203 protein-coding genes, 1 tRNA gene, 1 other RNA gene and 3 pseudogenes (2 of these 208 cut by a window edge) are annotated in these 228,542 nt (G+C 70.1%); 86 read left to right on the top strand and 122 right to left on the bottom strand.

Annotated elements, in window-relative coordinates; all coding sequences use genetic code 11:
- Positions 1-338, bottom strand: partial view of an acetyl-CoA C-acetyltransferase gene (locus AC5YDA_RS00825; protein ID WP_496187993.1) — the 5' portion only. The gene continues 925 nt to the left of window position 1, outside the view; only the first 338 of its 1,263 coding nucleotides appear in the window; its start codon is at positions 336-338; the stop codon falls past the left edge of the window.
- Positions 339-423: 85 nt separating this feature from the next.
- Here AC5YDA_RS00825 and AC5YDA_RS00830 point away from each other — a divergent pair, with 85 nt between their 5' ends.
- The 6 genes from AC5YDA_RS00830 (at position 424) to AC5YDA_RS00855 (ending at position 7,887) form a co-directional block, all read left to right on the top strand.
- The gene (locus tag AC5YDA_RS00830) at positions 424-1,041 is read left to right on the top strand and encodes a TetR/AcrR family transcriptional regulator (protein ID WP_496187994.1); all 618 of its coding nucleotides are present in this window, start codon (positions 424-426) and stop codon (positions 1,039-1,041) included.
- Complete coding sequence (locus AC5YDA_RS00835; RefSeq protein ID WP_496187995.1) at positions 1,038-2,957, top strand: acyl-CoA dehydrogenase family protein; 1,920 nt, start codon at positions 1,038-1,040, stop codon at positions 2,955-2,957. The genes AC5YDA_RS00830 and AC5YDA_RS00835 overlap by 4 nt, the downstream gene beginning before the upstream one ends.
- 71 nt (positions 2,958-3,028) lie before the next feature.
- Positions 3,029-4,450: a bifunctional ADP-dependent NAD(P)H-hydrate dehydratase/NAD(P)H-hydrate epimerase gene (locus AC5YDA_RS00840; protein ID WP_496187996.1), complete on the top strand. Its 1,422-nt coding sequence runs from the start codon at positions 3,029-3,031 to the stop codon at positions 4,448-4,450.
- A gap of 64 nt (positions 4,451-4,514) precedes the next feature.
- The gene (locus AC5YDA_RS00845; protein WP_496187997.1) at positions 4,515-5,687 is read left to right on the top strand and encodes a M20 metallopeptidase family protein; all 1,173 of its coding nucleotides are present in this window, start codon (positions 4,515-4,517) and stop codon (positions 5,685-5,687) included.
- A 177-nt stretch (positions 5,688-5,864) separates the two neighbouring features.
- Positions 5,865-7,388, top strand: a complete 1,524-nt coding sequence (gene exaC / locus AC5YDA_RS00850; RefSeq protein ID WP_496187998.1) for an acetaldehyde dehydrogenase ExaC — start codon at positions 5,865-5,867, stop codon at positions 7,386-7,388.
- A gap of 55 nt (positions 7,389-7,443) precedes the next feature.
- A complete protein-coding gene (locus AC5YDA_RS00855; protein WP_496187999.1) occupies positions 7,444-7,887 on the top strand; it encodes a DUF779 domain-containing protein in 444 nt (147 codons plus the stop codon).
- A gap of 137 nt (positions 7,888-8,024) precedes the next feature.
- On the opposite strand, the gene AC5YDA_RS00860 is transcribed toward AC5YDA_RS00855, so the two are convergent.
- The 7 genes from AC5YDA_RS00860 to AC5YDA_RS00890 all read right to left on the bottom strand — a co-directional run bounded on the left by AC5YDA_RS00860 (position 8,025) and on the right by AC5YDA_RS00890 (position 15,272).
- Entirely contained in the window at positions 8,025-9,146 is a 1,122-nt protein-coding gene (locus tag AC5YDA_RS00860; RefSeq protein ID WP_496188000.1) for a sodium ion-translocating decarboxylase subunit beta, read from the bottom strand.
- A 1-nt stretch (position 9,147) separates the two neighbouring features.
- Complete coding sequence (locus AC5YDA_RS00865; protein WP_496188001.1) at positions 9,148-9,690, bottom strand: acyl-CoA carboxylase biotin carboxyl carrier protein subunit; 543 nt, start codon at positions 9,688-9,690, stop codon at positions 9,148-9,150.
- A 3-nt stretch (positions 9,691-9,693) separates the two neighbouring features.
- The gene (locus tag AC5YDA_RS00870) at positions 9,694-10,131 is read right to left on the bottom strand and encodes a hypothetical protein (RefSeq protein WP_496188002.1); all 438 of its coding nucleotides are present in this window, start codon (positions 10,129-10,131) and stop codon (positions 9,694-9,696) included.
- An 11-nt stretch (positions 10,132-10,142) separates the two neighbouring features.
- The gene (locus AC5YDA_RS00875; RefSeq protein WP_496188003.1) at positions 10,143-11,687 is read right to left on the bottom strand and encodes an acyl-CoA carboxylase subunit beta; all 1,545 of its coding nucleotides are present in this window, start codon (positions 11,685-11,687) and stop codon (positions 10,143-10,145) included.
- 169 nt (positions 11,688-11,856) lie between these two features.
- A complete protein-coding gene (locus tag AC5YDA_RS00880) occupies positions 11,857-12,351 on the bottom strand; it encodes a DUF456 domain-containing protein (protein WP_496188004.1) in 495 nt (164 codons plus the stop codon).
- A gap of 86 nt (positions 12,352-12,437) precedes the next feature.
- Positions 12,438-14,039: an ABC-F family ATP-binding cassette domain-containing protein gene (locus AC5YDA_RS00885; protein WP_496188005.1), complete on the bottom strand. Its 1,602-nt coding sequence runs from the start codon at positions 14,037-14,039 to the stop codon at positions 12,438-12,440.
- Positions 14,040-14,060: 21 nt separating this feature from the next.
- Entirely contained in the window at positions 14,061-15,272 is a 1,212-nt protein-coding gene (locus AC5YDA_RS00890; RefSeq protein WP_496188006.1) for a M20 metallopeptidase family protein, read from the bottom strand.
- A 65-nt stretch (positions 15,273-15,337) separates the two neighbouring features.
- Between AC5YDA_RS00890 and AC5YDA_RS00895 the strand changes: the two genes are divergently transcribed.
- From AC5YDA_RS00895 to AC5YDA_RS00930, 8 genes are all read left to right on the top strand, one after another.
- Entirely contained in the window at positions 15,338-16,459 is a 1,122-nt protein-coding gene (locus AC5YDA_RS00895) for an AI-2E family transporter (protein ID WP_496192708.1), read from the top strand.
- Positions 16,460-16,545: 86 nt separating this feature from the next.
- On the top strand, positions 16,546-17,577 hold the full coding sequence (locus tag AC5YDA_RS00900; RefSeq protein WP_496188008.1) for a LacI family DNA-binding transcriptional regulator: 1,032 nt from the start codon (positions 16,546-16,548) through the stop codon (positions 17,575-17,577).
- Positions 17,578-17,666: 89 nt separating this feature from the next.
- A complete protein-coding gene (locus AC5YDA_RS00905; RefSeq protein WP_496188009.1) occupies positions 17,667-19,763 on the top strand; it encodes a beta-galactosidase in 2,097 nt (698 codons plus the stop codon).
- A gap of 12 nt (positions 19,764-19,775) precedes the next feature.
- Positions 19,776-21,128, top strand: coding sequence for an ABC transporter substrate-binding protein (locus AC5YDA_RS00910; protein ID WP_496188010.1), 1,353 nt, complete (start codon positions 19,776-19,778; stop codon positions 21,126-21,128).
- Positions 21,125-22,042, top strand: a complete 918-nt coding sequence (locus tag AC5YDA_RS00915; protein ID WP_496188011.1) for a carbohydrate ABC transporter permease — start codon at positions 21,125-21,127, stop codon at positions 22,040-22,042. Before AC5YDA_RS00910 ends, AC5YDA_RS00915 begins: the two co-directional genes overlap by 4 nt.
- Complete coding sequence (locus AC5YDA_RS00920) at positions 22,039-22,953, top strand: carbohydrate ABC transporter permease (protein ID WP_496188012.1); 915 nt, start codon at positions 22,039-22,041, stop codon at positions 22,951-22,953. Before AC5YDA_RS00915 ends, AC5YDA_RS00920 begins: the two co-directional genes overlap by 4 nt.
- A 13-nt stretch (positions 22,954-22,966) precedes the next feature.
- On the top strand, positions 22,967-25,933 hold the full coding sequence (locus tag AC5YDA_RS00925; protein WP_496188013.1) for a glycoside hydrolase family 2 TIM barrel-domain containing protein: 2,967 nt from the start codon (positions 22,967-22,969) through the stop codon (positions 25,931-25,933).
- Positions 25,930-28,119 carry an alpha-galactosidase gene (locus AC5YDA_RS00930; protein WP_496188014.1) on the top strand — a complete coding sequence of 730 codons (2,190 nt, stop codon included), beginning with the start codon at positions 25,930-25,932 and terminating at the stop codon, positions 28,117-28,119. The genes AC5YDA_RS00925 and AC5YDA_RS00930 overlap by 4 nt, the downstream gene beginning before the upstream one ends.
- A 48-nt stretch (positions 28,120-28,167) precedes the next feature.
- Here AC5YDA_RS00930 and AC5YDA_RS00935 read toward each other — a convergent pair whose 3' ends face one another.
- From AC5YDA_RS00935 to AC5YDA_RS00950, 4 genes are all read right to left on the bottom strand, one after another.
- A complete protein-coding gene (locus AC5YDA_RS00935; RefSeq protein WP_496188015.1) occupies positions 28,168-28,713 on the bottom strand; it encodes an arsenate reductase/protein-tyrosine-phosphatase family protein in 546 nt (181 codons plus the stop codon).
- Entirely contained in the window at positions 28,710-30,122 is a 1,413-nt protein-coding gene (locus tag AC5YDA_RS00940; protein ID WP_496192709.1) for a tyrosine-protein kinase domain-containing protein, read from the bottom strand. The genes AC5YDA_RS00935 and AC5YDA_RS00940 overlap by 4 nt, the downstream gene beginning before the upstream one ends.
- Positions 30,123-30,228: 106 nt before the next feature.
- On the bottom strand, positions 30,229-30,927 hold the full coding sequence (locus AC5YDA_RS00945) for an SGNH/GDSL hydrolase family protein (protein WP_496188017.1): 699 nt from the start codon (positions 30,925-30,927) through the stop codon (positions 30,229-30,231).
- 136 nt (positions 30,928-31,063) lie between these two features.
- The gene (locus tag AC5YDA_RS00950) at positions 31,064-32,926 is read right to left on the bottom strand and encodes an exo-alpha-sialidase (protein WP_496188018.1); all 1,863 of its coding nucleotides are present in this window, start codon (positions 32,924-32,926) and stop codon (positions 31,064-31,066) included.
- 110 nt (positions 32,927-33,036) lie between these two features.
- On the opposite strand from AC5YDA_RS00950, the gene AC5YDA_RS00955 reads away from it, so the two are divergent.
- On the top strand, positions 33,037-33,960 hold the full coding sequence (locus AC5YDA_RS00955) for an NAD(P)-dependent oxidoreductase (protein WP_496192710.1): 924 nt from the start codon (positions 33,037-33,039) through the stop codon (positions 33,958-33,960).
- A gap of 54 nt (positions 33,961-34,014) precedes the next feature.
- Here AC5YDA_RS00955 and AC5YDA_RS00960 read toward each other — a convergent pair whose 3' ends face one another.
- From AC5YDA_RS00960 to AC5YDA_RS00980, 5 genes are all read right to left on the bottom strand, one after another.
- The gene (locus AC5YDA_RS00960; protein WP_496192711.1) at positions 34,015-34,449 is read right to left on the bottom strand and encodes a hypothetical protein; all 435 of its coding nucleotides are present in this window, start codon (positions 34,447-34,449) and stop codon (positions 34,015-34,017) included.
- Positions 34,450-35,186: 737 nt separating this feature from the next.
- Positions 35,187-36,554 carry a GntP family transporter gene (locus AC5YDA_RS00965; protein WP_496192712.1) on the bottom strand — a complete coding sequence of 456 codons (1,368 nt, stop codon included), beginning with the start codon at positions 36,552-36,554 and terminating at the stop codon, positions 35,187-35,189.
- Between the two features lie 2 nt (positions 36,555-36,556).
- A complete protein-coding gene (locus tag AC5YDA_RS00970) occupies positions 36,557-37,453 on the bottom strand; it encodes an NAD(P)-dependent oxidoreductase (protein ID WP_496192713.1) in 897 nt (298 codons plus the stop codon).
- Between the two features lie 23 nt (positions 37,454-37,476).
- Complete coding sequence (locus AC5YDA_RS00975; RefSeq protein WP_496192714.1) at positions 37,477-38,892, bottom strand: four-carbon acid sugar kinase family protein; 1,416 nt, start codon at positions 38,890-38,892, stop codon at positions 37,477-37,479.
- A gap of 99 nt (positions 38,893-38,991) precedes the next feature.
- Positions 38,992-39,684, bottom strand: a complete 693-nt coding sequence (locus AC5YDA_RS00980; RefSeq protein WP_496192715.1) for a FadR/GntR family transcriptional regulator — start codon at positions 39,682-39,684, stop codon at positions 38,992-38,994.
- A gap of 210 nt (positions 39,685-39,894) precedes the next feature.
- On the opposite strand from AC5YDA_RS00980, the gene AC5YDA_RS00985 reads away from it, so the two are divergent.
- Entirely contained in the window at positions 39,895-40,188 is a 294-nt protein-coding gene (locus tag AC5YDA_RS00985; protein ID WP_496188027.1) for a metal-sensitive transcriptional regulator, read from the top strand.
- A 99-nt stretch (positions 40,189-40,287) separates the two neighbouring features.
- On the top strand, positions 40,288-40,464 hold the full coding sequence (locus AC5YDA_RS00990; protein ID WP_496188028.1) for a DUF8730 family Cys-rich protein: 177 nt from the start codon (positions 40,288-40,290) through the stop codon (positions 40,462-40,464).
- Positions 40,465-40,527: 63 nt separating this feature from the next.
- Here AC5YDA_RS00990 and AC5YDA_RS00995 read toward each other — a convergent pair whose 3' ends face one another.
- The 8 genes from AC5YDA_RS00995 to AC5YDA_RS01030 are packed head-to-tail and all read right to left on the bottom strand — an operon-like array spanning position 40,528 to position 47,124.
- A complete protein-coding gene (locus AC5YDA_RS00995) occupies positions 40,528-40,920 on the bottom strand; it encodes a metal-sulfur cluster assembly factor (RefSeq protein WP_496188029.1) in 393 nt (130 codons plus the stop codon).
- Entirely contained in the window at positions 40,917-41,366 is a 450-nt protein-coding gene (gene sufU / locus AC5YDA_RS01000) for a Fe-S cluster assembly sulfur transfer protein SufU (RefSeq protein WP_496188030.1), read from the bottom strand. The genes AC5YDA_RS00995 and sufU overlap by 4 nt, the downstream gene beginning before the upstream one ends.
- On the bottom strand, positions 41,363-42,694 hold the full coding sequence (locus tag AC5YDA_RS01005) for a cysteine desulfurase (protein ID WP_496188031.1): 1,332 nt from the start codon (positions 42,692-42,694) through the stop codon (positions 41,363-41,365). Before AC5YDA_RS01005 ends, sufU begins: the two co-directional genes overlap by 4 nt.
- Positions 42,687-43,451 (bottom strand): Fe-S cluster assembly ATPase SufC, encoded by a 765-nt coding sequence (gene sufC, locus AC5YDA_RS01010; RefSeq protein ID WP_496188032.1) that lies wholly within the window; start codon positions 43,449-43,451, stop codon positions 42,687-42,689. The genes AC5YDA_RS01005 and sufC overlap by 8 nt, the downstream gene beginning before the upstream one ends.
- Positions 43,452-43,456: 5 nt before the next feature.
- On the bottom strand, positions 43,457-43,810 hold the full coding sequence (locus tag AC5YDA_RS01015) for a non-heme iron oxygenase ferredoxin subunit (RefSeq protein WP_496188033.1): 354 nt from the start codon (positions 43,808-43,810) through the stop codon (positions 43,457-43,459).
- Positions 43,807-44,985 (bottom strand): Fe-S cluster assembly protein SufD, encoded by a 1,179-nt coding sequence (gene sufD, locus AC5YDA_RS01020; RefSeq protein ID WP_496188034.1) that lies wholly within the window; start codon positions 44,983-44,985, stop codon positions 43,807-43,809. The genes AC5YDA_RS01015 and sufD overlap by 4 nt, the downstream gene beginning before the upstream one ends.
- 25 nt (positions 44,986-45,010) lie before the next feature.
- Positions 45,011-46,447 carry a Fe-S cluster assembly protein SufB gene (sufB, locus tag AC5YDA_RS01025; protein WP_496192716.1) on the bottom strand — a complete coding sequence of 479 codons (1,437 nt, stop codon included), beginning with the start codon at positions 46,445-46,447 and terminating at the stop codon, positions 45,011-45,013.
- On the bottom strand, positions 46,444-47,124 hold the full coding sequence (locus AC5YDA_RS01030; protein ID WP_496188036.1) for a helix-turn-helix transcriptional regulator: 681 nt from the start codon (positions 47,122-47,124) through the stop codon (positions 46,444-46,446). Before AC5YDA_RS01030 ends, sufB begins: the two co-directional genes overlap by 4 nt.
- Before the next feature lie 361 nt (positions 47,125-47,485).
- Here AC5YDA_RS01030 and AC5YDA_RS01035 point away from each other — a divergent pair, with 361 nt between their 5' ends.
- From AC5YDA_RS01035 to AC5YDA_RS01065, 7 genes are all read left to right on the top strand, one after another.
- Positions 47,486-48,283 (top strand): putative endonuclease domain-containing protein, encoded by a 798-nt coding sequence (locus tag AC5YDA_RS01035; protein WP_496192717.1) that lies wholly within the window; start codon positions 47,486-47,488, stop codon positions 48,281-48,283.
- Between the two features lie 153 nt (positions 48,284-48,436).
- The gene (locus AC5YDA_RS01040) at positions 48,437-50,917 is read left to right on the top strand and encodes a sodium-translocating pyrophosphatase (protein ID WP_496188051.1); all 2,481 of its coding nucleotides are present in this window, start codon (positions 48,437-48,439) and stop codon (positions 50,915-50,917) included.
- Between the two features lie 223 nt (positions 50,918-51,140).
- Complete coding sequence (locus AC5YDA_RS01045) at positions 51,141-53,744, top strand: sodium-translocating pyrophosphatase (protein WP_496192735.1); 2,604 nt, start codon at positions 51,141-51,143, stop codon at positions 53,742-53,744.
- Positions 53,745-53,780: 36 nt separating this feature from the next.
- The gene (locus tag AC5YDA_RS01050; RefSeq protein ID WP_496188038.1) at positions 53,781-54,488 is read left to right on the top strand and encodes an ABC transporter ATP-binding protein; all 708 of its coding nucleotides are present in this window, start codon (positions 53,781-53,783) and stop codon (positions 54,486-54,488) included.
- The gene (locus AC5YDA_RS01055; RefSeq protein WP_496192718.1) at positions 54,485-55,246 is read left to right on the top strand and encodes an ABC transporter permease; all 762 of its coding nucleotides are present in this window, start codon (positions 54,485-54,487) and stop codon (positions 55,244-55,246) included. The genes AC5YDA_RS01050 and AC5YDA_RS01055 overlap by 4 nt, the downstream gene beginning before the upstream one ends.
- The gene (locus AC5YDA_RS01060; protein ID WP_496188040.1) at positions 55,234-56,154 is read left to right on the top strand and encodes a COX15/CtaA family protein; all 921 of its coding nucleotides are present in this window, start codon (positions 55,234-55,236) and stop codon (positions 56,152-56,154) included. The genes AC5YDA_RS01055 and AC5YDA_RS01060 overlap by 13 nt, the downstream gene beginning before the upstream one ends.
- Positions 56,155-56,334: 180 nt before the next feature.
- Positions 56,335-57,780, top strand: a complete 1,446-nt coding sequence (locus AC5YDA_RS01065) for a TlpA family protein disulfide reductase (protein WP_496188041.1) — start codon at positions 56,335-56,337, stop codon at positions 57,778-57,780.
- Between the two features lie 2 nt (positions 57,781-57,782).
- Here the strand turns inward: AC5YDA_RS01065 and AC5YDA_RS01070 are convergent, their stop codons facing one another.
- Positions 57,783-58,709, bottom strand: coding sequence for a heme o synthase (locus AC5YDA_RS01070; RefSeq protein ID WP_496188042.1), 927 nt, complete (start codon positions 58,707-58,709; stop codon positions 57,783-57,785).
- 211 nt (positions 58,710-58,920) lie between these two features.
- Here AC5YDA_RS01070 and tal point away from each other — a divergent pair, with 211 nt between their 5' ends.
- Genes tal through pgl form a run of 4 tightly spaced genes read left to right on the top strand, consistent with a single transcriptional unit; the run spans position 58,921 to position 63,256 of the window.
- A complete protein-coding gene (gene tal / locus AC5YDA_RS01075; RefSeq protein WP_496188043.1) occupies positions 58,921-60,024 on the top strand; it encodes a transaldolase in 1,104 nt (367 codons plus the stop codon).
- A 31-nt stretch (positions 60,025-60,055) separates the two neighbouring features.
- Complete coding sequence (gene zwf, locus AC5YDA_RS01080) at positions 60,056-61,600, top strand: glucose-6-phosphate dehydrogenase (RefSeq protein WP_496188044.1); 1,545 nt, start codon at positions 60,056-60,058, stop codon at positions 61,598-61,600.
- A 17-nt stretch (positions 61,601-61,617) separates the two neighbouring features.
- Positions 61,618-62,526, top strand: coding sequence for a glucose-6-phosphate dehydrogenase assembly protein OpcA (locus AC5YDA_RS01085; RefSeq protein ID WP_496188045.1), 909 nt, complete (start codon positions 61,618-61,620; stop codon positions 62,524-62,526).
- Between the two features lies 1 nt (position 62,527).
- Positions 62,528-63,256, top strand: a complete 729-nt coding sequence (gene pgl, locus AC5YDA_RS01090) for a 6-phosphogluconolactonase (protein ID WP_496188046.1) — start codon at positions 62,528-62,530, stop codon at positions 63,254-63,256.
- Between the two features lie 7 nt (positions 63,257-63,263).
- Here pgl and AC5YDA_RS01095 read toward each other — a convergent pair whose 3' ends face one another.
- From AC5YDA_RS01095 to uvrC, 9 genes are all read right to left on the bottom strand, one after another.
- Positions 63,264-63,620 (bottom strand): RNA polymerase-binding protein RbpA, encoded by a 357-nt coding sequence (locus tag AC5YDA_RS01095; protein ID WP_496188047.1) that lies wholly within the window; start codon positions 63,618-63,620, stop codon positions 63,264-63,266.
- A gap of 48 nt (positions 63,621-63,668) precedes the next feature.
- Positions 63,669-63,932, bottom strand: coding sequence for a preprotein translocase subunit SecG (gene secG / locus AC5YDA_RS01100; RefSeq protein ID WP_496188053.1), 264 nt, complete (start codon positions 63,930-63,932; stop codon positions 63,669-63,671).
- Between the two features lie 88 nt (positions 63,933-64,020).
- Positions 64,021-64,782: a triose-phosphate isomerase gene (gene tpiA, locus AC5YDA_RS01105; protein ID WP_496192736.1), complete on the bottom strand. Its 762-nt coding sequence runs from the start codon at positions 64,780-64,782 to the stop codon at positions 64,021-64,023.
- 24 nt (positions 64,783-64,806) lie between these two features.
- A complete protein-coding gene (locus AC5YDA_RS01110) occupies positions 64,807-66,009 on the bottom strand; it encodes a phosphoglycerate kinase (protein ID WP_496188054.1) in 1,203 nt (400 codons plus the stop codon).
- A gap of 39 nt (positions 66,010-66,048) precedes the next feature.
- Positions 66,049-67,056: a type I glyceraldehyde-3-phosphate dehydrogenase gene (gene gap / locus AC5YDA_RS01115; RefSeq protein WP_496188055.1), complete on the bottom strand. Its 1,008-nt coding sequence runs from the start codon at positions 67,054-67,056 to the stop codon at positions 66,049-66,051.
- Positions 67,057-67,240: 184 nt separating this feature from the next.
- On the bottom strand, positions 67,241-68,224 hold the full coding sequence (whiA, locus tag AC5YDA_RS01120) for a DNA-binding protein WhiA (RefSeq protein WP_496188056.1): 984 nt from the start codon (positions 68,222-68,224) through the stop codon (positions 67,241-67,243).
- 10 nt (positions 68,225-68,234) lie between these two features.
- Positions 68,235-69,191: a gluconeogenesis factor YvcK family protein gene (locus AC5YDA_RS01125; RefSeq protein ID WP_496188057.1), complete on the bottom strand. Its 957-nt coding sequence runs from the start codon at positions 69,189-69,191 to the stop codon at positions 68,235-68,237.
- Positions 69,188-70,051 (bottom strand): RNase adapter RapZ, encoded by an 864-nt coding sequence (gene rapZ, locus AC5YDA_RS01130; RefSeq protein WP_496188058.1) that lies wholly within the window; start codon positions 70,049-70,051, stop codon positions 69,188-69,190. The genes AC5YDA_RS01125 and rapZ overlap by 4 nt, the downstream gene beginning before the upstream one ends.
- A 7-nt stretch (positions 70,052-70,058) precedes the next feature.
- Positions 70,059-72,017 carry an excinuclease ABC subunit UvrC gene (gene uvrC / locus AC5YDA_RS01135; RefSeq protein WP_496188059.1) on the bottom strand — a complete coding sequence of 653 codons (1,959 nt, stop codon included), beginning with the start codon at positions 72,015-72,017 and terminating at the stop codon, positions 70,059-70,061.
- Between the two features lie 83 nt (positions 72,018-72,100).
- Between uvrC and AC5YDA_RS01140 the strand changes: the two genes are divergently transcribed.
- The gene (locus AC5YDA_RS01140; RefSeq protein WP_496188060.1) at positions 72,101-72,514 is read left to right on the top strand and encodes a Rieske (2Fe-2S) protein; all 414 of its coding nucleotides are present in this window, start codon (positions 72,101-72,103) and stop codon (positions 72,512-72,514) included.
- Positions 72,515-72,572: 58 nt separating this feature from the next.
- On the opposite strand, the pseudogene uvrA reads toward AC5YDA_RS01140, so the two are convergent.
- A pseudogene (gene uvrA, locus AC5YDA_RS01145) lies at positions 72,573-75,413 on the bottom strand (excinuclease ABC subunit UvrA); the annotation flags it as partial.
- Between the two features lie 72 nt (positions 75,414-75,485).
- Between uvrA and AC5YDA_RS01150 the strand changes: the two are divergent.
- Together AC5YDA_RS01150 and AC5YDA_RS01155 are read left to right on the top strand one after the other, a co-directional pair.
- Positions 75,486-76,199 (top strand): maleylpyruvate isomerase family mycothiol-dependent enzyme, encoded by a 714-nt coding sequence (locus AC5YDA_RS01150; protein ID WP_496188061.1) that lies wholly within the window; start codon positions 75,486-75,488, stop codon positions 76,197-76,199.
- Positions 76,200-76,289: 90 nt separating this feature from the next.
- On the top strand, positions 76,290-76,889 hold the full coding sequence (locus tag AC5YDA_RS01155) for an MBL fold metallo-hydrolase (RefSeq protein ID WP_496188062.1): 600 nt from the start codon (positions 76,290-76,292) through the stop codon (positions 76,887-76,889).
- Between the two features lie 2 nt (positions 76,890-76,891).
- On the opposite strand, the gene uvrB is transcribed toward AC5YDA_RS01155, so the two are convergent.
- From uvrB to nadE, 5 genes are all read right to left on the bottom strand, one after another.
- Positions 76,892-78,967 (bottom strand): excinuclease ABC subunit UvrB, encoded by a 2,076-nt coding sequence (gene uvrB, locus AC5YDA_RS01160; RefSeq protein ID WP_496188063.1) that lies wholly within the window; start codon positions 78,965-78,967, stop codon positions 76,892-76,894.
- Positions 78,951-79,592: a dephospho-CoA kinase gene (coaE, locus tag AC5YDA_RS01165; protein WP_496188064.1), complete on the bottom strand. Its 642-nt coding sequence runs from the start codon at positions 79,590-79,592 to the stop codon at positions 78,951-78,953. Before coaE ends, uvrB begins: the two co-directional genes overlap by 17 nt.
- 133 nt (positions 79,593-79,725) lie before the next feature.
- Positions 79,726-81,186 carry a 30S ribosomal protein S1 gene (gene rpsA / locus AC5YDA_RS01170; protein WP_496188065.1) on the bottom strand — a complete coding sequence of 487 codons (1,461 nt, stop codon included), beginning with the start codon at positions 81,184-81,186 and terminating at the stop codon, positions 79,726-79,728.
- Positions 81,187-81,399: 213 nt separating this feature from the next.
- Positions 81,400-82,767 (bottom strand): dicarboxylate/amino acid:cation symporter, encoded by a 1,368-nt coding sequence (locus tag AC5YDA_RS01175; protein WP_496188066.1) that lies wholly within the window; start codon positions 82,765-82,767, stop codon positions 81,400-81,402.
- A gap of 310 nt (positions 82,768-83,077) precedes the next feature.
- Positions 83,078-83,902, bottom strand: a complete 825-nt coding sequence (gene nadE, locus AC5YDA_RS01180; RefSeq protein ID WP_496188067.1) for an NAD(+) synthase — start codon at positions 83,900-83,902, stop codon at positions 83,078-83,080.
- Between the two features lie 54 nt (positions 83,903-83,956).
- Between nadE and AC5YDA_RS01185 the strand changes: the two genes are divergently transcribed.
- Positions 83,957-84,532 carry a maltokinase N-terminal cap-like domain-containing protein gene (locus tag AC5YDA_RS01185; RefSeq protein WP_496188068.1) on the top strand — a complete coding sequence of 192 codons (576 nt, stop codon included), beginning with the start codon at positions 83,957-83,959 and terminating at the stop codon, positions 84,530-84,532.
- Between the two features lie 4 nt (positions 84,533-84,536).
- Here AC5YDA_RS01185 and AC5YDA_RS01190 read toward each other — a convergent pair whose 3' ends face one another.
- Together AC5YDA_RS01190 and polA are read right to left on the bottom strand one after the other, a co-directional pair.
- Positions 84,537-85,055, bottom strand: a complete 519-nt coding sequence (locus AC5YDA_RS01190; protein ID WP_496188069.1) for a (d)CMP kinase — start codon at positions 85,053-85,055, stop codon at positions 84,537-84,539.
- Positions 85,056-85,081: 26 nt separating this feature from the next.
- Positions 85,082-87,736, bottom strand: coding sequence for a DNA polymerase I (gene polA / locus AC5YDA_RS01195; RefSeq protein WP_496188145.1), 2,655 nt, complete (start codon positions 87,734-87,736; stop codon positions 85,082-85,084).
- Between the two features lie 81 nt (positions 87,737-87,817).
- Here polA and AC5YDA_RS01200 point away from each other — a divergent pair, with 81 nt between their 5' ends.
- Entirely contained in the window at positions 87,818-88,213 is a 396-nt protein-coding gene (locus AC5YDA_RS01200; protein WP_496188070.1) for a PaaI family thioesterase, read from the top strand.
- A 99-nt stretch (positions 88,214-88,312) separates the two neighbouring features.
- Here AC5YDA_RS01200 and AC5YDA_RS01205 read toward each other — a convergent pair.
- Positions 88,313-88,912, bottom strand: a pseudogene (locus tag AC5YDA_RS01205) (ANTAR domain-containing response regulator); the annotation flags it as partial.
- A 125-nt stretch (positions 88,913-89,037) separates the two neighbouring features.
- Between AC5YDA_RS01205 and AC5YDA_RS01210 the strand changes: the two are divergent.
- Positions 89,038-89,120 (top strand) — tRNA-Leu (locus AC5YDA_RS01210).
- A 93-nt stretch (positions 89,121-89,213) separates the two neighbouring features.
- On the opposite strand, the gene pyk is transcribed toward AC5YDA_RS01210, so the two are convergent.
- The 20 genes from pyk to mraZ all read right to left on the bottom strand — a co-directional run bounded on the left by pyk (position 89,214) and on the right by mraZ (position 111,284).
- Positions 89,214-90,647: a pyruvate kinase gene (gene pyk, locus AC5YDA_RS01215; protein WP_496188146.1), complete on the bottom strand. Its 1,434-nt coding sequence runs from the start codon at positions 90,645-90,647 to the stop codon at positions 89,214-89,216.
- A 76-nt stretch (positions 90,648-90,723) separates the two neighbouring features.
- Entirely contained in the window at positions 90,724-91,638 is a 915-nt protein-coding gene (locus AC5YDA_RS01220) for an RluA family pseudouridine synthase (protein ID WP_496188071.1), read from the bottom strand.
- Entirely contained in the window at positions 91,635-92,207 is a 573-nt protein-coding gene (locus tag AC5YDA_RS01225; protein WP_496188147.1) for a signal peptidase II, read from the bottom strand. Before AC5YDA_RS01225 ends, AC5YDA_RS01220 begins: the two co-directional genes overlap by 4 nt.
- Positions 92,204-92,620 (bottom strand): TraR/DksA family transcriptional regulator, encoded by a 417-nt coding sequence (locus AC5YDA_RS01230; RefSeq protein ID WP_496188072.1) that lies wholly within the window; start codon positions 92,618-92,620, stop codon positions 92,204-92,206. Before AC5YDA_RS01230 ends, AC5YDA_RS01225 begins: the two co-directional genes overlap by 4 nt.
- 122 nt (positions 92,621-92,742) lie before the next feature.
- Positions 92,743-94,245 carry a polarized growth protein Scy-related protein gene (locus AC5YDA_RS01235; protein ID WP_496188073.1) on the bottom strand — a complete coding sequence of 501 codons (1,503 nt, stop codon included), beginning with the start codon at positions 94,243-94,245 and terminating at the stop codon, positions 92,743-92,745.
- A 155-nt stretch (positions 94,246-94,400) separates the two neighbouring features.
- Positions 94,401-94,919 (bottom strand): cell division protein SepF, encoded by a 519-nt coding sequence (locus AC5YDA_RS01240; RefSeq protein ID WP_496188074.1) that lies wholly within the window; start codon positions 94,917-94,919, stop codon positions 94,401-94,403.
- 12 nt (positions 94,920-94,931) lie between these two features.
- Positions 94,932-95,720 (bottom strand): laccase domain-containing protein, encoded by a 789-nt coding sequence (locus AC5YDA_RS01245; protein ID WP_496188075.1) that lies wholly within the window; start codon positions 95,718-95,720, stop codon positions 94,932-94,934.
- A gap of 4 nt (positions 95,721-95,724) precedes the next feature.
- A complete protein-coding gene (ftsZ, locus tag AC5YDA_RS01250; RefSeq protein WP_496188076.1) occupies positions 95,725-96,948 on the bottom strand; it encodes a cell division protein FtsZ in 1,224 nt (407 codons plus the stop codon).
- 196 nt (positions 96,949-97,144) lie between these two features.
- The gene (locus AC5YDA_RS01255) at positions 97,145-97,867 is read right to left on the bottom strand and encodes a cell division protein FtsQ/DivIB (RefSeq protein ID WP_496188077.1); all 723 of its coding nucleotides are present in this window, start codon (positions 97,865-97,867) and stop codon (positions 97,145-97,147) included.
- Positions 97,864-99,282 (bottom strand): UDP-N-acetylmuramate--L-alanine ligase, encoded by a 1,419-nt coding sequence (gene murC / locus AC5YDA_RS01260; protein WP_496188078.1) that lies wholly within the window; start codon positions 99,280-99,282, stop codon positions 97,864-97,866. Before murC ends, AC5YDA_RS01255 begins: the two co-directional genes overlap by 4 nt.
- Before the next feature lies 1 nt (position 99,283).
- Positions 99,284-100,399, bottom strand: coding sequence for an undecaprenyldiphospho-muramoylpentapeptide beta-N-acetylglucosaminyltransferase (gene murG / locus AC5YDA_RS01265; RefSeq protein WP_496188079.1), 1,116 nt, complete (start codon positions 100,397-100,399; stop codon positions 99,284-99,286).
- Between the two features lie 10 nt (positions 100,400-100,409).
- Positions 100,410-101,690, bottom strand: a complete 1,281-nt coding sequence (gene ftsW, locus AC5YDA_RS01270; protein WP_496188080.1) for a putative lipid II flippase FtsW — start codon at positions 101,688-101,690, stop codon at positions 100,410-100,412.
- An 11-nt stretch (positions 101,691-101,701) separates the two neighbouring features.
- Positions 101,702-103,213 (bottom strand): UDP-N-acetylmuramoyl-L-alanine--D-glutamate ligase, encoded by a 1,512-nt coding sequence (murD, locus tag AC5YDA_RS01275; protein ID WP_496188081.1) that lies wholly within the window; start codon positions 103,211-103,213, stop codon positions 101,702-101,704.
- On the bottom strand, positions 103,195-104,259 hold the full coding sequence (mraY, locus tag AC5YDA_RS01280; RefSeq protein ID WP_496188148.1) for a phospho-N-acetylmuramoyl-pentapeptide-transferase: 1,065 nt from the start codon (positions 104,257-104,259) through the stop codon (positions 103,195-103,197). The genes murD and mraY overlap by 19 nt, the downstream gene beginning before the upstream one ends.
- Positions 104,260-104,261: 2 nt before the next feature.
- Positions 104,262-105,779: a UDP-N-acetylmuramoyl-tripeptide--D-alanyl-D-alanine ligase gene (locus AC5YDA_RS01285; RefSeq protein ID WP_496188082.1), complete on the bottom strand. Its 1,518-nt coding sequence runs from the start codon at positions 105,777-105,779 to the stop codon at positions 104,262-104,264.
- 1 nt (position 105,780) lies between these two features.
- On the bottom strand, positions 105,781-107,268 hold the full coding sequence (locus AC5YDA_RS01290) for a UDP-N-acetylmuramoyl-L-alanyl-D-glutamate--2,6-diaminopimelate ligase (RefSeq protein WP_496188083.1): 1,488 nt from the start codon (positions 107,266-107,268) through the stop codon (positions 105,781-105,783).
- 11 nt (positions 107,269-107,279) lie between these two features.
- The gene (locus AC5YDA_RS01295) at positions 107,280-109,178 is read right to left on the bottom strand and encodes a peptidoglycan D,D-transpeptidase FtsI family protein (RefSeq protein ID WP_496188084.1); all 1,899 of its coding nucleotides are present in this window, start codon (positions 109,176-109,178) and stop codon (positions 107,280-107,282) included.
- A complete protein-coding gene (gene ftsL / locus AC5YDA_RS01300) occupies positions 109,175-109,768 on the bottom strand; it encodes a cell division protein FtsL (protein ID WP_496188085.1) in 594 nt (197 codons plus the stop codon). Before ftsL ends, AC5YDA_RS01295 begins: the two co-directional genes overlap by 4 nt.
- The gene (gene rsmH / locus AC5YDA_RS01305; protein WP_496188086.1) at positions 109,765-110,721 is read right to left on the bottom strand and encodes a 16S rRNA (cytosine(1402)-N(4))-methyltransferase RsmH; all 957 of its coding nucleotides are present in this window, start codon (positions 110,719-110,721) and stop codon (positions 109,765-109,767) included. Before rsmH ends, ftsL begins: the two co-directional genes overlap by 4 nt.
- A gap of 116 nt (positions 110,722-110,837) precedes the next feature.
- A complete protein-coding gene (mraZ, locus tag AC5YDA_RS01310) occupies positions 110,838-111,284 on the bottom strand; it encodes a division/cell wall cluster transcriptional repressor MraZ (protein WP_496188087.1) in 447 nt (148 codons plus the stop codon).
- A gap of 165 nt (positions 111,285-111,449) precedes the next feature.
- Here mraZ and AC5YDA_RS01315 point away from each other — a divergent pair, with 165 nt between their 5' ends.
- From AC5YDA_RS01315 to AC5YDA_RS01325, 3 genes are read left to right on the top strand one after another with little or no spacing between them, the layout of a single operon-like run.
- Positions 111,450-112,418, top strand: a complete 969-nt coding sequence (locus AC5YDA_RS01315) for an AAA family ATPase (protein ID WP_496188088.1) — start codon at positions 111,450-111,452, stop codon at positions 112,416-112,418.
- A gap of 6 nt (positions 112,419-112,424) precedes the next feature.
- Complete coding sequence (locus tag AC5YDA_RS01320; RefSeq protein WP_496192719.1) at positions 112,425-113,642, top strand: DUF58 domain-containing protein; 1,218 nt, start codon at positions 112,425-112,427, stop codon at positions 113,640-113,642.
- Positions 113,639-115,777: a transglutaminase TgpA family protein gene (locus AC5YDA_RS01325; RefSeq protein ID WP_496192720.1), complete on the top strand. Its 2,139-nt coding sequence runs from the start codon at positions 113,639-113,641 to the stop codon at positions 115,775-115,777. Before AC5YDA_RS01320 ends, AC5YDA_RS01325 begins: the two co-directional genes overlap by 4 nt.
- Before the next feature lie 47 nt (positions 115,778-115,824).
- Here AC5YDA_RS01325 and AC5YDA_RS01330 read toward each other — a convergent pair whose 3' ends face one another.
- The 6 genes from AC5YDA_RS01330 to AC5YDA_RS01355 all read right to left on the bottom strand — a co-directional run bounded on the left by AC5YDA_RS01330 (position 115,825) and on the right by AC5YDA_RS01355 (position 122,275).
- On the bottom strand, positions 115,825-116,181 hold the full coding sequence (locus AC5YDA_RS01330; RefSeq protein ID WP_496188091.1) for a DUF3040 domain-containing protein: 357 nt from the start codon (positions 116,179-116,181) through the stop codon (positions 115,825-115,827).
- A 68-nt stretch (positions 116,182-116,249) separates the two neighbouring features.
- Complete coding sequence (dinB, locus tag AC5YDA_RS01335; protein ID WP_496188092.1) at positions 116,250-117,422, bottom strand: DNA polymerase IV; 1,173 nt, start codon at positions 117,420-117,422, stop codon at positions 116,250-116,252.
- A gap of 137 nt (positions 117,423-117,559) precedes the next feature.
- On the bottom strand, positions 117,560-121,270 hold the full coding sequence (locus AC5YDA_RS01340; protein ID WP_496192721.1) for a DNA polymerase III subunit alpha: 3,711 nt from the start codon (positions 121,268-121,270) through the stop codon (positions 117,560-117,562).
- Complete coding sequence (locus AC5YDA_RS01345) at positions 121,263-121,640, bottom strand: SAV_6107 family HEPN domain-containing protein (RefSeq protein ID WP_496188094.1); 378 nt, start codon at positions 121,638-121,640, stop codon at positions 121,263-121,265. The genes AC5YDA_RS01340 and AC5YDA_RS01345 overlap by 8 nt, the downstream gene beginning before the upstream one ends.
- Positions 121,640-121,951 carry a DUF6504 family protein gene (locus AC5YDA_RS01350; protein ID WP_496188095.1) on the bottom strand — a complete coding sequence of 104 codons (312 nt, stop codon included), beginning with the start codon at positions 121,949-121,951 and terminating at the stop codon, positions 121,640-121,642. Before AC5YDA_RS01350 ends, AC5YDA_RS01345 begins: the two co-directional genes overlap by 1 nt.
- Before the next feature lie 117 nt (positions 121,952-122,068).
- A complete protein-coding gene (locus tag AC5YDA_RS01355) occupies positions 122,069-122,275 on the bottom strand; it encodes a hypothetical protein (protein ID WP_496188096.1) in 207 nt (68 codons plus the stop codon).
- Between the two features lie 75 nt (positions 122,276-122,350).
- Here AC5YDA_RS01355 and AC5YDA_RS01360 point away from each other — a divergent pair, with 75 nt between their 5' ends.
- The 3 genes from AC5YDA_RS01360 to AC5YDA_RS01370 are packed head-to-tail and all read left to right on the top strand — an operon-like array spanning position 122,351 to position 126,158.
- Positions 122,351-122,950, top strand: coding sequence for a DUF4126 domain-containing protein (locus AC5YDA_RS01360; RefSeq protein WP_496188097.1), 600 nt, complete (start codon positions 122,351-122,353; stop codon positions 122,948-122,950).
- 1 nt (position 122,951) lies between these two features.
- Positions 122,952-123,905, top strand: a complete 954-nt coding sequence (locus AC5YDA_RS01365; protein WP_496192722.1) for a hypothetical protein — start codon at positions 122,952-122,954, stop codon at positions 123,903-123,905.
- Positions 123,906-123,962: 57 nt separating this feature from the next.
- On the top strand, positions 123,963-126,158 hold the full coding sequence (locus AC5YDA_RS01370; RefSeq protein WP_496188099.1) for a HelD family protein: 2,196 nt from the start codon (positions 123,963-123,965) through the stop codon (positions 126,156-126,158).
- Between the two features lie 18 nt (positions 126,159-126,176).
- Here the strand turns inward: AC5YDA_RS01370 and AC5YDA_RS01375 are convergent, their stop codons facing one another.
- Positions 126,177-127,064 carry a methylenetetrahydrofolate reductase gene (locus AC5YDA_RS01375; RefSeq protein ID WP_496188100.1) on the bottom strand — a complete coding sequence of 296 codons (888 nt, stop codon included), beginning with the start codon at positions 127,062-127,064 and terminating at the stop codon, positions 126,177-126,179.
- A 51-nt stretch (positions 127,065-127,115) separates the two neighbouring features.
- Here AC5YDA_RS01375 and AC5YDA_RS01380 point away from each other — a divergent pair, with 51 nt between their 5' ends.
- On the top strand, positions 127,116-128,231 hold the full coding sequence (locus tag AC5YDA_RS01380) for a polyprenyl synthetase family protein (protein WP_496188101.1): 1,116 nt from the start codon (positions 127,116-127,118) through the stop codon (positions 128,229-128,231).
- A 66-nt stretch (positions 128,232-128,297) separates the two neighbouring features.
- On the opposite strand, the gene AC5YDA_RS01385 is transcribed toward AC5YDA_RS01380, so the two are convergent.
- Positions 128,298-129,038 (bottom strand): thiamine phosphate synthase, encoded by a 741-nt coding sequence (locus AC5YDA_RS01385; RefSeq protein ID WP_496188102.1) that lies wholly within the window; start codon positions 129,036-129,038, stop codon positions 128,298-128,300.
- 140 nt (positions 129,039-129,178) lie between these two features.
- Between AC5YDA_RS01385 and pknB the strand changes: the two genes are divergently transcribed.
- Complete coding sequence (gene pknB, locus AC5YDA_RS01390) at positions 129,179-131,212, top strand: Stk1 family PASTA domain-containing Ser/Thr kinase (RefSeq protein WP_496188103.1); 2,034 nt, start codon at positions 129,179-129,181, stop codon at positions 131,210-131,212.
- 48 nt (positions 131,213-131,260) lie between these two features.
- On the opposite strand, the gene argE is transcribed toward pknB, so the two are convergent.
- Both argE and AC5YDA_RS01400 read right to left on the bottom strand, forming a co-directional pair.
- Positions 131,261-132,430, bottom strand: coding sequence for an acetylornithine deacetylase (gene argE, locus AC5YDA_RS01395; RefSeq protein ID WP_496188104.1), 1,170 nt, complete (start codon positions 132,428-132,430; stop codon positions 131,261-131,263).
- A 19-nt stretch (positions 132,431-132,449) separates the two neighbouring features.
- Positions 132,450-133,097, bottom strand: coding sequence for an MBL fold metallo-hydrolase (locus AC5YDA_RS01400; RefSeq protein WP_496188105.1), 648 nt, complete (start codon positions 133,095-133,097; stop codon positions 132,450-132,452).
- Between the two features lie 22 nt (positions 133,098-133,119).
- Between AC5YDA_RS01400 and AC5YDA_RS01405 the strand changes: the two genes are divergently transcribed.
- Positions 133,120-133,440 (top strand): thioredoxin family protein, encoded by a 321-nt coding sequence (locus AC5YDA_RS01405; RefSeq protein WP_496188106.1) that lies wholly within the window; start codon positions 133,120-133,122, stop codon positions 133,438-133,440.
- 12 nt (positions 133,441-133,452) lie between these two features.
- On the opposite strand, the gene AC5YDA_RS01410 is transcribed toward AC5YDA_RS01405, so the two are convergent.
- From AC5YDA_RS01410 to AC5YDA_RS01420, 3 genes are all read right to left on the bottom strand, one after another.
- The gene (locus AC5YDA_RS01410) at positions 133,453-134,466 is read right to left on the bottom strand and encodes a threonine aldolase family protein (protein ID WP_496188107.1); all 1,014 of its coding nucleotides are present in this window, start codon (positions 134,464-134,466) and stop codon (positions 133,453-133,455) included.
- A complete protein-coding gene (locus AC5YDA_RS01415; protein ID WP_496188108.1) occupies positions 134,466-135,857 on the bottom strand; it encodes a class II 3-deoxy-7-phosphoheptulonate synthase in 1,392 nt (463 codons plus the stop codon). Before AC5YDA_RS01415 ends, AC5YDA_RS01410 begins: the two co-directional genes overlap by 1 nt.
- A 68-nt stretch (positions 135,858-135,925) precedes the next feature.
- Complete coding sequence (locus AC5YDA_RS01420) at positions 135,926-136,684, bottom strand: lysophospholipid acyltransferase family protein (RefSeq protein WP_496188109.1); 759 nt, start codon at positions 136,682-136,684, stop codon at positions 135,926-135,928.
- A gap of 52 nt (positions 136,685-136,736) precedes the next feature.
- Here AC5YDA_RS01420 and AC5YDA_RS01425 point away from each other — a divergent pair, with 52 nt between their 5' ends.
- On the top strand, positions 136,737-137,489 hold the full coding sequence (locus AC5YDA_RS01425; protein ID WP_496188110.1) for an alpha/beta hydrolase: 753 nt from the start codon (positions 136,737-136,739) through the stop codon (positions 137,487-137,489).
- On the opposite strand, the gene AC5YDA_RS01430 is transcribed toward AC5YDA_RS01425, so the two are convergent.
- Both AC5YDA_RS01430 and AC5YDA_RS01435 read right to left on the bottom strand, forming a co-directional pair.
- Positions 137,486-137,719: a hypothetical protein gene (locus AC5YDA_RS01430; RefSeq protein ID WP_496188111.1), complete on the bottom strand. Its 234-nt coding sequence runs from the start codon at positions 137,717-137,719 to the stop codon at positions 137,486-137,488. The two genes, AC5YDA_RS01425 and AC5YDA_RS01430, sit on opposite strands and share 4 nt — an antisense overlap.
- A gap of 90 nt (positions 137,720-137,809) precedes the next feature.
- Positions 137,810-139,039 (bottom strand): NAD(P)-binding domain-containing protein, encoded by a 1,230-nt coding sequence (locus AC5YDA_RS01435; protein WP_496188112.1) that lies wholly within the window; start codon positions 139,037-139,039, stop codon positions 137,810-137,812.
- Positions 139,040-139,129: 90 nt separating this feature from the next.
- Between AC5YDA_RS01435 and AC5YDA_RS01440 the strand changes: the two genes are divergently transcribed.
- Together AC5YDA_RS01440 and AC5YDA_RS01445 are read left to right on the top strand one after the other, a co-directional pair.
- The gene (locus AC5YDA_RS01440; RefSeq protein ID WP_496188113.1) at positions 139,130-140,866 is read left to right on the top strand and encodes a DEDD exonuclease domain-containing protein; all 1,737 of its coding nucleotides are present in this window, start codon (positions 139,130-139,132) and stop codon (positions 140,864-140,866) included.
- Positions 140,863-141,138 carry an Lrp/AsnC family transcriptional regulator gene (locus AC5YDA_RS01445; protein WP_496188114.1) on the top strand — a complete coding sequence of 92 codons (276 nt, stop codon included), beginning with the start codon at positions 140,863-140,865 and terminating at the stop codon, positions 141,136-141,138. The genes AC5YDA_RS01440 and AC5YDA_RS01445 overlap by 4 nt, the downstream gene beginning before the upstream one ends.
- A gap of 86 nt (positions 141,139-141,224) precedes the next feature.
- Here AC5YDA_RS01445 and AC5YDA_RS01450 read toward each other — a convergent pair whose 3' ends face one another.
- Entirely contained in the window at positions 141,225-141,743 is a 519-nt protein-coding gene (locus AC5YDA_RS01450) for a peptidylprolyl isomerase (protein WP_496188115.1), read from the bottom strand.
- 148 nt (positions 141,744-141,891) lie between these two features.
- Between AC5YDA_RS01450 and AC5YDA_RS01455 the strand changes: the two genes are divergently transcribed.
- The 3 genes from AC5YDA_RS01455 (at position 141,892) to AC5YDA_RS01465 (ending at position 144,211) form a co-directional block, all read left to right on the top strand.
- Entirely contained in the window at positions 141,892-142,827 is a 936-nt protein-coding gene (locus tag AC5YDA_RS01455; protein WP_496188116.1) for a sunset domain-containing protein, read from the top strand.
- A gap of 160 nt (positions 142,828-142,987) precedes the next feature.
- Positions 142,988-143,503 (top strand): hypothetical protein, encoded by a 516-nt coding sequence (locus AC5YDA_RS01460; RefSeq protein ID WP_496188117.1) that lies wholly within the window; start codon positions 142,988-142,990, stop codon positions 143,501-143,503.
- 9 nt (positions 143,504-143,512) lie between these two features.
- Complete coding sequence (locus AC5YDA_RS01465) at positions 143,513-144,211, top strand: A24 family peptidase (protein ID WP_496188118.1); 699 nt, start codon at positions 143,513-143,515, stop codon at positions 144,209-144,211.
- On the opposite strand, the gene trpD is transcribed toward AC5YDA_RS01465, so the two are convergent.
- Positions 144,189-145,235, bottom strand: coding sequence for an anthranilate phosphoribosyltransferase (trpD, locus tag AC5YDA_RS01470; protein WP_496188119.1), 1,047 nt, complete (start codon positions 145,233-145,235; stop codon positions 144,189-144,191). The genes AC5YDA_RS01465 and trpD overlap by 23 nt on opposite strands.
- Complete coding sequence (locus tag AC5YDA_RS01475) at positions 145,232-145,657, bottom strand: response regulator (RefSeq protein WP_496188120.1); 426 nt, start codon at positions 145,655-145,657, stop codon at positions 145,232-145,234. The genes trpD and AC5YDA_RS01475 overlap by 4 nt, the downstream gene beginning before the upstream one ends.
- A 173-nt stretch (positions 145,658-145,830) precedes the next feature.
- Here AC5YDA_RS01475 and ctaE point away from each other — a divergent pair, with 173 nt between their 5' ends.
- The 5 genes from ctaE to AC5YDA_RS01500 all read left to right on the top strand — a co-directional run bounded on the left by ctaE (position 145,831) and on the right by AC5YDA_RS01500 (position 151,691).
- Entirely contained in the window at positions 145,831-146,568 is a 738-nt protein-coding gene (gene ctaE, locus AC5YDA_RS01480) for an aa3-type cytochrome oxidase subunit III (RefSeq protein WP_496192723.1), read from the top strand.
- A 29-nt stretch (positions 146,569-146,597) separates the two neighbouring features.
- Positions 146,598-147,416, top strand: coding sequence for a cytochrome bc1 complex diheme cytochrome c subunit (gene qcrC / locus AC5YDA_RS01485; protein ID WP_496188122.1), 819 nt, complete (start codon positions 146,598-146,600; stop codon positions 147,414-147,416).
- The gene (qcrA, locus tag AC5YDA_RS01490) at positions 147,413-148,489 is read left to right on the top strand and encodes a cytochrome bc1 complex Rieske iron-sulfur subunit (protein WP_496188123.1); all 1,077 of its coding nucleotides are present in this window, start codon (positions 147,413-147,415) and stop codon (positions 148,487-148,489) included. The genes qcrC and qcrA overlap by 4 nt, the downstream gene beginning before the upstream one ends.
- Positions 148,489-150,165, top strand: coding sequence for a cytochrome bc1 complex cytochrome b subunit (gene qcrB, locus AC5YDA_RS01495; protein ID WP_496188124.1), 1,677 nt, complete (start codon positions 148,489-148,491; stop codon positions 150,163-150,165). The genes qcrA and qcrB overlap by 1 nt, the downstream gene beginning before the upstream one ends.
- Positions 150,166-150,233: 68 nt before the next feature.
- Positions 150,234-151,691: a GuaB1 family IMP dehydrogenase-related protein gene (locus tag AC5YDA_RS01500; RefSeq protein WP_496188125.1), complete on the top strand. Its 1,458-nt coding sequence runs from the start codon at positions 150,234-150,236 to the stop codon at positions 151,689-151,691.
- A gap of 409 nt (positions 151,692-152,100) precedes the next feature.
- On the opposite strand, the gene AC5YDA_RS01505 is transcribed toward AC5YDA_RS01500, so the two are convergent.
- The 7 genes from AC5YDA_RS01505 to AC5YDA_RS01535 form a co-directional block, all read right to left on the bottom strand.
- Positions 152,101-152,514, bottom strand: a complete 414-nt coding sequence (locus AC5YDA_RS01505; RefSeq protein ID WP_496188126.1) for a cytochrome c oxidase subunit 4 — start codon at positions 152,512-152,514, stop codon at positions 152,101-152,103.
- Positions 152,511-154,244, bottom strand: coding sequence for an aa3-type cytochrome oxidase subunit I (gene ctaD / locus AC5YDA_RS01510; protein WP_496188127.1), 1,734 nt, complete (start codon positions 154,242-154,244; stop codon positions 152,511-152,513). The genes AC5YDA_RS01505 and ctaD overlap by 4 nt, the downstream gene beginning before the upstream one ends.
- Positions 154,245-154,248: 4 nt before the next feature.
- Entirely contained in the window at positions 154,249-155,097 is an 849-nt protein-coding gene (gene ctaC / locus AC5YDA_RS01515; RefSeq protein ID WP_496188128.1) for an aa3-type cytochrome oxidase subunit II, read from the bottom strand.
- A 180-nt stretch (positions 155,098-155,277) separates the two neighbouring features.
- Entirely contained in the window at positions 155,278-155,634 is a 357-nt protein-coding gene (locus tag AC5YDA_RS01520) for a HesB/IscA family protein (protein WP_496188129.1), read from the bottom strand.
- Between the two features lie 109 nt (positions 155,635-155,743).
- Positions 155,744-156,769 (bottom strand): glycerate kinase, encoded by a 1,026-nt coding sequence (locus tag AC5YDA_RS01525; protein ID WP_496188130.1) that lies wholly within the window; start codon positions 156,767-156,769, stop codon positions 155,744-155,746.
- Positions 156,766-157,056 carry a PspA-associated protein PspAA gene (gene pspAA / locus AC5YDA_RS01530; protein WP_496188131.1) on the bottom strand — a complete coding sequence of 97 codons (291 nt, stop codon included), beginning with the start codon at positions 157,054-157,056 and terminating at the stop codon, positions 156,766-156,768. Before pspAA ends, AC5YDA_RS01525 begins: the two co-directional genes overlap by 4 nt.
- Positions 157,057-157,062: 6 nt before the next feature.
- On the bottom strand, positions 157,063-157,887 hold the full coding sequence (locus AC5YDA_RS01535) for a PspA/IM30 family protein (RefSeq protein WP_496188132.1): 825 nt from the start codon (positions 157,885-157,887) through the stop codon (positions 157,063-157,065).
- A gap of 162 nt (positions 157,888-158,049) precedes the next feature.
- Between AC5YDA_RS01535 and AC5YDA_RS01540 the strand changes: the two genes are divergently transcribed.
- Together AC5YDA_RS01540 and AC5YDA_RS01545 are read left to right on the top strand one after the other, a co-directional pair.
- The gene (locus tag AC5YDA_RS01540) at positions 158,050-158,601 is read left to right on the top strand and encodes a DUF3043 domain-containing protein (protein ID WP_496188133.1); all 552 of its coding nucleotides are present in this window, start codon (positions 158,050-158,052) and stop codon (positions 158,599-158,601) included.
- Complete coding sequence (locus AC5YDA_RS01545) at positions 158,601-158,801, top strand: hypothetical protein (protein ID WP_496188134.1); 201 nt, start codon at positions 158,601-158,603, stop codon at positions 158,799-158,801. Before AC5YDA_RS01540 ends, AC5YDA_RS01545 begins: the two co-directional genes overlap by 1 nt.
- Here the strand turns inward: AC5YDA_RS01545 and AC5YDA_RS01550 are convergent.
- Complete coding sequence (locus AC5YDA_RS01550; RefSeq protein WP_496188135.1) at positions 158,746-159,063, bottom strand: hypothetical protein; 318 nt, start codon at positions 159,061-159,063, stop codon at positions 158,746-158,748. The genes AC5YDA_RS01545 and AC5YDA_RS01550 overlap by 56 nt on opposite strands.
- Positions 159,060-160,157: a glycine cleavage system aminomethyltransferase GcvT gene (gcvT, locus tag AC5YDA_RS01555; protein WP_496188136.1), complete on the bottom strand. Its 1,098-nt coding sequence runs from the start codon at positions 160,155-160,157 to the stop codon at positions 159,060-159,062. Before gcvT ends, AC5YDA_RS01550 begins: the two co-directional genes overlap by 4 nt.
- Before the next feature lie 67 nt (positions 160,158-160,224).
- Here gcvT and AC5YDA_RS01560 point away from each other — a divergent pair, with 67 nt between their 5' ends.
- The 7 genes and pseudogenes from AC5YDA_RS01560 (at position 160,225) to AC5YDA_RS01590 (ending at position 168,313) form a co-directional block, all read left to right on the top strand.
- On the top strand, positions 160,225-161,748 hold the full coding sequence (locus AC5YDA_RS01560) for a leucyl aminopeptidase (protein ID WP_496188137.1): 1,524 nt from the start codon (positions 160,225-160,227) through the stop codon (positions 161,746-161,748).
- A gap of 94 nt (positions 161,749-161,842) precedes the next feature.
- Positions 161,843-162,379, top strand: a pseudogene (locus tag AC5YDA_RS01565) (biotin/lipoyl-containing protein); the annotation flags it as partial.
- Between the two features lie 22 nt (positions 162,380-162,401).
- On the top strand, positions 162,402-163,574 hold the full coding sequence (gene sucB, locus AC5YDA_RS01570; protein ID WP_496188138.1) for a 2-oxoglutarate dehydrogenase, E2 component, dihydrolipoamide succinyltransferase: 1,173 nt from the start codon (positions 162,402-162,404) through the stop codon (positions 163,572-163,574).
- An 86-nt stretch (positions 163,575-163,660) separates the two neighbouring features.
- Entirely contained in the window at positions 163,661-164,362 is a 702-nt protein-coding gene (gene lipB, locus AC5YDA_RS01575; protein WP_496188139.1) for a lipoyl(octanoyl) transferase LipB, read from the top strand.
- 39 nt (positions 164,363-164,401) lie between these two features.
- Positions 164,402-166,588 carry a 6-phosphofructokinase gene (locus AC5YDA_RS01580; protein WP_496188140.1) on the top strand — a complete coding sequence of 729 codons (2,187 nt, stop codon included), beginning with the start codon at positions 164,402-164,404 and terminating at the stop codon, positions 166,586-166,588.
- Positions 166,589-166,597: 9 nt separating this feature from the next.
- Complete coding sequence (lipA, locus tag AC5YDA_RS01585; RefSeq protein WP_496188141.1) at positions 166,598-167,545, top strand: lipoyl synthase; 948 nt, start codon at positions 166,598-166,600, stop codon at positions 167,543-167,545.
- Positions 167,546-168,313 (top strand): DUF4191 domain-containing protein, encoded by a 768-nt coding sequence (locus tag AC5YDA_RS01590; protein ID WP_496188149.1) that lies wholly within the window; start codon positions 167,546-167,548, stop codon positions 168,311-168,313.
- Positions 168,314-168,350: 37 nt separating this feature from the next.
- Here the strand turns inward: AC5YDA_RS01590 and AC5YDA_RS01595 are convergent, their stop codons facing one another.
- From AC5YDA_RS01595 to AC5YDA_RS01605, 3 genes are all read right to left on the bottom strand, one after another.
- On the bottom strand, positions 168,351-170,147 hold the full coding sequence (locus tag AC5YDA_RS01595; protein WP_496188142.1) for an ABC-F family ATP-binding cassette domain-containing protein: 1,797 nt from the start codon (positions 170,145-170,147) through the stop codon (positions 168,351-168,353).
- 559 nt (positions 170,148-170,706) lie between these two features.
- Complete coding sequence (locus AC5YDA_RS01600) at positions 170,707-172,110, bottom strand: MFS transporter (RefSeq protein ID WP_496188150.1); 1,404 nt, start codon at positions 172,108-172,110, stop codon at positions 170,707-170,709.
- The gene (locus tag AC5YDA_RS01605; protein WP_496188151.1) at positions 172,107-173,468 is read right to left on the bottom strand and encodes an MFS transporter; all 1,362 of its coding nucleotides are present in this window, start codon (positions 173,466-173,468) and stop codon (positions 172,107-172,109) included. Before AC5YDA_RS01605 ends, AC5YDA_RS01600 begins: the two co-directional genes overlap by 4 nt.
- A gap of 233 nt (positions 173,469-173,701) precedes the next feature.
- Between AC5YDA_RS01605 and AC5YDA_RS01610 the strand changes: the two genes are divergently transcribed.
- From AC5YDA_RS01610 to AC5YDA_RS01640, 7 genes are all read left to right on the top strand, one after another.
- The gene (locus AC5YDA_RS01610; RefSeq protein ID WP_496192724.1) at positions 173,702-174,364 is read left to right on the top strand and encodes a helix-turn-helix transcriptional regulator; all 663 of its coding nucleotides are present in this window, start codon (positions 173,702-173,704) and stop codon (positions 174,362-174,364) included.
- Between the two features lie 103 nt (positions 174,365-174,467).
- Complete coding sequence (locus AC5YDA_RS01615; protein ID WP_496188152.1) at positions 174,468-178,193, top strand: nitrate reductase subunit alpha; 3,726 nt, start codon at positions 174,468-174,470, stop codon at positions 178,191-178,193.
- 32 nt (positions 178,194-178,225) lie between these two features.
- A complete protein-coding gene (narH, locus tag AC5YDA_RS01620; protein WP_496188153.1) occupies positions 178,226-179,944 on the top strand; it encodes a nitrate reductase subunit beta in 1,719 nt (572 codons plus the stop codon).
- Positions 179,944-180,720 (top strand): nitrate reductase molybdenum cofactor assembly chaperone, encoded by a 777-nt coding sequence (narJ, locus tag AC5YDA_RS01625; RefSeq protein WP_496188154.1) that lies wholly within the window; start codon positions 179,944-179,946, stop codon positions 180,718-180,720. Before narH ends, narJ begins: the two co-directional genes overlap by 1 nt.
- On the top strand, positions 180,717-181,451 hold the full coding sequence (gene narI, locus AC5YDA_RS01630; protein ID WP_496188155.1) for a respiratory nitrate reductase subunit gamma: 735 nt from the start codon (positions 180,717-180,719) through the stop codon (positions 181,449-181,451). The genes narJ and narI overlap by 4 nt, the downstream gene beginning before the upstream one ends.
- Positions 181,452-181,549: 98 nt before the next feature.
- Positions 181,550-181,810 (top strand): DUF6457 domain-containing protein, encoded by a 261-nt coding sequence (locus AC5YDA_RS01635; protein ID WP_496188156.1) that lies wholly within the window; start codon positions 181,550-181,552, stop codon positions 181,808-181,810.
- A gap of 7 nt (positions 181,811-181,817) precedes the next feature.
- Entirely contained in the window at positions 181,818-182,726 is a 909-nt protein-coding gene (locus tag AC5YDA_RS01640) for a 4Fe-4S dicluster domain-containing protein (RefSeq protein ID WP_496188157.1), read from the top strand.
- On the opposite strand, the gene AC5YDA_RS01645 is transcribed toward AC5YDA_RS01640, so the two are convergent.
- The 4 genes from AC5YDA_RS01645 to AC5YDA_RS01660 are packed head-to-tail and all read right to left on the bottom strand — an operon-like array spanning position 182,723 to position 187,387.
- Positions 182,723-183,367: a TorD/DmsD family molecular chaperone gene (locus AC5YDA_RS01645; RefSeq protein ID WP_496188158.1), complete on the bottom strand. Its 645-nt coding sequence runs from the start codon at positions 183,365-183,367 to the stop codon at positions 182,723-182,725. The genes AC5YDA_RS01640 and AC5YDA_RS01645 overlap by 4 nt on opposite strands.
- Before the next feature lie 2 nt (positions 183,368-183,369).
- The gene (locus tag AC5YDA_RS01650) at positions 183,370-184,290 is read right to left on the bottom strand and encodes a dimethyl sulfoxide reductase anchor subunit family protein (protein ID WP_496188159.1); all 921 of its coding nucleotides are present in this window, start codon (positions 184,288-184,290) and stop codon (positions 183,370-183,372) included.
- Positions 184,291-184,293: 3 nt separating this feature from the next.
- Positions 184,294-184,923, bottom strand: coding sequence for a DMSO/selenate family reductase complex B subunit (locus tag AC5YDA_RS01655; RefSeq protein WP_496188160.1), 630 nt, complete (start codon positions 184,921-184,923; stop codon positions 184,294-184,296).
- Between the two features lie 4 nt (positions 184,924-184,927).
- Positions 184,928-187,387 carry a DMSO/selenate family reductase complex A subunit gene (locus AC5YDA_RS01660; RefSeq protein WP_496188161.1) on the bottom strand — a complete coding sequence of 820 codons (2,460 nt, stop codon included), beginning with the start codon at positions 187,385-187,387 and terminating at the stop codon, positions 184,928-184,930.
- Positions 187,388-187,510: 123 nt separating this feature from the next.
- On the opposite strand from AC5YDA_RS01660, the gene AC5YDA_RS01665 reads away from it, so the two are divergent.
- Genes AC5YDA_RS01665 through AC5YDA_RS01705 form a run of 9 tightly spaced genes read left to right on the top strand, consistent with a single transcriptional unit; the run spans position 187,511 to position 194,500 of the window.
- Positions 187,511-188,653, top strand: a complete 1,143-nt coding sequence (locus AC5YDA_RS01665) for a ThiF family adenylyltransferase (protein ID WP_496192725.1) — start codon at positions 187,511-187,513, stop codon at positions 188,651-188,653.
- Between the two features lie 3 nt (positions 188,654-188,656).
- Entirely contained in the window at positions 188,657-189,871 is a 1,215-nt protein-coding gene (locus AC5YDA_RS01670) for a molybdopterin molybdotransferase MoeA (protein WP_496188163.1), read from the top strand.
- Positions 189,868-190,347: a cyclic pyranopterin monophosphate synthase MoaC gene (gene moaC / locus AC5YDA_RS01675; protein ID WP_496188164.1), complete on the top strand. Its 480-nt coding sequence runs from the start codon at positions 189,868-189,870 to the stop codon at positions 190,345-190,347. Before AC5YDA_RS01670 ends, moaC begins: the two co-directional genes overlap by 4 nt.
- 3 nt (positions 190,348-190,350) lie before the next feature.
- Positions 190,351-191,199, top strand: coding sequence for an NTP transferase domain-containing protein (locus AC5YDA_RS01680; RefSeq protein ID WP_496188165.1), 849 nt, complete (start codon positions 190,351-190,353; stop codon positions 191,197-191,199).
- Positions 191,199-191,438, top strand: a complete 240-nt coding sequence (locus AC5YDA_RS01685; RefSeq protein WP_496188166.1) for a MoaD/ThiS family protein — start codon at positions 191,199-191,201, stop codon at positions 191,436-191,438. Before AC5YDA_RS01680 ends, AC5YDA_RS01685 begins: the two co-directional genes overlap by 1 nt.
- A 59-nt stretch (positions 191,439-191,497) precedes the next feature.
- Entirely contained in the window at positions 191,498-191,911 is a 414-nt protein-coding gene (locus AC5YDA_RS01690) for a TOBE domain-containing protein (protein WP_496188167.1), read from the top strand.
- Positions 191,908-192,663 (top strand): molybdate ABC transporter substrate-binding protein, encoded by a 756-nt coding sequence (modA, locus tag AC5YDA_RS01695; protein ID WP_496188168.1) that lies wholly within the window; start codon positions 191,908-191,910, stop codon positions 192,661-192,663. Before AC5YDA_RS01690 ends, modA begins: the two co-directional genes overlap by 4 nt.
- On the top strand, positions 192,660-193,448 hold the full coding sequence (locus AC5YDA_RS01700) for an ABC transporter permease (RefSeq protein WP_496188169.1): 789 nt from the start codon (positions 192,660-192,662) through the stop codon (positions 193,446-193,448). The genes modA and AC5YDA_RS01700 overlap by 4 nt, the downstream gene beginning before the upstream one ends.
- Positions 193,445-194,500: an ABC transporter ATP-binding protein gene (locus tag AC5YDA_RS01705; RefSeq protein ID WP_496188170.1), complete on the top strand. Its 1,056-nt coding sequence runs from the start codon at positions 193,445-193,447 to the stop codon at positions 194,498-194,500. The genes AC5YDA_RS01700 and AC5YDA_RS01705 overlap by 4 nt, the downstream gene beginning before the upstream one ends.
- Before the next feature lie 33 nt (positions 194,501-194,533).
- On the opposite strand, the gene moaA is transcribed toward AC5YDA_RS01705, so the two are convergent.
- From moaA to AC5YDA_RS01770, 13 genes are all read right to left on the bottom strand, one after another.
- Complete coding sequence (gene moaA / locus AC5YDA_RS01710) at positions 194,534-195,559, bottom strand: GTP 3',8-cyclase MoaA (protein ID WP_496188171.1); 1,026 nt, start codon at positions 195,557-195,559, stop codon at positions 194,534-194,536.
- Positions 195,556-195,999: a molybdenum cofactor biosynthesis protein MoaE gene (locus AC5YDA_RS01715; RefSeq protein ID WP_496188172.1), complete on the bottom strand. Its 444-nt coding sequence runs from the start codon at positions 195,997-195,999 to the stop codon at positions 195,556-195,558. The genes moaA and AC5YDA_RS01715 overlap by 4 nt, the downstream gene beginning before the upstream one ends.
- Complete coding sequence (locus AC5YDA_RS01720) at positions 195,999-196,475, bottom strand: MogA/MoaB family molybdenum cofactor biosynthesis protein (protein ID WP_496188173.1); 477 nt, start codon at positions 196,473-196,475, stop codon at positions 195,999-196,001. The genes AC5YDA_RS01715 and AC5YDA_RS01720 overlap by 1 nt, the downstream gene beginning before the upstream one ends.
- A 20-nt stretch (positions 196,476-196,495) precedes the next feature.
- Complete coding sequence (locus AC5YDA_RS01725) at positions 196,496-197,515, bottom strand: ABC transporter ATP-binding protein (RefSeq protein WP_496188174.1); 1,020 nt, start codon at positions 197,513-197,515, stop codon at positions 196,496-196,498.
- On the bottom strand, positions 197,502-198,497 hold the full coding sequence (locus AC5YDA_RS01730) for an ABC transporter ATP-binding protein (RefSeq protein WP_496188175.1): 996 nt from the start codon (positions 198,495-198,497) through the stop codon (positions 197,502-197,504). Before AC5YDA_RS01730 ends, AC5YDA_RS01725 begins: the two co-directional genes overlap by 14 nt.
- Before the next feature lie 9 nt (positions 198,498-198,506).
- Positions 198,507-199,454, bottom strand: coding sequence for an ABC transporter permease (locus tag AC5YDA_RS01735; RefSeq protein ID WP_496188176.1), 948 nt, complete (start codon positions 199,452-199,454; stop codon positions 198,507-198,509).
- Complete coding sequence (locus AC5YDA_RS01740; RefSeq protein WP_496188177.1) at positions 199,447-200,376, bottom strand: ABC transporter permease; 930 nt, start codon at positions 200,374-200,376, stop codon at positions 199,447-199,449. The genes AC5YDA_RS01735 and AC5YDA_RS01740 overlap by 8 nt, the downstream gene beginning before the upstream one ends.
- Before the next feature lie 70 nt (positions 200,377-200,446).
- Positions 200,447-202,117, bottom strand: coding sequence for a peptide ABC transporter substrate-binding protein (locus tag AC5YDA_RS01745; protein ID WP_496188178.1), 1,671 nt, complete (start codon positions 202,115-202,117; stop codon positions 200,447-200,449).
- Positions 202,118-202,255: 138 nt separating this feature from the next.
- Positions 202,256-204,064 (bottom strand): ABC transporter ATP-binding protein, encoded by a 1,809-nt coding sequence (locus AC5YDA_RS01750; protein WP_496188179.1) that lies wholly within the window; start codon positions 204,062-204,064, stop codon positions 202,256-202,258.
- Positions 204,061-205,305 carry an ABC transporter permease gene (locus AC5YDA_RS01755; RefSeq protein WP_496188180.1) on the bottom strand — a complete coding sequence of 415 codons (1,245 nt, stop codon included), beginning with the start codon at positions 205,303-205,305 and terminating at the stop codon, positions 204,061-204,063. The genes AC5YDA_RS01750 and AC5YDA_RS01755 overlap by 4 nt, the downstream gene beginning before the upstream one ends.
- Complete coding sequence (locus tag AC5YDA_RS01760) at positions 205,302-206,828, bottom strand: ABC transporter permease (protein WP_496188181.1); 1,527 nt, start codon at positions 206,826-206,828, stop codon at positions 205,302-205,304. The genes AC5YDA_RS01755 and AC5YDA_RS01760 overlap by 4 nt, the downstream gene beginning before the upstream one ends.
- Before the next feature lie 140 nt (positions 206,829-206,968).
- A complete protein-coding gene (locus AC5YDA_RS01765; RefSeq protein ID WP_496188182.1) occupies positions 206,969-208,831 on the bottom strand; it encodes an ABC transporter family substrate-binding protein in 1,863 nt (620 codons plus the stop codon).
- A gap of 201 nt (positions 208,832-209,032) precedes the next feature.
- A complete protein-coding gene (locus AC5YDA_RS01770) occupies positions 209,033-209,455 on the bottom strand; it encodes an RDD family protein (protein WP_496188183.1) in 423 nt (140 codons plus the stop codon).
- A 113-nt stretch (positions 209,456-209,568) separates the two neighbouring features.
- Between AC5YDA_RS01770 and glnA the strand changes: the two genes are divergently transcribed.
- Positions 209,569-210,999, top strand: coding sequence for a type I glutamate--ammonia ligase (gene glnA / locus AC5YDA_RS01775; RefSeq protein WP_496188184.1), 1,431 nt, complete (start codon positions 209,569-209,571; stop codon positions 210,997-210,999).
- 49 nt (positions 211,000-211,048) lie between these two features.
- Here glnA and AC5YDA_RS01780 read toward each other — a convergent pair whose 3' ends face one another.
- The 5 genes from AC5YDA_RS01780 to AC5YDA_RS01800 all read right to left on the bottom strand — a co-directional run bounded on the left by AC5YDA_RS01780 (position 211,049) and on the right by AC5YDA_RS01800 (position 218,668).
- Positions 211,049-211,894, bottom strand: a complete 846-nt coding sequence (locus AC5YDA_RS01780) for a sulfurtransferase (RefSeq protein WP_496188185.1) — start codon at positions 211,892-211,894, stop codon at positions 211,049-211,051.
- Between the two features lie 30 nt (positions 211,895-211,924).
- Complete coding sequence (locus AC5YDA_RS01785; RefSeq protein WP_496188186.1) at positions 211,925-213,346, bottom strand: alanine/glycine:cation symporter family protein; 1,422 nt, start codon at positions 213,344-213,346, stop codon at positions 211,925-211,927.
- Between the two features lie 117 nt (positions 213,347-213,463).
- The gene (dprE2, locus tag AC5YDA_RS01790; protein WP_496188187.1) at positions 213,464-214,225 is read right to left on the bottom strand and encodes a decaprenylphospho-beta-D-erythro-pentofuranosid-2-ulose 2-reductase; all 762 of its coding nucleotides are present in this window, start codon (positions 214,223-214,225) and stop codon (positions 213,464-213,466) included.
- Positions 214,222-215,634 (bottom strand): decaprenylphosphoryl-beta-D-ribose oxidase, encoded by a 1,413-nt coding sequence (dprE1, locus tag AC5YDA_RS01795; protein WP_496188188.1) that lies wholly within the window; start codon positions 215,632-215,634, stop codon positions 214,222-214,224. Before dprE1 ends, dprE2 begins: the two co-directional genes overlap by 4 nt.
- 76 nt (positions 215,635-215,710) lie before the next feature.
- The gene (locus AC5YDA_RS01800) at positions 215,711-218,668 is read right to left on the bottom strand and encodes a bifunctional [glutamine synthetase] adenylyltransferase/[glutamine synthetase]-adenylyl-L-tyrosine phosphorylase (RefSeq protein WP_496188189.1); all 2,958 of its coding nucleotides are present in this window, start codon (positions 218,666-218,668) and stop codon (positions 215,711-215,713) included.
- 160 nt (positions 218,669-218,828) lie between these two features.
- On the opposite strand from AC5YDA_RS01800, the gene AC5YDA_RS01805 reads away from it, so the two are divergent.
- Positions 218,829-219,218, top strand: coding sequence for a sterol carrier family protein (locus tag AC5YDA_RS01805; protein WP_496188190.1), 390 nt, complete (start codon positions 218,829-218,831; stop codon positions 219,216-219,218).
- Positions 219,219-219,235: 17 nt separating this feature from the next.
- On the opposite strand, the gene AC5YDA_RS01810 is transcribed toward AC5YDA_RS01805, so the two are convergent.
- The 3 genes from AC5YDA_RS01810 to AC5YDA_RS01820 form a co-directional block, all read right to left on the bottom strand.
- Positions 219,236-219,808 (bottom strand): GNAT family N-acetyltransferase, encoded by a 573-nt coding sequence (locus AC5YDA_RS01810; RefSeq protein ID WP_496188191.1) that lies wholly within the window; start codon positions 219,806-219,808, stop codon positions 219,236-219,238.
- A 69-nt stretch (positions 219,809-219,877) separates the two neighbouring features.
- Positions 219,878-221,215 (bottom strand): glutamine synthetase family protein, encoded by a 1,338-nt coding sequence (locus tag AC5YDA_RS01815; protein WP_496188192.1) that lies wholly within the window; start codon positions 221,213-221,215, stop codon positions 219,878-219,880.
- 42 nt (positions 221,216-221,257) lie between these two features.
- Positions 221,258-221,557, bottom strand: a complete 300-nt coding sequence (locus tag AC5YDA_RS01820) for a hypothetical protein (protein WP_496188193.1) — start codon at positions 221,555-221,557, stop codon at positions 221,258-221,260.
- A 14-nt stretch (positions 221,558-221,571) separates the two neighbouring features.
- Here AC5YDA_RS01820 and map point away from each other — a divergent pair, with 14 nt between their 5' ends.
- On the top strand, positions 221,572-222,432 hold the full coding sequence (gene map / locus AC5YDA_RS01825) for a type I methionyl aminopeptidase (protein ID WP_496188194.1): 861 nt from the start codon (positions 221,572-221,574) through the stop codon (positions 222,430-222,432).
- The gene (locus AC5YDA_RS01830; protein WP_496188195.1) at positions 222,432-223,277 is read left to right on the top strand and encodes an aminodeoxychorismate lyase; all 846 of its coding nucleotides are present in this window, start codon (positions 222,432-222,434) and stop codon (positions 223,275-223,277) included. Before map ends, AC5YDA_RS01830 begins: the two co-directional genes overlap by 1 nt.
- Before the next feature lie 8 nt (positions 223,278-223,285).
- On the opposite strand, the gene rnpB is transcribed toward AC5YDA_RS01830, so the two are convergent.
- From rnpB to AC5YDA_RS01845, 3 genes are all read right to left on the bottom strand, one after another.
- Positions 223,286-223,672: RNase P RNA component class A (rnpB, locus tag AC5YDA_RS01835), an RNA gene on the bottom strand.
- A 21-nt stretch (positions 223,673-223,693) separates the two neighbouring features.
- Entirely contained in the window at positions 223,694-225,124 is a 1,431-nt protein-coding gene (locus tag AC5YDA_RS01840; RefSeq protein WP_496188196.1) for an RNB domain-containing ribonuclease, read from the bottom strand.
- A gap of 4 nt (positions 225,125-225,128) precedes the next feature.
- Positions 225,129-225,869 (bottom strand): zinc ribbon domain-containing protein, encoded by a 741-nt coding sequence (locus tag AC5YDA_RS01845; RefSeq protein ID WP_496188197.1) that lies wholly within the window; start codon positions 225,867-225,869, stop codon positions 225,129-225,131.
- A gap of 76 nt (positions 225,870-225,945) precedes the next feature.
- Here AC5YDA_RS01845 and AC5YDA_RS01850 point away from each other — a divergent pair, with 76 nt between their 5' ends.
- The 3 genes in view from AC5YDA_RS01850 to AC5YDA_RS01860 are tightly spaced (at most 51 nt apart) and all read left to right on the top strand, a layout consistent with a single transcriptional unit that may run on beyond the window.
- The gene (locus AC5YDA_RS01850; protein ID WP_496188198.1) at positions 225,946-226,509 is read left to right on the top strand and encodes a histidine phosphatase family protein; all 564 of its coding nucleotides are present in this window, start codon (positions 225,946-225,948) and stop codon (positions 226,507-226,509) included.
- Between the two features lie 51 nt (positions 226,510-226,560).
- Entirely contained in the window at positions 226,561-228,072 is a 1,512-nt protein-coding gene (locus AC5YDA_RS01855; RefSeq protein ID WP_496188199.1) for an aminopeptidase P family protein, read from the top strand.
- On the top strand, positions 228,069-228,542 hold the 5' end (the start) of the coding sequence (locus AC5YDA_RS01860; RefSeq protein WP_496188200.1) for a magnesium and cobalt transport protein CorA. Its footprint extends 588 nt past the window's final position; 474 of the gene's 1,062 nt are visible here — the first part of the coding sequence; it begins with the start codon at positions 228,069-228,071; its stop codon lies beyond the right edge, outside the window. Before AC5YDA_RS01855 ends, AC5YDA_RS01860 begins: the two co-directional genes overlap by 4 nt.

Below are 228,542 nucleotides of genomic sequence, written 5' to 3' on the forward strand. Positions count from 1 at the left end.
CCCAGGCGGATCTTGTTGGACGCGTAGATGACGGCTTCCAGCCCGGTGCCGCAGGCCTGCTGGAGGTCGACGGCCGGCGTGTGCGGGTGGAGCGCCGAGCCGAGCACCGCCTCGCGGGTGAGGTTGAAGTCACGGGTGTGCTTGAGCACGGCACCGGCGACGACCTCGTCCACCTTCTGCCCGGCCAGCCCGAAGCGGGCCACGAGCCCGTCGATGGCGGCCGTCAGCATGTCGAGGTCGGTGGCCGTGGCGTACGCGCCGCCCGCCTTCACGAACGGCGTCCGGTTGGCGCCGACGACGACGGCGTTGCGCAACTGCGCGGCTGGGGACTGGTCCATGAGTGGTTCTCCTCGACGGTCTGAGGGGGTGAAGTGTCCAGAACTCACGGTAGCAGGTACGCAGAGTTTCCGATACCCTCGGTGCATGACAACCTCCGTGGACGGCCGCGCCACCCGCTGGGCCCAGCACAACGCCGAACGCCGGCGGGCGCTGGTGGAGGCGACGTTGCGCGCCATCCGGCGCCACGGCAACGGGGTCGGCATGGACGACGTGGCCGCGATGGCCGGGACGTCCAAGACCGTGCTGTACCGGCACTTCGGCGACCGCTCGGGCCTGCACGCCGCCGTGGTCGAGTCGGTGCAGGACTTCATCCTGGGCAACCTGACCGGACCGCTGGCGGCCGACCTCCCACCGGCCCAGTTGGTCAGTGAGCTCGCCGACGCCTACCTCGCCGTCGTCGAGGCGGACGGGGAGATCTACCGGTTCGTGGCGAACCGGCCGGGCGACTCACCCGACCCCGTGCTCGGCATCACCAACCGGATCGGCGACGAGGTCTCCGCCTCGTTCCGGCGGTGGCTCGAGGCCGAGGGTCTCTCCACGGAGCCCGCCAACACCTGGGGCCACGGTGTCGTCGGCTTCATCTGGGCCGTCGCGGATCGCTGGATCCTCACCGACCTGCGCCGTCCGCGTGCCGACGTGGTCGCCCACATCAACCAGTTCATCGAACCCGCCTTCGCAGCACAGACAAGGACGTCCGCATGACCGCAGAAGCCCCCACCCGCACCAGCCCGATCACCGCCACCGGCGAAGCCCTCCGCAAGGCGCTGGACGGGCCGTTCCACGACGTGAAGATGCGCTGGCGCGAGGAGGTCAGCGCCGAGGACTTCGTCCGGGAGCCCCAGTGGGACATGGGCACCGCCCGCCAATGGGCGCTGGACAAGCTCGTCGACCTGGTCGGGCGTGAGTTCGCGATCGCCGGTTTCCCCGAGGCGCAGGGCGGACGCGGGACGCAGGCGCAGTCCGTGGCCCACTTCGAGATGCTCGCCATGGGCGACCTGTCGCTGGCCATCAAGTCCGGCGTCCAGCACGGGCTGTGGGGCGGCGCGATCAGCAACCTGGGGACACAGTGGCACCACGAGACCTTCCTGCCGGACACGATCACCTCCGAGATGACCGGCTGCTTCGCGATGACCGAGCTGGGCCACGGCTCGGACGTCCAGTCGTTGGAGACCACCATCACGTGGCTCCCCGAGACCGGCGAGTTCGAGGTGCACTCCCCCACGCCGGGAGCGACGAAGGCCTACATCGGCAACGCCGCCCGGCACGGCAAGTGGGCGGCGGTGTTCGGCCAGCTCCTCGTGGACGGCCACCACCACGGCGTCCACGTGGTCGTGGTGCGGATCCGCAACGAGGACCTCTCCCCCGTCCCCGGCGTCACCTGCGGCGACCAGGGCCACAAGGGGGGCCTCCTCGGAGTCGACAACGGCACGATCAGGTTCGACCACGTCCGCGTCCCGCGTACGCACCTGCTCGACAAGTTCGGCGGTGTCGGCGAGGACGGCGTCTACCGCTCTGCGATCGACTCCCAGAACGCGCGGTTCTTCACGATGCTCGGCACGCTCGTCCGCGGCCGGATCTGTGTGGGCGGCGCCGCGGCGTCCGCGACCCGCAAGGCCCTGTCGATCGCGACCCGGTACGCACTGAGGCGCAGCCAGTTCCGCCTGCCGGGGCTCCGCGAGGAGATCCCCCTGCTGGACTACCAGGTGCACCAGCGCAAGCTGCTGCCCAACATCGCCAAGGCGTACGCGTACGGCTTCGCCCAGAACGAGCTGGCCCTGCAACTCCAGCGCGTGTCGGACGCCGACGGCGCCGACCCGGTCGCCGCCCGCGAGCTGGAGACCCGAGCCGCGGGCATGAAGTCGCTGCTGACCCGCTGGGCCAACGACACGATCCAGCTGTCGCGCGAGGCGTGTGGCGGGGCGGGATTCATGAGCGAGAACGGCATCACGCTGCTGCGCCAGGACGCCGACGTGTTCGCGACCTTCGAGGGCGACAACACGGTGCTGATGCAGCTCGTCGCCAAGGCGCTGCTGCTGGAGTACAAGAAGACCTGGGGCGACATGGACATGCGCGGCACCGCCCAGGCGACGGCCCGCATGCTCGGCGACGCGATCATGGAGCGGACGACCGCCCGCGCCGTCATCGACCGGATCATGTCCGGGGCCAACCTCAAGGACATCGGCTCCCGCGCCTGGCACGTCGCCATGTTCGAGGACCGCGAGAAGCACACGCTCGAGGGCCTGGCCAAGCGGATGCGGGCGGCGGCGAAGGCATCCGATGTGTTCGCGGCCACCAACGCCTGCCAGTCGCACATGCTGGCGGCAGCGCGTGCCCACACCGACCGCGTCGTGCTCGAAGCGTTCATCGAGGGCATCGACAAGTGCGCCGACCCCTACATCGCGTCGGTCCTGAACAAGGTCTGCGACCTGTACGCCCTGTCGACGCTGGAGGAGAACCGGGGCTGGTTCATGGAACACGAGCGCTTCGACGGCACCCGCTCCAAGGCGATCACCGAAGCCGTGGACGCCCTCTGCCTCGAGCTGCGCGGCAAGGCGCTGGAACTGGTCGAGGGGCTGGGCGTCGAGGAGTCCTGGCTCAACGCGGCGATCCTGCGGTGAGACCGGGGCCGGACCCTCGGGGTTCGACGCGCTCGCCGAGCGCCGGCATGCGCTCGACTACCGTGTGCGGCATGGAGCCCATCGCCTCTGCCCAGATGATCCGCGACGCCGAGGCGGCGTGGTTCGCCGCCCATCCCGGCGGGGACCTGATGGGTCGGGCCGCGGACGCCGTGGCCACGGCGGCGGCGGACATCCTCCGCCGCCGGGACCTGCCCGGCGTTCTCGTGGTCGCGGGGCCGGGCAACAACGCCGGGGATGCCCTGTACGCGTCCGCCGAGCTCAGTGAACTGCTCGGGCGAACCGTGCCCCTGTGGGTGTGGCCGGTGCTGGAGCACACCCACGCCGACGGCCTGGCCGCGGCCCTGGCGTCCGGAGCGGTGGTCGTGGACGCCGCCGGTGCGCTCACCCACGTCGGCGGCGCCGGGCTGGTCATCGACGGGCTCTCCGGCTTGGGCGGACGCCCCGGCCTGCCGGATGCGGTGGCGGCGCTGGCGCGGGCGTGCTCCGACGATGGCATCCCCGTGGTGGCGGTGGACATCCCCAGCGGGCTCGTCGCCGACTCGAACGTGGCGAACGAATCGTTCGACGCCGAGGTCACCGTGACGTTCATCGCGCGCAAGCTGGCGCACGTGGCCGAGCCCGCGGCGTCCCGCTGCGGACGGGTGGAGCTGGTGGACATCGGCGTGCCCGCACCCCGGTCGAACGTCGCGCTCGTCACCGAGGACGACCTCTCGGCGTGGTACCCGTGGCCGACCGTCCTCTCCCACAAGTACAGCCGTGGTGTCGTCGGCATCGACACGGGCACCGAGGCCTACCCCGGTGCCGCCGTGCTCGGGGTCTCGGGGGCCCTGCACGCGGGCGCGGGCATGGTGCGCTTCGTGGGCCCGGCCCGGGATGCGGTGTTGCGCGCGTTCCCGTCGGTGGTGGCCCCTCTCGACGTGGACGACCCCGGTCGGGTCCAGGCCTGGGTGGTGGGGTCGGGCTGGCCCGGCGCCGACGGCCCCCGCCTGAACCGCCGGGTGGCCGACGGCGTCCCGATGGTCCTGGACGCGGGCGCCCTCGACACGGTGCACTGGCTGCGCGATCCCCTGCCGTCCGGATCACTGGCGACCCCGCACGCCGGCGAACTCGCGCGCTTGATCGGCGTCGAGCGACCCGCGGTCGAGGCGGACCCCATCCGGTACGTGACCGAGGCCGCCGAGGCCTTGGGCGCCTGCGTGCTGCTGAAGGGGGCCACCCAGTACTGCGCCGCCCCCGACGGCGCGGTGCTCGTCATCCCCGCCGGACCACCCTGGACGGCTACCGCCGGCTCGGGGGATGTGTTGGCCGGCATCGCCGGCGCCCTGCTGGCCGCGGGCGTGCCCGCGCTGAGGGCGGGCGCGCTGGCTGCGTCCCTGCAGGCGCGCGCGGCGTCCCTGCGGCCCGGGCCGCGCACGCCCGAGGAGCTCGCGGCGTCCGCCCTGCCCGTGGTGATCGCGGAACTGCACGCGTGACGTGTGCGCGTCGCCGGCCCGGTCCTCCTGTGAACGCACACGCCTCCGACTAGGCTGACGTCCCGTGACCGACCCGCTGCTCGAACAACTGGTCGCCGGCATCGACGCCGTGCTGCCCGAGGCGGCCTCGCTGCGCCGCGCGATCCACGCCGACCCCCACGTGGGCGGCGACGAGATGGACACTCGCGACACGCTGACCCAGGCCATGGACTGGCTCGACTGGTTGCCCGTCGCGGAGACCGGCGCCTTCGCGCGGTTCGGCCCGGCTGGGCCCGCCGTGGCCCTGCGCGCCGAACTGGACGCACTGCCCATCGTGGAGTCGACCGGCGTGGAGTGGGCCTCGCAGCGGCGCGGCATCATGCACGCGTGCGGGCACGACGTGCACATGGCGGCGCTCTGGGCGGTGGTGACGGCGGCCCGGGGGCTGGAGTTGCCGGTGGCGATGGTCCCGCTCCTCCAGCCGCGCGAGGAGGACAGCCCGCCCGGCGCGACCGACGTGGTGACCTCCGGCGTCCTCGAGGACGCCGAGGTGGCGGCCATGGTGGGCGTCCATGTCCAGCCGGCCGTGGAGCCCGGCGTCGTGTCGACGGGCGCCGGCGCTGTCAACGCTGCCTTCGACGCGTTCGACATCACCGTCACCGGACGCGGTGGGCACGGCGCCTACCCGCACCTCACGGTGGATCCCATCGGCATCCTGGCGACGATCATCTCCGGGCTGACCGACCTGCCGGGTCGCACGATCAACCCGGTCAACCCGTCGGTGGTCTCGGTCGGCACCGTCCGCGGCGGCACAGCCCCCAACGTCATCGCCGATGCGGCCCACTGTTCCGGCACCGTCCGGACGTTCCACGAGCGCGACCAGGCCATCCTGCACGAGGCCATCACGCGCCTCGCCGAGGGGATGGCCCTCGCCCACGGGGCGTCCGCGACGGTGAGGTTCACGCGCGGCGGCCCCGCGCTGGTCAACGACGCCGGACTCGCCGCGCGAGCCGATGCACTCTACGAGGGGCTGGGCGTCCCGGTGGCGGGGATCCCGTTCCGGTCCTGCGGCTCGGACGACTTCTCGGAGTACAACGCCGTCGTGCCGTCGCTGATGACCTTCGTGGGTGTCAGTTCGCCCGACGGGGTGGGCCTGCACCACGGCGCGTTCCTGCCCAGTCGTCAGGCCCTGCGCCTCAGCGCCGTCGCGCTGGCGACCAGCTACGTGGCCGGGGCACAGCTCGCCCGACCCAGGTGAGACCCGGTCGCGCGTGAGGCTCACTTTCGGGTGCATTGCCGTGCGACGCTTCGAGCCCCCTGGGGGGTAGGAAGCGCCGCACGGAAATGCACGAAATCGAGACCCTGCGTCCCTTCCCCGCAGACGTCCGTTCCCGTAGTGTGCCGCAATCCGCCCAACGACGAACGGAGCCACCACGTGACGCGCTACGCCAACCCCGGATCCAGTGACTCGACCATCGAGGTCAAAGACCGCTACGGCCACTACATCAACAACGAGTGGGTCGAGCCCATCAAGGGCGACTACTTCGACAACATCACCCCGGTGACCGGCGAGGTCTTCACCCGCATCGCCCGCGGCACCGCCGAGGACATCGACGCGGCGCTGGACGCCGCCCACGCCGCCGCGGACGCGTGGGGCCGCACCTCGCCGGCCGAGCGAGCGGTGATCCTGAACAAGATCGCCGACCGCATCGAGCAGAACCTCGAGGACATCGCCGTCATCGAGACCTGGGACAACGGCAAGGCCGTCCGCGAGACGCTCAACGCCGACATCCCCCTGGCGATCGACCACTTCCGCTACTTCGCGGGTGCCATCCGTGCGCAGGAGGGCACCCTCAGCCAGCTGGACGACACCACGGTGGCCTACCACTTCCACGAGCCGCTGGGTGTGGTGGGCCAGATCATCCCGTGGAACTTCCCGATCCTCATGGCCGTCTGGAAGCTCGCACCCGCGCTGGCCGCCGGCAACTGCGTCGTCCTCAAGCCCGCCGAGCAGACCCCGTGGTCGATCCTGAAGCTGTTCGAGGTCATCGGCGACCTGTTGCCCAAGGGCGTGGTCAACATCGTCAACGGCTTCGGCGTCGAGGCGGGCAAGCCACTGGCGTCCAGCCCGCGCATCGCCAAGATCGCGTTCACCGGCGAGACGACCACGGGCCGGCTGATCATGCAGTACGCCTCCCAGAACATCATCCCGGTCACCCTGGAGCTGGGCGGCAAGAGCCCGAACGTGTTCTTCGCGGACGTGGCCGACCAGAAGGACAACTTCTACGACAAGGCCCTCGAGGGATTCGCCTTCTTCGCCCTCAACAACGGCGAGGTCTGCACCTGCCCGAGCCGCGCGCTCATCCAGGCGTCCATCTACGACGAGTTCCTCGCCGACGGCATCAAGCGCGTCGAGGCCGTCAAGCGCGGCCACCCGCTCGACACGGAGACGATGATGGGCGCGCAGGCGTCCAACGACCAGTACGAGAAGATCCTGTCCTACGTCCAGATCGGCAAGGACGAGGGGGCCAAGGTGCTGACGGGCGGTAACCCGGTCGACCTCGGCGGCGAACTGTCGAAGGGCTTCTACATCGAGCCGACGGTCTTCGAGGGCGTCAACTCGATGCGGATCTTCCAGGAGGAGATCTTCGGCCCGGTCGTGTCGGTCACCAAGTTCAGCGACGACGCGGAGGCACTCCAGATCGCGAACGACACCCTGTACGGCCTCGGGGCCGGCGTGTGGTCACGCAGCACCCACCGCGCGTACGCCATGGGCCGCGCCATCAAGGCCGGCCGGGTGTGGACCAACTGCTACCACCTCTACCCCGCCCACGCGGCGTTCGGTGGGTACAAGCAGTCGGGCATCGGCCGCGAGAACCACCTGATGATGCTGGACCACTACCAGCAGACGAAGAACCTGCTGGTGTCCTACAGCCAGGACAAGTTGGGCTTCTTCTGATCGACCGTGGGCGCCACCCCCGCGGGGTGGCGCCCCCCAACCTTGCAGGAGGATGATGACTGACCAACCCTTCGGCGACGCCTGTCGCTTGGACTCCGTCGGGGTCGAGGAGCTCGTGACCGACGGCCCCACGCGCGTCGCCGTCACCCCCGACGCCGCCGCGCTGCTGCGCACGGTGGTCGGTCGGCACGGCCCCGTGATGTTCCACCAGTCCGGAGGCTGCTGCGACGGGTCGGCTCCGATGTGCTACCCCGTCGGGGAGTTCCTGACCGGGGACGCCGACGTCCTGCTCGGCACCCTGGACATCCCCGGGCTCGATCCCATCGAGGTCTGGATCGGCAAGCAGCAGTTCCAGGCGTGGCAGCACACGCGGCTGACGATCGACGCGATCCCGGGGCGGGGCGCAGGCTTCTCGCTCGAGGCGCCCGAGGGAATGAGGTTCCTCACCCGTTCGCGCTTGTTCACCGAGCAGGAGCGGGAGTCGCTCGGGATCGGCTGAGCCCCGCAGCAGCCCTGGGGCGGGCACCGATCAGGACGGCGGGGCCGCGCTCCCCCTGAACATTTCCGTGCGGCGCTTCATACCCCAGGGAGTACGAAGCGCCGCACGGAAATGCACCTCGGGCACGGATGACCCCCCTAGCCAGCTCCCATCAGGGCCAGCAGTACGCCGCCGGCGACGACGGAGGCGACCTGGCCCGCGGCGTTGGCGCCCATCGCGTGCATCAGCAGGAAGTTGTCGAAGTTCTCGCGCTGGGCCTCCTTCTGCACCACGCGTGCCGCCATCGGGAACGCCGAGATGCCGGCGGCACCGATGAGGGGGTTGAACTTGCCGCCCGAGAACAGGTTCATCAACTTGCCGAACGAGACGCCCATGATCGTGTCGAGGCAGAACGCGATCAGGCCGAGGGCCATGATCATCAGGGTCTGCACGTTGAGGAAGCTCTCCCCGATCATCGTCGACCCGATCGCCAGCCCCAGGAACAGCGTGACGACGTTCGCCAACTCGTTGGACGACGCCCCCACCAGCCGCTCGACCACCTTCGACTCGCGCATCAGGTTGCCCAGCATCAGCATGCCGATCAACGGCGTCGCGAACGGCACGAGGGTGCCCACCACGATGGTGACCACGATCGGGAACAGGATGCGCGTGCGCTGCGAGATCTCCCGCGAGGTGTACGGCATCACGATGGCGCGTTCCTTGGCGGTCGTCATGGCCCGCATGATCGGGGGCATGATGATCGGCACCAGACTCATGTAGGAGTACGCGGCCACGGTGATGGGGGCGACCAGCTCGGGAGCGAGCTTGTTCGACACGTAGATCGAGGTGGGCCCGTCGATGGCGCCGATGATGCCGATGGAGGCGGCCTGGTTGTGGGTGAAGCCCAGGAACAGCGCCAGCAGCAGCGTCAGGAAGATGCCGAACTGGCCCGCCGCGCCGAGCAGCACCATCTTGGGGTTCTCCAGCAGGGGCCCGAAGTCGGTCATGGCGCCGATGCCGACGAAGATCAGCAGGGGGAACATCTCGTTGCCCACGCCCATGTCGTACAGCAGCTGGAGCATGCCGTGCTCGCCGACCAGCGGAGACAGCGGCAGGTTGGCCAGGATCGCGCCCGCGCCGATGGGAAGCAGCAGCAGGGGCTCGTACTCCTTCCTGATCGCCAGCCAGATCAGGAGCAGGCCGACCCCGATCATCACCAGGCTCTGCCAGGTGACGCTGGTCAATCCCTGCAGCAGGTAGTGCAGTGTGTCCGGACTCATCTCAGGCCTCGAACCTCACCAAGGTCTCGCCGAACTTCACCTGCTGGTTGGGCGCGACGTAGATCTCGGCGACGACACCGTCCCTGGGTGCCCTCAGTTCGTTCTTCATCTTCATCGCCTCGAGGACCAGCAGCGAGTCGCCGCGCTTCACGGCTGCGCCGACGGTCGTGTCGACCGTGAGGATCACGCCGGGCATCGGCGCGGTCATCTTGTTGCGGGCGCCGCCGCCGGGGGCCGCTGACGCCGAGGGCGCGGACGCCCCTGCCGTCGCTGCTGCCGCAGCCGGCTGGGCGGACGCCGTGGCTACGGGCGTCGGCGCCGCGCTGGCCGAGGTGGGCGCCCCGTGGCCGGCCCCGACGACGTCCGGGGTGACCGTCCGCGGGGTGACCGCGGGCGTGATGGCCCCGTGGCCCAGGTCGCGGTGGTCGTCGAGCGTGACGTCGACGAGGCGTCCGTCGATCAGGACGCGGAAGAGGTTCGCGCCGACCACCTCGACGTCCACCACCTTGGACGTGTTGTTGACGCTGATCGTGTAGCGGCGCATGGCCTACCTCCGGGAGAAGGGATGGGTCTGGGCGCCCCGACCGACGGCCAGCCAACGGCTCGCGAAGAGCTGGCTGCCGGGAGCATGGGCACGGGTTTCGGGGCCGGCGGAGCGGCGGCGGATCTCGGCGTGCTGGATCACCGCAACCGTGATCGCCGCGACCTGGTCCTCGTCCAGGCCGTCGGCGATGATGCGCACGGCCGGCTTCACCGGTTTCGCATCGGCTTCCCTCGTCGGGTCAGCCTCCCCGGGCATGATCGTGACCATCCGCAGGTCGGGATCGGGCGTCCGGACCCGCAGCTGGGGCACGGATTCGGTGTCGAGGCGTCCGATCAGCATGAGGACCGCCATGAGGGCGAACAGCAGGAGGAACACGACCCCCATACCGACGACCATCATCATCAGGCCCCAGCCGATGTCGTCCATCGTGGGCAGGTTCATGGAGTGGCTCCTCACACCGGGAAGAGGCCGTGCTTCTTCGGGATGGTCTGCGTGACCTTGGTACGCAGCACCTCGAGGGCACGGATCAGGCGCGGACGGGTCTCGCGAGGTTCGATGACCTCGTCGATCTGGCCGACATCGGCGGCCTGGTAGGGGTTGAAGAACTTCTCCTTGTACTCGGCGATGAACCGGGCCTCCTCGGCCAGCGGATCGGCGGCGGCCTCGATGGCGCGACGGTTCAGCAGCCGCGCGGCGCCCTCGGCACCCATGACGGCGATCTGGGCCGACGGCCACGCGAATGCGACGTCGTTGTTCATCTGCTTGGAGCTGAGGGCGACGTACGATCCGCCGTACGCCTTGCGCGTCACGATCGAGATCTTCGGGACGGTCGCCTGGCAGTAGGCGTAGATGATCTTCGCGCCGTGGCGGATCACGCCGTTGTACTCCTGCTCGACGCCGGGGAGGTAACCGGGGCAGTCCACCAGGGTGATGAGCGGGATGTTGAACTGGTCGCACAGCGTGATGTGGCGGGCGATCTTGTCCGACGCGTTGATGTCGAGGCAGCCCGACATGACCTGCGGGTTGTTCGCGATGTAGCCGACCGAATGTCCGTCGAGGCGGGCGAACCCGACCAGGGCGTTGGCGGCCCAGTCGTGGTGGAGCGGGAACATCGAGTCGCGGTCGAAGACCTGGGCCAGCAACTGGTGCATGTCGTAGGGGAGGTTGTCGTCGTCCGGGATGTGCGTGTTCAGCGCCTCGTCCATCCGGTCGGCGGGGTCGTAGGGCTCCAGCGGCGGGGCGTCCTCGGTGTTGTTCTGGGGGAGGTAGCTCAGGAGCTGCTTGGCCTTGCGCAGCGCGTCCGCCTCATCGGTGGCCAGCACCTGGGCGACACCGGACGTCGCGTTGTGGACCCACGCGCCGCCGAGTTCCTCGGCGCTGACATCCTCGCCGGTGACGGTCTTGATGATGTCCGGACCGGTGAGGAACATGTTCGAGGTCTGGTCGACCATGATCGTGATGTCGGTCAACGCGGGGCTGTACACCGCTCCGCCGGCGCACGGGCCCATGATCAGCGACAGCTGGGGCACGACGCCGGACGCCTTGACGTTGCGCACGAACACCTCGCCGTACGCGGCCAGGGAACGGACGCCCTCCTGCACGCGGGCGCCGCCCGAGTCGTTCAGGCCGATGACGGGGATGCCGGCCTCGATGGCCAGGTCGAGGATGCGGGAGATCTTGTTCGACTGCACCTCGGAGAATGAGCCACCGAGGACGGTGAAGTCCTGGGCGTAGACGGCCACGCGGCGTCCGCCGATCTTGCCGAAGCCCGTGATGATGCCGTCACCGGGGTACCGGTGCTGGTCCATGCCGAAGTCGGTGGTGTGGTGCGTGGCGAGCGCCCCCAACTCCTGGAAGGAGGCCTCATCGAGCAGGATCGACAACCGCTCGCGGGCGGTGAGCTTGCCCTTGGCGTGCTGGGTCTCGATGCGCTGAGCCCCACCACCCTCCAGCGCCTGCTGCCTCTTCTCGCGCAACGTCGCCAAGTGGTCTGTCATCGGTACAACCTCGTCCTCAGTGATGGGTTCGCCGTAACGGCTACTACAGAACGTAGCAACCGCGGTGAGACAAAACCTCAAGGAGACGTAAAGGGTCACCGTGTGGACGGTCTACGTCCACTAGATGGACGCCCCTTTCGTCACCCCTTGTCAAACCCCCGAGCGGAGTTCAGTGAGTCAGGTGCACGATGATGGCGACCAACAACGCCGCCGCGGCGCACAGCGCCATGGCAAGCTCCACGAGCATGCCGAGGCCGACCGACTTCAGCGCGGTCCAGGACGTCGACGCCGCCTCGCGCAGATCGCGGACGCGAACGTACTCGGATGCCAGCAACCCGGCGATGAACCCGATCGGCAGCCCCAGGAACGGGATCACGAACATCCCGATCACGCCGGCAACGAGGCCGACGACCACGGAACGACTGGGGATCTCACGCTCCTTCAGGCGTCGCCCCGTGATGAGGTACTGGGCGCTCGCCCCCACGGCGACGAACACCGCTCCGATGCCGAGGACGAGCCATCCGTACGAGGAACCGCCCCAGATCGCCCACACCAGGAGCCCGGCGAGGATCGTTGCACTGCCCGGCAGGACCGGGACGACGATGCCGCACACCCCCACGACGACGAGGACGACCGAGATGGCGGCGATGAGCTCAGTGGGCACGCCGACAGGGTACGTCAGTGTGGCTGGCCTCGGCGCACCGGACCCGAGCCCTCGGCGCACCGGACCGGAGCCCTCGGCGGTGCCGCTCAGGCCAGCGTGATCAGCTCCGCGTAGTCGGCGCTCCAGAGGTCCTCGTCGCCGTCCGGGAGCAACAGCACGCGATCCGGCTGCAGCGCCTCGACCGCTCCGGGGTCGTGGGTGACCAGGATCGTGGCACCGGCGTACGTACGGATCGCTTCCAGCACCTCGCGCCGGGAGGCTGGGTCGAGGTTGTTGGTGGGTTCGTCCAGCAGCAGCACGTTGGCGGACGACACCACCAGCATCGCCAGCGCCAGACGGGTCTTCTCCCCACCGGACAGCACCCGCGCGGGCTTGTCGACGTCGTCACCGGTGAACAGGAACGAGCCGAGGATCTTCCGGACCGCCGTGTCGTCCAGGTTCGGGGACGCCGACACCATGTTCGCCAGCACCGAGCGCGAGCCGTCGATGGTCTCGTGCTCCTGCGCGTAGTAACCCAGCCTCAGCCCGTGCCCGGGGACGACCTCGCCGGTGTCCGGCTTCTCGATCCCGGCCAGGATTCGGAGCAGGGTCGTCTTGCCCGCGCCGTTGAAGCCCAGCACCACGACGTTCGCCCCGCGGTCGATCGCGAGGTCCACGCCCGTGAACACCTCCAGCGATCCGTAGTGCTTGCTCAGGTCGGACGCCGTGAGCGGCACCCGGCCGCACGGCGCCGGCTCGGGGAACCGGATCTTCGCGACCCGATCCTGGGCGCGCTCCCCCTCCGTCGCGGCGAGCATCTTCTCGGCACGCTTGGCCATGTTCTGGGCAGCGGTGGCCTTCGTGGCCTTGGCGCCGAGCTTCGCGGCCTGGTCCAGCAACCGGGCCGCCTTCTTCTCGGCGTTGGCACGCTCGCGCTTGCGACGCTTCTCGTCCGTCTCGCGCTGGACGAGGTACTTCTTCCAGTCGAGGTTGTAGAGGTCCATCTCGGAGCGCATCGCGTCCAGGTGGAAGACCTTGTTGACCACGGCGTCCAGCAGGCCGGTGTCGTGGGAGATCACCAGGATCCCACCCGGGTACGTCGCGAGGTAGCTGCGCAGCCACACGATGGAGTCGTGGTCGAGGTGGTTGGTGGGCTCGTCCAGCAGCAGCACATCCGCCCCGGAGAACAGGATCCGCGCCAGCTCGACGCGGCGCCGCTGGCCACCCGACAGCGTCGCGATCTCCTGGGTCAGCACGCGATCCGGCAGGCCGAGGTTCGCGCAGATCCGGGCGGCCTCGGACTCCGCGGCGTAGCCACCGGCGGCGTCCAGTTCGGCCTCGGCGCGGGCGTACCGGCGCAGCGCGTCCTCCTGCTCCTCGTCGGTGGCGGCGTCCGCGATGGCCTGGGTGACGGTGGCCAGCCGCTTGAGGATCGAGTCCAGGCCGCGCGCGGACAGGATCCGGTCGCGGGCGAGCTGCGTGAGGTCGCCGACCTTGGCGTCCTGGGGCAGGTAGCCGACCAGGCCCGTACGGCTGACCGAGCCCCCGGCCGGCTGGCCCTCACCGGCGAGGATCTTCGTCAGCGTGGTCTTGCCGGCCCCGTTGCGTCCGACCAGTCCGATGCGGTCACCGGACGCGATCTGGAAGCTGGTGGGCTCGAGGAGGGTACGGGCGCCCACGGCCACCGTCAGTTCACGCGCGACAATCACGTGGGCTGAGTCTACCTCCGGCTAGCGTGCCAGCTCGACCAGCGTTTCGTGGGCCAGGGTCGCGTAGACGGCCATGGCCTCGGCGATCGGCGCGTCGTCGAACCAGGCCGTCGCCGAGTGGTTGTAGGTGCTGGTGGCCGCGTCGCGTCCCTCCGGGACGCCGGAGTAGAAGATGAACGCCCCCGGCACACGGTCGAGGACGTGGGAGAAGTCCTCCGAGCCGCCCACGGGTTCGGCCAGCACGGAGTACCGCTCCCCCACCAGGGAGCCGAGCACCCGCCCGACGAAGTCGACGACCTGGGGGTCGTTCACGGTCGGCGGGACGCCGCCGACCCAGGTGACCTCGGCGCGGCAACCGTGCGCGGACGCGATGCCCTCGACCAGCTGGGTGAGCAGCGTCTGGACGCGATCCCGCGCACCCTTGGAGAACGACCGCACGGACATCTCCAGGTGGCAGCGCTCCGGAATCACGTTGTTCGCATGGCCCGCGTTCGCGACGCCCACGTTGACGATGACGGGGTCGGCCGCGCTGAACTTCTTCGCGATCATGGTCTGGATGGCCAGGATCACCTCGGCCATCACCGGCACCGGATCGTTGGCCATGAAGGGCGCCGACCCGTGCCCACCGCGTCCGATGATGTCGACCACCACGAGGTCGGACGCCGCCATCAGCGTCCCCGGACGCGTGGTCCACGTGCCCGGCGCGTAATTGGCCGACATGACGTGCAGGCCGAACGCGCGATCGGCCGGCCGGCCGGCCGCCTCGAGGACCCCCTCGGCCAGCATCGCGTTGGCGCCGGTCAGGACCTCCTCGCCGGGCTGGAACATGAACACGACGTCGCCGGGCAACTCGTGCGCGTGCGCGTGCAGCAGCTTGGCGGCGCCCACGAGCGTCGACGTGTGCAGGTCGTGGCCGCACGCGTGCATGTGGCCCGCCCGCTCGGACGCGAAGGGCATCCCGGTCTCCTCCTGCACGGGCAGTCCGTCCATGTCACCGCGTAGGAGCACGACCGGCCTCGTCCCGGATGCCGTCGCCCCACCCCGCAACACCGCGGTGACGGACGTCGTCGCCCGGCCGAGCGTGATCTCGAGGTCGAGACCCTCGAGGGACTGCAGCACGGCGGCCTGCGTGCGCGGCAGGTCGTCCCCGAGTTCGGGCCAGCGGTGCAGCCGGTGGCGCAGTTCGGTGATCTCGTCCGCGATGTCGGCGGCTTCGGCGAGGTAGTCGGGCATGCGGTCACCTTAGCGGCGGCGGCACGGGGTGACGGGTTGTCAGGGCAACGTTCTAGGGTGGGGCCATGGAGCAGACGCAACGCCCACCGGTGATGCCCAGCATCACCGTGATTCTGCTGTCCCTGACCGCCGCGATGGTGGTGCTGTTCGGCATGCGCGAGTATGCAGACATCCTGGGCCCGCTGCTGCTGACGGCGAACCTGTTCATCGCCGCCTACCCCATCTACACCTGGCTCGTGTCCAAGAGGGTGCCGCGCATCCTGGCCCAGATCCTGTTGGCGCTGGCGGTGTTCGCGATCCTGGCGGCCTTCGCCTACGCCCTGACGTGGTCGATCACGGCGCTGGTGCAGGAGCTGCCGCACTACCAGGCCCAGTTCTGGGATCTCTACCACCAGATCGTCGCGCTGCTGGCGCAGTTGGGTGTCAGCGAGCAGATGGTGGTCGACCAGGTCAAGGGCGTCAACCCGTCCAGCCTCGCCGGGCTCCTGTCCAGCGCCCTGGGCAGCGTCACCAACCTGGTGTCCTTGCTGACGGTGATCGTCGTGATGGTGTTCATGATGGCGTTCGACAGCGAGACGTTCGGGACGCGCAACCGGCAGCTGATGCGCCACCAGCCGCGCGTGTGGCACTCGATCGCCGACTTCATCGCCGGCGTCCGCCGCTACTGGGTGGTCACCTCGATCTTCGGCCTCATCGTGGCGGTGATCGACGTCATCGCGCTGGAGTTCCTGGGCGTCCCGCTGGCGATGGTCTGGGGCATCCTCAGCTTCATCACGAACTACATCCCCAACGTGGGCTTCATCATCGGGCTCGTGCCACCGGCCATCATGGCGCTGCTGGCCAATGACCCCCTGACGGCGCTGTTCGTGGTGATCATCTACTCGGTGGCGAACTTCGTCATCCAGTCGATCATCCAGCCCAAGTTCAACGGTGACGCCGTCGGCGTCACCGCGCTGGTGTCGTTCGTGTCGCTGCTGCTGTGGAGCTCCGTGCTGGGAGCGCTGGGCGCACTCCTCGCCCTGCCGATGACCCTCCTGGCCAAGGCGGTCCTGGTCGACCACGACCCCCAGATGCGCTGGATCAACGCCTTCATCTCGAACGAGCCGCAGTCCGCAGACCCGCGGCGGGCGCAGGAGAACCCCCCGGAGGCTGAGACGCACCCCGACGACGAAGGTCCGAACGAGTAGACCTCGACGGAGTGGGTGACCTGAACGCGCGTGAGCGGTAACGTTTGGGCAGGGCGCGCCGCGCCCACCCAGTGAAGGACACCACCATGCCGCAGCCAACCCGCCCCCCCGAGCGGAACGGCAAGGCGCCCACCATCTACACGGTGGCGGCCCATGCCGGGGTGAGCCACCAGACCGTCTCGCGGTACCTGAAGGGCGAGTCCCTGCGAGCAGGCAACCGCGAGCGTGTCGAGCAGGCCATGAAGGAACTCGACTTCCACGTCAACGACACCGCCCGAGCCCTGGCCACCAACCGGGCCCGCCGGATCGGGGCCTTCATCTTCGAGGTCGACGACTGGGCGCCGCAGCGCGTGCTGAGCGGCGCCGCCGAGGCCGCGCGCAGGGCTGGTTACGTCCTCGACATCGTCCGGGTGGACGCGAACGACGACGCCTCCATCGACCAGGCGGTCAACCTCATGAACCGGACGTCGTTGGCCGGCGTGGTCGTCCTCTCCCCCTCCGACCCGATGCTCGGCCGACTCCGCCTCGAGCGCCTCCGGGCCCCCTGGTTCGTCGAGGCCGAGCCCGCGCTCGAGGAGGGCCACGACGACACGGCCCACCACCCGTTCGCCCAGGTCGTCGACCACCTCGCCGACCTCGGCCACGAGCGGTTCTTCCACGTCGGCGGCCCGCTGACCTGGCTGCCGGCACGCAACCGCCGCGCGGCGTACCGCGAGGTGATCCGGCGTCGGGGCCTGGTGAACTGCGGCGAGACCACCGGCGAGTGGGGCGCCCCCTGGGGGGCCCAGGCGATGCGGGCCTTCCCGATCGGCGACAAGCCCACGGCGATCGTCGCCGCCAGCGACCAACTCGCCCTCGGCGCGCTCCACTGGCTCCACGAGCGGGGCATCCGCGTGCCGGAAGACGTGAGCGTGACGGGGTATGACGGGATCCCGGACGCCGCCTATTTCTGGCCTCCCCTCACCACCGTCGAGGTCGACTTCGCCCACCTCGGACGCCGGACCGTGGACGCGCTCATCGCCCATGAGGCCAGCGGACGTCGGCCCGACGACAGCGCGGGGCCCACGAGCACCCTCGTGGTCCGGGCCTCCAGCGCACCGCCCCCCGCCGCCAGGTAACCAAAAGATCTCGATCGGCCCGAACTCTTCCCATCCACCAACTGTTACCGGTAACGTTTGGGCATTCCCTCGTCACCCGTGGAGTTCCGATGACACCGTCAACGCTGACCGGCTTGAGGTTCGGCGCTGCGTACTACCCCGAGTACCAGGCCGAGCCGCGGCTCGAGCGCGACCTCGACCTGATGGCCGCGGCGCGCTTCACCGTCATCCGGGTCGGCGAGTCGGTGTGGTCCACCTGGGAGCCCCGCGACGGCGAGTTCGACCTCGACTGGCTCCAGCCCGTCCTCGACGGCGCCCATGCCCGGGGCATCGGCGTGATCCTGGGCACCCCGACCTATGCGTGCCCGCCCTGGCTGCAGACCAAGCACCCCGAGATCGCCGGCGAGGTGGCGACCGGCCGACCGCTCGGCTGGGGCTCGCGCCAGGAGATCGACATCACCCACCCGACCTTCCTTCGGTACGCCGAGCGCATCATCCGCGCCATCATCGGCCGCTACGCCGACCACCCGGCCGTCATCGGCTTCCAGGTCGACAACGAGCCCGGCGCCCTCCTCCTCCACAACGAGGGCACCTTCGCCGCCTTCCTGGACCACCTCAGGAGCACCTACGGCGATGTCGACACCCTCAACCGTGAGTGGGGCCTCGTCTACTGGTCCCACCGGATCTCCGACTGGTCGCAGCTGTGGCGTCCCGACGGCAACCTCCAACCGCAGTACGACCTGGCCTGGCGGCGCTTCCAGTGCGGCGTCGTCGCCGACCACATCGCGTGGCAGGCGACCATCGTCCGCGAGTACGCGCGCGCGGACCAGTTCGTGACCACCTGCATCGCGTTCGACCGTCCGGCCATGGATGAGCGCCGCACCGCCCTCCCCCTCGACGTCACGGCCACCAACGCCTACTACGGCATGCAGGACCACCTGGACCGCGCGCTCGAACTCCCCGCCCCCGACCACTGGGTCCGTACCGGCGTCGCGGGCCTGCTGGAACTGGCGGACCGGTCCTGGGCGATCCGCCAGGAGCGGTTCCTCGTCACCGAGACGAACTGCGCCTCGATCCACCTCGGCTGGCAGAACCAACCCCCCTACCCGGGCCAGCTGAAGCAGGCCGCCCTCGCGCTCGTGGCGCGCGGCGCCGCCATGGTCGAGTACTGGCACTGGCAGTCGCTCCCCTGGGGCACCGAGACCTACTGGGGCGGCGTCCTGCCCCACAGCCGGCAGCCGGGCCGCATCCACCGCGAGGTCTCCGAGATCGGCGCCGTCCTCGCCGCCCTGGGCGCCTCCCTGGACGGCTACGTCCCCGACGCCGACGTGACGATCCTGTGGAGCACCGATTCCAAGCTGGCGTTCGAGGGCCACCCCCCTCTCGCCCACGCCGACGGGTCCCCCCGGGCCACCGCGTACGCCGACATCGTCCGGGCCTTCCAGCAGGGCGCGGCCGACGCCGGTGCGCAGGTCCGCTACCTGCACGCCGAGCAGGCGGCCGAGCACACGTCCGACGAGTTGGCCGCCCACCACCCCGTCCTCGTGGCGGCCGGCTTCTACACCGCGACGGACGCCGACCTCGACCGCCTGCGCGACTATGCCGCCGCCGGTGGACACCTGGTGCTCGGCATCCGGACCGGGTACGGCGACCACGAGGCCCGGGCGCGTCTGGCCGTCGCCCCCGACCGCCTCCACGAGGCCGCCGGTGTCCGGTACGAGGAGTTCTCCAACCTCGCCGCCCCCATCCCGGTCGAGGGGCCCCTCGCCCGGACGGACGCCGCGGCGTCCGACTGGGTGGACGGGCTCGTCCTCGAGGACGCCGAGGTGCTGGCCACCTACCGCCACCCCCGTTTCGCCACGTTCCCGGCGGTCACCACCCGTCGCCATGGGCGTGGCCGCGTCACCTACGTCGGCACCGTGCCCACAAGGGCGCTCGCCGCCGACATCCTCCGCCACGTCGTGCCCGACCCCGTCGGCGCGGTGTGGCAACCAGATCCCAGCACCACGGTGCACTCCGGGGTCGCCCGTGGGTGCAGGACATGGTTCCTGCACAACTGGAGTGCCGCGCCCGCCCGGGCGACGGTGCCACATGACGTCGTCGACGCCGTCGACGGCGCCCCCTTCCACGCCGGGCACGTGGTCGTGCTCGAAGCGTGGGGCTGCCGCGTCTACCGCGATGCCGCCGCCGACCGTCGCCAACCTTGAGAAGGAACACCGATGTCCCGTCCCCAGTCCGAAGCACAGTACCTGGCCTCCTTGCCCTCGGCCCCCGTCAGCGGGTTCTCCCGCCGCTCGCTGCTCCGCGGCGCGATGGGCGTCAGCCTGGCCGCCCTGGCCGGACCCACCCTCGCCGCGTGCGGCAGCCCCAGCGGCGGCTCCGCCGGTGGCGCGGCGTCCGCGACCGGTGAGGTCACGTTCGGCAACAACCAGGCCGACCCCGTCCCGAAGCAGGCCATCGAGGCCGTCGCCAAGGCGTTCAGCGAGGCCAACCCGGGCCTGAGCGTGAAGATGAACACGGTGGCGCACACCACGTTCCAGGAGAACATCAACAACTACCTCCAGGGATCCCCCGACGACACCTTCTCCTGGTTCGCCGGCTACCGTGCGCGCTTCTTCGCCGAGAAGAACCTGGTGGGCGACATCTCGGACGTGTTCAAGGCCACGCCGGGCATCCCGGACGGCCTGAAGAAGGCCTGCTCCACGACCGACGGCAAGGCCATCGTCATGCCCGCCACCTACTACCCGTGGGTCGTCCTGTACCGCCCGAGCATCTGGAAGCAGCGCGGCTACGAGGTCCCCAAGACCCTCGACGAGTTCAAGGCCCTGGGCGACAAGATGAAGGCGGACGGCCTGACGCCGCTGGCCTTCGCCGACAAGGACGGCTGGGAGGCGATGGGCACGTTCGACATCCTCAACCTCCGCGTGAACGGCTACGACTACCACATCAACCTGATGGCCGGTCAGGAGGACTGGACGGGTCCGAAGGTCGTGAAGGTCTTCGACACGTGGAAGGGCCTGCTGCCGTACCACCAGCCGGACGCGCTGGGCCGCACCTGGCAGGAGGCCGCGCAGTCCCTGCAGAAGGGGGAGTCGGGCATGTACTACCTGGGCACGTTCGCCGCGCAGCAGTTCGCCAAGGGCGCCGAGCAGGACGACCTCGACTTCTTCGCCTTCCCCGAGGTCGATTCGGCCATCGGCGCGGGCGCCATCGAGGCCCCGACCGACGGCTTCATGATGAGCCGCCGTCCGAAGAACGAGGCCGGCGCCAAGAAGTGGCTGGGCTACCTCGGCACCGCCGCCGCCCAGGACATCCTCGTCCAGGCCGACCCGTCCGTCGTGGCGACCAGCCAGGAGGCCGACGTCTCCAAGTACACCGGCCTGCAGACCAAGGCCCTGAATCTGCTCAAGGAGGCCACCGACGTCTCCCTGTTCCTCGACCGCGACAGCCGCCCCGACTTCGCGTCCACCGTGATGGGCCCGGCCCTCCAGAGCTTCGTCCGCAACCCCAACGACCTCTCCACGATCCTCAGCAGTGTGGAGGCCCAGAAGAAGTCCATCTTCGCGTCATGAGCCAGGCACACTCCCTGACGCAGGCCCGGGCCGGACGCCGCGGTACGCGGCTGTCCGGCCGGGACCGGCTGACCGTGACCCTGATGGTCCTCATCCCGACCGCGGTCGCCGCGGCGCTGGTGTGGGGGCCCGCCGTGGCCACCGTCGTGTTCTCCTTCTTCAACTGGGACGGCTTCGGCCCGTTCAGCGAGTCGGAGTTCGTGGGTACCCGCTGGTACACCGAGGCGGCCACCATCTACCCGGCCTTCTGGCCGGCGATCCAGCACAACGTGATCTGGCTGGTCGTCCTGTTCGGCATCGCGACCCCGTTCGGCATGCTCATCGCGGTGCTGATCGACCGTGAGGCCAAGTACACGAAGTTCTACCAGACCTCCCTGTACCTGCCCGTCGTCCTGTCGATGGCGCTGATCGGCTTCATCTGGCAGCTGATCTTCAGCCGCGACCAGGGCCTGTTGAACCTGGTGCTGGGCACCACCATCGACTGGTACGGCGATCCGCAGTACAACCTGTGGGCCGCCCTGATCGCCACCTCGTGGCGCCACGTCGGCTACGTCATGCTGCTGTACCTCGCCGGGCTGAAGGGTGTCGACCCGTCGCTGCGCGAGGCGGCCCAGATCGACGGCGCCTCGGAGACCAAGACGTTCTTCCAGATCGTCTTCCCGGTCATGTTCCCGATCAACATCGTCGTGCTGGTGATCACGTTCATCGACTCGCTCCGCGCGTTCGACCTCGTGTGGGTGATCAACCGCGGACGCAACGGCCTCGAACTCCTCGCCACGGAGGTGACCCGCAACATCGTGGGTGAGGCCCAACGCATCGGCTTCGGCTCGGCCCTGGCCACGTTCATGCTCGTCATGTCGACGCTGTTCATCATCGTCTATCTGCGCATCGTGATGAAGGAGGAACAGCGATGAGGGCCGAAACTCCCGTGGCGGTCCCGACCGCGGCCGTCGACACCCGGATCCGCAAGCGTCCCTGGACCAGGGGGCGCATCGCGACCCACGTGTTCCTGGCCGTCGTGACGATCGCCTGGCTGATCCCGCTCGTGTACGCGGTGCTCGCGTCGTTGCGCGATTACCAGTACACCGCCCAGCACGGCTACCTCAGCTTCGGTGGCTTCACCCTCGCCAACTACATCGACGCCTGGACGATGGGCGAGTTCGCGCGCAAGTTCGTGAACTCGGCGATCATCACCGTCCCGGCCGTCCTCCTGACCCTGTTGCTGGCCTCGATGGTGGCGTTCGTGATCGCCCGGTTCAGCTGGACCTTCAACATCGTGCTGCTGGCGGCGTTCACCGCCGGCAACCTGCTCCCGCCCCAAGCGCTGCTCATCCCGGTGTTCAAGCTGTTCCAGCGCCTCGAGGTGCCGTTCTGGTTCAGCGACTCCGGCACGCTGCTCAACTCGTACTGGGGCCTGATCGCGGTCAACGTGGCGTTCCAGGTCGGCTTCTGCACGTTCGTGCTGAGCAACTACATGAAGGCGTTGCCGAAGGAGATCTATGAGTCGGCCATGGTCGACGGTGCCAGCGTCTGGCGGCAGTACTGGGGGCTCACGCTCCCGCTGTGCCGTCCGTCGATCGCGGCGCTGGCGACCCTGGAGGTCACGTGGATCTACAACGAGTTCTTCTGGGCGACCGTGCTGCTGCAGAACGGCGACATGTTCCCCATCACGAGCTCGCTGACCAACCTGTCGGGGCAGTTCTTCACCAACCACAACCTCGTCTCGGCGGGTTCGGTGATCATCGCCCTGCCGACCATCATCATCTACTTCCTGCTGCAGAAGCACTTCGTCGCCGGGCTGACCCTCGGTGCCACGAAGGGCTGAGTTCGAAGGGGCCATGACCACCTACATCGAAGAGATCTCGCCGGGCTCGGGGCGCCGCGTCGCGCCGCGCAGCCACCTCGACACATCCGCACCCGCGCTCGACCTGTGCGGGGAGTGGAGGTTCCAGTACTCCCCCAGCGCGCTGGAGGCGGACGCCGCGGCGTCCGACCCGGCACTGGACGACTCCTCGTGGGCGGTCATCGACGTGCCGTCCCACTGGGTGCTCCGCGGGGACGGCGCGTGGGGGCGTCCGGCCTACACCAACGTCCGGTTCCCCTTCCCGCTCGACCCCCCGCGCGTCCCCGACGCCAACCCGACCGGCGACTACCGGCGCGTCGTGGACGTGCCGGCCGCGTGGCTGGCGTCCGGCCGGGTCTGGCTGCGACTGGACGGCATCGAGTCGATCGGGCGGGTGTGGTTGAACGGCACCGAGGTCGGCGTCGTCCGCGGCAGCCGGCTCCGGCAGGAACTCGACGTGACCGACGCCGTGCACCCGGGGGGGAACGTGCTGCACATCCGGGTGCACCAGTGGTCGGCGATGACCTACGTCGAGGACCAGGACCAGTGGTGGCTGCCCGGCATCTTCCGCGAGGTGTCGCTCCTCCACCGGCCCGACGGCGGCCTCGACGACGTCTGGCTCCGTGCCGACCGGGATCCCGCCACCGGCCAGGGCACCCTCACCCCCGAATTGCGGTGCACCGCCGACGCCTACCCCGTCCGCATCACGTGCGCCGAGCTGGGCCTCGACCACGTCGTCGAGGATGCCGACACGCTCGGCACCCTCGACGTCGGGCCCACCGAACCGTGGAGCGCCGACCGTCCGCGGCTGTACACCGTCGAGGTCGGCAACGCCGCCGAGACCGTGACGCTGCGGGTCGGGTTCCGGCGGGTCGAGATCGACGGGGCGGGCTGGCTGGTGAACGGCAGGCAACTCCGGATCCGGGGCGTCAACCGCCACGACTTCCATCCCGAGGACGGCCGGGTGTTCCACGAGGACGACGTCCGCGCCGGGATGCTGCTGATGAAGCGGAACAACATCAACGCGATCCGGACGAGCCACTACCCGCCGCACCCGCGGCTGCTCGACCTGGCGGACGAACTGGGTTTCTGGGTGATCGATGAGTGCGACATCGAGACCCACGGGTTCGAGCTGTCCGGCTGGCGGGGCAACCCGTCCGACGACCCGGACTGGCGGGGCGTCTACCTCGACCGCGCCGAGCGCATGCTCGAGCGGGACAAGAACCATCCGTGCCTCATCGCGTGGTCGCTGGGCAACGAGTCGGGTCCGGGCGCGAACCTCGCGGCGATGGCCTCCTGGATCAAGCGCCGGGACCCGTCCCTGCCCGTCCACTACGAGAACGACCACGAGGACCGGTACGTCGACGTCGTCTCCCGCATGTACGCGCCGGTCGAGGAGCTCGAACGCCTCGTCCGGGTGCGTCGGGACCGGCCGATCGTGCTGTGCGAGTACGTGCACGCCATGGGCAACGGCGCCGGCGGCATCGCCCACTACGAAGCCTGCTTCGACGCCCACCCCGCCATCGCCGGCGGCTTCGTCTGGGAGTGGCGCGACCACGGCATCCTCACCGCGACGCCGGATGGCACCCCGTACCACGCGTATGGCGGTGACTTCGGGGAACCGGTCCACGACGGCAGCTTCGTCTGTGACGGGATGGTCCTCGCGGACGGGACGCCGACCCCTGCGCTCGCCGAGTTCGCGGCCGTGGCCACCCCGATCCGCATCGCCCTGACGCGGAACGCCACCATCACCAACCTTCGCCACGACGGGGACACCGGCGACCTGACGTTCGCGTGGGTGCACTCCGTCGACGGGCACGAGCGTGCGTCCGGGACCCTCCACGTGGCGCCGGTGGCCCCCGGCGAGTCGCGCGCGATCGCCCTGCCCGAGGTGTCGACCGATGCCGCCGGTGAGCACTGGCTCACCGTCACCGCCCACCTGGCGTCCGACACCCCGTGGGCCGCGGCGGGACACGTCATCACGACCGCCCAGGTGCTGCTGGCCTCGCGCCTGCCGGCAACGCCACGCGCAGGCGTCCCGGCCGTCGGGCCGGGGAGGGTGACGGGCGCGGCTTCCCACGACACCATCCGCCTCGGGGACGCGCGGTTCGACCGCTGGGGCACGCTGCTGTCGCTGGGCGACCTCGCGATCAGCGGCGGCCGGGTCACCCTGTGGCGCGCGCCGACCGAGAACGACTCGCTGGCCACCTTCGGGTCGTACGAGCTGGGCGACCCGGCCCTGACGGGCGGCTGGGGCGTCCAGGGTCCGTCGTCGGCCGAGCGCTGGCGCACCGCCGGGCTCGACAGGCTGCAGCCCAAGCTGCTCGGCCTCGAGGCCGAACAGGACGTCCTGACGACCACGTACCGGCTCGCCGCGGCGAACGTGATGCAGTACGTGCTCGTGCACCACCGGTGGGCGTGGACCGACGGCGCGTTGCGGCTCGACGTCGACGTCCAGCCCTCGTCGGGGTGGACGGTCACGTGGCCTCGCATCGGCGTCCACTTCCGGCTGCCAGGGGCGTTCACGGACGCCGCGTGGTTCGGCACCGGGCCCCTCGAGAACTACGCCGACACCCACGCGGCCGCCCGGGTGGGACGGTTCACCAGCACGGTCGAGGACCTGACGATCCCGTACGCCGTCCCCCAGGAGAGCGGCCACCGGGCGGGGCTGCGCGACCTCGTGCTCACCGGCCAGGGTGTGACCCCGGTGCGGGTCACCGCCTCCCCCGTCGGCGGTCAGCGGCCGGGCTTCACCGTCGCACGGCACAGCGCCGAGCAGTGGACGGCGGCGCGACACCGGTACGAGCTGCCCGCGCCGGAGGCCACCCACCTCTACCTGGACCTGGCCCAGCACGGGATCGGCTCGCGCTCGTGCGGTCCGGACGTCCAGCCGAAGGACGCCCTGTGGCCGCGGCCGGCCTCCCTGTCGGTGGTCCTCTCCACGGGGGACGATGAGGCATGACCGACTGGCGGATCGCCCTGACGGCGGATGACGTCTCCCTCGTCCTGGACTGCACCGCGGCGCAGCTCCCGTCCGTCGCCCACTGGGGCGCGGCCCTGCCGCTGCCGGACGCCGCGGCCGTCGACCAGCTCGTGCTGGCCGGCCTGCCGCCGCAGCTGCCGAACTCCCCGGACATCCCGGTGCGGGTGTCGATGGTCCCCGAGGCCCGCACCGGCTGGACGGGACACCCCGGCCTCACCGGATCGCGGGCCTGCGGCAGCGGCTGGTCACCGGACTGGCGGCTGGTCGAGGTTCTCGCCGACGGCGTCACGCTGGCCGTCGGCACCCACGCGCTCGGTGCGGGCGCCGTCGAGTTCCGGGCGCGGGACGACCACGCCGGCCTGGCGCTGACGCTGGTCGTCGAGATGCTGCCGCAGGGCCTCGTGCGGGCGCGGGCGTCCGTCAGGAACGAGGGTGCCGACGACTACCGGGTGGACGAACTGCTCGTCGCCTTCGCGATCCCGGCGCGGGCCCGCGAGGTGCTCGACTTCGCCGGGCGCTGGGGCAAGGAGCGCGCGCCGCAGCGGCGTCCGCTCGACGTCGGGACCACCAGGCGGGAGGGCCGCCACGGGCGGACCGGCGCCGATGCGGCGTTCGTCCTGCACGTCGGCACGCCCGGCTGCGGGTTCGCCTCGGGCGAGGTGTGGGCGGTGCACACCGCGTGGAGCGGAAACCACGTCCATTACGCCGAACGCGGCCTGAACGGCGACCAACTGGTGGGTGGCGGCGAGTTGCTGCTGCCCGGCGAGGGACGACTCGTCCCCGGCACCACCTACACCGGACCGTGGGTGTACGCCAACCACGGCGTCGGCCTGGACGCCGTGGCGCGCCGCTTCCACCGCTGGTTGCGGTCCCGGCCCGAGCACCCGGGCGTCGAGCGCCCGGTCACCCTCAACGTCTGGGAGGCGGTCTACTTCGACCACGACCTCGATCGGCTGCTGGCGCTGGCCGAACGGGCGGCGTCCGTCGGGGTGGAGCGGTTCGTGCTCGACGACGGCTGGTTCGGTGCGCGACGCAGCGACCGCGCGGGGCTGGGCGACTGGGTCGTCAGCCGCGACGTGTGGCCGGACGGCCTGCACCCGCTCGTCGACCGCATCACCGGCCTCGGCATGCAGTTCGGCTTGTGGGTCGAGCCCGAGATGGTCAACCCCGACTCGGACGTGGCCCGCGCCCACCCCGAGTGGCTGATGCAGCCGGGCGGGCGCCTGCCGGTGGAGGCGCGGTTCCAGCAAGTGCTCAACCTGGGGATCCCCGAGGCGTACTCCCACGTGCGCGACCAGCTCCTCGCGCTGCTGGAGGAGTACCCGATCAGCTACTTCAAATGGGACCACAACCGCGACCTCGTCGACGCCGGCACCGCGCCGGGCGGGGCGCCTGCGGTCCACGCGCAGACGCTGGCGTTCTACCGCCTCGTCGACGAGCTGAAGGCCGCCCACCCCGGCCTAGAGATCGAGTCGTGCTCCTCGGGCGGCGGACGCATCGACCTGGAGGTGATGAGCCGCTGCGACCGGGTCTGGGCCTCCGACTGCATCGACCCGCTCGAGCGGCAGCAGATCGACCGCTGGACCGCGCAGCTCCTGCCCCCCGAGATGATCGGCTCGCACATCGCGTCGGGCCGCTCGCACACCACGGGGCGGACGCACGACCTGTCGTTCCGGGCCGGTACCGCGGTGTTCGGACACCTGGGCATCGAGTGGGACATCACGAAGGCCACGCCGGCAGAACTCGCCGAACTCCAGGGATGGATCGCCTGGTACAAGGACCATCGCGGCCTGCTGCTGAGCGGCGACGTCGTGCGGGTCGACCTGCCCGAGCAGGGCGCGTTCCTGCGCGGCGTGGTCTCCCCGGACGCCGCGGTGTTCAGCCTCGCGCTGGGCGAGGCCCCCGCCACGGGGACGCTGGGGCGGGTCGTCCTGCCGGGGCTCGTGCCGCAGGCCCGCTACCGGATCCGGCCGGTGCCGTTGTCGCTGGTGGGTGCTGCGCCGCCGGGGTCGGCGTCGACGGTCGCCGGCGTGGGCATCCCGCCGTGGTTCGTCGAGCCGGAGGGGATCGTGCTCACGGGTGCCGCGCTGGCGACCAGCGGTGTGCAGACGCCATGGCCCATCCCCGAGCACGCGGTGCTGCTGGAGGTCGTGCGGGTGGACTGACGCCTTCGCGCCCACACCCGGCCCCGGGCCGTGCCAGAACTCCCCGGCTCAACGACCGCCTCCAACGCGGCCCAGGATCGCCGCCACCGCGTCACGGATGAGCGAGTGGGCGTGATCGAAGTCGGCGGCCGAACGGCCATACGGATCGGGGACGTCGTCGTCGGCCACTCCCCCGCGGGTCGACGCAGCATGGCGCACCAGCAGCAAGAGGTCGTCCGACACACTCCGGCCCGGACCCGGCGAGGTCTCACCACCGCCCACGAGCCGGGCGAACTCACGCAGTGTGAAGGTGCGGCGGACGGCGGCGGGCACCAGCTCCACCACAGGGGCCCGGTGCTCGCGTGCCATCGTGAGGACCAGGTCGGCGCGCTGGATCTGCACCTCGTCGAGTTGCCGGGCGGAGAAGCCGTCGGTGCTGATGCCGCCCGCGCGCAGGAGCGCCGCCATGGGCGGGTCGATGGGACGGCCCGCCATCGCGTGCGTGCCGGCGCTCTCCACGTGCACGGACGGCCCCAGCGCAGCGGCCAGGAGACGTTCGGCGGCGGGTGAGCGACAGATGTTGCCCGTACAGACAGTGAGGATGCGGAACGTCACAACGCCCGGCTCGCAGAGCGGCGGCGCGTGGAGGGCCGAGGTTCGGGCCCGGCGGGCGCCGACGAGGCCACGGGCGCGTCCCCGTACACCTCCCGCTGGTAGTACACCGCCTTGCGGTGGCCGGCATCCTCAGGGCGCAGCTTGTTCAACACCACACCGAAGACGGTGCCCTCGGCGCGCTGGATGGAGCCGATGGCCTCTTCGAACTGAGCGGCGTCCACATCCCCGCTGCCCACCACGACGATGACGCCCCCGATGATCCGGGAGAGCGCCGCCGTATCGGTGACGGGCACCAGCGGAGCGGAGTCGAACAGCACGTGGTCGTAGCGCTTCATCGCCTGGATCACCAGACCGCGCATGGCATCGGACCCCAGGAGTTCCGACGGATTCGGGGGCACCTGCCCCGCGGCCAGCACGTCCACCCCGCCCTCGACGGGCTGCACCACATCGTCCAGCGTGGCGCGTCCGATCAGGATCGTGGTCAGGCCGACCGCACCCTCGAGGCCGAGCCGCTCGGCCACCCGGGGGCGGCGCAGGTCGGCATCCACCAGCAGCACGCGCCTCCCGGTCGCGGCGAGGGAGAACGCCAGGTTGAGGATGGTCGAGGTCTTGCCCTCGCCCTCCAGCGAGGACGAGATCGCCAAGCTGCGACCGCGCCCCCCGACGCCGAGGAACTGCAGGTTGGTGCGCAGGCGCCGGAAATCCTCGGCGCGCAGCGAGTTCGGGGCGTCGACCACGGCCAGCCCGTGCCCGCGGGCGTCCGGATCGAACACGACGGTGCCGACGATCGGGGCGTCCGTCAGGTGAGCGATGTCCTCGGCGTTGCGGACCTTGGTGTCCAGCACGTGCCGCAGGAGCGCCTGCCCCACGCCCAGCATCAGTCCGACGAGCAGTCCCAGGACGAGGTTCTGGGCAACCTTCGGGCTCGTCCAGGACGTCGGGATGGCTGCGGGCTTGACGACCGTCACCTCGATGGTGGACTGGCCCTTGGCGTCCTTGGGTGAGATCTCCGCCACGACGCCGATGAGGCTCTGGGCGATGCCGCTGGCGGTCGCCGCCGCACGGGCGGGGTCGGTGTCCTCGACGGCCACCTCGAGGATCGAGGTGTTGGTGGGGACCGACACGGTCACGTTCGTGGCGAGCTCACCCGGGGTGGTGCCCAGGCGCAGCCGGTTGATCACGGGCTGCAGCACGATCGGTGTCTCCGCCACCTCGGCGAACGACTTGACCTGGCGCTCCGCGTACGTGGATCCGCTCGCGAGCTCGCCGGCCGAGTTGGCGTTCTGCACGGTGACGAACAGCGACGTGGACGACGTGTAGGTGGGGATGGTCACCAGCGAGAAGAGAGCCGCAGCCGCGACACCGAGCATCGCCAGCGCGGTGGTGCTCACCCAGAAGGTGCGCAGCACCCTGAAATAGTCACTCAACTCCACCGCGTCTGAACCACCTTCTCTGGGCCGATCGGGGACGTCGACCCCGGCCACCCTAAGCCGGGGAGCCCGCGAGTCGAAACTCTCACTGCAACTTCGCCGCGACGATGGCGGCAACCTTGGCGCCCGCGCCGGCGGTCAGGTGACCCCCGTCGAAGGCGGACGACCGGCCCGCGGCAGCGCTGAGGTCGACCCAGATCACGCCGGCAGCTGCGGCCTCCTTCTCGATCGAGCGGGCGTGCAGCGTCAACCAGTGGGGACGCGGCGAGCGGGCGCTCAGCGGCGACAACGCCGCGATCTCGGCGTCCGGCGCTGCCTTCTTGAGGGCCGCGAAGGTCGAGGCGATGAAGGGGCTCAGGGCGTAGTCGCCGTCCGCCTCGCTGCCCACGACCACGATCGCGGAGGGATTGGCCTCGGCCACCCTCGCAGCCATGCCGGCGAACGGGCGACAAGGATTCACCGAGCACGTCCCGGGCGCCATCCGGTAGCCCATCCCCTCCTCCGAGAGGTTCACGACCTTCAGGCCCAGGTCTTGGCCGAGCTGGTCGACCCAGGCGGCGTCCTTGGCATGGCCATCCCCCAGCACGACGAGCGTTCCGCCGGTCCGGGGCGGGCCCGGAGATCGCGTCGGGGAGGCACCCGTCGGCACAGCGGGAGCGGCGGCGGTCGGGCGACCGCCCGGAGCGGCCGGAACCGTCCGGGAGCGGAACAGGGCCAAGCCAGCCAGGAGCACCGTCACCAATCCGAGCACCACCAGCCCGACCAGTGCCCTTCGCTTCTGCATCAACTCTCCCCCGCACGTCCGACACGACCGCTCTCAGGCTAGCCCGTCCAGCCGCTCTCCCCGGCCAGACGCGGCGACACGGCGGCGAAGCGCCCGCCCCCGAGGGGACGGGCGCCGGCTCCACTTCGCCGAGCGCTCAGCCGAGCGTGACCTCCGGCCCGTCGACTCGCACGGTGGTGACGTCACCGCTGACCGCCGTCGACACCCAGGTCGTCTGCGGCGTGAACGAACCCGTGGCCAGGTCGGTCGCCGTCACCGTGTGGTGGGCGGACCTGCAGGTGTAGGCGTCGTTGCCGGGGAGGTTCCGCCAGCGGCAGTTCGGGGCCCCGTCGGCGGGATCGAGCCCCTGCAGGTTGCCCGAGGGCACCACCGTGGTCACCGCCTTGGTGAGGTTCGTCACCCGGTACTCGAACCGCAGCACGTCACCCACGTCGTACGTCGCCTTCGGGTTGACGAGCTTGGAGGTCACCGAGATGCGTCCGTCCTTCTCACCCTCCAGCTTGGGGACCACCACCGTGATGTGGCCGACCGAGGACCGGCCCGCGGCGTCCGTGAGCCGCACCGGGATCGGGTACGTGCCCCCCGAGGCGGAAGCGGGAACATCGACCGTCACCGAGGTCGTCGACGTCCGGCCCGGGAGGAGCCTCAGGGACGCGTCCGCCAGGGTGACCGTCCAGCCCGCGGGGGCCTCGGCCGTCAGCGAGGCGGCCTTCAGCACCGGGCCGAACTGGTTGGTCACCGACAGCTCGGTGCTCGCCGAGGAACCCCGCTCGATCGTCAGGTCGGACGCCGCCGTGATGGGCGCGCACAGTCCCTGCACCCAGGCGAGGTTGAACTTCGCGAAGACCAGCCCGTTGTGGCCGGGCTCGTACAGCAGGCCGACGGACCCGTCCGGCAGCGTCGCCAGCGTCGAGTAGGCATGGGGGCCCGCAGCGTACGTCTTGGCGGCGGGCCACGTGGCGCCGTCGTCGCAGCTCAGCCGCACCGTGCCGTTGGTCCGGGAGGTCCGGGACGCCGCGTTGCTGAAGAGCAGCACCTTGGCCTCCGCGGAGCCCTGGGGGGCGTTGGGGAAGGCCCGCACGATCGAGGCGTTGTTCGCCGGGTCGGGCAGTTCCCGATCCAGGGTCACCGGGCCGTAGGTGATGCCGCCATCGGTCGAGTACGCGACCTTGCGGTAGCCGGAGCGGGCCGAGTCGCGGGAGTTGAGCATGACGCGACCGTCGGAGAGCTCGACCGTCTTGTTCTCGTCCATCCGGGTGCCGACGGGCGTGCCCGCGTGCCACGTGGCGCCGTGGTCGTCGGAGTAGATCGAGACCGCCTGGAAGTCGTTGTTGGGCTTCACGATGGTGAACTGCTGCAGGAGTCGTCCGGCATGGGGGCCGTACTTGAGCTGGATCCCCTGACCGGACGCCGCGAAGCGTGACTTCACCGTCAGGTCCGGCGTGATGTCTGCCGTGATGAGCCGTTGCTCCCAGGTGATCCCGTCGTCGTTGCTGACGCTCACCACGGCGTGCAGGACGTTGCGGGCGGTCGGGTCGACGCCGGCGACGGACCCCAGCAGGCCGACGTCGAACGACTTCACGTGGAAGTTGAAGACGGTCCCCGTCTCGCGGTCGACGATGTAGCTCGGATCCGAGTACCCCTCGATCGGTGCGGTCGCCTTGCCCGCGCTCACGACGGTCTGGGGGCCCCAGGTGGCGCCCAGGTCGGTGGAGCGCCGCTGGAGGATCGAGTTCGGCCCCGGGGCGTCCCAGCCCGTGGGGCGCCCGTCGTAGGAGGCGAGCACGGTGCCGGCGTTCGTGACGGTCAGCGCGGGGATGCGGTAGTTCGGGAACACCCCATCACCGCCCATGGCGAGCGTCTGCTCGGTGTAGGAGGGCTTTTGGCCCGTCCAGAGCGGGTCCGCGTCGTGGTCGCCCGCGGCCTGCGCCGGTAGGGCTGTGGCCAACGCCAGCAGGACGGCCACCGAGCCGGTACTCACCCGAGTCGCTTTCTTCATTGAATCTCCATCGTGAGGCTGAACATCGGACGTCGGATGTCCGATGTTGCGAACCTAGCAAAGAGTCTCCTGCATCGGAACCCCCCTCGGGCATGGGTAGGGTGGGCCACATGGGTGAAGCGTTGAGGATCGGATTCGTCGGGGCCTCCGGAATGATGGGCCACGGCATGGCGAAGAACCTTGTCAAGAAGGGGTTTCCACTGTCCTACACGGTGCACCGCCGTGACGTGGACGACCTGCGCGAGGCCGGAGCGATCCGCGCCGAGAGCCTGGCCGCCCTCGGTCGCGACAACGACGTGGTCTTCATCTGCGTGACGGCAGCAGACGACGTCGCCCAGGTCGTCACGGGCCCGGACGGCCTGCTGACCGATGCCCGCGATGGGCTCGTGATCGTCGATTCGAGCACCTCCGAACCGTCGGTCACCCTGAAGCTCGCCGAGGCCTGCGCGGCCCGCGGCGTCCGGTTCGTCGACGCGCCGCTCAGCCGGACGCCGAAAGAGGCCGAGGCGGGCACCCTCAACGTGCTGGTCGGCGGCGACGCCGACACGCTCGCGCACATCCGGCCCGCACTCGAGTCCTTCGCCGAGAACATCATCCCCATCGGGGAGGTCGGGTCGGCCCACGCGATCAAGCTGCTCAACAACTTCGTCTTCCAGGCGCAGGTCGCGGCGCTGTCCGAGGCGTTCGCGGTCGCGGCCAAGGTCGGCGTCGACCCGAAGAAGCTCACGGACGTGATGAGCAAGGGGTTGGCCAACAGCCCGCTGTTGGGACTCATGGCCAAGACTCTGGAGGGCGAGTACGACTCCATGGCGTTCGAGCTCGACAACGCCCGCAAGGACGTCCGCTACTACACGCGCCTGGCCGGCGACAACGGCCACCCCGCCCCGGTCGGTGCCGGCGTCCACGAAACCCTCACCTTGGCCAGCGCCCTCGGGTTCGGCAGCGAGATGGTGCTGTCGGTGGTCAGGGCGCAGGAGAAGCTCGCCGGAACGCCGATCCGTGCCCGGTCGGCCGCAGAGCCCGAACGGGGCTGACCGGCGACATGGGTGAGGGCCGGCACGCGGCCGGCCCTCGGGATCTGTCGCCGGTCAGAAAGTTCCGGGGAACTTCAGCGTGAGATCGTGTTCGGGATCCGTCAGCACGACGTTGCTCCACTGCACGGTCATCGGCGGCGAGCAATCTGGCGAGAAGCTGGCGACGAGCGTCAGCGAGAAAATCGCCTTGCCGTTCTGGACGGGGAAGTAGCCGTCAACGGAGAACGACTGCTTGTTTCCGGCGCGCGGCTTGTTGCCGCCGTTGTTGACGCACTGGGCGTCGGCGGAGACGGAGATGAACACCGCGGTCTCGGAGCCGAGCCCCGCGATCTTGCCGGCGACAGTCAGGTCGTCCCCGGTGCGTGTGATCGTCGTCGCCGATTTGATGAAGTGCGGACTTCCCGCCTGTGCGGGCCCCACTGACAGGCCGAGGACGGCGAGTAGGACTGCCGCCGCGATGATGAACCCCCGGGTGATCGTGCGTTTCACGAGAATCCCCCCTTCCAGGATTGGGGACCGAGACCCGGCTCAAGAGGTAAGGCAACCCTGAGGCCAAGCCTCGATTTCAGGGTAAGCCCGCGCACTCAGGCGTGGAAGATCCCACCTTCACGGGGTCTTGGCAACCCGTTGCCTCCCCATCGAGGGGCCTGCCCGATCCTGCCGAGGGCCCGCCTCCAGACCGCCGAGGGCCGCCTCGCGCACGTCCGCGGCGGGGTGCCAAGCAAGCCCAGCCTGAATGAGACGGACACCGGCCAGCACCAGGACGAACAAGCGAATGGGCTTGTCCGGATCGCTGCCGACCACACTGAGGAGGAACCCCGCAGGCATCAGGATGGCCGCACCGAGGACCGGGTCGTCCCCCACAGCGCCCACCCGCCGGGCACGTCACCGACCGAGAGCAGCACCCTCACCAGCAATCCGAGCATCACCGAAGACCCGCGTGGGCATGCCCGGTACGGAAGACGACTTCTGCAGGTCGTCGGTCGATTGCCTGCCGGTTAACACGCGGAGCAGGAAACGCCGATCTCGACGAGCGGAGCGCCCGCCGCGCGCACGGTGGCGAGCCGTCCGACCTCTGTAGCTGCCGGCCCGTGGGCGAAGCCGAGTACCCCATGCGCGAGTGCCACCCGGCCGAGCAACCGTCATGAATCCGTACAGACGCAGCCGGGGGCCAGAGCACTCATGGCTCCAGCCCCCGGCGCGAGGTCACCTCACGAGAGGTCGACTCAGACGAGTTGCCAGACACCCCACGTCAGCGCGAAGCCGGCGAGGCCACAGATGGTCGTCAGCACGGTCCAGGTCTTCAGTCCGTCGCCCACGGTGAGGCCGAGGTACTTGGTGACGATCCAGAAGCCCGAGTCGTTGATGTGAGACAGCCCCAGGCCACCGAACCCAATCGCGAGGGTGACCAACGCGATCTGGACCGGGGAGTAGCCACCGGCGGCGATGGCCTGCGACAACAGACCTGCGGTGGTCAGGATGGCCACCGTTGCGGATCCCTGAGCGGCGCGTAGTGCGAGAGAGATGACGAAGGCGGCCACGATGAGAGGCATGCCGATCGCCGTCAGCGACGACGACAAGGCGTCGCCGATGCCCGACTCCACGAGGACGTTGCCGAACACGCCGCCAGCGCCGGTGACGAAGATGATGACCGCGACGATGGGCAGGGCAGAATCCGCGATGCGGCTCCGCTCCCCCTTGTTCCAGCGCGCCTTGGTGCCGATCACCGCGTAGGCGACCAACAGGCCGACCAGCAGTGCCGTGGTCGGCGCGCCGATGAACGAGGCGATGGGGCGCGCAGGGTCGTCCTTGCCCAGCACGGTGAGCATGACCGAGCCGATCATGATCATCAGGATGGGCAGCAGGATGAGGGCAACGACCGTGGCGGCACTCGGAACGCGTCCGGCGGCCACCAGCGCAGCCTGCTTCCCATCGACCTCTCCCGAGGTCGCCTCGGAGGCAGGCGATTCACCCATGACGATCTTGTCCACCTTGAAGAGCTTCGCGGCGAAGTACCCCACCACGCCCACCACGGCGCTGATGGCCAGACCGATGATCGTGACGATACCCACGTCGGCTCCGGTCTGCGCCGCCGCTGCGACCGGTCCGGGGTGCGGGGGCACGACGACATGCACCGTCAGCAGGACCGCGCCCACGGGGAGGGCCACCTTGAGCGGGTTGAGGTTCGCCACCTTCGCGAAACCGAAGATGAGCGGCGCCAAGATGATGAAGCCCACGTCGAAGAAGACCGGGATGCCCAGGATGAAGGCGGCGATCGTCAACGCGGCGATCACGCGCTTCTTGCCGAGCTTCTCGGTGAACGTGCGTGCGAGGTGATCAGCACCTCCGGAGACCTCGATGAGCCGGCCCAGCATCGATCCCAGGCCGACCACGATGGCGACGGATCCCAGGACCTTGCCCATGCCCGCAACCATCACGGGCACCACGTTCCCCAGCGGGATGCCCGCCACGAGCGCGGTACCCATGCTGACGAGCAGCATGGCGACGAAGGCAGGCAGCTCGACCTTGATCACCAGGAAGAGCATCACCAGCACCGCGCCGAGCGCGATCAGGAGCAGTTCAACAGCACCCATGCTCAGGCCTCCTTCCGGTTCGGCGCGATCACCTTGATGACCGACGAGTCGTCCATGGCGCCCTGGCCGTTGGCCTGACCGATCAGGTAGAGGCCCTCAGCGGCGGCCGCGATGGGCGTGGCCAGACCGGCAGCACGCGCTGCGCTGTTCACGATGCCCATGTCCTTCACGAAGATGTCGACGCGGCTCTTCACCTCCGCACCTCCCTCGTCGTAGGCCTGCAACATGCGCGGGCCGCGATCGCCCAACATGAAGGACGCAGCTGCACCCGCACCGAGCGTCTGGAGGGCGAGCCTGGGGTCGATACCGAGCGCGTCCGCCAGGGCCAGCGCCTCGGCACCGGCGGCGATGTGGACGCCGCACAACAGCTGGTTGACGGTCTTCATGGCCTGCCCATCACCGGGCTTGTCGCCGATCCGCACCAAGGTGGATGCGAGCTGGTTGAGGGGACCCTCCGCAGCCGCGAAGGCGTCATCGTCCGCGCCGACGGTGATGAGCAGGTCACCCTTGCCGGCCCGGACCGGCCCCCCCGAGATGGGGGCGTCCACGAGGCGGATGCCATCCGCGGCAAGGCGAGCCGCGACGACGCGGACAGCGTCGATGCCCACGGTGGACGTCAGCAGGATGCTCGCCCCCTCGGCGAGCACGGCCACGACGCCCTCGGCGCCGTACAGGGCCTCGTCGAGCTGGCTGCCGTTCCGCACGGCCAGCAACACAATGTCGGCACCGTCCGCCGCCTCGCGTGCGCTGGGTGCGGACGCCACCCCTGCAACGGCAGCGAGGGCGAGCCGGTCGGGATTGATGTCGAAACCTCGGACGGAGTACTTCTCGGCCAGGCGCGTAGCCATCGGCAGCCCCATCGCGCCGAGGCCGAGCACGGCAATTTCTGGATCAGTCATGTTGGTTGCTCCTTCTAGGAGAGTCAGTTGGTGAGCTTGTCGGCCACGTCGGCCAGCGATTGGTCGCCGCCGACGTTGCCGGCGAAGACGATGTAGGGGATGCCCTGCGCAGGCCCGCTGATGGGCTCCCAGAGCGAAACGATGCCCGGCAGCATCGGGCCGCGGACGATCGCACGCCCTATTTCGAGGCCACGTGCCGCCACGTCCGACGACGTGATGCCGCCCTTGGCGATGACGAAGCGCGGGGGCGCCACGTCGAGCACGGAGCGAACCACCTGGACAACGGCGTCCGAGACGGCGCGGGCGATGCGAAGGGAGTCCTCGCCGTCGGTCCCCTTTACGAGGAGGCGGCTGGTGCGCACCACCACGTTGCCGTGATCCAAGGCGTCCGCCACCTGCTGGACGATCTGCGCCACCTGAGCGGGCGCCTCATCCGAGAGGACCTTGGTCACGTCGATCTCGAACTCCTGGGGCCTCCGGCGCTCGCGAAGCGCATCCAGTTGGCGAGTCGTGAGGCCGACGTGGGAGCCCACCACGATGAGACCGCCGCGAGCAGATCCGTCCGGACGGATGCCAGCCACGTCCGCGGCTGTCAGCGGCTCGCGCACCGGTTGCCCGATGAGCGCCCGCACGAAGGGCGGCCCCACCCGGAACACGAACCGCTTGCCGAGGGCTTCTGCCTGCTGCAATCCGAGGGCCAAGCTACGCAGGTCGGATTCCTCGACGGTGTCGACCACCGCCACGGCACCGCCCGTCAGGCCCTTCAGCTTCTCCACCACCGCAGCGCCGTCGGCGCGGAGGTCGTCCAGAGTGATGGAGGCCACCTCGGTGGCGGGAATGCGGCCGCCCGACTTCTCCTGCACCCAGTCGCGCAGGTCGGAGCTCCGGTACCCGAACGTCGCATCGCGCGCGAACTCGCTCTCACCCACCGGCTGGAATCCCTGGGCGTCGCTGCCCGCATAGTGCATCGCCCCGACGGTGATCCGGCCGGCGTCGCCGAACGCGGGAACCACGATGACACCGTCGATCGCGACACCGGAGGCGGCCAGCACGTCGATGATCGTCTCCGGCTCCAGGGGAAAGTGCCCCCGGAGCGTTGAATCGCTGCGAGAGACGAAGTCGACCTGCACTCCGAGCCGTTCCGCCGCCGCAAGGGCCGCAGCCACCACCTCGCGGTTGCGCGCTGCTGCAAGGTCGGGCCCCAAGGACCGCGAGTTGGTCATCACGTACACGGCGGGGGCGCCCGTCCCCAGGGCCCACGCCAAGTCATCCACCCCCCAAGCGTTGAGGACCGGCAGGTCCGCCACGGATTGGGTCCCCGTGGGATCGTCGTCCAGCACAACAAGCTGGCGCCCCCCGTCGCGAGCCTTCTCCACGTCCCGCGCGACGATGTCCAGCGGGGGTGGATAACCCGCGAGAAGTTCTTGTTTGGTCAGCATGGCACCTCCTCGTGCAACACCTCAGACCTCTGAGGTCTGAGCTCAGAGGAGACAGTACCAAGATGCCGGCGCCCTGTGAAGGGGTCTTCAGGCTCTGCGCTACCGGTTGAAGTGGACCTGGGTGTCCCGCTGCGTCTGACGCATGTGTGACCGCATGGCCTTCCGTGCCGCCACCCGATCACGAGCCTCCAGCGCGAGCAGCACCTTGCGATGCTCGTCGATCGCGTGCTCGCGGATCCCGCCGTACTTCGAGGTCTCCCGCCGCGCCTCCACCAGCGATCGGGCCAGCGGCTGCAGTGTGGCGATGAGGAAGGGGTTCTGGCACCCATTCAGGATCACGTCGTGGAAGGCAAGGTCAGCGGCGACCATGCGAGGGACATCCTCCCGGGAGTGCGCTTCGACCATGTCACTCAGGTGTCGTCGCAATTGGTCCAGCTGTTCATCCGTCACGAGCGTGGCGAACCGCTCGGCGGCACCTACCTCCAGGTAGCCACGCACGTCCAGGAGCTGGCCCATGACGTCGGCCTGGTTGGCACCCTGGACGCGCATCAGTGCGTCGACGGACAGCCACTGCTCCACGGGTGCGACGAAGGTGCCCCGCCCCTGCAGCACCTCAAGCACCCGCTGGGCGGCCAGGACCTTCACCGCTTCACGCACCGTGAGCCGGCTCGCCCCCGAGAGCTCAGCGAGATCGGATTCCCCGGGGAGCTGGTCCCCTACGCGGAATGTGCCCGCCTCGATCGCGGACAAGATGAACTCCACCACCGCGTCAGCCCTGCTCGGTCCGACCATTACACCCCCTCAGACCTCTGATGTTACGAAGGTAGCAGCCCAATCCCTGCACCACTCCTCAGGGCGACTCCCTGTTGACGGGCCTACGCATTGCATATCCCCGCACGGGTGGAGCAAACCGTCGGGCCCAGTCACCCGGATCACCGGCAGACATCGCCAAATCATACCCCCGGGGGTATGCTGACCCCAATCCGCCCAGAGGAGTCCGCCATGACCCAGGCCCAGGAAGCCGCCACGACCCCGCCCCTCGACCCCGCCGCCACCGACGCGATCATCAAGCGCCTCCGTCGCGCCGAGGGCCAACTGGCGGGCGTCATCAGGATGCTCGAGGCCGGCCGGTCATGCGAGTCCGTGGTCACCCAGATCTCGGCGGTCTCGAAGGCGCTGGACCGCGCGGGGTTCACGCTCATCTCCTCCACCCTGCGGGGATGCCTGACCGCCACCGGGACCCCCAACCAGGAAGACGTCGCCCGCCTGGAGAAGCTCTTCCTCTCGCTCGCCTGACCGCATACCCCGGAGGGCATTTTGCGTATACCCCGGGGGGTATGTAATGTTGGGACGGAAGTCCCCGCCGCGCAGCGGCCAACCGAAGGAGAACCATCCATGTGCAGCCCCACCACCTGCAGGGTTTGCAGCAAGACGACCTGGGCCGGATGCGGCCAGCACGTCGCTCAGGTCAAGGCGTCCGTGCCGAAGGCCAACTGGTGCGACCAGAAGCACACCCCCGAGGAGATCGCCGCTGCGAAGCCGGCCAACATCTTCTCCCGCATCTTCGGCTGATCCTTCAGACACGCATGAGGGCCCCGGTTCCGCGAACCGGGGCCCTCAGTGCGCCGTGAGCCGCTACAGGTTGTACCCCACCGCGCGGAGCTGCTCGCGACCCTCGTCGGTGATGTTGTCGAGCGTCCACGGCGGCAGCCAGACCCAGTTGATCGTGGCCGAGTTCACCAGCGGGCCGAGGGCGACCTGCGTGTCGTACTCCAGCCGGTCGGTCAGCGGGCACGTCGGGGACGTGAGCGTCATGTCGATCGTGGCGTTGTTCTCGTCGTCGAGATGGATCCCGTAGACGAGACCGAGGTCGACCACGTTCACCATGAGCTCGGGGTCGACCACGTCGCGCATGGCCTCCTCGAGGTCCTCGATGCTCGGACGGTCGGCCTGGATGGCGGGGGCCGTGCCCGGGGCGTCCGGGAACGTGTCCTTCACCAGGTCGGACGGGCGGGTCTGGTCGGTCATGACTCCTCCTTGTGAGTGAGTGCTTGGGCGACGGCGTCCTTCCAGGCCGACCAGCCCAGCAGGGCGCACTTCACGCGCGCGGGGAATTGGGCAACCCCCAGGAACGCGACGCCGTCCTCCAGGACGTCCTCGTCGGGCTCGTGGTTGCCCTGGCTGTGCATCATCTCGCCGAAGGCCGCGGCGATCGCCAGCCCTTCGTCGACCGACTTGCCGACCACCAGGTCGTGCATGACGGAGGTGGAGGCCTGGGAGATCGAGCACCCGACGGCGTCGTAACCGACGTCGACGACCGTCTCCCCGTCCAAATGGACGCGCAGGAGGATCTCGTCGCCGCACGACGGGTTGACGTGCGTGACCTCCGCCTCGAACGGCTCCCGCAGGCCCGAGCCGTGCTTGGCCTTGTAGTGGTCCAGGATGATCTCCTGGTACATCTGCTCCACGCTCATCGGCTGCCTCCGAAGCTGTGCCCGCTGAAGAAATCGCGAGTGTGGTCGAGCGCCTCGACGAGGCGATCGATCTCGTCCGGCGTCGTGTAGAGGTACGCGGACGCCCGGGACGAGGCCTGGATGCCCAGCCGCTGGTGCAGCGGACGCGCACAGTGGTGGCCGCCACGCACGGCGACGCCGCGGCTGTCCAGCAGCTGCATGACATCGTGCGGGTGAATGTCGAAGCCGTCCGCACTGGTCAGCGTGAACGAGATCGCTCCCCCCCGGTCGACGGCGTCGGTCGGCCCGAGGATCCGCAGACCCTCCACCAGCTGAAGCTGCTCCAACGCGTAGGCGGTGACCAGGTTCTCGTGCTGGGCGACGCGTGCCATGCCCACGGTGGACAGGTAGTCGACCGCCGCACCCAGCCCGATGGCCTGGGCGATCGGCGGCGTCCCCGCCTCGAAGCGGGCCGGAGGGCGCGCGAACGTCGACCCCTCCATGCGGACGATCTCGATCATCTCGCCGCCCCCCAGGAACGGCGGCAGCTTCTCGAGGAGCTCGTAGCGGCCCCACAGGACACCCAGGCCGGTCGGGCCGAGCATCTTGTGTCCGGTGAACGCGAGCAGGTCCACGCCCAAGGTGGTGACGTCGACGGGCATCTGCGGGACGGCCTGCGAGCCGTCCACCACGAACACGGCGCCGACGGAGTGCGCCTTCTCGGCCAACCTGGCGATCGGGTTGATCGTGCCCAGCACGTTGCTCACCCAGGTCAGCGAGACGATCTTCGTCCTCTCGTTGACCAGGCCCGACTCCTCGGCGGAGTCGAGGTCGAGGCGTCCTTCGTCGGTGATGTCGTACCAGCGCAGGGTGGCTCCCGTCCGCTGGCACAGCAGCTGCCAGGGCACGATGTTGGAGTGGTGCTCCATCACGGAGACCACGACCTCGTCGCCCGGGCCGAGCGACAGGTGGTCACCGAGGGTGTGCGCCGCGAGGTTGAGCGCCTCGGAGGCGTTCTTGGTGAAGACGACCTCCTCGGGCCGAGCCCCGATGAAGGACGCCACCTTGGCGCGTCCCCCCTCGAAGGCAGCGGACGCCTCGGCCCCCAACGTGTGCATCGCCCGGGCGACGTTCGCGTTGTGGAACAGCAGGTGGTTGGCCATCTCCTCCACCACGCTGCGCGGCTTCTGCGACGTGTTCGCCGAGTCGAGATACACGAGCGGGTGGCCATTGATGTGCCGGCCGAACACCGGGAAGTCACCCCGGACGATTCCCGGCAGCGCAAAGGCGGCGGCGGGAACCGTGGACTCCCCCAGCCTGACCACTGCCGCGGACTCGGTGTCAGGCATTCGCCCGCGCCGCCGCGATGTAGGCGTCGTAGCCGGTCTCCTCGAGCTTGGCGGCCAACTCGGGGCCACCCTCGGTGACGACGCGGCCGTCGACGTAGACGTGCACGAAGTCGGGCTGGATGTAGTTCAGGATGCGCGTGTAGTGCGTGATCAGCAGGACGCCGCGATCACCCTGGGCCGTGTAGCGGTTCACGCCGTCGGCGACGACCCGCAGGGCGTCGATGTCGAGGCCCGAGTCGGTCTCGTCCAGGATCGCGTACTTCGGGTTGAGCAGCTGCAGCTGGACGATCTCCGCGCGCTTCTTCTCACCGCCGGAGAAGCCCTCGTTGAGGGAGCGGCTCGAGAAGGACGAGTCGAGGCCGAGTTCACCCATGGCCTGGTTGACCTCCTTCACCCACGTGCGGACCTTCGGGGCCTCGCCGTCGACCGCGGTCTTGGCGGTGCGCAGGAAGTTCGACATCGAGACGCCGGGCACCTCCACCGGGTACTGCATGGCCAGGAACAGGCCGGCGCGGGCGCGCTCGTCCACGCTCAGCTCGTTGAGGTCGGTACCGTCCAGGGTCACGGTGCCCGAGGTGATCTGGTACTTCGGGTGACCGGCGAGGCTGTAGGCCAACGTCGACTTGCCCGAGCCGTTCGGACCCATGATGGCGTGGACCTCACCGGGGTTGATCGTCAGGTTGACGCCCTTGAGGATCTGCTTGGGGCCATCCTCGGTGAGGACGTCGACGTGCAGGTCGTTGATGACGAGGGACATGGTGTTCAGGACTCCTGGTTGCTGTGCGTGTAGACGTTCGGATCGATGGGCTGGGCGAGATCGACGAACACATCGTCGCCCTCCACCTTGACGGGGTAGACCGGCACGGGCCGGGTGGCCGGGAGGTCGAGGGCCTCCCCCGTGCGCAGGTCGAAGCGGCTGCCGTGGGCGAAGCACTCGATGGTGGCATCCGCCACCTCGCCGAGGCTCAGCATGACGCGTCCGTGGCTGCACTCGTCGCGGATGGCGAACAGCTCACCCTCGTGCTGGACGATCGCCACCAACTCGTCGGCGACCTCGACCGAGAGCGGCTTGTCGTCCACGAGGTCGGATGCGTAGCAGGCGTGGGACCAGCTCACTGGGCCGCCACCGACTTCGCGAGCTCGCGCTCGACCTCGGCGAGCAGGCGCTCCTCGACGTCGGCGATGCCGATGCGGCGGATGATGTCGATGAAGAAGCCCATCACCACCAGGCGCTTGGCCTCGACGGGGTCGATGCCGCGGCTGGTCAGGTAGAACAGGTGCTCATCGTCGAAACGGCCCGTCGTGGAGCTGTGGCCGGCACCGGCGATCTCGCCGGTCTCGATCTCGAGGTTCGGCACCGAGTCGGCGCGGGCGCCCTCGCTCAGGACGAGGTTCTTGTTGCTCTCGTAGGTCTCGATGCCCTCGGCGACCTTGCGGATCACCACGTCACCGATCCAGACGGCGTGGGCGTCCTGCCCCTGCAGCGCGCCGCGGTAGTCGACGTTGCTCTTGGTGTGGGGGGCGTTGTGGTCGACGAACAGGCGGTGCTCGATGTGCTGACCGGCGTCGGCGAAGTACAGGCCGTACAGCTCGGCACTGCCGCCGGGACCGGCGTAGTCGACGTTCGTGTGCATGCGGACGACGTCGCCGCCGAAGCTCACGTTGACGTGGCGGTAGGTGGCGTCCTTGCCCACACGGGCGGTGTGCTCCGCGGCGTGCAGGGTGTCGTCCGCCCAGTCCTGGAGCGACACGAACGTGAGGTTCGCGCCGTCCCGGACGTCGATCTCGACGTTCTCGAGCTGCTGGGTGGAGCCCGTGTGACGGAACACGACGGTCGCCTTGGAGTTCGGCTCGGCCACGATGACGTGGACGGCGCTGCTGCGGCGTCCGGCGTCCCGGCCCTCGATGTCGAGCCGGATCGGCTCGGCCACCTCGGCATTGGCCGGGATGCGCAGGTGCAGGGCCTGGTCGCAGCCGAGGTTGGCCAGCGCGGCCAGACGGTCGCCCGGCACCAGGACGGTGCCGCGCGGGGCCTGTCCGGGCGCGAGGTTGCCCGATTCGATGCCCTCGGGTGCGCTGAGGGTGAACTCGACGGCCGGGTCGCCCTCGCGATCCTCGTTCGGGCGCTCCTCGAGCAGCGGCTTCATGCGGCGGACCGGGGTGAACCGCCACACCTCCTCGCGGCCCTGGGGCATCGGGTGGTCGGCCAGGTCGAAGCTGGGCTGGGGATGCAGGTGCGACTCGAGGGTCTCGATCGCGCCGGCGACGTTGGGTACTTCGGTGATGGTCACAGTTTTCTCGTCCTCCGCGCGGGCGTCAGCCCACGGCTCCTTCCATCTGCAGCTCGATCAGTCGGTTCAGCTCAAGGGCGTACTCCATCGGCAGCTCACGCGCGATGGGCTCCACGAAGCCGCGCACGATCATCGCCATGGCCTCGTCCTCCTCCATGCCGCGCTGCATCAGGTAGAAGAGTTGGTCCTCCGACACCTTGGAGACGGTGGCCTCGTGCGCCATCGACACGTCGTCGACCTGGACGTCGACGTACGGGTAGGTGTCCGAGCGGCTGATGGTGTCGACCAGCAGGGCGTCGCACTTCACGCTGGAGGCGCTGTGGTGGGCCTGCGGCTGCACCTCGACCAGGCCGCGGTAGGACGCGCGTCCGCCACCGCGAGCGACGGACTTGGAGATGATGCTGCTGGACGTGTGCGGGGCGGCGTGCACCATCTTGGAGCCCGTGTCCTGGTGCTGGCCCTCCCCTGCGAACGCGATCGACAGGGTCTCGCCCTTGGCGTGCTCGCCGAGCAGCCAGACCGCGGGGTACTTCATGGTCACCTTGGAACCGATGTTGCCGTCGATCCACTCCATGGTCGCGCCCTCCTCACAGGTGGCGCGCTTGGTGACCAGGTTGTACACGTTGTTCGACCAGTTCTGGATGGTCGTGTAGCGGACGCGGGCGCCCTTCTTCACGATGATCTCGACCACCGCCGAGTGCAGCGAGTCGGACTTGTAGATCGGGGCCGTGCAGCCCTCGACATAGTGGACGTAGGAGCCCTCGTCGGCGATGATCAGCGTCCGCTCGAACTGGCCCATGTTCTCGGTGTTGATCCGGAAGTAGGCCTGCAGCGGGATGCTCACGTGGACGCCCTTGGGGACGTAGATGAACGAGCCGCCCGACCAGACTGAGGTGTTCAGCGCGGAGAACTTGTTGTCGCCGGTGGGGATGACCGTGCCGAAGTACTCCTCGAAGAGCTCGGGGTGCTCCTTCAGGCCCGTGTCGGTGTCGAGGAAGATGACGCCCTGGCGCTCGAGCTCCTCGTTGATCTTGTGGTAGACGACCTCGGACTCGTACTGGGCGGCGACGCCCGCGACGAGGCGCTGCTTCTCGGCGTCCGGGATGCCGAGGCGGTCGTAGGTGTTCTTGATGTCCTCGGGCAGGTCCTCCCACGTCTGAGCCTGCTTCTCGGTGGACCTCACGAAGTACTTGATGTTGTCGAAGTCGATGTCGCCGAGGTCGGCGCCCCACAGCGGCATGGGCTTGCGCTCGAAGAGCTTGAGGCCGCGGAGGCGGCGCTCGAGCATCCACGCGGGCTCGTCCTTGCGGGCGGAGATGTCACGAACCACGTCCTCGTTGAGGCCCCGGCGCGCGGACGCGCCGGCGGTGTCGGTGTCGTGCCAGCCGAATCGGTAGTTCCCCAGCGCTTCGAGATGCTCGTCCTGGGTGGCACCGAGGCCTGGGGCCTGGGTCTGGGTCATGAGACCTTCTTCCTCTCAACAGGGTGGGGGATGTGCGTGGTGCACACCCCGTCGCCATGGGCAATGGTCGCGATCCGCTGGACATGGCTCCCCAGCAGTTCGGAGAACATCCGGGTCTCGGCGGCACAGAGCTCGGGGAACTCGCGCGCCACATGCGACACCGGACAGTGGTACTGGCAGAGCTGGGTGCCCGACGCCACCGGCTGGAGGTTGGCGACGTAGCCCTGTTCGTTCAACAACTCGGCCAACGCATCCGCGGGGCTGGCGTATTCCGCACCCTCGGCGGTGAACCGACGACGCACCTCCTCCATCGTCTGCTCGGCGAAGGCGGTGACGGCGTTGGATCCCCCGGCCTCGCGGAGGAAGTGCAGCGCCCGGATCGCCAGGTCGTCGTAGGCGTGGTGGAAAGTCTCACGCCCGGCGTCCGTCAGGGCGAACACCTTGGCTGGACGCCCCCGCCCCCGCTGGCCGAAGACTCGCTGGTCGCGAGGCTCCAGGTGGCCGGCATCCGTCAGCACGGTGAGGTGCCGTCGGACGGCCGCCGGGGTGAGGTTGAGCCGCTCGGCCAGGTCGGCCGCCGTGCTGGGGCCGTGCTCGAGGATGCTGCGCGCCACGCGATCGCGTGTGGACGCGTCGTCAGCGGGGGCCTCGGGCACCTCAAGATGATGGTCCGTCATCTCCCCCTCCTCACCGTCGCGTATTAGACAAGCCCATTCTTGCAAATATCGCGGGTGACGCAAGTTGCCCGCCGTTTGGCGGACGCCGAGGGCTCGGGTGGCGGGCGCCGAGGGCTCGGGTGGCGGGCGCCGAGGGCTCGGGTGGCGGGCGCCGAGGGCTCGGGTGGGGACGGTTGTCCACAGGACATCGAATGGGTGACCGAAATTCTGTGGCGCCGCCCAATGTCATGGCATGCACAAGGCTCCCCATGGCCCTGCCCACTCGACCGAACCCGGCAGACCGCTCGTCAGATTGAAGCTCCGACACGGTCACTTCCTCGACAACGCGCCCGACGATGTCCGAGCCGTCCACCTCGAACGCATGCGGGCAGCACTCCCGCACATGGGCCCGACGTCGTACTTCGCGCGCTCGTCGGCAGCGCTCATTCATGGACTTCCGGTCTTCTCCGCAGACCTGGATCGCCTGCACCGAGTGCACACCGACGGCGGACACGGGCAGCGGAGCTGGATCTCGCACAGCTACAAGACTCCTTTGAAGCCACCCAAGACGAGTGAGGTCGACGGCTTCCCCGTGACGTCGCTGGGGCGTACAGCTGCGGATCTCATGCGCAGGACCTTCTTCGGCCCTGCTCTGGCCATCGCCGACTCTGCGCTTCGCCTCGGCTGCGATCGCCGGGAACTCCTGACGGAGGTCAAGGGAGGACGCGGCTGCCGCCACTCCACCGAAGCAGCGCTGCGGGCCGATGCACGCAGTGAATCGCCGTACGAATCGCTGGTGCGAGCAACGATCTTGCAGGCTGGCCTCCCCATGCCGACCCTGCAGTTCGAGTTCTTCGACAAGCAGGGACGGTTCCTCGGGCGAAGCGATTTCTACTGGCCCGAGCACAAGCTCGTGGGCGAGTTCGACGGCAAGGTCAAACTGACCACGCTGCTCGCCCCCGGCGAAACGCCCGAGGACGTCCTGGCCAGGCAGGACCGCCGACAGAGGCGCATCGAAGCCCTCGGGAACGACTTCGTCCGCTGGACGAGTGCCGATGTCCACGCGCCGGGCGCGATCGTGGAGTCTCTCCGCCGGTTCCTCGGTGACGCTCGGGTCGACCACGGGATGTGTCCCGAGGCGCACGACTACCGCCGTCCCCGGTACCGCGGCGGGCGTTGAGGCGCGCCCGAGCCCTCGGCATCACCGGCCCGAGCCCTGGGCGAAGTTGTGGAAAGCACCAAAAGCCCCACTACACAGCGTAGTGTTTCTCCCGACGCCCTCCGCGCCGTCCCCGAACGAACGAAGGAATCACCCGTGGCAACCCGCCGGCTGATGGCCCCGCTCCTGCTCCTCCTTGCCCTCCTCGGAGTCGCCGGCTGCTCGGCTCCCCCCGCATCCACGTCCGCGCCCACGAGCGGCGGCGAAGCGAACATCCAGCTCCCCGACCTCGCCACGGCCACGTTCATCGACGGCTTGGTCAACGGGCGCACGCTGCTGATCATCGGCCTGGTCGTCTGTCTCGGCGGCTTCGCGTTCGGGTTGGCCAGCTATCGGCAGCTCAGGCGCCTGCCGGTGCACCGGGCCATGCGCGAGGTCTCGGAACTGATCTACGAGACCTGCAAGGCCTACCTGAGGCAGCAGGGCAAGTTCCTCATGATCCTGTGGGTCTTCATTGCCACGGTCATCTTCGTCTACTTCAAGTTCCTCGTCGGCTCCAGCTGGGGCCAGGTCTTCATCATCCTGGGCTTCAGCCTCGTCGGGATGGCCGGCAGCTACGGCATCGCCTGGTACGGCATCCGCGTCAACACCTTCGCCAACGGACGCACGGCGTTCGCCTCCCTGCGCGGCCGCCCCTACCCGCTGCACCAGATCCCGTTGCGCTCCGGAATGAGCGTCGGCATGGTCCTCATCTCGGTCGAGCTGTTCATGATGCTCACGATCATGTTGTTCCTGCCCGCCGGGATCGCGGGCTCGTGCTTCATCGGCTTCGCGATCGGCGAGTCCCTCGGCGCGAGCGCCCTGCGCATCGCCGGCGGCATCTTCACCAAGATCGCCGACGTCGGCTCCGACCTGATGAAGATCGTCTTCAAGATCAAGGAGGACGACGCGCGCAACCCCGGCGTCATCGCCGACTGTGTGGGGGACAACGCCGGCGACTCGGTGGGCCCGTCCGCGGACGGCTTCGAGACCTACGGTGTCACCGGTGTCGCGCTGGTCACCTTCATCATGCTCGCGATCCCGCCGACCCAGTCCGTCCTGCAGGCATCGCTGCTGGTGTGGATCTTCTTCATCCGCGCCGTCATGGTGGTGGCCTCCGGCGTCTCCTACTGGGTGAACGCCGCCATCGCACGCCGGCGCCACGAGCACGCGACCCACATGGACTTCGAGACCCCCCTGTCCTCCTTGGTCTGGATCACCTCGATCGTCTCCATCGCCCTGACCTTCGTCACGTCGTGGATCCTCATCCCGGACATGGGTGACGGCGCCACGTGGTGGAAGCTGTCGGTCATCATCTCCTGCGGCACGCTGGCGGGCGCGCTCATCCCCGAGTTGGTCAAGGTGTTCACCTCGGTGAAGAGCCGCCACACCGAGGAGGTCGTCAAGTCGTCCAACTCCGGAGGCGCCTCGCTGAACATCCTGTCCGGCCTGGTGGCCGGCAACTACTCCGCCTACTACCTCGGCATCGCCATCGTGGCCCTGATGGCCGTGGCGTACGGGCTCGCCACCGCCTTGGGCTTCGGGGACCACATGAAGGCCCCGGCCGTCTTCGCGTTCGGCCTGGTCGCCTTCGGCTTCCTGGGCATGGGACCGGTCACCATCGCCGTGGACTCCTACGGTCCGGTGACCGACAACGCCCAGTCCGTCTACGAGCTGTCGATGATCGAGGACGTCCCGAACGTGTCCGAGGAGATCGAGCGCGAGTTCGGGTTCGTCGCGGACTGGGACCGCGCCAAGCGACTCCTGGAGGAGAACGACGGCGCGGGCAACACGTTCAAGGCGACCGCCAAGCCCGTCCTGATCGGCACGGCCGTCGTCGGCGCGACCACCATGATCTTCTCGATCATCATGGGGCTGACCATCGGCATGACGGAGAACGTCGACAAGCTCGGCCTGCTGCACGCCCCGTTCCTGCTGGGCCTCATCACCGGCGGCGCGATCATCTACTGGTTCACCGGCGCCTCGATCCAGGCCGTCACGACGGGCGCGTTCCGCGCGGTGGAGTTCATCAGGGACAACATCCACCTGGACGAGAACGCCACCCGCGCGTCCGAGGCCGACAGCAAGCGCGTCGTGGAGATCTGCACCGTGTACGCCCAGCGCGGCATGCTCAACATTTTCCTCGGGGTGTTCTTCGCGACCCTCGCCTTCGCATTCGTGGAGCCCTACTTCTTCATCGGCTACCTGATCTCGATCGCCCTGTTCGGCCTCTACCAAGCCATTTTCATGGCGAACGCCGGCGGCGCCTGGGACAACGCCAAGAAGATCGTCGAGGTCGACCTGGACGCCAAGGGGACCGACCTGCACGACGCCTCGATCGTCGGTGACACCGTGGGCGATCCCTACAAGGACACCTCGTCGGTCGCGCTCAACCCGGTCATCAAGTTCACCACCCTGTTCGGCCTCCTCGCCGTGGAACTGGGCGCGATCCTCACCCACAGCGGCCTGGAGACCCTCGTCCACGTGCTGGCCGCGGTGTTCTTCGTGGCGGCGTCCGTGTTCGTCTGGCGCTCGTTCTACGGGATGCGCATCGACGCCCCGATGCTCACCGCCGACGACATCGTCGCCCAACGGAAGGTGTCGATGAACGGCTGAGAGTGCCGGTTCCCAGCCCGGAAGTGAAAACTCCCACACCTTGGGGGGTTGCCCAAACCCGCGGCCCGCCCCATATTGTGCTTTCTTTGGCAGCCAATGACGGCTGCGCGCCAACGACGACGCACAAAGGGGTCACGTGACCGCTCCAGCAGCCATCCCCGGACGCCCGGGCCGCAGTTCCTCGACACGCACGGCATCGGGAGGCCCCCGTCGGGCGGCCCGCGTGCTCGGACTCATCGGCCTCGCCGGACTGGCCCTGGCCGGATGCTCGACCACCGCCCAGACCGACGCCCCAGCGCGTCCGGCCGGCGGGGAGGCGAACCTGCACCTGCCCGACCTGTCCCTGGCCACCTTCTTCGGTGGCGCCGTGGACGGCCGGGCATTGCTGCTGTTCGGCATCGTCATGAGCGTGCTCGGGCTGGGCTTCGGCCTGTGGAGCTTCCTGGGGTTGCGCCGGCTCCCCGTGCACGTGGCGATGCGCGAGGTGTCCGAGTTGATCTACACGACGTGCCAGGCCTACCTGAAACAGCAGGGGCGCTTCCTGATGATTCTCTGGGCGTTCACGGCGTCGGTGATCTTCCTGTACTTCCAATTCCTGGTCGGGACGCCGCTGGGTCAGTCGCTGGTCATCCTCGCGTTCAGCCTGCTCGGCATGGCCGGCAGCTACGGGATCGCCTGGTTCGGCATCCGCGTCAACACGTTCGCCAACTCGCGCACCACCTTCGCGTCGCTGCGGGGGCGTCCGTACGACCTGCACCACATCCCGCTCCGGGCCGGGATGAGCATCGGCACCGTGCTGATCAGCCTCGAACTGCTCATCCTGCTGCTGATCCTGCTGCTGGTGCCGGGTGAGATCGCGGGCTCGTGCTTCATCGGCTTCGCCATCGGCGAATCCCTCGGCGCGAGCGCCCTGCGCATCGCCGGCGGCATCTTCACCAAGATCGCCGACATCGGCTCCGACCTCATGAAGATCGCCTTCAAGATCAAGGAGGACGACGCCCGCAACCCCGGCGTCATCGCCGACTGCACCGGCGACAACGCCGGCGACTCGGTGGGCCCGTCCGCGGACGGCTTCGAGACCTACGGCGTCACCAGCGTCGCGCTGGTCACCTTCATCATGCTCGCGGTGGGCGGCCGCATGCTCGGTGAGGACGCCGTGCCCGCAACCCAGGCCACGCTGCTGGTGTGGCTGTTCACCGTGAGCGCCACCATGATCGCTGCCTCGCTGGTCAGTTACTTCGTCAGCTCGGCCATCACGAAGGCGGCCCGCAACGGCTCCGACCACATCGACTTCGAGCGTCCGCTCACCGAACTGGTCTGGATCACCTCCGGGATCTCGATCCTGGCCACCTTCGGGGTGTCCCGGCTGCTGATCGCCGACCTCGGCGACGGTTCCCTGTGGTGGAAGCTCGCGGCGATCATGTCGTGTGGCACGCTCGCCGGCGCGCTCATCCCGGAGATCGTCAAGGTGTTCACCTCGGTGAAGAGCCGCCACGTCCAGGACGTGGTGCAGTCGTCGAAGCGCGGCGGCGCTTCGCTGAACATCCTGTCGGGCCTGGTCGCCGGCAACTTCTCGGCACTGTGGCTCGGCCTGGCGATCGTCGCCCTGATGACTGCCGCGTACCTGATGTCCATGCTCGGCCTGGACGCCATCATGGTCGCCCCCGGGGTGTTCGCGTTCGGCCTGGTCGCGTTCGGCTTCCTCGCCATGGGCCCGGTCACGATCGCCGTCGACTCCTACGGCCCGGTCACCGACAACGCCCAGTCGATCTACGAGCTCTCCACGATCGAGCACCTGCCCCACATCACCCAGGAGATCGAGCGCGACCACGGCTTCACACCGGACTTCGAGCACGCGAAGCACTTGCTGGAGCTCAACGACGGCGCCGGCAACACGTTCAAGGCGACGGCCAAGCCGGTCCTGATCGGTACGGCGGTCGTCGGCGCGACCACCATGATCTTCTCGATCATGATGCTGCTCACCTCGGGCATGACGGCCAACATCGACAAGCTCAGCCTGTTGTACGCCCCGTTCCTGCTGGGTCTCATCATGGGCGGCGCGGTCATCCACTGGTTCGCCGGGGCCTCCATCCAGGCCGTCACCACGGGCTCGTTCCGCGCGGTCGGCTTCATCGCGGACCACATCAAGCTCGACGGGGTCACCAAGGCGTCCGTCGCCGACTCGCGACGCGTGGTGGAGATCTGCACCCAGTACGCACAGAAGGGGATGTTCAACATCTTCCTGGGCGTGTTCTTCGCCACCTTGGCGTTCGCGTTCACCGACCCGTACTTCTTCATCGGGTACCTGGTCTCGATCGCGATCATCGGCCTGTACCAGGCGATCTTCATGGCGAACGCCGGCGGCGCCTGGGACAACGCGAAGAAGATCGTCGAGGTCGACCTGGCCGCCAAGGGGACGCCGCTGCACGACGCGTCGATCGTCGGTGACACCGTGGGCGATCCCTACAAGGACACCTCGTCGGTCGCGCTGAACCCGGTCATCAAGTTCACCACCCTGTTCGGGTTGTTGGCCGTCGAGCTGGGCGTCTCCCTGCGCGACTCGGAGGGCCACGTACTGGTGGCATTGCTGGCCGTGGCGTCCTTCATCGTGGCGCTCGTGTTCATGTGGCGCTCCTACTACGCGATGCGGATCGACACCGCCACCACCTCCGAGATGGACATCGCGCCGGTCGACGACCCGGACCCGATCGACGACCCGGACCCGATCGATGCCCCGGCCCCGATCGACGCCCCGGCCCCGATCGACGCCCCGGCCCGGCAGAGAGGCTCGGTCCCGGAGGAGGCCGTGGGCAAGCCGGTCGCATGAGCAGAGCCACACCGCGACGCCGCTAGACTGCCCGGCATGTCCCCTGCCGCCGCCCTCGCCCTCCGTGAGGTCGAGTTGGCCTTCGGCGACAAGCGCGTTCTCGATGGTCTGAGCTTCACCGCCGCCCCGGGCGCCGTGACCGCGCTGCTCGGCCCGAACGGTGCCGGCAAGACGACGACGATCCGCGTCCTCACCGGGCTCGTGGAGCCCGCGTCGGGCGAGGTCTCGGTGCTCGGACGCCGCCCGGGCGACCCGCGCGCGCTGGCCCGCCTCGGCCTCATGCCCCAGTCGACCGGCGCCTGGTCCGGGATCCGCCCGCGCGAACTGCTGCGTTACCTCGCCAGCCTGTACGCCAACCCCCAGCCCGTCGACACCCTCGTCGACGCGCTCCACCTCGGCGACTTCGTCACCACGCCCTACCGGCGCCTCTCGGGCGGGCAGCAGCAGGCGGTCAACCTCGCCGGCGCCCTCATCGGACGCCCCGAGTTCGTCCTGCTGGATGAGCCCACCGCCGGCATGGACCCCCACGCCCGCCGCCGAACCTGGGCGGTCATCCGACAGCTCGCGGACGCCGGCGTCGGCGTCCTGCTGACCACCCACGCCATGGACGAGGCGGCCCAGCTGGCCGACCACGTCTGGATCATGGATGCCGGACGCATCACCATCAGCGGCACCGTCCCCGAGTTGACGGCCGAGGCATCGCTCGAGGACGTCTTCCTCAAGAACACGAGGGCGGGCGCGTGACCCTCGACCTTTCCCCCGCCCCGGCACCCGCGCCCCGCACCGAGCGCATCCTGAGCCACGCGCGCACCGAGGCGACGCTGCTGCTGCGCAACGGCGAGCAGTTGATCCTGGCGCTGGTGATCCCCATCGCGGTGCTGGTGGGCGGCATGTTCCTGGGCGACCGGATCGGCCTCGACCCGGCGCTGCTGCCCCCCTCCGTCCTCGCGTTGGCGCTGTGGTCGACCTCGTTCACGTCGCTGGCGATCAACACGGCGTTCGAACGCCGCTACGGCGTGCTCGAGCGTCTGGTGGCCACCCCGCTCACACGCGGCGACCTCATCACCGGCAAGGCGCTGGCGACCGCGGGCGTGGCCGCGGCCCAAGTCCTGCTGCTGGCCCTCATCGCGGCGGGGCTGGGGTGGCGCCCGGTGCCGGACGCGCTGTCCTGGGGGATCGCCGTGGTGGCCTCGCTGCTCGGGCTGGTCACCTTCGCGGGGTTCGCCCTCGCCCTGGCCGGACGCCTCCGCGCCGAGGCCACCCTGGCGATCGCCAACCTCATCTACCTCGCCGTTGCGGCGGGGGGCGCCCTCGTGCTGCCGGTGACCTCCTACCCGTCCTGGGCGCAGTGGCCCCTGCGCCTGACCCCGTCCGGCGCCCTCGGGGAGACCCTCCGCGACGCCTCGGTCGGATCGGCCGGGCCACTTTCCCTCCTGATCCTCGCCGTCTGGGCGTCCGTCGCCCTGCTCGTCGCTCGAAAGGCCTTCCGATGGACCTCGTGACCCTGTTGCGCCGCCTCACCATCGCCAACCTGGTCGCCAACATGGCGATCATCTGGACCGGCGCCCTCGTCCGTCTCACCAAGTCGGGCCTCGGGTGCGCGACGTGGCCGCAGTGCCAGCCCGGCAGCTACGTCCCCCGCCCCGAGGACGGCCTGCACGGCGCCATCGAGTTCGGCAATCGCCTGCTGACGTTCGTCCTGGCGGCCATCGCCCTGGCCACGGCCATCGTCGCGTGGCGGGCCTTCCGCCGCCGGGTCGCCCCCCTGCGCCTGTTCGAGCTGTCGATCGGCATCGGCCTCGGGATCATCGCCCAGGCCGTCATCGGCGGCGTGTCCGTCCTGACCCAGCTCGACCCGTGGGTCGTGGGACTGCACATGGTCGCGTCCGTCGCGCTGATCCTGATCTCGCTGGAGATGGTCCGCCTCGCGTTCGGGCGCGAGCCGGCGCCGGCGTCCGGGCGCCTCTACACCCTGACCCGGCTCGTGTTCCTGCTGGGCCTGGTCGTCATCGCCGTCGGCGTGGTCGTGACCGGTTCAGGACCGCACTCCGGCGACGGGGCCGCGAGCCGCAATGGGTTCAGCCCCGAGTGGACCGCCAAGATCCACGCCTGGTCCGTGTGGCTCCTGGTCGCGCTGACCGTACTGGGCCTCGTCTGGGCCTGGTCGGACGCCCGCCTGCGCCGGGTGTGGTCGGCCCTGCTCGCCACGCAACTGCTGCAGGGCGTCATCGGCTACCTCCAGTACTTCACGCACCTGCCGACGTTCCTGGTGCTGCTGCACATGATCGGGACCACCCTGTTCGTCGTGGCGCTCGGCCACGCCTGGAACGCGACGACCTACGCCGGGGCGTCCTCGCCGGCGGAGCCGCCGAGGGCTCCTGCCCAACGCGCCGAGGGCCTGCTCCCCTAGCGCCGAGGAGGCTTGGCCGGTCTCCGTCCTCTCCATCACGACGCCGCGGCCCCAGCCCACGCCCGGATGAACGCTGGGTGGACACTGTGGGCCGATCTGCCGAGTCCGAGTGTTCCGCGGGTCCGGGCCCGCCGTACCGGCGCTTTGGGGTGTCCACCACCGTGCTGCGAGGATGTGACCGTGCTTTCCTTCCTCGTCATCCCGTTGGTGTTGTGCGCCGGGGTCCTGTTGGTCAGCGGCATCGCCAAGGTGCGAGAGCCTGCCGCGACCCGGGACGCGTTCGTCGCGCTGCGCTTGCCAACCGTCCTGGCGAAGTCCCCCGCTCCCGCCTTGCTGCCGTGGGTCGAGATCGTGTTGGGCGTCTGGCTCCTCGTCACCGCGGGGGGGCTGCTCGCCCTCGGCGTGGTGGCCACGCTGGTTCTGTTCTCGATCTACCTCGTGGTGATCCGCCGGGCACTCGGCTTCGAGGAGAAGGTCTCGTGCAGCTGCTTCGGCAGGCTCGGCGACGACGGGGTGTCGGCCCGGACGCTCACCCGCAACGCCATCCTCGTCGCGACCGCCACACTGGGCCTCGTCGCGGTCGGCGTGGATGTCTCGGTGCCGCGCGCGCTGATGGCCACGCCGGGCACCACCCTGGGCTGGCTCCTCATGGCCGCGCTCACCGGTGCCGTGACCCTGTTCGTGCTCGGTCGGGGCCAGGTGGCGCAGGTCCCCGGACGGGACCTGGCGGTCGGACGCCCCCTCCCCGCGGCGACCATGCTGGACGCGCACACGGGCGAGCCGGTGTCGCTGGCGAACCTCGGCGGTGAACGGACGATTCTGCTGGCCCTCAGCCTGTGGTGCGGCCCCTGCGCCTCCCTGATGGACGACCTCGACGACCTGCGCGCCTCCGCCCCCGGGGTGACGATCCGCCCGGTGGTGAGCGACCGGGTCGCGGACGAACTGCGCACCCGCGCGGCGGCGGTCCAGACCGACGCCCTGATGGATCCCCACGGGAACATCATGGGCGTCCTCGCCTCGGCCACGCCGACGGCCCTCCTCGTCGACTCCCGCGGCGTCCTGCTCGCCGAACCGGCGCTCGGTGAGACCTCCGTCCGCCGGCTGATCGCGTCCGTGGGTGCCGCAGGCGAGCCCAGTCAGGCGGCTGCCGAGCCCGAGCCGGACGAGGCGCGGACGGACGCCGCGGACGAGACCCCCGCGGACGACGACGACGTCTACGAGCGCCTCCCGATCCCGGACGCGGTGGTCTTCGGGGCGGACGGCCCCCGGACGATCCGCGAACTCGTGACCCAGAAGGCGGCCCTGCTCGTCAGCATCAACTGCCTGTGCGGAACCTCCCAGGAGGCGTCGGCGGCCATGGACGGCTGGCGCCGGCGCCTGCCCGCCCTCGAGGTGGGGCTCCTGAGCACGCTGAAGGCCGACGCCATCCCCGAGAACCTCCGCCCCAGCGATGGCGTCCTGTACGACCACGCCGGGCTCGCCCAGCGCGCACTGGGGATGCACCAGAGCCCGATGGCCGTCCTCGTGGGGGCGGACGGCCTGCTCGCAGGTGGTCCCGTCCGGGGCATGCAGGAGATCGAGACCTTCGTCTCCGACATCGAGGCCCAGTTGAACGAGGCGCCCTGACCTCAGAAGACCAGCGGGTCAACAGCAGCGGCGATGAACACGATCGCGAGGTAGCTGTTCGACCAGTGGAACAGCTTCATGGGCTTGAGCGCCGCATCGCGCAGGCCCGCGTTGGCGCGCCTCAGCAGCGCGACGGACTCCCAGATCAGCCACGCGCCGGCCACCACGGCGGCGGCCGGGTAGAGCCAGCCCGTCCCCGCGACCGGCCAGAGGGCGAGGCTCACGAGCACGGTCAGCACCGAGTACACGAGGATCTGCCGTCCGACGTACTGGGCGTCCTTCACCACGGGCAGCATGGGCACGTCGACGGACGCGTAGTCCTCCCGGTACCGCAGCCCCAGTGCCCAGGTGTGCGGGGGCGTCCAGAAGAACACGATGAGGAACAGGATGATCGGGGGCCAGGAGATCGACCCGGTCACGGCCGTCCACCCGATCAGCGGCGGGAAGCAACCGGCCACACCGCCCCACACGATGTTCTGCGTCGTCCGACGCTTGAGCCACACCGTGTAGATGAAGACGTAGTACAAGATCGCCGTCACCGACAGCGCGGCGGACAGCCAGTTCGCACCGAGGCCCAACATGAGGGTCGACACGATGCCGAGCACCACGCCGAAGACGTAGGCCGAGCGGCGCGACACCCGCTCACGCACCATGGGACGCCGTCGGGTCCGGCGCATCTGTTCGTCGATGTCGGCGTCCAGCACCGAGTTGAACACGTTCGCGGACGCCGCGGACAGGGTGCCGCCCACGAAGGTGACGGTCGCCAGCCCGAGCGGGGGGAACCCACCCGCCGCCAGGAACATCGCCGGGAACGTCGTCACCAGCAGCAACTCGATGATCCGCGGCTTCGTCAACCCGACGTACGCCGTGAGGGTGCCGAGGGCCCCACTCTGGGCGGCGGCGGGGGCCTCCGTCCTGGCTGGGTGCATGGCGTGACCTCCGGCGGCTTCAGGATCCGGCCGCGCGCACGGGGCACGACCCTTTCGTGGAAGTCTAACCGACCGCTGGAGGACCTCCCTCCCCCGCTCGTCCCGATGCGACGTTTCGGCAACTCCCATGTCCAGCGCGCAACCGGGTTAGTAGAGTCGGAGACGTGGGCGTCGAGTGACGCCTTTGGACCCCTGACCACAGGAGAACGCTATGAACTCTCGCATGAAGGCACTCGCCGACGCCGGCGTGTCGATCTGGCTCGACGACCTCTCGCGCGCTCGTCTCCAGAGCGGCAACCTCCAGGAGCTCATCGACGACAAGTCGGTCACGGGCGTCACGACGAACCCGACCATCTTCGCCGCGGCACTGACCAGCGGCCACCAGTACCACGACGACATCGTCGCGCTCCCGGCCGACACCTCCACCGCGTCGGCCATCAAGCAGCTCTGGGCCAAGGACGTCCAGGATGCCTGCGACCTCTTCAAGGGCATCTACGACCAGACCAACGGGGTCGACGGCCGCGTCTCCATCGAGGTCGCGCCGGGCCTGGCCTACAACACCCCGGGCACCATCGACGAGGCCCAGGAGTTGTACGACCTGGTCGACCGCGAGAACGTCCTGATCAAGATCCCCGCCACGCTCGAGGGCCTGCCCGCGATCACCGAGACCCTCGGCCGCGGCATCTCCGTCAACGTGACCCTGATCTTCTCCGAGGACCGCTACCGCGCCGTCATGGACGCCTACCTCGCGGGCCTGGAGCAGGCGGACGCCGCCGGCAAGGACCTGTCGAAGATCCACTCCGTCGCCTCCTTCTTCATCAGCCGCGTCGACACCGAGATCGACAACCGTCTCGACGAGATCGGCACCGACGAGGCCAAGGCGCTCAAGGGCAAGGCCGCCGTCGCCAACGGCCAGGTCGCCTTCGCCGCCTACGAGGAGGTCTTCTCCTCCGATCGCTTCAAGGCCCTCGAGGCCAAGGGCGCCAACAAGCAGCGACCGCTGTGGGCCTCCACCGGCACGAAGAACGCCGACTACTCCGACACCCTGTACGTGTCCGACCTGGTCGCCCGCGGCGTCGTCAACACGATGCCGGAGAAGACCCTGCTGGCCTTCGCCGACCACGGTGAGCTCGGCGCCCCCATCGAGGGCACCGGCGCCGACGGCGTCAAGGTGCTGGACGCCCTCGATGCGGTGGGCGTCGACCTGACCGACGTGTTCAACGTGCTCGAGTCCGAGGGCGTGTCGAAGTTCCAGGCCTCGTGGGACAGCGAGCTCGTGACCGCCGTCGAGAAGGCCCTGGCCCAGGAGAAGTGACCCTTCCCCAACCGGGGGTGGGCGCTAGGGTGTGTGCGTGACAAGCCTTCCCTACACCAACCCTCTGCGTGATCCCCACGATCGCCGGTTGCCCCGTGTCGCAGGGCCCTGTGCCCTCGTCATGTTCGGGGTGACCGGCGATCTCGCACGCAAGAAGCTCCTGCCGGCTGTCTACGACCTTGCCAACCGGGGCCTGTTGCCGCCCGGGTTCAGCTTCGTCGGCTACGGACGCCGTGACTGGGACGACGAGGCCTTCGCCGACTACTTCCTGACGTCGGTCAAGGAGAACGCCCGCACGCAGTTCCGGCCCGAGGTGTGGCGCCAGCTCGCCGAGGGGATCCGGTTCGTCAGCGGCGCGTTCAACGACGACGGGGGCTTCGAGAAGCTCCAGGAGACCCTCCGCGAACTCGACGAGACCCAGGGCACCGAGGGCAACCACGCCTTCTACCTCTCGATCCCGCCCGCCGGGTTCGACCAGGTCATCGAGCAGTTGAGCAGGCACGGCCTGGTCGACAAGTCCAAGTCGGTGCCCTGGAACCGTGTCGTCATCGAGAAGCCGTTCGGCCATGACCTCGCCAGCGCGCAGGAACTGGAGCGCAAGGTCTCGTCCGTCTTCAACTCCGACTCGGTGTTCCGCATCGACCACTACCTGGGCAAGGAGACGGTCCAGAACATGTTGGCCTTCCGCTTCGCCAACCAACTGTTCGAGCCGGTGTGGAACCGCAACTACGTGAGCCATGTCCAGATCACGATGGCCGAGGACATCGGCATCGGCGGACGCGCGGGCTACTACGACGGCATCGGCGCCGCGCGCGACGTCATCCAGAACCACCTCCTCCAACTGCTGGCCCTCGCCGCCATGGAGGAGCCCTCCTCGTTCGAGGCCGGCAACCTCCGGGCCGAGAAGGAGAAGGTGCTGGCTGCAGCACGAGCCCCCCGCAGCCTGAAGAACCACACCGCTCGCGGCCAGTACACCGCCGGGTGGGCGGGCGGCCAGAAGGTGAAGGGTTTCCTGGAGGAGGACGGCATCCCGGCGGACTCCCAGACGGAGACCTACGCGGCCTTCCGCGTCGACATCGACAACCGGCGGTGGGCGGGCGTCCCGTTCTACCTGCGGGCGGCCAAGCGCATGCCGCGCCGGGTGACCGAGGTCGCCCTGATGATGCGTCCGGCCCCGCACCTGCCGGTCCAGATGTCCGACACCGAACAACTCGGCGCCAACGCGCTGGTGCTCCGCATCCAGCCGAACGAGGGCATCACCCTCCGCTTCGGCGCCAAGGTACCCGCCACCCCGATGGAGATCCGCGACGTCTCGATGGACTTCGACTACGGCACCAGCTTCGCCGAGTCGAGCCCCGAGGCGTACGAGCGCCTCATCCTCGACGTCCTGCTCGGCGACCCGCCGCTGTTCCCGCAGCACCGGGAGGTCGAGTTGTCGTGGATGATCCTCGACCCGATCCTCGAGTACTGGGCCCAGAAGGAGCACCAGCCCGAGGGGTACACGGCCGGCACGTGGGGCCCGCCTTCGGGCGCGGCGATGCTGGAACGCGACGGCTTCGCGTGGCGACGTCCGTAGTCGGCAAGGAGAGAACCATGATCACGACCCTCAAGGACACGACGTCCGCCAAGATCCAGGTCGCCATCACCCAGGCGCGCCAGAGCGTCGGGGCGGCGTCCGGCATGGTCTTCACGATGCTGGCCATCCCCACCGCCGACGAGTTCGACGACGTCTTCGACGCGTGCGTCGACGCGGGGCGCGAGCACCCCTCGCGCATCATCATCGCCACGGACGGCTCCGCGCGTACGGATCGGCTGGACGCCGAACTCCACATCGGTGACGAGATCCCCGGCGAGGTGATCGCGCTGAAGTTCCACGGCGAGCTGATGCACCACAAGACGTCGGCGATGCTGCCCCTGCTGCTCCCGGACTCCCCCGTCATCGCCTGGTGGCCCGGGAAGGCACCCGCATCCGTGTCCGAGGACACGATCGGCAAGTTGGCCGTCCGACGCATCACGGACGCCATGGGCACCGACGACCCGCTGGGCACGCTCGTCGCCCGCGCGGACAGCCTCGCCCCCGGCGACACCGACCTGACCTGGACCCGCCTCACGCCGTGGCGTGCCCTGCTCGCCTCGGCACTGGACAACCACCAGATGCCCGTCCTGTCCGGCAAGGTCACCGCGGCGCCCAACAACGCCGGCGGCCTGCTGCTGGCGGCGTGGCTGAGGTCACGCCTCGGCGTCCACGTCGACTTCGAGGAGGACGGCGGCCCGGGCGTCACCGGGGTCATCCTCACCACCGCTGACGGTGACATCACCTTGAGGCGTCCGGACGGGAAGATGGCCACGTTCACCGCACCGCGGACGCCCCCCCGCTCGGTGGCCCTGCGTCGCCGCGAGCTGAGCGCCCTGCTGGGGGAGGAACTGCGCCGTCTGGACACCGACAAGGTCTTCCTCGAGTCGATGGCGTGCCTGCGCGCCATCGTCAACGGCGGGAACTGACGTGGAGCAGGTCCTGCGTTGGGCCTCCGGCACCGATCTCACGGACGGCGTCGCCGAGCGTCTGATGGCGCGCCTGGTGGAACTTCAGGCGGCCACCGAGGGGTCGGTGCACCTCTGCCTGACCGGTGGCCGCATCGCCAACCGCATCTATGACGCCTTCGCCGACCTCGTGGAGGGGTCCGAGCTGGATCCGACCCGCATCGAACTCTGGTGGGGGGACGAGCGCTTCGTGCCCACCGAGGACCCGGATCGCAATGCCGGGCACGCGCTGGCGATCCTGGCACGGACGCTCCAGGTCAGCCCCGCCCACACGCACGCCATGTCGGCCGCCGATGGCGTCACGGACAACGAGGCCTCGGCGCTGACGTACGCCAAGGAGCTGGGCGACACGGTGTTCGACATCTGCCTGCTGGGCATGGGCGAGGACGGCCATGTGGCCTCGATCTTCCCCAACCACCCGTCGTTCGAGGAGACCACCCACACCGTGATCGGGGTGAGTGACTCCCCCAAGCCCCCGACGTCCCGGATCAGCATGACCGTGCCCACGCTCAGCCGCAGCCGTGAGGTGTGGTTCCTGGTCAGCGGGGCGAACAAGGCGGACGCCGTGGCCCGCTCCTGGGCAGGAGACCCCAGCCTGCCGGCTGGGGTCGTCCGGGGCAGGGAGCGCACGCTGTGGCTCGTGGACCGGGCCGCCGGGTCAGGCATCCCCTACCACGAGTGCAGCTTCTGACCCAGGGTCAGTAGATGACCTCGCCGGCGGCGCGACGCGCGCGCAGGCCGGCGAGGGCCTCGGCGAGGATGGCCTCGGCCTCGGCGTCCGTACGACGCTCCTTCACGTAGGCGAGGTGCGTCTTGTACGGGGTGATCCGCGGCGGGGGCGGCGGGTTCTCCGAGTCGAGGTTCGCGGGGAGGCCGCAGCGCGGGCAGTCCCACTCCTCGGGGAGGACGGCGTCCGCCGCGAACGCGGGACGTGTCTCGTGCCCGTTGCTGCAGTAGAAGGACACATACAGGCGCGGCGCGGAATCACCGCGCTCGGCCTCGCCCATGGGACCTGCACCGACGCGGCTGCCACGGATGGCGCTACCACCGACCACTGTTGAGAACTCCTTGCTTGGGACTGAAGAGAGGGCTGCGCGGCTGGATCAGCCGAGGACGCCCACGTCAGGGAACCACCGGTAGAGGGCCAGCAGCAACAGGATGCAGGCCAGCCACACCAGACCGATGACGATCGTCAGCCTGTCCAGGTTCCGCTCGGCGACCGAGGATCCCCCGTGGTTGGTCGACATGCCGCCACCGAAGAGGTCGGACATGCCGCCGCCCCGGTTCTTGTGGAGCAGCACGAACATGGCCAGGGCCAGCGAAGTCAGGACCAGGAGGATCGACACCGAGACGATCGGCCAGGTCATGAGGGGAGCAATGGTCACCCGGTGATTCTAACCCACACGGAAGGGGCCGGTGACCACGTGGTCACCGGCCCCGACACAGCTGACGAGCTCAGTTCTGGTAGTACAGGACGATCTTCGCGAACTCCTCGGGGTCGAGGCTCGCGCCACCGACCAGGGCGCCGTCCACATCGGGCTGCGCCATGATGTCGACGATGTTGCCCGACTTCACCGAACCGCCGTACTGGATGCGGACCTTGGCCGCCGCCTCCTGACCCAGCAGGTCAACGACGCGTCCGCGGATCGCACCGCAGACCTCCTGCGCGTCCTCGGGGGTCGCGACCTCGCCGGTGCCGATGGCCCACACGGGCTCGTAGGCGATGACCAGTCCGCCGACCTGCTCGGCCGACAGCCCGGCGAGCACCTTGTCGACCTGCGCGAGCACGAACGGGACCTGTTCCCCGGCCTTGCGCACGTCGAGCTTCTCACCGACGCAGATGATCGGGGTCATCCCGGCCGCCAGCACGACCTTGGCCTTCTCGTTGACCAGCTCGTCGGACTCCGCGTGGTAGTCGCGGCGCTCGGAGTGGCCCACCACCACATAGGTGCACTTCAGCTTGGAGAGCATCTCGGCCGACACCTCTCCGGTGTAGGCACCCTTGTCGTGTACCGAGACGTCCTGCGCCCCGTAGCTGATGGGGAGCTTGTCGCCCTCCACCAGCGTCTGGACCGTCCGGAGATCGGTGAAGGGCACCATCACGGACGCCTCGGCCTGCGCGGCGTCGTACTTGGCGTCCTTCAGTGACCACGCCAGCTTCTGGACGACCCCGGCCGCCTCGACGTGGTTCAGGTTCATCTTCCAGTTGCCCGCCATCAGCGGGATGCGCTTGGCCACTCGTCAGTTCCCTTCGAGGACGGCGAGACCCGGGAGGGTCTTGCCCTCGAGGTACTCCAGCGAGGCGCCACCACCGGTCGAGATGTGGCCGAACGCGTCATCGGCGAAGCCGAGCTTGCGGACGGCCGCGGCGGAGTCACCGCCGCCCACGACGGTGAACGCGTCGGTGTCGGCCAGCGCCTGGGCGACGGCCATGGTGCCGGCGGCGAAGTCGTCGACCTCGAACACACCCATGGGGCCGTTCCAGAAGACGGTCTTCGCGCCCTTGATGGCCTCGGCGTAAGCGCTCGCGGTGTCGGGGCCGATGTCGAGGCCCATCTGGTCGGCCGGCATGGCGTCGGACGCGACGACGGTCTTCTCGAAGGGTCCGTCCCCGGAGGGGAAGCTCGGCGAGACGACGGCGTCCGACGGGATGAGGAGCTGCTTGCCCTGGGCCGCGGCGTCCTTCATGTAGCCGTCGACGGCGTCCACCTTCTCGGCGTCCAGGAGCGAGGTGCCGACCTCGTAGCCCTTGGCCTTCTGGAAGGTGTAGCCCATGCCGCCGCCGATGATGAGGGTGTCGGCGACCTTGAGCAGGTTGTCGATGACGCTCAGCTTGTCGGCGACCTTGGCGCCGCCGAGGACGACGACGTAGGGACGCTCGGGGGTCTCGGTCAGCTTCTTGAGCACCTCGACCTCCTTCGCCACGAGGTGACCGGCCGCGTTCGGCAGCATCTTGGCGACGTCGTACACCGACGCCTGCTTGCGGTGCACGACGCCGAAGCCATCGGAGACGAAGACGTCACCGAACTCGGCGTACTTCGCGGCGAGGTCCTCGCGCTCGGTGTCCACCTTGGATTCCTCGGCAGGCTCGTAGCGGACGTTCTCGAGCATGACGATGTCGCCATCCTCCATGGCCGCCACGGCCGCCCTGGCCGACTCGCCCACCACGTCCTCGGCCAGCGTGACCTTGGCGTCGATGAGCTCGCCGAGCCGCTCGGCGGCGGGGGCGAGGGAGTACTTGGGGTTGACCTCACCCTTGGGGCGACCCAGGTGAGCCATCACGACGACCTTCGCACCGGCCTCCGTGAGCTGCTTCAGCGTCGGGAGGGCCGCCTTGATACGGCCGTCGTCGGTGATGGTCTCGCCGTCCAGCGGGACATTGAAATCACAGCGGATCAGGACGCGCCGGCCCTTGAGATCCCCGAGATCGTTGATGGACTTCACCTGGGTTCGCCTTTCAGGATTCGGTGGTGTTGGTGTTGGTCAGAGCTTGGACGCGACGAGCTCGGTCAGCTTCACCAGCTGGTTCGAGTAACCCCACTCGTTGTCGTACCAGGAGACGACCTTGACCTGGTTGCCGATGACCTTGGTCAGGCCGGCGTCGAAGACCGAGGCGGCCGGGTCGGTCTCGATGTCCTTGGACACGATCGGATCCTCGGTGTAGACGAGGATGCCCTTGAGCGGGCCCTCCTCAGCGGCGGCCTTGATCAGCGCGTTGACCTCCTCGACGGTGGTCTCACGGGCGGCCTCGAAGGTGAGGTCGGTCGCCGAACCGGTCGGGGTCGGGACACGCATGGCGTAACCGTCCAGCTTGCCCTTCAGCTCCGGAAGCACGAGCGCGACGGCCTTGGCGGCCCCGGTCGTGGTCGGCACCATGTTGAGGGCGGCGGCGCGGGCGCGGCGCAGGTCCTTGTGGGGGCCGTCCTGCAGGTTCTGGTCCTGCGTGTAGGCGTGGATCGTGGTCATGAGGCCCTTGACGATGCCGAGGCCGTCGTTGAGGACCTTGGCCATCGGAGCCAGGCAGTTGGTGGTGCAGGACGCGTTGGAGATGATCGTGTGCGCGTCGTTGTCGTACAGGTTGTCGTTGACGCCCATGACGATGGTGATGTCCTCGTTCTTCGCCGGGGCGGAGATCAGGACCTTCTTGGCGCCGGCGTCGATGTGCGCCTTCGCCTTGGTGGCGTCGGTGAAGAAGCCGGTGGACTCGACGACGATGTCCACGCCGAGCTCGCCCCAGGGCAGGTTGGCCGGATCCTTCTCGGCGAACGCCTTGATCTGCTTGCCGTTGGCGGTGATGGACTCGTCGTCGTACGTGACGTCGCCCTCGAAGCGGCCCAGGATCGAGTCGTACCTCAGGAGGTGGGCGAGGGTCTTGTTGTCGGTGAGGTCGTTGACGGCGACGACCTCGACATCGGCGCCGGACGCGATGAGGGCGCGGTAGAAGTTGCGACCAATACGACCGAAGCCGTTGATGCCAACCTTGACTGTCATGTAACTGGGTCTCCTCGAGATAAGGAATCTCGCCCGCTCGTGACGAGAACTGGACGGGTCCACCCTACCGAAATTCGCCCGGGTCAAAGACCGGGGGGCGACTTGTCCGCCAACCGGTCACATCGGACCACGACAGGCCGTAGTATTTACGCTTCCACGGCGTCTGGCCCCCCATCCCCGGGAACTAGTCGCGGTCGAGCATCTCCGGGGTCAGCGAGGCCTCGGTGCCCGGGATGCCGAGCTCCTGGGCGCGCTTGTCGGCCGTCGCGAGCAGGCGACGGATGCGGCCGGCCACGGCGTCCTTGGTGAGCGGCGGCTGGTGCAACTGACCGAGTTCCTCCAGGCTCGCCTGCTTGTGCTCCAGGCGCAGGACGCCGGCCGCCCTCAGGTGCTCGGGGACTTCGTCGCCCAGGATCTCCAGCGCACGCTCGACGCGGGCACCGGCCGCGACGGCGGCCTGGGCGGAGCGGCGCAGGTTCGCGTCGTCGAAGTTGGCCAGCCTGTTCGCGGACGCCTTGATCTCGCGTCGCATGCGGCGGTCCTCCCACGCCAGGAGAGTCTCGTGGGCGCCCAGCCGCGTCAGCATCGCCGAGATGGCGTCCCCGTCGCGGATGACGACGCGGTCCACGCCCCGCACCTCGCGGGCCTTGGCCTGGATGCCGAGCCGCCGTGCCGCCCCGACCAGCGCGAGTGCGGCCTCCGACCCGGGGCAGGTGACCTCCATGGACATGGAGCGGCCCGGCTCGGTCAGCGACCCGTGGGCCAGGAAGGCCCCTCGCCACACGGCGGTCGCCACGTCCAGCCCCCCGGAGACCACGGCGGCGGGCAGGCCACGCACGGGGCGTCCGCGCGAGTCGATGAGCCCGGTCTGGCGGGCGAGGGAGTCGCCGTCCTTGATCAGGCGGACGACGTAGCGCGTCCCGCGGCGGAGCCCGCTCGGGGTGACCACGACGAACTCGCAGGTGAAGCCGAACAGGTCGGCGATGGCCGTGCGCAGACGGCGCGCCGCGGCGCCGGTGTCGAGGTCCACCTCGACGATGATCTTGCCGCCGGCCAGGTGCAGGCTGCCCGCGAATCGGAGCAGGGCGGCAACCTCCGCCTTGCGCACGGCGGGCTTGGTCACCGGCACATGAGCCAGTTCTGCCTTCACGTCTGCGGTCAGAGCCATGGGGTGCAGCCTAACGTCCCATCAGATCCGCATAGACGCCCGCCAGCCGGTTGACGTCGTGCCGGGGGCTGCCATCGCGGGCCCGGACGGGCGCGACGACGAGTTCGGCCCCCAGCGATGCCGCGTAGGTGGCCAGGTGAGGATCCCCGTGTGCGTACGTGGGGTCACAGACGATGGTGTCCAGGCGCAGGCCCGGCGCGTGCTCGGCCAGCGCCTCCAGGTGCGCGGACGCCGAGAACCCGGCCGTCTCGCCGGCCGCCACGAGGTTCATGGTGAGGATGCGCTTGGCCTTGGTGGTGCAGATCGCCTCGGCCAGCTCCGGCACGAGCAGGTGCACCAGCACGGACGTGAACCAAGAACCGGGCCCGAGCACGACGTGGTCCGCGCCCAGCACCGCCTCGACCGTCTCGGGGCAGGCGGGGGGCCCGCCGGGCAGCAGACGCACCTCCCGGACGTGGCCGGGGCACGTGGCGACGCGCGCCTGTCCGCGCACGCGGGTGACCTCGTCGGGGTGCAGCGGGTCGATGCCGATCACGTCCGCCTCGATGTCGAGCGGGACCGCCGCCATCGGCAGCACGCGCCCCTGTGCGCCGAGCAGCCTGCCCACCATGTCGAGCCCCGCCACGGGATCACCCAAGCGCTCCCAGATGCCGGCGATCAGGAGGTTGCCGATGGCGTGCCCCGCGAGCGGACCGTCACCACCGAACCGGGACTGCAGCACGTCCGCCCAGATCCGCCCCTCGCGGTCGTCTCCGCACAGCGCCGCGAGCGCCATCCGCAGGTCCCCGGGCGGCAGGATGTCGAACTGGGCGCGGAGGCGACCGGACGACCCGCCGTCGTCGGCGACCGTGACCACGGCCGTGAGGTTGCTCGTCACGCGTCGCAGGGCCTGCAGCGACGCGGCCAGGCCGTGTCCGCCTCCCAACGCGACGACCGACGGCAGGCGATCGTCGATCGAGCGTGTCATTCGAGCCCCAGGTCTCGGTGGATCACGTGGACGCCGAACCCCGCCCCGCGCACCCGTCGGGCCAGTTCCTCCGCCATGGCCGTCGAACGGTGCTTGCCCCCCGTGCAGCCCACGGCCACGGTGGCCAGCCGCTTGCCCTCGGCGACGTAACCCGGCAGGACGGTCAGGAGCATCGACTCCACGGAATCGAGCCAGGGGCCAGCGGCATCCTGCCCCAGGACGTAGGAGGACACGGGCTTGGACAGGCCGGTCTGCGGGCGCAGTTCCGGCACCCAGTGCGGGTTGGGGAGGAACCGGACGTCCAGCACCATGTCGGCGTCGATCGGCAGCCCGTTCTTGAAGCCGAACGACATGATCGTCAGCCGCATCTCGCGGTCGTCGGAGGTGTTGAACGCGTAGGCGACCCGGTTCGAGAGCTGGTGCACGGTCAGCTCGGAGGTGTCCACCACCAGGTCGGCCGCACCGCGCAACGTGGCCAGCAGCTCGCGCTCCCGCTGCACACCATCCAGCAGGCGGCCCTCCCCCTGCAGCGGGTGGGGCCGCCGGACGTGCTCCTGGCGCTTCACGATCACCTGGTCGCTGGCCTCGACGAACAGGATCTGCGGCCACACGCCCATCTGGTTGAGCGCATCGAACGCCGCGGGGATCTGGTCGAACTCCGAGCGCGTCCGGACGTCGAGGACGACGGCGACCTTGTCGAAGCCCGAGTCGCTGGCGGTCTGGATCAACTCGTCGAGCAGCGTGGGCGGCAGGTTGTCGACGACGTACCACCCGAGGTCCTCCAGCGCGTGGGCCGCCGTGCGGCGTCCGGCACCCGACATCCCGGTGATGGCCACGAAACGAGTGGAGGCGACGCTCATGCAGCCATCATGTCAGTTCGACTTCGCCCGTGGCGGTGTTGACGGCTTCGCCCGGCTCCTGGGCGGCCAGGGCGGCCTTCACGGCCGCGGCGGTCTTGGGGCCGAAGCCCGGCACGAGCGCGATCTCGGCAGCGTCCGCAGCCCTCAGCCTCTTCAAGCTGCCGAAGTGCTTGACCAGAGCCTTGCGGCGCAACTCCCCCAGCCCGGGAACGCCGTCCAGCACCGAGTCGACCATCGACTTGCTGCGACGTCCGCGATGGTGGGTGATCGCGAACCGGTGCGCCTCGTCGCGGGCGCGCTGCAGCAGGTACAGGCCCTCCGAGGACCGCGGCAGGATCAGGGGGAACTCCTCACCCGGAAGCCACACCTCCTCCAGGCGCTTCGCCAGCCCGACGAGGGGGACGTCGGCGATGCCGAGTTCGTCCATCGCGGCCCGTGCAGCGGCGACCTGGGGGGCGCCGCCGTCGACGACCACGAGGCTCGGCCTGTAGGCGAACTTGCGGGCGACTCCGGTGGTGGCGTCGATCAGCACGGCGTCCTCGCCGGTGAGGGACGCCTGGTCCTCCAGGTAGCGTCGGAACCGGCGCGTGATGACCTCGTGGATGCTGCCCACGTCGTCGGAACCCTCCACCGTCCGGATCACGAAGCGCCGGTACTCGGACTTGCGGGCGAGGCCGTCCTCGAAGACGACCATCGAGCCGACCACCTCCGTGCCCTGGAGGTGCGAGATGTCGTAGCACTCGATCCGCAGGGGCGGGGAATCGAGGCCGAGGGCGTCCTGCAGCTCCTCCAGTGCGCGGTTGCGGGTGGAGAGGTCGGAGGCGCGCTTGGTCTTGTGCAGGGCCAGGGCCTCGCCGGCGTTGCGGGCGACGGTGTCCATCAGGACGCGCTTGTCGCCCCGCTGGGGCACGTTGACCGTGACGCGCGAGCCGCGGACGTCGGTGAGCAGGTCGGCGAGGGCCACACCGGAGGCGGGCGGCACCGGCAGCAGCACCTCGCGCGGGATGCCGCCCGAGATGTTCGCCAGGTCGGGGTCGGCGTACAGCTGGAGGCAGAAGTGCTCGACGAGTTCCTCGAGGGTGGAGTCGTCGGCTCGGTCGGCCACCCAGCCCCGCTCCCCCCGCACCCGTCCGTGGCGGACGTGGAACACCTGGATCGCGACCTCCAGCTCGTCGGCGGCCAGGGCGATCACGTCGGCGTCCGTGGCGTCGCCCAGCACGATCGCGTTGCGTTCGGTCGCGGACGTGAGGGCGGCCAGCTTGTCGCGCAGGACGGCCGCCTTCTCGAATTCGAGGTTGTCGGACGCCTGCAGCATGGCGTGCTTGATGCGGCGCGTGAGGTGGTTGGTGTTGCCGGCCAGGAAGTCGCAGACGTCGCTCACGAGCTCGCGATGGGCGTCCGGGTCGATCCAGCCGACGCAGGGGGCCGCACACTTGCCGATGTGGGCCAGCAGACAGGGCCGTCCGGACGCCTGCGCGTTGCGGAACACCCCGTTGCTGCAGGACCGCATCGGGAACACGCGCAGCAGGGAGTCGATGGTCTCGCGGATCGCCCAGGCCTGGGCGTACGGCCCGTAGTAGCGGTGGCCCTTGCGCTTGGCGCCGCGCCCCACGAACACGCGCGGGATCTCGTCACCCCACGTCACGCACACCCACGGGTAGGACTTGTCGTCGCGGTACTTGATGTTGAACCGCGGATCGTACTGCTTGATCCACGTGTACTCGAGCTGCAGCGACTCCAACTCGTTCTGGACGACCGTCCACTCGACCTTGGCCGCCGTCCGCACCATCGTCTGGGTGCGGAAGTGCAGCCCGGCGGGATCCGCGAAGTACGAGTTCAGCCGCTGGCGCAGGTTCTTCGCCTTGCCGACGTAGATGACCGTCCCGGACGGGTCGGTGAACCGGTAGACGCCGGGATCGGTCGGGATCGTGCCCGGCGCCGGTCGGTAGGACGCCGGATCAGCCATACCCGCCAGCTTAGGTTCCTCGAGGTGGTGCGCGGGGCACCCTGACACGCACGCGGTTGATCCGGCTGGTTAGGGTGACTGCCATGACTCCCGACCGCCGATCCTTCCTCACCCGGGCCGGGCTGGCCGCACTCGCCGTGGGCACCGGAGCCCTCGCCGGGTGCAGCGCCCCCACCCGCAGCTCGCCGGGCGCCCCTCCCACCAGCAACGCCCTGTCCATCCCGACGAGCCGCGTCCCCGTCGGTGGCGGCGTCATCCTGGACGAGGCCAACTTCGTCGTGACCCAGCCGGCGGCGGGCGAGTTCAGGGCCTTCACCAAGACGTGCACCCACCAGGGCTGCCCCGTCTCGGACATCCTCGGCCAGGACATCCACTGCAAGTGCCACGGCGCGAAGTTCTCGATCGTGGACGGCTCGGTCACCAACGGACCCGCGGCCAAGCCCCTCAGGGCGGCCAAGGCCGTCCTGGACGGCGATCAGGTGCGGGTCTGGGCCTGACCCACCCGCCCGGCCAGGTTCTCGGCGGGGTCGGGTGGGGCTCTCGGCGTCAGGCCTTGAGCAGGGGCTTGAGGAACTGCCCGGTGTAGGAGTCCGGGTTGGCCGCGATGTCCTCCGGCGTCCCGATGCCGACCACGGTGCCGCCGCCGGAGCCGCCCTCGGGTCCCATGTCGATGACCCAGTCGGAGGTCTTGATCACGTCGAGGTTGTGCTCGATCACGATGATCGAGTTGCCCTGGTCGGCGAGCCGGTTGAGCACGACCAGCAGCTTGTTGATGTCCTCGAAGTGGAGGCCGGTGGTCGGCTCGTCGAGGATGTACACCGTCCGCCCGGTGGAGCGGCGCTGCAGCTCGGTGGCGAGCTTCACGCGCTGTGCCTCGCCACCCGACAGGGTCGTCGCCGGCTGCCCGAGGCGCACGTACCCGAGCCCGACGTCGACCAGCGTCCTCATGTAGCGCGAGATCGCGTTGATCGGGGCGAAGAACTCGGCCGCCTCCTCGATCGGCATGTCGAGCACCTCGGCGATGGTCCTGCCCTTGTAGTGCACCTCCAGGGTCTCGCGGTTGTACCGGGCGCCGTTGCAGACCTCGCAGGGGACGTACACGTCCGGCAGGAAGTTCATCTCGATCTTGATCGTGCCGTCGCCGGCGCAGTTCTCACAGCGCCCGCCCTTGACGTTGAACGAGAAGCGGCCCGGCTGGTAGCCGCGGACCTTCGCCTCGGGGGTCTCGGCGAACAGCTTCCGGATGCGGTCGAAGACGCCCGTGTAGGTCGCGGGGTTGGACCGCGGCGTCCGGCCGATGGGGCTCTGGTCGACGTGGATCGCCTTGTCGACGTTCTCCAGGCCGGCGATTTTGGTGTGACGCCCGGGAACGTCCTTGGCCGAGTACAGGTGCCGTGCCAACGCCTTGCTCAGGATGTGGTTGACCAGCGAACTCTTGCCCGAGCCGGACACGCCGGTGACGGCCACCATGCAGCCCAGCGGGAAGTCGACCGTGACGTCCTGGAGGTTGTTCTCCGAGGCCCCTTCGATCCGCAGCGTCTTGCCGTTGCCCGGACGCCGCACGGCCGGGACGGCGATGCTGCGCCGCCCTGACAGGTAGGCGCCGGTGATGGACTCCTTGCTGGCCAGCAGCTCCTTGACCGAGCCCGACACGATCACGTTGCCACCGTGTTCACCGGCGCCCGGACCGATGTCGACGATGTGGTCGGCGGTGCGGATCGTGTCCTCGTCGTGCTCCACGACGATGAGCGTGTTGCCGAGGTTCCGCAGCCGGATGAGCGTGTCGATGAGGCGACGGTTGTCGCGCTGGTGCAGGCCGATGGAGGGCTCGTCCAGCACGTACAGCACACCCACGAGGCCCGATCCGATCTGCGTGGCCAGCCGGATGCGCTGGGCCTCGCCGCCCGACAGGCTGCCGGCCGAACGCGCCAGCGTCAGGTACTCCAGCCCCACATCGAGCAGAAAGCGGAGGCGTTCGTTGATCTCCTTGACGACACGTTCGGCGATCGCCGCCTCACGCTCGGACAGGGTGAGGCCCCGCATGAAGGTGAGGCAGTCCCCGATCGACAGGTTGGCCACCTCGGCGATGTTGAGGCCCGCGATGGTCACCGCCAGCGAGGTCCGCTTGAGCCGGGCGCCGTGGCAGGCGTCACAGGGCCGCTCGCGCATGAACCCGGCGAAGCGCTCGCGTGCGTTGTCGCTCTCCGCCTCGGCGAAGCGCCGCCGGACGAACGGCAGGGCCCCCTCGAACGTCGCGTTGTAACTGGTCGTCCGCCCGTGCCGGTTGGTGTTGGCGACCCGCAGGGTTCCCTTGACGCCGTTGAGGATCATGCCCTGGACCTTGGCGGGGAGCTCGGCCCACGGCGTGTTGACCGAGAAGCCGTGCTCGGCGGCCAACGTCCGGAAGATCGCCTGGAAGTACCCCGACACGTAGACGGAGTTCCACGGCACGACCGCGTTCTCGGCGAGGCTCTTGCTGCGGTCGGGGACCACGAGGTCCGGGTCCACCTCCATGCGCGTGCCGAGACCCGAGCACGTCGGGCAGGCACCCCACGGGGCGTTGAACGAGAACTGGCGGGGCTCGAGCTCCTCCAGGGAGATGTCGTGGTTGTTCGGGCACGCCAGCTTCTCCGAGTACCGGCGGTTCCGGCCCGGGTCGCCCTCCGGGACGTCCACGAACTCGATCTCGACCACGCCCGAGGCGAGGTTCAGCGCCGTCTCGATCGAGTCGGTGAGGCGCTGCTTGATGGACGCCTTGGCCGCCAGCCGGTCGACGACGACCTCGATGTTGTGCCGAATCTGCTTGTCGAGCTCCGGCGGGTTCGTCAACGGGTGGATCTCACCGTCCACCCGGACGCGGGTGAAGCCCTGGGTGATGTAGGAGCGCATGAGGTCGACGTGCTCGCCCTTGCGCCCCCGGACGACCGGAGCCAGGACCATGAACTTCGTGCCCTCGGGCAGGGCGAGCAGGCGGTCGACGATCTGTTGGGGCGTCTGGCGCGTGATCGGCTCACCGCACTCGGGGCAGTGCGGGTGCCCGATGCGGGCATACAGCAGGCGCAGGTAGTCGTAGACCTCCGTGATCGTGCCGACCGTCGAACGCGGATTGCGGCTCGTGGACTTCTGGTCGATCGCCACCGCCGGGGACAGGCCCTCGATGAAGTCGACGTCGGGCTTGTCCATCTGCCCCAGGAACTGGCGCGCGTACGCCGACAGCGACTCCACATAGCGGCGCTGGCCCTCGGCGAAGATCGTGTCGAACGCCAACGACGACTTGCCCGATCCCGACAGGCCGGTGAAGACGATGAGGGAATCCCGCGGAAGTTCGAGGCTCACGTTGCGCAGGTTGTGCTCGCGCGCACCAGCGACGATCAGACGTTCGGTCACCCGTCCCATGGTAGGCGTGGCCCCGACAGTTCTTGAGCGGCCCTGGACCGCATCGGCGCGCGGTACGGCTAGGGTGGCACCATGCTTGCGATCCTGAACCAGGGCCAGGTCGACCCTGTCCTCAAGCGGATCGCGGGCATGACACAGGCCCTGCTCCGCCACACCCTCGACCTCGACGAGGACGGCTGGCACGCCCCATCGCTGCTCCCGGGTTGGTCGCGCGCGCACGTCGTGACGCACATCTGCCGCAACGCGGACGCGCTGCGCAGCGTCATCGCCGCTGCCCGGACGGGGGACCCTGCTCGCCTGTACCCATCCGACGCGGTGAAGTTCAACGACATCGAGCGCGGTGCCGAGCGCACCGGCCTGGAACTCCACGTCGACCTCGACACTTCGGCGGGCGAGCTGGCGAACCTGGCCGACCGTGTCGAGGACTGGCTGGTTCCCGTTCGGCTCTTCGACGGCGAGTTCCCGCTGTCGGTGGTCACGCTCATCCGGCTCCACGAGCTCACGCTGCACCACCTCGACCTGGACACCGGCCTCACGTGGGAGGACGTCGAACTCGTCCCCGCCCGGTGGATGCTGGATTGGATGCTGTTGCTGCTGCGCGACGATGATTCCCTGCCGGCGGTGGACGTCGTCTCCGACTCCGGCCTCACGGCCTCGTTGGGCGGCCCCGGCGAGCGGGTCACCGTGACCGGCCCCGATGCGGCGATGTGGGCCTGGCTGACCGGCCGCACCCAGGGCGAGGGTCTGTCGGACACCGGGGGCATCGTCTGGCCGCTCGCGGGCTGACCACCCGTCGCGCTCCGGATCGTGACGCCATCATCAGGTGCCCGCCGCTCCCCCCTCGTCGTCAGCGGAGGCTCCCACTAGGGTTCGGCCATGGAGATCACCAGCGCCGTCGTCGGCTCGATGGAGAACAACGCGTACCTGCTCATCGACGCGGGTGAAAGCCTGCTCATCGATGCCGCGGCTGACCCCGTCGCCCTGCTCGCCCTCATCGGTGACACACCCGTCCGCACCATCGTGACGACCCACCGCCACCGCGACCACATCACGGCACTCGCCGCGGTCGCGTCGCACACCGGGGCGCGCCTGGTCGCCGGCGAGCCCGACGCCGACGCGATCGCCGAGACGGCCGGCGTCACGATCGACGAGCGCGTGTGGGACGGCGACACCGTCCGCGTCGGGAATGTCGAACTCGAGGTCATCGGCCTGATCGGCCACACGCCGGGGTCCATCACGCTGGCATACACGCCCGCCGGGGGGCCGGCACACCTGTTCACCGGCGACTCCCTGTTCCCCGGTGGGGTGGGCAGGACCCACACCCCCGAGGAGTTCACCTCTCTGCTCGACGGTGTCACCCGGAAGCTGTTCGACCGGTTCGGCGACGACACGGTCGTCTCCCCCGGTCATGGCGACCCCACGACGCTGGGGGCCGAACGCCCCCACCTGGCCGAGTGGCGCGAGCGAGGCTGGTGAGGCTACTTCGTCGCCTCCACCACCTGCCGGATCGTCTTCTTCAGCTCGGCGATCTCGTCCCGCAGCCGGGCCGCGGTCTCGAACTGCAGTTCGCGGGCGGCCTCGTGCATCTGGTCGGAGAGTTCGTGGACGAGTTGGGCGAGTTCTGACGTCGGGAGGGAACCCAGGTCGCGGTCCCCCTTCTTCAGGGCGGGAACCGGGGCGCCCTTGGCACCGAACGTGCCGACCACGTCCCACGTGTCGGCATCCTCGCGGGCGAGCATGTCGGTGATGTCGGCGATCTTCTTGCGCAGCGGCTGCGGGTCGATGCCGCGCTCGCGGTTGTAGGCGACCTGCAGGGCGCGGCGTCGGTTGGTCTCGTCGATGGCGGCCTCCATCGAGGGGGTCATCCTGTCCGCGTACATGTGCACCTGTCCGGCCACGTTTCGCGCCGCACGCCCGATCGTCTGGATGAGCGAACGCTCCGAGCGCAGGAAGCCCTCCTTGTCAGCGTCCAGGATCGCGACCAGCGACACCTCGGGCAGGTCGAGGCCCTCCCGCAGGAGGTTGATGCCGACCAGGACGTCGTACTCGCCGAGCCGGAGCTCGCGCAGCAACTCGATACGGCGCAGGGTGTCCACCTCGGAGTGGAGGTAGCGCGTCCGGATTCCGTTCTCCATGAGGTAGTCGGTCAGGTCCTCGGCCATCTTCTTCGTCAGGGTCGTGACGAGGACGCGCTCGTTCCTGGCGACGCGTTCCTTGATCTCGCCCATGAGGTCGTCGATCTGCCCCTTGGTGGGCTTCACGATCACCTCGGGGTCGACCAGCCCCGTCGGCCGGATGACCTGCTCGACGAAACCGTCCGACTTCGCCAACTCGTACGGGCCCGGCGTCGCGGAGAGGTACACCGTCTGGCCGATCCGCTCGACGAACTCCTCGAACCGCAGCGGACGGTTGTCCATGGCACTGGGCAGGCGGAACCCGTAGTCGACCAGCGTCCTCTTGCGGGACATGTCGCCCTCGTACATCCCGCCGATCTGCGGCACGGTGACGTGCGACTCGTCGATGACGAGGACGAAGTCCTCCGGGAAGTAATCCAGCAGGCAGTTCGGGGGCGTGCCGGGGCCGCGTCCGTCGATGTGGCGGGAGTAGTTCTCGATGCCGGAGCAGGTGCCGATCTGGCGCATCATCTCCATGTCGTAGCCCGTCCGCATGCGCAGCCGCTGGGCCTCCAGGAGCTTGTCGGACGCCTCGAGGTCGGCCAGCCGCTGCTCCAGCTCGACCTCGATGCCCGAGAGCGCGCGCTCCATGCGCTGGGGGCCCGCGACGTAGTGCGACGCCGGGAAGACGTAGACCTCCTCGTCCTCGCTCAGCACCTCACCGGTCAGGGGGTGCAACGTCGAGAGCGCCTCGATCTCGTCACCGAAGAACTCCACGCGGACGGCGTTCTCCTCGTACATCGGGAAGATCTCCATCGTGTCGCCGCGAACCCGGAACGTGCCGCGCGTCGCCGCGAGATCGTTGCGCGCGTACTGGTTGGTCACCAGCCGGCGCGCCAGCCCCTCCATGTCGTGGCTCTCCCCCACCCGCAGGCGGATCATGCGGTCGACGTACTCCTGCGGTGTGCCCAGGCCGTAGATGGCCGACACGGTGGCCACCACGATCACGTCGCGGCGGGTCAGCAGCGAGTTGGTGGCCGAGTGGCGCAGGCGCTCGACCTCCTCGTTCAGCGAACTGTCCTTCTCGATGTAGGTGTCCGACTGCGGCACATACGCCTCGGGCTGGTAGTAGTCGTAATAGCTGACGAAGTACTCCACGGCGTTGTCGGGGAAGAACTGCCGCAGCTCGTTCGCGAACTGGGCCGCGAGCGTCTTGTTGGGTTGCATCACCAGCATCGGACGCTGCAGCCGTTCGGCCAGCCACGCCACCGTGGCCGTCTTGCCCGTTCCGGTGGCACCCAGCAGCACGACATCCTGCTCGCCGTCCTGGATGCGACGCTCCAACTCGGCGATCGCGGCGGGCTGGTCCCCGCCCGGCTCGAAGTCGGCGTGCACCTCGAACGGGGCCACTCGGCGCTGGATGTCAGTGGTGGGACGCATGCTTCCCAGCGTAGGCGGCGCCTCCGACAATCCGCTCCCAGGCGGCGTCCACCTGGTCGCCGAGCTCGGAGAGAGTGCCTGCGTTGGGGATGACGAGGTCGGCCACCGCCAGCCGCTCCCCCCGCGTGGCCTGCGCGGCGATGCGGGCCTCGACGTCCTCCCGGCTGAGGCCGTTGCGCGCCATCACGCGCTCGACCTGCACCTCGACGGGCACGTCCACCACGATCACGACATCGAAGTGGTCGGCCTGGCCGGTCTCCACCAGCAGGGGGATGACGTCGATGACCACGGCGTCCGGGTCGGACGCCAGGGCCGCGGCCCGCAGTTCGCGGGCACGGGCTCGGACGAGGGGGTGGACGATCTGGTTGAGGTCGGCGCGCGCCGCGTCGTCGGCGAAGACCAGCCGACCCAGCGCCGGACGGTCCAGCGACCCGTCCTCGGCCAGCACCCCATCGCCGAAGCGCTCCCGGATGCCCGCCAACCCGTCTGTACCGGGCTCGACGACCTCGCGTGCCAGGAGGTCCGCGTCGATGAGGATCGCACCGCGCTCGGCGAAGAGGTCCGCCACCGTCGACTTCCCGGATCCGATGCCGCCGGTCAACGCGATCAGGCGCGGTTCGGTCATGCCCCCATCATCCCATCAGTCGGGGCGGCGATGTCGCGCCGGCGACCGTGACGTGCCGCGCAGCGACCCCGAACGGAGAACGGCGCCCCCACCAGGTGGTGGGAGCGCCGTCCGTGGGTCAGCGACCAGGGCGTCAGTTGGCGCCGCCGGTCAGCTTGTCGCGCAGGGCCTGCAGGGCCTCGTCGGAGGCCAGCGAACCCTCGGGGGCGCTGTCGGTCGTGCCACCGGACGAGTAGGACGCGGTCGAGACGGACGCGACAGCGGCCTGCGACTCGGCGGCCTCGGCCTGGGCGACCTGCTCCTTGTGCGCCAGCCAACGGGCCTGCGCCTCGGCGTACTGCTGCTCCCAGGCGCGCTGCTGCTCCTCGTAGCCGGGCTTCCACTCCTGGAGCTCCGGATCGAAGCCCTCGGGGTAGATGTAGTTGCCCTGCTCGTCGTAGTTGGCGGTCATGCCGTACAGCGACGGGTCGAAGTCCTCGGACGCGACGTCGACACCCTCGTTGGCCTGCTTGAGCGACAGCGAGATGCGGCGACGCTCGAGGTCGATGTCGATGATCTTGACCATGACGTCGTCGTTGACCGCGACGACCTGCTCGGGGATCTCGACGTGGCGCTCGGCCAGCTCGGAGACGTGCACGAGGCCCTCGATGCCGTCGCCCACGCGGACGAACGCACCGAACGGCACCAGCTTGGTGACCTTGCCGGGCACGATGTGACCGATCTGGTGGGTGCGGGCGAAGGTCTGCCAGGGATCCTCCTGGGTCGCCTTCAGCGACAGGGAGACGCGCTCGCGGTCCATGTCCACATCGAGCACCTCGACGGTGACCTCGGTGCCGACCTCGACGACCTCGGACGGGTGGTCGATGTGCTTCCAGGACAGCTCGGAGACGTGCACGAGGCCGTCCACGCCGCCCAGGTCGACGAACGCACCGAAGTTGACGATGGAGGACACGACACCCTTGCGGATCTGGCCCTTCTGCAGCTGGTTGAGGAACGTGTGGCGAACCTCCGACTGCGTCTGCTCGAGCCACGCACGGCGGGAGAGGACCACGTTGTTGCGGTTCTTGTCCAGCTCGATGATCTTCGCCTCGAGCTCCTGGCCCACGTAGGGCTGCAGGTCACGGACGCGGCGCATCTCGACCAGCGACGCGGGCAGGAAGCCGCGCAGGCCGATGTCGACGATGAGACCACCCTTGACGACCTCGATGACGCGACCGGTGACGACCCCGTCCTCTTCCTTGACCTTCTCGATCGTGCCCCAGGCGCGCTCGTACTGCGCACGCTTCTTGGACAGGATCAGGCGGCCTTCCTTGTCCTCCTTCGTCTGGACGAGGGCCTCGATCACATCCCCGACCTGGACGACCTCGAAGGGGTCCACGTCGTGCTTGATGGAGAGTTCCTTGGAAGGAATGACGCCTTCGGTCTTGTAACCGATGTCGAGCAGGACCTCGTCCCGGTCGACCTTGACGACGGTGCCGGTGACGATGTCACCGTCGTTGAAGTACTTGATAGTGGCGTCGACGGCCAGCGCGAATTCTTCGGCGGTCTCGAAATCGTCGACTGCGACCTGAGCGGCCTCAGGAGTGGAGGTCATGTAGTAGGGCTCCGATTGTGGATTGGTGTTCGGTTGAGTGGTACGACCCGTCATGCACACCCCACTACGTCCGGAGGTGGGCAGACCGCACCGGGTCACCAGCCTAATCCTTCGAGGGGGTTGAGGCAAAGCCCGGGGGGCCTCCCCTGCGACGCTTCGCCGCCGGGAGGGGCGAAGCGTCGCACGGACGTGCGCGAGGGGCGTGGGCGCCTGTCAGGCGTGGGCGAGCTCCGGCTGGCCGGACCCCGCGGCGTCCACCGTGGTGCGCCCGTTGTAGACGTCCTCGTCGAGGATGCCGTTGCGCTTGGCCACGATGGTCGGGATCAGCGACTGGCCGGCCACGTTGGTCGCGGTGCGGGCCATGTCGAGGATCGGGTCGATGGCCAGCAGCAGGCCGACGCCCTCCAGGGGCAGGCCCAGGGTCGACAGCGTCAGGGTCAGCATCACGATCGCGCCGGTGAGGCCCGCGGTGGCGGCGGAGCCGACGACGGCGACGAACGCGATCAGGACGTAGTGCTGCAGCCCGAGCTGGATGTCGAACAGCTGCGCGACGGTGATCGCCGCCAGGGCCGGGTAGATGGCGGCGCAGCCGTCCATCTTGGTGGTGGCGCCCAGCGGGACGGCGAACGACGCGTACGACTGGGGCACGCCGAGCCTGTTGATCGTGTTGCTCTGGGTGACGGGCAGGGTCCCGATCGAGCTACGGGTGACGAAGGCCAGGGTGATCGACTCCCACGCGCCGGCGAACCAGCGGCGCACCGACAGACCGTGGGCCTTGAGCAGGATCGGGTACAGACCGAACATCACCAGGGCGCAACCGATGTACACGTCGAGGGTGAAGATGCCGAGCGGCGCGATCAGGTCCCAGCCGTAGGTGGCCACGGCGCGGCCGATGAGAGCGGCGGTGCCGATCGGGGCCAGCAGGATGACCCACCAGACGAGCTTCTGGAACACGGCGAGCAGCGAGGTGGCAAGCTCGACGAACGGATCGGCCTTCCTGCCCACCGCGAGCGCGGCGGCACCCAGCACGATGCCGAGGACGACCAGCTGGAGGACGTTGAAGTTCAGGCTGGTCGCAACGGTCGAGGCGTCCGTGTTGAACTTGCTGGACGCCTCGAGGCCGAGGATGTTGACCGGGACGAGGCCCTTGATGAAGTCGAGCCACGTGCCCTGGGTCGCGACAGCCTTGGCACCCTCGGTGCCGATGGACGCCGAGGCACCCGGGTTGGTCAGGATGCCCAGGCCGATACCGATGGACACCGAGATGAAGGCCGTGATGGCGAACCAGACCAGCGTCTGGACGGCCAGCCTCGCCGCGTTGGCGACGTGGCGCAGCTGGGTGATCGACACGATGAGGGCGGTCAGGACGAGCGGGACGACGATCACGCGCAGCAACTGCACGAAGATCGTACCGACGGTGCTCAGCAGCTCCTTGAGCCACGCGACGTTGTACGTGCGGGCGAGCCAGCCGAGGACGACGCCCGCGGCCAGACCCACCAGGACCTGGGCCCAGAACGGGAACTTCTTGCGACCCTTCGGGGCCTTGGCTGCGGCGTCCGCGGACGCCTGGGTGGAGGACATGGGTGTGCCTTTCGCGGGTGGTGATGGGTGTTCGCACACCGGGGATCCCGCGCACGCGCCAAGGCGTGGCTCAGGAAGCGGTGCGTGGGCGCCGGGAGGCGCGGTGGAACGGGGTCGCGGGAGGGATCAGCCCCGACACCCACACGTGCTGCGCAGGCAGAGGTCGACGTCCAGTCGACGCCAGAAGCCCGGCATGCAGCCTCCTCAAACAGGTTGATGGTTGAACCTTACGCTTCCGTGCGGCCGGCCCTCAAGTCGCCGCGCCACCGTGCACACCCTCCGAGACGCTTCCGGTCCGGGTCAGTCCCGGTCAGGAGCGCCACCACGTGTCGAAGGGGGTGACCGGCGTGGTGCGCTTGTGGCGCGTACGGTGCCAGATGGACTCGATGCGCTCGGCCGCCGCCGTGGGCACGTCACGCCCCTCCAGGTAGCCGTCGATGTCCTCGTAGCGCAGGCCCAGCTCGTCCTCGTCCGTGCGGCCGGGGTTCCCGTCCAAGAGGTCTGCGGTGGGGACCTTGGCCCACAGCCGCTCGGACGCCCCCAGCTCCCGCAGCAACGCGCGGTTCTGGCGCTTGTCCAACCCGAACAACGGCAGGATGTCGGCCGCGCCGTCGCCGAACTTCGTGAAGAACCCGGTCACCGACTCCGCCCCGTGGTCGGTGCCGATCACGATGAGGCCGCGCTCCCCCGCGACGGCGTACTGGGCGACCATCCGCAGCCGGGCCTTGATGTTGCCCTTGTTGAAGTCGCTGATGGGCTGCCCCACGGCACTGGCGTACTCGGCCTCGAAGGCATCCACCCCGGCCCCGATGTTGAAGGTGATGATCTCGTCGGCGCCCACGAACTCGATCGCGGCCGCGGCGTCCGCCTCGTCGTGCTGCACCTTGTACGGCAGCCGCACCGCGACGAAGGTCGCGTCCTGCCCGGCCCGGCGGACACGCTCGACGGCGAGTTGGGCGAGGCGCCCGGCCAGCGTCGAATCCAGTCCGCCGGAGATGCCCAGCACGTACCCCTTCGCACCGGTCGTGGTGAGGTAGTCGGCCAGGAACCGGACGCGTTCCTCCACCTCGGTGGTGGGGTCGATCTCGGACTTCACGCCGAACTCGTCCACGATGGTCTGCTGCAGCTCACGCATGGACCCATTGTGGCCTAGCGTTGAGGCAACGCAGACACACACGGAGGTCCTTTCATGCGCGGCACCGCGGACATCTACACCCAGACCACCCTCCAGCCGAGCAAGCTCGAGCTGATCGGCCCCTGGCTGGCGGAGCAGGACTGGTTCAACGGCGACGTGGCCGACCTGGCGCAAGTCGGGAGGTTCCGCTTCGTCGACCCCGACGGTGAGGTCGGGCTCGACTCGATGCTGCTGGCCTCGAAGGGGCAGGTCTACCACGTGCCGGTCACCTGGCGCGGCAGCGAGCTCGGCGAGGGTGACCTCATCGGCACGCTGCAGCACGGGGCGCTGGGCACCCGCTACTGCTACGACGCGCCCACCGACCCGGTGTACGTGGCCGAGCTGGTGCGGATCATCCGCGAGGGCGAACAGTCGGCGGAGATGCTCGGCGTCGAGACCAACGAGCTGATCCCCCAGAGCATGGAGGTGACCGGCTCCGGAGTCACTCCCGGCGTGGACGCCCTGGGCCAGGTTCGGCTCATCCGGGTCCTGGACGGCGCGCAGGACACCCACGCCGCCCGCGGGGTCCTGCTGGCGAGGTGGACGTACGAGGGCACCGACCGCGAGGACGTCTTGGCCGTCCTGCGCTGACTCCTCAGCCGCCCAGGTGCAGGTCGGCGCGCTCGCGCGTCCGGTCGGCGTCGAACAGCGCCCGCTCCTGGGCGGCCCACGTCTCCCACCACGGGGCGTACGTCTCGCCGTCGCGCGCCAAGGCCCGCATGCGCCGGAGGTCGCTGGGGGCGTCCAACCACACGCGGACGGCGGCGAACTCCCCCGCGGCGCCCGTCGACGACCCACAGCCCTCCACGATGAGGATCGGCGCCGGATCGAGGTGGCGCTCCGCCCCCCAGCCACCGGCCGACCAGTCCCAGGCGCGGTAGTGGGCACGCCGGCCCTGGGACAACGGCACGAGTACCTGGTCGTGCAGCAGGCGGACCCCCTCCACCAGCCCTCCCCAGCCCGGGTAGAGCAGGTCGAGGCGCATGATCGGGCAGTCGAGGTCGGACGCCACGGCGTCGGCCAGCGTGGACTTGCCTGATCCGGACGGCCCGTCGATCGCGACCACCCGCACGTCCCCGCAGCTCGGCTCGGACGCCAGGGCCGCGGCGACCACGAGGTCCCGATCCTCGGGCTGCCCGGTCAGTGGGCCGCCTCGTGCCAGCTGCGGCCGATGCCGACGCTCACGTCCAGCGGAACGGCCAGGTCGACGGCGTGGCCCATCCGCTCACGGACGATGGTCTCGAGCGCCTCGGCCTCCCCGGGGGCGACCTCGAAGACCAGCTCGTCGTGCACCTGGAGCAGCATCCGAGAGGACAGCCCGGCCCGCGCGATGCCCGACTCCACGTCCAGCATGGCGACCTTGATGATGTCGGCCGCCGACCCCTGGATGGGTGCGTTGAGGGCCATGCGCTCCGCCATCTCCCGGCGCTGGCGGTTCGAGGACGTCAGGTCGGGCAGGTAGCGGCGTCGCCCGAGGATGGTCTCGGTGAAGCCGGTCCTGCGGGCATCCTCCACGATGCCGGCCAGATAGTCGCGGACGTGGCCGAACCGCTCGAAGTACTCCTCCATCAGGCCCTTCGCCTCCGACACCGAGATGCGGAGCTGACCCGAGAGGCCGAAGGCGCTGAGCCCGTAGGCCAGGCCGTAGTTCATGGCCTTGATCTTGGCCCGCATGGCCCCGTCGACGGCGGTGGGCTCGACGCCGAACACCCGCGCCGCCATCACGGTGTGGAAGTCCGCCCCCGACGTGAACGCCTCGATGAGCCCCGCGTCCTGCGACGCGTGGGCCATGATCCGCATCTCGATCTGGGAGTAGTCGGCCGTCATCAGCGACTCGAAGCCCTTGCCCACCACGAAGGCCTCCCGGATGCGCCGGCCCGCCTCCGTCCGGATCGGGATGTTCTGCAGGTTCGGGTCGGTGGAGCTCAGGCGTCCGGTCGCGGCCACGGTCTGGAGGTAGGTGGTGTGCACGCGCCCGTCGTCGGCGACCGACTTCTGCAGCCCCTCCACCGTCTGGCGCAGCCTGATCTGGTCGCGGTGTCGCAGCAGGGCGGCCAGGAACGGGTGCCCGGTCTTCTCGTGGAGTCCCTCCAGTGCATCCGCATCGGTCGTCCAGCCCGTACGGGTGCGACGCGTCTTGGGCATGGCGAGTTCGTCGAACAGGACGACCTGCAACTGCTTGGGCGAGCCGAGGTTGATCGGCTTGCCGATGGCGTCGTACGCCTCCTGCTCGGCGTGGCGGACCTCGACGTCGAACTCGGCCCACAGCCCGTCCAGGGACGCCATGTCCAGTGCGATGCCGTGGCGCTCCATCACAGCGAGGGTGCGCTGCAGCGGCAGTTCCACCTCCTGCAGCAGGGACGCCCCGCCCGCGGCGTCCAGCTCGGCGTCGAGCGCCCCCGCCAGCTCGGCCACGGCCCGGGCCCGCACCATGGCGTCCCGCCCCTCGTCGGGGTCGTCGAAGTCGAACGCCAGCTGCGAGTCGTCGGCGGACGCCGACGACTCGGCCGCCAGCTCCCGGCGCAGGTGCCGCACCGTGAGGTCGCCCAAGTCGTAGGTGCGTTGGTCCGGACGCAGCAGGTAGGCGGCCAGCATCGTGTCGGACGCCAACCCGGCGAGTTCCCAACCCCGCGACCACAGCGCCTGGATCGGCCCCTTGGCGTCGTGCAGCGCCTTGGGACGCCCGGGGTCGGCCAACCAGGCGGCGAGCACGGCGTCGTCCTCGGGCGTGAGCTCGCTGGTGCGGACCCACGCGGCCGCTCCGTCGAGGGAGGCGAGGGCGAGCCCGGTCACGTCGCCCTCGCCACCGTGCCAGTGGCCCTCGGGATGGACGCCCACGAGCCCGCTCGCATGGTCGGCGAGCCAGTCGGCCAGGGCCCCGGGCGCCAGGACTGCGCCGGCCACGTCGAAGCCGGCCTCGGGCTCGTGGACCTCCTGCGGCAGGGACTCCAGCAGTCGCTCGCGGAGCACCCGGAACTCGAGGCTGTCGAACAGGGTGTGGACCGCTTCCCGATCCCAGTCCCGCCGCTCGAGGTCGCCGAGGGCGACGGGCAGGTCGAGGTCGCCCACGAGCGCGTTGAGGCGGCGATTGCGCCGGACGTCCTCGATCCGCTCGCGCAACGACTCCCCCGCCTTGCCGCGCAGCGCGTCCGCGTGGGCGAGCAGGTTGTCGAGCCCGTCATACTCACCGAGCCACTTGGCGGCCGTCTTCGGCCCCACGCCCGGCACCCCCGGCAGGTTGTCCGAGGTCTCGCCCACCAGCGCGGCCAACTCCGGGTAGCGGCCGGGGGCGACGAGGTACTTCTCCTCCACCGAGGCCGGCGTCATGCGTGCCAGGTCGCTCACCCCCTTGCGCGGGTAGAGGACGGTGGTCGAGGCATCCACCAGTTGGAGGGTGTCGCGGTCACCCGTGCAGATCAGGGTCTCCCACCCCGCGGCCTGTGCCTGGCGCGCGAGCGTCGCGATGATGTCGTCGGCCTCATAGCCCTCGACCTCCACGTGCGCGATGCGCAGCGCGTCCAGCACCTCCTTGACCAGGGCCACCTGCCCCTTGAACTCGTCCGGGGACGCCGACCGGTTCGCCTTGTACTCGGGGTAGGCCTCCGTGCGGAAGGTCTGCCGGCTCACGTCGAACGCGACGGCGAGGTGCGTGGGCTGCTCGTCACGCAGGACGTTGATCAGCATGGAGGTGAACCCGAACACGGCGTTGGTGTGCTGCCCCGTCGCGGTGGCGAAGTTCTCCACCGGCAACGCGAAGAAGGCGCGGTACGCCACCGAGTGGCCGTCGATGAGCATCAGGCGCGGCGTGGAGGGCGCCGGTGCGGTGGTCTGGATCACCCGAGCAGCCTAGCCCGTGGGTCTGACAGGATGACCGCCATGGAACTGAGTGACTGGCAGTCGTTCGCCGGCAGGGGCCTGGACACCCGCATGGGTCTGGAGATCCTCGAGGTCACCCCGGAACTGACGCGCGGCCGCATGCCCGTGGAGGGGAACACGCAACCTTTCGGCCTGCTGCACGGCGGCGCTTCCTGCGTGCTGGCCGAGTCGCTGGCGTCCCTGGCCGCGGTCGCCGCCGCAGGGCCCAACGGCGCCGCCTACGGCATCGAGATCAACGCGACCCACCACGAGTCCGCCCGCCATGGCTGGGTCACCGGCGAGGCCCGTGCCCTCCGCATCGGGGGCACACTCGGCACCTGGGAAGTCATCATCACGGCTGGCGACGGGCAGCGCATCTGCACCGCCCGCGTCACCTGCGTCCTGCGCCGGCGTTGAGCCGCCGAGGAGCTGCCCCGCCTCGGGTCAGGCCTCGTCGAGTTCCTCGTCCGCCTGCGACTTCCTCGCTCGCTTGGGCTTCTTCTCGCCCTTGGGCCCCTTGCCACTCTTGCTGTGGTCGATGACGCCCTCGGCGACCTCGCGCATCGACTTGCGCAGGTCCATGGCGGTCTTCTGGATCCACCGGAAGGCCTCCGCCTCGGACAGGCCGAGCCCCTCCTGGAGCAGCCCCTTGGCCTGGTCGACGGCCTTGCGGGTCGCGAGCCGATCCTCAAGGTCGGCGACCTCGTCGTCCAACTGCCGGATCTCCGCGAACCGGGCCATCGCCAGCTCGATGGCGGGAACGACGTCCGAGGCGTCGAAGGGCTTCACGACGTAGGCCATCGCCCCGGCATCGCGGGCGCGGTCGACGAGCTCGCGCTGGCTGAAGGCGGTCAGCATGACCACGGGCGCGATGCGGTCCTCAGCGATCGCGGTCGCGGCGGTGATGCCGTCCATCTTGGGCATCTTGACGTCCATGACCACGAGGTCGGGCTCGAGTTCGCGGGCCAACCGGAGTGCCTCCTCGCCGTCACCGGCCTCGCCCACCACGTCGTAGCCCTCACCGGTCAGCAGCTCGACCAAGTCGAGGCGGATGAGCGCCTCGTCCTCGGCCACGAGCACGCGCGGACGATCGGTCGGCTGTTCGTTGGAACTCACGTGGGATCACCACTTCCTTGTAGGCACGTTTTGGTTCGGAGATTACAGGGCACACACTAACGACAGTGGACCGCGTGCGCCCTTCGCCGGCGTATGTGGCAGTATGTTGCACGCGCTTTTCAAGCGCCGGGGTGGCGGAATGGTATACGCGGACGGCTCAAACCCGTCTGGGCGCAAGCCCGTAGGGGTTCGAATCCCCTTCCCGGTACGGATCGGAGTCAGGTCCTGACCTGCTGGTACCACACGACGACGCCCCCGGGAAGTCCTCCCGGGGGCGTCGCCTCGTTCGCGCGGTCGCAGGTCAGGGGATCTGCGCGACCCGCAGCGAGTTGGTCTTGCCGGCCGAGTGCTTGGGGTTGCCCGCGACGATGACGATCTTGTCGCCGCGCTCGACCATGCCCGAGCCCAGGAGCGAGTTCATCACCGCGTCGACCATGGAGTCGATCGAGTAGAACTCGGGGGTCGTGAAGGCCTTGATGCCCCACGCGAGCGTCATCCGCTGGGCCGTTTCGATGTTCGGGCTGAACGTGCACACCGGGATGCTGGAACGCAGGCGGGTCAACCGCATGGCCGTGTCGCCCGTCTTGGTGAACGCCACCAGGAACTTGGCACCCACCCGTTCGGCCACCTCCACGGCAGCCTTGGCGATGATGCCGGAGGTGGTGTGCGGGTTCCAGTCGATGGGGGCGATCTTGTCCAGCCCCAGCGACTCGGTCTTGCGGACGATGCGGCCCATCGTCTCGACGGTCACGATCGGCCAGTCACCGACGGCGGTCTCGCCGGACAGCATGACGGCGTCCGCGCCGTCCAGGATCGCGTTGGCGACGTCGGACGCCTCCGCACGCGTCGGGCGCGGGGCGGAGATCATCGACTCCAGCATCTGGGTGGCGACGATGACCGGCTTCGCGACGAGACGGGCCGCGGTGATGATGCGCTTCTGGACGCCGGGGACGTCCTCCAGCGGCAGCTCGACGCCCAGGTCGCCGCGGGCGACCATGATGGCGTCGAAGGCCATCACGATGTCGTCCAGGTTCTGGACGGCCTGGGGCTTCTCGATCTTGGCGATCACGGGCAGGCGCTTGCCGAACTCGTCCATGATCGCGTGGACGTCCTTCACGTCCGACGCGTTGCGGACGAAGGACAGCGCGACGAAGTCGACGCCGTGCTCCAGCGCCCAGCGCAGGTCCTCGGCGTCCTTCTCGGTCAGGGCGGGGACGGACACCGGCACGCCGGGCAGGTTGATGCCCTTGTGGTCGCTGACCTTGCCACCGACGACGACCTCGGTGACCACATCGGTCTCGGTGACCTCGATCGCGCGCAGTTCGATGGCGCCGTCGTTGATGAGGATCTGGTCGCCGGGGGTGACGTCGTTGGTGAGCGTGTGCAGCGTGGTGCCGGCGCGCTCCTTGGTGCCCAGCACGTCATCCGTGGTGATGGTGAAGCGGTCGCCGGCCTCGATGACCTCGGAGCCGTTCACGAAGTTGCCCAGGCGGATCTTGGGACCCTGCAGGTCGGCGAAGACAGCGATCGGGCGCCCCGCCGCCTGCGCGGCTTGGCGCACGGTGTTCAGCCGACGGAGGTGCGTCTCATGATCACCATGGCTCATGTTGAGGCGGGCGACGTTCATCCCTGCCTCGGCGAGCTCGAGCACGGCCTCGAACGTGTCGGTGGCGGGGCCGAGCGTGCAAACGATCTTGGCGCGGCGTGCGGGCAGTCCATCATTCTTCAGGTTCACCACGTCGCCGACACTAGCGCACGGCCCGGCCGCGGGGGTCACCCACGGGTGACATCGCCGGGCAAACGGTGGCAACTCACATCGCCGCGGCCAACTCCAGCGCGTGGGCGAGATCGTCGGGGTAGTCGGAGGTGAAGACCACCCACTCTCCCGTCGCCGGGTGCTCGAGGCCCAGTTCGACCGCGTGCAGCCACTGGCGGTCGAGGCCGAGACGTGTGGCGAGGGCCGGGTCCGAGCCGTACAGGGGGTCACCGACGCAGGGATGGCGCAGCGCCGCCATGTGCACGCGGATCTGGTGGGTGCGCCCCGTCTCCAGGTTCACCTGGAGCAGCGTGGTGGACCTGAAGGCCTCGATGGTGTCGTAGTGGGTGACGGAGTGGCGTCCACCGTCCACGATGGCCATCTTCCAGTCATGGCCGGGGTGACGTCCGATCGGAGCGTCGATCGTGCCCGTGAAGGGGTCCGGATGCCCCTGGACGAGCGTGTGGTAGACCTTCGTCACATCGCGGTCACGGAAGGCCCTCTTGAGCGCGGTGTAGGCGGGCTCGCTCTTGGCGACCACCATCAGACCGGACGTCCCGACGTCGAGGCGCTGGACGATCCCTTGGCGCTCGGGAGCCCCCGAGGTGGAGATGCGGAAGCCGGCCGCAGCCAGGTGCGAGACCACATCCGGCCCGTCCCAGCCCAGCGAGGGGTGCGCCGCCACGCCGGCGGGCTTGTCGATCACCACGATGTCGGCATCGTCGTGCACGATGCGGATGCCCTCGACCTCGCGAGGGGTCACGGTGGCCACCCTGGGCTCCGGGATCTCCAGCTCGAGCATGTCGCCAGCCGCGACGCGCGCCGACTTCGAGACGACCTCGCCGTTGAGCCGCACCGAGCCGTCCGAGAGGAGCTCGGCCAGGCGGCTGCGGCTCACCCCCGTCATGCGGGACGCCGCTGCGTCGACCCGCTCGCCGGCCAGCCCGTCGGGGACGAGGTGGATGCTCACGCGCTTTCCTCACGGTCGGCGGCCGTGGCGGCTTCCACCTTCTCTTCCTTGGTGGAGACCCCCATCAGGTCGACCTGGGTGATGACGACCAACCAGATGATGGTGACGGCCGCGAAGGTGATGCACATGTCCGCGACGTTGAAGATCGCGAAGTTGGGCACCTGCAGGAAGTCGACCACGTGCCCGTGCAGGGGCGCCGGGGGTCGCGTCACCCGATCGGTCAGGTTGCCGAGGATGCCGGCCAGCAGCAGCCCGACGCCGATCGCCCACCCCACGTGCCGCGTGCGCGGCAACACCCACGCCAGGACGAACACCAGCGCCGCCACCGCGACGAGCGTGAGGACGACGGTGAAGTCCTCACCCATGCTGAACGCCGCCCCCGGGTTGCGGATCAGCTGCAGACGCAGCAAGCCGCCCAGGAGCACCGGCGGATGATCAGGATCGAGGTACTCCAGCGCCAATTCCTTGGTGAGGAAGTCGACGCCGAAACCCAAGGCCCCGATGCCGAGGGCCAGCGCCCAGGCGGCTCGAGCCGTCAGGACGCGGTGGCGAGGGGCCGGGCCGTTCAGCGTCGCTCCTCCCGCTGCTTGCAGGTCACGCACATCGTCGCGCGAGGGAAGACCAACAGGCGGTCCTTCCCGATCGGCTGACCGCAGACCTCGCACCACCCGTACTGCCCGGCGTCGAACAGGCGAAGCGCGTTGGTGGCCTGGTCCAGCAGGTCGCGCGCGTTCTGCACCAGGGACATCTCCTGGTCGCGCTCGAAATTGGTCGAACCGACGTCGGCGGGGTCGCGACCGGCACCCTCGGTGCCCTCGTCGAACAGCTTCTCCAGGCCCTTCTCGGCGGTCCGGATCGCGCGCTGCATGCGCTCGATGTCGAAGACCAGGTCTTCGCGCACTTCCGCGAGCTCCTCGTCCGTCCACGGATCCTCGCCCTCGAGGACCGGAACGCGAACGTCGCCATCGGCAGTCTTGGCCATGTTGCCCCCCCTTCAGATGATCGTGAGCGCAGACAGTACCACCACTGGTCCGCACTTGCGGAAACCATACGCACGACGCCCCCGGCCGCATCGGCCGGGGGCGTCATCACGGAGTTGCCGGATCAGTGGTCCTTGTTGAGCAGCGCATCGAGACGCGGCGTGGCCGACGCACCACGGGCGCCGTCGCGGAGCAGCTCCGGCAGGTCTTCGGGGGCGTACTTGCCGCTGCGCAGGGCCTCGACCTGGCGCTCGAGGTCACCCAGGAACGTCTCGCGGAACTTGCCCTCGAACGAACGCAGGTGGTCGACGCGCTCCGACAGGGCGTCCCTCTCCGACTCCAACGTGCTGAACAGCTCGGCACGGCGTGCAACGGCGTCGAGGTCGACCTGTTCGGCGCGCGCCGCTGCCTCGCTCGTGACCTGGGCGGCGACGGCGTTGGCGTGGTTCGTCACCTGCTCAGCGTTCGAGCGGGCCTCCGCCTCCAGTTCCTCCCCGCGAGTCGTGGCGTCAGCGATGATCTGGCGAGCCTGGTCGCCCGCCTCCGCGTTGACGCGCTCGGCGTCCTCCTTCGCCTCGGTGGTGACCTTCTCGGCGAACTCGTTCGCCTCGTTGGTCACCCGCTCGGCCTCGGCGTTCGCCTCGCTCGTGACGCGCTCGGCCTCGGCGTTCGCCTCGTTCGTGACGCGCTCGGCGTTGGCGTTGGCCTCGTTCGTGACGCGCTCGGCCTCGGCGTTCGCCTCACTGGTGACGCGCTCGGCCTCGGCGTTGGCCTCGCTGGTGACGCGCTCGGCCTCGGCTGCGGCATCGGCGGCGAGGCGCTCGGCATCGGCCTGGGCCTCGGTCACCAGGCGCTCGGCCTGCTCGGTGGCCATCTGCAGGAGGCGGGTGACGGCGGGGGAAGCCTCGGCGGCCGTGCGCACGACGATCTCCTGGGCACCGGCTCCCGTCGCAAAAGCGACCGGAGCGGCGGTGGAAGCAGCGCTGCGCAGGGACTCGACCTCACCACGGAGGCCATTGATCTCGTCATCGCGCTGGGCCAAATGCTGACGCAGGCCCTCGATCTCGCCCCGGAGGTTGTTGAGCTCACCCTCGCGGTGCTCGAGCTCGCCACGGAGGTGCTGGGCCTCGTCGCCACCGCCCTGGAGCGACTCGTGGAGGTGCTGGACCTCGGCGTTCTTGCGGCCGAGCTCCTCCTCCTTGGAGCGGAGCGCGTCGTTCAGGCGGCCGAGCTCCTCGTCCTTGGCGTGGAGGGCCTCGTCCTTGGCGCGCAGCTCGTTGTTCTTGTTCTCGACCAGCGCGCGGGTGTCGGCCTCGCGGCCCTCCCCGGCGGCACGGAGCTCCTCCTCCTTGCTCTTGAGCTGGGCGCGGGCCTCCTCCAGTTCGCGGCGCAGCGACTTGACCTCGGCGTCACGCTCGTCGAGGCGGGCCTGGAGGTCGTCGGCCTGACCGCCACCCGAGGAGGACAGAGTCGCCACCTGCTGCTGCAGGGTCGCGTTCTCCTCGGCCAGCGTGACAAGCGTGGTCTCAACCTTGTCGACGAAGGTGTCGACGTCTTGCGGGTCGTAACCGTTGCGGCGGGCCAGGTGGAAACGCGTGTCGCGCACCTGCTCGATGGTCAGGGTCATCGGTTCACCTCACGTGATGGACAGGACGTCAAGAAATGCCGCGTACCCGCAGGGCACGCCGAACCCTCAGGGTAGTCCACCGGGTTTGGGTCCGCCAAGAAAGCCCGCAGAACCCTGCGGGTTCCACGGGCTCTCGGAGGCCTTGTCGGAGCGGATCAACTCTGGTTGAAGAACCCGCCGGCGATTCGTTCCTTGTCCTCGGCCGTGACGTTGACGTCGGCCGGGGAGAGGAGGAAGACCTTGCTGGTGACCCGCTCGATGGTGCCGCGGAGACCGAAGATGAGGCCCGCCGCGAAGTCCACCAGGCGCTTGGCGTCGATGTCCTCCATGTCCGACAGGTTCATGATGACCGGCACGCCGTCGCGGAAGTGTTCGCCGATGGTCCGCGCCTCGTTGTAGGTGCGGGGGTGCACGGTCACGATGCGGCTCAGGTCGGCCGTGCGTGCCACCGGCGCCGGACGCCGCGGCTCGAGAGAGGTCACGCTGGCGTCCTGCCCCGTGAAGCGGTCCTCGCGTTGGTCGCGGTCGCGATGGTCGCGGTCGCGGTGGTCACGACGGTCGTCGCGCACGGGCCCGACCGTCTCGGTGAGCTCTTCATCGCGGTCCTCGTCGTGGTAGGGGGTGTCGGACATGAGGCCCAGCCAGACAGCTGCCTTCTTGAAACCTTCGGCCATGGGTTCCTCCGTTCAGGGAATCGGAAACACATTAGCGCGGGCCGGTGCCGGCCCTGCCGCGGCACGCCCAGTTGACATGCGGCGATGCCCAGGACCCTCCGGATCGATCCACACCAGGCCCACCATGCGTCCCGCGGCCCCGTCGTCACGGCGGTGGGAGTGCAACCGCGCGTCCTCGATCGTGCAGGCCGACACATCGGTGACCGCGACGCCGAGAGCCTCGAGTTGCCGGCGCGTGGCGCCCCCCAGGTCGATCCCCTCGGTTCCCCAGTGGGTGGCCGGGACGGGCAGCCCCAGCCGCTGGGACGCGTCGACCGCCATCTCGTGCGGCACCTCGTAGCAGGTGCCGCACACGTGCGGCCCGACCCAGGCGACCAGATCCGCGTCCGTCAACCCGCGCAGCGCGGTGACGGCGGAGGCGATCACGCCGCCCAACAGGCCCTTGCGTCCCGCGTGCACCGCGGCGACCGCCGAGGCGTCCGCCGCCGCGATGCAGATCGGCACGCAGTCGGCGACCCGGACAGCGAGGGCCACGCCGGGACGGTCGGTGACCAAGGCGTCCGCTCGGTGGGCCGTGAGGTCGATGAGTCCGGACGCCACCTCCTCGTCCTCGACCGTGAGGACGTCCGTGCCGTGGACCTGGGCCGCGATGCAGACCGGGACCCCCAGCGCGTCCGACAGGCGGGCGTACGCCGTCGAGCGCGCGGCCGCGTCCTGGCGATCCCCTAGGTCGAGGGCTGCTGAGGTGAACGCGACCCCGACACCCAGTCGGGCATCGGGGTCGCGGCGAAAGGTGAACACCGGCCTACTTCAGGAAGTCGGGGATGTCGAGCTCATCGTCGTCGATCGGCTCCGGGTGCGGGGCCGGCCTGGTCTGCTGCTGCACGGGCGACATCTGAGCGGGCTGATGCTGCGCCGGCCGGCCGGGACGCTGGGGCTCCGGCTGGCGGGGCTGGGCCTCCGGCTGGCGCTGCTGTGGCTCCGGCTGCCGCTGGACCGGCTGCTGCTGGGCCGGGGGCTGCTGCTGGGTCTTGCGCAGGTCCGGCTGGCGGGTGATGCCGGGCTGGCGGCGCGGCGGGGTGCCGCCGTCGAAACCGGCCGCGATCACGGTCACACGCACCTCGTCGCCGAGCGCGTCGTCGATGACGGTACCGAAGATGATGTTGGCGTCCTCGTGGGCCGCCTCCTCGATGAGGTTGGCCGCGGCCGAGACCTCGAAGAGTCCCAGGTCCGAGCCACCGGCGATCGAGAGCAGGACGCCGTGGGCGCCGTCGATCGACGCCTCGAGCAACGGGGAACTGACGGCCATCTCGGCGGCCGCGCGGGCGCGGTCCTCTCCACGGGCGGACCCGATGCCCATCAGGGCCGATCCGGCGTTGCTCATGACGGCCTTGACGTCGGCGAAGTCCAAGTTGATCAGACCCGGCGTCGTGATGAGGTCGGTGATGCCCGAGACGCCCTGCATGAGCACCTGGTCGGCCTGCTTGAAGGCGTCGAGGATCGCGACGTGGTGGTCGGTCATCTCCAGCAGCTTGTCGTTGGGGATGACGATGAGGGTGTCGACCTCCTCGCGCAGCTTCGTGATGCCGTCCTCGGCCTGGTTGGAGCGGCGGCGGCCCTCGAAGGAGAACGGACGGGTCACCACACCGATGGTCAGCGCCCCCAGGGAGCGGGCGATCCTGGCCACGACGGGCGCGCCACCCGTGCCGGTGCCGCCGCCCTCACCTGCGGTGACGAAGACCATGTCGGCCCCCTTGAGGACCTCCTCGATCTCGTCGGCGTGGTCCTCCGCGGCCTGACGGCCCTTGTCGGGGTCGGCGCCGGCGCCCAGCCCACGGGTCAGGTCACGACCGATGTCCAGCTTGACGTCGGCGTCGCTCATCAGCAGGGCCTGGGCGTCCGTGTTCACCGCGATGAACTCCACGCCCCGCAGGCCGGCCTCGATCATCCGGTTGACGGCGTTGACGCCGCCACCGCCGACGCCCACGACCTTGATGATCGCCAGGTAGTTCTGGGATGCACTCGCCACGTTGGGTCCGTTCTGTCTCAATCGTTGCCAAATTCCTGGCCCCCACCTCGGCGTTCCGAGTGGGAAGGCAAACGACGCAGGCATCGGGGCTGACAGTCAGGTTATTCACCAGACAAGGTCTCGGTCCATCACCCGCCCCGGACCCGGCGCGCCCCTCAACCCATGGTTGAGAGTTGGGGCCAACCCTCGACCCGCCTCAGCGTGTCGTCGGATGGGTCGGCGCGGACACGTCGTACTCGGAGGCCTTCACCTTGAGGAGCGGGACGATCACCTCGGCCTTGAGTGCCCCGTCCTCGGCGCTCCCCCAGACCACCCGCCGCCGGTCCGTCAGCTCCACCACGACGGAGTCCACCGAGGTGGCCCGGATGACCTTGGCCCGTTCGGCCACCGGAGCGGGCAGTGCGGCGGCGACACGCGCGATGGTCACGAGGACCTCCTCGTTCGACAGGTTCCCCCGCGCCTCGAGGACGCCCTCGGGCCGCTCGGGCGTGGCGTGGAAGGAACGACCGTCGCCGGCGATCCAGACCCACGATCCGGGCAGTTCGAGGACGACGCTCGCCGTGGCCTCCGTCACCTCCACCGTGACGGCGTCCGGCCAGGCGCGCCCGACCTTGGCCGACGCCACCGCCGGGAGCGTGTCCCGCACGCGCTGCTCAGCGCCCGCGACGTCCACCAGCGCCAACGGTCCCCCGAGCGGGATCGCCGCGGCCTGGACGACCTGCTCCGGCGTCAGGATGTTGGTTCCGGAGACCCGGACCTCGGCGGCGGCCAGCAGCGGCGAACCGAAGACCACCCAGACGGCCCCGCCGATGAGGGCGAGGACCCCGACGACGACCCCCGCAACCTGCAGCCGACGGCGCAACCGGGCCCGGGCCCGTCGGCGGCGGGCACCGGTGACATCGACCAACGGCTCCGTCACGGGCGCTCCCGGAGGCGGGCGACCAGATCCCCTCCGACGCGCGTCACGCTGCCGGCCCCGATGGTCAGGACCAGGTCGCCGGAACGCACGATGCCGGCCAGCACGGGGGCGAGGTCGAGGACATCCTCCACGACGGTGGCCTCCCTGCCCAACGAGCGGACGCGCTCGGCCAGGACGGAGGCGGTGACGCCCGGGAAGTCCTCGGCGTCCTCGCGGGCCGGATAGATCCCGGCGACCACGACCACATCGGCCAGGGTCAGCGCACCGGCGAACTCGTCGAGGAAGTCGCGGGTACGGCTGAACAGGTGGGGCTGGAAGCAGGCGACGAGGCGACCGCCCTCCACGACACGCGGACGCGCCGCGCGCAGGACGGCCGACACCTCGGTCGGGTGGTGGGCGTAGTCGTCGTAGACGCGGACGCCGGCGACGTCGCCCTTCGCCTCGAAGCGGCGGTGGGTGCCGGCGAACTGCCCGAGCGCCGCGCGCAGCCGTGGACCGTCCACACCGAGCGAACGCCCCACCGCGTACGCCGCGGCGGCGTTGTGCAGGTTGAAGCGTCCGGGGACCGCCAGCGCGAGGCGTCCGGAGTCGCCGTCGGCCGTGAGCCGGGCTGCGGTGGTGTCCGGGGTGAGTTCGAGTTCGGTCAGCCGGACGTCGGCGTCCGGTGCCTCACCGTAGGTGATGACGGTCTTGCCCCGGTCGCGCAGGACGGCGGCGACCTCGCGCGAGGTGCGTTCGTCCGCGGTCATGACCACGACCTCGACGGCGTCGGCCGCGCCGAGCCGGACGAACCCGTCCACGTAGGCCTCGGCGGTCCCCCAGTTGTCGAGGTGGTCGACCTCGATGTTGGTGATGACCACGACCTGGGCGGGGTACTGGAGGAACGAGCCGTCCGATTCGTCGGCCTCGACGACGAAGGCCTCGCCGGTGCCGAGTGCGGCGCTCTCCCCCGTCGCAGCCAGGGGCGATCCGATGACGTAGCCGGGATCGGCGCCCACGGCCGTCAGCATGGTGGCGACCATGCCCGTCGTCGTGGTCTTGCCGTGGGTGCCGGTGATGGCGACGCCGCGGCGTCCGAGCATAAGCGCGCCGAGGGCAGCGGACCGGTGCCAGACGCGCAGGCCGCGGCGGTGCGCCTCGTCCAGCTCGGCGTTGCCGGGCTTGATGGCCGAGGACACCACGACGGTGCGGGCGTCCCCGAGTTGCTCGGCGGCGTGGCCGACGTGGGTCCGGACCCCGGCGGCGGCGAGCCTGGCCAGGGCGGCGGAATCGTCGCGGTCCGAGCCCGACACGGTCACTCCGAGGTCGGCGTAGGCCTGGGCGATGCCGCTCATGCCGGCTCCGCCGATGGCGATGAAGTGGACGGGCCCGACCTCGGCGGCGGGCGCGAGTTCGACCGGTTCGACCAGACCCATGTCAGTGCCCCCGCGCAAGGTCGAGGACGATCCGGGCCAGGTCTGCGGCTGCGTCGGCGGGCACGAGTCCGGCCAACTTGCCGCGCATGGTGGCCAGGCGCTCCGGATCGGTCAACAGGGGCACCGCTTCGGCGAGCAGGCGGGGGCCGTCCAGTTCGGCGTTCGGGACGAGCACCCCGGCGCCGGCCGCGATGATGAAGTCGGCATTGCGCGCCTGCTCCCCGTTGCCGTGGGGCAGGGGGACGAAGACGGCGGGCAGTCCGACGGTCGCGGTCTCGACGACGGTGCCGGCGCCCGAGCGCGCGACCATCAGGTCAGCGGCGGCATAGGCGTCCTCCATGGCGTCCACGTACCCGACCGGGACGTACCTGGCACCGGTGCTGGGATGCGTGACGACCCGGTGCGCGTCGGTGAGGTTCTTCGGGCCCAGGACGTGCAGGACGTCGACGCCGTTCGCGAGCAGTTCCTCGCGTGCGGCGAGCGTGGCGTTGTTGATGGCCACGGCGCCTTGCGATCCGCCGGAGACGAGCAGCAGCGGGCGGTCGGTCCCGAAACCCAGGTCCCTGCGCGCCCGCTCGCGGGCGGCATCACGATCCAGGCCGGAGATCGCGGCACGGACCGGCAGCCCGACGTGGCGGGCGTTGCGCAGAGGGGTGTTGGGGAACGACACCGCCACGACGCGGGCGAACGTCGCGGCGACCTTGTTGGCCAGGCCGGGGACGGCGTTCTGCTCGTGCAGGACGACGGGGATGCGGCGCGTCAGGGCGGCGAGGTAGACCGGGAGCGACACATAGCCGCCGAAGCCGACCACGGCGTCCGCCTCGACCTCCTTGAGGATGAGCATGGCCTCCCGCACGGAGCCCGCCAGGCGCCCCGGTACGGCCGCGAGCGCGGGGGTGAGCCTGCGCGGCAGCGGCACCGGCGGGATCAGCCGCAGGTCCAGCCCGGCTGCGGGGATGACGCGCGTCTCCAGCCCCTTGGGCGTGCCGACCGCCGTCAGGCGGACGCCGGGCTCTGCCTCGCGCAGGCGCTCGGCGGTGGCGATGAGCGGGGACGTGTGCCCAGCGGTGCCACCGCCGGCCAGGACGATCGAGAGGGTCGAACCGGACGGAACCATGGATCTCCTTCTAGGGACGGCGACCCGGGAGGATCGCCGAGAGGCGGCGGCGGGGGCCCTTGGCCCGGGCACGACGCCGCAGCCACGCCTTGGCGTCCGGCTCCTCCCTGGCGCAGGCGATGAGGATGCCGACCGCGGTGACGTTGGCGAGCAGCGCGGAACCACCGTAGGACAGGAACGGCAGCGGCACGCCGAGGACGGGAACGAGGCGCAGCACGACCATGACGTTCACGAGCGCCTGGAGCACGAGCCAGGTCGTGACGCCCGAGGCGAGCAGCCGGGTGAAGAACGTCGAACTGCGCAACGCGATCCGGATGCCACCCCACGCCAGGATCACGAACAGGACCAGGACCAAGAGCGTGCCGAACACACCCAACTCCTCGCCGATGATCGCGAGCACGTAGTCGGTGTGCGCCTCCGAGAGGCTCCCCCACTTCTGTCGGCTACGACCCAGCCCGACGCCCAGCCACCCTCCGGTGGCGAGGCCGTAGAGGGCCTGCATCGGTTGGTGGTTGATGCCGGTCAGGTCGGCGCCGGGGTCCAGGAAGCCGAGGATGCGGGCGACGCGCGATTGATTCATCGTGACCAACACCGCGACACCCGCCCCCACCGAGAGGAGGAGTCCCCCGATGACGCGCCAGGACGCCCCGACGCACCACAGGATGGCGAGCACCATCGCCCCCATGACCATGGCGGTGCCCAGATCGTGCTGGAGCACCACCAGCCCGATCATGAGCAGCGAGAACGGCAGGAACGGGATCAGCAGGTGCTTCGGCTGGTCGAGGAGCCGGCGCTTGTTCGCCAGCACCGCCGCACCCCACACGATGAGGGCGATCTTGGCGATCTCGGCCGGTTGGAGCCGGAGCATCTGCCCCGGCCCGCCGAAGTTCAGCCAGTTCTTGTTGCCGCCGACGCCATAGCCCAGCGGCGTGAAGGTGAGCACCAGCAGCAGCCCCGCGACGCCGTAGATCACCCAGGCCAGCGAGCGCAGGGTGTCGGTCGGCAGGCGCGAGGCGATCCAGCCCGAGAGGACGGCCAGCACCAGGAACACCAGGTGTCGCTGGATGAAGTAGAGCGGGTCATCGAACTGGCGGTACGCGAACACGGTCGAGGCCGACCACACCATGAGCGTGCCCAGCACGAGCAGGATCATGGTCGGCACGAGCACCAACAGGGCGTCCGCCATGGGATGGCCGAGCCAGCCCGAGGCGGTGTCGGCCAGCGAGGCCTGCCCCGGTTGGCGCTTGCGTCCGGACGCTCGGGGTGGCCTGCTGGGGGTCAGGATCGCCACCGTCGTCCTCCTCACTCCAGCTGTTGGCCGGCCAGTCGTCGTGCCGCCTCGGTGAAGTCGCGTCCGCGGGCGTCATACCCCGACCACATGTCCTTGCTGGCACAACCGGGCGCCATCAGGACCGTGTCGCCCGGAGAAGCCAGGCCCGCGGCGGCCTCCACGGCCTCGGCCATGGCCCCAGTCTCGCCCGTCTCGACCACGATCACCGGGACGTCGGGCGCGTGTCGGGACAGCGCGTCGGCGATCACGCCGCGGTCGACCCCCAGCAGCACCGCCCCCTTGAGCTTGGGCGCGTAGGTCCTCACGAGGTCGTCGAAGCTCGTCCCCTTGGCCTGCCCACCGGCGATCCAGACGATGGAGTCGAAGGCACGCATCGAGGAGGCGGCGGCGTGCGGGTTGGTCGCCTTGGAGTCGTCGACCCACGTGACCCCACCGGCCTCGGCGACCGTCTGGATGCGGTGGTCGCCGATGTGGAGGTCGCGCAGGCCCTGGGCCACGGCCTGCGGCGGGACGCCGAAGCTGCGCGCGAGCGCCGCGGCGGCCAGCGCGTTCTCGACGTTGTGGGGGGCGAACGGGCGGACGTCGGACAGCTCGGCCAGCGGCATCGCCGAGTCGCGGCGCTGTTCGACGAAGGCCCGGTCCACGATCATGTCGTCCACGATGCCGAGCATCGAGGGCGCGGGGACCTCGAGGCGGAACCCGATGGCGCGTGCACCCTCGGTGACGTCCGCCTCCTCCACCATGTGCTCGGTGGCCCGGTCGGCGACGTTGTACACGCAGGAGTGCGTGACCCGTTCGTAGATCTTCGCCTTGTCGGCGGCGTACGCGGCGTAGGGATCGTCCTCGTGTGCGTACCACTCCAGGTGGTCCGCGTGCAGGTTCAGGACGGCCGCCGAGTGGAGCGCCACGGTGTCGGTCCAGTGCAACTGGAAGCTGGACAGTTCCACGGCGAGCACGTCGTAGTCCACCTCGTCCAGGATGGCCTCGATGATCGGACGCCCCACGTTGCCGACGGCGGACGTCTTCAGCCCTGCGGCCAACAGGATGGACTCCAGCATGTTCGTGGTCGTCGTCTTGCCATTGGTGCCGGTGACCCCGAGCCAGGGCACGACCCGGTCCGGCTGCATCATGCGCCAGGCCAACTCGACCTCCCCCCAGATCGGGACGCCCCGCTCGGCCGCCTGGGCCAGCAGGGGCGCGGTCGGCCGCCATCCGGGCGACGTGACGACCAAGTGGACGCCTTCCGGAAGGGTGGCCGTGGAGCCGGCGCCGAGGCTCACCTCGACGTCCAGGGCGAGCAGCAGGTCGGCCTTCTCACGGTTGGCGTCCGTGTCGGCGTCGTCGAGGACGATGATGCGGCCCGCCCCCAGCGCCATCAACCCGTCGGCGGCGGCGTAGCCGGACGTCCCGAGGCCGGCCACGACGACCGTGGCCTCGCCCCACGGGGAGAGGCGGTCGGCGGTGGGGAGCCAGCTCAGGGGTGCTCGGTGAGGCTGTCGAAGGGTCACTGGAAGCTCACCCATTCCGCGTAGAAGATGCCGGTGCCCAGGGCGACGAGGAGGCCGCAGATGATCCAGAACCGGATGACGACGGTCTGCTCGGCCCAGCCCACCAACTCGAAGTGGTGGTGCAGGGGTGCCATCTTGAACAGGCGCTTGCCCTTGGTGACCTTGAAGTAGCCCACCTGCAGGATCACCGACAAGGTGATCAGCACGAACATGCCACCGAGGATGACGACGAGCAGTTCGGTGCGGGTGAGGATCGCCAGCCCCGCCACGGCGCCGCCGAGCGCGAGCGAACCGGAGTCCCCCATGAAGATCTTCGCCGGGGAGGCGTTCCACCACAGGAAGCCGAAGCACGCGCCGGCCAACGCCATCGAGATGGCGGCGAGGTCGGCGGGGTCCCGCGCCTCGTAGCACTGTGGTCCCGAGGTCGAGAGGCGTGCGCACCACTGGCTGTACTGCCACAGGTTCACCAGCGCGTACGCGGCGAACACCATCGTGCTCAGCCCGGTGGCCAGCCCGTCGAGACCGTCGGACAGGTTCACACCGTTGGAGAGGGCCGCGATGATGAACACCACCCAGGCCAGGCCCAGCCAGGGACCGAGGTCGAGCCAGGGGAGATCCCGCAGGAACGACACGAACGTCGAACCCGGGGTGAGGCCGCGCGCATCGGGGAACTGGAAGATGGCCCAGCCGAACGCGATCGCGATGAGTGTCTGCAGGATCAGCTTCCCCCGGCTGTTGAGGCCGAGACTGCGGGCGCGGGAGATCTTGAGCCAGTCGTCCAGGAAACCGACGAAGCCCAGGCCCGCGAACAGGCCCAGCAGCAGCAGGCCGGACGCCGTGGGCGGACGCCACAGGATCAGGTGGGCCAGGGCGTACGCCACCAGTACCGACAGGATGATGGCGATGCCACCCATCGTCGGGGTGCCGGCCTTCTTGAGGTGTTCCTTGGGGCCGTCGTCGCGGACGTACTGGCCATAGCCCTTGCTCACGAGGACGTGGATGGCCAGGCGTGTCCCCACCAGCGTGCCCATCAGGCCGAGCGCCCCGGCCAGCAGCATCATGATCACGGGTGCGTGTCTCCTTCGTCCTGCGAGGCCAGGGCGGCCACCACGGTCTCGAGTGCCAGCCCCCGGGACGCCTTCACCAGCACCACGTCCCGTGGGCCGAGCAAGGTGTTCAGGACAGCGGCAAGTTGGTCCTTGTCGTCCTGATACTGGCCGTGCCCGCCGCGGGCGGCAACTCCGGCCACCGTGTTGTCGCCGTGGTCGCCGACGGCCAGCACCTCGTCGATGCCGAGGTCCGCGGCGAGTTCGCCGACTGTGCGGTGCGCGTCCGCCGAGGCCTCACCGAGTTCGAGCATCGTGCCGAGGACGGCGATGAGGCGTCCGCCCGGCCGGCGCATCGCGGCGAGGCTGTGCAGGGCGGCGGCCATCGAGTCGGGGTTGGCGTTGTAGGCATCGTTGAGGATCGCGAGCCCGTCGGAGCGCGTCGTGAGTTCCATGCGCCAGCGGGACAGCGGCGTGGCGGCGCTGAGGGCCGAGGCCACGGCGTCCAGTTCGAGGCCGGCGGCGAGGCCGACCGCGGCTGCGGCGAGCGCATTGGCGACGTTGTGCCGGCCGAGGACACGGAGGGTGACCGGTGCCCGGTCGGGCTCGACACTCACCGGAGTCTCCGACACGCCGGTGACATTCGGCTCCCGAATGTCACCTCGGTGAGTGTCGGCGCCCACGCGGGACGCGTGCAGCACGAACGAGAACCGCTGGAGGTCGTCCGCGGTGATGTCATCGGCCCAGACCCGCAGTTCGGCCGGGTGGCCGCCGACGTCCACCGGCTCACCGGTCAGGCTGAACGCAGCCAAGTGCGCGGAGGTCCGGGTGGCCATGGCCGAGACCAGCGGGTCGTCGGCGTTCAGGACGGCCCAGCCGTCGGGACCCAGCGCCTCGACGAGCTCGCCCTTGGCGCGGGCGATGGCCTCCACCGAGCCGAACTCCCCCACGTGGGCAGAACCCACGTTGAGCACCGCACCGATGGCGGGCGGGGTGATCCCGGCGAGGTGGCGGATGTGCCCGACCCCACGCGCCCCCATCTCGCTGACCAGGAACTTGGTCCGGGCGTCGACGCGGCAGGCGGTCAACGGCGCCCCGATCTCGTTGTTGAACGACCCGGGCGGTGCCACCGTCGGGGCCGACGCCCCGAGCACCTGCGCGATGAGGTCCTTGGTGGAGGTCTTGCCGGACGAACCGGTCACCCCGACCACGACCAGACCATGCTCGGCACCGTTGTCCACGACCGCGCGCGCGAGCCGGGACAGGCCCTCGACGGTCTCGTCGACGACCACCTGCGGCAGGGCCACGTCCACCTCACGCGACACGAGCGCCGCGGCCGCGCCGGCCCCGGCGGCCGCGACCAGGAAGTCGTGCCCGTCCACCCGCTCCCCCGCGAACGCGACGAAGAGCGCGCCGGGGGTGACCAGACGCGAGTCGATGACCACGTCCTTCCCCACGCGCACGTCCGGGTCGGCCGCCCGCACGAGGCGGCCGCCGACAGCGGCGGCCAGTGCGGTGAGTGTGATCGGTTCCACGTCAGTTCCCCCAGGTCTCGCGGATCACCGCGGCGTCGTCGAACGGGCTGATGGTCCCGGCGATGTCCTGGCCGGTCTCGTGCCCCTTGCCGAGCACGGCCACCCAATCGCCGGGGCGTGCCAGGCGCAGGGCGGTGGTGATCGCGGAGCGGCGGTCCCCCCCGTCGACCACCTCGGTGCCGGCCACTCCCCGCGCCCCCGCCAGCACCGCGGCGCGGATCGCCGCCGGATCCTCGCTGCGCGGGTTGTCGTCGGTCACCACCACGATGTCGGCCGCGGCGGCCGCGGCCTCCCCCATGGGGCCCCGCTTGGTGGTGTCCCGGTCACCGCCTGCCCCGAGCACGGCGATGCGTCGTCCGGTGCGCGGCAGCGCGGCAAGGGCGGCGGCGACGGCTTGGGGGGTGTGGGCGAAGTCCACCACGGTGTGGGGGGCGTCCGGGCCGAGTTCGATGCGCTGCATGCGACCCGGCACCTGGGCCTCGGCCAACCCGGACGCGGCGTCCGCCACGGACAGGCCGGCGGCGTGGACGAGGGCCAGCGCCGTGACGGCGTTGGCCACGTTGAAGTCACCGAGCATCGACAGGGTGAAACGGGTCGTGCCCCCCGGATGGACGAGGTCGACGCGCGACCCGCCGTCAGCGAGCGGTTCGGAGCGGACAACGCGCAGGTCGGCGTCCGGCGCCAGCGTGGTGACCAGCCGTGCCGCGCCATCGACGCGGACCATGTCGGCGAGCTTCGCGCCCCAGGGGTCCGCCGTGTTGACGACGGCGCTGCGGGCCCTCCCGCCCAGGAAGAGCAGGGACTTGGCGGCGAAGTACTCCTCCAAGGTGTGGTGGAACTCCAGGTGGTCCTGGCCGAACATCGTGAAGGCCGCGGCGTCGAACGTGAGGCCCTCGACCCGGTGCAGGGCGAGCGCGTGGCTGCTGACCTCCATGGCGACGGCGTCGGCCCCGGCCTCGCGCACCACCGCCAGCAGTGCCTGCAGGTCGGGCGCCTCGGGCGTGGTGATGGTGGTGCGTGTGCCCGGCAGCGGCTTCCCACCCACGCGGTAGCCGATCGTTCCCACGGTGGCGACCGTCCGCCCGAGTGCGGCCAGTGCCGCCTCGAGCAAGAAGACGGTGGACGTCTTGCCGTTGGTGCCGGTGACACCGAAGAGGTCCAGGGCCTCACCCGGGCGTCCGTAGACGTCCGCCGCCAGGCCCGCCATGGTGTGCCGTGGGTCGGCCACCGTGATCACGGGCAGGCCCGCGTCGGCGGCGAGCTCGGCGCCCGCGGCGTCCGTCAGCAGCGCCAGGGCGCCGGACGCCGCCGCCTGGGCGGCGAAGCGGGCACCGTGCGTGGTCGCGCCGCTCAGGCCGACGTACAGGTCACCCGGCCGCACCTGGCGCGAGTCGAGCGCGACACCGCGCAGGACGCCGGACGCCCCCGGCACCAAGTGGGCCAGGGGCACTCCGGGCGCGGACCCGGGCCTCAGGATGGGGTCGGTCATCAGCGGACGCATCATTCCTTGAACAGGGGAAGCTTGGTCACCTCGGTGTCGTTGCTGGGCTGGACGCCGTACCGCGGCAGCGCCAGGGACATGACGTCACGATAGACCGGGCCGGCCATGCCGAGACCGGCACCCATGGTATCCGGACGGGCGATCAGCACGTAGACGAGGATCTGCGGGTCCTCGACCGGCGCGACGCCGACGATCGAGGCGACCTGACCCGCGTAGCCACCCGTCGCGGCGGTGAGCCGGGCCGTGCCGGTTTTGGAGCCCGAGCGGTAGCCGGGGACCGACAGCTGGGACTCGCTGTCGAGCGTCCGCTGCTCCATCATGTCGACGGTCTGGCGGGCGGCCTCCTCCGAGACGACGCGACGGGTCACGGGCTGCGGCGCCGGCACCAGGGTCCCGTTGTGGGGGCCGCTCGCCCGGATGAGCGAGGGCGCCGTGTACACGCCGTCGTTGGCCACGGCCGCCACCGCGGCGGCCATCTGGACAGCCGAGACCGACACGCCGTAGCCGTAGGAGATGGAGTCGGCCTGGAACCGGCGCATGCCCGCGCCCGGCAGGCTGCCGGTCGACTCCCCGGGGAGGCCGAGATCGGCCTTCTGCCCGAGCCCGAAGCCGGCCATGTACTCGCGCAACTGCGCGGGCTCGAGTTCACGCCCCGCCGTGATGGCACCCACGTTCGACGACTTCACGAGGATGCCGCGGGTGGTGATGTCGATGGTGCCGTGCCGGAAGGCGTCCTTGACCTCGTGCTCCCCGATCTTGACGGTCGGGCCGATGCGGTACGTCCGGTCCGGCGTCGTGACGCCGGCGTCCAGCAGGGACGCGATGGTGAGCACCTTCTGCACCGAGCCCGGCTCGTACACGGCCGAGATCGCGCGGTTGCCCGTGTCGCCGGCCCTCGCCCTGCCCGGGTCGTTGCTGTCGTAGGAGGGGTAGTTCGCCAGGGCCAGCAGCTCACCGGTCTCGACGTCCATGACCACCGCCACGCCCCAGTTGCCCGAGACCTCGTTGACCCGTTCGGCGAGGCGCTTCTCCACCATCCACTGGAAGTCGGGATCGATCGTCAGCTGGAAGTCCTGGCCGTCGACCGCGGGCTTCAGCGTCTGGTTGCCCAGGGGGATCTTGCCGTTGGGCGAGGTCTCGAACTGCTCGCGTCCCTTCACGCCGGCCAGAGCGGTCTCCTGCGCCATCTCCAGCCCGGATCGGCCCTTGCCCTCACTCATGAAGCCCACGATGTTGCTGGCGACGGAGCCCATCGGATAGATCCGCTTCGGGTTCGACTCGCGGAACACGCCCACGTAGCCACCGCGGACCACCTTGCCGGACGCGTCCCTGACGACCTCGTTCAGGGCCGCGTTGAGCCGGACCCACGTGCTGGAGGGCACCTGCTTGGCCAGCTGCACGTACTTCAGGGGCACCGTCTCCCCGGCGGAGTTCGTGTAGGTGGTGCGGCGCAGCTTCTCCTCGATCTCCGCGGCGGGCACGCGCGTGTGGGCCGAGATGATGGCCGCCATCTCGGTCGGTGCGACCGCAGCCTTCGCTCGGTCGGCCTCGCGCACGGCCTCCGGCTCCTTGCCGTTGGTCGCGATCATCGACGGGTCGGCGATGACGTTGACGGTCGCCTCCGTCTGCGCGAGCACCTGGCCGTCGCGCCCCGTGATCGTCCCGCGCTGGGCGGGGACGTCACGGCCGACGGTCATCTTGTCGGCGGCCTCCGCGGCCATCGCCTCAGCGCTGACGACCTGGATCTGGACGGCCCTCGCCCCGACGATCGAGAAGAGGACCGCCACGGTGAGGATCAGCACGCGCAACCGGAACGCCGAGGACGCCAGCGGCACTCGGCGCGTACGGCGGCGCGACGGACGACGACCCGACGACGGCCGGCGGGGGGGCCGGTTCATGGAGTCGCCACCGACGGCTGGACGTCGGACGGTTCGGTCGGCGCGGTGGGCTGGGCGGGCTCGGCCGGCGCCGTCGGCCCGTCGGGCACGGTGGTCGCGGTGGTCGCCGCGGGCCGCGTGGCCGGGGGCGGCACCTCGCCCTCCAGCGGCCCCACACCCGCGGCGCGTCGGGTCAGCGACGGGAACTCGTCGCCCCGCGCGGGCACCGGCGTCCCCAGCACCTCTCCGGTGGCCAGGTCGATGAACACCGCCCTCGGGTTGGGCACCATGCCGAGCGCCGCGGCGCGCTGGCCGAGCTTGGAGGGGGCCTCGGCGCGGTTGACCTTCGCCTCGAGGTCGGACGCCCGATAGCTGAGCTCGCTGGCCGCGGCCTGCTTCTCGCGCACGGCGAAGGCCTGGCTCTGCAGCACGGTGGCCAGGACCAGGTTGCCGACCATGCCGACCATGAACAGGCCCACCACGAGCATGGCGAACGCGGCCGATGACATGCGGCGTGGCGGGCTGGCGATGCTGCGCAACTGCGGACGGGCCTGTGCCGCCGCCTCACCGAGGCGACGCGGGGCCTCCCGGATGGCCTGCCAGGCGGTCATGCTGCCTCCAGTCGTTCGGTCGCGCGCAGGCGTGCGGACGCGGCACGGGGGTTGTCGGCCTCTTCGGCGGGAGTCGGGCGCTCGGCGCCCCGGGTGAGCAGTCGGAACTTGGCCCGGTGCTCGTCGGGCACCACGGGGAGCCCCCGGGGTGCGGTGTCGGTCGTGGCGGCGGCGAACGCCTGCTTGACGAGCCGGTCCTCCAGCGAGTGGTAGGACAGCACGGCGAAGCGACCGCCGGGAGCGAGCGCGTCCAGCGCGGCCGGGATGAGTCCCTCGAGGGCCTCCAGCTCCCGGTTGACCTCGATGCGCAGCGCCTGGAACGTGCGCTTGGCGGGGTGCCCACCCGTGGCGCGGGTGGCCGCCGGGATGGCGTCGGTCAACACCTGGACGAGGCGGGCGGACGTGGTGAACGGCTCCTCGGCGCGGGCGGCCACGATCCGGCGTGCGATGCGGTCGGCGAAGCGCTCCTCGCCATAGGTGCGCAGGATGCGGGTCAGGTCGCGGACGCCGTAGGTGTTGAGCACGTCGGCCGCGGTCGGCCCGGACGCCTGGGTCATGCGCATGTCGAGCGGGGCGTCCACCGCATAGGCGAAGCCGCGGTCGCGCCGGTCGATCTGGAGGCTGGACAGGCCGAGGTCGGCCAGCACCGCCCGGACCTTCGGCGTCCCGTCCTCGGCGAGCACCTCGGGCAACTCGTCGTAGACCGCCTCGTACAGGGCGACACGGTCCCCGAACTCGGCGAGGCGCTCGCGTGCGATGGCGAGCGCATCCGCGTCACGGTCGATGCCGACCAGGCGCGCCCGGGGACAGGCCTCGAGCACCAGCCGGGCGTGGCCGCCGAGCCCGAGGGTGCAGTCGACGTAGGTGCCGCCGTCGGCGAGGGCGGGCGTGAGGAGTTCGACGATGCGCGCCGCCATGACGGGGACGTGCCCCGTCGGAGTGGCTTGCACCATGTCCGCCTCCTTCATCGCTCCCCGCGACGGGGTTTCGACCGGGAGGGCCACCTGGCACCGGGGAAGTGGTGTCAGGGGGTCCGGCCGGGTCGAAGCCTCATCGCGGGGGTGCCTTCTCACTCGTGGGGGCGGTTCGCCCCGCTCGGGAAGATCTCCTCGTCCATGCGAGCGAACTGGTCGTCCTGCTCGGCCTGGTACGCCTCCCAGGCGGCGAGGTCCCAGACCTCCACCCGGTTGAACGCACCGATCACGGCGATCTCCTTGTCCAAACCCGCGTAGCTCCGCAGAACCGGCGGGATCGTCACGCGTCCCTGACCGTCGGGAACCTCCTGCGAGGCCCCCGCGGCGAACGTGCGCTGGAAGTCACGGATCCCCTTCAGGGTCGAGGGTCCGCTCATGGCTGCCTGCGCCTGCCGTTGGAACTCCTCGACGGTCCAGATCGAGAGACAGCGCTCCTGCCCCTTCGAAATCACCAGCCCGTCGCCGAGTTCGTCCCGGAATTTCGCCGGGAGGACGAAGCGACCCTTGTCGTCAACCTTGGGGAAATGGGTACCCAAGAACATCGGGACCCCTCCCTCCGGCTTCCCTCGTCCTCCACTTTGCCCCACTTTACCCCACTAGCCCCCACCAGTGGCAATGACCCGCCGCCTTTTCACCCCGGCACCCCCGCGCGGGGGCCGCAGCGCCCTCCCTGTCAGCGCCTGCGAGCGGCCCGGTAGAGTGAGTGCGTGACGACGAACCCCACTGCTGCCGACGTGACCGAGGTGACGGAACTGGCCCAGCGGCTGCGCGACTCCGTGAGCACCGTGATCGAGGGCAAGGTCGAGGCCGTGGACATGGCGATCGTGGTGTTGCTCGCCGGTGGTCACCTGCTGATCGAGGACGTGCCCGGCGTCGGCAAGACGATGCTCGCGCGCACCTTGGCCCGCTCCATCGACTGCTCGGTGCGCCGCATCCAGTTCACCGCCGACCTGCTGCCCAGCGACATCACCGGCGTGTCGGTGTTCAACCCCCAGACGCGCGGTTTCGAGTTCAAGCCGGGCGGGGTCTTCGCCAACATCGTGATCGGCGACGAGATCAACCGCGCCTCGCCGAAGACCCAGTCCGCACTGCTCGAAGCCATGGAAGAGGCCCACGTCTCCGTCGACGGCACCACCCACGAGCTGCCCAGCCCGTTCATGGTGTTCGCCACCCAGAACCCCATCGAGATGCAGGGCACCTACCCGCTGCCCGAGGCCCAGCGTGACCGCTTCATGGCCGCCATCTCGATGGGTTACCCCACCCGGGCCGCCGAGATCGACATGCTCGAGCACCACGGGGCGCACAACCCGCTCGCGGACCTACGTCCGGTGACGGACGCCGCGGGCATCCTCTCGGCGCGCGCCCGGGCCGCCGAGGTGTTCGTCCACCCGGCGCTGAAGGACTATGTCGTCTCCCTCGTGGCGGCGACCCGCGAGTCGGACAAGCTGCGTCTGGGTGCCTCTCCGCGCGCCAGCCTGCAGTTGCTCCGGGCGGCCCGTGCCCGGGCGGCCATGCAGGGCCGCGGCTACGTCATCCCAGAGGATGCGGACGCGCTGGCCGTGCCCGTGCTGGCCCATCGCGTCCTGCTCAGCCACCGGGCCCACACCGCGCAGGCCTCGACCGCAGACGTCGTGTCCTCGCTCGTGGCCTCCATCCCGGCGCCGCGTCGCGCCTAGGACGGCATGCCCGCGCTCCCCCGCCCCACCGGCCGCACGATCCTGTTCTGGCTCCTCGGGGGCCTGGTGATGATGCTCGGGATGGCCCTCGGCAACCAGGACCTCGTCTGGCCCGCCATCTTCCTGGTCGCACTGCCGGTGGTCGCACTGCTGGCGCTGCTCGTGCTGCGCCCCCAGTTCACGCTGGTTCGGACGGTCGAGCCCGCCGCGACCAGCGTCCGTGAACCGGCGACCGTGCAGGTCACGGCCACGGCCGTCCGCCCGAGCCCGGGTGGGTACGTCATCGCCGAGGACGATCCGGGCGCGCTCCTGGGCCCACCGCACCATGCCCGGCTGTTCGCCGACCGCAGGGGGGCCACCACCGCCACTTCCTATCCGGTGCGGGCGCGGCGGCGCGGCCGGCACACCCTCGACGGCTTCCGCATCCGGTTCACCGATGTCCTGGGGTTCTGGGTGCACACCGTCCGGATCGCCCATCCGACCCCGTTGGTCGTCACCCCGGCAGTCGTCCCGCTGCCGTCGGGCCGGGCCGCCGCCTATGGCGCGACGGGCGAGACGCCCATTCCGCAGACGGCGGTGTCGGGCCCGGACGACGTCCTCGTCCGCGAGTACCAGGCCCGTGACGACGTGCGCCGAATCCACTGGCCCTCGACGGCCCGCAGCGGCACGCTCATGGTGCGCCGCGAGGAGGCCGCCTGGGACCCGACCGCCTGGGTGCTGCTCGACTCACGTGCCGGCGTCCACCCGTCCGCGCGCGGCGAGCAGCCCACCTTCGAGTGGCTGGTGTCGGCGGCGGCGTCCGTCGGGCTGCGCCTGCTGGAGGACGGCTACACCGTCACGCTCATCGACGCCGAGGGCACGCGCCACGAGGTCTCCAGCGACCGGGTCGGCGCGTCCGCGCATTGGCTCGAGCCGTTGGTGGACGCCGAGGTCGCGACCGTCCCCGACCTGCACGAAGCCACGATTCGGATGGCCCAGGCCTCCTCCGAGAACCGCGTGGTCGCCCTGCTGGGCGGCCTCGACCGCGCGACCGCCGACCTGCTGGCCGCGACCACGGCGTCCCGCCACGAGCGCACGGCGCTCACCATGGCGCCGGAGGCCGAATCCCGGCCCGGGTTCGAGGACGGCCGCAACGTGCTGGTCGACCACGGCTGGGAGGTCCGCGAGGTGGAGGCCTCCACCGACCTCGCCCACGTCTGGGGTTCATTGGGGGTGGCCCGATGAGGACCGACACCCGCCTGGGCCTGGCGCTGGCCGTCGCCCTCTGCCTGCAACTGGTGGCCTGGACCCAGCTGACCCGCCACACCGCCGCCGTCCAGGCTGCCGGGGCCGCCATCGTGCTCGTCCTGGTGGCCGGCTGGGTCGCACGACGGGGACTGCGGCTGCCCGCCCCCGGGGTGGTCCTCGTGCAGGGGGTCGTTGCTGCCGCGGCGAGCATCGGCGCGGTCGCCTGGGCGCACGGTGCCCAACACGCGTGGCGGGCGCCGGAACTCCTGGGTGAGGGACTCCGGTTCATCCAGACCAGTTCGGCGCCGATGTTCCCCAGCCCGGGAGCCACCCTGATCTTCGTCGCTGGGGTCGCCTCCCTGACCGTCCTGGCGGACGCGCTGGCGATCGGGGGGGAGCGCCCCGGGGCGGCGGTGATCCCGCTCGCGGGGATGTACCTGGTGGTGGCCCTGGGGCTGGCGACGCCCACCCTCTTCAGCGAGTTCACCCTGCTGGCGATCGGCATCGGCCTGGTCCTGCTCGCCGCGAGCCCCTGGGGCAGCACCGACCGCCCCACCGCTCACGTCGCCGCCCTCGCCACGGCTGTCGTCATGACCGCCGGCGCGATCGGCGCGACGTGGGCGGTGGCCCTGCTCGTGCCCACCTTCGAGCCGCGCACGACCAACGAACCTCTCCAGATGAGCGACCCGTCCCTGGACCTGAAGCGCAACCTCGTCCAGGGATCCGACGAGGTCATCCTGCGCTACCGGACGGACAGTCCGGGCGGCACCTACCTGAAGCTGGCCACGCTCCCCGCGCTGTCGACCGGTGGGTTCGCGTTGTCCGACGTACGGGTCGCCACGGGCCGGATCCCGGCCCCGCCCGGCGCCCCTTCGGGAGTCGCCCGGACGACGACCGTCGAGATCGGGGACTTCGCGAGCGAGTGGCTGCCGGTCCCGTATGCGCCCACCGCCTTCGATGCCCCGGGCGAGTGGGGCTTCGCGCTCGACACGCTCGATGTCATGGCGATGGCCGGACCCGCGCGGACCTCCGCCACCCAAGGGGTCACCTACGAGGTGCGCAGCCTCGAGGTACGCCCGGACGCCGACACGATCGCCCGCGCGGGCTCGACCACCGGCCCCGACCGGGAACTCACCCAGAGTCTGCCGGCCCAGGTCCCCGCGCGCGTCCGCGAGTTGGCCCTGGACCTGACGGAGGCCGCACCCACGGCAGGGGCCAAGGCCCAGGCGCTGGAGGCTTACCTCAGGTCGAACACGTTCACCTATTCCACCGCTCCCAGCACCGGCACCGGCGACGGCCTGGCCACGATCGACGACTTCCTCTTCCGCTCCCGGACGGGCTACTGCGAGCAGTTCGCCGGCGCGATGGCGATCATGGCCCGCGAGGTGGGCATCCCGACCCGCATGGCGGTCGGGTTCGCCCCCGGCACCCAGGAGGGCGACGGCTGGGGCGTGAGCGCCCGTGACCTGCACACGTGGCCCGAACTGTGGCTGGACGGACTGGGCTGGGTGGCCTTCGAGCCGACACCCTCACGCGGCGACACCGGCTCAGGGCCGGGGACCACGCCGCAGGACCCCGGGGTGACGGCCGAGCCGACCGCCGCCCCCACGGCCGGTGAGCAGAGCCCGACCCCGGCCGAGCAGCCCACACCGACGGCCGAGCCGACCCCGGGCGGGGCCGCACCGCAGGGCGAACCGGGCAGCTGGCTGCCGGCGCTGGTGGTCGCGCTCGTTGCGGCGGGCGCCGGCGCGGCGTTCCTCGGTCCGCGCCTGTTGCGTGCTCGCCGGCGCCGCCTCCGCTTCGCCGGAACGGGCGATGCGCGGGCGGACACGCTGTCCGCCTGGGACGAGGTGCGCGAGGTCGTGTCCGACGTTCGGCTGCCCTGGCCGGACGGCTCCCCCCGCTACGCCGCGGAGAGGCTCGTCACGTCGCTCGGTGGGGACGAGGCAGCCGCCAAGGCGCTGCGCAGCCTGGCCGCGGCCGCCGAGCGCGCGCTGTACGACCGGAGCGAGAACTTCGACCTGCCCAGTCGGTGGGAAGCCGAGGTCACCACCATCACGGCGGCGCTCAGGACCCGGGCGCGCGAGAGGTCCGGACACAACAACGCGCCGCCCCGCAGGGCAGCGCGCTGAGATTCTCGGCTCATCGGTGGCCGCGTCACTGGCCCGACCGGCTCGACTCAGAAGGGGTCGTCGCCGCGGCGCCAAGGATCGTCGATGCGGTCGGTGAAGGCCGAATCGGATTCGGGGTGACGCCCGTGGGACTGCGTCTCGACGACTCGCCAGGAACTGACGGCGACCACGGTGGCGACCAGCATGATCACGAAACCGATGACGCTGATGAACCAAGCGATCTGCATGCCTCCGATGAGGGCGCCCAGACCGAGCGCGAAGCCCAACCCGGCAATCGCGGCCCGGCGGCGGTGGAGCGTCCGTGTCGTGGTACCACGGAGCGTGTTGGCGAGCTTGGGATCCTCCGCCGCGAGGGCGGCCTCAAGCTGCTCCAAGAGCTTCTGCTCCTTGTCGGACAGTGCCATCGCGCGCCTCCCTTCATCGTGGGCGGACCCGGTTGACGGGTGTGGAACAAGTGTAGGCGCCCACTGTCTCAAACGGAACCGACCCGTCTCGCCAACGTGGCCCGCGAGACCGCGTGTGGACCGAATCGGGCGATGGCGGCGTCTGCGGCACGCTCCGCCTCGCGCCAGCCCCGGTCCGGCTCGTCGAGGGCGGGCTGGGTGGCGACCTGGTCGACGTCCAGAACCTGCTCGACCCGGATGCCCACGCGCCGCAACCGGGGACGGTCGAGCCGGAACGCGCGCAGCAGCCGGACGGCAGCGGCGTACACCTCATCCGTGACATCGGTCGGGTACGGCAGGGTGAGCGACTTCTGGACGGTGCGGAAGTCGGCGAACCGCAGGGTGAGGGTGACCGTGCGGCCGACCACCCGGGCCATGCGCATGCGGGCCGCCACCCGCGCGCTGGTGCGCAGCAACTCGGTACGGACGAGGTCGAGGTCGTCGGTGTCCTTCGCGAAGGTCTCCTGGCTGCCGACGCTGCGGTCTCCTCGCTCGGTCGTGACGACGCGTCGTCCGTCGATGCCCCAGGCGAGCTCCCACAGCTCTCCCCCGGCACGGGCTCCGAAGGCCCGCTGCAGGGTGGACTTCGGCGTGTGCGCCACGTCCGCGATCGTGGGGAGGCCCAGCTTGTTGAGCTTCTCGGCGGTGGACGGCCCGACCCCCCAGATCTTCTCGACCGGCTGCGGGTGCAGGAAGGGGATCACCTCACCGGGCTGGACGCGGAACAACCCGTTCGGCTTGGCCCTGTTCGACGACATCTTGGCGATCAGCTTGGTCGGCGCGATGCCCACCGAGCACCCGATGCCCTGTTCGTCGGCGACCAGGGCCCGGATGAGCTCCCCGACCTCCTCCGGCTCCCCCAGCAGCCGACGGGTGCCCGTGATGTCGAGGAAGGCCTCGTCGAGGGAGACCTTCTCGACGTGCGGGGTGATCGTGGAGAAGATCGCGAACACCCCGTCGGAGGCAGCTTCGTAGGCGTCGTGGTCGGGCTTGATGGCGATCGCGTCGGGACACAGGCGTCGCGCCCGGGTGGACGACATGCCGCCCTCGACCCCGAATGCGCGCGCCTCGTACGAGGCCGACAGCACCACGCCTCGGTTGGCGCCGCCGACCCACACCGGCCTGCCCCGCAGCTCAGGGCGGCGGCGGACCTCGACGGCGACGTAGAAGGCATCCATGTCGACATGGGCGAGGACGGGCACGACACCTCCTTATTCGAACTCTGATTCGAATCCCATGCTAGGTGGTGGCTCCGACCCTTCGTCAAGCAGGCGCCCCCGTGGCCGGGCACGGGGCGCCGCCCACTCACCCCTGCGGCGCTGAGGGGCCACCCCACCGGTCATCGCCCCGAGGACCCCGGGCTGGAGTGCCACAGCTTGCGCCCCGGGTCGGCGAACTTCCTCGGGACCGACTTCGGGGACTCCCCCGCCGGCGCGACGTCGGTGTAGGGCGACTGCACGAACCCGCTGGGGTGGATGAGCACCCGCCGCTGGCCTATGCCGCCGGCCGCTCCGGCGTGCTCGGTGTCGGCCCGGCGCCTGGCCCGCTCCCCCTGCGACCCGCCCCCACCGTCGGCGTACGGCCGATCCTGCGACCGGGCGTTCCAGTCGGCCCTGAGCCGCTCGTTCTCGGCCACGCCGGACGCCTGCGCCGCGAGGTCGGCGTCGATGATGCCGTGGACGGCGGCGACCGCCGCCCGCTCATCACCGGTCGCCTCGAGCGTGGAGCGCCACAGGGCCTCCAGGTGGAGCAGGTCCCACGCGCCGAGCGCCCGCAACGAGACACCGCGCGCACCCGTCCGCCGCAGTTCCCCCACGCCGACGACCAGCCACGCGTTGAACACCGTCCGGGCGAAGGGACCCTGGGCATCCTCGAAGAAGGTGAGGTCGACCGGGCCCGTCCCGTCGTCCAGGGTCAGGAAGACCACCCGCTTGCCGGACTTCACCGGGGGCGTCTGCGTGGCCACCTTCACCCCGGCCACCAGCAGTCGGCTGCCGCTGCGTCGCTTCATCTGCTCATCCGACCTCGTCGTGCCGATCGCCTCGATGAAGTCGCGGTGGTCCTCCATGACGTGGCGGGTGGCGTCCATGCCCAGCACGGCAAGTTCGGCGGCCATCCGCTCCTCACTGGTCATCTCCGGCAGGCCGGAGACACGCACGTCGCCGGGGACGTCCACCGGACCCACCGGCGGGCCGGATGGACCTCCCTCAGCAACACGCGCCAGGGTCGCCGGCTCGGTGAAGTCGAACGCCACCTGGACGGCCTGGTGCCCGGTCGCACCGCCCGCGCCCAGCCCCCGGGCACGGCCGTGGGCCCGGGCGTCCACACGGTCGGCCCGCTCGAGGTCGGCCAGCGTGAGCAGCAGGTCCCGGCGGGTGATCCGCCCCCGCGTCCCGAGCCCCTGCGGCCGGTCGATGCCGTAGAGGGAGTCGAACCCGCCCGCCAGCACGAGGTGCTCGGCGACGTCGGATCCGGGCCGGGCGCGATGCCAGAAGTCGACCAGCCCGCTGTACGGCCGCCCGGCGACGATGCGCTCCACCTCGGCCTCGCTGATGCCCTTCACGTCGGTCAGGGCGAGCCGGATCCCGAGGATGCCCTCCACCCTCTCCACCCGGTACACCGCATCGGACGCGTTCACATCCAGCCCCAGCACCGGGATGCCCATGCGCCGCGCCTCGGCGAGGATCAACCTCTTGGGGTACATGCCCGGGTCGTGGGTGAGCAGCCCGGCGATGAAGGGGGCGCCGTGGTGCCACTTCAGCCACGCCGACTGGTAGGTGGGCAGCGCGAACGCCGCGGCGTGCGCCTTGCAGAACCCGAAGGACGCGAACGAGACGAGGATCGCCCAGACGTCGGAGATGAGCCGCTCGTCGTAGTCGAGCTTGCGCGCGGCCGGGAAGAACCAGCGCTTCACGTCCTCCTGCCCCTCGGGTGAGCCGAGCGCGCGCCGGGCCTCGTCGCCGTAGGCGAGCGAGCAGCCCGTCATCGCGGCGACGACCTTGATCACCTGCTCGTGGAACACGACGACCCCCTTCGTCTCGGCCAGCGCGGGCCTCAGGTTCGGGTGGGGGTACACCGCCTCGGACCAGCCGTTGCGGGCGCGCAGGAACGGCACCACCATGTCCGACTTCACCGGGCCGGGCCGGAACAGGCTGATGTCGATGACGAGGTCGTTGAACTCGCTCGGGGAGAACTTGCCGACCAGTTCCCGCTGGCCGGGCGACTCGATCTGGAAGCAGCCGATGGTCTCCGCGCGGGAGATCATCCCGTACACGTCCGGGTCGTCGTAGGGCGCCAGCGCGTCGATGTCGATGCGTTCTCCGGAGACCCGTTCGATCTCGTCCAGCGCGTGGGCCATCGAGGACTGCATCCGGATGCCGAGGATGTCGAGCTTCAGCAGCCCGAGGTCCTCCACGTCGTCCTTGTCGAACTGGCTCATCCGGTAGCCGCCGAACGAGCTCTCCACCGGCGTCCGGCCCCCCAGCGTCGCGTCGGACAGGATCACCCCGCAGGGATGCAGCGCCACGTGCCGGGGCAGCCCGTCCAGCCCCTCGACCAGTTCGAACAGCACCCGCAACTGCGCGTCGCCGAGGTTGGCCCGCCGCAGCTCGGGCAGCTCGCGCAGGGCATGCCGGGCGTCGCGGGCCCGGATGTGGGGGAACGACTTGGCGATCTGGTCGATGTCGCCGGGCGGGAGACTCATGGCGGCCCCCACGTCCCGGATCGCATGGCGGACGCGGTACGTCTCCAGCATCGCCACCGCTGCGACCCGATCGGCACCGAAGTCGGCGAACACCCGGTCGTACACCTCGAGCCGGCGCGCGGACTCCACGTCGATGTCGATGTCGGGCAGCGCCCGGCGCAGCGGCGAGAGGAACCGCTCCATGATCAGGCCGTAGCGGATCGGGTCGACCCCCGAGATGCCCAGGCAGTAGTTGACCAGCGATCCCGCACCCGAACCGCGCGCCGCGACCCGGATGCCCATCTCCTTCACCGTGTCGACGACCTGGGCCACGGTCAGGAAGTAGGCGGCGAACCCCATCTGCTCGATGACCGCCAGCTCGTCCTCCAGCCGGTCCCGCACGGACGCCGTGGGCGCGGCACAGCGGGCGGCCAGGCCGGACTCGCACCGGGCGCGGAGCTCGGCCAGCCCACCCGGGAACTCGGGCAGGTGGATCTCACCCAGGCCGATGTCGGCGACCGGGTCGAGGCGGCAACGCAGGGCGAGGTGACGGGTGTCCCCGATGAGCCCGGTCGCGTCGCGACGTCCGGCCAGCAGGGCGACCTCCTCGGCGGTGGACAGCATCTCCTTGCCGGACTTCAGGTGTCCCTCCGCGTTGCGCCGGTCGACGTTGCGGACGTCCAGCGGCACGAGGCGCCGGGCGGCGTCCAGCACGTCGGCGATCGGGGCGTCCGACCTGCGCGCCATGCGGACGGCGTTGGTGAGGACGCCGGTCAGCCCGCGGGCGTCCGCGAACGCGAGCATGTGCCCGGCCAACCGCGCCGACCCGGGACCCGACCCCGCGAGGTGGTGGTTGGTGACGCCGACGACGAGTTGGTGTGGCTCGACGACCTCCAGCCAGTCGGCCAGGACACCTTCTGCGGCCCGTTCGTCGCGCCGGGCCAGCGCGACCCCCAGGTCGGAGTCGGGGCCCAGCACGACCACGACGTCGTCGCGGTGCTCCCCCACCAAGCCCCGGGTGGTGACCGGCGCCCCTCGTTCACCGCGTGCGTGCGTGGCGCTGACCAGCCGGCACAGCGACCCCCAGCCCGCCCGCGACTCGGCCAGGACGACCGCCCGCGTGCGGCCCCGCTCCGGACGCCGCGGGTCGTTCGCCACCGCGAGGTCCACACCCACCACGGGCGCGACGCCGCTGGCCAGGCACGCCTTGGCGAACCGGACCGCCCCGTAGAGGCCGTCCCGGTCGGTGAGCCCCAGCGTGTCCATGTCGTGGCCGGCGGCGGCCTCGACGAGCGCGCTGGGGTGGGACGCGCCGTACTGCAACGAGTACCCGGACGCCACGCGCAGGTGGACGAAGGGATCAGGCATCCCGCGCCCCCGGGCCGGCCGCCCGGGCGAACGCGCGCGCGTCGCGGACGAGGTCGTCGGCCTCGCGGGTGCTGACGACACCCACCGCCCCGGCGTCGACCGCCTGCACCTTGAGCTGGATCATCGCGAAGTAGTCGGCCCACTCCCCCAACTCGGGCGCGACGCGGGCCAGGACCGTCCAGATGCCCACCCGCTCCCGCAACCGCGGGCGCCGGCGCGCCAGCACGCCCGCCGCCACCCGCAGCGCGGCGCGGTGGGCGGCCAGGTAGCGCTCGGCGGGACGCACCGCGTCCTCGGCGGCGGCCAGGGCGGCGGCGATGTCGTCGACGGCGTCCGGGGCGCCGTGGGTGCGGACCGCTTCGGCGGACATCAGTCCACCACCGTCCGCAGGATCCATTCCTCCCCGTTGACCGGGTGCGCCAATTCGTACACGCCCGGCAGCGCCGACCGCCCCGAGCTGGCGAGCACCCGGTACACCTCGGCCTCGGCGAGCAGGTCGCCGGACTCCCTCAGGGACCACCAGTCCGCGGTCTCACGCCAGCGCGATTCCACCCCCAGCACGCGCCACAGCTTGCGGCGCCACAGGAACTCCACCGGCGCGGGCAGGCCCTCCACCTCACCCGCGCGCACCGCGATCGGTTCGTCGTAGCGCCGCATGATCCACCCCACAGGAAACCTCATTCGAACTTCCGTTCGAAGGATTCACCACTCTACGCACCCCCTCCGACAGTCCGTCAAGAGCGCTTGCCGAGGGCGAGGCCGTGGCCCACCGCGACCCCGCGGGTCACCGCGAGCGACTCACAACCGGCGGAAGGTGCTGTCCATCACATCGACGCGCGGGGGGCGCAGGATCGAGCGGGCGACGTTGCGGAAGTCGTGCGTGTCGAGGATGTGCGCGGCCTCCTCATCGGTCAGGTGGTACGCGTGCGCCAACATCCGGACGTGCTCGGTGTAGAAGGCGTGGAGCTTGTCCACACCCTTCAGGAACTCCAGTGCATCGCTCATGGTGCCTCCTGTTGGCCGCGGGCGCCCCAGGAGGGGCGGAACGGCGCCCACCCTACCCGGTACTACCCTGACCCCATGGAAATGCTTCCCGCCGCATTCGCCTCCGGTTGGGCCAGTGGCATCAACGCCTGGGGCACCGTGCTCGTGCTCGGGGTCCTGGGCCGCTTCGCCGGCATCGAGGGGATCCCCGCCGGGTTCCAGCGCACCGACGTCCTGGTCATCATGGGCATCCTGTGCGCCATCGAGCTGGTCGCGGACAAGATTCCCTACATCGACAGCGCCTGGGACACCGTTTCCACCGTCATCCGGCCCATCGCGGGCGCGGCGATCGGCGCGGTCTACGCCGGAGCCACGGGCGACCTCGCCACGATCACGCTCGCCTCGGTGGGCGGCATCACCGCGCTCGTCAGCCACCTCACCAAGGCGGGCATCCGCCTGGCGGTCAACACTTCGCCCGAACCCTTCACCAACGTGGCGGCCTCCGCGACCGGCGATGTCGCGGTGACCGGCGTGGCCACCCTCGTCGCCCTGGCCCCCGTCGCGGCAGCGATCGTGGTCGCGGTCCTCATCGTGGTCGGACTGGTGGTGCTGTGGTCGATCACCAGCCGCATCCGGCGCGGCTGGGCCGCCTTCCGACGCTGGCGGAACCGCAACGACTCCCCCACCCCCGCCTGACGTGGGCCGCGTCACCGTCCTCGGCCACACCTTCGCCGGCGTCGCCGCGGCCGTCCGGCTGGCCCGGGCCGGCCACGAGACCACCCTGGTGGCGGCCCCCGGCGAGGCGGACGCGCTGCGTTCGGCCCTCGGCGACACCCTCGACTTCCCAGCCCCTTGGCGCGACCTGTTCAAGAAGTCCGGACGCCCCGCCGCCGGCGCGCTGGGACTGCACGGGCTCGACCTCGTCCCTGACCCCGACGGCGCCCCCACCGACCGCGGGGACGTCTGGTACGCCGACGTCGCCACCCTCGGCGAGGCCAACGCCAAGGCCTGGCGCGACTTCGTGGACGCCGCCGACGACACCTGGCAGACGATGCGCCCCCTGGGCCTGGAGGCCGAACTGACCCCGGACGCCGTCGTCCGCGCCGGCCTCCACCCGCGCCGGAGCCTGGCCGACGTGGCCAGGACGCTCCCGCACCCGGCGCTGGCCGCTCGGGTCGTGGCGCTGGCGTCCGACCGGGGGCTGGCTCCGGAGGCCACCCCTGCCTGGTTCACCGCCCGGCTGGCCGTCGAGCGGACCTTCGGGCGCTGGCGCCTGCAGGACACCGCCGGGACACCGCGTCCGGCGTCCGCGCTGGTGGACGTGCTGGCCGACCGGCTCGCCGAGCGGGGCGTCCTCATCACGGACGTGGCCCCCCGGGAGTCGGACGCGACGATCGACACCCGTGACCCGGGCGCGTCCTGGCGACGTCCGCCCCGGTGGTCGGGCCGCGACTCGTTCGTGGAGCAACTGCTGGCCCGCCCCGCCCTGCGCGACCAGCGACGTCCGGGCCTGTTCCACGCATCGGCGTCGAGCCCCGGCGGCACGGAGCCGTGGGCCCAACTCCTCACCGGCGCCCTCGCGACGTACGCCGCACACGAGTTCCTGACGGGCGAGGACATCCGTCCGACGAACAAGGCACTCGCGCGTTGAGGGGAAGGGGTAGAGTTGGCCTCTGGCCGAAAACAGACAGGACAGGGACCCTCCGCCTTGAACGACTCTGAACTCCTCGCCCGCGAGCTCGCCCAAGAGCAGGCTCATGTGGACGCCGTCTACGCACGCCTCGACGAGGCGGCACAGTCAGCCCGCAGCGCGGCCCAGACGGGCCACCAGATCTTCCAGTCCGACCGGCAGACATGGATGCGCGAGGAGGACGGGACGGCGCTCTTCGAGCGCGACGCCTTCACCTTCCAGGCCGCCAAGCGCCTCGCCGTGCTGGACGCCGAGCACGAGGGCCTGGTCTTCGGTCGGCTCGACCTCGAGGAGCCCGAGCATCGCGAGGTGCGCTACATCGGGCGCATCGGCGTCCGCGACGAGGAGTACGAGCCGCTGGTGATCGACTGGCGCGCCCGCGCCGCCGAGCCGTTCTACCGTGCCACCCCGCAGCAGCCGATGGACGTGGTCCGCCGCCGCGTCCTGCGTTGTCGCAACGACAAGGTCGTCGGCATCGAGGACGACCTGCTGGACGCCGAGTCCAACCATGACGACCTGCCGATCATCGGCGAGGGCGCCCTCATGGCCTCCCTGTCGCGCTCGCGCGGCATTCGCATGAGGGACATCGTCGCCACCATCCAGGCCGAGCAGGACATGGCGATCCGGGCCGACCACCCCGGCGTGACGATCATCAGCGGCGGCCCCGGCACCGGCAAGACCGTCGTGGCCCTGCACCGCGCGGCCTACCTGCTGTACTCGAACCGGCGCCGGTTCGAGCGCGGCGGCATCCTCGTCGTGGGTCCCGGCCCGGTGTTCATGAACTACATCGAGCGCGTGCTCCCCTCCCTGGGTGAGGATTCGGTGACGCTGCGCGCCATCGGCCAGGTCGCCGGCGACGTGCTGGGCGGGCTGTCCTCCCAGGTCGTCGATGACGCGCCCACGGCCTTCGTCAAGGGCTCGCTCCGCATGGTGTCGGTGCTGAAGAACCTCATCAACCTGCCACTGGGCGATCCCGATGCCGAGCCGCCCTCGCTGCTGGTGACCGTCAAGGGCAACGTGCTCAAGCTGGACGCCGCCCAGCTCACCCGCATCCGCTCGGGCGTGCTCGCCCACCAGCGTGTGAACCTCGGGCGCGCCGCGGCAGAGAAGGCGCTCGTCGCCGCCCTCGCCGCGCAGGTTCCCGACGATGCGGACGTGGATCCCGAAGCGGTCCCGGACCTCATCACCGACGCCACCTCCTATCGCGACTTCGTCGACGCGTGGTGGCCACCGCTGGCGGCCACGGACGTCCTGCGCCGGCTCGCCGACCCCCGCGTCACGGCCAGGGTCGCGGACGGCATCCTCACCCGGGACGAGCAGGGTGTCCTGTCGTCGTCCTACGCGGACGGGCATGAGTGGACCGTTGCCGACATGGCACTCCTGGACGAGCTCGTCTCGATCCTGGGGCCCGAACCCGTCGAGGACACCGGCCCGAGCCTGTTCATCGAGGGGGGTGAGGACGTCACCGAGTTCGTGACCACCGCCGACAGGCTGCGGCGCACCGTCGAGCACGACCTCACCGAGGATCGCCACGAGACCTACGCCCACCTGCTGGTGGACGAATCCCAGGACATCACCCCGATGCAGTGGCGCCTGTTGCGCCGCCGCGGTTCGCAGGCGTCCTGGACGATCGTCGGCGACATCGCCCAGAGTTCCTGGCCCGATCTGGACGAGGTGGGCCGCGCGGTCCGCGACCTGATCGGCAACGCGCCGCACCGCGAGTTCCGCCTGTCGGTGAACTACCGCTCCCCGGCCGAGGTGTTCGACCTCGCGTCGAAGGTCGTCAAGGTGGCCTACCCGCGCGCCGACCTGCCCCGGGCCGTGCGGTCGACCGGGCACGACCCCGAACTGCTGGAGACCTCATCCTCCGCGCTGGTGAGCGACCTGGTCCGCGTCGTCGACCGCATGACGGACGCCGTGGGCGGCACCGTCGGCATCATCGCGCCGCCGTCGCGGTTGGACGCGCTGCGTGAACTGCTGCCCCCGCGGCTGGGGACCCGGATGAACCCGGCCAACCTCGAGCGGGTGCTCTTCGTCTCGCCGCTGGAGGCCAAGGGCCTGGAGTACGACGCGGTCGTGGTGGTCTCCCCCGACGAGATCGTCGCGGAGTCCCCGGGCGGCGTCCGGGTGCTCTACGTCGCCCTCACGCGACCGACGCAGCGGTTGGTGGCCGTCGACATCGACGGCCCCGGTGCGTGGCGCCCGGCCGGCTGACCGGGTCGCAGAATCCCCTCAGGACGCCTGCGCGACCCCGTCTGCGCGCAGCCGCCCCAGGATCTCCGACGTCGCCGTGGAGCGGTTCAGCGTGAAGAACTGCAGACCGGGAGCGCCGGCGTCGATGACGTCGCGGCAGAGCTGGGTGACGATGCCGAGGGCCACCTCGCGGAAGCGCTCCTTGTCGTCGGCGACCTCGCGCAGGGGGAGCACGACGTCCGGGGGCAGGGGCGCCCCGGACATCGCGCCGAAGCGCTCGATCTGCGAGGCGGCGGTGATCGGCATGATGCCCGCGATCACCGGCATGGTGCCGCCCATCTGCCCGAACCGGCCGACCATCGACACGTAGGCCTGCGGGTCGAAGAACATCTGCGTGACGGCGAACTCCGCGCCGGCCTCCTGCTTGTCGAGCAGGATCCGCGCGTCGAGGTCAGCCGAACCCTCCGGGTGCGCGTTGGGGAACGCCGCGACGCCGACGGTGAAGTCGCCGTAGCCCTTGATGAACCGCACCAACTCGGTGGCGTTGATGAAGCCGTCGGGGTGGGGCTCGAAGCGTCCACCACCGGGCGGGTCGCCCCGCAGCGCGAGGATGTGGGTGACACCGAGCCGGGCGTAGGCGTCCAGGGCGCGCCTGACCTCTCCCAGCGGCTGGCCGGCCACGGTCAGGTGGCCCATCAACTGGCTGTCGGTCGTCCCCCGGATCGCCCCCACCGCCGCGAAGGTCTTGTAGCGGCTCGCCCCCGTCGCACCGTAGGTCACCGAGATCCAGTCGGGCTGGTGTTGGCGCAGGCTGTCCACAGTGCCGATCAGCTGCTGGACGCCCGCGTCATCAGAGGGTGGGAAGAACTCCACGCTGAACGTCGGACCGTTCCTGCGCGCCAACCGCTCGACGATGGACTCAGACATGCGGGCCACCCTAGTTCAGGGGGCCATCTCGGCCGCCGGTAGGCTCGGAGCGTGGTCAGCCTCGATTCCGCCAAGCCTGTCTCCGCCGAGTTCCGCGCGGGGGTGTCGGATGCGATCACGTCGTTCCTGGACACCCGGTCCGTGGTGCTCGACGGCATCGACCCGGCGACGGCGCCGCTCCTGGCACGCGCCCGGGTCTTCACCGACGGCGGCAAGCGCCTGCGTCCCGCGTTCTGCGCCTGGGCGTACGCCGCGGTGGCTGGCACGCTCGACCTGCCGGACGCCGTGGTGGCAGCCGCCGCTTCGCTCGACGTCCTGCACGTGTCGGCGCTCATGCACGACGACGTGATGGACGCCTCGGACTTCCGCCGGGGGGTCCCCGCCGCCCACCGCCAGTTCGAGTCGGACCACCGCGGGGAGTCCTGGCGGGGTGACGCCGAGCAGTTCGGTCGCGCCGGCGCCATCCTGCTCGGGGACCTGCTGCTGGTGTGGTCCGAGGACATGTTCCGCCGCGCCGGCCTGACCACCGACGAGGCCGAGCGCGGGCGTCCGCACCTGGAGGCGATGCGCACGGAGGTGACCGCCGGCCAGTACCTCGACGTCCTCGCGCAGGCCCGCGACCCCTACCCCCTGAGCCGCACCCCGGAGGGACGCGAGCAGCTCACGGCGCTGACCCGCACCGTCGTCACGTGGAAGTCCGCCTCCTACACGATCCGCCGCCCGCTCCTGCTGGGTGCGTCGATCGCCGGGGCGACCGACGCCCAGCTCGACGCCCTGACCGCCTTCGGCCAGCCGCTGGGGCGCGCGTTCCAGTACCGCGACGACGTGCTGGGCATCTACGGGGACGAGGCACTCACCGGCAAGGACTCGGGTGAGGACCTCCGGGTCGGCAAGCTCACGCTGCTCGCGGCCGAGGCCTTCGGCCGGGCGTCCGCGTCGGACGCCGCCGAACTGGCGACGCTCTTCGGCGACCCCCGCCTGGACGCGGCGGGTGTGGGCCGGGCCCGGGCCATCATCGACGCCTCCGGTGCCCGGGACGCGGTCGAGGCCGAGATCCACCGCGAGTACGACGCCGCCCTGTCCGCCCTCGGGCGGGCCGACCTCAGCGACGCCGGGCGCGAGGGCCTGGAGAACCTGGCCCGTCTCGCCGTCCGTCGGGACTTCTAGCCCCCGACGTCCAGCCCCCTCGCGCGAGGTGTGGATGACGTCGGGTCGCGCCGGGGTGCGCGGGCCTCAGAGGTGCAGGTCGTCGCTCGGTGGGAGCAGCGAGGGGTCGAAGGTCAGCTTCGGTGAGGTCCCGAACGCCGAGCTGATGACCTCCTCCATCCCCGGGTCACCGTCCCAGGCGGCCCGCAGTCGATCCTTCAGTTCCGTGGCGGCCGCCCGCGGGTCGGACGCCCGGGTGATCGCCCCGCCGACGGCGACGCGCTTGGCCCCGCCGCGCAGGACGGCGTCCAGCGATTCGAGCGTGATGCCGCCCACGGCGAACCAGGGCTTGGACGCCGGGTCATCCTGCGGCGCCTTCTGCGCAGCGTGCCGGATCAGCGGCAGGCCCGGCCCCACGAGCAGGAAGTCGACGTCCGGGTGGGCGAGGGCGGCCTCGGTCTCCTCAGTGCTGTTGCAGCGGCGCCCGATCAGCGTCCACTCCCCCACGATCAGACGGGTGCGGGCCGGGTCGGCCTCGTCGTCGGCGAGGACGAACAGGTCGGGCGAGAGCGCGGCGGCACGGACGGGGCGTCCGAAGTAGGCGGTGAGGCCCTGCGTGGGGCGGGCGGCCTCGGTGATCGCGTCGAGTCCGTCGGCAGCGGTGTCGTCGGCGATGACGTCCGCGAGATCCTCGTCCAGCATCACCGCGTCAGCACCCCCGGCATAGCTGGCGCGGGCGAGAGGCCCTACCGACTCCGGCTCGTCGGGCAGGATGTGGATCAGGCGGGCGAGCTTCAGCCGGGTGGCAATCCCCATCAGTGCGGTCACAGGGCAAGCCTGCCACATCACCGGCGGGTCGAGGGGGCCCTCGACGCGTGCCTGCCTACACTCGAGGCGGGACTGGCATGCCTCTCTTCCCCGATCCATGCCGGAGAACTGTGTTGACGACTGACCGCAACGGTGGCCTCGTGGGCCACGTGCTTGACGACCGATATGAGGTCGTCAAGAAGCTTGCGCGCGGGGGCATGGCCACCGTGTACGTCGCCAACGACCTGCGCCTGTCCCGCACCGTCGCGCTCAAGGTGATGAACGACGGGCTGGGCGACTCCGACGACTTCGCCGCACGCTTCGACACCGAGGCCCGGGCCGCCGCCCACCTGTCCCACGCGAACGTCGTCAGCGTCTTCGACCAGGGCATGGACGCGGGCCGCCCCTACATCGTCATGGAGTACGTGCCGGGCTGCACCCTGCGGCAACTCATCACGCGCGAGGCCCCGATGGAGCCGCGCCGGGCCGTCGAGCTCCTGGAGCCCGTCGCCTCCGCGCTGGCGGCCGCGCACCAGGCGGGCCTGATCCATCGGGACATCAAGCCGGAGAACGTCCTCATCTCCGACCGGGGCCAGGTGAAGGTCGCCGACTTCGGGCTGGCGCGAGCGGTGACCGCGCAGTCGAACGCGGCGACGACCGGCCTGGTCATCGGCACGGTCTCCTACATCGCGCCCGAGTTGGTCACGCGGGGCCGCGCCGACGCCCGTTCCGACGTCTATTCACTCGGCATCGTCCTGTACGAGATGCTGACCGGCCGCAAGCCGCACCAGGGCGAGACGCCGATCCAGGTCGCCTACAGCCACGTGCACAACCAGATCCCGGCGCCGTCGATGGAGGTCTCCACGACGTGGCGCGACGGGCGCGGTGGCATCCCGCCCTATCTGGACGCGCTGGTCACCACGGCCGCCAACCGTGACCGCGCCAGCCGGCCCGCGGACGCCGGCGTCCTGCTCGGCCACCTCCGCGCGGCCAAGGACGCCCTGGCCCGCGGCGTCGTGGACGACCCCGCCCTCGTGGCCCGGATGCGCCACACCGAGCCCGAGGCGGCCGACGGTGCGACCACGCCGGTGCCGACCATGCCGCCGCGGCTGGGCGCGGAACGCCGGTTCACCCCGGTGACGCCGGTGTCGCCGACGTTCGACGTCTCGGTCGACGGCGCACCCTTCTACAGCACCGGCCCCCTGCCCTACTCCCCGCAGTCCCCCCACACCCGCACCTTCCCCGAACTGTCGGCGCGCCCGACCCCGGCGCCGGTGCCCGGGGGCTCGGCCGCATCCCGTCCGCGCTCCGGCCCTCGCTGGGGGCGGCTGGTGGCAGTCCTGATCGTGATCGCCGTGCTCGGTGGCGCCGGCTGGGGTGGCTGGTACTTGGCCGAGGGCCGCTGGACGACGGCGCCCTCCCTGGCGTCCCTCACACAGGCGGACGCCACGGCCGCGGCGCTGGCCTCCGACGTGCGGGTGGAGTTCCAGCAGGAGTACAGCGAGGACGTCCCCGCCGGCCAGGTGATCCGTACCGAGCCGGGCCCCGGCGACCGGGTGCTGCGGGACGGCACGGTCAAGGCCTGGGTCTCGCGCGGGCCGGAGCGGTTCACGGTTCCGTCGGTCGTGCAGAAGCAGCGCGAGGATGCGGAACGGCTGATCACCGACACCTCCCTGTCGGTCGGCAACGTGGCGGAGGAGCACAGCGACACGGTCGCCCCCGGGGTGGTCATCGCGCAGGGCACGAAGGCCGGCACCCCCGCGAAGCGGAATTCCCCCATCGACCTCGTGGTCTCGAAGGGTCCGGCTCCCGTCGCGGTGAGGAGCTTCGTCGGCAAGCCCGTCGGCGAACTCCAGGCGTGGGCGAAGGGCAACGCGCTCAGGGTCGACCTGAGCGAGGAGAACCACGACACGGTGGCCAAAGGAGCCGTGATCTCACAGAACCCCGGTGACGGTCACCTGCTGCGCGGCGGGTCGATGTCCGCCGTCGTGTCGAAGGGACCCGTCATGGTGACGGTCCCCTCCGGCCTCCGTGGGATGGGGGCCGACAACGCAGCGGCCAAGGTCCGCGAAGCCGGCCTGGTGCCGGAGTTCAGGCGCCTCGTCAACGGCGGCTTCGGCATGGTGCTGAGCGTCGAGCCCGGTGAGGGCGCCAGCCTTCCGAAGGGCTCAAAGGTCGTCCTGAACCTCGTCTGACGCCGAGGGCTCCGAAGCCCGGCGCCGAGGGCCTGCCGCGGCGCTGGGTCAGACGCGCAGGTGCTCGATGAGCCGTCCGATGAAGGCCTCACACTGGGCCAGCTGGTCGGGATCGATGAACTCATCGGGCTTGTGGGCCTGGGCGATGTCGCCGGGACCACACACGACGGTCGAGATGCCCGCCAGCGCGTAGATACCGGCCTCGGTGCCGTAGGTGACCTTGTCCGGCTCGACGGCCAACCCGAGCTCGCGACCCAGTTCGACGACCGGGGCGTCCGCGGGGGTGTCGAGGCCGACGGTCGCCGTCTGCACCTGGAAGTCGACCCACGCATCGGCGTGCTCCGCCTTCATGGCGCGCTCCAGATCCCGGCAGTACGCCTCGAACCCCGCGATCACCTGCTCGTCGTCGGTCTGGGCGATCGAGCGGAACTCGCACGTCAGCGTGCACTCGGCCGGGATGATGTTCACGCCGTTGCCGCCGCTGATGAGGTTCACCGAACCGGTCGTGTAGGGGATGGGGTAGGCCTCGTCGAACGGACCCTCCGCCCGCCAGCGATCGCACTGGTCACGCCAGTGGCGCACCGCCGCTGCCGCGTACTCGATCGCGTTGACGCCCTCGGCGGTCAGGCTCGAGTGGGCCGCCACGCCATGGAAGGTCACCTTCACGAGGTTGATCGACTTGTGGGCCCGGATCATCCGCATCGAGGTGGGCTCCCCGACGAAGCACACCCGCGGCGCGATGCCCACCGAGCGCAGGCCGTCCACGAGCGGCTGGGCACCGATGCACCCGACCTCCTCGTCGTGGGACAGGGCCACGTGCACCGGCTCCCGCAGCGGCTGGGCGACCAACGCGGCGAGCGCGTCGACGATGATCGCGTCGAAGCCCTTCATGTCGGTGACCCCGCGGCCGTACAGCAGTCCGTCCCGCTCCGTCAGCGTGAAGGGATCGGAGGTCCAGTTCTGGCCGTCCACCGGGACCACGTCGCTGTGCCCGCTCAGCATGACGCCGCCGTCCGTGCCGCCCTGGGCGTCCGGCACCGTCACGACGAGGTTCGCCTTCGTCCCGTCCCCGTTCGGGAACAGGTGCGGCGTCAGACCCAGCGAGCGCGCATGCCCGGCGACGAGTTCGACGAGGGGCAGGTTCGAGTCGCGGCTGGTGGTGTCGATGCCGATGAGGCGCTCGAGCCAGGCCAGCACGCCGGCGGAGGGAGACGTCATGGCGTCCTGTCTACCACCGTCACGAGCCGGGCACCCACGGCGTCCCGTCGCGCAGGTCGTGCACGGTCGTGGGCGTCATCTCGTTGTAGCGCCCGTGCGCGAGCGCCCAGCCACGGTCGGAGAGCAGCGCCTCGTGGATGCCGAAGCCCTGCGGCGCCGCGACCTCGCGCAGGAAGTCGATGTGCTCCTTCATGGCCGCCCACGGCCCCATCATCGGGATCGCGACCACGTCGACGCCCGCCGGGGCGGTGTCGAGCGAATCCCCGGGGTGGAAGAACGTCGGCTCCCCCTCGGCGCTCACGACGAGGCCCACATTGCCGATGCGCAGGATGTCGCGGTGGATGACCGCGTGCAGTCCTCCCACCGCCTCGATCCGGACGCCACCCAGGTCGACGGTCTCGTCCTCCGCGATGCCCTGGACGCCCGCGGGCAACGGGTGGTGGCTGAGCACCCCCGGCTCCACCCAGACCTGCGCGCCGGGGTTGTCGGCGATCAGCGCCCCGATGTGCTCGGGGTCGATGTGGTCGGGGTGCAGGTGGGTGACGACGATGGCATCCAGGTCGGTCAAGCCGTGCCAGGCGTCGGAGAAGTTGCCCGGATCGAACATGATCCGCCGGTCGGCCACCTCCAGCAGGACGGCCGCGTGGCCCAGGTGCGTGATCTGCATGGGACCAACCTAAGCTCGGGGGATGAGCACTGGCTACCTCGAGGACCAACCGACCCGCGACGCCCTCGACGCCATGACCGGAGCCGTCGTGGTCGAGTTCGGGACCGATTGGTGCGGCTACTGCCGCGCGGCTTCCCGCTTCATCGAACCGGAGTTGGCCGAGCGCCCCGACATCATCCGCATCCGCGCCGAGGACGGCAGGGGCCGCCCGCTGGGGCGTTCCTTCAGGATCAAGCTCTGGCCGACGCTGGTGTTCCTGCGCGACGGCGTCGAGGTGTCCCGCGTGGTCCGGCCGGGCAGTCGTCAGGCGGTCGCCGACGCGATCGCAGCACTGGACGTCTGAGCAGGGCGCCGGTCAGGCCAGCAGTTCCGCGACCACCGTGCCGGCGTCGTGGCACTGGTCGACGGTCACGTCCAGGTGCGTCACCGCACGGACGACCCGCGCCCCGACCGCCGAGATCCTCACCCCACGCTCGGACGCCGACGCCACGACCTCTCCGGCCGTGCGCGACCCGGTGGGCACGATCACGATGTTGGTCTCGGGCTCGGCAACGTCGACCCCGGCCGAGCGGACGGCCTCGGCGAACGCCGACGCCGCCGCGTGGTCCTCGGCCAGCCGCTCGACGTGGTGGTCGAGCCCGTGCAGGCAGGCCGCCGCCAGCAGTCCGGCCTGGCGCCAGCCTCCACCCAACCGCTTGCGCAGCACGCGGGCGGACGCCATGGCCTCGGCCGAGCCGACCAACACCGACCCGACCGGCGCCCCCAGCCCCTTGCTGAAACAGACGCTGACGGTGTCGAAGAGCGCCCCGTAGGTGGCCAGCGGCACGCCGGTCGCCACGTGGGCGTTCCACAGGCGCGCGCCGTCGAGGTGCATCGCCACGCCCGCGTCCTGGCACAGGGCCCGCGTCGCGCGCAGGGCGTCCAGCGACTGCACCGTGCCGCCGCCGAAGTTGTGGGTGTTCTCCACCTCGACGCAGGCGGTGGAGACGAGGTAGGGGCCGGCGTCCGGGGAGAGCAGGGCCTCCACCGCGGCCGAGTCGAGTCGCCCGTCGGACGTCACCCACGTCCGCATGGTCACCCCGGTCAGCGCGCCGTGCGCCCCCATCTCGGCGCGCGCGATGTGCGCACCGGAGTCGCACAGCACCTCCTGGCCGGGCTTGACGTGCTGGGCCACACCCAGGACGTTCGCCAGCGACCCGGTCGCGCAGAACAGGCCCGCCTCGTGGCCGAGCAGGGCCGCGACCCGCGACTCGAGCTCCCCGATCGTCGGGTCCTCGGCGTAGACGTCGTCGCCGACCGGTGCGGCGGCCATCGCCGCGCGCATCGCGTCCGTCGGCTGGGTCAGCGTGTCCGAACGCAGGTCGATCATCACATCTCCCGCGGGACGAACTCCTGCACCGGGTTGCTGCCGCGCCGCAGGATGTCCGTGCGCAGTCGCTCGGCGAGGTAGAACGCGAGTTCGATGCCCTGGTTGCGGTTCAGGCGCGGGTCGCACGCGGTCTCGTAGCGGTCGGCCAGCGCGTCCTCGTCGAGCTCGTCGACACCGCCCACGCACTCGGTGACGTCGTTGCCCGACAGCTCGATGTGGACGCCACCGGGCCAGGTGCCCAGCTCGGCGTGCACGTCGAAGAACCCGTCGACCTCGTCCCAGATGACCGGGAAGGCGCGCGTCTTGTAGCCCCGCGCCGTCGAGTAGGTGTTGCCGTGCATCGGGTCGCAGACCCAGGCGACCTTGCGCCCGGTGCCCTCGATCGCCTCGATGATCGGCGGCAGGGCGTCCCGGACCCTGCCGGCACCCATCCGCGTGATGATCGTCAGGCGGCCCGGCTCGTTGTCGGGGTCGAGTCGCTCGACGAGCTCGCGCGCCTGGGCGGTGGTCGTCGACGGGCCGAGCTTCACACCGATCGGGTTGCGGAGCCTGCTCAACAGCTCGACGTGCGCGCCGTCGACCTGGCGGGTGCGCTCACCGATCCACAGCAGGTGCCCGGACGTGCCGTAGGCCAGCCCCGTGCGCGAGTCGATCCGGGTCAGCGCGTGCTCGTACTCCATGAGCAGGGCCTCGTGGGAGGCCCAGTAGTCGACCGTGCGGAACGCGTCGTCGCTCACGCCGCACGCGATCATGAACGCCATCGCGCGCTCGATCTCGTCCGCGAGCTGCTCGTACTTCGCCTCGACCTTCGAGTTGCGGACGAAGTCGGTGTTCCAGCTGTGCACGGTGCGCAGGTCGGCGAAGCCGCCGTTGACGAACGCCCGCACGAGGTTCAGCGTGGCGGCGGACGAGTTGTAGACGTCCAGCAGGCGCTTCGGGTCGGGGATGCGGGAGGCGGCGTTGAAGTCCAACCCGTTGACGGCGTCCCCCCGGTAGGCCGGCAGGGTCACACCGTCGCGGGTCTCGTCGTTGCTGCTGCGCGGCTTGGCGTACTGGCCGGCGATGCGGCCGACCTTCACCACCGGGACCTGCGCGGCGTACTGCAGCACGACCGCCATGGACAACTGGACGCGCAGCGCGTTGCGGATGTTCACCGCGGTCACGTTGCCGAACGTCTCGGCGCAGTCACCGGCCTGGAGCATGAAGGCCCGGCCGGCCGCGACGTCGGCGATGCGGGACTTGAGCTCGTCCGCCTCCCCCGCGAACACCAGCGGCGGCCGCTGCCGCAGCGCTCCCACCACGGACGCGAGCGCCTCTGTGTCGGGATAGGTCGGCTGCTGGGCCGCTCCGATGGCGTGGAGGTCAGTCAGCGAAGGGATGGTTGTGGACACCCACCCAGAATAGACGTTCGTCACGCGTGGGCCGCGGTCGGGACCGGGTTGCGGTACGGGCGTTCGCCTCAAGCGGACGCGCTGGGCGGCGGCGTGGGTGCCGGGCCACCGCCGGGCCGCTCCCTGACGCGACGGTCCGCCTCGGCGGCATCCACCGAACCCGACTTGATCGAGGAAGCGTAGGCCTGCACATACGTCTGGCCCGTGAGCTGCTGGATGGCGGCCATGACCTCGTCGGTGACCCAACGCGCCAGCGCCCGGTCGTCCTCCAGCCCCTGCCAGGCGGAGAAGTCCAGCGGCTCACCCACGACGACGCGCGGACGATCGACCCACGGGATGCCGAACTTCTTTCCGGTGATCTCCGCGCCGCGGATCCCGACCGGGACCACCGGGCAGCCGGTGATCAACGCGAGGCGCGCGACGCCCGTCTTGCCCTGGTAGAGCCGTCCGTCGGGCGAACGGGTGCCTTCGGGGTAGATGCCGACGACGCGCCCCTGCTGGAGGGCCTCGATGACCGGGCCGAGCCCGTCGACGGCAGCGCGTCCGCCGGTGCGGTCGAGCGGCACCATGCCCACGGCCTTGAGGAACCAGGCGATGGCGCCCCACACGAAGCCCTGGTCGCGACGGAACGCCTCCGCCTTGACGGGGAGCGTGACCTGGCGATCGATGAGCGCCGGGGTGAGGAAGGTGTCGGCGGAGGAGACGTGGTTGCTGGCGAGGATGACCCCGCCGGTGCGCGGGATGTTCTCCGCCCCCGTGATCGTGGCCTTGTAGCCGTGCTTGACGAACTGCACGAAGGGCACCTTGAAGAACCCGTACCAACTCATCTGCTTACCTCCTGCCGGGTCAGCCTAATGCTCTCGCCCCTACGATGGCGCCATGGCGAACCCGGACCACATGCGCCCCTTCCACGCCGACGGCGACGACGTGGGCATCCTGTTCTGCCACGGCTTCACGGGCTCGCCCGCCTCATTGCGCGGGTGGGCCGACCGGGCCGCCGAGGCCGGGCACACGGTGGCGCTCCCCCGGCTGCCCGGGCACGCCACCGTGTGGGAGGAACTCAACGTCACGAGTTGGCGCGACTGGTACGACTGCGTGGACGCCGAGTACCTCCGCCTCCAGGAGCGCTGCGAACACGTGTTCGTGGCCGGCTTGTCGATGGGCGGTTCCCTGGCCCTGCGTCTGGCCGAGCACCACACCGACGTCGCTGGCCTGATGCTGGTCAACCCCGCCCTCGGCGCGGTCGACCCGATGGCGCGGTTCGCGGGCGTGCTGAAGTACCTCGTGCCGTCGAGGCCCGCGATCGGCAACGACATCGCGCTGGAGGGCGCCGACGAGGGCTCCTACGACACGACCCCGGTCCGCGGCGTGCACGAACTGCACCAACTGTGGACCGACGTGCGCTCGGTGCTCGACCTGGTCACCTGCCCGATGATCCTGTTCCGCTCGACGGTCGACCACGTGGTGCCCGCCTCGTCGTCCGACACGATCCTGCGCCTGGTGTCGTCGACCGACATCACCGAGGTGCACCTGGCGAACAGCTACCACGTGGCCACGCTCGACCACGACGCGAACACCATCGTCGAGCAGTCGCTGCAGTTCGTGGACCGGATCGTGGCACGGGGCCGCTAGGCCCGGCGCGTCCGGGGCCACCTCTCCTCGGACACCCGCTCGACCGCGTGCACCAGCCGCAGCGGTGGCAGGAGGCCGCCAGAGGCCAGGGCGTCCAGCGCCGCCCGTTCATCGGGGGCCAGACCCTCCCCCTGCTCGACCGGCGCACCCAGCAGCACCGAGACCACGCACTCGCCACAGGCCGGCCCGCGGGCGGCACAGGCGTTGCAATCGACCAACATCGTGTCCATGTCGCCACCGTTGCAGGGGGGTCTGACATTTGGCGTGGACGGGTGTCCGCGCGCGGCGACGTCGCGGGTCTCCCGGCGCGGGGGTCGGCCTCAGACCTGTCGCACGAGTGCACGGGGCGCGGCACGCACCCCCAGCTGTGCCCACGCCGCGCGTCCCGCACGGCGTCCGGCCCGCGTCGCGCCCGTGGTGGAGGCGGACGAGCCGTACCCCACGAGCAGGATCCGGTCGTCCTTGGCCAACCGGACCTCGTCGCGCATGAGGATCCCGCCACCGGGTTCGCGCAGGCGGAGCGGCGACAGGTGCTTCAGGGCGGCCCGGAAGCCCGTGGCCCACAGGACGGTGTCCACGTCCACGTCGGTCACGGCGTCGAACGGCTGCCAGGACGGGGGGACCACCAACGCACCGGACGCGCTGGGACCCAGCCCCTCGGCGCCGTGCGTGAAGGCCGGCTCGGGTTCGAACCGCGCCGTCGTGGGACCGAACGACCGCACCATCCCGCGCGAGACCAGCACCCCGGCGTCCACCCCGTCGAGGTACTCGCGCCAGAGCGGGATCCCGGTCGTCCGCACCACCGATGCCGGCGGCAGCCCCGCGCCCGTGCGCTCGCGCACGGCGCGCTCGACGGCCACGCCCCAGTCGTTCTTCACGAACGGCGACGCGGTGAAGTTCGGCGGACGCCGCGTCGCCCAGGTCGTCGTCGCGGCGAACGTCGCGATCGGCAGCAGGAACTGGACGGCACTCAGCCCACCGCCGACGACCAGCACGCGGCGATCGGCGAAGTCCTCGGGACGCCGGTAGTCGACGGTGCGCAACTGGCGGCCGGTGAACGTCTCGATGCCGGGGACGTAGGGCACGAAGGGGTTGGTCCACGTGCCGGTCGCCGAGATCAGGAGCGTGGTGGTGAAGCTGAACGGACCCTGGGGCCCGGTCGCCTCGACCAGCAGCGCACCGGGCCGGTCGAGGTGTCCGGCCTCACGAACCGCCACGACCTGCACCGGTCGGACGACCTCCAGCCCGAACTTCTCCTCGTAGCGACCGTAGTAGTCGGCGACGACCAGGCGTGAGGGCACCGCCGGATCGGGACGCCCCAGAGGCATCCCGGGCAGGTCGGCGATGCCGTGCGCCTTGTCGAAGGTCAGGCTGTCCCAGCGGTGGCGCCAGGCCCCGCCCGGGCCGTCGTTGCCGTCGACGACGACCATGGACTCGCCGGGCACGAGGCCTCGCACGACCAGTTCGTGCGCGGCTGCGAGCCCGGCCTGTCCCGCACCGACGATGGTGACGTCGAGGTGGCGGTCGGCGAGTCGGGCGGTCGTGGTCATGGCCACCACAACCCCGCGGGCGCCCGTCCGATTCCCCGGCCCTCGCGGTTGCACGGAAAGTGTCGGCCCCGGCCCCTAGCGTCTGCCGGCATGACGACCTCCGCCCTCCAGCCCAGCCTCGACGACCTCGGCCGCCACCTCGCCACCACCCCCTTCGTGGTGGTGGATCTCGAGACGACCGGTGCGGGCGCGGACGCGTCGATCACGGAGGTGGGAGCCGTCCGGGTCGAGGGCGGTGAGGTGATCGGCGAGTTCCAGACGCTGGTCAACCCGAACGCGCACATCCCGCCGCTCATCTCGGTCCTGACGGGCATCACGAACGCGATGGTGGCGGACGCCCCGCGCGTCGACCAGGTGATCCCGCCGTTCCTGGAGTTCGCCAGGGGCGCCGTCCTGGTGGCCCACAACGCGGGCTTCGACGTGGGATTCCTGAAGCGCGCGTGTGCGGCCCAGGAGATCCCGTGGCCCGGCTTCGGCGTGGTGGACACGGTGGCCCTGGCCCGAGGCGTCCTGATGCGCGATGAGGTGCCGAACGTCAAGCTCGCCACGCTGGCCCGGCACTTCCGCGCCCCCGAGGCGCCGAATCACCGGGCCCTGACGGACGCACGGGCCACGGTCCAGGTCCTGCACGGCCTGCTGGAGCGGGTCGGGAACCTCGGCGTCCACACGCTGGAGGACCTGCTCGAGTTCACCCGGGGAGTCTCCCCCGAACGCCGCGCCAAGCGGACGTTCGCCTCGGACGTGCCCGCGGCGCCGGGCGTCTACCAGTTCGTGGCGGACCTGCCCGACCGTGAGGGGAACGTCCGCCGCCAGGTGCTCTACGTCGGCAAGAGCGTCAACCTGCGCCATCGCGTTCGCAGCTACTTCACGGCCGCCGAGAAGCGCCCCCGGATGGAGGAGATGGTCCGCATCAGCACCGGGGTCGAGACGACGGTGTGCCGGACCGCGCTCGAGGCGGAGGTGCTGGAGCTGCGCCTCATCGCCGCCCACGCCCCCCGGTACAACAGGAGGTCGAAGTTCCCCGAGCGCCAGCATTGGCTCAAGCTCACCGACGAGCCCTACCCGCGGTTGTCGCTGGTGCGCAGGGTCGCCGACGACGGGGCCTGCCACTTCGGCCCGTTCTCCCGCCGCGAGGCGGCCGAACAGGCGGCGCTGGCGGTGTACGAGGCGTTCCCGATCCGGCAGTGCACCGAGCGGCTCTCGGAGCGCAGGCGCGTGAGCCGCTGCGCCCTGGGTGACCTCGGCAAGTGCCTCGCCCCCTGTGACGGCACCACCTCCCGCGCCGACTACGTGGTCGTGGCGGACGCCGTCCGCGCCGGTCTCACCGTCGACGTGCGCGGTGTCCTGCAGGCGCCGCGGGAGCGCCTCGCCCGGCTCATCGCGTCCGAACGGTTCGAGGAGGCCGGCCGGCTGACCGCCCGGCTGGAGGCCTTCGTCCGGGCGTCGACGCGCGCCCGGCGGATCGAGGCGTTGGCCGGCTGCCCCCAGGTCGTGGCCGCGAGCCGGGGCGAGAAGGGGTGGGAGGTGCACGTGATCCGGTACGGACGCCTCGCCGCCGCTGCGCTGGCCCGGCCCGGGGAGGTCGTCCAGGCGGTGGCACGGGACGCCGTGCGCGCGGCGGAGCACGTTCCCCAGCCGGTGCGGGGCCAGCCCGCCGCCACGATCGAGGAGGCCGAACGTGTCGCGGGGTGGCTGGAGCGGCCGGGCACCCGCATCCTCGAGATCGAGGGCGACTGGGCCTGGCCCCTGCACGGGTCGATCGCGATGGATGACCTGCCCCGCCACGCCCTCCCCGACGGCCCGGTGCTCGATAGGGTGGCACCATGAACACCGCCATCGTCTTCATCACCACCGAGGTCGACCGCGTGAGCGAGGTCGCCGAAGAGGTCGCCACCCTGACGGGCGTCACCGAGGTCTACTCGGTCACCGGTGACATCGACCTGGTGGCCATCGTCCGCACCCGCGACGTCGAGTCGATCGCCGACGTGGTGACGGGCAAGATCAACAAGGTCGTCGGCGTGACCGGCACACAGACCCACCTCGCGTTCCGCGCCTACTCCACCCACGATCTGGACGCGGCGTTCTCCCTGGGTGAGTGATGCCCGGTCGCGGACGCGTGACGGTCGACCCGAACGCCGGACGCCCCCGCCGGTGCGGCGGGGGCGTCCGATTTCGCTGAGGCGGATCAGGCCTCGGTGACTTCGACCGACTCCACCACGACCGGCTCGACCGGGCGGTCGCCACGGCCGGTGCGCACCTTCGCGATGGCGTCCACGACGTCGCGGCTGGCCTGGTCGGCCACCTCGCCGAAGATCGTGTGGCGGAAGTTCAGGTGCGGGGTCGGCACGACGGTGATGAAGAACTGCGACCCGTTCGTGCCGGGGCCGGCGTTCGCCATCGCGAGCAGGTAGGGCTTGTTGAAGGCCAGGTCGGGGTGGAACTCGTCGCCGAAGCGGTAGCCCGGTCCGCCCGTGCCGGTGCCCAGCGGGCAGCCACCCTGGATCATGAAGCCGTCGATGATGCGGTGGAAGCCCAGTCCGTCGTAGAAGTTGCCGGTGGTGGCGGCGCCGGTCTCCGGGTCGCGGTACTCCTTGGTGCCGGTCGCGAGGCCGACGAAGTTCTCGACGGTGTTGGGAGCCTGTTCAGCGAACAGGTTGAGGACGATGTCCCCGTGGTTGGTGTGAAGCGTCGCCTGCTGGGCCACGGTGGATCCTTTCGCGTCGTTACTCGCGCCGGACGGCGCAACGTGCGCGGACCACGTTACCCAACGGACCCTGTTCCTCGGGGACACGCCTTGGGTACGGTGGAACCACGCGATCACGCGAACCACACAACCGCAACGGAGGAACCCCGTGAACCGGAAGCAGTTCGAACGCGCCGTCGGTGACACCACCCACGCCGCGAGCGACCTCGGCAAGGACGCCCTTGCCCAGGCTCAGGTGTACCTGCAGCAGGCCCAGGAGTACCTGGCCCCGCGCGCGCAGGATGCGCTCCACCAGGCCGGCGAGTACATCGGCCCGTACGCCCACGACGCCAAGAAGCGCGGCGCCAAGCTCGCGGCTGACGCCATGGACGCCGCCCGCCCGAAGATCGATGAGGCGCTGGACCGCGTGTCCCCCGCCCTCGACAACGCCTACGCGCGCATCGCGCCGGCGGTCGACACCGCACGGAGCAAGGTGCAGTACAGCCTCCTGCCGACGCTGAGCGAGGTCCTCCACACCGCCGCTGACGACATCGCCAAGGTCGAGCTCCCCGACGTTCCGGCCCCCAGGAAGAGGTCGTCCGCCTGGGCGACCATCGGTCGGCTGTTCCTCGCCGGAAGCCTCCTCGCGGTCGTGGTCTTCGCCGTGAAGAAGTTCCTCTCCCCCGATGACTCCGGGTGGCAGGCGCACGAACCCAGCCAGCCCTACGTCCCCACCGCGACCCAGACGATCGTCGACGACCTCGCCACCGCTGCTGCCCACGAGCAGACCGACGTGGACGCCGCCGAGCAGTGGATCGAGGACGGCGGTCACACGCTCCCGACCGACGACCCCATCGCCACCAGCGAGGCCGAGGTCACCGACGAGACCACGGAGGGCGATGCTGCCCCTTTCGTGGCTAGCCCTTACGGGGCCGGCTCCTATGTGGGGTCCGAGCCGCCGGAGGGCTTCGCCATCAAGGGCAACGAGCGCTCGATGAAGTACCACGTCGAGGGCAACGGCGGTTACCAACGCACGATCGCCGATGTCTGGTTCAACAGTGAAGAGGCCGCCGAGGCGGCGGGCTTCACCAAGGCCCAGCGCTGAGGGCCTGATCCGGCCCCCGGACGAGGCGTGAGAGGAGGGGCGTGACCACCACGGTCACGCCCCTCCCGCATGTCCGGGCGGAAACGGTGCGGGGACGGCTCACAATCCGGCCCCCTCACAGGCCTTCTTGGTTGGAACATCCCTCAGGAGGCCATCAACCATGTCGCGATCCGAACCCCGAACCATGTCCCGGCCCGTCCCCACCATCGACCCCACCGCGTGGGTCGGTGCCGCCCCCTTCGCCGCCCACCTGCACCAGCTGTGTGCGGCCTCGGGCCTTCCCTGGCAGGTCATCGCCACCTTCGCCGGCGTGCCGCTGCGCACGGCCGCGCGGCTGGTGCCGGCCGGGGGCACCGCGGAGGGCAATCCACCGCGCCTGCGCCGCATCCCGCGCGCCACGGCCCGCCGGCTGTGGTCCGTCCAGGCGGACGACCTGCACCGGCTGCGCAGCACCTGGGTCGAGGCCGGTCCGACCTGCGCCCGGGTCGTCCGCCTCATCGCGACCGGCGTCCCACCCCGACAGGTGGCAGCGCACCTCGACTGCACGCTGGGATACCTGGAGCGCCTGGTCGACGGGCTGCCCGCCACCGTGACCGCCGAGGTCGCCGTGCGTGCGCGTGTCGCCGCCGAGACCGCGGACCGGGCGTTCACCCGTCGGGCGCTCGCCGCCGCCTAGGGTGTCGTCGTGCCCTGGCCCTCCCCCGCCCCGGCCCTGCTCTGCGCGGTCGTGGCGGCCCTCGCGTCCGCGGCCCTCACCCCCGTCGTCCTCCGCGCCCTGCCCGAACCCGATGATCCGGACGGCAAGCCGCCCTACGCCGCACTGTCGACACCCCGCTTCCACGGCACCGTCGGTCTGGCGGCGCTCGTGGCCGGCTCGGTGGTGACGGCCACGCTCCCCTGGCAGCACTGGCCGGCGTGGGCGGCACTGGCGACGGTCGGCGTGCTCGCCTGCACGATCGATGCCCACACCACGTGGCTGCCGCTCCCCCTGGCCAGAGCCGGGTGGGCCGTCGCGGCCATCGGCGTCCTCGTGGTCAGCCTCACGTCGGCAGCGTGGACGCCGGCACTGGCCGCAGCCACCGGGGCTCTGGTGCTCGGCGGCCTGTTCCACCTACTGTGGCGTCTCACCGGTGCGTTCGGCTACGGCGACGTCCGCCTCGCAGCGACCATCGGGGCCGTCACCGCACTGGACTCGGCCTCCCTGGTGATGGGCTCGCTGGTGCTGGGTTCGGCCACGGGCGCAGCCATCGGCCTCGGTCACCGGTTGGCCGGGGGCCGCGGCCCGTTCCCCTACGGGCCCGGCCTGCTGGCCGGACCCTTCCTGGCACTCGCGGCTCGCGACGCCCTGGCCGGCGCGGGGCTCAGCTGGCCAGCGACTGGGTGAGGGCCACCCAGCGCTTCAGCAGGCGGGCCGCCTCGCCGGAGTCGATCGCCGCGGTGGCACGTGCGAGCGGCTCGCGGAACTGCTCCGTCAGGTCCGCGTCCGGGTCGGGACCATCGAAGGCGAGAATCGCCGCGGCGGCGTTCAGCAGGACGATGTCCCGGACGGCACCGGTCCGTCCGGCGAAGGTGTCACGGACGACCTGCGCGTTGAACTCGGGCTCGCCGCCGACGAGGTCCTCCTTCGTCGCCACCGCGATCCCCAACTCCGTCGGGTCGAGGGTCGTCTGCACGACGCGGCCCTCGCGGATGACCCAGACGTCCGAGGTGGTCGTCGTCGTCAGCTCGTCGAGACCGTCCCCGCCGTGGAAGACCAGCCCGCGGTTGCCGCGTCCAGCCACCACGTCGGCCACCAGGGCCGCCACCACACGGTCGGCCACACCGATCGCCTGGGCGGTCGGACGCGCGGGGTTGGCCAACGGTCCGAGGTAGTTGAACGTGGTGCGGATGCCCAACTCGCGCCGCGGCAGCGCCGCGTGGCGCAGGGAGGGGTGGTAGTGCGACGCGAAGAGGAAGACGATGCCGACCTCCTCGAACACGCGACTCTGCAGCGACGGGTCGAGGTCGAGGACGACACCGAGGGCCTCGAGGCAATCCGCGGTCCCGCTCTTGCTGGAGGCGGCGCGGTTGCCGTGCTTCACGACCTTCGCCCCCGCAGCGGTGGCGACCATCGACGCCATGGTCGAGATGTTGACCGTGTTGGCGCGGTCACCGCCGGTACCGACGATGTCGACGGCTTCGCGGGACGGCAGTTCGATCGGACGCGCGTTGTCGAGCATCGCCGTCACGAGCCCATTCATCTCGTCCGGGGTCGCACCCTTCGCCTGGAGCGCCACCATGAACCCCGCCACCTGCACGGGCGAGGCTGCTCCGGAGAGAATCTCGTTCATGGCCCACGCGGTGTTCTCGTGGTCCAGGTCCTGGCGGTTGACGAGGGTGGTGAGCAGGTCCGGCCAGGTGGGGCTCACTTGGCCTGCGCCTCGCTCGCCAAGCGGACCCGCAGCGTGTCGGCAACAGCACTGGGAAGGCGCACCGGGTCGATCGGGTAGGGCACCACGGCATCCGCACGCGACCACGTGGCGAGCCACGCGTCGGCCACGCGCGCGACCAGGAGGACGACGGGCGGGCAGTTCACGTGCTCGTCCTTCACCTGGCGGCACAGGCCCATGCCGCCGGCCGGGGTCGACTCCCCGTCCATGACCACGAGGTCGATGCCGCCGCCATCCAGCGTCCGGCTCACGGCCTGGTGCGTGGCGCACTCGACGATCTCCACCTCCGGCAGGTCAGCAGCGACGCGACGCCCCAGCGCGAACCGAACCTGGTCGCGGGTGCTCCGGTCGTCGGAGTAGACCAGGATGGTCGCCTTGGGGGTAGCTGCCTCTTCGCTCATCGCGTCCTCACTTCTCCAAACAAGTCGGGATGATGGTCATCGTAGCCCCGCTGCGCTCACGCGCGCACAAGGGCCCAGCGACGACGCGCACAGTCACGGACAGGTAACGAACCGGGTCATTCTGTCCACTGCGGCTCGGGCCGACGTGACCCGGAGAAGGGTTCCCGGTAATAATGACGCCCGTGGCGAATACAACGAAGTCGAGCGCGGTCCCCGTCATCCCTCACGGAGCCATCCACCCGATTGCCCCGGCACGCTTGCACGGTATCAAGGGCAAGCCGGACATGGTGGCCGTCGGGACAGTCATCTGGCTCGCGAGCGAGTTGATGTTCTTCGCGGCCCTGTTCGCCGCCTACTTCAACCTGCGCAACCACACGACGGCCATGGCGGCCCCGGGTGAACAGACCATGTGGGAGTGGGGCACCGCCCACTTCATGCAGGACTGGTTCGGCATCTCCCTGCCGTGGTTCTCCCTGCTGAACACGACCGTCCTGGTGCTGAGCTCCGTCACCTGTCAGGTCGGCGTGTTCCGCGCGGAGAAGGGCTACGTGTCGCGCACCGGCAGCATCTTCAACGTCGCCTCCTGGGGCATGCGTGAGTGGTACGTCCTCACCTTCCTGATGGGTTCGTTCTTCCTCGGTGGCCAGGCGTACGAGTACTTCCTGCTCGTCTCCGAAGGGTTCGTCCTGCAGACGAACGCCTACACCTCGGCCTTCTTCCTCGCCACCGGCTTCCACGGCCTCCACGTGCTCGGCGGCCTCATTGCCTTCCTGCTCATGATCGGCCGCACCTACGTGGCGCGGACGTTCACCCATGAGCAGAGGGTCCATGCGATCGTGACGTCGTACTACTGGCACTTCGTCGACATCGTCTGGATCATCCTGTTCGCGGTGATCTACCTCATCCGCTGACCGTCCCTCCTCCTTCGAAAGGCGCATCGATGCGATTCCGAAACACCAGGAGGCGACCCTCCTCTGCACAGCGAAAGAGGGCGGCGCGGCCGCTCTCGCTGGCACTCGCGCTCGTCCTCATGGGCGCGCTGTACGCCGCTCTCGCCCCCGCCACGCAGGTCGCCGCCGACACCGGCATGTCCGCCCAGGTCGCCGAGGGGAAGGCCCTGTTCCAGGTGACCTGCTCCTCGTGCCACGGCCTCAACGGCGAAGGCACGTCCCAGGGTCCGTCGCTCGTCGGCGTGGGTGCTGCCGCAGTCGAGTTCCAGATGGCGACGAACCGCATGCCGATGGCCAAGCCCGGCGCGCAGGCCCCCCGCAAGGTGGTGCAGTACACGGCAGAGGAGATCAACAACATCGCCCGCTACGTGCACACCCTCGGCCCCGGTCCGGACATCCCCAAGAGTTCCGCCTACGACTACAGCGGCCTCACGGATGAGGACCTGGCCCGCGGTGGCGAACTGTTCCGCACCAACTGCTCCGCATGCCACCAGGCAGGAGCCAACGGCGGTGCGCTGCCCAACGGCAAGTACGCCCCCGCCCTGCACGGCGTCGAGCCGCTGCACATCTACGAGGCCATGCGGACCGGACCCCAGCAGATGCCCGTCTTCTCCGACGGGGCCATCCCCGACAAGGACGTGGCCTCGATCATCGGTTACCTGAAGAAGATGGAGGACCAGCCTTCGGCCGGGTTCTCCCTCGGCGGCCTCGGCCCCGTGAGCGAGGGCCTCGTCGCCTGGGTCCTCGGCGTCGGCGGCCTCGCCTTGGTTGCCACTTGGATCGCTTCTCGAGGAGCACGCGCGAAATGAGCCACGACCACTCCACCTCCCTCGCCACGATCGAGGACGACCCCCAGCGGTACCCCGTGCCCGACCCGGGCCCCGAGGAGCACGTCGAACGGTGGTCCGACGTCGACCCTGACGCCGGCAACCGCGCCTACCGCCAGGTGGTCACGATCTTCGGCCTGGTGCCGCTGTTCGCGATCGCGTTCGTGGTGATCTACTTCGCGGTTCCGGGCGACGCCACCGCCCACCTGTTGGGCGTCAACTGGCACGTCCACTCGGTGCTGTTGGGCCTCACCGGTGGCATCGCGACCCTGCTCATCGGTATCGGGCTGGTCCACTGGGCCCGCCAGCTGATGACCGACACCGAGGTCTCCGAGCCCCGCCACGCCGCCGCCTCCAGCGAGGAGGAGCGGGTCGCGTTCGTCGAGGCCGTCAACCATGGCATCTCCGAGGCGGGCGTGGCCCGCCGCAAGATGGTCCTCGCCTCCTTGGGCGGCGCGCTCGGCATCATCGCGGTCCCCGCGCTGGTGACCCTGGCCGACCTCGGTCCGTGGCCCGTCGCCGCGGTGCGTCGCGAGACGATCGAGAAGACCATCTGGGCCGACGGCGTCCGTGTGGTGAACGACACCAACTGGATCCCGCTCAAGGCGTCCGACCTCGAGATCGGCCAGCTCGTCAACGCCGAGCCCGAGAACCTCCGCGACCTCCACGGCAAGGACTACCAGAACGCGAAGGCCAAGGCGGCCCTGATCGTCGTGCGCATGGACCCGAACTCGATCAAGATCCCCGAGTCGCGCCAGGACTGGCACGTCGGCGGCATCCTCGCCTACAGCAAGATCTGCACGCACGTCGGCTGCCCCATCTCCCTGTGGGAGCAGCAGACGCACCACCTGCTGTGCCCCTGCCACCAGTCGACGTTCGACCTCGGCAACTCGGGCGTCGTGGTCTTCGGCCCCGCCGCTCGCGCCCTGCCGCAGCTGCCGCTGAAGGTGGATGCCCAGGGCTACCTGGTCGCCCAGAGCGACTTCACGGTCCCCGTCGGCCCGAGCTACTTCGAGCGCGACTCCCGCAACGACTACAAGGACGGTGATCGGTGATGGCCAAGCCCGTCGGCATCACCCCGGAGAGCGACATCCTGGAAGGGCGTCGCCCGGAGGAGCCCAGCACGATCAAGACCCTGTCCGGCCCCGCGGCCTGGGTGGACGACCGGGTGGGCTTCGCCAAGATCGGCACCGGCCTCCGCAAGGTCTTCCCTGACCACTGGTCGTTCCTGCTCGGCGAGATCGCCCTCTACAGCTTCGTCGTGCTGCTCCTGACCGGCGTCTTCCTGACGATCTGGTTCAAGCCGTCGATGGCCGAGGTCGAGTACCACGGCAGCTACGAGCTCATGCGCGGCCTCCAGATGAGCCAGGCGTTCGAGTCGACCCTGCAGCTCAGCTTCGACATCCGCGGCGGCATGCTGGTGCGCCAGATCCACCACTGGGCCGCCCTCCTGTTCATGGCGGCGATGACCGCGCACATGCTGCGCGTGTTCTTCACCGGCGCCTTCCGCAAGCCGCGTGAGCTCAACTGGCTCATCGGCGTCGGCCTGCTGAGCCTCGGCATGATCGCCGGCATGACCGGCTACTCGCTCCCCGACGACCTGCTGTCGGGCACCGGTCTCCGGTTCACCGATGGCGCCATCCGGTCGATCCCGATCGTCGGCACGTGGATGGAGTTCTTCGTCTTCGGTGGTGAGTACCCCGGCGACGCGATCATCGCCCGCTTCTACATGGCGCACATCCTCCTGGTCCCGGCCATCCTGCTCGGCCTCATCGCCGCGCACATGGCGCTGCTCGTGTACCACAAGCACACGCACTTCCCGGGCCGGGGCGCGACGGACAACAACGTCGTCGGCTACCCGCTCTTCCCCGTCTACATGGCCAAGGCCGGCGGCTTCTTCTTCATCGTCTTCGGCGTGCTGGTCCTCATGGGCGCGACGTTGTCGATCAACCAGGTCTGGCTCTACGGCCCGTACAACCCCGCACAGGTCACCGCCGGCTCCCAGCCGGACTGGTACATGGGCTGGGTCGAGGGCGCGGTCCGCATCATGCCGGGCTGGGAGTCGCACTGGGGCGGGACCACCTGGTCGTGGAACATCTTCATCCCGTTCGCGATCCTCATGGGCATCCTCTACACCGCTCTGGCCGTCTGGCCGTTCGTCGAGCAGTGGCTCACCGGGGACAAGAGCGACCACAACGTGCTCGACCTCCCGCGCAACGCCCCGACCCGCACGGCGCTCGGCGTGGCCGGCATCACGGCCTACGGACTCTTCTGGGGCGGTGGCGGCAACGACATCATCGCGACGCAGTTCAACGTCTCGTTGAACAGTGTCACCTGGTTCCTCCGCATCGCGGTTTTCGTGGGCCCGGTCATCGCGTTCATCGTCACCAAGCGCCTGTGCCTCGCACTCCAGCGCGCCGACCGCGAGCGTGTGCTCCACGGTTCGGAGACGGGCATCATCGTCCGCTCCCCCGACGGCGGGTACACCGAGCCGCACGCACCGATCTCGCACCAGGAGGCGTTCACCCTCACCCAGCACGCGCAGCACCGGCCGCTGGAGGAGACCCCCTCGCACGACGAGCACGGCGTCAAGCAGTCCGGCCCCGGTTCCGTCAGCGGGTTGCGCGCCCGCCTGTCGGCCTGGTTCACCGGTGATGACATCGCCAAGCCGACCCGCGCCGAGATCGAGCAGTCACACCACCACGACGACGAGCCCAAGCAGCTCGCCTGAGTGTCGGAGCGATCGGGCCCCCTCCCACCGGGAGGGGGCCCGATGCATGCGGTGGGTAAGCTGGGCCGGTGCGCTTCACCACCGGCAAGCCCGACCACGACCTGACCTACGACGACGTGTTCATGTCGCCGACCCGCTCCTCGGTGCGCTCTCGCATGGACGTGGACCTCACCTCCACCGACGGGCTCGAACTCTCCACGCCGCTGGTCGTCGCGAACATGACCGCGGTCTCCGGACGCCGCATGGCCGAGACCGTCGCCCGGCGCGGAGGGATCGCCATCATCCCCCAGGACCTGTCCCACCACGCCGTCACCACGATCGTCCAGCGCGTCAAGGCGGCGGACACGGTGTTCGACACCCCGATCCGCGTCACGGGCGACACCATCGTCGCCGATGCCCTCCCCCTCATCCCCAAGCGCGCCCACGGCGTCGCGGTGGTGGTGGACGACCGGCGTCCGATCGGCATCGTCTCGGCATCGGACGCCGCGGGCGTCGACCGCTTCGTCCCCGTCCACGAAGTGATGACCACCGACCTGACCCTCGTCCCCGCCACGGCGTCGGCCAGCGCGGTCTTCGACACCCTCACCGACAGCCGTCGCAAGGTCGCCATCGCCGTGGACGACGCCGGCGACCTGGTGGGTGTCCTCACCCTGAAGGGCGCCATGCGCTCGGCCATCTACACCCCCAGCGTCGACCGGGCCGGACGCCTCCGCGTCGGCGCCGCCGTCGGCATCTCCCGCGAGGCCTCCCAACGCGCCCGGGCACTGCTGGCCGCAGGTGCGGACGTCCTCGTGATGGACACGGCGCACGGCCACCAGGACCGCATGCTGGAGACCCTGTCCGCCGTCCGCGTGGTGCGCGACGAACACGAGGCCGCCACGGGCGTCCGCGTGCCTCTGGTCGGCGGAAACGTCGTCACGGCCGAGGGTACCCTCGACCTCATCGAGGCCGGCGCGGACATCGTGAAGGTGGGTGTCGGCCCCGGGGCCATGTGCACCACCCGCATGCAGACGGGCGTCGGACGCCCCCAGTTCTCCGCCGTTCTGGACTGCGCGGCGGCCGCCCAGGACGCCGGGAAGGCCATCTGGGCGGACGGCGGCGTCCGGCACCCGCGTGATGTGGCCCTGGCCCTGGCGGCCGGCGCCGGCGCAGTGATGATCGGCTCGTGGTTCGCCGGGACGCACGAGTCCACCGGAGCGCTCATGCACGATCCGGACGGCCGCGCCTACAAGGAGTCCTTCGGGATGGCGTCGGCCCGCGCCGTGCGTGCCCGGACGCACCAGCAGACCTTCTTCGAGCGCGCCCGGGCGGGCCTGTTCGAGGAGGGCATCTCGAGCTCGCGGATGTACCTCGACCCCGCACGCCCCGGCGTGGAGGACCTGGTCGACTTCATCACCTCCGGCGTCCGCTCGTCGTGCACCTATGCCGGCGCCCGGACGCTCCCCGACTTCCATGCGCGGGCCACCATCGGCGTCCAGAGCCGCTCCGGCTACGAGGAAGGGCGCCCCCTGCACAGCAGCTGGTGATGCGAGGTCTGGCTGCCCGGTCCTTGGGGGTGGTGGTGGCGGTGGTGGGGGTCCCCGACACTCAGACTTGCCACCAACGACCGGGTGGCCATCCGGCTCAATGGTGGCAAACCGACGCGCGAGAGCTCGGCGCCGCGACACGCACTGGCGTCACACCAGCCACCGGTGGCGTACCGGCGCTCCGGTGGCAAGCCTGAGTGTCACGCCCCGGCACCGCCCAGCACCCACCCAAGAAGGCCCCAGAGACCCTCCCGACGGCTTTCGGGCACACAGCTGACCCCTCCACCCCGGGACGCCTCTCCGCGCCCACAGGAGGCCTCCCCAGCCCTCGTCCGCGATCGCGCCCATCCGCAGGAAAACGAGAGGGGGACGGACCCCAAGGTCCGTCCCCCTCTCGAGGTGGTTCCGCTCAGTGCTGGTAGTCGCCCACGTAGTACTCGTACGCCCACCCCAGGGCCGCCCAGATGCCCACACCGAGGCCGAGCAGCGTCAGCCACCAACCGAACACCGGGCCCAGCATGATGATGGTGATGGCCACCGTCGACCAGAACGGGATGATGGACGTGGGCGGGAAGAAGCCCAGGACGCCGGCGCCCTCGACGATCTCGCCGTCGTGGCGGTCCTCCGGACGGGGACCGGTGGACCGACCCGTCAGGAAGAGCATGCCCCAGACCATCGCGGAGAAGATCAGGGTCAGGATCAGCACCGTGGTGCCGATGGGCTCGATGTGCCCGTCCGCCCGGTACGTCATGTACGGGTAGACCGGGGTGACGATCGCGAAGAAGATCACCAGGAACAGGAAGATCTTGGCCTCAGTCTTCATCGGGTGCCCTCCTCGGACTTCGCAGCGTGGGATTCCTCGGCGACGATCGCCTCCTGCAGCGGGTTGACCGGGTGCGGTCCGATGCCGGACACCTCCGGGTGGTGCAGGTCGAAGGCGGGAGCCTCGGAACGGATCCGCGGCAGCCTGGTGAAGTTGTGCCGCGGCGGCGGGCACGAGGTCGCCCACTCCAGCGAGCGGCCCCAGCCCCACGGGTCGTCCACGGTCACGCGCGGGGCGCTCTTGTGGCTCTTGTAGACGTTCCACAGGAACGGGAGCATCGAGATGCCCAGCAGGAACGCGCCGACCGTGGAGACCTGGTTGAGCAGCGTGAAGCCCTCACCGGGGAGGTAGTCGGCGATGCGGCGCTGCATGCCCTCGACACCCAGCCAGTGCTGGACGAGGAAGGTCATGTGGAAGCCGGCGAACACGAGCCAGAAGTGCAGCTTGGCGAGCTTCTCGTCCAGCATGTAGCCGTACCACTTCGGCCACCAGAAGTAGAAGCCGGCGAACATCGAGAAGACGACGGTGCCGAACAGCACGTAGTGGAAGTGCGCCACCACGAAGTAGGTGTCGGACACCTGGAAATCAAGCGGCGGCGAGGCCAGGATGACGCCGGTCAGGCCACCGAAGAGGAAGGTCGTCAGGAAGCCGACGGCCCACAACATCGGGCTGTCGAGCCGGACGGACCCGTTCCACATCGTGCCGATCCAGTTGAAGAACTTCACACCCGTGGGCACCGCGATCAGGAACGTCATGAACGAGAAGAACGGCAGGTTCACCGCGCCGGTGACGAACATGTGGTGGGCCCACACGGAGATGGACAGGGCGCCGATCGAGAGGGTGGCGCCGACCAGGCCGACGTAGCCGAAGATCGGCTTGCGGCTGAACACCGGGATGATCTCGGTGATGATGCCGAAGAACGGCAGCGCGAGGACGTACACCTCGGGGTGCCCGAAGAACCAGAACAGGTGCTGCCACAGGATGGCACCACCGGTGGCGGCGTCCAGGATGTGCGTGCCGAGGACACGGTCGCTCAGCAGGACCAGCAGACCGGCGGCCAGGACCGGGAACACGACCAGGATGAGGATCGACGTGACGAGGATGTTCCACGTGAACATCGACATGCGGAACATGGTCATGCCCGGTGCCCGCAGCGTGACGATGGTGGTGACGAAGTTCACCGCACCCAGGATGGAGGACAGTCCCAGCATGTAGAGGCCGACCAGCCACAGGTCACCGCCGACGCCCGGCGAGTGCACCGCGTCCGACAGCGGAACGTAGGCGAACCACCCGAAGGAGGCGGCGCCGTCGGGGCTCAGGAAGCCGGCGGAGGCGGTCAGCGAGCCGAACAGGTACAGCCAGTAGCTGAACATGTTCAGGCGCGGGAACGACACGTCGGGAGCACCGATCTGCAGCGGCATCAGAGCGTTGGCGAACGCGGCGAACATCGGCGTCGCGAACATCAGCAGCATGATCGTGCCGTGCATGGTGAAGAACTGGTTGAAGGTCTCGTAGTGCAGGTACTGCAGACCGGGGAAGGCCAACTCGGCACGGATGGCCAGGGCCAGGAGGCCGGCGAACGCGAAGAACGCCAGGGCCGTCCAGATGTACAGCTTCGCGATCACCTTGTGGTCGGTCGTGGTCATCCACGACAGGATGATCGCGCCCAGGTTCTGCCTGCGGACCGGACGCTCCGCAGCGGTCGAATCGACTCGGGCAAGGGTGGTCATGGGGTCAGCCCTCCAGCTTCGGCCCGGTGGACGGGAACTCGGGGAGAATCAGCGCACCGGTCTGGCCGTCGGCGGCAAGCTTCTTCACGTACGCGTTGTACTCGGCCTCGGGGAGGACCTCGACGTGGAACACCATGGCCGCGTGGTAGGTGCCACACAGCTCGGCGCACTTGCCGAGGAACGTGCCGGGCTTCGTCGCGGTGACGTCGAACGTGTTCGTCCGACCGGGGATCACGTCCAGCTTGAAGTAGAAGTCCGGGATCCAGAAGGAGTGGATCACATCGGCGGAGTTGAGCTTGAAGCGGACCGGCTTGTTCAGCGGCAGCACCAAGGTGGGGATCTCCTCCACCGTGCCGACGGTGTGCGCGTCGACGCCGATGGCCGGGTTGTCCGCCTCCATGTAGTTGAACGTCCAGGACCACTTCTGGCCGATCACGTCGATCTTGTGCACCGCGTCGTCGCTCTCCTTGGCCAGGACGCCGTTCTGCGCCTGCACCGTGAAGAAGAACAGGACGCCGATGATCAGGAACGGGACCAGCGTGTAGAGGATCTCCATCGGCAGGTTGTACTTCACCTGACGCGGCACGTCGTCCTCGTGACGACGGCGGTAGCGGAAGATCGCCCAGCCGATCAGTCCCCACACGAGGACACCGATGACCATGGAGGCGATCCAGGCACCATTCCACAGGTTGCCGATGAACGGCGCCCGGTCACTTGCGGCCTCCGGGAGTCCCCATCGACCCCACTGCTCCATCGTCGCCTGGGAACACCCGCTGAGGGCCAGAGCGCCGACGGTGGCGGCTGCGGCTCCCCAGATGCGTCGTGCGGCCTTGGAGGTTCTGTTCGAAGCCACGTCACACCCTTCCGATACTTGGGTCGACCCCTTGCGTCCGGGCAGCGCCCGGCCTTGGGAGTCGATGCTCGGCGAAAGACTAACCCAAAGACACATCCCGACGCCTCCTGCGAGGCGCCGGGATGTCGACTGGTGGGACGAACGTGTCCCGATCGTGACCTAACTAGGCCACCGTTCACATCAGTGGAAGCTGTCCCCACAAGCGCAGGATCCACCCGCGTTCGGGTTGTCGATGGTGAAGCCCTGCTGCTGGATCGTGTCGACGAAGTCGATGGTCGCGCCGGCGAGGTAGGGGGCGCTCATGCGGTCGGTGACGACCTTGACGCCGTACCACTCCTTCTGGACGTCACCCTCGAGTTCGCGGTCGTCCAGCGCCAGCTGGTAGCGCAGGCCGGAGCAGCCGCCGGGGGCCACGGAGATGCGCAGCGCCAGGCCCTCCTCGCCCTCGCCGGCCGCCAGGGCGGAGACCTTCTGGGCGGCGCCCTCGGTCAGGATGATGCCGTCGGCCAGGGCCTCGGTCTGGGTGTCAACGCTCATGAGAGTTCCTCCGGGTGAGTCTGGTGCCGGTCCCACGCCACGGGCACGGCGGCGTGGTCCAACGCGGTGCCCAGCCAGTTTAGGTCACGCTCGGCGACAAGCGAAGCCGTCACCATGTCCAGCTGGACGCCATGCCCGCGGCGCGCCTGGTCAGTTCCTCGGAGCCCAGGTCGTCCTCGCCACCGAAGGGGTAGGCGACCTCGACGCCGAACGTCCGCAGTTCCCGGCCCGAGATGTCGACCGTGCGTGCCCCCACGACGACCGGTCGGAGCGTGCGCTCCCCCAGGGCCGCCACCTCCTTGATGACGTCGCCGCCGCGGTGGGCGAAGTCGACCTCGTCGGCTCCCGTCACGAGGACGTCCGCGACGGACGCCGTGCGTTCGAGCCCCGCCACCTCCGCGCACAGCGAAGGACCCGAGGTCGTCCACGCGCCCAGGGCTCCGAGCGCGAGAACCGCACCCCCGGCGGCGCCCAGGCCCGGGGCGTCCGGGACGCCGAGGGCGGCGGCCAGCGAGCCGAGGGCCGCGTCCGTGGCGAGCATGATGGCCGGCTCGGTGCCGGCCGCGCGTCCGCGCCGGGACGTGAGACCGCGCAGCCCGAGCAGCATGTCGCCGAGTTCGGCGGGGTCGACGACCGCGATGAGTTCGGTGCTTCCCACCAACGCGCGGGCGGGTCCCAGGTCGAGGGCGGCGAGCTCCCGCAGGGCGCCCGCCCCGGCGTCCAGCCGCACGTCCGCGACCGCACCGAGCGCGTGCAGGATCCCCGCACCACCGTCGTGGGTCAGCAGGCCGGTGAGGTCGACCACGACGCGGCGGGGACGTCCGGCCAGGGCGGCCGCCAGGGCGCGGCCGACGCCGAGCGACGTGGAGGTGGGGTCCACGCCGATCGGTTCCTCGTCACCGTGCGCGTGGTCGTGGTGCCCGTGGTGGTGGGCCCCGGCGTCCGGGTCGCGCACGACGACCGCGTCGTCACCCAGCGCGGCCAGGGCGAGGGCCAGGTCCGGACCGCCGGCGGCCATGGGCACGACGGCGACCTCGATGCCGGGGCGTGCCGCCACGAAGGCGCGAGCGAGCGCGGCCCCCGCGTCAGCCGACGCGAGGGCCCCGATCCGGTCGGTGCAGACGACGACCCTCACGAGGGGAGCAACCCTTCGAAGGACTCGCCCTCGCCGATCCACCCTTGGATCTCCGCCAGGGAGACGTCCTCATCGGGCACGATCACGTCGGAGTCCAGGAGCAGGTCGTCGTCGAGGAGGGTGCCCTGGCTGCGGATCTCCGCCAGGAGCCGGCCGAGCGCCCGGCGCAGCCATTCCTCGTCGCCCGCGCGCGCGGCGGCCTCGACGTCGTCGTCCAGAGCGTTGAGCAGGTCCAGTTCGGCGTCATCCAGCCGGTACTGGCCCTCAGCGAGGATGCGGACGATCATCGCCGATCACTCCCCCTGACTGGCGGGCCCGCGCTCGGCGTCCGCCACCTCGGTCACCTCGGCGTCGACGGGTTCCGCAGGAGAAGCCGCCAGCTGCGGGGTGGCCGGCGCGGCGGCGCCGGAGGTGATGGCGCCCATGGACGCCTTGAGGGAGGCCAGCTCGTTCTCGACCTGCGAGGACGAGGCCAGCGAGTCGAGCTCGCGGGTGATGTCGTCCTTGAAGGACCCGGACGGGTCCTCCAGCGCACCGGAGGCGAGCAGCTCGTCGATGGCGCCGGCGCGGGCCTGCATCTGGGCCGTCTTGTCCTCCGCGCGCTGGATCGCGAGACCGACGTCGCCCATCTCCTCGGAGATCCCGGTGAAGGCCTCGTTGATGCGCGTCTGTGCCTCGGCCGCGGAGTAGGTGGCCTTGATGGTCTCCTTGCGCGTGCGGAAGGCGTCGACCTTGGCCTGGAGGCGGGTGCTGGCGCGGACGAGCTTCTCCTCCTCGCCCTGCAGCGTGGCGTGCTGGGTCATGAGGTCGTCGAGCTGGTTCTGCAGGCCCGACTTGCGGGTCAGGGCCTCGCGCGCCAGATCCTCACGGTTGACCTCGAGGGCCCGCTGGGCCGACAGGGTCAGCTTCTTCATCTCGGCATCGAGCTGGTTGGCCTGGAGTTCGACGCGCTTGCGGCTGGTGGCCACGTCGGCGACACCGCGACGGACCTTCTGCAGCAGCTCGAGCTGGCGCTGGTAGGAGTAGTCGAGGGTCTCACGCGGATCCTCGAGCTTGTCCAACGCCTTGTCGGCCTTGGCGTTGAAGACAAGCTTGAGGCGTTCGAACAAACCAGCCATGGTGGTCGTGGGTCCTTCCGTGGGAACGGGGTGTGCCCGGCCAGCCTAGCCGCGCGCGCTGCGCGGGGGCAGGCCGCCTTCGGGGGTGGTCCCCCGGAGCGGACCCTGACTCTGCAATAGAATGGTCTGCGATCCACACCGACCAGCCGAATCCGAGGAACCGTGGCCCTGTTCAAGAAGTCCGCCGAGCCCGAGCCGACGCCGGGGCCAGCGCCGGCCCCCACCCCCGGCGGCAAGAAGTCGGTGCCGACGCCGTCCCGACGCGAGGCCGAGGCGGCCCGCCGCCAGCGCCTGAAGCCGTCGCTCTCCCCCAAGGAGGCCAAGGCCCGCGACCGTCAGGCGCAGATGGCCGCCCGCGACCGCCAGTTCGCCGAGGTGGAGGCATCGCCGGCGCGCGTCCTCTTGCGCGACCACATCGACTCCCGGGTGAACCCGGCCGAGTTCGCCATGCCGGTGCTGCTGGGCATCATGGCCGCCACGCTGATCCCGGCGATCCTCCCCTACATCCAGTACCTGCTGTACGCCTCGTGGGCCTACATCTTCCTCATGGTCGGCGACCTCTTCCTGATGTGGCGCAGCTACAAGACCAAGCTCGCCGAGCGCCACCCGGGGACGCCGCTGCGCGGCCTGCTCATGTACGGCTTCAACCGTCAGATGACATTCCGTCGCTGGCGGCGCCCGTCCCCGCGCGTCAAGCGCGGTGAAGCGGCCTGATGTTCCGCTGGATCGCCGACCCGACCTCGGACGCCGAAGCGGCCTCCGAGGCGGGCCTCGGCCAGGTGTTCCCCACCCAGGCGGACGCCGAGGCGTGGCTCACGGCGTCCTATGAAGACCTCGTGGAGGCCGGGTTCGCGAGCGTCACGCTGCTGGAGGGTGACCGGGTCGTGTACGGCCCGATGAGCCTGTTCGCCTGACTTCGGCGACCCCCAGTCCCACCCCGAAGGCGGCCACGAGGATTCCCGCGCCCACCATCACGGGCGTGGAGAACCGCAGCGCCTCGAGCCGGTCCTCGTACGTCTGGATCTTCGTGCCCTCGGCGTTGGTGCACACGTCACCGGGCCCCATCGGCACCCCACGGCACGCGATGGACGGATTGAGCAGGTTGGCCACCGCCCACACGGCGACGGCCAACCCGATGACGACGACCACGAGGTGGCCGAGCAGGCGTCGGCTCAAGACTCGCGGACCTGGGTCTCGACGAACGGGGGCTTGACCACCGCGAAGGTCTCGGTGTTCTTGCGCACGACCACACCGACCTCAGCACCCGGCTTGTACTCGGTGTCGAGCAGGGCGAGGCCGATGCCGACGCCCAGCGTCGGCGAGAAGGTGCCGGAGGTCACCGTGCCGACGACCGTCCCCTCCCCGTCCACGCAGTCCATGCCCGGACGCGGGATCGCGCGGCCCGTCGAACGAATGCCACGAATGCGACGGGCGGGGCCCTCGGCGCGCTGGGCACGCAGGGCGTCCGAACCCCAGAACTCCTCCTTGTCCCAGCCGACGGCCCACGCGGCCAGCGCCATCACGGGCGTGATGTCGAGGCTCAGTTCGTGTCCGTGCAGCGCGTAGCCCATCTCGGTGCGCAGCGTGTCGCGTGCACCCAGCCCGCAGGCGAGGATGCCGTACTCCTGGCCCGCGGCCATCACGGCGTCCCAGACGACGCCCGCGTCCTCGACGCGGCAGACCAACTCGTAGCCCCGCTCACCGGTGTAGCCCGTGCGGCAGATCGTGAGCGGTCGGCCGGCGACCGTGCCCTCCCGGAACTGCATGTAGTCGAACTCGGCGTCCACGCCCAGCTTGGTGAGGACCTCGTCCGACAGCGGACCCTGGACGGCGAGCACCGCGTAGTCCCCGTGCTGGTTGGTGACGGTGATGCCCTCCGGGGCCGCAGCCTGCAGGAGCGCCACCACCTCCGTGTTGTTGGCCGCGTTGGGGATGAGGAAGACGTCGTCGTCCGAGCGCAGGTACTGGATGAGGTCGTCGACGACCCCACCGGCATCGTTGCAGCACATCGTGTACTGGGCCTGGCCGGGGCCGATCCTGCCCAGGTCGTTCGTGAAGCACCGGTTCACGAAGTCCTTCGCTCCCGGGCCGGACACCTGGGCCTTGCCGAGGTGGCTCACGTCGAACACCCCGACGGCGTCACGCACCGCCTTGTGCTCGGCAACGATGGAGGAGTACTGCAGCGGCATGGACCAGCCACCGAACTCGGCGAACTTGGCGCCGAGTTCCACGTGACGTTCGTGCAGTGGAGAAGTCAACAGTTCGGGCATGCCCGAGAACCTATCGCAGTGGGTAGGGTGAGATGCCTACCCGAGCCGCCCGAAGTTCCTCGCGCCCATGAATGGAGACGAAATCGTGCCCACCGCCGCGCTCCCCTCACTCGCCGCCGCAGCCAGCCTGCCCAAGGACACCGATCTCCTCGTGGTCGGCCTGGCGGACGCCTCGGACGGACCGGTGCTCGTGGGAGTCCCCGAGGATCTCGAGAAGGCATGGGCCAAGCGTCACGGCACCTCGCTGCTCGCGTCCGCACAGTCCCTGGGGGGCGCGGCCAAGGTCGGAACGACCGTCGTCCTGCCCGGTGGACCCGGCATCGTCGTCACGGGGCTGGGCGGTGTCGACGTGACGCCCGAGCAGGTGCGGCGCGCCGCCGGCAACGCCCTGCGCGCGGCGGCCAAGGTCGCCGGCGACCGGACGCTCTCGGTCGCGGTCAGCCTTGAGGCGGTCGAGCCCGAGGTGCTGCGCGGCGCCGCCGAGGGCGCCCTGCTCGGCGCGTACGGCTACGCCAAGGACACCCTGGACGGCCAGAAGCGGCCGATCGGGTCGGTGACGATCCTCTCCGCCGCCAAGGACGCCGGTACCCACGTCGCAGAGGCCGCCATCGTCGCGACCGCCGTGAACCGGACGCGCGACTGGGTCAACACGCCCCCGAACGCCCTCTACCCCGAGACCTTCGCCGAGACCGCCCGCGCCCTGGCCAGGGACGCCCGCCTCGACGTCGAGGTGCTCGACGAGAAGGCGCTGCAGCGCGGCGGTTACGGCGGCATCCTCGGTGTCGGCGGCGGCTCGCAGCGCCCCCCGCGCCTGGTGCGCATCGCGTACGCCCCGCGCGGCGCGACCACCCACCTGGCCCTGGTGGGCAAGGGCATCACGTTCGACACCGGCGGCCTCAACCTGAAGCCGGCCGAGGGCATGATCACCATGAAGTGCGACATGGCCGGCGCCGCCGCGGTGGTCGCCGCCGTGCGCGCGATCGCCGACCTGAAGCTCAAGGTCAAGGTCACCGCGTACGCCGCGATGGCCGAGAACATGCCCTCGGGGGCGGCCTACCGCCCCAGCGACGTCCTCAGCATGTACGGGGGCAAGACCGTCGAGAACGCCAACTCGGACGCCGAGGGTCGGCTCGTCATGGCGGACGCCATCGTCCGCGCCGGCGAGGACGAGCCGGACCTGATCGTCGACATCGCCACCCTGACCGGAGCCTGCGTGGTGGCCCTGGGCGAGCGCGTGGCGGGACTCATGGCGTCCGACGACGAGACGGCCGATGACCTCATGGACGCCGCCGAGGCGTCCGGTGAGGCCTTCTGGCAGCTGCCGATCCCGGACGAGGTCCGGGAGAACCTCACCTCGGAGGTCGCCGACCTGGCCTCGTCGGGCAAGACCCGCTACGGCGGTGCCCTGACCGCGGCCGCATTCCTGCAGTCCTTCGTGGCGGACGGCGTCCGCTGGGCGCACCTCGACATCGCCGGCCCGGCGTGGAACGGGAATGCCCCCTACGACTACGTGCCCAAGGGCGGCACGGGTGCCGGTGTCCGGACGCTGGTCTCCCTGGCTCGTACGTTGGCGCAGCGCACGGACAGGTGAGGTCCACCGGCGCACACCCAGGATGTGGATTGCCCGCGCAGAGGGCTAGTCTGGAACCCGTTACGGCCAGTCATCGAAGAAGGAGCCTGTGAGCATGCCGACGAATGTCCCCCTTCCCGCACTGGGTGAAAGCGTCACGGAAGGCACGATCTCCCGCTGGCTCAAGGCGGTTGGCGACACGGTGGAGGCCGACGAGGCCCTCGTCGAGATCTCCACCGACAAGGTCGACACCGAGATTCCCTCCCCCGTCGCGGGCACCGTGTTGGAGATCCGGTTCGAAGAGGATGACGTCGCCGAGGTCGGCGCCGTCCTCGCCGTGATCGGTGAGCCCGGTGAGGCCACGGGTGGCAACGACGCCCCGGCAGCGCCCGCCGCGGAGGCCGCCGCTCCGGCCGAGGAGGCTCCTGCCCCTGTCGAGGAGGCTCCCGCAGCCCCGGCAGCGCCCGCGGCGTCCGGCCCCGCCCAGGGCACCGAGGTGACCCTGCCCGCACTGGGCGAGTCCGTCACCGAGGGCACCATCTCCCGCTGGCTCAAGGCGGTCGGCGACACCGTGGAGGCCGACGAGGCCCTCGTCGAGATCTCCACCGACAAGGTCGACACCGAGATTCCCTCCCCCGTCGCGGGCACGCTGCTGGAGATCCGGTTCGAAGAGGATGACGTCGCGGCGGTCGGCTCCGTCCTGGCCATCATCGGTGATCCCAACGCCGCCCCGGCCCCCGCCGCCCCCGCTCCCGCCGCGGAGCCGGAGGCTCAGGCCGCCCCCGCCCCCGCCCCGGCCGCCCCTGTCGAGGAGGCTCCCGCAGCCCCGGCAGCGCCCGCGCGCGGATGCCCCGGACACCGGCTACGTGACCCCGCTCGTCCGCAAGCTCGCGGGTCAGCACGGCATCGACCTGAACACCGTCAAGGGGTCGGGCGTGGGTGGCCGCATCCGCAAGCAGGACGTCCTGGCCGCCGCTGACGCCGCCAAGGCCCCGAAGGAGGTCGCCGCCCCGGCCCCGGCCGCCGCTGCTCCTGCGCCGGCCGCTGCTCCTGCGCCGGCCGCTGCTCCTGCGCCGGCCGCCGCGCCCGCGGCGTCCGCACCGAAGGCCGAGCCCGCCGCCACCCAGCGCGGCACGACCGAGAAGATGTCGCGCCTGCGCAAGATCATCGCCGCCCGCATGGTCGAGTCACTGCAGGTCTCGGCGCAGCTCACCGCCACGGTGGAGGTCGACCTGACCAACATCAGCAGGATCCGCGCCAAGGCCAAGGACGCCTTCAAGGCCCGCGAGGGCGCCTCCCTGTCGTACCTGCCGTTCATCACCAAGGCGGCGATCGAAGGCCTCAAGCAGTTCCCGAAGCTCAACGCGCAGATCGACGTCGAGGGTGGCACGATCACCTACGCGGACGCCGAGCACGTCGGCATCGCGGTGGACACCGAGCGTGGCCTGCTCGTCCCGGTCATCAAGGACGCGGGTGACCTGAACGTCACCGGCCTGGCCAAGAAGATCGCCGACATCGCCGGGCGCACGCGCACCAACAAGGTGACGCCGGACGAGCTGTCGGGCGGCACGTTCACGATCACGAACTACGGCTCCGCCGGAACCCTGTTCGACACGCCGATCGTGAACCAGCCCGAGGTCGCGATCCTCGGCACCGGCGCGCTCGTGAAGCGCCCGGTGGTGGTGAAGGACGCCGAGCTCGGTGAGGTCATCGCGATCCGCGACATGATGTACCTCTCGGTCTCCTACGACCACCGCCTCGTCGACGGCGCGGACGCGGCCCGCTTCCTGTCCTTCGTCAAGGCCCGCCTCGAAGAGGGCGACTTCGGCGCCGAGTTCGGGGTCTGACGGACACTCCACCCTCACCGACGGGCCCGCTCCCACCAGGGGGGCGGGCCCGTCGGCGTCCGCCGGGTGCGCGTACAGTGCTGCGGGTGCAGCATTCCTCCTTCCGTGACGGTTTCACCTTCGACTACCTCGGCTTCGACGGCACAGGGCTGGCCCTGAGCGACTATCGCGAGACGTGGGACCTGCAGCGGGCCGTGCATGCCCGCGTGGTGACCGGCGAGGTCGGCCCCCAGGTGCTGTACGTGCAACACCCACCGGTCTACACCGCCGGACGCCGGACGGAACCCCACGAGCGCCCGTTCGACGGGACGCCGGTGGTCGACGTCGACCGCGGGGGCAAGATCACCTACCACGGACCGGGGCAGCTCGTCGGCTACCCCATCGTCACGCTGTCCCGTTCGATCGGCCCCTTGGAGTACGTACGCCGCCTCGAGCAGGCGGTCATCGACGCGCTCCTGCTCTGGGGCATCGCCGGCCAGCGGGTGGAGGGCCGCACCGGTGTCTGGCTCCCCGCCGGCGGTGGGCGCCCCGAGCGCAAGATCTGCGCCATCGGTATCCGGGTGGCCCGGATGACCACGATGCACGGGTTCGCGCTCAACGTCGGGGCCGAGTCCTCGGGTCCGTTCGGGAACATCGTGCCCTGTGGCATCGACGACGCGGGCGTGACCAGCATCGCGGACGAGATCGGCTCGGCCCCCCGTCTGGTCGAGGTCGCGCAGGCGCTGGAACCACTCCTGGCCCGCGAGCTCTCCTTCGCCCTGCTCACCGGCGCCTTCGGCCGCAGCTGACGGGACCCACGGCAGGCGTGACGCCCCTAGGGTGGGGGCATGGCAGTACGCATCGGGGTCCTGACGTCGGGCGGGGACGCCCAAGGCATGAACGCCGCAGTCCGGGCCGTCGTCCGGGCCGGCGTGGCAGCCGGTGCCGAGGTTTTCGGCATCATGGAGGGCTGGCAGGGTGCCGTCGACGGGGGCGAGAGCATCAAGCCGCTCCGGTGGGGTGACGTGAGCGGCATCATCGCGCAGGGCGGGACGGTGATCGGCACCGCCCGCTGCGCGGCCTTCCGCACGATCGAGGGCCGCCGGGCGGCCGTGCGCCACCTCATCGAGCGTGGCATCGACCGGCTCGTCGTGATCGGCGGAGACGGGTCACTGACCGGCACCGACAGCCTCCGTGCCGAGTGGCCGGACCATGTGGCGGCGCTGCTGGAGGAGGGCGGCATCACGGCCGACCAGGCCGCCGCGCACGGCCGTCTCGTGATCGCGGGGCTCGTCGGATCCATCGACAACGACATGGTCGGCACCGACATGACGATCGGCACCGATTCGGCCCTGCACCGCATCACCGAGGCCATCGACGCCATCGCCAGCACGGCGGCGTCCCATCAGCGCAGCTTCGTCGTGGAGGTCATGGGCCGCCACTGCGGCTACCTCGCCCTGATGAGCGCGATCGCCGGCGGCGCCGACTACGTCCTGATCCCGGAGCAGCCGCCCGTCGCGGACTGGCACACCCACATGGCGACGGTGCTGCGCCGTTCACGCGGCGCTGGTCGGCGCACGTCGATCGTGGTCGTCGCCGAGGGCGCCGCCGACGCACGGGGCAACCCGATCACCGCCGAAGAAGTACGCCGCGTCCTGGCCGACGAGATGGGTGAGGACGCCCGGGTCACGATCCTCGGCCACGTCCAGCGCGGCGGGACACCCAGCGCCTACGACCGCTGGATGGCGTCCATGCTGGGCCACGCGGCCGTCGGAGAAGTGTTGAGCGAGGGCCGCGAGTCGCAGGTCATCGGCGTGCGCGCGAACCGACCGCAGACCGTCCCGCTGGTGGACGCCGTCGCCGCGACCCGCAACGTGGCCACGCTCATCGAGCAGGGCCGGTTCGATGAGGCGATGACCGCGCGGGGCCGGTCCTTCGTCCAGATGTCGACGGCGTTCCGCCGACTGTCGGAGGCCCGGCCCCACATCGAGGCCGACGGCAGGGCGCCGCGGGTCGGCGTCATGCACGCCGGCGGGCTCGCGCCCGGCATGAACCCGGCCGCCCGGGCGCTGGTCCGGCTCGGCATCGACCGGGGCCACAGCATGCTGGGCATCCAAGGCGGCTTCCCCGGTCTGCTCGACGCCGACGTGCACGAGCTCGGGTGGGGCGACGTCGAGGGCTGGGCGGCCACCGGCGGCGCCCACCTCGGTACGAGCCGTTGGATCCCCGGGGAGGAGGACCTGTACCGCCTGGCCCGCTCGATCGAGACCCTCGCGCTCGACGGTCTCATCATCGTCGGCGGGTTCCAGGCCTACCGGGCGCTCGCCCTCCTCGACGTCGAGCGCCGCCGTTTCCCCGCCCTGGCGATCCCGATGGTGGTGCTGCCCGCCTCCCTGGACAACAACCTGCCGGGCCTGCAGATGGCCATCGGCGCCGACACCGCCCTCAACGTCGCCGTCGAGGCGATCGATCGGATCAAGCTGTCGGCCAGCGCCGCCAAGCGCGCCTTCGTCGTCGAGACGATGGGACGCCGCTGCGGGTTCCTCACCCTCGCGGCCGGCGTGGCCACCGGGGCCGAGCGCGTCTACCTGAACGAGGACGGCATCTCGATCGCCGACCTGAAGGCGGACATCGACCAGATGGTGGCCTCCTTCGCCGGGGGCCAGTCCTTCTGGCTGGCCCTGCGCAACGAGGAGGCGTCCGCGTTCTACACCACGGACCTGCTCACCCGCATGTTCGAGGCCGAGGGCCGCGGCGCGTTCAGCGTCCGCGGCGTGGTGCTCGGCCACGTCCAGCAGGGCGGCTCCCCCTCCCCCTTCGACCGGATCAACGGCGTCCGGCTCGCCGCTCAGGTGACCGACTGGATGAGCGAGCAGCTGGCGTCGGGCGAGGCGAAGCACGTGTTCGCCACCCCGGAGGGCATGCGCGGTGTCAAGGAGCTCGACGATCTCGTCGACTGGCAGACCCGACGCCCGCTGGAGCAGTGGTGGCTCGTGCTGAAACCGGTGTTGGGTGCCCTCGGGAACCGCCCGTAGAATGATCCGGTGACCGACACGCAGCCTCGCCGCCTTCTTCGCATCGAAGCAAGGAACGCGGAGACCCCGATCGAACGCAAGCCGTCCTGGATCAAGACCAAGGCGGTGATGGGTCCCGAGTACAAGGACATGCAGAACCGCGTGAAGGACGGCGGACTGCACACGGTGTGCCAGGAGGCCGGCTGTCCCAACATCTTCGAGTGCTGGGAGGACCGTGAGGCCACCTTCCTCATCGGCGGTGACCAGTGCACCCGTCGCTGCGACTTCTGCCAGATCGCCACGGGGCGTCCGACCGGCTATGACAAGGACGAACCCCGCCGCGTCGCGGAGTCCGTCCGTGAGATGGGTCTGAGGTACGCCACGGTGACCGGCGTCGCCCGCGACGACCTCCCCGACGGGGCGTCGTGGCTGTACGCCGAGACCTGCCGCCAGATCCGCGAGCTGAACCCCGGCTGTGGCGTCGAGTTGCTCGTGGACGACTTCAAGGGCGAGCGCAGGGCGTTGGAGACGGTCTTCGAGGCCGCGCCGGAGGTGTTCGCCCACAACGTCGAGACGGTCCCGCGGATCTTCAAGCGCATCCGTCCCGCCTTCGACTACGCGCGATCCCTGAACGTACTCACCCAGGCCCGCGAGGCCGGCCTGGTCACCAAGTCGAACCTCATCCTGGGCATGGGCGAGACGCGCGAGGAGATCAGCCAGGCGCTGGTCGACCTGCGTGACGCCGGCACCGAACTGCTCACGATCACCCAGTACCTGCGTCCCTCGGCGCTGCACCACCCGATCGACCGCTGGGTGACGCCGGATGAGTTCCAGGCGCTGGAGGACGAGGCGAAGGCCCTAGGATATGCAGGAGTGCTTTCCGGGCCGCTCGTCCGCTCGTCCTACCGTGCGGGGCGCCTGTACCGGCAGGCCATCGAGGCCCGCAAGAAGGCACCGCAGAACCAACCCGTGGAGTGAATCATGGCTAGCGAGAAGGCGAAAGAACTCGCCGCGAAGCAGAAGGCCGCCATCAAGGCGGAGAAGCTGCGCAAGAAGAACAGCGACGACCCCCGGGACTGGGGCCAGATCCGCCAGTTCCGCGAGGCCTACAAGCGGACGGCCGAGATCGATCCCGCCGTCACGTGGTGGATGCTCGGCGTCGCGGTCGGTGTCGCCGTCGTCATCGCGGTCATCGGCCTGCTGGCCAACCTCGCGTGGTGGGCCTGGCTGCCGCTGGCGCTGGTCTCCGGCCTGCTGGGCGCGATGCTGGTGCTCACGCGGCGTGTCAAGGGCGCCATGGTGAAGCGTTACGAGGGCCAGCCGGGTTCCGCGGAGGTGGCCCTCCAACTGCTCAACAAGAAGAAGTACACCTACGACATGGGCATCACGGCCACCCGGCAGCTCGACCTGGTGCACCGCGTCGTCGGCCCCTGCGGCGTCGTGCTCATCGGCGAGGGCACCGTCGGTCGCGTCAAGCCGCTGCTGAACGGCGAGGCCCGCAAGCACGAGTCGATCGCCTACGGCACCCCCGTCACCGCGATGTACCTGGGCAACGGCGAGGGGCAGGTCAAGCTCGGCGACCTCGAGAAGCGCATCCTGAAGATGCCGACGGTGCTGCAGCCCCACCAGGTCGCCGAGGTGCGCCAGCGCCTTCGTGCTCTGGACGCCGTGCGCCCCAAGGCCCCGGTCCCCAAGGGCCCGATGCCCGCGCCGAAGGGCATCAACCGCGCGATGCGGGGTCGTTGACCGCTCCGACACCCTCCGCCGGAGGGTGTCGGAGCCCTCAGGGGCCCTCCAGTTCCTCCGACAGCTCCAGCCAGCGCAGTTCGAGCTCCTCGACCTCGGCCTCCAGCGCGTGGATGGCTTCCATCCGCGCGGCCAGACCCTCGTAGTCACTGTGGTCGAACTCGGCCAGGGCCATCTTGTCGGCGTCGGCTCGGGCGGTCAGCTTGGCGATGCGGCGCTCCAGTGCCTCGACCTCCTTCCGGGCAGCGCGCAGTTCCGCCCCCGTCAGCCCGGGTGCCGCGGCCCGCGCCGGACCGGGCCTGGGCGCCGACGACTGAACCCCGGCCGCCCGCAGGCGCAGGTACTCCTCCACGCCGCCGGGCAGGTGACGCAGCCGTCCCCCCATCACCGCGTACTGCTGATCGGTCACCCGCTCGAGGAAGTACCGGTCGTGGGAGACCACGATCAGGGTGCCGGGCCACGAGTCGAGGAGGTCCTCGACGGCGGCGAGCATGTCGGTGTCGAGGTCGTTGGTGGGCTCGTCGAGGATCAGCACGTTCGGCTGGGCCAGCAGGATGAGCAGCAACTGCAGGCGTCGCTGTTGGCCGCCGGACAGGTCCTTGATCGGCGTGCTCAGTTGGGCGCTGGAGAACCCGAGCCGCTCGAGCAACTGGCTGGGCGTCATCTCCTGCGCCTTGGAACCCGACCCGAGGGTGTAGCTGGTACGCAGGCGTCCGATCAGGATGCGGACCGGCTCGTCCAGGTGCTCCTCCAGCCCACCCAACTGCTGGCTGAGGGTGGCGACCTGCACGGTCTTGCCCCGCTTCACGCGTCCGGACGTCGGAGCCAATGAGCCGTCGATCAGCTTCAGCAGCGTCGACTTGCCGGCGCCGTTCACGCCGAGGATGCCGGTCCGCTCCCCCGGCGCCAGCCGCCACTCGACGCCGCGCAGCACCTCCTTGTCGCCGTAGGAGACCCCGGCGTCGTGCAGGTCGACGACATCCTTGCCCAGCCGGGCGACCGCCAGCGACTGCAGCGCCACCTGGTCACGCAGCGGCGGGACGTCGGCGATGAGCGCGTTCGCGGCGTCGATGCGGAACTTCGGCTTGGAGGTGCGCGCCGGCGCCCCTCGGCGCAGCCAGGCGAGCTCCTTGCGGGCGAGGTTCTGCCGACGCTGCTCGATGGCGGCGGCCTGGCGGTCACGCTCGACGCGCTGGAGGATGTAGGCGGCGTAGCCGCCCTCGAAGGGCTCGACCATGCGGTCGTGCACCTCCCACGTCGCGGTGCAGACCTCGTCCAGGAACCAGCGGTCGTGGGTCACCACCAGCAGTCCACCGGCGTTGGACGCCCAACGCTGCCTGATGTGCCCGGCCAGCCAGGTGATGCCCTCGACGTCGAGGTGGTTGGTGGGTTCGTCCAGGGCCAGCACGTCCCAGTCACCGACCAGCAGCGCCGCGAGGGAGACGCGGCGGCGCTGACCGCCGGACAGGTCACCCACGACCCCGTCCCAGGGAACGTCGGCCAGCAGGCCCCCGATGACGTCCCGGACGCGCGGGTCCCCCGCCCACTCGTGCTCGGGAGCGTCGGCGACGACCGCCCGCGCCACGGTCAGGGTCGGATCGAGGGTGTCGGCCTGGTCCAGGACGCCGACGCGCAGGCCGCGCCGCGCCGTGACCTTGCCGGCCATCGGCTCGAGGCGTCCGGCCAGCATGGACAGCAGGCTCGACTTGCCGTCGCCGTTGCGTCCGACGATGCCGATGCGGTCGCCCTCGTTGACTCCGAGCGTGACGGAGTCGAAGACGACCTTGGTGGGGAATTCGAGGTGGAGGCCTTCAGCCCCGAGCAGGTGTGCCATGGCCGCTCAAGCCTAGTGGGTGCGGGCCCAGACATGGTTCAAGCCCGACACCACCGCATTGTGGTGCCAGGCTTGGGTTGACGACGCCCCACGTGGGGGCCTGAAGGGATTCAGGCGATCAGCTCAGAGCTGCTGCGCCTGGACCATGTCCTCGGAAATCTCGTTCCACATCTGGACAATGTCGTTGAGCTTCATGGCGGTCCTCCTTCGATTTGTTGCTCGGGTGTTGGGTGGTGGGCGCGAGGGTCCTCGCGCGGTCGTCCGTGCGGACGGTCAGAGCTGGTGGGCCTGGACCATGTCCTCGGAAATCTCGTTCCACATCTCGACGATGTCGTTGAGCTTCATTTTTTCCCTCCCTTCCTTCTGGTTCCTGTCCTCCCTCGAGGACACCTCCATATTATGGTCTGGCAGACTAATAATCAAGCTGTCCGCCAACCGTTGGTGCCAACCCATGCCAACAAGGGCCTCACTAGGAACGCAGGAGCGCCCCGTCCGCAGCGGACGGGGCGCTCCTGGCGCCTCTCCCCGCCCCCCTGAGGGACGGGGTCAGCGACACCGATCAGCTGGGTCGCGGCGCACCCGGTCGGGCGTAGCGCCACCAGGTGAGGGCCACGCACAGGACGGCCCAGACGACCCCGATCCAGTAGAACGGCACGACTCCGAGGGTGGTCAGGCCGATGCCGAACAGGAACGGACCGAAGGCCGCGATCGCAGCCGTCCACCCGATGACGCCGCCGGCCTGGCGACGCTCGAAGATCATCGGCATCTGCTTGAACGTGCTGGCGTTGCCGATGCCCGCGAACAGGAAGATCAGCAGCATCCCCCACAGGAACCGGTTGAAGCCGGCGCTCAGGGTCGCCGCCGACGTGGTGTCGGGGGTCAGCCCCCCGATGGTCCACCAGATCGAGCCGACCAACCCGATGCCGGAGACCAGCGTCCAGATGGCACCACCCATGCGGTCGGTCAGCGGGCTGAACAGGATGCGGGCCCCCGCACCCACCAGCGGCCCGAGGAACACGTACTTGGCGGGGTCGGGCACGGCATAGCCCTCGACGAGGAGGCGCGCCGTGGCCCCGACACCCTCGACGATCGCCGCGTTGCCCGAACCGTACAGGTTGTTCATGAGCAGGCCGAACTGCGCCGAGAGGCCCGAGAAGGTGCCGAACGTCATGATGTAGAGGATCGTCATCCACCAGGTGTCCTGGTTGGAGAAGATGTCGAACTGCTGCTTGATGTTGGCCTTGATCGGCACCGACTTCAGGTACTTCCAGGCCAGGAAGGCACCGATGAGGATGAACGGCAGCCAGACGTAGGACGCGGCTTGGTACCAGACGGTCGCGCTGGGCTTCCCGGGGATCTTCATCTCCTGGCTGATGCCCATCCACCACAACATGCCGAAGCCGATGATCCACGGGGTCAGCAGCTGGACCAGGGAGACGCCGAAGTTGCCGATGCCGGCCTGGAGGCCGAGCGCGGTGCCCGAGAGCCGCTTGGGGAAGAAGTACGACGTGGACGGCATGAAGCCCGAGAACGCACCGCCGCCGATGCCGGCCAGGAACGCCAGCACGAGCAGTTCCCAGTAGGGCGCGGTTCCCGGCAGCATCGTCCGCACACCCCAGCCCAGCACCGGGAAGATCAGCAGCAGGGTGGTGAGGGCCACCATCTTGCGCGTGCCCATGATCGGCGGGAGGACCATCCACACCAGTCGCAGGAGGCCGGCCGACAGGCCCGGGGTGGCCGCGAGCCAGTAGAGCTGCTCACGGGTGAAGTCGTAGCCGATGGCGTTGAGCTTGGGGATGATCGCGCTGGGGAGGAACCAGGCGATGAAGCACATGGTGAGGCTGAACGTGGTGATCCAGAGGGTGCGCCAGGCCAGGGACTTGTCCCAGGTGGCCTCGTTCTCCGGATCCCAACTGGTCAGCCACTCACTGCCCGAGCGAACCTTCTCCTCTGCACCGCTCATGCGTTGATCTCCTCTCGGGCGCGGAACGCCGGGACGTCCGCCATGGTGGGGGGTACGTCGACATCATCGCCGAGATGCGGGGACTGCGTGTTCAGCATGCGGTGAATCGTGACGTGCATCCACAGCAGCGAGATCCCGGTGACCGCGAACAGGATGGCGAAGGTGGAATTCGCCATGCCGGTGAACGCCTTGGTGTAGGCGAACATGGGGGGCAGGAAGAAACCGCCCAGACCGCCGAGCATCCCGACCAGACCACCGACCGAGCCGACGTTGTCCGGGAAGTAGGTCGGGATGTGCTTGTAGACGGCCGCCTTGCCGATGCCCATCGCGCAGCCGATGACGAAGACCAGCGCCACGAACAGCCACAGGCTGATCGAGTAGTGCATGACCTCGTTGCGACCACCGTCGGGCTGGTAGAGCACGATGTGCCCGTTGGGCATCATCAGCACGCCGGAGGCGGCCAGCATCACGAAGAAGGTGCCGTACATGGCCCGGCGAGCGCCCCAGCGGTCGCTGAACCAGCCGCCCAGCGGGCGCAACAGGGAGGCGGGGAAGATGAAGGTCGCCGTCAGCAGGCCCGCGGTGGCCAGGTCCACACCGAAGTTGTCGACGTAATAGGCGGGCAGGTAGGCCGAGAGGGCGACGTAGGCGCCGAACACGACCACGTAGTACAAGGAGAAGCGCCACACGCGGATGTCCGTGAGGGGCCGCAGCATCTGCCGCACGGTCCGGGACGCCCCGGGCATGCGGTCGCGGTGCGGGGTGACGAAGAACATGACCACCGCGATGGCGACGAGCAGGACGGCATAGATGACCGGGATCAGCCGCCAGCCGCCGACGACACCCAATCCGTACGTCGCACCCGCGGTGCCCGCGATGATCGCCGGTCCGATGAACTTGGTGACGGAGGCGCCCACGTTGCCCGCCCCGAACAGGCCCAGCGCGAAGCCCTTGCTGCGATCGGTGAACCACGCGTTGTTCCAGGACACACCGACACTGAAGCTGTTGCCGACGAAACCGACGAGGAACGCGAGCAACAGCAGCATCGCGTAGCTGTCGGCGAACGAGACCGCGAAGGAGGCGACGGCACCGGTCAGCAGCAGGAACATCATGACCTTCTTGCCGCCGATCCGGTCGGCCAGCATGCCGGCCGGCAGGCGCCACATCGAGCCGTTCAGCACCGCCACGGCGCTGATCCAGCTCAGCTCCACGTCCGTGAGGCCGAACTCGGCCTGAATGGGTTTGCCCAAGATGCCGAACATCAACCAGACGGCGAACATCATCGTGAACGCCAGTGTGGACATGGTCAGGACGCGCCCCGACCCGGGCGCCTCGTGACGTGGTGCACCCTCAGTCATGGGGCTCCTCGAATAGTGGACTCAGGTCCTTTAAAGCAGGACGAGGGCGATCAAACCACAAGGCATCCGACAACGTCAACTACATGCCGTAGGAAGGGTGAACACCCCAGCCACAAGGTGGTTGAATCGCGAACCAGCCGAACGTTGCGCGCAGCCCCGGCCATCTGGCTAGACTCTCCATCACCATCCTTTAAATGGGTGGCGCCAGCAGCCCGACCAACCTGAGGACGACGATGACCGAGGAGCCAGTCCAGCCTTTGGACGTGTTGGGTTCCCCCGTACGCCGCGCCATCCTCGACACCCTCGCGAACCTGCCCGTGCTGGCCACCGCCGACACCCCCAACCGCAGCAAGGGCCTCACCGCGGCCGAACTGGGCGAGCGTGTCGGCCTGCACGTCACCACCGTCCGCCACCACCTCGAACGCCTCGAGCTGGCGGGGCTGGTCCACAGGCATGCCGAGCGGACCGGCGTCGGACGCCCACGCCACCACTTCACCGCCGCCCCGGGCAACCTCGCCGAGGTCGGCGACCCGTCCGCCTACCGGCTGCTGGCCGAGGTCCTCACCGAGGCGATGGCGTCGGTCAACCCCGATGCGGTCTCCGCGGGGCGACGCTGGTCTCAGAGAACCATCAGCACGGCGCTCGACCCAGACGTCCGTGCCGCCCCCGCCCGCACGCCGGGGCAATGGTTGGGCAAGCTGGGCGCGCTCATCGACCTGCTGGACAGCTGGGGGTTCGATCCGTCCGTCACCACCGAGGCCGGCGGCCGCACGAGCCGCGTGTGCCTGAACCGCTGCCCGTTGCGGGAACTGCCGCCGCCAACCCGGCCGTGGCGTGCGGCGTCCACCGCGGCGTCCTCGAGGGGGCCCTGGACGCCCTCGGGGAGGAAGGCGTGACCGTTGAACTGGAGCCCTTCGTCCAGCCCGATCTCTGCGTCGCCCGCCTGACGCCCTACCCCCCGTTCCCCGTCAGAACCGTCCCGAGCGAAAGGCCCCTCCGATGACCGCCACGCAGCCCCGGCCGACCCAGCCCGTCGGCCTCGACGGCCCGCTCGCCGATGCCCTCATCGGCGCCGGCAAGTTCTTCAGGAAGTCCACCATCACGCCCGACAACCGCGCGATCTTCAAGGAGGGTGGCCGCGGCGACTGGTTCTACCGCGACCGCTGGGCCTACGACAAGGTCGTGCGTTCCACCCATGGAGTGAACTGCACCGGTTCCTGCTCCTGGAAGGTGTACGTCAAGGACGGCATCATCACGTGGGAGGCCCAGCAGACCGACTACCCGTCGGCGGGTCCCGACAAGCCCGAGTACGAGCCCCGCGGCTGCCCCCGTGGCGCGGCGTTCTCCTGGTACACCTACTCCCCCACCCGCGTGCGCTACCCGTACCTGCGCGGCGTCCTGCTGGAGATGTACCGCGAGGCCAAGCGCGAGCACGGCGACCCGGTCGTGGCGTGGGCGTCCATCGTGCAGGACCCGGTCAAGGCCAAGCGCTACAAGAGCGCCCGGGGCAAGGGCGGCCTGGTCCGCGCCAGCTGGGACGAGGCGGTCGAGATGATCGCCGCCGCGCAGGTCTACACCATCAAGCGCTGGGGCCCGGACCGCATCGCGGGCTTCTCCCCCATCCCGGCCATGTCGATGGTCTCGCACGCCTCGGGAGCGCGGTACACCAGCCTCATCGGCGGCTCGATGCTGAGCTTCTACGACTGGTACGCCGACCTACCGGTCGCCTCGCCGCAGGTGTTCGGTGACCAGACCGACGTGCCCGAGTCGGGCGACTGGTGGGACGCGGGCTACCTCATCATGTGGGGCTCGAACGTCCCGCTGACCCGCACGCCGGACGCCCACTGGATGACCGAGGCCCGCTACCGCGGCCAGAAGGTCGTCGTGATGAGCCCGGACTACGCCGAGAACGTGAAGTTCGCCGACGAGTGGCTACCCGTCGCCCCCGGCACGGACGCCGCGCTCGGCATGGCCATGGGCCACGTCGTGCTCAAGGAGTTCTTCGTCGACCGCCAGGTCCCCTACTTCGAGAACTACACCCGCGCCTACACCGACCTGCCGTTCCTCGTCACGCTGGACCCGGTGGCGACCGGGGCCGACGGGGCCGTCATCTTCCGCCCCGGCAAGAACCTGGTCGCCGGCGACTTCGAGAACGACCAGTCCGGCAGCGAGAACGCGATGTTCAAGCCGGCGCTGTGGGACGCGGCGACCAACGCGCCGGCGATCCCCAACGGCACCCTGGGCCACCGCTTCGGCGACGAGGGCCTGGGCAAGTGGAACCTCGATCTCGGCGACCTCCGCCCCGAGCTCACCCTGCTCGGGGACGAGGCCGTCGAAATCGAGCTGCCGATCTTCGACTCCCCGGACGGCAGCGCCCAGACCGTGCGCCGCGGCGTCCCGGTGCGTCGGGTCGGCGACAGGCTCGTCACCACGGTCTTCGACCTGATGCTCGCGCAGTACGGCGTCGGACGTCCGGGCCTGCCGGGCCAGTGGCCGGCCGGCTACGACGACGAGTCGGGCGCCTACACGCCGGCGTGGCAGGAGATGATCACCAACGTGCCGGCTGCGCAGGTCGAGCGCATCGCCCGCGAGTTCGCGCAGAACGCCGAGGACACCCAGGGTCGCTCGATGATCCTCATGGGCGCCGGCACCAACCACTGGTACCACTCCGACCTCATCTACCGCACCATGCTCATGCTGACGACCATCACCGGTTGCCAGGGCCGTAACGGTGGCGGCTGGGCCCACTATGTCGGCCAGGAGAAGGCCCGCCCGATCACCGGCTGGGCCCAGATGGCCTTCGGCCTGGACTGGAGCCGGCCGCCGCGCCAGATGATCCAGACGGGCTACTGGTACATCAACACCGACCAGTGGCGTTACGACACCTTCAGCGCGGACGAGCTGGGTGCGGGCGCGGCTGGCAACGGCATGTTCAAGGGCAAGGTCACCGCCGACCTGTTCGCCCAGTCGGCGCGTTCGGGATGGATGCCGTCCTACCCCACGTTCGACAGGAACCCGCTCGAGATCGGCGACGCGGTCAAGGCGTCCGGCCAGGAGGTCGGCCCCTACGTGGCCAACGCGCTGAAGTCGGGCGAACTGAAGTTCGCCGTCGAGGACCCGGACGCCGAGGAGAACTGGCCCCGCGTCCTGATGCTGTGGCGCGCCAACCTGTTCGGCAACTCGGCGAAGGGCGATGAGTACTTCCTCAAGCACCTGCTGGGCACCGACCACGCGGTCAGCGCCGAGGAGACCCCGGAGCACCTGCGCCCCCAGCACATCCGGTGGCACGACGAGGCCCCCCAGGGCAAGCTCGACCTCGTCCTCACGCTCGACTTCCGCATGACGAGTTCGACCCTGATGTCGGACGTGATCCTGCCGGCCGCCACCTGGTACGAGAAGCACGACATCAACACCACCGACATGCACCCCTTCGTGCATCCCTTCACCCCGGCCATCAACCCGCCGTGGCAGAGCAAGACCGACTGGGACAGCTTCCGCCTGCTCGCGAACAAGTTCTCCGAGCTGGCCCAGACGCACCTGGGCACGCGCACGGACGTGGTGGCCGTCCCGCTGATGCACGACTCGCCCGACGCCATGGCGACCCCCCACGGCATCGTCGCGGACTGGAAGACCGGCGAGGTCGATCCCATCCCGGGCGTGACCATGCCCAAGCTGGTGCTGGTCGAGCGCGACTACACCCAGATCGGTGAGAAGTACGGCGCGATCGGCCCGCTGATGGACCGCCTCGGCACCACCACGAAGGCCGTCACCGTCGACGTGAACTCGGCGATCACCTACCTCAAGGGCAAGAACGGCGTCAGGACCGGAGACGGGGTGGCCGCGGGTCGCCCGAAGCTCGACCACGGCATCCACGTGGCCGAGTCGATCATGGCGCTGGCCGGCACCACGAACGGCCACCTGGCGGTCCAGGGCTTCAAGACCCTGGAGAAGCGGACCGGCACGCTGATGCACGACCTCGCGGCCGAGCACGAGGGGAAGATCATCACGTTCAGCGACATCGTGGGTCAGCCCACGCCGGTCATCACCTCGCCGGAGTGGTCGGGCAGCGAATCCGGCGGACGCCGCTACTCGCCGTTCACCATCAACGTCGAGCGCCTGAAGCCCTGGCACACCCTGACCGGTCGTCAGCACTTCTACCTCGACCACGACTGGATGGACGCCCTGGGCGAGAAGCTGCCCACCTACCGGGGCCCGCTCAACATGACCCACCTGTTCGGCGAGACGCCGCTGGGCGAGCAGACCGAGTTGGGCGTGTCCGTCCGCTACCTGACGCCGCACTTCAAGTGGGCGATCCACAGCCAGTACCAGGACAACTGGTTCATGCAGAACCTGTCCCGGGGTGGCCAGCAGGTGTGGATGAGCGTGCAGGACGCGGAAAAGGTCGGCATCGACGACAACGACTGGATCGAGCTGGTCAACCGCAACGGCGTCGTCGCCGCGCGCGCGATCGTGTCGCACCGGATGCCCGAGGGCACGGTGTTCATGTACCACTCCCAGGACCGCCTCATCGACGTGCCGCTCACCGAGACCAACGGGCGCCGCGGCGGCATCCACAACTCGATGACGCGCATCCTGATCAAGCCCAGCCACATCATCGGCGGCTACGCCCAGTTGGCGTTCGCGTTCAACTACCTGGGTCCGACCGGGAACAACCGCGACGAGGTGACGATGCTGCGCAAGCGCACCGCCCCCTTGAAGTACTGACACCACCACCACGAGCCAAGGAGACGAAGAACATGCGCATCATGGCCCAGATGGCGATGGTGATGAACCTCGACAAGTGCATCGGTTGCCACACCTGCTCGGTGACCTGCAAGCAGGCGTGGACCAACCGCACCGGCCTGGAGTACGTCTGGTTCAACAACGTCGAGACGCGCCCCGGCCTGGGGTACCCCCGACGTTACGAGGACCAGGAGAAGTGGAAGGGCGGCTGGGAACTCGGCCGCAACGGCCGCCTCAAGCTCAAGGGCGGCGGTCGCCTGCGGAAGCTGGCCACGATCTTCAGCAACCCCAAGCTGCCGGAGATCGAGGACTACTACGAGCCCTGGACGTACGACTACAAGAACCTGATCGAGGCGCCCGCCTCCGAGACGTTCCCGGTCGCCCGCCCGCACTCGATGCTCGACGGCCGCCCGATGAACCCCCAGTGGGGCGCCAACTGGGACGACGACCTGGGCGGCACCTACAAGACCGGGCACGACGACCCCATGCTGAAGGGCATCGAGGAGAAGGTCACCTTCGAGTTCGACAAGTCCTTCATGTTCTACCTGCCCCGCATCTGCGAGCACTGCCTCAACCCGACCTGCGCGGCGTCGTGCCCCTCGGGCGCCATCTACAAGCGCGAGGAGGACGGCATCGTCCTGGTCGACCAGAACCGCTGCCGCGGCTGGCGCATGTGCATCTCGGGCTGCCCGTACAAGAAGATCTACTTCAACCACTCCACCGGCAAGGCGGAGAAGTGCACCTTCTGCTACCCACGCGTCGAGGTCGGCATCCCGACCGTGTGCTCGGAAACCTGCGTCGGCCGCCTGCGCTACATCGGCCTCATGCTGTACGACGCGGACGCCGTCACCGCGGCTGCGTCGGTGAAGGACGAGAAGGAGTTGTACGAGGCACAGCGCAGCGTGTTCCTCGACCCCAACGACCCTGCCATCGCCCGCGAGGCGGAGCGCCAGGGCATCCCTTCGGACTGGGTCGAGGCGGCGAAGAAGTCCCCGGTGCGCCGCCTGATCCAGGATTACCAGGTCGCGTTGCCCCTGCACCCGGAGTACCGGACGATGCCGATGGTCTGGTACATCCCGCCGCTGAGCCCGATCGTGGACGCCGTCCGCGACACCGGCGTGGACGCCGAGGACGCCGGCAACCTGTTCGGAGCGATCGACGCGCTGCGGATCCCGCTGGAGTACCTGGCCAACCTGTTCACCGCCGGCGACGTCCAACCGGTCCGCCGGGTGCTCGACAAGCTCGCGGCCATGCGTTCCTACATGCGCGACGTCAACCTCGAGCGGGAGCCGCGCGAGGAGATCGCCCAAGCCGTCGGCATGACCGGCGACGAGGTGAAGGAGATGTTCCGCCTCCTGGCGATCGCGAAGTACGAGGAGCGTTACGTGATCCCCACCGCGCACGCCGAGCAGGCGCACGCGCTGGAGGAGCTCGCCACGGACTGCCCCGTCGGCGAGGGTGGTCCGGGATCCTTCGGCGGTGGTTCGGGCGGGCCGGTTCCGGTCGCGATCCAGACCCTGCGCGAGACCAAGGAACGCATGCAGGCCGACGACTTGAGCCAGGTCCCCGGTTCGGTCGACTACCTGAACTGGGACGGCCGCGGCATGCCGGGCAAGGCGAGCCCGGAGCGGGTCGAGAACCGGCACGGCATCCCCGGCGCCGGGCCCGACATCCCTGCCGACCCGAAGGCGGAGGCCCCGCTCAGGGGAAACACCGTGCAGGAGCGTGAGTGATGGCGCCCAGCCCCGTTGAATGGCTGGGCCGCCTGGTCGGGCGCGACCCCGGAGCCGGCGCTCAGCCGGCGCTGGCGTCGCGCCGCAAGCACCCGGCACCGGCCCTCGCCGAGACCGACCTGCGGATGGCGTGGCAGCTCACCTCCCTGCTGCTGTCCTACCCCGACGATCGCGTGACCGCGCTGCTGCCCCAGATCCGCGAGGCGGCCACCGCCCTGCCGGACGCCGTGGGCGTCCCGCTGGTGCGGCTGACCGACCACCTCGCCGAGGCGGACGCCCGGGCCCTGCAGTCGCGGTACGTCGACACGTTCGACACCACGCGCAAGTGCGCCCTGCACCTGACCTACTACGCCCATGGCGACACCCGGAAGCGCGGGATCGCGCTGGTCCAGTTCAAGCAGGCCTACCGCCGCGCCGGCCTCGAGATCGGCGACGACGAACTGCCCGACCACCTCTCCGTGGTGTTGGAGTTCGGGGCCACCGGCTCGGTCGACGTGGCGTGGAAGCTGCTGAACGACCACCGCTCGGGCATCGAATTGCTGCAGCTCGGGTTGGACGCCAAGTCCTCCCCATGGGCGGACGCGGTGACCGCCCTGCGTGCCACGCTCCCGCCGATGAGCGGTTCCCAGGCCGAGGCCGTGTCCCGCCTGCTCGCCGAGGGGCCGCCCGACGAGGAGGTCGGCCTCGACGGCTACGCCCTGGACCCGCGCCTCAACCCGCACCCCGCCGATGACGACCTCGATCTCTCCCTCGACCTGACAGGAGCCCCCCGATGAGCCTCTTCCTGTTCGCCGTCTTCCCCTACATCGCGTTGGGCGTGTTCGTCGTCGGCATCATCTGGCGCTACAAGTACGACAAGTTCGGCTGGACGACCCGGAGTTCGCAGCTCTACGAGTCGCGCATGCTGCGGATCGGTTCGCCGCTGTTCCACTTCGGCATCCTGCTGGCGATCGTGGGTCACGCGATGGGTCTGATCATCCCGAAGGCGTGGACCGACATGGTGATGAGTCCGGAGGCCTACCACTGGATCGCCGTCGGCGGCGGCGTGACCGCCGGTCTGATGATCACGGTCGGCTTCATCATCCTGGTGTTCCGGCGTCGGACGGTGAAGACGGTCTTCAACGCCACCACCGTGAACGACAAGGTCATGTACCTGGTGCTCGGCATCACGATCTTCTTCGGCATGTGGAACACCATCAGCACCGCGCTGAGCGACGAGTACCACTACCGCGACGGCGTGTCCCCGTGGTTCCGGAGTGTCTTCGCGTTCCAGCCGAACGTTGACCTGATCGCCAACGCGCCCTTCCAGTTCCAGGCGCACGCGGTCTCGGCGTTCCTGCTGGTGCTGATCTGGCCGTTCACCCGTCTGGTGCACGTGTTCTCGGCCCCGATCGGGTACCTCACGCGTCCGTACGTCGTCTACCGCAGCAAGGGCGACACCGGCCAGCGTCCGACCCCGTCGCGGGCACCGCAGGGCACGTGGACCAGCCCGACGGCGCGTCGCTGACCTGACGCTCCCCCGCCACCCGACGCGGGCCCTGTGCACAGGGCCCGCGTCGTGCCGTCCCACCGGGCATCGGAACTGCACTGGGCTAGGCTGGCTCCATGAGTCGACCTCGTGTGGACCAAGTCCTCTGGCAGCCCTGGATCGACCACGTCTGCGCCGCGGTCGGGGTCGATCCGGTGCAGGTCGACACCGCCGCCCTGCACCGCGTCTCCGCAGAGGTCGCCACCCTGTTCACCCGTCCGATGGCCCCGGTGTCCGCCTTCCTGCTCGGGTTGGCAGCGGGCTCCGGCGTGGACCTCGAGACCGCCCACGCCGCCCTGGTCGACGCCGCGAGCGCGGCCCGGACGGGCGAGAGCTGATACCCGGATGCTCGACCGGGAGCGTGCCGATCACCGCTTCGCCAGCCTGCTCCGGTGGGCCGCCGGCACGCGTCCGGATCGTCTGGTCGTGCTGTGCTCCGACGCACCCCCGGACGCCGCCGGCGCCGGATCGACGGCCCTGCGCCTGGCGGGATGCCTGGCCGACCTTCCCGCGCACCGACTCGTGGACCTCGCACTCGCCGGCGGCTGCACCGTGCTGGCCGCGGAGGACGCCTGCCCCGCCCGGGTCGTCCCCACGCAATTCGAGCCCCTCCCCGCCCTCACCGACACCCGCGTCGCCGTCCGAACGGCACCTCCCGCCCCCGGGCAGCCCGTCATGCTGGTCAGCGAGGCGAACCCGCCGGTCGGGCGACGCTTCCTGGTCCGTCCCCACACCGAACCGGCCGTGATCGAGCACCCCGTGGACACCGACGACCAGGCCCGACTGGTGGCGTCGCTGCGCGCGTTGGGAGTCCGGGGCGGGGCGGACGAGGGAGGGACTGCGCCCGGCGTGGCGCTGGACGTCGCGGGCTGCATCGCTTGCGGTGTCTGCGTGCGAGCCTGCCCTCACGACGCACTCGCGCTCACCCACGCCGGGGGGGTGAGCACCCTGCTCCAACGCCCCGACCGCTGCCGGGCCGAAGGGGCGTGCGCGTCCGCCTGCCCCCAGCACGCCATCAGCCTGGGCGAACATCATCCCTGGGCGACCACCCTCTCGGCCGAGCCGCTGGCGTTGGCGAGGCTCCACACCCGGGCGTGCCCGCGTTGCGGGACCCCCGTTCCCCTCGACCGGCCTGACGGCCTGTGTGGCCCGTGCGCCCAGCGCAGGGCTGAGCCGTTTGGCTGGGACGTGCCCGAGGCCGTGCGCGACCGGCTCCCCGAGCACGTGCGCAGACGCCTGGAGGAACGCGGCTAGGCCAGGACGGCCTCGAAGGTGGGCAGGGCGCCGCGCAGCAGGTGACCGGCGGCCCGGTACAGGTCGGTGGCGGCGTGCTCGATGACGAGGTCGGCGAAGCCCGGCGCCCAGACCCCCAGATGGTCACGCACGAACGCTCCGGCAGCGGAGAGGGCGAAGGCTTCAGCCGCCGCGTCACCGCCCTCGCGTGCATCGAGCGCGGCGACCGCCAGTTCACCCAGGAAGGCCAGTTCGAGGCCGATGTGGTCGTCCGGTTCCCGGTTCAACGCGGGGGCCTCGAAGCCCGCCTCGGCGTAGGCACGGCGCACTTGCAGGGTCTCCGCCTCGAAGGTGAGCCCCTCCTCGGAGCGGTGGACTGACTCCCACGGGCAGGCCTTCATCGGTCCGGGGCCGACGAAAAGCCGGGTGTGGTCGGCGGCGAGGTCAGAGACGGGTGCCGGAGCCGTGACCGCGCGCCCCAGGAGGGCCACGCCGCGCTCCGTGTCGGCCGCCCCCTGCGCCCGGCCCGAGAGTGGCCAGGCCGCAGCCAGGTTGGCGTCCACGTTGGCGAGGGTCGCCGGCCCGGCCTCCTTGCGCAGGAAGAGGTGCGCGAGGAAGGCGCACGCCGACGCGACTGCGTCCAGTTCGTCCGTCGTCGCCACGATCACACGCCGACGCGGACCATGCTCGCGTAGAAGAGCATCCGGCCGATGACCTCACCGGCCAGCACCAGCAGGAACGATGCCACCGCGATCGTGGGGAGCAGACGTGAACCGGCGTCCGCCTGGCCGGACAACCGGTACAGGAGGTAGCCCAGCAGGGCGATACCCGCGAACACGAGGATCGTCTGGGCGGCGGAGAACGCTCCGTAGGTGTCGGTGAGCAGGTGCAACGACTCGGACGCCGCGGGCGACGGGTGTGTGCCCAGGTAGCCGATGTAGGCGGGCAGCCCGATGGACTTCAGCCCGAGCGCCAGGATGGCGCCGAACGCGATGCCGCGCACCGACCGCTTGACCAGATTCGTGCCGGCCGCTTCGAGTTCGTCCCCCTTCTTGGCCCGGACGCCGGCCGCGATGACCAGCGCCGCCCCGACCGCCAGTCCGCCGAGCAGGAAGGCCGTCAGGAAGAAACGCAGGGGGGTGTAGGAGGTCGCCCACGCCGGGACGGTGCTCAGCGAGTACACCTGCGAGATGGCCCAGACCAGCGCGACTCCCAGCAGAGCTGCGAGGACCGCCACCGCCTGACGCAGGCGGGCGGGGCCCAGCTTGAACCACTGCAGGACGGCGAACAGGGCGCCGACGCCGAGGAACGCGGAGCCGACCACGACCTCCAGCGACAGGGGCGACGCGGGGAAGTGCCGGATGGCGTTCAGGGCGTTCAGGGGGTGCCCCAGGTGGGTGGCGGACGCGATGAAGCCGAGCATCAGCAACGGGCCGATCGCGTACAGGGCCGGGTTCGTGACCCGCTCCATGGTCTCCTGCTTGACGCCGATGCCGAGGACGTTGATCAGACCGAGCACGATGAACGAGCCGGCCGACATCTGGGCGGCGATGGTGAAGATCACCAGGGGAAGCTCATTCAACATGGCTCACAACTCCTCGCGGTTGGCGATGCGCCCGGTCCCCCGCCCCGACGGCTGGGCCTTCGGGTGCGCGATGACGACCAGGTTGGGTCGGGTGATGGTGGGGTCGGGCAGCGGCTCCACCGCGTTCTGGGTTCCGAGCAGTGCGCGGACGTCGTCCGCTTCCCCGTAACCCAGCGCACGCGACGGGCAGGCAGCCACGCACGCGGGATCCTCACCGGCCGCGATGCGGTCGGCACAGAAGTCACACTTGGTCATCACGCCCTTGTCGGGGTTGAACTGCGGCGCGCTGTAGGGGCAGGCCATCTCGCAGTAGCGGCAGCCGATGCACACCTTCGGATCGACGCTGACCACGCCGTTCTCGCCCTTGTGCATGGCGGTCGAGGGACACACCGCCACGCAGATCGGGTCGGCGCAGTGGTTGCAGGAGATCGACGTGTAGTAGGCGAACACGTTGTTGGTGAACGTGCCCGTCCGCTCATCCGCCACCCACGAGCCGCCCGTGTACTCGGCGACGCGGCGCCAGGTCACGCCGACCGGCAGGTCGTGCTTGTCCTTGCACGCGATCGAGCAGGCCTTGCAGCCGGTGCACTTGCTCTGGTCGAACCAGAAGGCCAGTTGCTTGTACTGGGCCATGTCCTCACGCCTTCCTGATGTCGACGAGTGCGGAGTGGACGCCGTTCGCCTTCGCGTACGAGGTCGTCTGCATCGAGGTCAGCGTGTTCACCGAGCCGCCGACGTCCAGACCACCGGGACTCTCCGGCCTGTACCACGCGCCCTGGGGCACCGAGACGACGCCGGGGATGATGCGGGGCGTCACGTAGGCCGGGAGCTTGATCCGGCCCCGGTCGTTGAACACCACGACGCTGTCACCGTTCTTGATCCCGCGCTTGTCGGCATCGAGGTCGCTGATCCAGACGTGCTGCGGGTGCGCCTCCTTCAGCCACGGGCTGTTCCCGTAACTCGAGTGTGTCCGCTGCTTGTAGTGGTGGCCGATGCACTGCAGGGGGTACGTGTCCTGCAGGGCGTCGCCGGGCATCTCGCGGGTTTCTCGGTAGACGGGCAGGGGGTCGATCCCGTTGCCGTCCTCGACCGGCCAGTCCTGGCTCATGGCGTACAGGTTCGAGCTGAAGATCTCGATCTTGCCCGACGGCGTCCCGAGGGGATTGGCGACGGGGTCCTCCCGGAACTTCTTCATGCCGATCACCGGATCGAGCTTCTTCCTGAAGATGCCCTGCTCGCGGAACTGCTCGAAGGGCGGCAGGTCGGGGATGTTCTTGCGGCTCTCGTCGTAGATCCACCGCACCCAGTCCTCCTGGGTGCGACCCTCGGTGAACTTGTCCTTGACCCCCAGCTTCTCGGCGATGCCCGTCAACTGCTCGTAGACGGGCATCGAGTCGTACAGGGGCTCGATCGCCTTGTCCGCCATGAGCGCGTAGCCCATGTTGCCGGCGCTGCCCTGGGCAGCCAGATCCACCTGTTCGGCCGTCGTCACGTCCGGCAGGACGATGTCGGCGTAGCGCGCCGACACCGTCATCTGGTTGTCGATCACCACGATCATCTCCACGAGGCTCTCGTCGGTGATGATCGTGAGCAGGTCGTTGATCTGGCCGTGCTGGTTCACCAGCGCGTTCGAGCCGTAGTTCCAGATGAACTTGATGTTGCTGTTCAGCACGATGTCATGCTTGACGTTCGCGTTGCTGTTCAGGTTCTTGAGGTCACGCACGCCGTCGCGGTACGTCCAACCCTTGCCGTTCGTGATGGCCTCGGGCCACTGGAAGTGCGAGATGACCGGACGCACGGGGTTCTCCAGCACGGGGAAGGCAGCCATGCCGAGGTTGGCCGCGCTCTCCCGCTCGCCGGTTCCGCCACCCGGGATGCCGTTCGCGCCGATCATGTTGGCCAGCACCATGGGGGCCCGCGCCTGGTTCTCACCGTTGCTGTGCCGCTGGTGACCCCAGCCGGTGTTGACGGCGCATGGCTTGGTCGTGGCGATCTCGCGTGCGAGTCGGACGATGGTGGCGGCTGGGAGGCCCGTGACACGCGCCGCCCACTCAGGCGACTTCTCGACCCCGTCCGGGCCGAGCCCGAGCACGTAGGAGCGGTAGGAGTTGCCGGCCGGGACGCCCGGAGGCATGTGGTCCTCGTCCCAGCCGACGCAGTAGGTGTCCAGGAACGCCTGGTCCTGGAGGTTCTCGCTGATCATGACGTGCGCCATGCCGGCCACGAGGGCCGCGTCGGTGCCCGGGCGGATGGGCACCCATTCGTCGGCCAGGTTCGCCGCGGTGTCCGACAGGCGCGGATCGATGACGATCAGGCGGTGCCCCGACTCCTCCTTGGCCTTCTGGGTGACGAACACCTCGCCCCCACCACTCATCCGCGTCTCGTGCGGGTTGTTGGCGAACATCACGACCAGCTTGGAGTTGCGGGTGTCGTCGTTGCTGTTCGACCCCTGCCACGCGCCGTAGTGGAAGTCGACCGCGGCCTCCACGTTGCCCGCCGAGTGGTCGTTGTAGTGATCGAGGTAGCCACCGATGCAGTTCATGAGCCGTGACACGGCCGTCGCGCGGGGCGGCCAGGACGTCGCCACCGTGGCCCCGAGGACGCCGGTGCCGTAGTTGAGGTAGATCGACTCGTTGCCGTACTCGGCGATCAGTTCCTTGAGCTTGTCCGCGATCAGGGTGAAGGCCTCGTCCCAGGAGATCTCCTCCCACTTCTCCTCGCCGCGCTTTCCGATGCGCTTGAGGGGCTTCTTGAGCCGCTCGGGCGAGTAGATCCGCTGCCGGATCGAGCGTCCACGCACACAGGCCCGGATGGTCTGGCTGCCGAGCTCGTCGTCGCCCGTGTCGTCGGGGTCCACGCGGACGATCGTGCCGTCCTTGACAGCCAACCGGAGCGGGCAGCGGCTGCCGCAGTTCACCGTGCACGCACTCCAGACCACCGCGTCCTCGGTGGCAGGGGCGTTCTGCTCGCGCGGCTGCAGTCCGCAACCGCCCAGACCCATGGCGCCGGCGGCACCTCCGGCCACCGCACTCCACTGCAGGAATCGGCGGCGGCTCAGCGGCAGCACTCCGGTCGTCCGTGCAGACGGTTCACTCATGGGGCACCCCTGTCGATCGGGAAGTTCTACTCCGACACAGTGTAGTTCTGGCGAGTTCCCCGCGCATGGTTTCCCGTGGTTGCAGCCTCCCCTCGAGTCCGATCGACCAACTAGGGTGGACCCGTGACCACCTTGCCGCCCCTCGTCGAGCCCGGCCCCTCGCTGACCAAGGACGAGACGCACCGCTACGCGCGCCACCTGCTGATCCCCGCGGTCGGCGAGCTCGGCCAGCGCCGCCTGCGGAACGCCCACGTGGCCGTGCTGGGTGCGGGCGGCCTCGGCTCTCCCGCACTCCTCTACCTCGCGGCGGCGGGAGTCGGACGCATCACGATCATCGACGACGACGTGGTCGATGTGACGAACCTGCACCGCCAGGTCATCCACCCCGACGCCAGCGTCGGCACCGCCAAGGTCGAGTCGGCGGCCAAGGCGGTCCGTGACCTGAACCCGAGCGTCGAGGCCGTCACCCGCCACGTCCGGCTCACCCGCGCCAACGCGGCCGAGCTGTTCACCGGCGCCCATCTCGTGCTGGACGGCACCGACAACTTCGAGACCCGCTACGCCGTCAACGACGCGTGCGCCGAACTCGGGCTGCCGTACGTCTGGGCGTCCGTCTACCGCACCCAGGCGCAGGTCTCGGTCTACTGGGCCGCACCTCCCGCGCCGCACGTGGGCACGGACCTGCGCGACCTCTTCCCGAACCCGCCCGCTCCCGGCACCGTGCCGAGTTGCGGGGACGCCGGCGTCCTCGGAGCCCTGACCGGCCAGGTCGGCTCGATGATGGCGGCCGAGGCGATCAAGCTCATCTGCGGCATCGGCGACCCCCTGCTGGGGCGCGTCGCGTTCCTCGACCTGTTGACCGCCTCGATGACCGAGATCCCCCTGCGGCCGGGCACCCGCCCCGCCGCGCCCGAACCCACCACGACACAGGAGCCGCCCACGATGGAGACCGTGACACCCGCCGAACTCGCCGCCGCGCTGGCGTCGGCCGCACCGCCGGTCGTGCTGGACGTGCGCGAGCCGGCGGAGGTGGCCATCGCCGCGATCGAGGGCTCGCGGCGCGTCCCGCTGGGCGAGGTCCTGGCCGACCCCGGCGCAACGGGTCTGGCCCCGGACGCCGACATCGTCGTGCACTGCAAGGTCCAGCCCCGGGCGGAGGCCGCCGCGCGCTCACTCGTCGCCGCCGGCCACACCCACGTGCGCGTGCTCGAGGGCGGCATCCTCGCGTGGGTGCGCGACATCGACCCGAGCCAGCCGGAGTACTGACCGATGGCTGACGCTCGTCGTCCCCTCCTGACGGTCGAGGAGTACCTCGCCGAGGTCCTCGCCCTCGTCACCCCCATCCCGCAGACCGAGCGGGTGCCGCTGCGCGAGGCGTCCGGCCGCACGCTGGCCGAGCCGGTGCTCGCCCGCGGCGACGTCCCGGCTTTCGCCAACTCCGCGATGGACGGCTTCGCCGTCCGCTCCGGCGAGCTCGCGCCGGGAGTGGTGCTGCACGTGACCGGCGAGGTGCTGGCGGGCTCGGCCGAGGATCCCCCCTTCGGACCCTGCGCGTGCATCCGCATCATGACCGGGGCCCCGCTCCCCTCCGGCGCGGACGCGGTGGTGCCCGTGGAGCAGACCACGCCGGTCGAGGGTGGCATCCGCGTCGACGAGGTCGTCGAGGTCGGCCGGCACGTCCGTCGCGCCGGTGAGGACGTCCGGGCCGGGGACGTGGTGCTGGACGCCGGCGTCCGGCTGGATGCCCACGCGTTGGCCGCCGCTGCGGCGGCCGGGGCACCCACGCTCGTGTGTGCGCGCCGACCGGTCGTGGGCGTCATCGCGACCGGCGACGAGCTCGTCCCGCCCGGGGACGCGCTGGGTCGCGGCCAGATCTACGAGTCCAACGCCACCTTCCTGGCCACCGCGATCGCCCGCGACGGTGGTGTCGCCCGTGTCCCGGACGCCGTGCGCGACACCCCCGAGGCGCTCACGTCCGCCCTTGATGAGTTGGCCCACGACTGCGACCTGATCCTCGTCTCGGGAGGGGTCAGCGTCGGGAACGCCGACGTGACCCGGATCGTGCTGGAGTCCTCCGGTGCGCGGTTCCGCCACGTGCGGATGCAGCCCGGCAAGCCGCAGGGCTGGGCGCGCTGGTCCGGTGTGCCGGTCGTCGCGCTACCCGGCAACCCGCTCTCGGCCGCGGTCAGCTACGAGACGTTCGTGGCCCCTGCTCTCGACCGCCTGCACGACCGCCCGTCCCCCGGCTGGTCGGTCGCGGTGGCGGCCCAGGGGTGGAGTTCGCCCGCGGGGCGCCGTCAGGTGATCCCGGTCATCCTCGACGTCGACACGCGCGGCCAGCAACTCGTCAAGCCGGCGCATCGCCGCGGCTCGGCGTCCCACATGGTCACCTCGCTGGTGGCCGCCAACGCGCTGGCCGCCGTGGGTGAGGACGTCACCGCGGTCGCCGCCGGCGACCTCGTCGCCGTCAGGAGGATCCCGTGACCGACATGCCCTTCACCCACCTCGACTCCGCCGGCCACGCCCGCATGGTCGACGTCACCGACAAGCAGCCGACCGTGCGCGCCGCGACGGCCGCGGCGTCGGTGGTGGTGTCCCCGGGGGTCATCGCGCTGCTGCGATCGGGCGAGGTGCCCAAGGGGGACGTCCTGGCCGTGGCACGCATCGCGGGCATCCAGGCCGCCAAGAGAACCCCGGACCTGTTGCCCCTGGCCCACATGATCGGAGTGCACGGCTGCGAGGTCGACCTGGACGTACAGGACGCCGGGGTCGACATCCGCGCCACCGTGCGGACCGCCGACCGGACCGGGGTCGAGATGGAGGCCCTCACCGCCGTCAGCGTGGCCGCGCTGGCGATCATCGACATGGTCAAGGGGTTGGACCGCTTCGCCCACATCGAGCACGTGCGCCTGCTCGCCAAGGAGGGCGGCCGCTCGGGGACCTGGAAGAGGGAGGGCTGAGGCATGTTCGATGCCATCATCGTGGCCGGCGGGCAGGGTTCACGCATGGGCGGGCTCTCCAAGGCCGACCTGGACATCCGCGGCGAGCGTCTGCTGGACATCGTCCTGAGGGCCACTGCGGGCGCGGCGACGACCGTGGTGGTCGGCGAGGTGGCCGTGCCCGAGGGCGTCCTGCTCACCCGCGAGGACCCGCCCGGCACCGGCCCCGCCGCCGGCCTGCTCGCGGGACTGGACGCCGTCGAGAGCCCTGCCGAGTGGACCCTCGTGCTGGCCTGCGACCTGCCGGGCGCCCCCACCGCGGTCGCCCGACTCCGGGAAGCCCTGACCACGGCACCCGCGGACGCCGACGGCCTCTGCCTGCGCGACGCCGGTGGGGAACTGCAGCACCTGGCCGCCTTCTACCGGACGGCCGCGCTCCGCGAGGCGTTCGCGGGGTGGGGCGACCCGGCCAACCGTTCGGTACGCGGCGTGATGGCCTCGCTGGCCCTGTTGCCGGTCGACCCGGGCGGCGCGTCGGTTCAGGACCTCGACACTCCCGAGCAACTCGCGCACTGGATCGCCTCGCACCCCGCCGACCCGGCCAACGAGGCCGAGGACGACAAGCAGGGCTGGCGCGCCTTCGTCGAGGACGCCTGCGCCCGCCTCGGCCTGGACCCGTCCCGCGTCGACGAGCACGCGATCCTGCGCCTGTCGCGGCGGGTCGCGCACGACGGAGCCCGACCGATGGCACCCGTGGCCGGGTACATCCTCGGGCTGGCGCTGGGGGCGGCGCCGGACGCCGACCCCCTGACCGTCATGGCCGACCTGCAGGACGCCATTGCGACGGCACCCCACCCGAACGAGGAGGACTGATGGCCCACATCCGCTACTTCGCCGCCGCGGCCGAGGCCGCGGGCACCCGCACCGAATCGGTCGAGGCCCCCACATTGGGCGAACTGCGCAGCGCCCTGGTGGCACTCCACGGGCCGGGCTTCAGCGGCGTCCTCGACCGTTGCTCCGTGCTCATCGACGGCGCCAACACGGCCGACCCCGCCACCCCCCTGGCCGAGGGAACGCTGGTCGATGTGCTGCCGCCGTTCGCGGGGGGCTGATCGGGGGCCGATCACCCTCGCACACCCCATTCCGCAAACGCGGGAGATATGCTCGATCCATGACGCATCTGCGAATTTCTGACGCCGCCGCCCTGCTCGGCATCAGCGATGACACGCTGCGGCGCTGGATCGACGCCGGGCGTCTCGACGCAACGGCCGACGAGGCCGGTCGCAAGGTGGTGGCCGGCGTCGACCTGGCGCGGCTCACGCAAGAACTCCACGAGGCCGACGACGAGGCCGCCGCGGGTGCGCGGCGTCACCGCTCGGCTCGCAACGAGTTCACCGGCCTGGTCACCGAGGTGCTCTCGGACACCGTGATGTCCCAGGTGACGCTCCAGTGCGGTCGTTTCCGGGTGGTGTCGCTCATCTCGACCGAGGCCGTGCGGGAGATGCGGCTCGAGCCGGGGTCGGTGGCGTCCGCGATCGTCAAGGCCACCAACGTGGGCATCGCCACCCCGCAGGGCCTGTCATGAGGCGCCCCGCGGTGGCTGCCGCCGTCGTGGCCCTCGGCCTCGCGCTGGCGTCGTGCGGGAGCGCCGCTGCGTCGCCCGGCACGACCGCCCGGGGGGCCAAGGTGTCCGTGTTCGCCGCCGCCTCCCTCACCGGGGCGTTCACGGAACTGGCCGGGCTGGATCCCGGCCTCGACATCATCTTCACGTTCGACGGCTCCCCCACGCTGCTCGACCAGGTGTCCGCCGGCGCCCCGGCCGACGTGCTCGCCACGGCCGACGAGGCGACGATGGCGAGGGCGGACCGGGCCGGCCTCCTGGCCTCGGCACCCGAGGTCTTCGCGACGAATGCTGCGGTGCTGATCGTCCCCGCCGGCAACCCGGCGGGCATCACCGGTCTGGATGCGTCGCTGGACGGCAGGAAGCTCGTGCTGTGCGCACCCACGGTGCCCTGCGGAGCCACCGCCAGGACGATCGCCGACGCGGCCGGGATCACGCTCGTCCCGGTCTCGGAGGAGCAGCGGGTCACCGACGTGCGTGGCAAGGTCGAATCGGGCGAGGCCGACGCGGGGATCGTGTTCGCGACCGACGCCAGGGCCGCGGGCGCCAAGGTACGGACCATCCAGCTGCCGGGCGCCGACCGCGCCGCCACGCGCTATCCGATGGCTCTGGTCGCGGGGGCGCGGAATGCCGAGGGGGCCGCGGCTTTCGTGAAGCTGGTCACGAGCCCGAGCGGTCACGAGATCCTGGCCAAGTACGGGTTCGGCACCCCATGACCGCTCCGCGGTGGCTGCTGCTCCCGGCAGGGCTGGCCCTGGCCTTCGTCGTCGTCCCGCTGGGGAGCGTCGCGCTCCGCGTCCCCTGGGACCGGCTCCCCACCCTGCTCACCGCGCGGTCCTCCCTGGACGCGCTCGGACTCAGCCTGCTCACGTGCCTCGTGGCCACCCTGATCAGCGTCCTGCTCGGGTTGCCGCTGGCGGTGGCGGTGGGCCGCTCGGACGGCCGGTGGGCAGCCGCGGCCCGCACGCTCGTGACCGTTCCCATGGTCCTGCCGCCCGTGGTGGCAGGACTGGCACTCCTGATCACGTTCGGACGTCGCGGCACCCTCGGCGGCACCCTGTCGGCCTTCGGGATCGAGGTCGGCTTCACCACCATCGCCGTCGTCATGGCGCAGGTGTTCGTCGCGATGCCGTATCTCGTCACGAGCGTCGAAGGAGCCCTGCGGACCGCCGGGACCGGTCACGAGCAGGTGGCCGCGACGCTGGGAGCCTCCCCCACGTACACGCTGTTCCGTGTCACCGTCCCGCTCATGGCGCCCGCCTTGGCCAGCGGTGCCGCCCTGACCTTCGCACGCGCCCTCGGCGAGTTCGGGGCGACCATCACCTTCGCCGGTTCGTTGCCGGGCGTCACCCGGACGTTGCCCCTGGAGATCTATCTGCTCCGCGAGGTGGACACCGACTCGGCCCTGGCGTTGGCGCTCGTCCTCATCGTCGTCGCCGCCCTGATCGTGGCGCTGACCGGTTGGTTGTCCCGCCGCACCACGCGCCGGGCCGTGACATGAGCGTCGAGGTCGCGGCGGCCGTCGCGGAGCGGGGCGCGGATCTGCACCTGACCGTCCCCTCGGGCACGACCACCGCGCTGGTGGGGCCCAACGGTGCGGGCAAGTCCACCCTGCTCCAGCTCGTCAGCGGCCAGTTGCGTCCGGACTCCGGTCACGTGCTGCTGGGTGGTGACACGGTGAGTGGACCCGGGGTGCACGTCCCCGTCCACCGTCGCCGGGTGGCCCTGCTGGAGCAGCGTGCGCTGCTGTTCGAGCACCTGACGGTCCTCGACAACGTGGCCTTCGGGTTGCGCGCACGGGGCGTCCGACGGGAGGAGGCACGCGCCCGCGCCCGCGCCGAATTGGACGCCGTGGGCTGCGGCGACCTCGCCGGCAACCGGTCATGGGAGGTCTCCGGCGGGCAGGGCCAGCGCATCGCGCTCGCCCGCGCGTTGGTGACCGACCCGACCGTCGTACTGCTCGACGAGCCCCTGGCCGCCCTGGACGTGCGGGCGGCCCCGGCGATCCGGTCGCTGCTGCGGGACCGGCTCCGGGGGCTCACGACCCTCGTCGTCACCCATGACGCCATCGACGCCTTGAGCCTCGCAGACGCGCTCGCGGTGGTGGAGGCGGGGCGGGTCGTCGACACCGGCCCCGTCCTCGACTCCTTGGCCCGGCCGCGCACGCCCTTCCTCGCCGATCTCGTCGGGGTGAACCTGCTGGTCGGGGTGGCGACCGGCTCGGACGTCGTGACCCTCCCGGGAGGCCTCGCGATCACCGGCGTGGCCCAGACGCCCCTGACCCTCGGACAGCCGGGCTTCGCGTCGTTCGCCCCGGCGTCGGTGTCGGTGCATGCGTCCGAGCCCACCGGAAGCCCCCGCAACCACCTGTCGGCCCTCATCCGGACGGTCGAGTCCCGCGGCGCGGTGGTGCGGGTCGGGTGCGCGCTGGCCGACGACACGCCCATTGCCGTGGAGGTCACCGCCGGCGCGGTCGTGTCCGAGGGCCTCGAACCCGGGCGTCCGGTCTGGCTGGCCGTGAAGGCCGTGCAGGTGGAGCTCTATCCGCGATAGGGAGCCGGGCCCAGCATCGAGAGCCTGGCCGCGTCAGCCCCCGATGGCGCTCATCGGACGCCGTGGCTGCAGGAACCCGGGATCGTTGATCCCGTGCCCCGGCAGCTTGGCCGCCAAGCTGGCATGGATGCGCCGGGTGATCTCCTCCCGAGGCGCGCCTTCGCGCAGGGGCGTCCGCAGGTCGGACTCGCTCGTGGCGAACAGGCAGTTGCGCAGTTGGCCGTCCGCGGTCAGGCGCAGCCGATCGCAGGCCCCGCAGAAGGGACGGGTGACCGAAGCGATGACGCCGACGGTGCCGAGGGGCGCGGCGTCCGGCTCTCCCCAGGGCCGGACGCGGTAGCGCTCGGCCGGGGCCGCACCTCGGCCGGGGATGGCCTCGAGATGGAATGCCTGCTCCAGCCAGGCCTGCGTCTCGTCGGCGGTCACCATGCCCTCGCGGCTCCAGGTGTGCCCCGCGTCGAGGGGCATCTGCTCGATGAAGCGGAGTTCGGCGTCACGCTCGAGGGCGAACCGCAGCAACTCGACGGCCTCGTGGGTGTTCACGTCACGCAGCAGGACGGTGTTGAGCTTGAGTGGCCCCAACCCCGCGGCTCGCGCAGCCTCGATACCGGCCAACGTGTCGGGGAGCCGGTCGCGCCGGGCCATCCGCGCGTAGGTCGGGGCGTCCAGCGTGTCGAGGGACACGTTCACGCGGGCCAGCCCCGCCTCCGCCAAGGGGGCGGCCAGCCTGGCGAGGCCGATCCCGTTCGTGGTCATCGAGACCTCGGGCCTGCCTCCCGGCCCCTCGAGTGCGGCGATGCCGGCCACGATCGCGACGATGTCCGCGCGCAACAGCGGCTCCCCGCCGGTCAGGCGCACCTCCGTGATCCCGGCCTCCACCGCGATCCGCACCAACGCGACCAGTTCGTCGAGCGTCAGGAGCGAGGCCTTCGGCAGCCACGGCACACCCTCAGCGGGCATGCAGTACGTGCAGCGGAGGTTGCAGTGGTCGGTCAGCGACACCCGCAGGTCACGGTGTTCGCGTCCATGGCCGTCGACCAACAGGGGCAGAGCTCTCACGCGTCCGAGCCCCACCGCGACCACACCGTTCGCCCGGAGGCCTCGGTCTGGTGCTTCCAGATGGGGAGTTCCGCCTTGACCGCCTCCACCAGCGCCTCGCAGAGCGCGAACGCCTCGGCCCGGTGCGGAGTCGCCACGGCACAGGCGAGGGCCACCTCGCCGACGCCCAGGTGCCCCACCCGGTGCGACACCGCGACAACGGCCTCCCCAGCGGGATCCCGCTCGGCCAGGACGCGCTCGGCGATCCCGACGAGCATCGCCTGGGCGTCCGGGTGGTGGGAGTAGTCGAGGCCGACGACCTCGCCGGACGCCTCGGGGTCGTGGTCACGGATGATGCCCGTGAAGGTCGCCAGGGCCCCCGCCCGGGCGTTGGTCACGGCGCCCACGTGGAAGGCGACATCGAGCGGATCGGTCGTGACGGCGGCATGGACGAGGGCCATCAGTGGTCCCCACCTTCCAGTTGGTGGAGGATGTGGGGCACCAGCGGCAGCAGCACCTCGAGCCCCTCGGTGACGGCGCCCGGCGACCCGGGAAGGTTGACGACGAACGTCGTCCCGACGCTCCCGGCCACGCCGCGCGACAGGTGGGCGTGCGCCTTCCCGGACGCGCTGCGCAGCAACTCGGGAATGCCCGGCACCACACGCTCCAGGACGGCCAGGGTGCCCTCCGGCGTCAGGTCCCGGGGCCCGAGCCCCGTCCCGCCCGAGCTCACGACCAGCCGCGCTCCCCCGGCGACAGCCGCACGCAGGGCGTCCGCGACGGAGTCGGCGCCGTCCGGCACGACCGTGCGCGTCACCGCGAAACCCGCCGCCGACAGCAGGGCTGCTGCGGCCGGACCCGACGCGTCCTCACGTCGACCTGCGGCACAGCGGTCGGACACGGTGACCACATGCGCCTGAACTGCTTCAGTCTCCACCGGCCCAACCCTACCGCCCGTCAGACCGCGACGCGCTCGGCGGCGCTCTGCTCCGCGTGGTGGCACGCCGACCGGTGCTGCCGCTCACCATCGGGGCGGTCCACCAGCTCCGGCTCCTGACGGAAGCACCATTCGGTGGCCATCCAGCACCTCGTGTGGAAACGGCATCCCGAGGGCGGGTTGGCAGGGCTGGGGACGTCTCCGGTCAGCACGATCTGCTGGCGCGTGTCCCGCGCCCGCGGGTCCGGCACGGGGACGGCCGACAGCAGCGCCCGCGTGTAGGGGTGCGTCGGCCGCTCGTAGATCTCCTCCTCCGTCCCCACCTCGACGATCTTGCCCAGGTACATCACGGCGACCCGGTCGGAGATGTGCCGCACCACCGACAGGTCGTGGGCGATGAACACGTAGGCCAGGCCGAGCTCGTCCTGGAGCTTCTCCAGGAGGTTGACGACCTGCGCCTGGACCGAGACGTCCAGCGCCGAGACCGGCTCGTCGCAGATCAGCACCTGGGGGTTGAGCGCGATGCCGCGGGCGATGCCGATGCGTTGCCGCTGGCCCCCCGAGAACTGGTGCGGGTAGCGGTTGATGTGCTCTGGATTCAGTCCGACGAGGTCGAGCAGCTCCTGGACCCTCCGGCGACGCCCCTGGCGCGGCACCACGTCGGGGTGGATGTCGAACGGCTCCCCCACGATGTCGCCGACGGTCTTGCGCGGGTTCAACGACGTGTACGGATCCTGGAACACGATCTGGATGTCCCGGCGCAGGCGTCGCATCTCGGCCGCGGTCGTGGCGTGCATGTCCACGCCGTTGAGCACCACCCGCCCGGACGTGGGCTCCTCCAGGCGCATGAGCAGTCGTCCGAGCGTCGACTTGCCACAGCCGGACTCCCCGACGACACCCAGCGTCTCGCCGCGCCGGAGCTCCAGGGAGACGCCATCCACCGCGCGGACGTGACCGGTCGTTCGCCGGATGACACCCGTCTTGATCGGGTAGTGCTTGACGAGCCCCTCGGCCCGCAGGACGATCTCAGGCTCGGCCATCGGCGAGCACCTCCTGGGTGTGGTGGCACGCGGCCAGCCTGCCGGGCAGCACGTCGACCAACGGGGGCAGCACCGCTCGGCACACATCGGTGGCGTAGGTGCAGCGCGGGTGGAACGGGCACCCCGTCGGCATGCGCAGCAGGTTGGGTGGCAGGCCGCCGATCGCGTGCAGTGTCTGCCCGTGCTGGTCGAGTCTGGGGATGGAATCCAGCAGGCCCTTGGTGTAGGCGTGCGCCGGGCGGCTGTACAGGTCGTGGACCCCGGCGCTCTCCACGATGCGGCCGGCGTACATCACCGCGATGCGGTCCGCGACGTCGGCCACGACGCCCATGTCGTGGGTGATGAGGATGAGCCCCATCCCGGAGTCGGCCTGCAACTCCTTGAGCAGCTGCATGATCTGCGCCTGGACGGTCACGTCGAGGGCGGTGGTCGGCTCGTCGGCGATGAGCACCCACGGATCCAGGGCGATCGCCATCGCGATCATGATGCGCTGACGCATACCGCCGGAGAACTGGTGCGGGAACGCGCGCACGCGCTCCCGCGCAGCCGGGATGTGCACGCGCTCCATGAGCCTGACGGCTTGCTCGTAGGCGTCCGACCGGTTCATGCCCTTGTGCACCCGGAACATCTCGGCGATCTGCCAGCCCACCGGGAACACGGGGTTGAGCGAACTGAGCGCGTCCTGGAAGATCATCGAGATCTCAGGACCGCGCACGGCCTGGCGCTCGTTCTCCGGCAGCTTCTGCAGGTCGCGACCGCGCAGGAACACCTCACCGCCGGTCACGAAACCCGGAGGCGTGTCGAGGATGCCCATGATGGCCTGGGCGGTCACCGACTTGCCGGAACCCGACTCGCCGAGGATCGCCAGGGTCTCTCGTTCGTCGAGGTGGAAGGAGACCCCGTTGATCGCCTTGGCCACACCCTCGCGGGTGCGGAACTCGACCCTGAGGTCGCGGACATCGAGAAGGTGCTCACCAGTCACGGCGTCCTCCTAGCGCAACTTCGGGTCGAGGGCGTCGCGGACGACCTCGCCGAGCATGATGAACGACAGGACTGTCAGGGACAGGAACAGCGAGGGGAACAGCAGCATGTGGGGCGTGTTCACGATGTAGCCCAGCCCGGACGCCTCGGAGATGGCCTGCCCCCAGGAGTAGGCCGGAGGCCGCAGGCCGATGCCCAGGAACGACAGCGTGGCCTCCAGGGCGATGTACTGGCCCAGGTTGATCGTGGCCACCACGATGACCGCCGCCAGGGAGTTCGGCAGGATGTGGCTGATGATGACCCGCAGGGGCGAGGCTCCGAGGGCGCGCGCGGCCTGGACGTACTCGTTCGGCTTCACCTGCAGCACGGAGGAGCGCATGATGCGGGCGAGGCTCGGCCAACCGAGCACGCCGATCGCCATCACGACCTTCAGCACCTGCAGGATCAGGGGCTGGTGGTTCGGAGTGGGCAGTGAGTAGAGGATCACGATGCCCCCGAGCAGGATGGGGATCGCGAAGAAGATCTCGCCGATGCGGCTCAGCAGCGTGTCGACCCAGCCGCCGAAGTACGCAGAGATCGTCCCGATGACACCGCCCAGCAGCGTCGTGACCAGCGTCGCCAGGACACCGACCAGGATCGAGGCCCGTGCCCCGTGGATCGTGCGCGCGTAGACGTCGCAGCCCTGGATGTCGAGACCGAACGGATGGCCCTCCATCGGCCCCTGACGGGCCATGGACAGGTCGCAATAGCCGGGGTCCGCCCGGGTGAAGAGCGTCGGGAAGGCCGCCATCACCCCGAACACCGCGATGAGCGCCAGGCAGAGCCAGAACAACGGGTTGTGGCTCATCTCACGCCAGGCGTCCGACCACAGGGACGCACGGCGGTCGTCGGTCGGCGTGCCCACGGCCTGGGGCTGACCGGCCGCGGCCACCGCGGCGGTGGGGTCGCTGTCAGTCATGCGAGATCCTCGGGTCCAGGACGCCGTACAGCACGTCGACGATGAGGTTCATGAGCAGGTAGACCAGGACGAGGATCGTCACCGCGCCCACCACATTGGCCCCGTCGCGGGCGCTGATGCTCTGGAAGATGAAGTTGCCGATCCCGTTCACGTTGAAGATCCGCTCCGTCACGATGGCTCCGCCCATCAGCGACCCGAAGTCGAAACCCATGTAGGTGATGACGGGGATCATCGAGTTGCGCAGGGCGTGGATGCCGATCGAGCGTTGCCGGCTCAGGCCCTTGGCCTTGGCCGTCCGCACGTAGTCCGCACGCAGGTTCTCCACCAGCGTCGTCCGCGTGAGCCGCGCGATGTAGGCCACCGACAGGGAACCCAGGACGATGCCGGGCAGGATCAACTGGTACAGCTCCCCGGCGCTCGCCGTGACCGGGATCACGTTGGTCAGGCCGGCCTTCAGGATCACGAACTGGCTCATCGCGCCGATGACGAACACCGGCACCGAGATGATGACCAGGGTGGAGGTCGTGACCAAGTAGTCGACGAACCTTCCCTTGCGCAGGGCCGCGAGGATGCCGGCCGAGATGCCGATGAGGGCGGTCCACGCGAGGGCGATGAGCGCCAGCTTCAGCGTGGTGGGATACCGGGCGACCAACTCGTCGATGACGAGGTTCTGCCGGAAGTTGCGGCCCAGGTCACCCCGGAGGAGGTTGCCCATGTACAGCGCGTAGCGCACGAGCAGGGGTTGGTCGAGGTTGTACTCCCGCTTGAACGCCTCGACGTAGGCGGGTGGGCACTCGCGATCCCCACACCGACCCTGCCACGGCTCGCCGGGAAGGGCGAAGACCAGGAAGTAGAGGAGAAACGTCGCCCCGACGATCACCGGGATCATCTGGAGCAGGCGACGGATGATGTATTTGATCAAGAGAGGCTTCCTCGCCGAAGGCTGGGCCGGCGGAGGCTGAACGCCCCCACCGGCCCATCGGAGTTGGCAGTTACTTGAGCCTGATCTCCGACATGGCGATCGCGCCGAAGGCGTTGAGCTTGACGTCGGTGACCTTGGTCGAGAAGCCGTACGGGGTCGCCGAGTACCAGAGCGGGATCGTCGGGTAGGCCTCCGCCAGCATGGCTTCAGCCTCTTGGTACGCCTTGTTGGACGCCGCGGCATCCGTGGCGGCCGCGGCCTCGGCGAGCTTGCTGTTGAAGGCGGGGTTGTCGTACTTGGCGTCGTTCGAGGCCGCACCCTTCATGTAGATCGGGGTGAGGAAGTTCTCGATCGACGGGTAGTCCATCTGCCAGCCGCCGCGGAAGATGCCCTTGAGCTCGCCGGCCTTGATCTTGCTGCGCAGCGTCTTGAAGTCGGGCGTCACGTTGACGGCGCAGTCGAGGCCCAAGGTGTTCTTCCAGCCGTTGCAGACGGCGTCCGCCCACTGCTTGTGGCCACCCTCGGGGTTCACCGAGAGCTGCAGCTGACCCTGGTAACCGCCGGACTCGGTGTACAGCTGCTTGGCCTTGGCCACGTCGAACGTGCAGGCGTCACCGCACTGGCCCGCCTTGTAGCCGTCCACGACCGGGGAGACCCAACCGGTGGCCGGGGTCCGGGTGCCGTTGAACACCTGCTTGGTGATCGTGGCGCGGTCGATGGCGGCGCCCAACGCCGCCTTGAGCTTGACGTTCGTCTTGAACTGCTCGTCCTGCGGCGAGAAGGTGATCCACTGGATGATGCCGGTGTCGGCGACCTTGGCGCGGTCACCGAGGGCCGCCTTCCACGCGTCCCCGGCGAGCTGGTCGGCCGGGATGATGTCGACGACGTCGATGTTGTTGGCGAGGAGATCGGTGTAGGCGGCCGCGGGCTCCGTGTAGATCCGGTAGGTGATCTTGTCGACGTTGCCGGCGTGCTTGCCCGAGTAGTCCGCGTTCTTCTCGAGCACGATCTCCGTCGCGGTGTTGGACGCCACCTTGTAGGGACCGGCGCCGATCGGCTGCTTGCCGAAGGAGTCGCTCTTCGGGTCGGTGAAGAACGAGTCGGGCTGGGGAGCGAAGGCCGAGTAGCCGAGACGCACGGGCAGGTTGGAGACGGGCTCAGTCGTCTCGATCGTGAAGGTGTGATCATCCTTGACGGTCAGGCCCGCGAGCGTGTCGGCGGTCGGCTTGGTCGCGCATGCGGCGTCGGCGCACTGGGCCTCCGCGAAGCCCTTGATGGGCTCGAAGAAGTACGACCCCTGCTGGCCGTTGGGGCCGTACGCCGTGTAGTTCCAGGCGTCCACGAAGTTCTTCGCCTTGACCTCGGTGCCGTCGGAGAACTTGTAGCCCTTCTTCAGGGTGACCGTGAACAGCACGTTGTCGGTCGTTTCGATCTTCTCGGCGATGTCGAGTTCGGGTGCCGCGGTGTCCACGTTGTAGTGGATGAGCTTGGCCGTGACCGCGTCGATGACGTTGCCACCACACACTTCGGACGTGTTGCCCGCCACGAGCGGGTTCTCCGGCGTGCAGCCCCGAACGATGATCGCACCACCTGCCTTGGCCGTCGCCCCAGCGGTGGTTCCGGGTGAGGGAGCGTTGCTGCTGCACGCCGTGGCGATCAGAGCGAGGGCCGCGACGCCGGCGATGCCGGCTCCACGTAGCGAAATGCGCATGAATCCTCCTAGCGATGCGGCGGGCTTCATCGCTCCACCGCTCGCGCGGAGCATAACCCTTCCGCAGCGGCCCACCGCAGGAATGTGATCCAAACGCAACGCGTCAATTTTCAACACAATCCTGTGATGGGCCCTGTCGGAAGGCGTCGACCGGCGGACGCCGTCGGATCAGGAGACCAGCTGTTCGCGCTCGATGATCGCGTCGCGGAGTTCACGGCGCTTGCGCTGTTCGTCCGGATCGGGCACCGGGACGGCCGACAGCAGCCGCTGCGTGTAGGGATGCTGCGGACGGGTGACGATGTCCAGCGTGTCCCCCACCTCGACCAGGTGGCCACGGTGCATGACGGCGATGCGGCTGGAGACCTGCTCCACGACCGCGAGGTCATGGCTGATGAACAGGCAGGCGAAGCCGTACTGCTCCTGGAGGTCCTTGAAGAGCGTCAGGACGCGGGCCTGCACGGACACGTCGAGGGCCGAGGTCGGCTCGTCCGCGATCAGCAGCTTCGGGTTGAGCGCGAGCGCGCGGGCGATGCCGATGCGCTGGCGCTGGCCGCCCGAGAGCTCGTGCGGGTAGCGGTTGCGCATGGCTCGGGGCAGGTGCACCGAGTCCAGGAGGTCCTCGACCTTCTTGCTCAGCGCGGCGCCCCGGAGACCCTCGTGGAGCAGGAGTGGCTCACCGATCGACTCCCCGACGGGCAGGCGCGGGTTGAGCGAGCTGCCGGGGTCCTGGAACACGATGCCCACCGTCTTGCGGAACGGCTTGAGCTCCTTGACCGACTTGTTGGTGATGTCGAAGCCGGCCACCTGCAGGCGGCCCTCACGGACCGGCAGGAGCGCGACCGCTGCGCGTCCGACCGTGGTCTTGCCCGAACCGGACTCGCCGACCAGGCCGACCACCTCGCCCGGCTCGATGCGCAGGTTGATGTGCTCGGCGGCCCGGAACTCCGGGCGCCGACCCTGCTTGGGGTAGACGATCGCGACGTCGTCCATGAGGAGCGCCGGCTGCTGGCCCGCGGTGCGGGATTCGCTCAGCGGGACCGGGTTGCCCTCGGTCTCGATGACCGTGTGGGGGCGGCCTCGGAGTTCGTCGTCCTCCACGTGTTCGGCCAGGTGCGGCACCGAGGCCAGCAGTTGCTGGGTGTAGGGGTGCTGGGGATCCTTGAAGATCTGGCGGCTGGTGCCGGCCTCGACGACACGACCGTCCTTCATCACGATGATGCGGTCGGCCATGTCGGCCACGACGCCCATGTCGTGGGTGATCAGGATGATGCCGGCGCTCACCCGCTCACGCAGCTGGCGCATGAGCTTCAGGATCTCCGCCTGGACGGTCACGTCGAGCGCCGTGGTCGGCTCGTCGGCGATGAGCAGCTTCGGCTCACACGCGAGGGCCTGGGCGATCATGATGCGCTGGCGCTGGCCACCCGACAGCTGGTGCGGGTACTTGTTGAAGCTGTCCTCGGGCTCGGGGATCTCCACCATCCGCATCAACTCGACCGCGCGTGCCTTCGCCGCAGACGGGTTCATCAGGTAGTGGGTCCGGAGGGTCTCCACGATCTGGAAGCCGACGGTGTACACCGGGTTCAGGGCGGTCATCGGTTCCTGGAAGATCACGGAGATCTCGTTGCCACGGATCTCCCGCAACTCCTGGATCGACATGCCGACCAGTTCGGTGCCCTTGAGGTCGGCCGAGCCGGTGGCCCGCCCGGTGGGGGGCAGGAGGCCGAGGAGGCTCATGGACGACTGGGTCTTGCCGGAGCCGGACTCGCCGACGATGGCCAGCACCTCGCCCGCCTTGAGCTCGTAGCTCATGTCCTCCACGGCGGTGAACCACTCATCACCCACCCAGAAGCGCACGGTGAGGTCCTTCACCGTGAGGATCGTGTCCCCCTTGGCGACGGGGCCGCCGGTGTCCCGGGAGAGCTTGATGGCGTCGGTGAAGGCCGACCGGGCCTTCTCGGGCTGGTTGGGCTGGCTCATCGGCCCTCCTCCTTGCTCGTGCGGGCGACGCGGGAGGCGGCCAACTGCCTCTCGGCCTTGGCCATGGCGCGCGCGGACGGGATCTTCTTGGTGCGCGGGTCGAACGCGTCGCGGAGCCCGTCGCCGATGAAGTTGATGCTGAGTGCGATCAGGATGATGAACAGGCCGGGCCACCAGAACAGCCACGGACGGGTCGAGAACGCACCTTGGTTGTCGGAGATGAGGCGGCCCAGCGAGATCGTGGGCTCGGTGATGCCGAAGCCGACGAAGCTCAGGGCGGCCTCGAGCGTGACGGCCGCGGACATCAGCAGGGTGCCGTTCACGACGATGACGCCGACCGCGTTGGGCAGCATGTGCTTGGTGATGATGCGCCAGTCACTCGCGCCGGCCACCCGGGCCGAGTCGACGAACTCGCGCTCGCGCAGGGTCAGGAACTCCGACCGGACGAGGCGGGCCAGGCCCGTCCACAGGATGCACCCCAGCGCGATGGCCAGGATGACCGGCATGTTCTCCCGGATCGACTGCGTGACCTCCGGCCCCGCGTTGAGGCGCAGCGGGATCTTGCTCACGAGCGAACCCAGCACGGCACCCAGCACGATGACCGGGAGGGTGATGATGAGGTCGGTGAAGCGCATGAGCGCCATGTCGATCCTGCCGCGGTAGTAGCCGGACAGCGATCCGATGGTGACGCCGATGGTGAGGGCGACCGCGCCGAGCACGGCAGCCACCAGCAGCGAGGTCTGGACGCCGGTCAGCACCTGCGCGAAGTAGTCGCGCCCCAGCGAGTCCTGACCGAAGGGGTTGGCGCCGATGGCGAAGGACGTCGCGCCACCGAGGCCGGGCACCGACAGCGTCGGGCGTCCGCCGTTGATGACGTCGCCGGACGTGATGGTCTGGACACGCCAGAGGCCGTCAATGGGTCCGATGCCCATGGCGAGCACCGACAGCAGGAACACCAGGAAGATCGTGATGAGGCCGAACATGGCTCCGCGGTGGCGGACGAACCGCCTCCACACGATCTGCCCCTGCGAGAGGCCCTTGACGTCCTGCCCCTCGCCGACGCCCTCGCCGCGGCCGACGGCGGCCTCGTGGTCGTCCTCGGCCACCTCGACGGCCAGGTGGCCGGCGTCCGTGGTGTCGACGGGCACCTCGGTGTCGTGCGGCGGCGCGTCGGGCACCGCCTCCTCGATGCGATCGGCATCATCCGCCCCGTGCTTCGGGGTGTAGTTGTCGTTGCTCATGCGTTCACCCGGATCCTGGGGTCGATGACGGCGTAGAGGAAATCGGCGACGAGGTTGGCGATCATCGCCAGGCCACCGGTCAACATGATGTAGAACATGACCGGATCCACCTCTTGGCCACCGAGGGAGGTGAGGAACATGCGTCCCATGCCCGCCCAGCCGAAGATGGTCTCCGTGATGACCGCACCGCCGATGAGGGTGATGAAGTCGACGGGCACGATCGACGCCAGCGGCATCAACGCATTGCGCAACGCGTGGCGGACGATGACGACACGCTCCGAGAGGCCCTTGGCCCGCGCCGTGCGGATGTAGTCCTGGTTCAGCACCTCGAGCATCGCGCCCCGCTGGTACCGGACGTAGGTGGCGAAGGAGATCATCACCAACGCCAGCGTCGGCAGCATCAGGTGGGTGGCCTTGTCGAGCTGTTCCATCCAGAAGTCGGCGCGCAGGCCCGGAGTGGTGGCGCCGATGGTGGCCAGCGGCCGACCGCGGATCTGGGGCGCGGCGTTGTAGGGCCCCCAGGTCTGCAACACGCGGTCGACGAAGATCAGGACGCTGACGAACAGGGCCGTGATCATCGCGCCGCGGATGGAGATCTGGCGGTCCGGACCGCCGAACAGCCATCCGATCAGGGCGGCGATCGCCAGTGCGGCGGCCAGCAGGCCGAACATCCAGCCCCAGCTCATCTGCCAGTAGTGGAAGAGCCACTGCAGTGGCCACCACGTGATGGTGCCGACCACGGCCGTGACGAGGGCCGAGTAGAGGGCGCGCTTGTTGCTCGAGCCCGCGAAGAGGGCGTTCGTCGCCGCAGCGAACAGGATCGAGAGGATGGCGATGGCGGCGACGCCGATCGTCGGGTTCTGCACCCAGCCCGTGGTCAGGGTGAGAACCAGCACCGCGAAGCTCACGATCAGGGCGGCGCCGAAGACCCGCAGCTTCTTCTTGCGACGGCCTCCCAGGGCCCCGGCCCAGAACAGGCCCGAGACCACGCTGAGTGTGACCACCAGCGGCCAGTTGATCGTGGGGCGCTGCAGGTAGTCGTTGGCACCGATGGCGAGGAATTGCTTCAGCAGGACGGCGACCCAGAAGATCGGCAGCGAGTACAGCAGGAACGAGATGAAGGTGATGACGTAGTCGAACGAGGTGTACTGACGCAAGGCCGACACCAGGCCGATGGTCACGCCCAGCAGGATCGAGATGATCGTGGCGGCGAGCACCAACTGCACGGAGGTGGCGATCGCTCCGCGGACGAGCTGGCCGACCGGCTGCATGGTGCGCCACGCGATGCCGAAGTCACCCCGCAAGAAATCGCCCAGCCAGAGGAAGTAGCGCTGGTACCAGGGCACGTCCAGGTGGAGCAGGCGCACACGGTTCGCGATCAGTTCGGCACGGTTCGGCGCCGGGTTCTCCCGCAGGTCCACCAACGGGTCGAGCGCGAACTCGAGCAGCCCGTACATGAGGAACGACAGGATGAAGAGCGTGCCGAGGGCCAGGGCCAGCCTTCGAGCGATGAAACGTGCCATGGACTACTCCCAGTCAGGGGCATGCGGCGAACGGGCGGTCAGGTGCATCGGGTGATAGTAGCGAGGTCAACTCGCGCTGTGGGGCGCCAGGATTGCCTGGCGCCCCACAGTGTTGATACTTAGCGACTCACGGCCATCGGTCAGGCCACGGTCTCCCACTCCCAGAAGTTCCAGAAGTAGGTCGGCGACAGCGGGATCGACGAAACGCCCTTCACCTTGGTGGTGTCGATGCCGGTGATCTCCGGGAACTGGAAGATGGTCAGGCCGAAGGCCTCGTCGACCAGGATCTTCTCGACCTCCTTGACGATCTCGTTCTGGCGATCCGTGTCGGTGGTGACGTTGAGCTCGTTGAGGAGCTTGTCGACCTGGGCGTTGCTGAAGCCGCCGAAGTTGTTCTGCCCCTTGGACAGGTAGTTCGGCGGAACCTGCGACACACCCAGGGAGGTCGACTGCCAACCGAACAGCGACGCGTCGTAGACGTCGTTGGTGCTCAGCAGCTGGCCCCAGTCCTTGCTGGAGGCGTCCACGATCTTGAAGCCGGCCTGCTCGGCGGTCTCCTTGATCAGCTGGAACTCCTGCTGACGCCGGGTGTTGTTCTGGGCGAACAGCAGTCGGACGGTCGGGCTGGGCACCCCGGCCTCGGCCAGCAGCGCCTTGGCCTTGTCGACGTTGGAGCCGCCACCGTAGGTGGCCTCCATGCCGTTGGCCTGGGAGGTCGCGTCATACTCGGGCGAACCGGGGACGACGTTGTAGGTGTTGCGGATCGAGGCCTCGGGGTTCAGCGGCTTGATGATGTTGTCGATGATCCGCTGACGGGGCAGGGTCTGGAGGAACGCCTGGCGAACCTTCTTGGCCTTCTCCGCGTCACCACCGTAGGACTTGGGGTCGAACGGCCCACCGTTGTTGAAGACCAGGTCGACGTGCTCGTAGGTGCCACCGGACTGCGTCAGGGTCTCGACGTTGGGCGCCAGCGCCTGCAGCTGCTGCAGGATGTCGGCCGTCGACTGCGGCTGCGTGATGGCAACCTCACCGTTCTGCAGGGCCTGCACCGACGCCTGCGCGTCCGGGATGATGCGGACCGTGAGCTTGTCGATCTTCGGGGCGCGCATGCCCTTGTAGTTCTCGTTCTTCTCGACGGTGAGGAACTGCTCCTCGACCATCTCGGTGATCACGTACGGGCCGGAGCCGACGAGCAACTCCTTGTCGGACGGCGTCGACTTGAAGTTGAAGTCGTTGTTCCAGACCTTGGCGATCTTGCCCAGGGCAGCGCGGTCGTTGTTCTTGAACGCGTCGATGATGGCCTGCTGACCGGCCTTGGCATCGGTGGACGCCAGGGCACGCTTGGCCACGATGTGCGCGGGGACGCCGACCGGCGCCATGACGTGCGTCTCCCAGTCGACGAACGGCTCGGACCAGGTGTAGGTCAACTCCTTGCCGTCGGCCGAGATCTCGGGGAAGTCCTTGATCAGCGTGTAGCCGGGGGAAGCTGCGTTGAAGAAGACGTTGTCGCCCTCGACGCCGGTCACCTCACCGGTTTCGTCGTCGGTGGTGACCTGGTCGGCCTCGACGGTGTTGAAGTTGGTGGAGACCGCACCCCAGAGGAGGACGGCGTCCGCGGCGGTGACCGGGGTGCCGTCGGACCACGTGGCCGTGTCGGCCAAGGTGATCTTGACCTTCAACGGGTCGTCGGAGACCTTCTCGTACTTGCCGAACGAGGCGTTCTGCGCGATGTTCAGGTCCTCGTCGTAGTACCCGATCGTGTCGTTGGTCAGGTACAGGATGTTGGCGTTGGCGGTCGCGTTCCCGTAGTCGGTGTCCGAGTTGCGGCTGTAGAACGCCTGGTTCCACGCGACGCTGAGGGCCGTGGGGCCCTTCGCAGCGGCAGTGCTGCCAGCGCTACCACCGGGGCTGCTCGCCGTGGGCGTGGCCGGCGTGCACGCCGAGAACGCCAAGGCGCTGGCCAGGGCGATGCTCGCCGTGGCCAAGAGCTTGCGCTTGCTCAATGTTCCTCCAAGGATTCCGGGAGGCGCCAACGATGGTGCCCCCGTTCGGACCAACCTGCCCAGAGTGAGCAGTTGGGCGTCGTGAATGAACCGTACACACGCCCTCCACGGCCGTGGCAACAGGTCGGACAAGCCGATGTTGATTCGTTACTCATCCGTGATGCGGAACAGTGAAATCCCAAGTCGGGAAGTGAAAAGTGATCAGCGGCGGTTCACCACGACCGTGCCGAGAAGCAGGTCGTTGATGCCCCGGCGATCGGGGCCGATGACCACGGCGGGCAGCACCAGGCACACCAGGGCGGCGCGCGCGATGGCGCGGAGGGGCCCGATGCGGCTGCCGTCCGTCCGCGTCACGCCGATGCGGGAGATGAGCTGGCCGAAACTGCTCCCGGTCAGGGAGGTGAGGAGGGCCTTCTGCACGAAGTAGGTGGCCAGCCCCATCCAGGCCTTCCAGCCGCTCTCGGTCAGCACACCGCCCCCGAAGATCCCGATCGCGACGGCCATGCTGGCGCCCCAGTCGAGCACCAGCGCACCCACCCGACTCCCCCACCGTGCAAGGGATCCGGGCCCGGACTCGGGCAGCCCCAGGCTCTCACCGGGATGGGTCGTCGGCACTTCGGTCACCTGCCCCACCCTAGCGGCGGGCTTGTAACACCGCCGAAACACGGACGACACCGACCGGTGACCTCACGGTTCTAGCCTTCGAGGAGTCAGATCCCTACCAGTTCGGAGGACCCATGTTCCAAGGCGCCGATGACCTCCTCGCCTTCATCGAGGAGAACGACGTCGAAACCGTCGACGTCCGCTTCTGCGACCTGCCCGGCGTGATGCAGCACTTCACGATCCCCGCGAAGTTCCTCACCGCTGACATCTTCGAGGACGGCCTGAGCTTCGACGGCAGCTCGATCCGTGGTTTCCAGAAGATCCACGAGTCGGACATGACTCTGCTGCCCGACCCGACCTCGGCGTACCTGGACCCCTTCCGCAAGAGCAAGACGCTCAACATGAACTGGTTCGTGCACGATCCGATCACCAAGGAGGCCTACAGCCGCGACCCGCGCAACATCGCGCGCAAGGCCGAGGAGTACCTCAAGTCGACCGGCATCGGTGACACCTGCTTCATGGGGCCGGAGGCCGAGTTCTACGTCTTCGACTCGGTCCGCTTCGAGACCAAGGCGAATGCCGGCTACTACTTCATCGAGTCCGAGGCCGGGGCGTGGGCGTCCGGCTCGGAGACCGACCTGGACGGCCGCGCCAACCGCGGTTACAAGGTGAAGTACAAGGGCGGCTACTTCCCGGTGGCCCCCGTCGACCACTTCGGCGACCTGCGCGACGACATGGTCCGGCACCTGCAGGCCGTCGGCCTGGTGATCGAGCGCGCCCACCACGAGGTCGGCACGGCGGGCCAGGGCGAGATCGCCACGCGGTTCGACACCCTGCTGGCCGCGGCCGACAACATCATGAAGTACAAGTACGTCATCAAGAACACGGCGTGGGAGGCCGGCAAGACCGCCACCTTCATGCCGAAGCCGATCTTCGGGGACAACGGTTCGGGCATGCACGTGCACCAGTCCATCTGGGCGAACGGCGAGCCCCTCTTCGCGGACGAGGCCGGTTACGCGGGCCTGTCCGACCTGGCGCGCTGGTACATCGGTGGTGTCCTGCACCACGCCCCCTCGCTGCTGGCGTTCACCAACCCCACGATGAACTCCTACCACCGCCTGGTCCCGGGCTTCGAGGCGCCGGTCAACCTGGTCTACAGCCAGCGCAACCGCTCCGCCTGCATCCGGATCCCGCTGACGGGCCCCTCCCCCAAGGCCAAGCGCATGGAGTTCCGGTGCCCCGACCCGTCGGCCAACCCGTACCTCGCGTTCGCCGCGATGCTGTTGGCGGGTCTGGACGGAATCCAGAACAAGATCGAGCCGCCGGCCCCGATCGACAAGGACCTCTACGAGCTGCCGCCCGACGAGCACGCCGACATCGCCCAGGTTCCCGCCTCCCTCGGCGAGGCCTTGGACGCCCTCGTCGCCGACCACGACTACCTGCTGGCCGGGGACGTGTTCACGCCTGACCTCATCGAGGCCTGGATCGAGATGAAGCGCGAGGACATCGACGCCATCCGCCTGCGTCCGCACCCGCACGAGTTCGAGCTGTACTTCGACCTGTGATCGATGGGGAACGTCCCGGCCCATGCCCTGGGCCGGGACGTTCTCGTCGTCAGAGGAGGCGGCCCGTGGGGTCGAGGGGAGGCTTGCTGCCCGGCTCGGTGCCGGTGGCGACCGGACGTTCGGTGTGCGACCACTGGGACCACGAGCCGGCGTAGAGCTGCGCCCGCCCGAGACCCGCGTGCTCCAGGGCGATCAGGTCGTGGCAGGCGGTGACTCCCGACCCGCAGTAGACCACCACACCGTCGGCGTCCGTGATGCCGGCCGCGACGAAGCGCTCGCGGAGTGCCTCGGGTGCCTTGAAACGTCCGTCCGTCAGGTTGTCGGCGAAGGGCAGGTTGATCGCGCCGGGGACGTGGCCGGCACGGGGATCGACCGGCTCGGTGTCCCCGCTGTACCGCTCGGGGGCGCGAGCGTCCACCACGATCGGTGCGGTGGCCGCGTCGTCGATGGTGGCCAGCGCCTCCGGCGGCCAGGGGCGGGGCGTGAAGGTCGCCGGGGCGGGCGCCACCGGTCCCTCCTCGAGTGCGCCGGACCAGTGCGTGATGCCGCCGTCCAGGAGCGCGGCCTCCACACCGAGCATCCGCAACAGCCAGACGAGGCGCCCGGCCGAGGCTCCCCCGGCATCGTCGTAGGCGACCACCACCGCGTCGTCGCCGATGCCCGCGGCCCCCATGCCCTCGGAGAAGACGTGCGGCTCGGGCAGCGGATGCCGGCCGGACTCGGGAGATGCCTGGGCTGCGAGCACGGCGTCCAGGTCGACGAACACGGCCCCCGGCACGTGACCGGCGGCGTGGGCGTCGTGGCCGGATCGGCCGTCGAGGTACCAACGCACGTCGGCGACGACGACGCCCGGGTGGTCGGAGAGGAAGGTGGCGGGCACGACCGGTGGGATCATGCCCGCCACTGTAGCGACGACGTCAGTCGATCAGGACCGCGGCCCAACCCGCCGCAGCTCGTCGATGCCGTTGAGCGTCGACACCGCCGGCTCCGCCTGCAAGGTGGGGTCGATCGCCAGGTACGCCTTCGTCTCGCGGGCGATGAGGCCGGAGCAGACCAGGAGACCGATCAGGTTGGGGATGGCCATGAGGCCGTTGGCGATGTCGGAGAAGGTCCAGACGATGTCGAGCTCGCTCACGGCGCCGACGAAGACGACCGCGCTGAACAGCAGGCGGTAGGGCAGGACGCCCTTGATGCCGACCAGGCGCTCGACGTTGCGCTCGCCGTAGTAGGCCCACCCGAGGATGGTCGAGTAGGCGAAGAACACGACCGAGATGGCGACGATGACGCCACCGCTGGTGCCCGGAAGCCCGATGGAGAAGCCCTCGGCGGTCAGGGCGGCACCCTTCTTGTCGCTCATCCAGGCACCGGTGGAGATGATCACCAAGGCGGTCATGGAGACGACGATCATCGTGTCGATGAAGGTCTGGGTCATCGACACCAGGCCTTGGCGCACGGGGTGCTTGGTCTTCGCGGCCGCGGCGACGATGGCCGCCGAGCCCATGCCGGATTCGTTGGAGAAGATGCCGCGCGCGATGCCGTACTGGATCGCCTGGGCGATCACGGAGCCCGCGAAGCCGCCGACGGCGGCGGTGCCGGTGAAGGCGTCGCCGAAGATGATGCCGAAGGCGCCCGGGATGGCCTGCCAGTTGATCGCCAGCACGACGAGCGCGCCGACGACGTACACGACGATCATGACGGGCACGAAGCCGGCGGTGACGCGGCCGATGGCCTTGATGCCGCCCAGGAGGACGGCACCGGTCATGACCGCGATGAAGATCGCGGTGACGATGGGGTCGATCGCGAAGGTGTCCTTGAGCGTGTGGGCGACCGTGTTGGCCTGGGTCATGTTGCCGATGCCGAAGGACGCGATGACGGCTGCGACGGCGAAGAACAGCGACAGGAAGACGCCGAAGCCGTTGGGGATGGCCTTCATCAGGTAGTACTGCGGTCCGCCGGACATCTCGCCCTTGGCGTCGGTCGTGCGGAACCGGACGCCCATGAACGCCTCGGAGTACTTCGCGGCCATGCCGAAGAACGCCGTGACCCACATCCAGAACACGGCGCCCGGGCCACCGATGGTGATGGCCGTCGCCACACCGGCGATGTTGCCGACGCCGACCGTGGCGGCCAGGGCGGTGGTCAACGCCTGGTAGTGGGAGACGTCACCATGCTCCTCGAGCCCGTCGTGGCGGTTGATGAAGGCCAGCCGCAGGGCTGGGACGAGCTTGGTGATCTGGATGCCGGCCAAGCGGATGGTCAGCCAGATGCCGGTCCCCAGCAGTAGGGGCAGGAGCACGAACGGCCCCCAGACGATGTTGGCGATGTCGCCGAGCACTTCTTCGAGCACGGTGGCCCCTCCTGATCGGTTGTGGGCACATCAGACCACCGGGAGCCGCCCTCCGGCAAGCATCACGGCCGATCGTCTCGCACCTGGTACACATCCGTGACCGGGGGACGCCCCCCGTCAGATGGGCAACCGCTTGAAGATCGGCGCCGGAATGTGCCGCAACACCATCATGACGGCCTCGAACGCCGCCGGCGTCCAGACCACCGGCTTGCCCGCCCGGGCGGCGGCCACCACCATCGTCGCGACCTCGTCGGGGTTGACCGTGAGCGGCGCCTCCTTGACGTGCGCGGACATCCGGGTGCGCACCTGCCCCGGGCGCACGACCAGCACCTTGACCCCCGAGGGCGCCAGGGCGTCGCCCAGGTTGGTGTAGAAGCCGTCGAGGCCGGCCTTGCTGGACCCGTAGACGAAGTTCGAGCGGCGCACCTTCAGGCCCGCGGCCGAGCTCATCACGATGATCTGCCCGTACCCCTGCTCCTTCATGCGCTGCCCCAGCAGGACGCCCACGCTCACCGCACCGGTGTAGTTCACCTGCGCCGCCAGGACGGCCTTGCGCTGGTCGGCCCACAACTCCTCGTTGTCGCCGAGGACGCCGAAGGCGACGATCGCCACGTCCACGTCGCCGCTCGCCCACGCCCGGTCGATGACACCCGGGTGCGCGTCGAAGTCGGTGGCGTCGAAGTCGAGCACGTCGACGGCCCGGGCCCCCTGGTGCGCCAGGGCCGCGACCGTGGCGTCCGTGCGGTCGTCGCCCGGCTGGACGCCCAGGACGACCCGGGCCGGTGCGCGCTTGAGGTACTCCCCCACGATCGCGAGGCCGATCTCGGAGGTACCCCCCAGCAGCAGGATGGTCTGGGGGTTGCCGGTGGCGTCGATCACATCAGCTCCAGTCGTCGTGCCATGTCGGAGGCGAAGACCTCCGTGGGATCGATGGACCGCCGGGTGGCGATCCACTCGTCGATGCGCGGATACATCGCGTGGAAGGTGGCGGCGTCCGTGCGCGAGTCCTTCGAGGTGTAGAGCCGTCCGCCGAACTCCAGGATGCGGGCGTCCAGACCGCGCAGGAACTCCGACAGGCCGTCCTTGATGGGGAAGTCGACGCACACGTTCCAACCGGCCATGGGGTAGGAGAGGGGCGCACGGTTGCCCTCCCCGAACAGCTTGAACACGTTGAGGAACGAGTAGTGGCCGGAGGCCTGGATGCTGTGGATGATCTTCTTGAACTCGTCCACCGCGGCCGGGGGCACCACGAACTGGTACTGCAGGAACCCGTGGCTGCCGTAGGCGCGGTTCCACTCCCCGAACATGTCGAGCGGATGGTAGAAGCCGGTCAGGCTCTGGATCTTGTTGGTGTAGTTGCCCGACTTGGCGTACCAGACCTGGCCGAGGGTCCCGAAGGTCAGCTTGTTGGCCAGTCCGTTGGGGAAGACGTCGGGGAGCGTGACGAACGTCCTGCCGCTGAACTCGAGCGGCTTGGCGGCGAGCTTGGGCGCGTACTCCTGCAACTCGGCGAGCGTGGCGAGCGATCCGCGGGAGATGGCTGCGCGGCCCAGCTTCGGCGGTGCGGCGATCGCGTCGAACCAGGCGCTGGAGTAGTCGTACCGGGCCTCGGAGCCGTCGGAGTGCACCGCGATGGTCTCCTCGAGGGTGTGGGTGACGACGCCGTCGGCCAGGAACCAGGCCGTCTCGACGCGCTCCATCGCCAAGGTGGCGCGCAGGACGATGCCCGTCAGGCCGATGCCACCGACGGTCGCCCAGAACAGGGACGCGTCGGGATCGTCCTGGCTGCCCTCGGGCCTGAGGGTCAGCACGCGACCGTCGGCGACCAGCAGGTCCAGTGACGTGACGTGGTCGGCGAAGCTGCCCGCGGAGTGGTGGTTCTTGCCGTGGACGTCGTTGCCGATCGCCCCGCCGACCGTCACCTGCCGGGTGCCCGGCAGGACCGGGACCCACAGGCCGTGCGGGAGCGCCGCCTTCATCAGGGCGTCCAGGCTGATGCCGGCCTCGACGGTCACGGTCGCCGTGTCGGTGTCGATCTCGAGGACACGATCCAACGCCGTCATGTCGACGACCAGCCCGCCGCCGTTCTGGGCGACGTCGCCGTAGCTGCGGCCCAGACCGCGTGCCAGCACGCCTCGGCCGCGGCCGGACGCCCGGCGCTCGGCCTCGCGTGCCACCGCGGTGGCGATCACGTCCACGTCGGGGGTGCGGAGCACCTCGGCGGTGGTGGGGGCGGTGCGTCCCCAACCCGTGAGGCGCATGGGTGTCGTGGTGGGAACCTTGCTCACCGGGCCAGCCTAGTGCCGCTCCGGCCCAGGGGTCGGGCTCCGGTGCAACCCGGCCTGCCTGCACCTGGGGCTCGGGTCAGCCCAACCCCCAGAACACGCGGTCCATCACCTCGCGCGCGAGGCGCGCCCGGCGAGACCAGTCGTCGATGAACACCGACGCCTCGCCCTTGTCGTACCCGAGCAGTTCGGCCACGGCGGAGCGCTCACGCGCGTCGGTGGGGATCGCGTCCGACGGACGACCCCGCAGCAGCATGGTCGCGTTGCGGATCCGCGTGGCCATGACCCACGACTCGCGCAGGGCCGCGGCGTCCTGTGGGGCGAGGAACCCACCCGCGACGGCGGCGTCCAGTGCGGTCAGGGTGCGGGGCGTCCGGAGTTCGGGCGCCTCACGGCTGTGCTCGAGTTGCAGGAGCTGGACGGTCCACTCGACATCGGCGAGCCCGCCGGGCCCGAGCTTGACGTGACGGCGCGGGTCCAGTCCGCGGGGCAACCGCTCGTTCTCCATGCGGGCCTTGAGCCTGCGGATCTCGTTCACCTGCCGCGCCGAGATGCCGCCCTCGGGGTACCGGACCGCACCGAGCAGCCCCAGCAGGGTGGACGACAGCGCCCGGTCGCCGGCCCCGTGGCCGGCCCGGACCAGGGCCTGCGCCTCCCACGTGCTCGACCACTTCTCGTAGTAGGCGGCGTACGAGGCGAGCGTGCGCACCATGGGACCGTTCTTGCCCTCGGGGCGCAGGTCCAGGTCGAGCTCGACGGCCGGATCCGCCCCGGGTTGCCTCATCAGGTCCCGCAGGCGTGTGACGACCCTGGTTCCCAGCGTGACGGCCTCCGCATCCCCATCGGCCACGACGACCATGCCGTCGGCGTCCGAGGAGTACGACAACTCGCGCCCTCCCCAGCGACCCAGGGCGATGAACGCGAGTTCGGGAGCCCCCTCGACTTCGCGGCGGGCGACCTCGAGGGCGGCGTCCATGGTGGCCGACATGAGGTCGGAGAGCCCGTCGCCCACGGCCACGACGTCGGCACGGCCCAGCAGGTCGCCCATCGCGATCCGCACCATCTCCTTGCGGCGGACGGCTCGGATCGCCTCGGCCGCGGCGCGCGGGTCGTCGTACCTGCCGGCGCTCACCGACATCTCGCGGAGGATGTCCTCCTGGGACCGGACGAGACCGTCGTCCTCGGCGAGCAGCTGGGTGGTCTGGGGCGCGCGCAGCAGCAGGTCGACCGCGAACCGGCTCGAGGACAGCACCCGTGCGAGGTTCTCGGCCATCGCCCCTTCGTCGCGCAGGGCGCGCAGGTACCACGACGACGCGCCCAGGGCCTCCGACACCTGACGGAAGGCCAGCAGTCCGTTGTCCGGGTTGGGGCCGTCCGCGAACCAGCCCAGCATGGCCGGAAGCAGCTGGCGCTGGATCTCGGCCTTGCGCGACACCCCCGTCGAGAGCGCCTCGATGTGCCGAAGCGCGGCCTTGGTGTCGTTGAAGCCGAGCGCGCGCAGGCGGGTCTCGGCCGCGTCCGAGGTGAGGCGGACGGCTTCGGAGGGGATCCGTGCGACCGCCTCCAGCAGCGGCGAGTAGAAGATCCGCTGGTGCAGGCGCTGGACGCGCCGCGTGGACGCCCGCCAGGCGCTGGTGAGGGCGGGGGCGTCGGCGAGGCCGACGCTGCGGGCCAGGCGGCGCAGGCTGGTCTCGTCGGAGGGCATGAGGTGGGTGCGGCGCAGCTGGTACAGCTGGATGCGGTGCTCCAGCACGCGCTGCAGACGGTAGGCCTCGCCCAGGCCCCGCCCCTCCTCCCGGCCCACGTAGCCGGCAGCGACGAGGGCGTCCAGGGCCTCGAAGGTGCCGCGCAGGCGCAGCCGGTCGTCCGCCCGCCCGTGCACCAACTGGAGCAGCTGGACGCTGAACTCGGTGTCCCGCAGCCCGCCGGCACCGAGTTTGATCTCCTGGTCGGCGTCTCGGGTGGGAATGTGCGCGATGACCCGCTTGCGCATGGCCCGGGTCTCGCCGACGAACTTGTCGTCGTCGGCCACCGCCCAGACCCGGGGGGCGACGAGATCGACGAACTCCTGCCCCAGGGCACGATCACCGGCCATGGGCCGCGCCTTGAGGAGGGCTTGGAACTCCCAGTTCTTCGCCCACTTCTCGTAGTAGGACCCCATGGAGGCCAGTGAGCGCACGAGCGGGCCGGCCTTGCCCTCCGGACGCAGGTTGGCATCGACCGGCCAGATGGTCCCGGCAGCGGTGTGCGCCGAGCAGATGCGTGCGATGCCGGCGGCCAGCTTCGTCGCGGTGGCGATGGCCTCGACCGGTGAACAGACCGGCTCCCCCGCCGCGTCGAGGGCGGGCTCGGCGACGTAGAGGACGTCCACGTCGGAGACGTAGTTGAGTTCGCGCGCCCCGCACTTGCCCATCGCGAGGACGGCGAGCCGGACGTTCTCGTGACCGGCGACCTCGGCGCGGGCCAGGGCGAGCGCGGCCTCGATGACGGCATCCGCGATGTCGGCCAGTTCACGGCCCACGTCGGCCACGAGCGCGTAGGGGTCCGGGGCGGTGAGGTCGCGGGCGGCGACGCGGAGGACAGCGGTGCGCTGGGCGAGGCGCAGGGCGTCCGAGGTACCGCGTCGGGCGATCGGGGCGACGGCGTCCGGGTCGGCGCCGACGGCCGTGAGGAGGTCCCGGCGCAGGGTCGTGGCATCACGTGCGGCGGGCTCGTCGAGGAGCACCCCCAGGGCGTCCTGATGGACGCCGACGTGCTGGTTCAGGGCCACGGAGGCCCCGAGCACGCGGGCGACCCGGTGGATGCGACCGGGATCTGCGAGCACCGAGCGGAAGGCGTCCGGCCGCTGCGCGAGGCGGGCGAAGCCGCTCATCGCCAGGTCCGGGTCGGCGCTGGTCAGGACCTCGTCCACCAGCCGCCCGATCGCGTCCTCGTCCTCGAAGACGCGGAGCCAGGACTCGATGAGGGTGACCGCGTGGCGTGGGTCCCCGAAGCCGCGCCCGGCGAGTCGGCCGGCTGCGGTCGACATGCGGTCCATGCCAGCCGATGCTAGCGCTCTGGCGGCCCATCGTTCTGGGTTGTCGTGACGCCGGATAGTCTGGGGGCACCGTCCACCACAGGAGCACCCTGATGAATGAATCGCGTGCGGCGCACCCCGCCCGCACCGACGAGACGACGTCGGTCCCCCTGACGGCGCGATGAAGCGCGTTCCGGACGCCGACGCGCTGGCCGCCGCCGCACGCACGGCGGCCGACCTCGCCTCGGGTGAGGACGTGGCAGGGCCCGCGCTCGCCGCGGCGGTGCGCACCAGCCTGGCCTGGCTGGCGCACAGCAATCCCGGGAAACTCGTCGAGGTGCGCGTTCCGCCGTTCGCGGCGGTGCAGGTCGGCGTCCCGGGGCAGGCGTCCACCCACAGGCGCGGCACCCCGCCGAACGTCGTCGAGACGGACGCCGCGACGTGGCTCGCCCTGGCTTCGGGCCGGTTGGACTGGGGCGACGCCGTCGACCGGCACCGGGTGTCCGCGAGCGGCGCCCACGCCGATCTGACGCACCAGTTGGGGGCGGTCAGGGCGGTGTTGGTGCGCTGACGCCGGGGGCGGAGACCTCAGGCCCGACGGCTCGCCAGGTCGATGACATCCGCGTCCGGATGCGCGTCGAGTCGGCACAGGATGCCGTCGGCGTTGCCGAACACCACACCCGGCAACGAGAAATCCGTGGTCACCTCGCGGAAGCCCAGTTCGGCGTGCAGCGTCCGCGACGCCAGGTTGGACGCGCTGACCACGTAGAACACGGACGACGCCCGCTGGAGCACCCAGTCCACGCGGGCCTGGGTGAGGCGCCGCCCGACGCCGCGGCGGCGGAACTCGGGCTTGACCACGACGCCGCTCAGGTACCAGCCGTCAGGAGCGTTGCGGCCCCCGTGGGCGACCGGGGTCAGGTGCGCCAGCCACGCGTAGGCGATGACCTCGCCCGCGCGCTCGGCGACCAGCAGCGTGCGGTTGTCGTCGTCGAACTGTCGCCCCTGGATCTCGGCCCAGTCGACCATGTCCCCGCCCCCACGGTGGGCGGCCAGGGCCGCAGTCAGGGCGATGTCGGCGCGGCACGCCTCCCGGATGCCGACATCGGGCAGCGGGACGCCGTGGGCCTCAGGCTGGTAGCGGGCGAAGAGCGTGTTCACGATGGTGACCACACTGGCACACCGTCCGGAGGGGACCCGTCGCGTCCCAAACCCGGGTGACCGGCGGGGTCACAGGGCAGGCAACTGCTTGCTCAGCTCCAGCGGTGTGACCTGCTGGCTGTACTCGGCCCACTCGGCGCGCTTGTTGCGCAAGACGAAGTCGAAGACGTGCTCACCGAGCGTCTCGGCGACCAGTTCGCTGGTCTCCATGGCGCGGACGGCGGCGTCCAGGCTGTTGGGCAGGGGCCTGATGCCCAGCGCCGCGCGCTGCTTGTCGGTGAGGGACCAGACGTCGTCCTCTGCCGGGTCGGGCAACTCCATCTGGTTCTCGATGCCCGACAGGCCCGCGCTGAGGATCAGCGCATAGGCGAGGTACGGGTTGACCGAACTGTCCAGCGACCGGATCTCGATGCGTGCCGAACTGGCCTTGGTCGGCTTGAACATGGGGATGCGTACCATGGCGGACCGGTTGTTCTGGCCCCAGGTGATGTGCGCCGGGGCCTCTCCGCCGGCCGCGAGCCGCTTGTACGAATTGACCCAGGGGTTCAGCACGGCGCTGATCTCCGCGGCGTGGTGGAGCAGCCCCGCCACGAACTGGCGGCCGGTCCGCGAGAGGTTGAACTCGCCCGAGGCGTCGTAGAAGGCGTTGGTGTCCCCCTCGAACAGCGACACGTGACTGTGCATGCCCGACCCCGGGTGGTCGGAGAGGGGCTTGGGCATGAACGAGGCGAAGAGGTCCTGCATGACGGCGACCTCCTTCACCACGACCCGGAAGGTCATGATGTTGTCGGCCATCGTCAGGGCGTCGGCGTAGCGGAGGTCGATCTCCTGCTGGCCGGGACCGCCCTCGTGGTGGCTGAACTCGACCGAGATGCCCATCTGCTCCAGCATCGAGATGGCGGTGCGCCGGAAGTCCGTGCCCGCGGTGTCGGTCGTGTGGTCGAAGTAGCCGGACGTGTCCACCGGGGTGGGCTCGACCCCCGGCACGATCGGCCGCTTGAACAGGTAGAACTCGATCTCGGGGTGCACGTAGAAGGTGAAGCCCATGTCACCGGCCTTCTTCATCGCACGCTTCAGGACGCCGCGGGGATCGGCGAAGCTCGGCGATCCGTCGGGGAGGCCGATGTCGCAGAAGAGGCGGGCCGTCCCCCCGGAGGCGCCCCGCCACGGGAGCATCTGGAACGTGGACGGGTCGGGGTGCGCGATCATGTCGGACTCGTACACGCGCGCGAAACCCTGGATCGCCGAGCCGTCGAAGCCGATGCCCTCGCGGAGGGCGCCCTCGAGCTCAGCCGGGGCGATCGCCACGGACTTCAGGAACCCCAGCACATCGGTGAACCACAGCCGGACGAACCGGACGTCCCGCTCCTCCATCGTGCGCAGGACGAAATCGGTCTGCCTGTCCATGCCACCATCTTGGTCGAACCGGTGTTACGCGCGGGTTACACCTCAGGGTTTGAAGGTGTCGAACGCCGAGGTGCCCCAGTCGTCCTCGCTGTCACCCTCGTCGTCGGCGTCGTCCTCGGCGCGGTAGCGGGGGTCGTTCTCCCACTGCTCGTTGCGGAGTTGGGCGTGCTCCAGCGCCTGCTGGGCCTCCTGACGGGAACGGTAGGGCCCGAGCCGATCCTCGGCCCTCCCCCCTTCGTACTGCTCCACCTGACCCGTGACCAGGTTGTAGTACCACTCGGTGTCATGCGTCATCGCGCGCCTCCTCGCTCGGCCCCGTCCACGGCTCGCCGATACGTCCACACTATGATCGCCCCGTGACTCCCATCAAGCCTCACCCCATCTCCGCGCGCCGTCCCGTCCCGGTGTCCATCCCGCGTCCCCACTACGTGGACCGGCCCGCGCCCGAGCGCTACACCGGCCCGCACGTGCAGTCCGCGGAGACGATCGAGCTGATGCGGGAGAGTTCACGTATCGCGTCCGGCGCCATGTACGCCGCGGCCGCCGCCATCGCCCCGGGCGTCACGACCGACGAGCTGGACGCCATCGCCCACGAGTACATGCTCGACCACGGGGCCTACCCCAGTTCGCTGGGTTACCGGGGCTTCCCCAAGGCGTGCTGCACGTCGGTCAACGAGGTCGTCTGCCACGGCATCCCGGATGCCCGCCCGCTCGAGGACGGCGACCTGGTCAAGATCGACGTGACGGCTTTCAAGAACGGGGTCCACGGCGACAACTGCGCCACGTTCGGCTGCGGCGAACTCGACGAGGAGTCGCGCCTGTTGATGGAGCGCACCCACGAGGCCATGATGCGCGGCATCCGCGCGGTGCGGCCCGGGCGCGAGACCAACGTCATCGGCCGCGTGATCGAGATGTACGCCAAGCGCTTCGGCTACGGGGTGGTCCGTGAGTACACCGGCCACGGTGTCCACACCGCCTTCCACTCGGGCCTGGTGATCCTGCACTACGACAACGACGTGTACCGGGACGTGATGGAGCCGGGCATGACCTTCACGATCGAGCCGATGCTGGCCCTCGGCGACCCCGGTTCCCACGTGTGGGACGACCAGTGGACGGTGGTCACCAACGACGGTTCGCGTGTGGCGCAGTGGGAGCACACGGTGGTCGTCACCGAGGACGGTGTCGAGATCCTCACCCTGCCCCCGGACGCAGCCTGATGCGCCAGCTGGTGGCGGTCCTCGGGGTCGGCGTCGTCGAGGCGTCCACACCCGTCGCGCTCGCGGACGACCTCGGCATCAACCGCGGCGACGGCGTCTTCGACGCCGCCCGCGTGGTGTCGGACGCCGCGGGCGTCCGGGTGGAACTGCTCGAGCCGCACCTGGCCCGGTTCGTCCGGTCGCACCAGAAGATGGCCATGGCCGAGCCCGACCTGGATGCCTGGCGGTCACTCATCGACGAGGCGGTCGCGGCCTGGGACTCCCCCGGCGAGGCGATCCTGAAGCTCATCGCCACGCGCGGGCAGGAGCACGAGCCCACAGCGGCCGGGGCGTCCTTCCTCACGCTGACGGCGGCCGAAGGTGAGCTCTGCCCCCCGCTGCGCGTCATCACGCTGACGACCGGCCGGTCCGCGGACGCCTTCGCCGCCGCGCCCTGGCTGTTGGGCGGGGTCAAGTCGCTGTCGTACGCCGTCAACGTCGCCGTGGCCCGCGAGGCCCGGCGGCGCGGGGTCGACGACGTGCTGTTCACCTCGTCCGACGGGTACTGCCTGGAAGGCCCTCGCTCGGGGCTCGTCGTCCGGTTCGGCGAGGAGTACGTGACCACTCCGGTCGCCGGGACCGGCATCCTCGACTCGGTGACCATCGCTGCGGTGGCCCAGGGCTTGGCCGCGCGCGGCACCACCCTCAGCGAGCGGCTGGTGACCCCCGCCGAGCTGATCGCCTCCGACGGCGCCTGGTTGCTGTCGGCCGGCCGGGGCGTGTGCGAGGTCGTGGCGCTCAACAACTCCCCCGTCCGCACGGACGAGGCCGCCTCGGCCCTGCTGCGGGAGTTGGCCGGCTTCTGACGGGGGTGGGGACGAGCCGGCCTGTAAGCCGGGTTCTGTTCTCGTGCGAGAGGTGATCATCCATCTGTGACGGCTGTTGCCAGCCGCCTCCGACACGACCTTCCGACCGTGCCGCGCAACCTACCCGGAGGCCTCGCGCGAGCAACGCTCAAACAGCCTCCGCGGGCCGAAGCCCTTCTTGGTCTTGCTCCGGGTGGGGTTTGCCGTGCCGTCCCTGTCACCAGCGACGCGGTGAGCTCTTACCTCGCCGTTTCACCCTTACCCCCTTGCGAGGGCGGTCTGTTCTCTGTGGCACTGTCCCGCGGGTCACCCCGGGTGGGCGTTACCCACCACCCTGCTCTGAGGAGCCCGGACTTTCCTCTGCGGTTTCCCGCAGCGATCACCCGGCCGACTCGTCCGAGGATCCAGTCTACCGCTCAACCGAGCCTGAACTCGACCTCGCCGGTGCGGACGTCCGCCTGGACGAGCCTGGCGGCCACTTCATCGCCCAGTCGCGGATGCCCGCCCTTCAGGGGCGCCGCCACGGCGGGGACGTCGAGTTGGATCTCGCCGTCGTCGTTCTTCGCGTTCCACTCCACGAGGGTCCCGGTGAAGGTCTCCCCCACCCGATCGGCCAGCACCAGGGCCTCGACCAGGTTCAGGATCCCACGCTCGTACTGGTTGGCCCGCTGTGTCGCCCGCCCCATCACCGAGGGCAGCTCCGCCAGTTGCTCCCGCACCCACTCCGGCACGGCCTCCCCCGCGCACAGGGCCACGCAGGCCTCCCCGACGTAGCGGTCGACCAGACGGCGCAGGGGCGCCGTGGCGTGCGCGTACGCGGTGTTCATGGCGCCGTGCAACGGCTGCCCGGGCACCTCACCGTCGAAGGCCGCGTACCCGGCCCCCCGGAAGAGCGCGGTGCACGCGTTCAGCATCGCGAGGTGCTGGGGCCGGGTGGGGTCGAGGGACCGGACGAACTCCGGGTAGCCCAGGGAAGCGGGCCACGCGATGTGGAGCCCCTTCGCGACCCGGCGGAGCTTGTCGATGCCGTACTGCTGGGCCGGCGGCAGCGTGCGCAGGATGCCGACCTTCGCTTCCAGCATGATCCCGGCGGCCTGCATGCCGGTGAGCAGCGACACCTGGGCGTTCCAGCCCTCGACGGGCAGGGTCTGGCGGAACTCGAGCTCCCAACCCCCGCCGGCGGTGACGCGCACCTCCTGCTCGGGGATCTGCAGGCTGACACCACCGCGGGCGATCTCGAGGGCCTCGCGTTTGCGCCCGACCTCACGCAGGAGCTGCAGGTTCTCCGATGCCGTCCCGGCGTCAAGGGCCTCCTGCACGCCCGCGTAGGTGAGCTGTTCGCGGCTGCGCACCCGCACGCGCTGCACGGTGGTGGAGACAGCCTGACCGTCGGCGTCCAGCCGGTGTGCCCACAGCAGGGCGGGCCGCACCTCGCCGGGCAGGAGGGAGGCGGCCCCCTCCGAGAGGACGGGCGGGTGCAGCGGCGTCCGGCCGTCGGGGGCGTACAGGGTGACGCCACGCTCGTGCGCCTCGGCGTCGATCGCCCCACCCGGGGTGACGAACGAGCCCACGTCCGCGATCGCGTACCAGACGACGTAGCCGGCCCCGTCACGCTCGATGAACACCGCTTGGTCGAGGTCGGTGGAGCCGGGCGGGTCGATGGTCACCAGCGGCAGGTCGGTGCGGTCACGGTCGGGCAGCGTCACCGCGGACGCCGCACGCTCCGCCTCGGCCAGGACGTCCCGGGGGAAGCCCGCGGGCACCTCGAGCCCGTCCCGCAGGCGCTCCAGCCCCGCACGGATGGGCTCGGGCGCACCGCCGCGGGTCGACAGGTGCAGCGCGGGCATGGTGTCAGAGCCCTGACTCGGAGGTGCGGACCAGGATCCGGTTGCACTCCTCGCAGCGGAGGACCTCGTCCTCGGCCGCCGCGCGGTAGCGGTTCATGTCGGACGCGTTGGCCTCCAGCTGGCAGCCACTGCAGCGGCCCTGGTGGAGCAGCGCGGCACCGACGCCGGACTTCTCGGCGATGCGCGAGTACAGGGCCAGCAGGTCGGCCGGGACAGCCGCGGCGATGGCGCTGCGTTCGGCCTCGCGCTGGCCCCGTTCGGCCGCGATCTCCGTCAACTTGGTCTCGCGGGCCTTCAGCACGGCCCGAAGGTTGTCCTCCAGCTCAGTCTTGGCCTCCGCGGCGCGTTCTGCGGACTCGCGGGCGGTCTCGAGCCGGTCCATGGCGTCCAACTGGACATCCTCCAGTTCACCGATGCGGCGCCTGAGGTGCTCGATCTCGTCCAGGAGACCCTGAAGGGCCTTGCCGTCCGTGATCGACCCGTCCGCCACCCGCTTCTCGTTGCGCGCCAGGCGCTCCCGCACCGGACCGAGATCGGACTCGGCCTTGTCCAGCTCGGCCTGGAGGTCGGAGACGATGGTCTCGGCGGCGATGACCCGCTCGGCGGCGCGGGCCCGATCGGCCTGCAGGGCGCGCGCCTGCGTGGTCTCGGGCAGGGATGCCCGCCGATGGTCCAGTTGGGCGATCGCGGTGTCACTGGCCTGCAGGTCGAGCAGCCTGCGCTGCGCCTCGGCGGCAGCCTTCATTCCGGTCCTCCTGACGACGGCGTGATCCGCACGATACCGCAGCGCTCGCACAGCACGGGGTGACAGGATGAGGCGCATGACGATCCTGTACCTCGTCCGCCACGGACAGACGGAGTGGAGCAGGTCCGGCCAGCACACCAGCTACACGGACCTCGACCTCACCGAGAAGGGCGTGGAGCAGGCCAGGGCCCTGCGCGAGAAGCTCGACCCGTCCGAGTTCGGGCTGGTGCTCTCCAGCCCCCGCCTGCGCGCCCGCAAGACCGCCCACCTGGCGGGGTTCGAGGATGCGGAGGTCACCGACGACCTGGCGGAGTGGAACTACGGGGAGTACGAGGGGCTCACCTCCCAGCAGATCCGCGCGAACCACCACCCGGGGTGGCGCCTCTGGTTCAACGGCGTCCCCGGTGGCGAGACCCACGACGAGGTTCGGGAGCGGTTGACCCGCGTCGTGCATCGGGTCCGCGAATCGGGGGTGGAGAAGGCGATCTGCTTCGGGCACGGTCACGCCTCCCGCGTGCTGGCGCTGTGCTGGCTCGACTTCCCCCTCATCTTCGGGCAGGCCTTCCCGCTGGAGGTGGCGTCCGTGTCGATCCTCGGTCGCGAGAAGGAGTCCTGGGCCGTCCTGCGCTGGAACAGCTGAGGGCCGCCCCGCGTAGAGTGGGTTGCGGCTTGCTCACGCACAGGGAGACCCATGGACAACAAGGACTCGAAGCTGCCCAACCGGCAGACGCCCTTCTCGGACGCGTTCGTCGCGTTCATCCCCCAGGACTGGGCCCCCTATCCCCAGGAGTTGCCCGCACGCCTCCCCGCATCCGAGCACACCCGGTCCCGGCGTGACGCGGTCAGCGCGGCCTTCCCCGGGGAGCGCATCGTCGTGCCCGCCGGCACCCTGCGTGTGCGCAGCAACGACACCGACCATCCCTTCCGGCCGCACTCGGCGTTCGCCCACCTGACGGGGCTGGGCGCCGACCGCGAGCCGGACGCCGTCCTCGTGCTCGAACCCGTCTTCGCCGAGGGGGGCGACGACCCCGATGGGGTCGAGAGCGCCGGGCACACGGCCACCCTGTACTTCAAGCCGCGCGCCCCCCGCACCGACCCCGAGTTCTACGCCGACGCCCGCTACGGCGAGATGTGGGTGGGCCAGCGCGAGTCGCTGGAGGAGATGGGGGCGCTGACCGGGCTGCCCTGCGCGGCGCTGGTCGACCTCCCCGCCGCGCTCAGTGCCCACAACGACCGCATCCCCACCCGTGTGGTCCGCCGGGTCGACGACCGGATCACCCAGCTGCTCGACGAGCTCCGCCGCGCCCACGGCGTCGAGTTCGACCCGGGGGTGGACGACGAACTCGAGGTCATGCTGTCGGAGCTGCGCCTGATCAAGGACGACTTCGAGATCGCGCAGCTGCAGGCGGCCTGCGATGCCACCACCGTCGGCTTCGAGGCCGTGGCGGCGGACTTCCCCACCGCCGTGGCGAAGGGGCGTGGCGAGCGCTGGTGCGAGGGTGTGTTCGCCCTGCACGCGCGCCACCTCGGCAACGACGTCGGGTACGGCAGCATCTGCGCGGCCGGCGACCATGCCAACACCCTCCACTGGATCCGCAACGACGGCGACCTGCATGACGGTGACCTGGTCCTGCTCGACATGGGCGTGGAGGTCGACTCCCTCTACACCGCGGACGTCACCCGCACCCTGCCCGTCAACGGCCGGTTCGCCCCGGCCCAACGCAAGGTCTACGACGCGGTCCTGGCCGCCCAGCAGGCCGGCATCGACGCCGCCCGTGCCGGGCGCACCTTCCACGAGGTCCACGACGCCGCGATCCGGGTCGTCGCGGAGCACCTGCACGCGTGGGGCATCCTCCCGGTCTCCGTGGAGCAGTCCCTCGACCCCGTCGAGGGCGGGCAGCACCGCCGCTGGATGGTCCACGGGACCTCGCACCACCTGGGCCTCGACGTCCACGACTGCGCCCAGGCCCGCAAGGAGTTCTACCGTGAGGGCACCCTGCGCCCGGGCATGTGCATCACCGTGGAGCCGGGCATCTACTTCAAGGCCACCGACCTGCTCGTGCCGGAGGAGTTCCGCGGCATCGGCGTCCGGATCGAGGACGACATCGTCATCACCGACGGCGAGCCGCTGATCCTGTCCCGGGCGCTCCCGCGCGACCCGGATGACGTCGAGGCGTGGATGGCCGAGCGGCTGGGTCGATGACGGAAGCCGGCGCTGCGGGTTGGGAGGCGGTCCGGCAACGCCTGGACCTGCCTCGCGACGATCCTGACCGCGCACACATGGGCTGGCACTGGTACGTGGATGGCGTCGTGCAGCCCGAGCCGGACCTGGCCTTCGCCGCCGAGCAGGCCCGAGCCGGCCGGGGGTTCGTCTGGTGCGGGCTCAAGGATCCCGATGACCCCACGATGCGGGCCTTCCAAGAGATGTTCGGCCTGCACGAGCTCGCCACCGCGGACGCCGTCGAGGGGCACACCCGCTCCAAGCTGGAGATCTTCGACGACTCGCTGTTCATGGTCGTCTCCACGGTCGACTACGTCCCCCACCGCACCCTGACCGCGACCTCGGAGATCGTGTCGACGGGTGAGGTGATGGCCTACGTCGGGCCCTGGTTCGTGCTGACGTCGCGGCGCGGCGGCCGTCCGTTCATGAACCGCATCCGCGCGGCACTCGAG

The organism is Propioniciclava sp. LT294, from assembly GCF_059516005.1.

What these genes read in the sequence shown, in the direction of transcription:
- AC5YDA_RS00830 (WP_496187994.1), top strand. Translation starts at nt 424, where the DNA reads ATGACAACCTCCGTGGACGGCCGCGCCACCCGCTGGGCCCAGCACAAC.
- AC5YDA_RS00835 (WP_496187995.1), top strand. Translation starts at nt 1,038, where the DNA reads ATGACCGCAGAAGCCCCCACCCGCACCAGCCCGATCACCGCCACCGGC.
- AC5YDA_RS00840 (WP_496187996.1), top strand. Translation starts at nt 3,029, where the DNA reads ATGGAGCCCATCGCCTCTGCCCAGATGATCCGCGACGCCGAGGCGGCG.
- AC5YDA_RS00855 (WP_496187999.1), top strand. Translation starts at nt 7,444, where the DNA reads ATGACTGACCAACCCTTCGGCGACGCCTGTCGCTTGGACTCCGTCGGG.
- AC5YDA_RS00860 (WP_496188000.1), bottom strand. Translation starts at nt 9,146, where the DNA reads ATGAGTCCGGACACACTGCACTACCTGCTGCAGGGATTGACCAGCGTC.
- AC5YDA_RS00865 (WP_496188001.1), bottom strand. Translation starts at nt 9,690, where the DNA reads ATGCGCCGCTACACGATCAGCGTCAACAACACGTCCAAGGTGGTGGAC.
- AC5YDA_RS00870 (WP_496188002.1), bottom strand. Translation starts at nt 10,131, where the DNA reads ATGAACCTGCCCACGATGGACGACATCGGCTGGGGCCTGATGATGATG.
- AC5YDA_RS00875 (WP_496188003.1), bottom strand. Translation starts at nt 11,687, where the DNA reads ATGACAGACCACTTGGCGACGTTGCGCGAGAAGAGGCAGCAGGCGCTG.
- AC5YDA_RS00890 (WP_496188006.1), bottom strand. Translation starts at nt 15,272, where the DNA reads ATGCCCGACTACCTCGCCGAAGCCGCCGACATCGCGGACGAGATCACC.
- AC5YDA_RS00895 (WP_496192708.1), top strand. Translation starts at nt 15,338, where the DNA reads ATGGAGCAGACGCAACGCCCACCGGTGATGCCCAGCATCACCGTGATT.
- AC5YDA_RS00900 (WP_496188008.1), top strand. Translation starts at nt 16,546, where the DNA reads ATGCCGCAGCCAACCCGCCCCCCCGAGCGGAACGGCAAGGCGCCCACC.
- AC5YDA_RS00905 (WP_496188009.1), top strand. Translation starts at nt 17,667, where the DNA reads ATGACACCGTCAACGCTGACCGGCTTGAGGTTCGGCGCTGCGTACTAC.
- AC5YDA_RS00910 (WP_496188010.1), top strand. Translation starts at nt 19,776, where the DNA reads ATGTCCCGTCCCCAGTCCGAAGCACAGTACCTGGCCTCCTTGCCCTCG.
- AC5YDA_RS00915 (WP_496188011.1), top strand. Translation starts at nt 21,125, where the DNA reads ATGAGCCAGGCACACTCCCTGACGCAGGCCCGGGCCGGACGCCGCGGT.
- AC5YDA_RS00920 (WP_496188012.1), top strand. Translation starts at nt 22,039, where the DNA reads ATGAGGGCCGAAACTCCCGTGGCGGTCCCGACCGCGGCCGTCGACACC.
- AC5YDA_RS00925 (WP_496188013.1), top strand. Translation starts at nt 22,967, where the DNA reads ATGACCACCTACATCGAAGAGATCTCGCCGGGCTCGGGGCGCCGCGTC.
- AC5YDA_RS00930 (WP_496188014.1), top strand. Translation starts at nt 25,930, where the DNA reads ATGACCGACTGGCGGATCGCCCTGACGGCGGATGACGTCTCCCTCGTC.
- AC5YDA_RS00945 (WP_496188017.1), bottom strand. Translation starts at nt 30,927, where the DNA reads ATGCAGAAGCGAAGGGCACTGGTCGGGCTGGTGGTGCTCGGATTGGTG.
- AC5YDA_RS00950 (WP_496188018.1), bottom strand. Translation starts at nt 32,926, where the DNA reads ATGAAGAAAGCGACTCGGGTGAGTACCGGCTCGGTGGCCGTCCTGCTG.
- AC5YDA_RS00955 (WP_496192710.1), top strand. Translation starts at nt 33,037, where the DNA reads ATGGGTGAAGCGTTGAGGATCGGATTCGTCGGGGCCTCCGGAATGATG.
- AC5YDA_RS00965 (WP_496192712.1), bottom strand. Translation starts at nt 36,554, where the DNA reads ATGGGTGCTGTTGAACTGCTCCTGATCGCGCTCGGCGCGGTGCTGGTG.
- AC5YDA_RS00970 (WP_496192713.1), bottom strand. Translation starts at nt 37,453, where the DNA reads ATGACTGATCCAGAAATTGCCGTGCTCGGCCTCGGCGCGATGGGGCTG.
- AC5YDA_RS00975 (WP_496192714.1), bottom strand. Translation starts at nt 38,892, where the DNA reads ATGCTGACCAAACAAGAACTTCTCGCGGGTTATCCACCCCCGCTGGAC.
- AC5YDA_RS00980 (WP_496192715.1), bottom strand. Translation starts at nt 39,684, where the DNA reads ATGGTCGGACCGAGCAGGGCTGACGCGGTGGTGGAGTTCATCTTGTCC.
- AC5YDA_RS00985 (WP_496188027.1), top strand. Translation starts at nt 39,895, where the DNA reads ATGACCCAGGCCCAGGAAGCCGCCACGACCCCGCCCCTCGACCCCGCC.
- AC5YDA_RS00990 (WP_496188028.1), top strand. Translation starts at nt 40,288, where the DNA reads ATGTGCAGCCCCACCACCTGCAGGGTTTGCAGCAAGACGACCTGGGCC.
- AC5YDA_RS00995 (WP_496188029.1), bottom strand. Translation starts at nt 40,920, where the DNA reads ATGACCGACCAGACCCGCCCGTCCGACCTGGTGAAGGACACGTTCCCG.
- sufU (WP_496188030.1), bottom strand. Translation starts at nt 41,366, where the DNA reads ATGAGCGTGGAGCAGATGTACCAGGAGATCATCCTGGACCACTACAAG.
- AC5YDA_RS01005 (WP_496188031.1), bottom strand. Translation starts at nt 42,694, where the DNA reads ATGCCTGACACCGAGTCCGCGGCAGTGGTCAGGCTGGGGGAGTCCACG.
- sufC (WP_496188032.1), bottom strand. Translation starts at nt 43,451, where the DNA reads ATGTCCCTCGTCATCAACGACCTGCACGTCGACGTCCTCACCGAGGAT.
- sufB (WP_496192716.1), bottom strand. Translation starts at nt 46,447, where the DNA reads ATGACCCAGACCCAGGCCCCAGGCCTCGGTGCCACCCAGGACGAGCAT.
- AC5YDA_RS01030 (WP_496188036.1), bottom strand. Translation starts at nt 47,124, where the DNA reads ATGACGGACCATCATCTTGAGGTGCCCGAGGCCCCCGCTGACGACGCG.
- AC5YDA_RS01035 (WP_496192717.1), top strand. Translation starts at nt 47,486, where the DNA reads ATGCGGGCAGCACTCCCGCACATGGGCCCGACGTCGTACTTCGCGCGC.
- AC5YDA_RS01040 (WP_496188051.1), top strand. Translation starts at nt 48,437, where the DNA reads ATGGCCCCGCTCCTGCTCCTCCTTGCCCTCCTCGGAGTCGCCGGCTGC.
- AC5YDA_RS01050 (WP_496188038.1), top strand. Translation starts at nt 53,781, where the DNA reads ATGTCCCCTGCCGCCGCCCTCGCCCTCCGTGAGGTCGAGTTGGCCTTC.
- AC5YDA_RS01060 (WP_496188040.1), top strand. Translation starts at nt 55,234, where the DNA reads ATGGACCTCGTGACCCTGTTGCGCCGCCTCACCATCGCCAACCTGGTC.
- AC5YDA_RS01070 (WP_496188042.1), bottom strand. Translation starts at nt 58,709, where the DNA reads ATGCACCCAGCCAGGACGGAGGCCCCCGCCGCCGCCCAGAGTGGGGCC.
- tal (WP_496188043.1), top strand. Translation starts at nt 58,921, where the DNA reads ATGAACTCTCGCATGAAGGCACTCGCCGACGCCGGCGTGTCGATCTGG.
- AC5YDA_RS01085 (WP_496188045.1), top strand. Translation starts at nt 61,618, where the DNA reads ATGATCACGACCCTCAAGGACACGACGTCCGCCAAGATCCAGGTCGCC.
- secG (WP_496188053.1), bottom strand. Translation starts at nt 63,932, where the DNA reads ATGACCTGGCCGATCGTCTCGGTGTCGATCCTCCTGGTCCTGACTTCG.
- tpiA (WP_496192736.1), bottom strand. Translation starts at nt 64,782, where the DNA reads ATGGCGGGCAACTGGAAGATGAACCTGAACCACGTCGAGGCGGCCGGG.
- gap (WP_496188055.1), bottom strand. Translation starts at nt 67,056, where the DNA reads ATGACAGTCAAGGTTGGCATCAACGGCTTCGGTCGTATTGGTCGCAAC.
- whiA (WP_496188056.1), bottom strand. Translation starts at nt 68,224, where the DNA reads ATGGCTCTGACCGCAGACGTGAAGGCAGAACTGGCTCATGTGCCGGTG.
- AC5YDA_RS01125 (WP_496188057.1), bottom strand. Translation starts at nt 69,191, where the DNA reads ATGACACGCTCGATCGACGATCGCCTGCCGTCGGTCGTCGCGTTGGGA.
- rapZ (WP_496188058.1), bottom strand. Translation starts at nt 70,051, where the DNA reads ATGAGCGTCGCCTCCACTCGTTTCGTGGCCATCACCGGGATGTCGGGT.
- uvrC (WP_496188059.1), bottom strand. Translation starts at nt 72,017, where the DNA reads ATGGCTGATCCGGCGTCCTACCGACCGGCGCCGGGCACGATCCCGACC.
- AC5YDA_RS01140 (WP_496188060.1), top strand. Translation starts at nt 72,101, where the DNA reads ATGACTCCCGACCGCCGATCCTTCCTCACCCGGGCCGGGCTGGCCGCA.
- AC5YDA_RS01150 (WP_496188061.1), top strand. Translation starts at nt 75,486, where the DNA reads ATGCTTGCGATCCTGAACCAGGGCCAGGTCGACCCTGTCCTCAAGCGG.
- AC5YDA_RS01155 (WP_496188062.1), top strand. Translation starts at nt 76,290, where the DNA reads ATGGAGATCACCAGCGCCGTCGTCGGCTCGATGGAGAACAACGCGTAC.
- uvrB (WP_496188063.1), bottom strand. Translation starts at nt 78,967, where the DNA reads ATGCGTCCCACCACTGACATCCAGCGCCGAGTGGCCCCGTTCGAGGTG.
- coaE (WP_496188064.1), bottom strand. Translation starts at nt 79,592, where the DNA reads ATGACCGAACCGCGCCTGATCGCGTTGACCGGCGGCATCGGATCCGGG.
- rpsA (WP_496188065.1), bottom strand. Translation starts at nt 81,186, where the DNA reads ATGACCTCCACTCCTGAGGCCGCTCAGGTCGCAGTCGACGATTTCGAG.
- AC5YDA_RS01175 (WP_496188066.1), bottom strand. Translation starts at nt 82,767, where the DNA reads ATGTCCTCCACCCAGGCGTCCGCGGACGCCGCAGCCAAGGCCCCGAAG.
- nadE (WP_496188067.1), bottom strand. Translation starts at nt 83,902, where the DNA reads ATGCGTGAGCTGCAGCAGACCATCGTGGACGAGTTCGGCGTGAAGTCC.
- AC5YDA_RS01185 (WP_496188068.1), top strand. Translation starts at nt 83,957, where the DNA reads ATGCGCGGCACCGCGGACATCTACACCCAGACCACCCTCCAGCCGAGC.
- polA (WP_496188145.1), bottom strand. Translation starts at nt 87,736, where the DNA reads ATGCTCATCGACGGCCACTCGGTGGCGTACCGCGCCTTCTTCGCGTTG.
- AC5YDA_RS01200 (WP_496188070.1), top strand. Translation starts at nt 87,818, where the DNA reads ATGGAACTGAGTGACTGGCAGTCGTTCGCCGGCAGGGGCCTGGACACC.
- AC5YDA_RS01230 (WP_496188072.1), bottom strand. Translation starts at nt 92,620, where the DNA reads ATGGCCAAGACTGCCGATGGCGACGTTCGCGTTCCGGTCCTCGAGGGC.
- AC5YDA_RS01235 (WP_496188073.1), bottom strand. Translation starts at nt 94,245, where the DNA reads ATGACCCTGACCATCGAGCAGGTGCGCGACACGCGTTTCCACCTGGCC.
- AC5YDA_RS01240 (WP_496188074.1), bottom strand. Translation starts at nt 94,919, where the DNA reads ATGGCCGAAGGTTTCAAGAAGGCAGCTGTCTGGCTGGGCCTCATGTCC.
- murC (WP_496188078.1), bottom strand. Translation starts at nt 99,282, where the DNA reads ATGGGTCTGGTCGAACCGGTCGAACTCGCGCCCGCCGCCGAGGTCGGG.
- murG (WP_496188079.1), bottom strand. Translation starts at nt 100,399, where the DNA reads ATGGTTCCGTCCGGTTCGACCCTCTCGATCGTCCTGGCCGGCGGTGGC.
- murD (WP_496188081.1), bottom strand. Translation starts at nt 103,213, where the DNA reads ATGGGTGAGCTTCCAGTGACCCTTCGACAGCCTCACCGAGCACCCCTG.
- mraY (WP_496188148.1), bottom strand. Translation starts at nt 104,259, where the DNA reads ATGATGCTGCTGGCCGGGGCGCTCGGCCTGATGGGCACGCTGGTGGGG.
- AC5YDA_RS01290 (WP_496188083.1), bottom strand. Translation starts at nt 107,268, where the DNA reads ATGACCGACCCCATCCTGAGGCCCGGGTCCGCGCCCGGAGTGCCCCTG.
- AC5YDA_RS01295 (WP_496188084.1), bottom strand. Translation starts at nt 109,178, where the DNA reads ATGAACCGGCCCCCCCGCCGGCCGTCGTCGGGTCGTCGTCCGTCGCGC.
- ftsL (WP_496188085.1), bottom strand. Translation starts at nt 109,768, where the DNA reads ATGACCGCCTGGCAGGCCATCCGGGAGGCCCCGCGTCGCCTCGGTGAG.
- rsmH (WP_496188086.1), bottom strand. Translation starts at nt 110,721, where the DNA reads ATGGTGCAAGCCACTCCGACGGGGCACGTCCCCGTCATGGCGGCGCGC.
- mraZ (WP_496188087.1), bottom strand. Translation starts at nt 111,284, where the DNA reads ATGTTCTTGGGTACCCATTTCCCCAAGGTTGACGACAAGGGTCGCTTC.
- AC5YDA_RS01320 (WP_496192719.1), top strand. Translation starts at nt 112,425, where the DNA reads ATGCCCGCGCTCCCCCGCCCCACCGGCCGCACGATCCTGTTCTGGCTC.
- AC5YDA_RS01325 (WP_496192720.1), top strand. Translation starts at nt 113,639, where the DNA reads ATGAGGACCGACACCCGCCTGGGCCTGGCGCTGGCCGTCGCCCTCTGC.
- AC5YDA_RS01330 (WP_496188091.1), bottom strand. Translation starts at nt 116,181, where the DNA reads ATGGCACTGTCCGACAAGGAGCAGAAGCTCTTGGAGCAGCTTGAGGCC.
- AC5YDA_RS01340 (WP_496192721.1), bottom strand. Translation starts at nt 121,270, where the DNA reads ATGCCTGATCCCTTCGTCCACCTGCGCGTGGCGTCCGGGTACTCGTTG.
- AC5YDA_RS01345 (WP_496188094.1), bottom strand. Translation starts at nt 121,640, where the DNA reads ATGTCCGCCGAAGCGGTCCGCACCCACGGCGCCCCGGACGCCGTCGAC.
- AC5YDA_RS01350 (WP_496188095.1), bottom strand. Translation starts at nt 121,951, where the DNA reads ATGAGGTTTCCTGTGGGGTGGATCATGCGGCGCTACGACGAACCGATC.
- AC5YDA_RS01355 (WP_496188096.1), bottom strand. Translation starts at nt 122,275, where the DNA reads ATGAGCGATGCACTGGAGTTCCTGAAGGGTGTGGACAAGCTCCACGCC.
- AC5YDA_RS01360 (WP_496188097.1), top strand. Translation starts at nt 122,351, where the DNA reads ATGGAAATGCTTCCCGCCGCATTCGCCTCCGGTTGGGCCAGTGGCATC.
- AC5YDA_RS01375 (WP_496188100.1), bottom strand. Translation starts at nt 127,064, where the DNA reads ATGTCTGAGTCCATCGTCGAGCGGTTGGCGCGCAGGAACGGTCCGACG.
- argE (WP_496188104.1), bottom strand. Translation starts at nt 132,430, where the DNA reads ATGACGTCTCCCTCCGCCGGCGTGCTGGCCTGGCTCGAGCGCCTCATC.
- AC5YDA_RS01400 (WP_496188105.1), bottom strand. Translation starts at nt 133,097, where the DNA reads ATGCAGATCACGCACCTGGGCCACGCGGCCGTCCTGCTGGAGGTGGCC.
- AC5YDA_RS01405 (WP_496188106.1), top strand. Translation starts at nt 133,120, where the DNA reads ATGAGCACTGGCTACCTCGAGGACCAACCGACCCGCGACGCCCTCGAC.
- AC5YDA_RS01410 (WP_496188107.1), bottom strand. Translation starts at nt 134,466, where the DNA reads ATGATCGACCTGCGTTCGGACACGCTGACCCAGCCGACGGACGCGATG.
- AC5YDA_RS01420 (WP_496188109.1), bottom strand. Translation starts at nt 136,684, where the DNA reads ATGAGTTGGTACGGGTTCTTCAAGGTGCCCTTCGTGCAGTTCGTCAAG.
- AC5YDA_RS01425 (WP_496188110.1), top strand. Translation starts at nt 136,737, where the DNA reads ATGGCGAACCCGGACCACATGCGCCCCTTCCACGCCGACGGCGACGAC.
- AC5YDA_RS01430 (WP_496188111.1), bottom strand. Translation starts at nt 137,719, where the DNA reads ATGGACACGATGTTGGTCGATTGCAACGCCTGTGCCGCCCGCGGGCCG.
- AC5YDA_RS01435 (WP_496188112.1), bottom strand. Translation starts at nt 139,039, where the DNA reads ATGACCACGACCGCCCGACTCGCCGACCGCCACCTCGACGTCACCATC.
- AC5YDA_RS01440 (WP_496188113.1), top strand. Translation starts at nt 139,130, where the DNA reads ATGACGACCTCCGCCCTCCAGCCCAGCCTCGACGACCTCGGCCGCCAC.
- AC5YDA_RS01445 (WP_496188114.1), top strand. Translation starts at nt 140,863, where the DNA reads ATGAACACCGCCATCGTCTTCATCACCACCGAGGTCGACCGCGTGAGC.
- AC5YDA_RS01460 (WP_496188117.1), top strand. Translation starts at nt 142,988, where the DNA reads ATGTCGCGATCCGAACCCCGAACCATGTCCCGGCCCGTCCCCACCATC.
- AC5YDA_RS01475 (WP_496188120.1), bottom strand. Translation starts at nt 145,657, where the DNA reads ATGAGCGAAGAGGCAGCTACCCCCAAGGCGACCATCCTGGTCTACTCC.
- ctaE (WP_496192723.1), top strand. Translation starts at nt 145,831, where the DNA reads ATGACGCCCGTGGCGAATACAACGAAGTCGAGCGCGGTCCCCGTCATC.
- qcrC (WP_496188122.1), top strand. Translation starts at nt 146,598, where the DNA reads ATGCGATTCCGAAACACCAGGAGGCGACCCTCCTCTGCACAGCGAAAG.
- qcrA (WP_496188123.1), top strand. Translation starts at nt 147,413, where the DNA reads ATGAGCCACGACCACTCCACCTCCCTCGCCACGATCGAGGACGACCCC.
- qcrB (WP_496188124.1), top strand. Translation starts at nt 148,489, where the DNA reads ATGGCCAAGCCCGTCGGCATCACCCCGGAGAGCGACATCCTGGAAGGG.
- AC5YDA_RS01505 (WP_496188126.1), bottom strand. Translation starts at nt 152,514, where the DNA reads ATGAAGACTGAGGCCAAGATCTTCCTGTTCCTGGTGATCTTCTTCGCG.
- ctaD (WP_496188127.1), bottom strand. Translation starts at nt 154,244, where the DNA reads ATGACCACCCTTGCCCGAGTCGATTCGACCGCTGCGGAGCGTCCGGTC.
- AC5YDA_RS01520 (WP_496188129.1), bottom strand. Translation starts at nt 155,634, where the DNA reads ATGAGCGTTGACACCCAGACCGAGGCCCTGGCCGACGGCATCATCCTG.
- pspAA (WP_496188131.1), bottom strand. Translation starts at nt 157,056, where the DNA reads ATGATCGTCCGCATCCTCGCTGAGGGCCAGTACCGGCTGGATGACGCC.
- AC5YDA_RS01535 (WP_496188132.1), bottom strand. Translation starts at nt 157,887, where the DNA reads ATGGCTGGTTTGTTCGAACGCCTCAAGCTTGTCTTCAACGCCAAGGCC.
- AC5YDA_RS01545 (WP_496188134.1), top strand. Translation starts at nt 158,601, where the DNA reads ATGTTCCGCTGGATCGCCGACCCGACCTCGGACGCCGAAGCGGCCTCC.
- gcvT (WP_496188136.1), bottom strand. Translation starts at nt 160,157, where the DNA reads ATGCCCGAACTGTTGACTTCTCCACTGCACGAACGTCACGTGGAACTC.
- AC5YDA_RS01560 (WP_496188137.1), top strand. Translation starts at nt 160,225, where the DNA reads ATGAATGGAGACGAAATCGTGCCCACCGCCGCGCTCCCCTCACTCGCC.
- sucB (WP_496188138.1), top strand. Translation starts at nt 162,402, where the DNA reads ATGACGTCGCGGCGGTCGGCTCCGTCCTGGCCATCATCGGTGATCCCA.
- AC5YDA_RS01580 (WP_496188140.1), top strand. Translation starts at nt 164,402, where the DNA reads ATGGCAGTACGCATCGGGGTCCTGACGTCGGGCGGGGACGCCCAAGGC.
- AC5YDA_RS01595 (WP_496188142.1), bottom strand. Translation starts at nt 170,147, where the DNA reads ATGGCACACCTGCTCGGGGCTGAAGGCCTCCACCTCGAATTCCCCACC.
- AC5YDA_RS01600 (WP_496188150.1), bottom strand. Translation starts at nt 172,110, where the DNA reads ATGAGCGGTGCAGAGGAGAAGGTTCGCTCGGGCAGTGAGTGGCTGACC.
- AC5YDA_RS01605 (WP_496188151.1), bottom strand. Translation starts at nt 173,468, where the DNA reads ATGACTGAGGGTGCACCACGTCACGAGGCGCCCGGGTCGGGGCGCGTC.
- AC5YDA_RS01610 (WP_496192724.1), top strand. Translation starts at nt 173,702, where the DNA reads ATGACCGAGGAGCCAGTCCAGCCTTTGGACGTGTTGGGTTCCCCCGTA.
- AC5YDA_RS01615 (WP_496188152.1), top strand. Translation starts at nt 174,468, where the DNA reads ATGACCGCCACGCAGCCCCGGCCGACCCAGCCCGTCGGCCTCGACGGC.
- narH (WP_496188153.1), top strand. Translation starts at nt 178,226, where the DNA reads ATGCGCATCATGGCCCAGATGGCGATGGTGATGAACCTCGACAAGTGC.
- narJ (WP_496188154.1), top strand. Translation starts at nt 179,944, where the DNA reads ATGGCGCCCAGCCCCGTTGAATGGCTGGGCCGCCTGGTCGGGCGCGAC.
- narI (WP_496188155.1), top strand. Translation starts at nt 180,717, where the DNA reads ATGAGCCTCTTCCTGTTCGCCGTCTTCCCCTACATCGCGTTGGGCGTG.
- AC5YDA_RS01635 (WP_496188156.1), top strand. Translation starts at nt 181,550, where the DNA reads ATGAGTCGACCTCGTGTGGACCAAGTCCTCTGGCAGCCCTGGATCGAC.
- AC5YDA_RS01640 (WP_496188157.1), top strand. Translation starts at nt 181,818, where the DNA reads ATGCTCGACCGGGAGCGTGCCGATCACCGCTTCGCCAGCCTGCTCCGG.
- AC5YDA_RS01650 (WP_496188159.1), bottom strand. Translation starts at nt 184,290, where the DNA reads ATGTTGAATGAGCTTCCCCTGGTGATCTTCACCATCGCCGCCCAGATG.
- AC5YDA_RS01655 (WP_496188160.1), bottom strand. Translation starts at nt 184,923, where the DNA reads ATGGCCCAGTACAAGCAACTGGCCTTCTGGTTCGACCAGAGCAAGTGC.
- AC5YDA_RS01660 (WP_496188161.1), bottom strand. Translation starts at nt 187,387, where the DNA reads ATGAGTGAACCGTCTGCACGGACGACCGGAGTGCTGCCGCTGAGCCGC.
- AC5YDA_RS01670 (WP_496188163.1), top strand. Translation starts at nt 188,657, where the DNA reads ATGGCTGACGCTCGTCGTCCCCTCCTGACGGTCGAGGAGTACCTCGCC.
- AC5YDA_RS01680 (WP_496188165.1), top strand. Translation starts at nt 190,351, where the DNA reads ATGTTCGATGCCATCATCGTGGCCGGCGGGCAGGGTTCACGCATGGGC.
- AC5YDA_RS01685 (WP_496188166.1), top strand. Translation starts at nt 191,199, where the DNA reads ATGGCCCACATCCGCTACTTCGCCGCCGCGGCCGAGGCCGCGGGCACC.
- AC5YDA_RS01690 (WP_496188167.1), top strand. Translation starts at nt 191,498, where the DNA reads ATGACGCATCTGCGAATTTCTGACGCCGCCGCCCTGCTCGGCATCAGC.
- modA (WP_496188168.1), top strand. Translation starts at nt 191,908, where the DNA reads ATGAGGCGCCCCGCGGTGGCTGCCGCCGTCGTGGCCCTCGGCCTCGCG.
- AC5YDA_RS01700 (WP_496188169.1), top strand. Translation starts at nt 192,660, where the DNA reads ATGACCGCTCCGCGGTGGCTGCTGCTCCCGGCAGGGCTGGCCCTGGCC.
- AC5YDA_RS01705 (WP_496188170.1), top strand. Translation starts at nt 193,445, where the DNA reads ATGAGCGTCGAGGTCGCGGCGGCCGTCGCGGAGCGGGGCGCGGATCTG.
- AC5YDA_RS01715 (WP_496188172.1), bottom strand. Translation starts at nt 195,999, where the DNA reads ATGGCCCTCGTCCATGCCGCCGTCACGACCGATCCGCTCGATGTCGCC.
- AC5YDA_RS01725 (WP_496188174.1), bottom strand. Translation starts at nt 197,515, where the DNA reads ATGGCCGAGCCTGAGATCGTCCTGCGGGCCGAGGGGCTCGTCAAGCAC.
- AC5YDA_RS01735 (WP_496188176.1), bottom strand. Translation starts at nt 199,454, where the DNA reads ATGACTGACAGCGACCCCACCGCCGCGGTGGCCGCGGCCGGTCAGCCC.
- AC5YDA_RS01745 (WP_496188178.1), bottom strand. Translation starts at nt 202,117, where the DNA reads ATGAAGCCCGCCGCATCGCTAGGAGGATTCATGCGCATTTCGCTACGT.
- AC5YDA_RS01750 (WP_496188179.1), bottom strand. Translation starts at nt 204,064, where the DNA reads ATGAGCCAGCCCAACCAGCCCGAGAAGGCCCGGTCGGCCTTCACCGAC.
- AC5YDA_RS01755 (WP_496188180.1), bottom strand. Translation starts at nt 205,305, where the DNA reads ATGAGCAACGACAACTACACCCCGAAGCACGGGGCGGATGATGCCGAT.
- AC5YDA_RS01760 (WP_496188181.1), bottom strand. Translation starts at nt 206,828, where the DNA reads ATGGCACGTTTCATCGCTCGAAGGCTGGCCCTGGCCCTCGGCACGCTC.
- glnA (WP_496188184.1), top strand. Translation starts at nt 209,569, where the DNA reads ATGTTCCAAGGCGCCGATGACCTCCTCGCCTTCATCGAGGAGAACGAC.
- AC5YDA_RS01780 (WP_496188185.1), bottom strand. Translation starts at nt 211,894, where the DNA reads ATGATCCCACCGGTCGTGCCCGCCACCTTCCTCTCCGACCACCCGGGC.
- AC5YDA_RS01800 (WP_496188189.1), bottom strand. Translation starts at nt 218,668, where the DNA reads ATGGACCGCATGTCGACCGCAGCCGGCCGACTCGCCGGGCGCGGCTTC.
- AC5YDA_RS01805 (WP_496188190.1), top strand. Translation starts at nt 218,829, where the DNA reads ATGAAGCGCGTTCCGGACGCCGACGCGCTGGCCGCCGCCGCACGCACG.
- AC5YDA_RS01815 (WP_496188192.1), bottom strand. Translation starts at nt 221,215, where the DNA reads ATGGACAGGCAGACCGATTTCGTCCTGCGCACGATGGAGGAGCGGGAC.
- AC5YDA_RS01830 (WP_496188195.1), top strand. Translation starts at nt 222,432, where the DNA reads ATGCGCCAGCTGGTGGCGGTCCTCGGGGTCGGCGTCGTCGAGGCGTCC.
- AC5YDA_RS01840 (WP_496188196.1), bottom strand. Translation starts at nt 225,124, where the DNA reads ATGCCCGCGCTGCACCTGTCGACCCGCGGCGGTGCGCCCGAGCCCATC.
- AC5YDA_RS01845 (WP_496188197.1), bottom strand. Translation starts at nt 225,869, where the DNA reads ATGAAGGCTGCCGCCGAGGCGCAGCGCAGGCTGCTCGACCTGCAGGCC.
- AC5YDA_RS01850 (WP_496188198.1), top strand. Translation starts at nt 225,946, where the DNA reads ATGACGATCCTGTACCTCGTCCGCCACGGACAGACGGAGTGGAGCAGG.
- AC5YDA_RS01855 (WP_496188199.1), top strand. Translation starts at nt 226,561, where the DNA reads ATGGACAACAAGGACTCGAAGCTGCCCAACCGGCAGACGCCCTTCTCG.